Below are 227,553 nucleotides of genomic sequence, written 5' to 3'. Positions count from 1 at the left end.
GCTGGGGGTCGTCCGGGCCGGAGCCGGTGAGCGACATCAGGCCGGCTTCGCCCTGCAGGATCTGGTCGTAACCGCTGCGCTGGGACTCAGGGCCGTCGTGGCCGAACCCGGTGATGGACAGGATGATGAGCCGCGGGTTGAGCTCATGCATGGCACCGGTGGAGAAGCCCAGCCGGTCCATCACACCGGGGCGGAAGTTCTCGATCACCACGTCGGCGCGTTCCAGCAGGCCGCGGAGCACCGCCTGGCCGTCACCGCTCTTGAGGTCCAGGCTGATGGATTCCTTGTTGCGGTTGCAGGACATGAAGTAGGTGGACTGGAGATCGTCCTCGGGTCCCACGAAAGGCGGGCCCCAGCCGCGGGTGTCATCGCCCGTGCCCGGGTTTTCCACCTTGATCACGCGGGCACCCAGATCCGCCAGCATCATGCCGGCGTGCGGCCCGGCCAGGGCGCGGCTCAGGTCGATCACCGTGTGGCCGGCCAGGGGTCCTTGGGTGCTGTCAGCTCTGCTCATGTGCGGTGTTCCTTTTCTGATGCGGGGTGGCGGGGAGCGGTGGTGGCTAGAGCCAGCCGGGGACCACCAGGGCCAGCCAGGCCAGGACCGGGCCTGCGACGATGACGATGCCGCTGTAGCCGAGGATCTGTTTGTAGAACCTGTCCTTGTCCACGCCTTCCGGTGCGTTGGCCAGGACCAGGGCGCCGTTGGTGGAGAACGGCGAGACGTCCACAATCGTGGACGCAACCGCGAGGGCGCAGATGACGCCGACAGCGCCGATGTCGCCGGAGGACAGGAACGGGACGGCCAGCGGGATCAGTGCGGCCAGGATGGCGGTGGAGGAAGCGAAGGCGGAGACCACGGCGCCGATGTAGCAGATGAGGAGTGCGGCCAGGAGCGGCAGGCCCATCCCCGCCACGCCGCCGGAGACAAACTCGATGGTGCCGGCTTCCTCCAGCACACCCACGAAGGTGAGCATGCCGCAGATGAGCAGCACGGTGGACCAGCTGATCTTGTTGATCGCGCCCTTCTGGGCGGCCGGGGACACCAGTGCCAGCACAATCGCGATGGTGATGGACACAAAGCCCACGTCCACCTTGAAGCCCAGCGCGATGACCGCAAGCGCGATCAGGCCGGCGATGGTCACCAACTGCGGGAGGCGCTGCGAACGTTCCCGGGTGGCTGCCACGCCGTCGCCGGCGGGGTCGCGGGGACCGTACATGCCGGAGCCGAAGCCCTTGAAGGCCACGTCACTGCCGGCCTTCGCGCCGACGCTGACGGACATCCGGGCCTCCGCTGCCTGCTCCACAAAGTGGCCCACGCGGGAGGACAGCAGGGCTTTCCCGCCCAGGACGATGAAGAGGATCACGGCGATCACGAGGTTGAAGCCCAGGCTGGAGAGGAACAGCGCCGTGGGGCTGAAGTCCAGGTCCGTTTTGGCCAGGATGCCGTTGACGGTGACGCCATACACGGCAATGGGCGAGAAGCCGCCTGCCTGGGCGCCGTGGATCACCATCATGCCCATCAGCAGGGGGCTGATCTTGTATTTTCCGGCGAAGCTGAGCGCGATGGGCGCGATGATGGCGACGGCGGCGGGAGACAGCGCGCCCACGGAGGTGATCACGGCGGTGATGGCAAACATCACCCAGGGAATGAGCGCCACCCGGCTGCCCACCAACCGGACGGCACCCCGGACCAACAGGTCGATGGTGCCGTTGTTCTGCGCAATCGCGAAGAGGTAGGTGACCCCGACGATGGTCAGGAAGAGGCCGCCGGGGAAGTTGGCGAGGATGTCGTTGGTGGACATTCCCAGGACAACGCTGCCCAGCAGGAAGGCACCCACAAACGCCAGCGCGCCCATGTTCAGGGGCAGCACGGTGGCGAGCAGGAACATCGCCGCCAGGATGATGATGGACAGGACAGGAGCGGACATCGTTGGTTCTCCATTGCAGAAAATTGTGACGTGGATTACTGGCTCACTGGACTAGCCTCTTAGACAGTGAGTCTATCTGTCAATAGGTTTGCGCTGTATTCTGGGAGATAACGACGACGTAGCGGGGGTTTTGTGGAGAAGTCATCACGGCTGGGACTCGAGCGGGTGGCGCGGCCACGGCTGTACGAGCAGCTGGTGGAGCAGATTCTCGCCTACATCGAATCGGCCAAGCTGGGTCCCGGCGACCTGCTGCCGGCCGAACGCGACCTCGCCGAACGGCTGGGCGTTTCCCGTGCCACCCTGGCGCAGGCACTCGTGGCCCTCGAGGTGCTGGGGGTCATTGACGTCCAGCACGGCACCGGCGCGGTCCTGGCCCGCCGGCCCAGCGTCGCTTCGGTGATCAAGGGCCTGCGCGAGCACCGCAGCCGGCTGCCGGAGATTGTCGAGGCCCGCAGTACCTTGGAGGTTAAGCTTGCGGCCCTCGCCGCCGTCCGGCGCACGGACGCGGACCTCACCGCCATTGACGGGGCGCTGGAGGTGATGGCGGCGGAAATCGGCGACGGGGACCGCGGCACGCATGGCGACGAGCTGTTCCACCAGGCCGTCACGGGCGCGGCGCATTCCTCGGTGCTGGCGCAGTTGATGGCGTTCATCGCCGAAATGATCCTGGAAACCCGGATGGAGTCCCTGGGCCAGCCTGGCCGGCCGGAGCAGTCCCTGGCCTCACACCGGAAAATTGCCGACGCCATCCGCGCCCAGGATCCTGACGGCGCAGCCGATGCCATGCTGGCCCACATCGAACTTGTCTCGGATGTGGAACTGCTCCGCTAGCTGCCCGGGCGGGCGCCGTGCGGCACGGAACAGCCCGGATCCTAAGGTTGTCCGCAGATCAGGGCCCTGAAGGTTCGGATCCGCGGACAAGCCTGGAAAGGCAGCAGCAGGTCAGTACCCGTAGGAACTGGAGCTCGCGTACGTGAGCCCGATGATCAACAGCAGCCAGAAGGCGCCGTACCCCAGCAGGCACAAGTAGCCCAGCACCAGGCCGGTTATGGACATGCCCTTGCCGGCCGGTTCGCGCTTCAGCGCCATGTGGCCGGTGATGATGGCGGCGATCTGCGGGATCATCAGCCAGCCCACCAATACCGAGGCGATGCCACACACCATGCTGGCAATGCTTAGCGTCTTGGGCTGGGGGGCCATGCCGTAGTAGCCCTGCGGGGCATATGGGCTGCCGGGCGCACCGAAGGGACTGCCAGGCTGGGCGTAAGGTCCCGCGGCGTACTGGTTGCCGTATTGGCCCGTCGGGGCCTGGTTCGAGGCGTACTGGTCGCCGTGGGCCGACCCCTGCGGCGCCTGGTAACCGGCCGGCCCATGGCCCTGGCCATAAAGCGGCGGCGCCTCGTTTGCGCCGTAGGGCGGAACGGGCGGGGCGTCGGAGCCGTACGGCGGCACAAAGGCAGGCGGTTCATAGCCCGACGGCGGGACACCGGGCTGCGCCGGATCGAAGCCTTGGGCGTCGGGCTTGTTGGCAGGCTGGTCGGTCAAGAGGGTCCCCCTAGGATTTCTTTCCAGCCTACCGCCGCGTGCCGGTCAGCGCCCCAAATACGGCAGCAGATATACCGCGAAAACTACAACGACAGCCAGCAGCGCCAGCCGGAGCCCGCTGGTGGTTCCGGGGTGCTGGACCTTGATGCTGCGTCCCTTGCGGGACCGGTTTCCCATTTGCCGGGCGCCGGCCTTACCGCCGGCCTTATTAGCGGGCCTGGCTTTGCCGGCGGTCCCGGAAAGGCTGCCGCCGGCCGGCTGGGCGTTGGCGGCGCTGCCGGGTGCAGGGCTGCCGGGTCCGGGGCTGGCGGGCACCGGCCGGGGTCCGCGCGGCGGGAGGCCGCCGGCCGGCCGGACCACGGTGCCTGGCTGAACCGTGCGGAACGCCGTGATCCCGGGCTCCTGTTCGTGGGTGAGTTCCTGCCCGAGCTGGGCGTACAGGCCCACCACCGCCTGCTGGTCGAGGACCGGGGGCAGCGCGTTGATGGCACCGACAACGCGCCCGGCTCCAGCCACGGCCACGTCCGAGTTGGTGACGCCGAAGAGATCCGGCTGCGCGGCCATGCAGATCATGGGACGCACCAGCCTGCGGTGCTGCGGTGCCAGGACGGACGCCACAGCGGCGCACTGCGCCAGGGCGCCTTCCACCGCCTGGGTCCGCGCGTACCGGCCCTGCCACAGCACCCCGGCAGCAACACGCACCTCACCGGTCCAGTTTTTGGCGTCCACCACCACCACGCCGCCCGGTCCCACCAGGACGTGGTCCAGGTTGGCTTTGGGGCGGCCGGGCCAGTGGACATCGTGCAGCACGTACCAGCCGCGGGGCACCAGTTCGCCGAGCTTATCGGCCACCATGCGCTCCCCCACGGCACCGGCATCCCAGGCTTTGGTGGCCCGCTCGGCGCGGTCCAGCTGGAGCTTCAGCCGGGCCACCCTTTCGGCCGCCAGCCGTGACTGCTCAGCTGCCCCGTCCCCTGCGCCCATGGCCGTCCCTGCTTCCTGGCCGGAGCAACGATGGCGGCAGGCCGGCGTCGTCCGTGGTTGATGTCATCCCTGGATTTTCTTGAAAAGTAGCAGCGGGCCAAGGAGCCGGTATATAAGTACTTTCTGCCCGGGGTACTCGGTGCCACTACTTGGTTGATGACGCCCCCGCGTCACAGGGGCGCCCAAAAGGGACCGGATTCTGGACGGTTCGTTTTGACTGCCGCCCGCTTCTGGCATGCTGGTCCCATGGCTAGCCGCGCGGGTACAGTTGCCCAACCCCAGGACCTTGTTGACATCACTGCGCTCCTTGACGCGTATTACGACATCACCCCGGACCTGGGGGACCCGGCCCAGAGGGTTGCCTTCGGCACCTCCGGGCACCGCGGCTCCAGCCTTAAGGCGTCGTTCAACGAAAAGCACATCGTCGCGATCACCCAGGCGATCGTGGAGTACCGGGCCGGGCAGGGCATCACCGGCCCGCTGTTCCTGGCCAAGGACACCCACGCACTGAGCGAGCCGGCGCAGAACTCGGCCCTGGAAGTATTGGCTGCCAACGGGGTCCAGGTCCTGGTGGACGCCCGCCACGGCTACACGCCCACCCCCGCCCTCAGCCACGCCATCCTCACCTACAACCGGAAAGCAGCGCCCGGTGCGCCGCAGGCGGATGGCATCGTGGTGACGCCCAGCCATAACCCGCCCGGCGACGGCGGCTTCAAGTACAACCCGCCGCACGGCGGACCCGCCGATTCGGACGCCACCGGCTGGATCGCCAACCGCGCCAACGAATTGCTCGAAGCCGACCTGCGCGGCGTGAAGCGGATCCCCGTGGCGGATGCCCTGGCCGCGGAGAGCACCGGCAAGTTCGACTTTCTCAGCAGCTACGTGGACGACCTGCCGTCCGTGCTGAACCTGGACGCCATCCGTGAGGCGGGCGTGCGGATCGGCGCCGACCCCATGGGCGGGGCGGCTGTTGACTACTGGGGTGAAATCGGCGAGCGGCACCACCTGGACCTCACCGTGGTGAACCCCACCGTGGACCCGCAGTGGGCGTTTATGACGCTGGACTGGGACGAGAAGATCAGGATGGACTGCTCATCGCCGTCCGCCATGGCCTCCCTGATCAACCGCATGTCCGACGGCGCCGCCTTCGACATTGCCACGGGCAACGACGCCGACGCGGACCGCCACGGCATCGTCACCCCTGACGGCGGGCTGATGAACCCCAACCACTACCTCGCCGTGGCCATCGACTACCTCTACCGGAACCGCAGCGGCTGGAACCCGGAGTCCGTGGTGGGAAAGACCCTGGTGTCCTCCTCCATCATCGACAGGGTTGCAGGCAGCCTCGGCCGGAAGCTCGTGGAAGTTCCCGTGGGCTTCAAATGGTTTGTTCCCGGCCTGCTCTCCGGCGAGGGCGCCTTCGGCGGCGAGGAATCCGCCGGCGCCTCCTTCAACAAGCTGGACGGCAGTGTGTGGACCACCGACAAGGACGGCATCCTGCTGGCCCTGCTCGCCTCCGAGATCACCGCCGTGACGGGCGAATCACCCTCCCAGCTCTACAAGGGCCTGACGGACCAGTTCGGCGCCCCGGTGTATGCCCGGATCGACGCCGCCGCCACGCGTGAGCAGAAGGCGGCACTGGGCAAGCTGTCGTCGTCGGACGTCACCGCGACGGAACTGGCCGGCGAGGCCATCACCGCCAAGCTGACCGAGGCCCCGGGGAACGGCGCTTCCATCGGCGGCCTCAAGGTGGTCACCGAGAACGCGTGGTTCGCGGCCCGCCCATCCGGCACCGAAGACGTCTACAAGATCTACGCCGAGTCCTTCAAGGGCGAAGAACACCTCAAGCAGGTCCAGGCCGAAGCCAAGGCCCTGGTGGACGGCGTCATCGCCTAGCCCCAAACGCCAGATGCTCTATCACTTATGGTTCCCATCCGGCCTGGTTGGGAACCATAAGTGATAGAGCATCACTGGTTTAAGCGGTGTTCCTGACTGCGGGTCAGAGGGTGCGGACAACCTCGTCGTAGGAGAACTTGGGCTTGGCCGCACCATAGGCGTCGGCTCCGGGCTGGCCGATGTTGACCACCAGGAAGCTCTTCTGGTCACCTGCCGGGAAGAATTCGGCATCGATGGCGGCGAAGTTGGCGCCCGTCATGGGACCGGCGGCAAAGCCCAGGGTGCGGACGGCCAGGATGAAGTAGCCGGCCTGCAGGTGCGCGTTGTTGTTGCCCGTGGCGGCGGCCAGGGCGGGATCGGCGTCGTACATGGCCTTGGGGGCGTTGTAGCCGGGCAGGAAGTTGTCCCACTGGCCGGCCCAGTGGGTGTCATAGCTGAGGACGGCAACGAGCGGCGCGGAGGCGGTCTTGGCCTTGTTGCCGTTGGCAAGGGTATCCACCAGCTTGGCGCGGGCCTCGTCGGAGCGGATGTAGGTCACGCGCAGCGGCTGGGAGTTGAAGGCCGTGGGGCCGAACTTGGTCAGCTCGTAGATGGCGCGGGCCTGGTCCTCGGTGACATCCCCCGTGAAGGAGTTGGCGGTGCGGGCCTCGGCGAAAATCGCGTCGACGGCTGCGGAATCGATAACCGCTTCTTCATGGGCAATGGTCATTGGCTTACCTTTCGCTGTACCTCCCCGCTCACGGGGGGGAGACTTGTTGCTTCCTATGGTTGCAACTTCAACTGAAGTTGTCCTCTTCCCGTGACGGCCCGTGACGTTCACCACAGCAGCGCCGCGCGGTAGTCTGTTGCCAGCAAATCCCCGCCCTCCACGGCACCCTCCCCACCTTTGAAAGGCCCCGCCCCCATGAGCATGCTCGGAACCAAATGGAAGCTGCACGGCACCGGCAAGGCCATCAAACCGGGCCAGGTGGTGGCGCCGGACGAGCGGCTGGCCTGGCCACTGACTATCGGGGTGGGCATGCAGCACGTGGTGGCCATGTTCGGCGCCACCTTCCTGGTTCCGATCATCACGGGCATGCCGCCTGCCACCACCCTGCTTTTTTCCGGCATTGGTACCCTGCTGTTCCTGGTGATCACCCGCGGGAAGGTGCCCAGCTACCTCGGCTCAAGCTTCGCGTTCATCGCACCCATTACGGCGTCGCAGGCGCAGTTCGGTGTGGCCGGCGCCCTGGGCGGCGTGGTTGTGGCCGGCGCGGCGCTGGCCCTGGTGGGGGCCATTGTCCAGAAGTTCGGATCAGGCTGGATCAACCGCCTGATGCCCCCCATTGTCACGGGCGCGATCGTCGCCCTGATTGGCCTCAACCTCGCGCCGGCGGCCAAGGACAACTTCGACAAAGCCCCCATCACCGCGGTGATCACCCTGGCCACCATCATCCTGGTCAGCGTTTTGTTCCGCGGGATCCTGGGCCGGCTCAGCATCCTGGTGGGCGTGGTGGTGGGGTACCTCGTGGCCATGCTCCGCGGTGAGGTCAGCTACGAAAAGATGGACGCCGCAGCCTGGGTGGGGCTGCCCCAGTTCCAGACCCCTGAGTTCCACATCGGCGTCCTGGGCCTTTTTGTCCCCGTGGTCCTGGTGCTGGTGGCAGAAAACATCGGGCACGTGAAGTCCGTGGCGGCCATGACCGGGCAGAACCTCGACGGCGTCTCCGGACGTGCGCTGATGGCCGACGGCGCCGCCACGGTACTGGCCGGCTTCGGCGGCGGATCGGGCACCACCACATACGCGGAAAACATCGGCGTGATGGCAGCCACCAAGGTCTATTCGACGGCGGCCTACTGGGTGGCGGGCATGTTTGCCATCCTGCTGAGTTTCTCGCCCAAGTTCGGTGAACTCATCGCCACCGTCCCGGCCGGCGTCCTGGGCGGCGCGGCCACCATGCTGTACGGCATGATCGGCATCCTGGGTGTCAAGATCTGGGTGCAGAACAAGGTGAACTTCGCCAACCCGGTGAACCTGACCACCGCGGCCGTGGCCCTGATCATCGGCATCGCCGATTACACCTGGACCATCGGCGACCTGACGTTCACGGGCATCGCCCTGGGGTCTGCTGCGGCGCTGGTGATTTACCACGGCATGAAGGCCATCGCCAAGGCCCGGGGCACCGCGGCGGAACCCGAAATGGAGCCGGCCCCCCTTCCGCCCGCGGCGAAGGCCGCCGCCAACGCTGCGGCTAAACGCGCCAGGAAGCGCTAGCTTCCGGAGCCGGCCCCGGTTCCGTCCCGGGCACAGCTTGGGGCCGGATGCCTGGGCCTTCCGGCGCCGGGCCTGGAACCACAACGTGCAGGGCATCCCGGAGGTCCAGTTCGTGGCTCAGCGCCTGCGCCTGCAGGATGCGCAGCGCCGCCTCACGGCTGAGGCCGTATTCGTTCATCAGGCTCCGCGCGGCCAGATCCACCAGCACCAGGGAGCTTCGGACCACGGCGATCCCCGCCACGGACTCCGCCCGGCCGGCCACCTGCGCCACCATCCGGAGGGCGCCCGCCACTTTCCGGGCGTAGCTGGTACTGCGGAGGATGTCATCACTGGTGAAGGTGTAGGGCTCCGGGGAATACAGCGTGATGGCGGCGCTGCCGGCCCCCTCGGACACGATGGGGACGGCCAGCAGCGACAGGACTCCGTGGCCGGCCGCGGCGCTGGAGTACCCGGGCCAGCGCCTGTCCACTGCCAAATCGGACAGGAGGACGAACTCACCGCTGCCCAGGGCTGCCAGCACCGGCCCGTCAGCGAACGAACACTGTTCCCGGTCGGCGGCCCGGGCCTGCTCACTGCTGGCGGCGAGGGTCCGGGATGACCCCTGCCGGAAGATGGTGGCCGCCCACCCGATGCCACGGTCCGCGGCCCTGATGTCCGTCATGAACCCGCGGGTCATCTCCCCGAGATAGTTCTCCACGTCCTTGCTGTCGAGAACTGGCTCGGGTGGAACTGGAAGCGGTCCCCAGCCGACCTGCCCCGAAGGTTCAGCAGCCATGTTCCAGCCTTGCTCGTGTCCGTTGCGGCCTGCCATGAAGCCTTGTTCAAGGATACGTCGCGGCGGCGCTCCGGCGGGAGGTTTTCAGGCACCCGCAGGCACCAGGTTATGCCTCGGGACGCACCCACCCGGCGGTCATGCCGGGTCCTTGCGGCCGGGTGTGACGGGATGCCGCGGCGCGCGGACGTCCGCGCCTCTGGAGCCGGCTCTACGCTGGCGGCGGATGCGCCGCGAGAGGGTGCCGGCACGGGAAAGGCCTCCGTCCAGCCTTGGGGAAGGATGAACGGAGGCCTCCGGAACAGGGGTGCCTGCTCAGCCGGCGGCGAAGTCCTCGCCGTCGTCGTCCTTCGGGGACTTTTCCTGCGGAAGATCGTTGCCGCTGCCATCCGGGACGCCGGCCGCCTCCTGCCCCGGCTCCGAAGAGACAGGCGCGGACCCCTTGGAGTCATCATTGGTTTCGTCGATCTCCGCCGCAGCGGACGGCAGGTCCATGTCGCGTGCCACGGGCGTGTCGCCGTCGGCCTGGGACTCGTTGGTGGCGGCGTCGCCCTGATGCTGGGCGCTGCCGGCCGTTTCCTGTTCGGCCGTCGGCGTACCGTAGCCTCCCGGGTCCTTCTCGGGCTCTGCGTGCTGGTTGTCCTGTGCCATGGTTCCTCCTGGTTGCTGGTGTGGAGCGGGGTTTTGCTGGTGTGGAGCGGGGGTTGGTTGGCCGTCAGAGGCCTTTGCCGCCGGTCACGGGCAGCACCGCGCCGGAGATGTATGACCCGTCCTCGGACGCCAGCAGCACGTAGGCTGCCGCGAGTTCTGCGGGCTGGCCGGCCCTTTCGAGGGGCGTGTCCTGGCCGAAGGACGGAAGCTTGTCCGGCCATTCGGTGGCGGGGATGAGGGGCGTCCAGATGGGACCGGGCGCCACCGCGTTGACCCGGATTCCCTTGGGCCCGAGCTCCTGGGCCAGCGCCTTGGTGAACGCCACCTGTGCTGCCTTGGTCATGGCGTAATCGATCAGCGCTGGGGAAGGATTGAAGGCCTGGATGGAGGCCGTGGTGATGATGGCGGATCCGGCCTTCAGGTGCGGTACCGCGGCCCGGGCGGTCCACAGCAGGGAGTAGAGGTTGGTCTTGAACACCCGGTCGAATTCCTCGGTGGGCAGCGTCGCCAGGCTTTCCCGGTTTTTCTGGTAGGCGGCGTTGAGGACCACCACGTCCAGCCGGCCGAACTCCGCAGCCGTTTCGTCGGCAATACGCGTGCTGAACTCCTCCTCCCGGCCGTCTCCGGCGAAGAGGAGGGCCCGCTGGCCCGCCTTCCGGATCCAGGCCGCGGTGTCCTGCGCGTCGTCCTCCTCCTCGGGAAGGTAGGAGATGGCAACGTCGGCACCTTCGCGGGCGAACGCGATGGCCGTGGCCTTGCCGATCCCGGAATCGCCGCCGGTGATGAGGGCGGCCTTGCCCTGGAGCTTGCCGTGCCCCTCGTAGCTGAGTTCGCCGTGGTCCGGGGTGGGGTCCATGGGGGCCGTGAGGCCGGGCTGCTTTTGTTCCTGTTCCGGGAACGGGCCCGCGTGGTAACCGCCCCGGGGGTCTGTGGGCTGGGTGGTCTGCTTGTTCGTTCCGCTCATGGTCCGCCTGCCTGTGTCGGGTTTCGAAGAGCTTCGCCGGGTACCTGTCTTTCGAAGCTATCCCGGCCGGCGGACCGAAGTCCACCGTTTCCGTGCGAATAATCAGCAAACTTATCAAATATTGTTTCCGGACGCAGCAGCCTTGTTTCTCTGTAGCGGAGGAGTAGAAATGGATCAGCACCGATGCACGGCAGAAGGAGGCGGCGTGTCCGCAGTGGAGGACTACACTGGCCCGACCGGGAGGAATGAAACCCGGGAGGAGCAGCTGGACCGGAACTGGGCCGAACTCCTGCAGGAACTGCGGGTCCTGCAGACCGGCGTGCAGATCCTTGCGGGCTTCCTCCTGACCCTGCCTTTCCAGGAGCGGTTTGGGGATTTGGACCGGTTCCAGGTCACCCTCTACCTGGTCAATGTGGTGGTTGCCGCGCTGACCACCGCGTTCATCCTGTCGCCCGTCAGTGTGCACCGGCGGCTCTTCCGCAAGCGGCTGAAGGAAACCCTGGTCTCCAGCGCCGATGCCATCACCAAGATCGCCCTGGCAGGGATCGCCCTGCTGAGCGCCGGAACGGCCGCCCTGGTGTTCGACGTGACCGCAGGCCGGCAGGCGGGGCTGACAGCCGGTGGGGTACTGCTGGCCGTCATGGTGGTGCTCCTGGTCTACGTTCCGCTGCACTTGAACAGGCGTGCCGCCGCTGCAGGCAACGGCGCCAAATGAAGGAGGGCCGAAATATGGGCAGATGGGCCAAGGAGCACGGACTGCTCCTGGCGAACGCCGGACTGTTCCTGGTGTTCTTCGGCGGGATGATCCTTTCCGGCGCCGCATCGTACAGCGACGAGCAGCAGGCACACGGCGAGGCAGCGGTCTCCGTGCTGGAGTTCCTTGGCACCGGGGCGTTTGTGGAGGCCACCTTCGAGAACTGGGAGTCGGAGTTCCTCCAGATGGCCATGTACGTGATCCTGACGGTTTTCCTGTTCCAGAAAGGCTCTTCGGAGTCGAAGCCGATGGGAAAGGCGGCCCCGCAGGACCAGGACCCCCGGGACGCCACCGTGGGTAAATCCACGCCGTGGCCGGTGAAGCGGGGCGGTGCCGCGCTGGTGCTCTACGAGCACTCGCTGTCCATCCTGCTGCTTCTGCTGTTCCTGGCGTCCTTCGCCCTGCACGCCGTGGGCGGCGCAGCAGCCTACAGCGAGGACCAGCTAAGCCACGGCGCGGCGCCGGTCACGGTCCTGCAGTACCTGGCCACCAGCCGGTTCTGGTTCGAGTCCTTCCAGAACTGGCAGAGCGAATTCCTGGCCGTCGCCGTGCTGGTGGGAGCGTCGGTGTACCTCCGGGAAAAGGGGTCCCCGGAGTCCAAGCCGGTTGCCGAACCCCATTACGAGACGGGCTCGTAGCGCTCCCGGCCCGGGAAATCCCCGCCCGGCCCAACCGGGCCCGGCCGGCGCAGCGCCAAGTGCCGGCAGGTCCGCCGGGGGTCAGGCGCCTTCCAGGACCTGCGTGGTGGCCCGGGTCAGGTACTTTGCGGCGTTTGCGATCGCTTCTTCCGGGCTTCCGGCCACGTCCAGCAGCTGGGCGGCGGCCACCACGCCATGTCCGGCCAGGTCTTCGGGCGTCACCAGGATCCGGCCGGCCACCACAATCACGGGGATGCCGCGGTCGCGTGCGGCATCTGCCAGGGCGATCGGCGCTTTGCCGGTGAGGGACTGTGAGTCCATGGATCCTTCGCCGGTGATCACCAGGTCGGCTGAGCCGAGCTGGTGGGCGAGGCCGGTCAGTCCGGCAACCAGCGCAAAGCCGCCTTCCAACGTGGCGCCGGTGAAGGCCAGGAACGACGCCGGGAAGCCTCCGGCGGCGCCGGCGCCCGGGACGTTCACGTCCCGGCCCGTGGCCTCCCGGAGGATGGACGCCCACTTGCGGAGCCCGGCGTCGAGCGCTTCGATGGCGTCAGCATCCGCGCCCTTCTGCGGCCCGAAGACGTGTGCTGCGCCGATGCTGCCGTACAGCGGGTTGCGGACGTCCACGGCGATCCGGAAGGTGGTGGCCGCAAGCCTGGGGTCCAGGCCGGTGCTGTCCAAGGCCACAATGTCCGCCAGCGCGCCACCGCCCAGCGGGACCACATTGCCGGCTGCGTCGAGCGGCTTCAGGCCGAGCGCCCGGAGGGCGCCGCTGCCGCCGTCGGTCATGGCCGAGCCACCCAGGCCCAGCACGATCTCGGTGGCGCCGGCGTCGAGGGCGGCGGCAATCAGCTGGCCGCAGCCGTAGCTGTGGGCACGTAGCGCATTGGCGGGTGTGGGTTCCATCTCAGCGAGCCCGGAGGCCTGCGCCGTCTCGATCACGGCGGTAACGTGGCCGGCGGCGTCCTTGTGCAGGGCCCAGGCCGCGCCCACCGGGGCAAGGATGGGGCCCACCACGGCGTTGACGCGTTCCTCGTAACCCGCGGCCACTGCCGCTTCCAGGGTGCCCTCGCCGCCGTCGGCGATGGGGAACTGGGTGGCCACCGCGTCAGGGTAGACGCGCAGCGCGCCTTCCGCGATGGCCACTGCCGCTTCGGCAGCGGTCAGGGAACCCTTGAACTTGTCCGGAGCAATCAGAATGCGCATCCGACCATCATGCCAGCCTGCGGCGGGAAAGCGCTTGCCGCGGTCGCGCCGGGGTGGGGTTTATTACGGCCCTAGCTGCGGGGTCGCAGCACTGCGAAGTAACCGGGCACGCGGCTTTGCTCCGGCACCCCCGTGGCGGGGTTGGTTTCGATGGCCACGGCACCGTCCGCCAGCAGCTCCCAGTCCGCCGCCGGCAGGGCCCGCGCCCGCTCCACGGGACCGAAATGACCCGGCATGGGCAGCTCGCGGATGGCGCGCTCCAGCGGCGCGGGAATGCCGCGGCCGGTGGCGCCCAGATGCGAAACGTACGCCACCGGGTTGCCCTGGAAGTTTGTTTCGGCGATAAACACAGTGCCGCCCGGACCGGCGAGCCGCCGGAGGTTCGCGGCAAACGCAGCCTGGTCCGAGTGGTCCAGGACATGGAGGACGCCGCGGACAAAAACGTTGGCGCTGCCGCCGGCCACCAAAGATTCCGCCGCGCCCGGTGCAGTCATGTCCCGGACCTCGAAGCTGGCATTGCCCAGCCCGGCGGCTTCGGCCCGGGCCCGCTCCACCGCGTGCGCCGAGATGTCCACACCAATGGCCTGGCTAAACAGGCCGGCCAGGGACCGGGTGAAGCTGCCGTGGCCGCAGCCAACGTCCACCACGGGCAGGGCAGGGTCCAGGTATTTCACCAGCGTGTCCCGGTAAACCAGGAACTCGTGTTCGGTGCCGGAGTCCCACAGGACTTCCCCGCCGATACCGGTGGTCCTGATGCCGGCCCAGTAACGGTCCCAGGCCACCGCCCGGTCTTTGGGGGCGGAGCGTGAGAGCCGGGCCAGCCGGGGAATCAGCAGGTATCGACGCGCTGCAGCCAGCAGGGAGCGCAGTGCCGGCGGGCAGGCGCCGAAGGAACTTTTGACGGTGGACACGCCTCAAATATAAGTCCGGAACGCCTTTCCGGGCGCCCATGCACTTGTTCTGTGACAGCGCCAGCCCTGGGCACTGCCCGTCAGGCTCCGTGCCCGGAGTCCAGCTGAAGCCACGCCATGGCCTCCGTGCGGGAGGTGAAAAAGCGGGTAGGGCACGGCAGCTTGTTGATGCCCAGGATGAAGTTGGCCAGCACCTTGTCCACGGGCGAAGAGCCCAGCAGGGCAATCCGGGATGCCTGGCAAGGCCGGCCGAAAACGGCCCGGGCGCCGCGGCTGACCTGCGCCGTGGTGGCCATGTCAACCAGCATGGGATGCGTGTCGGTGCCGCAGAGGAGGTTCACCCGGCGCATGGCATCTTCGGCATCGGCCTCGCTGATGGACGCGCCGCGCGGCCACAACAGCTGAAGCACGCCGCCCGCATCGAGGGTCAGGTCGCCCTTCACAGGTTCAGCCGGCTGATCCGTCACGCGTCTCCTTCGCAGATTACCTATGGAGCCCATCACCCCTGCTCCCCCTACAATGTACTCAACTGTGAGGGAAGGGGACATTGTGGCGGCTGATGTGCCGTGTGAATGGCGCGCACCCCGTACCGCCGTCGTGGCAGATCCCGACGCCGGCCGGCTGGAGGTCAACGCCGCTGCACTCCGGCGCGTCGGTTACGCCGTCCGGACCACCGGTGACGCCGCCGGCCTGGCTGCCCTCCTTGCCACCGGCCAGCCCTCGGTCATCGTGGCGGACGCCTCCCTGTCCGCCGTGCATTCCGACGCGCCCATGTTGGTCCTTGTGGACCTTGATGACCCGGCCGACATTGCCGCGATGACGCCCCCCGGCATCCACGACTGCATCACCAAGCCCCCGCCGCCCGCCGAACTGGTCCACCGTGCCACGGCACTGATCGACCAGGTGGCCCGCCGCAGCAGTGCCAGGCAGGAAGCCGAGGCCCTCCGCGGGCAGCTCCGCCAGGTCTCCGCAGCCGTCCGCGCCACGAACAACCCGCAGGAAATAGCCCAGCACGTCGTAGCGGGCTTCGGTAAAACCTTCGGCGCCGACCGGGTGTGGCTGACCACGTTCGAAGACGAACGGGTTCCGCGCATCACGGCCACGTGGAACCGGCCCGGCCTGGTACCCGCCGGCGCCGAGGCCATCCCGGACGAAGTGCAGGCCCGCCAGGTGGCGGATTACCTCTGGGCCGGGACCGAGACCCTCTCCACTGACGCCTCCGATGAGGAAGCCACCGGCGGCGAGGGCCCGGCGGCGGGCATTACCGATGCCGTTTCCTCACTGGCCGTGCCCATGGGCGAAGGCGATTCCTCCCTGGGCATCATCTGGATTGCCATGGTGGACCAGCCCCGGCAATGGTCCCGGACCGAACGCGGACTCATCCAGCACGTGGCCGGCAACGCGGCGCACGGGCTGATCCAGAGCCACCTGATCAGCAACCAGCTGCAGGTGGTCAAGCAACTGCAGCAGCTGGACAAGGCCAAAACCGATTTCCTGGCCACCGTCAACCACGAGCTGCGCACACCCCTCACTTCGATCATGGCGTATTTGGACATGATCCAGGAGAGCACCGAGGGTCCGGTCTCCTCCGAGGTGCACCAGATGCTGGACATCGTGGTGCGGAACACGGAACGGCTCCGGTCCCTGATCGAGGACATGCTCAGCGTCTCCCGCGCGGGCCTCGACAACAGCTTGCTGCACCTGACCCCGGTCCGGCTGGGGCACACCCTCGACCTGGTGGCAGCAGCCCTCCGGCCGCTGGCCAAACTGCAGAACGTGACCATCGCCGTCGACTCCGTGCCTGAAGACCCGGAAATCCTGGCGGACGAGGTCCAGCTGCAGCAGGTCTTCACCAACCTGGTCTCCAACGCCATCAAGTTCACCCCCAGCGGGGGCCGGATCGAGGTGGGCAGCGTCTCCCACAAGGCCCCGGACGGCAGCCGCTGGGCCACCGTCAGCGTGGCGGACACGGGCATCGGCATCTCCAGCGAGGAAATCGATCACGTCTTCACCCGGTTCTACCGGGCCTCCAACGCCATGTCCGGTGCCATCCCCGGCACCGGACTGGGGCTGGCCATCACCCGCGACATCGTGGCCCGGCACGGCGGCAGGATCGACGTGGCGTCCACCCTGGGCCTGGGCACCACGGTCACAGTCAGCCTGCCGCTGGACGCCGACAGCAACCGGGCCAACTAGGGCCGGAAGGAGGACCACACATGTTTTCCGACGACGATCCCCGGCTTTCCCAGCTCCTGGAAGGCATTGTCCGGCTCGCCTCGGGTGACCTCAGCTCCCGGATCGAGGTGTCCGCCAACCGGGATGAACTCGACGCGATCATCATGGGCACCAACCTGCTGGCCGAAGATCTCCAGGTCATCTACGAAGAGCTTGAGCAGCGCGTCCAGATCCGCACCCGGCTGCTGCATGAGGCGCACCTGGAAATGCAGCAGATGGCCATGCAGGACCCGCTGACGGGTCTGGCCAACCGCTCCGCGCTGATCGAGGCGTTGCGCTCCGCACTGGACGCCGAGCGGGAGGCCGGCGAGGGACCGGTGATCCTGCTGCTGGACCTCGACGCGTTCAAGTCCATCAACGACACCCTGGGCCATACGGCGGGCGACCAGGTGCTGATTACGGTCGGGGAAAGGATCCGCGGTGCCGTCCGCAGCTCCGACGTTGTGGCCCGCCTGGGCGGTGACGAGTTCGCTGTGGTGATGCCCTCGGCGTCCCCCGACCAGGCCACCATTGTGGCCCACCGGATCCTGGCGGCACTGAAGGAACATATCGAACTGCCGGGCCGGAGCGTCCGCTGCGGCGCGAGCATCGGCCTGAGCGTGGGCGGTGAAAACCCGACGCCGGAGGACATGCTGATGGAGGCCGACGTCGCCATGTACGCGTCCAAAGCCGAAGGGCAGAGCCGCCTGCACCGGTTTGAACCCGGCCTCCTGCTGGTCCGGCGGCTCCGGAGCCAACTGGTGGAGGACCTCCGCACCGCCATCAGGAGCAGCGGGCTGACGCTGTATTACCAGCCGGTGGTGGAGCTGGGCACGGGCAGGATCGAAGGTGTGGAAGCCCTGATCCGCTGGAACCACCCCAAACGCGGGTTCATCATGCCGGACGAGTTCATTCCGCTGGCCGAGGAAGCCGGGTTGATCTCCGAGCTTGGACTGTGGGTGCTCCGCACCGCGGTGCGCCAGCTCCGCGGCTGGATCGACGACGGCCTGGTGGATGCCCGCTTCTCCGTGCGCATCAACATCTCCGCCACCGACCTGCAAAGCCTGCAGTTCATCGAGGATGTGCGGACCGTGCTGAAGGAAACCGGGGTGCAGCCGGACCAGGTGGTGCTGGAACTGACGGAAGTTGCGATCGTCAAGGGCAACGAGCTGGACCGCTACTCCCTGGGCGGACTCCGCGGGCTGGGCGTCGGCATCGAAATCGACGACTTCGGGACCGGCTACTCGTCCATCAGCTACCTGCGCCGGCTGCCCGTGGACAGGGTCAAGGTGGACCGTTCGCTCATCACGGGGCTGGGCACCGATCCCAACCAGCCGGCCCTCGTCGCAGCGGTTCTGCAGCTGGTGCGCGCCTGCGGCCTGGAAGCGGTCTGGGAGGGCGTTGAAACCGCCGAACAGGCCCAGATCCTGCTGGACCTGGGCTGCCTCAGCGCGCAGGGCTACTATTTCAGCCGGCCCGTCCCGCCCGAGAAAATTCCGGCATTACTGGCTGACCAGCCGGAAAGCGCTAGCCCGAAACTGTAAAAGTACTGCGCTTTCGGTCACTCCGATATACGATCATCGTGCGGCGTCAGGTTCTCAGCACCGCACCATGTTGGGCATCAACAGCAACACCGACCGTAAAAGGCGTTTTGAAATTTGAACAATAAATGGTCCATGGGGTCATTACTTCGTCAACTGGGGGCGTAGCTAATGTCGGTTCGGGTACAGGCATGGGGAATTATTGCGGCTGTTCTGGCGGATTCTGATCCGTCCGGAGCGGCCATACGGCAGCGCCTGAGCAACAGCCTCGATGAGAATCCCGGCGTCCCCGAGCGGGCGCTGCTGGAGTACCTCCTGGAGGCGCGGCAGCAGGACGCCGCGGCAGCGCAGAACACGGAAGGCGCACCGCGCCGGCTGGCGCCGCCGGTCCTGCCACCGCAGATCATCGAGCAGATGGATGCGATCCAAAGCATCTCGCGGATCAGTGCCCTGCTGGAAAGCCAGATGCTGATGACGGCGTTCCAGCCCATCTACGGGCTGGCCGGCAGGAACGTGGTGGGCGTCGAGGCACTGTCCCGCTTCGTCAGCGACGACGGCGCCGCGGCGGAGCTGTGGTTCGCGGAAGCGGCCGCCGTGGGGCTCGGGGCCAACCTTGAGTTCTCGGCGCTGGGGTCCGCCGCAGCCGCGGCGCGCGACCTGCCCGAACACCTCTACGTCTCCTTGAACATTTCCCCCTCATCCTGCATTGATCCGCGGCTGCCGGAATTGTTCGCGCACATCGACCTGCCCATCCATCGCGTGGTCCTCGAATTAACGGACAGCATTTCGGATGAGGAATACCTGCAATTCATCGCTGCGATTAATCCGCTGCGGGAAAAGGGCCTGCGCATTGCCGTGGATGACGCCCACTCCGGGGCCGGCGACCTGAGCCGGATGATCCACCTGCGGCCGGACTTCATCAAAGTGGGCCGGAACGTCATCAGCAGGGTGGACTCGGACGGCCTGCAGCGGGCCCTCGCAGCCTGCCTGGTGGACTTCTCGGACCAGATCGGCAGCACGCTGGTTGCCGAAGGCGTCGAGACCGTGGGCGAGCTTAAGGCCCTGTCCCAGCTGGGCATCAGCGCCGGCCAGGGCTACCTGCTGGGCCGGCCTTCCGTGCGGCCGCAGGACTGGGCCACTTGGAACAAGCAACTTGACGTGGACGTGCTGGAGCGCCAGCTGCGTGAGCGCGAAACAGCGTCCGGCTCGGCCACGCCCAAAAAGTCCCGTTAGGCAACAGAAGACCTATTCTGCGTGGCCCTGGTCGCCGCTCATTTGGTCTTCTGCAGGCGGCGTTTCACCCGGCGGCACTCCCCCGCCGGGTTCCAGACCGGTGATGTTGCCTTCAGCAGGGTCCGGATTGGACGTACCGGCGGAGTCCTTGCCATGCGGGTGCGGCCCGGTCTTGTCCGTGCCGGCCGGCCCTGCACTGCCGGCCTGGTCGCTTCGGGGTTGATCGGGATTGGCGGGATCATTTTCCGGATGGTAAGTGCTCATGGGGTGCGTGTCCTCCCTGTCCGGCCGTGGCGGATTCCCCAGCCCTGGACTAATTGTAAGCATACTGATAATCCTGAAGGACAGGCCGGCGTGGCCGGCACGCTTGAGAGGAGCGCCGCGCGCGAAGGTCCCGGACCCGAACACGCCCGGAGACGGACACCGGTCCTAGGACCGCCCGCCGGCCGCCGGCCATTCCCCGCGGGCCAGCAGCACGTCCCGGAGCAGGTCGGCGCGGTCCGTGACGATGCCGTCCACACCCAGGTCCAGGAGGCGGCGCATTTCGTCGGCGGAATTGATGGTCCACACGTGCACCACCAGCCCCAGGGCGTGCGCACGGCGGATGAAGCCCGGAGTGGCCACCCGGACGGGGCCTTGCCGGACCGGGACCTGCAGGGCCTGGACATCGCGGAGCACGTGCCGCATCAGCCGGGCAAACATGGGCGCGGGGAGTACCGGGCCCAGCAGCGTAAACAGGGCGTTGGAGACCAGGCCCGCGGACGCGGCGACGGGCCGGGTCAGCAGTTCCAGCACGGCCCTGCGGCGCCGGTCCGAAAAGCTCGTCACCAGGACCCTGTCGTGGACCCGGTGCCGCTCGATGGCCGCGGCGAGGCTCCGGACTGAACTCCAGTCCTTGACGTCCAGGTTCAGCCGGACGGCAGGCAGTGCGGTGACGAGTTCGTCGAACAGCGGCACGCGCTCCCGGCCACTGATCCGCGCGGCGGCCACCTGGGCCGCGGTGAGCTCCGAAACTTTGCCCCGGCCGTCCGTCACCCGGTCAAGGGTGTCGTCGTGGAAAAGGTGCAGCACGCCGTCGGCCGTGGTGTGCACGTCCGTCTCCAGGTACCGGTACCCCAGCCCGGAAGCAGCCCGGAAGGCCGCCATCGAATTCTCCAGCCCCTCCCGGGAAAACCCGCGGTGGGCCATGGCGATGGGGAGTATCCGGCCGCCGTCGCCGATGTTCTCGAAGTAGGGCAGGGTCACACAGCGAGCGTACCCGAGCCGCGGCGGCTAGCTCTCGGCGGGCAGGATCTCCACGCCGTCGCTGCAGTGCAGCAGGGTCCGGCCACGGCCGCCGTCCAGGTTGATCCATACGGCGGTGTGGTCTGCGGTGATGGCATCGACCAGGCCGCCGGTCTCAAAGCCCGGGCTCAGCAGGACCCGGACACGGTCGCCCTGGCTCAGGTTCCGCCAGTGCGGGGCCGGCGTTGCCCGGCGCAGTGGTGCTTCGGCGCTGCCATGCTTGACGTTCTTTGCCATCGTTACCCCTCAGTGCTCGTAAGGAGAGGTTGGGGCTCTCCGGAAGCCACGCTACGGAGGGAAGGTAAACGCGGAATGATCGTTAGCTGAATGCCACCTTGGAACCTGTCCGGCGGCGGCGCGTCAGGACAGCGGCGCGCCCAGCCCTGCGAGCCTGGCCTCAAGGACCTGGGCCACGCCGTCGTCGTCAAAATGCGGTGCCTGCTGGCCGGCGGCACTGATGGCGTCCGGATGCCCGCTGGCCATCGCGTAACCGTGGCCGGCCCAGCGGAGCATCTCGATGTCGTTGGGCATGTCGCCGAACGCCACCACGTCCGCGGCGTCGATTCCCAGCGCGGCAGCGTAGCCCGCCAGGGTAACGGCCTTGTTCAGGCCCGGCCGGGCAAGTTCCAGCATGGCCACGGTGGGTGCGGAGTGCGTTACGGAGGCCAGATGCCCGACGGCGGGACGCACCTCCGCGAGGAATTCGTCCGCGGTGCCCTCCCGGACAATGGCCAGGAACTTCACCACGGCGTCGTCGTCCGTCAGGGTGTCCGCCAGCGGCGCGGGTGTGAATTCAGCCAGGAGTTCGCTGGATTCGTTTTCCACAAACCCGGACTCCAGGTGGAAGCCGGCCAGCGTTTCCACCGCGAACCGGGCGGACGGCCGCAGGTCCTTGATGATGCGGCGGGCTTCGAGGACCGTGGCGATGTCAAGGGTTTTGGCCGACACCAGCCGGTCTGCTTCGAGATCCCACACCACAGCGCCGTTGGAGCAGATGACCGTGCCCGAGTGACCCAGCTGCTCCTGGAGGGGATAAAGCCAGCGCGGCGGCCGGCCGGTTACAAAGACCAGTTCGACGCCGGCGTCACGGCAGGCGTGGAAGGCGCGGATGGTGCGGTCGCTGATCTTTCCGTCGTGCCCCAGGATTGTTCCGTCAATATCACTTGCCACCAGCCGCATGCTGCCAGTCTACGTGGGAATCAGGGGTGCCGGTCCTGCGTCAGAATCGCGACAGCGCCTGGTCCAGCATCCGGTGCCCCTGCGTTTCAAACGCCCCGTCGCCCACTTGGTGCGCCCACACGGCAGTGCCGATGGCTTCGCGGAGCAGGTAAACCGGCCAGGCGTCCCCATCCCGCGGGTCTGCGCCGTAGCCACGGAGGAAGGCCGCTTCCAGGGCCGGGTCCCGCTGCCACTGCTGGACGGCCAGCCGGCACAGGTCGGTGGCTGCCGGCCGGAGGTCGAACCTGCCGAAGTCGATGACGCTGATGGCGCCGTTGTTGCTGATCCAGTTCCGCGGCTGCCAGTCCCCGTGGGTGGGCACCATCTCGGCGGCGGCGGCCCGGTAGTCAGCGAGGCACTGCCTGGCCCGGCTTTCCACCCGGGGATCGATCCGGTGGTCAGTGTCCAGCCAGGCGAGGGCTTTGGCGGTAGCGCGGGTTTCCCAGCCGCTGTCCGCTGTGCGGGCCTGGCTGTGGAATGCCTTCAGGAGCCTGCCGGCCTGCAGATATGTCTCCGGGTTCTGTTCATCCGGGGTGCCTTCCACCAGGACCCCGGGCAGGTAGCCGGCCACCAGGAGGGCCTCGTTGATGCTTGCGTGCAGCATGGTTGCGGCCCGGCCGGACTCCACCAGCGGTCCAGTGAAGGAGGTGTGGGCCATGATCTCGCGGCCGAGGTGGTGGTTGTCCGGTCCGCCGGCTTTCACAATCAGATCCTTGCCCCTGGAGCGGATGCGAAGAACCGTGGTGTCAGTCAAACCCCAGGACAGATCCTCAATGAGTTCCGGCTCACCGCACCAGGCGGCCACCAGCTCCGATTGCCTCGCCGTGAGCGTCCCCCCATCCCAACGCATCACGCCGTTTCCCGCAGGAATTTTCCGGTCCTGGAGAACTGGCGGAATGCCTGGACGCCAAGGGGGATGGTGGCCACGAAGAGCAGTAGAGACAGCGTGTTGGAGACGCGCCAGGGGTCCCCGTCCACAGCCAGGGCAGCGAAGTAGAGCGACAGTCCTGGCGTCGTCACCAGGCGCCGGGCAGTACGTTCACGCATCTGGGCGGCCGCGCCACGAAGAACACCCAGCGCGGCAGGATCCACCGCTTCAATTCCCAGGATCTGGCGCCGGACGTGACGCGCCGCTGCCGGCCCCAGTTCCGAGGTGACAAGGGCGCGCAGCGGCTGGACCTTGGGCATAATCCGCAGCCACCCGTACAACACTCCTACGGCGAGGACCCCAATCGCGGCCAGGTACAGGCCCAGCGTTAAGCCTGACAGGTGAATACCGACGGCTGACACGGCGCCGCTGGCTGCCAAGGCCATTCCCGCACAGAGTGCGGCCAGCACCGTGGCGGGGAAGACCGCCTGGAAGTAAAACCGGACGGTTGCCTCGACGCCCACGTCCTTGATGCCGTCAGCGACGGCGGAAGCACTGGCCCAGCGCGCCTCCGGTCCAGCAGCGGAACGCCTCATGCATGCCCCCTAAGTGATGTGTCAGCCCAGCTTAGAGCCGACAGGGCCGGCGGTCACCCGCTCCTCCGGACTCAGGCGCTGATGGCGGCCTTCATTTCGTCCACCGCTTTCTGCCCCGCTTCTTCCGGCGACAGCCGGTTGAACAGGACCTCCACCGTGTAGCGGCGGATGATCTCCTGGATGATACCGGCGCCTTTCGGCGGCGGGGCGGGAGCAGCTCCCAGCTCTCCCTTGATCTGGTCGATGAACTTAACCACCTTGAGGTCGGCGGACGGCAACTTCGCTTCCGTGGCGGCCCGGATCCCGGAATTCGGGTTCACGCCACGCTCCGCAAGCAGGATTTCCCCGGCCTTGATGTCATTGGCCAGGAAGTTGATGAACCGGGCCGTTTCTTCGGGGTGTTTAGTCCTTGCGGACGCCGACCAGAACTGCGAGGTCTTGTACCAAAGCTGCGTATCGGCTGCTTCGCCGGTCCGCGAGGGGAACCGCAGGATCTCCAGGTCGCCACCGGCTGCCTTTTCCAGTGCCGGGAGCTGGTTGGACCATCTGAAAGCGAATCCGTTGGTGCCCACGGCGATGCCGCTCTGATCCAGCGTGGCGGCCTCGGCTTCAACCACTTCAGAGGCGGTGGGCACTGCTTCCTTCTCGCGGAGCTCCTTCAGGAAGGCCCACCACGCCGCGATGTCCGGCGCTTCGAACCCAAGCGTGCGGTCCTGGGTGTAGAGGGACTTGCCGTTCTGGCGCAACCAGACGCCGAGGGAGGCTTCGTCCCCGCCGTACGCAGCGGATCCGTAGGTGCCCTGCGGTGACTTGGCTGTGACTTCCGCGGCGATGCGCCCGAAGTCCGCCCACGTCCAGGTTGCGTCATCCGGCAGTTCAACACCGGCGGCCTCGAAAACCCGCGGATTGGCCAGGATGGTGGGCGCATTAATGCCGGCTGGCAGGCCAGTGAGGCCATCTTCACTGGTTCCCGACTGGAGTGCTGCTGGATCAAATTTTGACGTGTCAATCTTGTACTTGGACAGGTCCAGCAAGGCGCCGCGACTGGAGTACTCGGTGATGTACTTCTCGTCCATCTGGATGATGTCCGGGGCATCGTTGGCTGCAACCTGGGTGGCCAGCCGGTCCCAGTACGGCCCCGAATCACCAAACTCCGGCCTGATCTTGATGTCCGGGTTTTCCGCTTCGAACGCGGCGATGACGTCCTGGGTCAGCTGGGCCCGTTTGTCGCCGCCCCACCAGGCAAACCGAAGCTCCACAACACCATCAGCCTCCTGCCCGGAGGTTCCGCCGCCGCAGGCGGTTAGCGCAAGGACCGCTGCCGTCAGCGCGGCGGCTAGCCCCGACCTGGCAAAGCGGCGTCCCGGGCGGGACCCCGTTCCGGCTCGGCCGAATGAGGATGAAGACTGCACTGGGGCTCCGATCGTCGGTGATCACATGACTCTTGATACATCATATACTAAGTACGATGCAGCATGCGGTCCCGGAATGTGGGAAAGTTTGAGCGTGACCAGCCAACCAACTCCCCATGGCCTCCTGCCGTCAGCGTCCCGGACAGGCCTCGTTGTCGAGGCGCTCCGCCGTTCGATCCTCACCGGTGAACTACCCGCTGGCCGGGCCTTGGTTGAGGCCGAGCTGGCCCGCTATTTCGGGATTTCGAAAACGCCGGTGCGGGAGGCGCTGAAGACGCTTGTGGGCGCGGGCCTGGTGACCATGAGCGATTACAAGGGCGCCACCGTCCGGGCGGTGGATGCAGAGATGGCCCGCAGTGTCTTTGACGTCCGCTCCCTGCTTGAGCCGGTGGCCGTTGCACGAACCATCGAGCGCGGCCTTGACCTGGAGCTCGCGCAGGACGCGCTGAACCGCGCGGCCAGGGCACTGGATGAAGCCGACCGGAGCCTCGCCAACCGCGATTTCCACCAGTTGCTCTATTCAAACTGCGGCAACCAGGTCCTGGTGGACATGCTGGACGGGCTCCGCGAACAGACGGCGCTGATCTCCGTCAACGCGTGGACCCAGCAGCCGTCGTGGGACGTCGAGGCCGCGGAGCATGCCGACATACTGGCCGCGGCCCGCCGGGGTGACACCGACGCCGCGACGGAACTGGTGCTGAACCACATCCGCAGTTTCGAAGCCCGCGCCGTCGGACAGCTTGCCGGCGGCAAACCCTGATTGTTCCCACGCAGGGAACAGGGGGCCCGGTGATCCACCGCAGTGGCATGATGGGCGCATGAGCCTCGTCACCTGCGACCTGACCATCTCCCTCGACGGCTTCGTCGCTGGCCCGGACCAAAGCATGGCCGAGCCACTGGGCCGGGGCGGCGAGCGGCTGCACCGCTGGATGTTCGAAGAACCCGAAGAGCACACAGCCGAGCGCGACGGCATCCTGGCAGCGGACGCCTACATCCTGGGCCGGAACATGTTTGCCGGGCCGGGGACGTGGGATCCGGACTGGCAGGGCTGGTGGGGTGCGGAACCGCCCTACCACGCACCCGTATTTGTCCTCACCCACCATGCGCGCCCGCCGCTGGAAATGGCGGGCGGCACCACGTTCCATTTTGTCACCGATGGAATTGAAACGGCCCTGGCGCAGGCCCGCCAAGCCGCCGGCAGCGGGGATGTGGCCATTGCAGGCGGGGCACAGACTGCACGGCAGTACCTGTCGGCCGGGTTGATCGATGAACTCCGGCTGCATATAGCGCCCATCGCCCTGGGGGCAGGCGAGCGGCTCCTGGACGGCGTGACCGGCCTGAACCTGGAACCCACCGAGGTGAGCGGGACGGCGTTGGTCACGCACATCCGCTACCGCGTCACCACCTGACGGGCTGACACGCCGCAACTCATGCCTGACGCACCCGGGGTGCGCGGAAAAAACCCGAGGGGTTGATCTTTTACCGTGTCCGGATGGTCTAGGGGTGGCTGCGACATGGGCAGCAGTGCCCATTGACCCGTCCTTCACCGGAAATTATTCTCACGACATGATGAATATGAAGAGGAAGCTCGCGTCCGCTGCTGTTGCTACATCAATGCTCGTTGGGGGAGGAATCGCGCTTGGCTTGCCGGCTCAGGCTTCTGAGCGGGTCGTGTACTGGAATGGTACGAAAGCCTTGTGTGAGTCTCGTTTGGATGCTGCCCGTCCCGGCTTTGGTTCTTACGTGCGTTTGGTTGAGGGCTGCGTGAGGAACGGTAACGGTTACGCGTACACGGTGGTCTGGCGGTAGTTCTGCGCTGCCGTTCCCTGCTTTGGATGGCAAACTGCTGGGAGAAGAAAACCCCGGAGCCTGGGTACTTCGCTTATCCAGGGTCTGGGGTCTTTCCATGCCGCTGGCTACTTGGCGCTGTCGATGATGATCTATTCAAGCCTCCGAGGCGGCGCATCCCATATGACCCACTGCTGCAGGTAGTCCCGGGGGACGCGGTGTTGCCTGTGTCCAACTGTCAGGAAAGCGACACCGGGTGGGCGCGGTCATCATAAGCTTCCCGCGCCGCAAGAACATCAGGGATATTCTTCTCGGCCCAGCGGCCCAAGGCCGTGAGTGGCTCCTGCAACGAACAGCCCAGCGGCGTTAGTTCGTATTCCACCCGGGGAGGCATCTGGTTGTACGCGGTCCGGCTAAGAATCCCATCCCGCTCCAGGTCCCGCAAGGTATCGGCGAGGACCTTCCCACTGATGCCACCAACCGCCTCCCGCACCGCCCCGAACCGCAAGGGCCCGGCACTCAAGGCAATCACGATCATCGCGGTCCACTTGTTGGCAATCCTCGCCAGGGACGTCCGCGAGGGACACGAAGCCACCATGACGTTCCATACCGGGACACTCACCTGAAACACCACCAAAAGTCTCTATTAGTTACGTTGAGGTAACAGGTTACCAGATGTAACCATTGGAATCTCGATCCCCACTCCAAGGAGACCATCATGACCCGCCCCACACCCATTGACGTTGCCACCGCCTACTTCGACGCCCTCAGCCGCGGGGAAGTCCCTGCTGCCATGGCACTGCTGAAGCCCGAAGTAATCTGGTACCAGCCCGGCGACAACCGGTTCTCCGGCACCCACCAGGGCCTTGACGCGATCGGCGCCCTCCTGGGCGGCATGATGGAGGCAAGCCAAGGCACTTTTGTGATCGCCGTCAACGGAACCATGATGGCCAACGGCTCCATGGTTGCTGTCCCTGTTCAGTTCTCCGGCACCCGGACCGGGGCCAGCATGGACATGCCAGGCATGGACCTGCTCACCGTCGACGACGGGTCCATCACCGAGGTACGCCTCTTCTCCTCCGACCCTTACATCGAGGACACCTTCTGGGGATAGTGAAAGCAAACCCAACCCCGCACCAAGACCGCCGGCGACCACACGTCGGGGGTTTTTGCGTGTGCGGACCGGTTGAGATCGCTGGAGGTTACGCTCAGTGCGGGAAACTCATTGCCCCGGCTTGGCAACAAGCCCTCAGGCGGCTCCTTCAAACTCTGCGGAGTCATTCAGAGGGCAGGAGGGCCTCGAAACGTCTCCGGTAGTCCGTGGGGGTTGTTGCGAATGCGGTCGCGAAGTTTTGCCGCATGGTGACCGTGCTGGTGAACCCGCTGGCGGAGGCTACCTGATCAATGGGGAGGGTGGTTTCTTCCAGCAGCCTTCGGGATTCGTCGAGGCGCCGGCTGCGCACCCAGGATGCCGGCGTGGTGCCGGTGCTTGCCTGGAAATCCCGGATGAATGTCCGGCGGCTCATATGTGCCCGGGAGGCCAGCTGTTCGATGCTGAGCGGTTCCGAAAGATTGTTCAGGGCCCATTCGATGACGCGGGAGATGGGGTCGTCGGTTTGTGGCGGACGGAGGGGGCGTTCGATGTATTGCGCCTGCCCGCCTTCCCTATGGGGCGCCACAACCAGGGCGCGTGAGACGGCGTTGGTGGCGGCGGCCCCAAGGTTCTTGCGTACCAGATGCAGGCAGGCATCGATTCCTGAAGCGGTGCCTGCCGAAGTTATGACGTCTCCGTGATCGATGTAAAGGACCGAAGCATCGATGTGGACCGCTGGGCGGCGTCCGGCCAGGTCATTCACGGACTTCCAGTGGGTCACCGCCGACCGGTGATCGAGGAGGCCGGTATCGGCCACGGCCAGTGCCCCCAGGCACAGTCCCATAATCGTGGCCCCGCTCCGGTGCGCCTCGACGAGGAGCGCCTGCAGGTCACCGCCCGCCGTCCTATTGTCGTCGAACCACGATGGGACAACAACAACGTCAGCTCCAATCGCGGCCTCCGGACCGGAGATTCCACCAAGTTGATATCCCTCCGCTGTACGTAAGGACTTCACGCCATCTGAAAACAATTCAGTGGACCATTTATGCCCCTGCCTTTTGACTTCCTCAAAAACCATCTGGGGCACCGCGAGGTGGAACATGGGCACACCGTCGAAGGCGTAAATGGCGATCTTCATGCGTCTCCATGGATGGATGGGTTGAGCGGCTCAGCTGCGTCGCGAAGGGCCGGATCGGTCCGCCGGACACCATAAATACATTGGCTCAAATCCATCGTAAAGCAGCATTCATGCCACTGGTGACTTATTTGACGCGCCGGAAGAATGAGATTCGGCAGTCCTGCCCAACGCCATTCCTCGAGGAGAGCACATCACCATGACCACGCCCCGCCGCGCACTCATCATCGTTGATATCCAGCAGCAGTACTTCAGTGGCCCGCTGGAGATCCAGTTCCCCGCCCACGCAGTGTCACTCCCAAAAATCGCGCGCGCAATTGACGCGGCTGCGACGGCCGGAATACCGGTGGTGGCGGTTCAGCACAGCGCAGGAGCAGGTGCGCCGGTTTTCGATCCAGGCACCCCGGCTTTCGCCCTGCATCCGGAAGTGGAGCAGCGCAAAGCCGACTCCTGGAAGCTGCTGACCAAGCAGTACAGTTCGGTTTATGCGGGCACGGACCTGGCTGAGTGGCTTCGCGACCGGGAGGTAGACACCGTCACCCTGGTGGGCTACATGACCAACAATTGCATCCTTGCATCCGCTGTGGAGGCAGAATTCCTTGGAATCCACACGGAGGTCCTGTCCGATGCAACCGGCGCCGTCAACATTGCCAATGACGCAGGGTTCGCCGATGCCCGAACCGTCCACGAGACCCTCATGGCCCTCCTGAATTCGAACTGGGCCAGGGTCGCCACCACCCAAACCTGGACAGAAGCACTGGCCTCGGGGCATGCCCTGTCCGGCAGTGATCTTGGCAGTTCCGCCGTCGCAGGCGCCGGTCGGGCGGCCCTGGCCTAAGCAGTCGGCCGCGCCAGCGGATGCCCATCAGTTGGTTGGCGCGCAGCGCAGACCAAGGCTCTCCCGAAGTTCCCAGGATGCCCTGTTACGGTAGGGCAGTCCCGCCCGGTCCCCCCACCTGGCGGGACATTTTTGTACGGATGGGCCTTCAGGAGCAGGCGGTGCAGGCCGGCGCCCGGCTTGATACTCGTCAATCACGAGAATGCTTCCTGTCTGCCGCTGTCCATCCGTAGCTCTGAACGGCTACGTCGCTCAGGCAATCATTCAGGGCATCCAGGGTGGAGCCGCTCCCGTTGGACTGCGGCAACCGACGCCTCGCTGCATGCTCGGTAACCTGGGGAGAGGACGAATACGGGGGACATTGTGCATGAACATGTTGTGGATCGACGGCAAATCGTCCGAGATTTCTGGGGACGCGTAACGATTCCCGCCGCGCTTTTCGCCGCGCTGGTCATCCTTGTCTTCACTTCCGTTCCACTTGGCTCGCGTCCGCCTGCGCTGCTGGTCGCCGGAGCTGCGCTCTTGATCGGCGGCGCCACCGGATTCCTCACGGGCATTCACGGGCCGCGCTGGCCGATCTACGCTTCGATCCTGACCGGATCGGCTGCACTTCTCCTCCTGCACCATCCCTGGCAGGGGCTCGCCTTCGTGCCCATCCCGGCATCGGCCATCGGGTACGCGGTGGGCAAGGAAATCGCGTTCTTCCGCTTAAACCTTCGGCAACCGGTTTCGCCGGCCTCAAAATGACCTCCCTCATCAACCGCTTCACCGCGGTCATGTAGCACCCGTTGGACCGCGGTCCAACGGGTGCTTTTGCGTTCGACAGGGGATCCCCTCGCGTGCGACACCAAAAGATCGATGATTCCGTGAAAAAGCCGCCATTCATGCCGAGTGTCACACGCGTGAGCTGATCCCGGAACAGGGAACCCGTCTCGGCCAAGGAAAACTATCAGGTGGAATGGCATTTCCGACGCTTTATGGTCAGCCCATGGGGCTCAGCTACGATCGGGGTCATGCCTACGCTTGCCGTACCCCACGTCAGTTACCACCACTCCTGGCTTGAAGCCGCCGCCGAATTTGGCGGCACCCGCATGGATGGTTCCGGCACCGACGGCTGGCTCCTGGCAGACCTCAAGGATCCCGCGGCATTCCGCCGGTTTGTTGACACGCTCACCAACGACGCCCTGCCGGAAAGCCCACGGCAGCAGGGACACGTGCCCTGCACCTACCTGTGGATCGTGGACGGCGAAACGTTCCTTGGCTCGCTGGCGATCCGGCACAGGCTGAACGACTACCTGCTTAACGAGGGCGGGCACATCGGCTACAGCGTTCGGCCCTCCGCTCGGCGCCGCGGCCATGCAGCCGGCGCACTCGCCGCCGCCCTGCCGGTCGCCCGCGACCTGGGAATCATGCGGGCGCTGCTCACGTGCGATGAGGACAACGCCGGGTCGCGGGCCACGATCGAAAGGAATGGCGGCGTCTACGAGGACAGCCGCAACGGCAAACGCCGCCACTGGATCGGCACCGCGTAGCCAGGGTGCGCTGCTGCCGGTGGTCGACGCCGGCCGCCCCTGAGTTTATTCAGCCCGGGCTGCGGGACGGGACCAGCCGGACAGCGTAACGGCCATCAGCACCGCCGAACGGCGCCATGCTGACATCCGCCCCGGGCGCCAGCACGTCAACGGCCGCCGTAAAAGTGACCCCGTTGCAGGGAACGCCCACCGGGTCGACGATCCCTGCTCCGTTGCTGCTCATGGAAAACCTGGCCCCGGTCGGCCCGTCGCAGATGAAATGCAGCTCGTAGCTGCCCGGCCGCGTGGACATGCTGATGCTGGTGGCATGGTTTGCGGCGGTGCTGGCCATGGTTTGGCCCGGGATTGAGGGCTTGAACTGCTGCGCCGACCACTCAGACATGTCTTCCAACTCCGCGGCCCGCGGGTCCGTGTTGGGCCGGATGGCCACACCGGCGGCGGCCGGCTTGGCCAGGGACGAGGCGGAGCGAATGGTGACCGGGCCACGGGGTGGCGGAGGAACCGCTCCAGGCCTGAGGAACACTGGTACGGCGTCGTCATCGGCGCGTTCCCGCCGTCGACAACGGAAGTTTCAACGGATGACGCCGGCACACGCACCTTTCACCGTATAGTCGCCCGGAGCAAGGTCAACGGTGATCTCCCCGGCCGGCGCCGGCTTCGATGGCACCCCCGGGCCCTGGGCCGCGGCGCCCAGCAGCCGCCCCACTTCGGTGGCGTTTTCCTCGAAGGAACGCTTGGGCGCCGCTGATGGCTTCTGCGCCAGCTGCCTACGCCGTTTCTCGCGGATGTCGGCGCCCGGGACTACACTGAACTAATCGAACATATTTTCGAATAAGGGTGTGTTGTGGGCGTTATTGTTGGTCCCCGTGTGCTAACCGCGGGCGCCTCGCTGATCTCGGTACTGGTCTCCCCCATGCCTGTCGCAGCGGGGTACCCGTCGCCGGCCCAGGACTACTTTGACGGCCGGATCGATCTGAATGCGCACCTCATTAAGGACATCACCAGCACCTTTGTGGTCCGGGTGACCGGGGATTCCATGGAGGGTGCCGGCATCAGCGACGGTGACGAGCTGATCGTCAACCGGGCCCTCGAACCCAAGGACGGCTCGGTGGTCATCGCCGTCCTGGACGGCGAGCTGACGGTCAAACGGCTCCGCATTACGCCGGCCGGTGTGGTGCTTCAGGCCGAGAACCCCCGGTATCCGGACATCAGGGTGTCGGCATTGTCGGACCTGACGGTATGGGGTGTGGCCACCCGATGCCTGCACCACGTCTAAACAGCCCCCGGGCCCCGGCCGACGGCCGGCATGTCTAAGCCGGCGCTGATGCGGCAACTCCCGCAGATCGCCCACGTGGACGTGAACTGCTTCTACGCGTCGGCGGAGCGCGCCTTTGATCCCAGCCTGGAAGGCAAGCCGCTGGTGGTGCTGTCCAACAACGACGGGTGCGCCGTGACTCGTTCCCCGGAGGCGAAGGCGCTGGGCATTCCGGTGGGTGAGCCGTGGTTCAAGCTGGCCCCGCGCGCCAAGGAGTGGGGCCTGGTGGCGCGCTCCAGCAACTACGAGCTGTACGGGGACATCAGCGCCCGGGTCATGGAACTCCTGGGCCGCCACTCGGCCTGGCTGGAGGTCTACAGCATCGACGAGGCCTTCCTCGGCGTCAAAGGCGAGCCGGAGGAGCTGCTGGCCTTGGGCCGGATTATGAAGACGGCGGTCCTGCGGCATGTGGGAGTGCCGGTCTGCGTGGGAATCGCACCCACCAAAACACTGGCCAAGCTGTGCAACAAGTGGGCCAAAAACAACCCGTCGTTCCACGGCGTCTGCCATTGGGACTCCGTCCCAGGATCCGTCCGGGAAAACCTCCTGGGCAAGCTTCCCGTCGACCAGATCTGGGGCGTGGCCGGCCGGCTCAGCAAGCGGCTGAACGCGATCGGAATCCACTCCATCCTGGACTTGTCCCGGGCGGACCCGGTGGCCATCCGGGACAAATTCTCGGTGGTCATGATGCGCACCGTCCTGGAGCTGCGCGGCACCCCCTGTATTCCCCTGGAAGAGGAGCGCATCGGCCGGGACCAACTCATCTTCTCCAGGTCCTTCGCTACTCCGGTGACCACCACCGCGGCAATGCGCCAGGTCCTGAGCATTTACGGCCAGCAGGCCAGCGCCCGGCTGGCCAAGCACGGGCTGCAGGCCAAAGTGCTCACCGCGTACGCGGCCACGTCTGCGTTCAGTGGGCAGGAACAGGCGTATCCCAGCGTCTGTGTGCCCCTCCCCATGCCCACCGCGGACCCCCTCCTGCTCACCCGGGCAGCCCATGCCCTGCTGCCCCGCCTCCGGGACGGGCTCAGGTACGCCAAAGTGGGCCTGATGCTCACGGACCTGCGCCCCACCGGCAACCAGTCGCCGCTGGAACTGTTCGAAAACCCGCACGAGGAACGCGGCATCGGCGTCCTCCTGGCGGATGTCAGCAAACGGTTCGGCCGGGGCGCCATCGGGCTGGGCCATGGCGGCATCAAAAGCGGACTCGACTGGACCATGAAGCGGGACATGCGCTCCCCCAGGTACACCACGCACTGGGCGGAACTGCCACTGGTCAAGGCAGCCTGACGGCCCCTGATCCGGCCGCAGGAAGACGTCCCGCGTCCTTGGATGACGCCTGGCTACGCCACGTTGAGCCTTCGCGTCGTCCCGTGAACGTGCGCGACCGGAACGATTGTGGCCCTGCCGGGCGCTCCGTACTCTCAACTCAGCATCCCCCACCGAAGGAATCCCCGATGTCTGAATCCCAGGACAAGAGTCCTCAGAGTTCCACCCGCATTGTGGCCGGCCAGTCCGCAGCCCCGAAACGCCCGCTCGGCCTGAAGATCGGCATCGCCGCCGCCGTCCTGGCCCTCCTGGGTGGCGGTGTCGCCGTCGCGTCAGCCGTCAACGCCAACAACGGCGGCACAACCCCCGCCGCGGACAGCGCCCCTGCCGGCAACCCGGCCGCCGACCTGAAGCTGGGCTACTTCGGCAACGTCACGCACGCCCCGGCGCTGGTGGGAGTCAGCAAGGGCTTCATCGCCGAAGAGCTGGGCAGCACCAAACTCAGCACCCAGGTCTTCAACGCGGGCCCGGCCGCCATCGAGGCCCTCAACGCCGGCGCCATCGACGCCACCTACATCGGTCCCAACCCGGCCATCAACTCGTTCGTCAAGAGCCAGGGCCAGTCCATCAACATCATCGCCGGCGCTGCAGCAGGCGGCGCCCAGCTGGTGGTCCGGCCGGAGATCACCTCCGCCGCCGACCTCAAGGGCAAAACCCTGGCCACCCCGCAACTGGGCGGTACCCAGGACGTCGCACTCCGTGCCTGGCTCGTCACGCAGGGCTACAAGACCAACGTGGACGGCAGCGGCGACGTCGCCATCAACCCCACCGAAAACGCCCAGACCCTCAAACTCTTCCAGGATGGAAAGCTGGATGGCGCCTGGGTTCCCGAGCCGTGGGCCTCCCGCCTCGTGCTGACCGCCGGCGCCAAGGTGCTGGTGGATGAAAAGGACCTGTGGGACGGCTCGCTGTCCGGCAAGCCCGGCGAATTCCCCACCACCATCCTGATCGTCAACCAGAAGTTCGCAGCCGACCACCCGGACACTGTAAAGGCGCTGCTAAAAGGCCACGTGAAGTCGGTTGAATGGCTGAACAAGGCTTCCGACGGCGAGAAGGCCACCGTCATCAACGCAGCCCTCAAGGAAGCTGCCGGCGCCGAACTGAAAGCCGACGTGATTGACCGGTCCCTCAAGAACATCGTGTTCACCGTGGACCCGCTGGCCGGAACCTACCAGAAGCTCCTGGCCGACGGCGTCACCGCCGGCACCACCAAGCAGGCGGACATCAACGGCATCTTCGACCTGCGTGCCCTCAACAGCGTGTCCGGCGAGCAGACCTCAGCTGCGAAACTCGGCAAGGAGTAACACCGGCTTCAGCCAGGACGCTCTCACTAGATGCGCCATTTTGGCCAACACCCGCTCACCGTCCCCAGGAAAGTGAGCGGGCGTTGGCGATTTAGGCGCATTAAGTGAGGGAACGGCCATCCGATGGGTATCGGTGAGGCAGATAGTTGATATCGAAAAACTCGCCTTCCCCAAATATATGAAGTGCTTCACAGTGGTTACAGGACCTGCACCAAACCGACCGCAGCCAGTAACCAGAAGGACTTCAACGTGGAAACTCCCCTCTCCCATCTTGCCCACCTCGAGATCACCGCCCCGGACGTCGAAGCGTCGGCACGGTTCTACGAGGAAAAGTTCGGCATGCGCATCATCGACCGCGTGGATGGCAACGTTTACCTGCGCTGCTGGGGCGACTACTACCGCTACAGCCTGGTCGTCACCGAAGGCCCCGAAGCGTCCCTGGGCCGGATGGCCTGGCGCACCAACTCCCAGGCAGCTCTCGAAGCCGCCGCCCAGCGCGTCGAAGCGACGGGTGTGCAGGGCACCTGGACCGCCGGCGGCCACGGCTACGGCAAGGCCTACGAGTTCACTGGCCCCTACGGTCACCACATGCGCCTGTTCTACGACGTGGAAAAGTTCGTGGCCGAGCCCGGCTTCGAATCCACCTACCCGGACCGCCCGGAGCGCCGCAGCAGCCACGCCGCCGCCCCCCGTTTCCTGGACCACGTCACCGTCGCGTCCTCCGACGTGCGCGGCTTCGCCAAGTGGTACAACGAGGCCCTGGGCTTCCGAGTCATGGCGTTCGTTGACCTGGACGAAGCACCCATCACCGTGTTTTCCGTGCTGACCACCAACGAAAAGTCGCACGACCTCGGCGTTGTCCTGGACACCTCCAGCCGCGCCGGCCGCGTCAACCACATCGCCTTCTGGGTGGACGCCACCGAGGACCTGCTCCGCACCGCCGACGTCATGATGGAAAACGGCACCCCGATGGAATACGGCCCCTCCATCCACGGCGTGGGTGAGCAGAACTTCCTCTATTTCCGCGACCCCTCCGGCCTGCGCGTGGAGCTCAACTCCGGCGGCTACCGCAACTACGTCCCGGACTGGGAAGCCAACACCTGGAAGCCCTCGCTCGGTTCCAACAACTTCTACAAGAACGGCGCTATGCCGCACTCCATGACTGAATCCTTCCCGCCGGCCGAGGGCTTCACTGCCACGGAGGAAGGTGCGTCCCCGGAAATGAAGGAAGCCCTCCTGAACCCGTACGCCAAGCAGGGCCGGGGCTAAGACACCATGGCTGAAACCTATGCACTCGTCCGGTTCCAGGAAGCCGGCGACGCCAAGGCACGCACCGGCCTGCTGGTGGACGGCCGGGTCCTGCCGCTGGACGGGGACATCAACTCCCTGATCGAGCACTGGGACACCACCGAACCACAACTGGACTCGCTGGCCGCCTCCGCTGACAGGCACACCGGCCTGGCCCTGGCCGACGTCGAAATCCTCGCCCCGGTGGAGCCAGCGCAGGTCCTGCAGACCGGCGCGAACTACCGCAAGCACGTGATCGACCTCGCCGCAGCCCACCGCGAACCCGGCGAGGACGAGGAGGAAGTGCGCGCCAAGACCGCCGCCATGATGGACAAGCGCGCAGGCCAGGGCACGCCGTACTTCTTCATCGGGCTCCCGACGGCGATCGCGTCCGCCACGGACGACCTCACCCTGCCGTCCTACTCCACGTCCCATGACTGGGAGCTGGAACTGGCAGCAGTGATCGGAAAGACGGCATTCCGGGTCACCCCCGAGGAAGCCCTGGAGTACGTGTTCGGCTACACCATGGTCAACGACATCACCACCCGCGAATACGTCTTCCGCAAGGACATGCCCGCCATCGGCTCCGACTGGTACCGCGCCAAAAACGCGCCGGGCTTCCTGCCCACCGGGCCGCTGCTGGTGCCCGCCAAGTTCTTCGGCGACCCGCAGGACGTCCAGGTCACCCTGAAGCTCAACGGCAAAGCCATGCAGGATGAGTCCACGCAGGACATGATTTTCGGTGTCGCCAAGCTGGTCAGCGAAGCATCGCAGATCATGCCGCTGCGCCCGGGCGACCTCGTTCTGACCGGCAGCCCAGCCGGCAACGGCCAGCACTGGGGCCGCCTGCTCCAGGACGGAGACGTGATGGAAGGCACCATCACCGGGCTCGGCACCCAGCTGATCCATTGCAAGGACGAACCCACAAGTGAAGGTGTCCAGTGACCACCCAGGACACAGCACCAACCGGCACCGGGGAATCAACTGATTCCCCGGTTATCCGGCGTGACGATCCGCTCGGCAGCATCCGCGCCATGGCCGCGGCCCACAACAACTGGGGCCGCTGGGGCCAGGACGACGTCCTGGGCACCCTGAACTTCATCGACGCCGCCAAGCGCGTCGAAGCCGCAGCACTGGTGAAGACCGGTGAGGCGTTCTCGCTATCCCAGCCGTTCGACACCAACGGCCCGCAAAAGGGCTGGCGCCGCCGCACAAACCCCGTCCACACCATGACGGACACCGGGGTGGACGCCGAACGCGGCAACCAGGGTTTCCCGCACGGCTTCGGCGGCGCGGACGACGTGATCGCCATGCCGCTGCAGTGCTCCACCCAGTGGGACGGCCTGGGCCACATCTTTGACCAGGGCAAGGCCTGGAACGGCCGCGCCGCCGGGGACGTCGTCACCTCCGAGGGCGACCTGGTGACCGGCATCGAGACTGCCGCCGCCAAGATCGTCACCCGGGGCGTGCTGCTCGACGTCGGCCGGGCGCTTGGCCCCGAGCTGGGAAGGAACGACGGCGAACTGCCGGACGGCTTCGCCATCACCCCGGAACACCTCCAGCGGACCATCGAGCTCCAAGGCCCCAGCTCAACCGTGGGCCGGGGCGACATCGTGGTAATCCGCACCGGACAATACACGCGGGTCTGCCGCGACGGCTGGGGCGACTACGCCGGCGGCTCAGCCCCCGGCCTGTCCTTTACCACCGCGCCCTGGCTGCACCGCTCAGAAATCGCCGGGATCGCCACTGACACCTGGGGTTTCGAGGTCCGTCCGAACGAGTTCGACGCCGCCTTCCAGCCCCTGCACCAGATCGCCATCCCCAACCTTGGCCTGTTCCTGGGCGAGATGTGGGACCCGGACGGGCTGGCCGAAGCGTGCGCAGCGGACGGCAGGTACGACTTCCTGCTCACCGCAGCCCCGCTCCCGATCACGGGGGCCGTTGGCTCGCCGGTCAATCCGATCGCGGTCCGGTAGCTTTCAGCTAAAGCAGAACAACCACCAGCAGTATCGCCGTCAATACAAAGGAGTCAGCGATGGCAGCAGTACAGAACGTCGGAATCGTTGGGGCGGGAGCCGCCGGGCTGGCCGCAGCCATCCTCCTGGCCGACGCCGGAATCCAGGTCGAAATCCTCGAAAAAGCGGACGCCCCGCAGAGCCTCGGGTCCGGCATCACCCTGCAGGGCAACGCGTTGCGGGTGCTCCGCCAGCTCGGTGTCTGGGACCAGGTGGAGGCGAAAGGTTACGGGTTCAGCACCCTGGGCCTGCGCGCCCCCGACCCCGCCGGCACCGTCATCGCCGTCCTCGAAGACATCCGTACCGGCGGCGATGACCTTCCCGCCACCATGGGCATGTACCGCCCGGACCTCACCGCCATCCTCCGCGAACGGGCCGAACAGGCCGGTGCACGGATCAGCTACGGAAGGACCGTCACCGGAATAACGGACGACGGCGGGTCCGTCACCGTCAGCACCGCCGACGGCGGCACCGCCACATACGATCTCCTGATTGGCGCCGACGGCCTGCACTCAGCCGTGCGCAAGGCCATCGGCATCGACGTGGAACCCCAGCCCACCGGCATGGGCATCTGGCGTGCCTTCGTGGAGCGGCCCGACGAGGTGGTCCGCACCGACCTGACCTACGGCGGCCCCTGCTTCATCGCCGGCTACTGCCCCACCGGCCCGGACACCATCTACGCCTACCTCGTGGAGAAGGCGCAGGAACGCAAACACGAGGACGGACCCCGCATCATGGCCGAACTCGCCGCAGCCTACGGCGGCCCGTGGAAGGAAATCCGCGCCAACCTGGACCACAGCGCACGGATCAATTACACGTGGTTCACCACCCACCTGGTGGACGGTCCCTGGAACCGCGGCCGCACCGTGATCATCGGCGACGCAGCACACAGCTGCCCACCCACGGTGGCCCAGGGTGCCGCCATGGCCCTGGAGGACGCGACCGTTCTCGCTGAACTGCTGATCCAGGCCGACGAGATCACCGAAACGCTCTGGAAAGAATTCACCGACCGACGCCTGGACCGGGCCACGGCAGTAGTTACCGCCTCCGTCCAGCTGGGCCAGTGGATGCTCGACGGCGTCCGCGACGCCAACGTGCCCGGCCTGATGAACTCGCTGTCCACCATGCTGAAGGAACCCGCATGAGCACCGCTCCCGTTCAAGTACCTATCGTGGACGTCCACGCCCATATCCTGCTTCCGGCCCTGCAACAGCTCGTGGCCGAGGCGGACCCCGAAGGCTTCGGCGCCCAGCAGGCTCTGGAAGTCCGGCGCAACGGGCCCGAGTCCATGACCGCTTCGGGCAGGATGATCAAGGAACGCTGGCCGCAGCTGACCGACCTCGACCGCCGGCTCGCGGATATGGATGCCCAGGGCGTCGATGTGCAGCTGGTCTCGCCGTCGCCGTCGCACTTCTACTACTTCGCCGGCGGGGAACTGGCCCTGAAGCTGGCGAAAGCTGCCAACCAGGCGGTGCGGGAGTTCGTGGACCGCGCGCCCGGGCGGCTCAACGGCCTGGGCCTGGTCCCGCTCCAGCACCCTGCCCTGATGGTGGAGGCCCTGGAGCATGCGGTGCTGGAATGCGGGCTGTTGGGTGTGGAGATCGGCTCGTTCGCCGCCACCCCCGAGGACCCGGAGCGCAGCACCGTGGAACTGTCCGATCCCCGGCTGGAGCCATTCTGGACCCGCGCGGAGGAGCTGGGCGCCCTGGTGTTCCTGCACCCGTTTGGCTGCTCGCTGGATGAGCGGCTGGACCGCTTCTACCTGGCCAACACCGTTTCCCAGCCGGCCGAGAATGCGGTGGCCCTGTCCCACCTGATCTTCAGCGGCGTCCTGGACCGGCACCCTGAACTGAAAGTCCTGGCGGCACACGGCGGCGGCTACCTTCCCACCACCCTGGGCCGCTCGGACCGCGCGTGGACGGTCCGTCCCGAGGCGCACGGCTGTGCCCAGCCGCCGTCGTCCTACCTGAAGAAGCTGTACTTCGACTCGCTGGTCCACAGCCCCGCTGAACTGCGGGCACTCGTGGCCGCAGCCGGCCCGGAGCGCGTGCTGCTCGGCTCGGACTACCCGTTCGACATGGGATCAGACCTCCCGGTGGACGAGGTCCAGGCCGCCGGACTTCCGGCCGACGACGAAACCCAGGTTTTGGGCGGCAACGCACGCACGCTGGGCATCACCGCGGCGGCCGCCCTGGCCGCCCGACGCGACGCTTAAGGAACACGCACATGGTCAAGATTGCCCGTTGGGATCACGACGGCGGGACGCAGTCCGGCTTTGTGGACGGCGGAAACTGCTATGCCCTGCCCGCAGGCCAGTCCGTCCAGACGCTGCTCGACGCCGGACTTGAGGAGACGCTGGCACTTGCGCGTCAGGTGGTTGGTTCCGCTGCTGCCGTTCCCCTGGCGGACGTACACCTGCTCGCCCCACTGGAGCCGGCCACCATCCGCGACTTCGTGGCGTTTGAGGAACACGTCGAAGGCGTGCGGAAGAGCATCGACGGCGTGGCCGGCGTGGTGCCCGAATGGTACGAGGCACCCACCTTCTACTTCACCAACCCGCACACGGTGACGGGCACCGGCGAGGTCATCGGTATTCCGGCAGGGTGTACGGACCTGGACTTTGAGACGGAAGTGGCCGCCGTCGTCGGACGCGTTCCGGGCAGCGACGGGCGGAACCTGGGCGCGGAGGAGGCCCACCGGCACATTTTTGGGTACACCGTCCTCAACGACTGGTCGGCGCGGGACCTGCAGCGCCGGGAAATGAAGGTCAGCCTGGGGCCCTGCAAGGGCAAGGACTTCGCCAATACGCTGGGGCCTTGGATTGTCACGGCGGACGAGCTCGAGGACGTGCATGACGCCGAGGGGTTCCTGCCCATCTCCATGGCTGTCGAAGTCAACGGTGAGGCGATCGGCCAGGACCTGCTCTCCAACATGGGCTGGCCGTTCGCGGAGCTGGTGGCTTATGCCTCGCAGGACTCGGTGGTGCGGCCCGGCGACGTGCTGGGCTCCGGCACCTGCGGCAGCGGCTGCCTCGCCGAACTTTGGGGCCGGAACGGCGCCCGGACTCCCCCACCGCTGAAAACCGGCGACGTGGTCCGGATGACGGTGGAAGGAATCGGAACCATCGAAAACACCGTCGGCACCCGGCGCGAGGCCGTGACCCGGGTTCCCGCCCGGCCCCGTCCACGCAACCGGATTGCCGCTGCGGCTCCTTCCGGAGACGCCCTGCGCTGAACAGCCCCTCCCCCATCCGGGTTTCGGCTGGTCCCGAGGACGGTCCTCAGCCGTGTTCCGCGGCAGTGCCGGCAGCCGGAGCCGCAGAGTCTGCGGCGAGGGCTTGCCGCCGACGGTAGATCTGGACCGCAATGGCGGTGGGGATCGCAGCCAAAGCGGTGATCCGCATCCAGGGCCGGTCCAGGACATGGCCGGTGAGCGCATCCAGGGAGTACGGTCCGGAGCCGCCAATAGTGAACGCGGCGGCAGCCAGGCCCAGGACGGCCGGGTACTCGAGGCCGCCCTCCTGGGCGAAGAAACCGTTCGGGGCGTGGACGCTGGCCGCTACGCCCATGGTGGTTGCGGCAGCGGCGCCCGCGGCAGGGGTGGCCAAGCCCAGGGCCATGGCAAGCCCGGCTCCTGCTTCACCAACGCCCGCAAGGACGGCGCTTGCCTTAGCGGGGCGGAAGCCCATGGCGTGCATGCCCTCACTGGTGCCTTCGACGCCTCCCCCGCCGAACCAGCCGAAGAGTTTTTGGGATCCATGAGCCACGAGCACCCCTCCCAGAGCCACCCGGAACAGGGTCTGCGCGGCGGCCGCCGCCTCAGGGCTGGTGGTTACATTGCTCATAACAGTCCTCCTTGGGTTGTTTGAGTCGCTGCACGGCTCGTTTCAGCATGAGTCTACGGCTGCGCGACCACCGCGTCACAGGAGAGCATCAGGCAGGTACCCCTCCGGCAGCAGGCACCAGCCGTGGGTCTACGGGGTATCCGCCGCGTGGATAGCCACCGGATGCGCGTTGACGGGAAAGAGCTCGTGGAGCCGGGCGCAGGAGCGCTGGACCACGGACCGCAGCCACACGTTTGCCGGGTCCTCCGCCTGGGACGGATGCCAGTACATGGCCTCCACCAGGGACGCTTCGGTCCCGCCCGAGAACTCCAGCACCGCGATGTCCGCGCCGCGCTGCGCCCGTCCGGCCAGCATCCGCGGGACAAGTGCCACAAGGTCCGTGCCTTCGACCAGGAGCGGCAGGGAGAGGAAGCCGGCCACCACGGCCGCCACCCGGCGCTGGATGCCGCGCGCTTCGAACAGCTTGTCCGCCGGCGTGCTGATGCCCTCGCCGAAATAGCCGACGGCGTGGGGCACCGCGGTCAGGTCTTCGAGGGTCAGGAGCGGCTGCTGGAGCAGCGGGTTGCCGGCGTCGGCCACGGCCACAAAGCTGTCACGGAAAAGCTGTTTGCTGGCTCCCTGCATCTGGTATCCCGTGGGCCCCACCAGCAGGTCGATCCTGGAGTAGTCGGCCATCTGGCCCTGGATCCCGGAGCCGGCGGTGGGGACGAAATCCACGGAAACGCCCGGTGCTTCTTCCCGCAGTATCCCGCGCAGCGGTCCGACGATGAGCGCCGCAGCGTAGTCGGAGGCGGCGATGATGAACTCCCGCTCACTGGTGGCGGCGTCGAACCCGGACCGCACGCGCGTGGCCCGCTGGATGTGAAGCATGGCTTCATCAACCAGCGGGACCAACGACTGGGCAAAAGGCGTGAGGTCGTAGGTGCGGCCGTTTCGGACCAGCAGTTCGTCGTCGAAATGGCGCCGGAGCCTGGCCATCGCCGCGCTGGTGGCCGGCTGGCTGAGCTGGAGCCGCTCCGCCGCCCGGGAGATGTTGCGTAGTTCCAGGAGGACCTGAAGTTGGGGCAGCAGGTTCAGGTCCAGGTTCTTCATACCCACAGGTTATCCGTGCCCGGAGTTCCGCCCTTCCAAGGCCGGCTACTGGCTGACCGGCACCAGGCGCGGTCCCCGGACCAGGACGGCGAGGAGGGCCACCGCGCATGCGATGCCCAAGGCGCCCAGGGCAAACCCGAGGCTGCCCAACCCCGCCGCGGCCGCGCCGAGGACGATGGGAGTCAGGAACTGGCCGATGAACAAGGTTCCGGTCCAGATGCCGGTGCCGCGGCCGCGCTGCTGGTATTCGAGTCCGTTCACGGCCCAGGTCAGGAGGGTGGGCAGCAGGACACCGGTTCCCGCGCTGGCTATGACGGCCCCGGCAATGGCCAGCGGAACATTCCCGGCAACGGAAACGAGTGAAAGTCCCACGGCGGCCAGACCGAAGGCGAGCGCCAGCAGGTTCTTCGTGCCCAGCTTCACCAGGAAGCGGAAGGAGATGGCGCCCGCTGCGGTGGCGAGGGATGCGATGGCTGCGGCGAGCCCGATGAGTGCCGCGTCGGCAACGCCGAGGCCGGTGATGACATACGGCAGATGCACGATGAGGGCGTAGAACACGATGCCCCCGAACAGCGTGACTGCGGCCGGGGCGCCGATCTGCCATCCACGGGACGGATGGACGCCGGCCTAACCCTCCCCCAACGCCCCGTTCAGCTCGGCGCGCGTGGGCGGGTTGGCGCCGGGCCGGGACACGGTGACTGCGGCGGCGCGGGCGGCGTGAGCCAGGAGCTCGCCCAGGCCCTCGGCGGAAAGCGCGCGGAGCACGTCACGGTTCTGCGCCCCGTCCAGCCCCCGGTCCACCAGGCCTGACAGCAAAGCGGCCATAAAGGAATCCCCGGCACCCACGGTGTCAGCCACAGTCACAGAAGGGGCCGGGTACTCGGCAACGCCGGCGGCAGTGATGCCCCACGGGCCGTCGGCGCCACGGGTCACCACCACCATCGCCGGCCCTTCGGAGCCGCCCAGCGCCAGCCAGTGCCGCGCCGATTCAAGCACGTCCCGGCCCGGATACAGCCACGCCAGGTCCTCATCCGAGGCCTTGACCACGTCGGCGAGCGCGACGAACTTCTCGGCCTGGCCGCGCGCATAGTCCACATCGGTGATGATGCTGGGGCGGCAGTTGGGATCGAAGCTGATGGTGGCGGACGGGTGCGCGAACTCGACGGCGGCCAGCACGTCAGCGGCGCCGGGAGCCAGCATGGTGGCGATGGATCCGGTGTGCAGGAGCGTGGTGCCCTGCAGCATAAAGGCGATCCTGTCGGCCAGGCCGGGGAGCTCCCAGGCGAGGTCGAACGTGTAGGTGGCGGCGCCGTCGTCGTCAATCAACGCGGTGGCCACGCTGGTGGGCAGGCCGTCGGGCCCCTGCGGCAGCATCACCGAGCTGGCGCGCAGGTGCGCGGCCACGGAGTCGCCATACGCGTCCCGGCCGTACCGGCCGATGAACTGCACCGGGTGGTCCAGGCGGGCCAGGCCCACCGCAACATTGAGCGGGCTACCGCCCACGTGGGCTTCGATTCCGGAGGCGCGCTGGACTACGTCAACAAGGCCTTCGCCGATAACTGTGAGCATGGACATACTCTGCCAGAGAAGTGGGTCCGGCAGCAGTTCGTTTCACTCCGGTCAGCGCAGCAGCCCCTGGAGCAGTCCCCGGCACCTGGCATACGCCGCGGCCCCCGGGTCGATCAGCGAAAAGTGGTCTCCCGGCACCATCACCAGATGGGCGGGCTGGTGCCCCGCCTGGGCCGCGTCCGTGTAACTGGTGGACATGGCGAGCGGGACGGTGGTGTCGTCCACCGCATGGACGGCGTACACGGGAACGTCCAACGGCAGGGCATTCATGGGATCCGCGGCCCGGTACCGGTCCGGGAAGTCCGACGACGGCCCACCCAGCAGGTTGGCCACCGCCCCGTCGCTGAGATTCAGTTTCTCCGCCTCGGTGAGGTTCAGGACGCCGGACTGGCTCACCACACCCGCGAGCCGGACGGCGTCGGGCCCGCTGCCCAGCCCGTCCTGCTCCGGGGCGGGACCGAACCCGGCCAACCGGGAACGCCCCGCCGCCCACACCGCCAGGTGCCCACCGGCTGAATGGCCCAGCGCCACCACGTTGGCCAGGTCAAGGCCGTGTTCCCCGGCCAGTCCGCGAAGCCTGTCGATGCCGGCCAGAACGTCCTGGAAGGTTTCCGGCCAGCCGCCGCCATTGCCCGCGCGGCGGTATTCCAGGTTCCAGGCTGCCATGCCGTGGGCGGCGAGGTCCCCGGCCAGCGGCTCGCCCAGCTCGGCACCGTACTGTGCGCGCCAGTAGCCGCCGTGAATTACCACCACCACGCCCTGGCTGGTCCTGTTGGCGGGGCTTTCCGGAAGGAACAGCTCGCCCCACTGGCTGGGATCGTCGCCGTAGGTGTAGCGGTGCCGCTGAACAGTGATGTCTTCGATGGGGTCCCCCGTGGATGGTTGCGTGGTCGACGTCCGCCCGGCGCCAGGCTCCGAAGCCGGGCTGCAGGCTGCCAGCGCGGCCGCGGCAACTGAGGCCAGGAGCGCTCGACGCCGGAAGCCAGTCATGTTCCGACACTATCGCGGGTGCAACGGGGGAACGTCCCAGGCCCCCGGATGCCGCCCGGTCCGGGCGCGCATCCATGGCAGTCAAATGTGATGCAGGCGTTATCTCCGAAGGGTGTTACACGAGTGACGGATGGGGCTACTGTCGTAACAAGGTGCATATCGGGCTACGAGCGAACCGTCAAGGGGCGTCCGAAACTGCACCTCACTGCATGGCAGCAACGGTGCTGTTTATAAGGGGGCATGTATGTGGGAGAAGCCAGGGGCCGGCCAGGTCCGCACGGGACGGGTGTCTGCACTGCTCGGCCGTATTGGCGGCCGCGGCGGTGCACTCCGTCCGCACTACAGGGTGGGCGAGGTGCTGATCGGGGATGATCCGTTTACGGGCCGGCGGCACGGCCGGCTGGCCGTTGTGAACAGGAACTCCGTGGGACTGGAAGTCCAGAACCGGATCTACTTCTACGACCACCGCCAGGTCCGGCGGCCCGGCTAAGCCCCAGCGCCCCGGAAGGCCTAGGAATCCTGCCGGAGCCGTTCTTCCACGTCCGCCGCGGAAGGATAGGCCGCCTGGGTGCCCTTGGCCGTGGTGGCCAGCGCGGCCGCCACGGACGCGAACGCCGCGGCCTCGGCGAGCGCATCGCCCGCGGCAAGCCGGACAGCGACGGCACCGGTAAATGCGTCCCCGGCGCCGGTGGTGTCCACGGCCTTAACGGTGGTGGGGGCAACCCGGGTCACCGCCGGCGGTTTGGCCAGGGAATCCAGCACCACGGAGCCTGCCCCGCCGAGGGTCAGCAGGACACGGCGCACACCGTGGTCCGCAAAGCGCAGCCGGACGTCCTCCCACTCGGACAGCGGCGCCTCAGGGCCGGGCATGCCGGCGCCGCCAAGGAACAGCGCAGCCTCGTGCGCGTTCACCAGCAGCACATCGGTCAGCCCGGCCAGGGCTGCGGGGATCTGCGCATACGGCGAGAGGTTCAGGAGCACTGTTGCGCCGGCGTCGTGCGCTGCCTGCGCGGCGGCCGTCACGGTCTGCAGCTGCACCTCAAGGCACAGGCTCACGACGGCGGCACCCGCCATGGCGTCCGACGCGCCTGCCACGTCGGCCGGCACCAGCGTCCCGTTGGCGCCGGCGGAAATGATGATGTTGTTCTCGCCGCCGGCGTCCACCGCGATGACGGCCACACCGGTGGGCTCCTGCGACATGCGGACATGCCGCACGTCCACGCCCGCGCCCGCGACGGACTCCCGGAGCATGGCGCCGTTGGCGTCGTCCCCCACAGCCCCCACCAGCGAGACGGTACCGCCCAGCCGGCCGGCAGCCACGGCCTGGTTGGCGCTTTTGCCGCCGGGATTCACGGCGAATCCGTTGCCGTGGACGGTCTCCCCGGGGGCCGGCAGCCGTTCACAGTAGATGGTCAGGTCCGCATTCAGGGACCCGACGACGACGATCCGGCCGGGGGCCTGCACTGCGGAACTCATTCGGCCACCTCAGCCTCAACGGGCTTGGGAATCAGCAGCGAGGCAGCAAACGCGGCCACCGTCAGCGCCAGGCCCACCAGCACAACGGTGAGGTAGGACGCCTTCGCGTCCGCCAGGCCGGCGGTGGCCACCAGCACGGCGGGAAGCACCAGGAAGCTGAGCCCGGCGCCGAGATTGAACGCGCCGGCGTTCATGCCGGGAAGGAACCCGGGGTTGCCTGCCGGGGAGAGGACCACACCAAGACCGTTGAGCATGATGTTGACCGTACCGGCGTACATAATGCCCAGCAACACCGTGCCCACAATCATCATGGGCAGGCTGCCCAAGCCCAGGAAAGCGATGATGGCCAGCGCCGCCACGCTGCCCAGCAGCCCGATCCGGAGCACCCTGGTGTAGCCCAGGACGGGGGCCAGCCGGCCACTGAGCGGACCCACCAGCCAGCCCAGCAGGGCGTACGGGGTGAGGATCAGCAGCGACATTTCGGTGGGGCCCACGCCGAAGCCCGGCCCGGCGGCCTGCACATAGGCGGGGACAATGCCGTTGATCACGGCGAAGATGCCGGTCATGGTGAGGGTGGTGGTGAGCAGCGGCGCCCAGGTGGAGCGCTGGCGCAGGTGCACCGTTTCCACCATGGGCTGGCTGGTCCGCTGTTCCGTGCGCCAGAAGGCATAAAACGCAGCGGCGGAGACCAGCACCAAGGCCAGGCTCAGCACCAGCGTGCCACTGGAGAAGGCACCCACCAGTTTGGCGCCCTCATTCAGGGCTGTGAGCAGCGCGCCCACGGCCACCACGATGAAGAACACACCCAGCCAGTCCATCCGGGTACCGGCCGCGGGCTTGCTTTCGGTAGCCAGGAAGGCGATCAGTGCGGTGGCCGCCAGGGCCAGGACCACCATCAGCCAGAAGATGCTGCGGAAGCCGAAGTGCTCGGCGAAGTAGCCGCCCACAAACGAGTCCACGCCGGCCACGCCGCCGTTGACGGCTGTGATCAGCCCCATCAGGGTGCCGTATTTACGCGGGTTGCTGACGGCGGAGCGCAGCATGATCAGGCAGAGCGGCACGGTGGGTCCGCTGATGCCCTGGATGATGCGGCCCACGAAGAGCCAGGTGACGTCCGGGGCCAGGGCGGCGATGACGGACCCTGCGGCCATCAGCACCATCATGCCCACCAGGACCTTCTTCCGGCCGATGATGTCAGAGAGCCGCGGCAGGAACAGGGAGAACAGGGCGGCGGCGGTGAAGAACCAGGTCTGGGACAGGCCGATGACTGCCTGGTTGGTGTTGAGCTCCTCGCCCATGGTCACCAGGGCGGGGCTGAGCATGGAGGCGTTGAGCTGGAAGGCCACGCAGGCGGCCAGCAGGGCTGTCATCAGGGCGGCGATGTTGCCGCGGCCCGTGACGGGGGCGGTGAGGGTGGCAGACATTTACTTTCCCCCTGCGGTGGCGAGGTCCGCGGTGGACTGGCTGCCGCCGTCGTGCGGGTCCCCGATCCGGACCAGCGCATCGGTGACGAGGTCCCAGAACCTGGCGTGGTCCAGGTCAACGGCCACGCTGGTGGTGCAGTCCGCCGGCGCGGGGGCGCGGAAGTCCGCCACGGTCATGCCCAGGGTGAGTGCGCCCTGGAGTTCGATGTTGACCGGGACCTTGCGGGTGGTGACGATGCTGGGGTCGATCACGTACGCCACGGCGCAGGGATCGTGGACCGGCGGGAAGTCGAAGCCCTGGGCGTCCTTGTAGGTGGCGGCGAAGAAGTCCATCAGTTCACGGACAAAGCGGGCCGGACCCGTGCCGATGGCGTCGATCCGCTCCACCACGTCCGTGGTGGCCAGGGCCTGGTGCGTGAGGTCCAGCCCCACCATCACCACGGGCCACTTCTCGTTAAACACAATGTGCGCGGCTTCTGGGTCGATGATGATGTTGAACTCGGCCACGGCGCTCCAGTTGCCCACGTGGTAGCCGCCGCCCATCAGGACAACTTCCTTGACGCGTTCCACGATGCGGGGTTCCTTGCGGGCCGCCATGGCGATGTTGGTCAGGCCGGCGGTGGGGACCAGGGTGACGGTGCCCGGCTCGTGTGCCATGACGGTGTCAATGATGAGGTCGACGGCGTGGCGCGGGTCCAGTTCGATGGTGGACTCCGGCAGGGCGGGGCCGTCCATGCCGGATTCGCCGTGGATGTCCGGCGCGGTTTCGATGCTGCGGACCAGGGGGCGGTCGCAGCCGGCGGCGAAAGGCACGCCGGTGATGCCCGCAATGGTGCCCACGGCGAGGGCGTTGCGGGTGACCTTTGCCAGGGTCTGGTTGCCCACCACGGTGGTCACGGCCAGCAGATCGATGGCCGGGCTGCCGTGCGCCAGCAGCAGGGCCACCGCGTCGTCATGGCCGGGGTCGCAGTCCAGGATGATTTTCCGGGGGGCGGTGGGCTGGGGGTTGGGTTCCACGATCGTTCTCCACGTCATTGGGGCCTGCCGGGGCAGGGTACTGAAGCATTCCAGAAGCGATCATGACACCTGCCTCCGGTTTACGTCAAACGCTTAACGCTGGTCTGTGCGGCATGCGCGTCAAACGCTTAATGCATTGCGGTGGCTGGCGGGGGCTGTTGCCGACTACGATCGAGGGATGGATTCGGCAGAGCAGGTGCAGCAACCCGCGCGGCCGCGCCGGATCACTGCCGCCATGGTGGCGGAGCGGGCGGGGGTTTCGGTGGCCACGGTGTCGCTGGTGGCCAACGGCAAAACCGCAGGCCGGGTTTCCGGGGACAACATCACCCGGGTCCGCGAGGCCATCTCCGAGCTGGGCTATGTGGTGGACGGGATCGGCAGTTCGCTGGCCAGGGGTGTCAGCTCGATCGTGATCCTGGTGGCCCCTGACATCTCCAACCCGTTCTTTGCAAAGGTGATCAGCGGCGTCCGCGAGTCCCTCGGTCCGGACTACCAGCTGCTGCTTTCGGTGACGGACTCGGGACGGTTCCCCAAGGCCGACGACGTGCGGCGGCTGATGTCGCTGCGTCCGGCCGGGCTCCTGGTGGACGCACCCAACGCGGACTTCCTGGCGGACCTGTCAGCAGCCGGCCCACTGGTGCTGCTGGACGCACCGGGCCTGGCGGAGTTCGCACCGGCCGTGAACCTTGACGTGGCCCATGGCGCCCGCCAGCTTGCTGCCCACCTGGCCGCCCAGGGGCACCGAAAAGTGGCCTACGTGGACAGTGTGACCGGCACGGACACGTTCGCCGTCCGGCGCAGGGCGTTCCTCACCGAGGCTGCCGCGCTGGGCATCAGCACCCCCGCGGACGGCATCATCGCCACCACCATCGACGTCGGCGCTGCCGCGGCCGCTTTCGCCACCTCGTGGACGCAGTGGCAGCGGGAGGGGGTGACCGCCGTCGTCTGCGGAACCGATACCCATGCCTACGGCGTGCTGCAGGAGGCGCGCGTGGCCGGGGTGGACATCCCCGGCGAGCTGGCCGTGGCGGGTTTTGACGACCTGCCCTACTCGGCCACCAGCAATCCCGGCCTGACCAGCGTCCATCTGCCCGCCGCACCCCTTGGACTGGAAGCCGGCGCGCAGCTGCGCCGGCTGATGCAGGGTGAGGCCCTGGTGCAGTCCGAGGTGACGCTGGAGAGCTCCCTGGTGGTGCGTGGTTCCACGTCCGCTGCCGCGGATTAACTGCACGCCGCGGCGGCGCCTTGGGATGTCACAGCCCCGCCGTAAGCTAAGACCATGCCGAGTAACTGGGAAAACCTGGACGCCACGCTCCGCGAATCCGTGGAACAGAACGTGGAGATCTACACGCGCGTCCGGCCGGCCCTGAAACTGGTCACCAGGGATGTCCTGCTGACCCTCCGCGACATGCTCAAGGACACGGACGTCACACCGCTGTTCGTCACCGGGCGGACCAAAACGGTGGCGTCGTTCCGGGAGAAGATCTCGCGGATTGAGGAGCCGCTGGAGCCTGGCGGCCCGCCCGTCCTGAAGTTCCCGGACCCGTTCCGCACCCTGAACGACATGGTGGGCATCCGGGTGATCACCAAGCTGCCGGCGGAGAATGCCGCGGTGGCCAACCTGATCAAGCGCCAGCGCCAGCTGTTTGATTGCCGCGGCGACCGGGAAAAGGACATCGGCTCCATTGAGTCCGGCACCTACGGCTATTCCAGCCGGCACCTGATCCTGCGGACCATCCAGAACGAGTCCGTCAAGGAATACCAGCAGGCATTCAACCCGGAAGCCCAGCCCAACGGCAGCTACTTCTTCGAATGCCAAATCCGCACCGTCTTCGCCCACGCCTGGAGCGAGATCGAGCACGACATCCGCTTCAAGGCGGAGGATCCGCGCGCGTGGACGCCGCAGTTCGACCGGCAGTTCACGGCCACGGCAGCCATGCTGGAAACCGTGGAGACAGCGTTCTCGGAGCTCAACGAGAGCTACGAGCAGGTCCGCAGCTTCTGGGACCTGGAGGGCGAAGGGGCTGCCCCGCTGACGCCCAACCGGATCCGCGACGTGTGGCGTACGCTGTTGCCGCACGTGGACCGCAAGGTGGACGACGACTGGGGCTGGGCCGCCGAACTGATGGCAGCGCACGGGCTCAACCAGACTGTCCAGCTGGCGGGGCTGCTGAGCGCCAACCGGATCACCGAGGTCCGCAAAGCCCTTGACCACCGCTACTCCCCCGGTCCGGACCGGCTGCTGGATGACCTGCTGCTTTGGCAGTACGGCACCAAGCACATCGACCTCACCGCGGAATCACCGGACACCATCCCCCACCCGCGGCGCGACAGCCTCCAGCGCCGGCTCAAGCAAATCGAACGGTACCGGCTCACGCAGGCCTAGAAACCTGCGGGATCCGCCTCGGGACCCACCGGCATCCTCCGGATCAAGGCCGCATGCCGCCCGTCCATGCGGGCGTGCGGGTGCGTCCCCGCGCGCCAATGCGTTCAGTGGGATGCACGGGCACGAAAAAACTCTGGACACCCAACCGGTCCTGCCCTACACTTCACTGATATATCTCTCTAGGTAATTTAAACATATCAATTCTCGCCGCATCGCCGGCCGAACTGCCGGTACGCACCCACGAAGTGCAAATCGTCGACGGCAACACCAAGGTCACCGCACCGGACGAGGCCCCCAACCTCCCGTCCGCGCCGACCTCCGAGGGCCTGCCAGACCGCACGCCCATGCCTCTCCGAGCAAAAGGACCCGCTCATGGCTTTTGATAGTGACTTAAAATCCCATCCGCCCGAGGAGTTTCCTGCCGATACCACGCCGGCAAAATCCTCCCGCCGCGAAGAACGCGAAATTTCCCGCACAACCCCGCCGGCAGTTGCTGTCTCCAGCGAAGCAGACACCAACCCCGCTGTCCTCGACCCGGAGGAAGTCGCGACCACCCTGCCGGAAGCCGGCGAGTACGCGCAGATCATGGAGGAGCTGCGCAGCGCCAGGACTGAGCGGGCCGTTGCGGACCGCCGCAACCATAAACTCACCCTGGATAAGGTCACTTTTGGCATCACGGGCGCGATTGCGATTGCGTTTGTGGTCTGGGGCTTTGTGGGGCGGGACAGCCTGTCCGCCAGCTCAACGAGCGCCCTGAACTGGGTGATGGAGTACACCGGGTGGCTCTTTATGCTCCTGGCCTCCCTGTTCGTCGTCTTCGTCCTGTGGCTCGCGATGGGCAAATTCGGGAACATCCCCCTGGGCAAGGACGGGGAGAAACCCGAATTCCGGACCGTGTCCTGGGTCGCCATGATGTTCGCCGCCGGCATGGGCATCGGCCTGATGTTCTACGGCGTCGCCGAACCGCTCTACCACTACGTCTCGCCCCCGCCCGGGACCGTGGACGGCCGCACCCCCGCCGCCATCCAGACCGCCATGGCCACCTCAATCTTCCACTGGACCCTGCACCCCTGGGCCATGTACGCAGTGGTCGGCATCGCCATGGCCTACGGCACCTACCGCCTGGGCCGCCGGCAACTGATCTCCGTCGCCTTCACCTCACTCTTCGGCGTCAGGGTCGTCGAAGGCCCCGTCGGTAAATTCATCAACATCCTCGCCATCTTCGCCACCCTCTTCGGCACCGCCGCGTCCCTGGGCCTGGGCGCCCTGCAAATCGGCAGCGGCATGACCTCCAACGGCTGGTTCGGACAAATCGGCACCCCCGTCCTCGTGGTCATCGTCGCCATCCTGACCCTGTGCTTCGTCGCCTCCGCCGTCTCCGGCATCAGCCGCGGCATCCAATGGCTCTCCAACATCAACATGATCCTCGCCGTCGTCCTGGCACTCATCGTGTTCCTCGTCGGACCCACCCTGTTCATCCTGAACCTCATCCCCTCCGCCGTCGGCGACTACGTCCGGGACCTCGCCGAAATGTCCTCCCGCACCGAAGCCGTCGGCGATGACGCCCTGCGCACCTGGCTCTCCGGCTGGACCATCTTCTACTGGGCCTGGTGGATCTCCTGGACACCCTTCGTAGGCCTCTTCATCGCCCGCATCAGCCGCGGCCGCACCATCCGCCAATTCGTCACCGGCGTCCTCCTGGTCCCCAGCGTCGTCAGCGTCATCTGGTTCGCCATCTTCGGCGGCGCCGCCATCAACATCCAACAACAAGCCGACACAAACAACACCCCCGGCCTGGTCACCATGGTCAACGGCAGCCCCTCCATCAACTTCGACGGCTCCCTCTTCGACCTCGTCAAAAACCTCAGCATGCCCGACTGGGCCACCGCCGCCGTCATCATCCTCGCCATGGTCCTCGTGGCAATCTTCTTCATCACCGGCGCCGACGCAGCCTCCATCGTCATGGGATCCCTCAGCTCCAACGGCGCCGAACACCCCCGCCGACCCATCGTCATCTTCTGGGGCTGCCTCACCGGCGCCGTCGCAGCCGTCATGCTCCTCGCCGGCGGCGACGTCCCCTCCGAAGCCCTCGCCGGACTCCAACGCATCACCATCGTCGCAGCACTACCCTTCGTCATCGTCATGCTCCTCCTCTGCATAGCCCTCGCCAAAGACCTCCGCCGCGACCCCCTCTCCCTCCACCGCCGCCTCGCCACCTCCGTCGTCGAACGCGCCATCCGCACCGGCGTCGAACAACACCGCGGCATCCAATTCGACCTCGTCACCCGCCACGAATGCGGCGAAAACTGCCCCGAGACTGACTGCCAGGGCGGAACTCCCACGGGGAGCATCCCTGCAGTGGGCACCCAGTCCGGAACCGGTCAGCAAAACAGTCAGTAACACCCCAGGCGGCACACGGCTTCCCCCGGCCCGTGCCGCCTGGACCCACCCTCCCCATCCCCAGCAAAGGCAAACCCCATGTCCCAGCTCAACGTCCCCGAACAGGTTCTCCGGGTCAGCACCGACGGAAAAGACTTCGTCGACGTCCGGTTGGAGTCCGCAACTCCCGTGACCGTCCGCCTGCAGCTCGATGGCGGCTGCAACTGCCAGCACACCACCGGGACCCGTCCCGGCTCGTACGTCGACAGCGATCTCGGTTCCCGCTTTTCCCGTCAGCCTTAAGAGTTCTCCACTGAGCGGTCCAGGGCACTCCAGTCCTGGACCGCTCAGCCGTGCCCTCAATTCGGCACGGCTGACCAGGGCCTAGTTTTCGTCTTCCGGCCGGGCGGTGAGGATCCGGTTGGCTGTGACCTGGAGGATTCCGAGGGACTCCTGGATCAGGGGCGAGGCGATGCTGCCCTTGCGGACCGCGGCGATGATGCGGCGCACGGGTTTCCCCTTGCCGGTAATCCGCAGCCGGGTCACATTTTCTGCGTTGCGCAGGGGTGCCAGCCGCGGCAGCAGCCCCACACCCAGGCCCGCGCCCACAAAAGCGATCTGGGTTTCCCATTCCACGGCCTCATGGGCAATCCGTGGGGTCACCCCCACCGCGGTGAATGCCGCGGTGAACAGGGCGTGGTACGTGGAACCTGCGGCCTCGGTGATCCACGGCTCGGACGCAAGTTCTTCGAGCGTCACCGTTTCCCGCGACGCCAACGGATGGGTGGAAGGGACGATCACGTCCAGCGGATCGTCGAGCAGGACGGTCTGCTCGAAACGCGGATCGTCCTCACCGTATGTGTCGGCTTGCATCGCCACTATGACGGCCAGATCGATCCGCTCCGCAACCAGCAAGTCGAAGCACCGGGACGGGTTGGCCTCGAGGACCTGCACCTCCAGCAGGGGGCGGGTGGAGCGCAGCGTGGCGGCCAGCGGCGCAAGCAACTGGGCTGCCGCCGTCGAGAATCCGCCGAGTCCAAAACGACTTGGTATCTGGTCGCCGGCCTCCATGGCGGCAGCCCGCAAAGCCTCCCATTCCGCAATGATTGCGTCGGATCCCGCCACCAGATAGCGGCCCGTGGCGGTCAGCCGCACCCCCCTGCCGTCCTTCGTCAGCAGCTGCATGCCAAGCACCCGCTGGAGCTCCCGCAATTGCGCGGACACGGCAGAAGGCGAGTAGCCCGTGAGCTCCGCGGTTGCCCCTACGGTGCCGCAGCGGGCGAACACACGAAGGGTGATGAGCCTTGGATCGATCATGCACCCATTGTGCACGGTCCCCTCCAGAATCTTGCGCTTTTGTAGCAGGTCGATGATCCCTAATCTCGTGATTACACGCTTTTGAAAACGCCGGTTGGCGCCATCCACCCCGCGGCTCTAACAAACCGCACCTTTACCCAGCCTTCCCCGGAGGAAACACATGACTGCTCCTGTGAGCCTGCCCCTCAATTCCCGCGGAAAACTCGCATCGTCCTTGCCTGCAGCGCAGCTGGCGGAGATCACCGAGTTGTTCGAGTTCCGGCGCACGGGATACTCCCTCGACGCCCCGTTCTACACAGACCCGACGATTTTCAACATTGACATGCAGGCCATTTTCGGCCAGCACTGGATCTTTGCAGCCAGCGTCGCCGAGCTGCCGGAGCCGGGCGACTACGTCACCGTCGACTACGGCCCCTACTCGCTGATCGTGCTCCGCAATGACGACGGCGGCGTGAACGTGCTGCACAACGTGTGCCGCCACCGCGGCGCCCGCGTCCTGACCGAACCCGCCGGCACCACGGGGAACCTGGTGTGCGGCTACCACTCCTGGACCTACGCCCCCAGCGGCGACCTGATCCACGCCTCCGCACCGGGCGAAACGAAGTTCGACAAGGGCTGCTTCGGCCTCAAACGCGCCCACAGCCGCGAGTTCGCGGGACTCATCTTCGTCTGCATCGCCGATGAACCCCCGACTGATTTCGACGAAACCGGGAAAATCTTCGAGCCCTACCTCGCGCCCCACGATCTGGCGAAGACGAAAATCGCCTACCAGCAGAACATCATCGAAGAGGGCAACTGGAAGCTCGTCATGGAGAACAACCGTGAGTGCTACCACTGTGACGGCCACCCGGAACTCGCCTGCTCCCTCTTCCCCACCTGGGGCCTGACCGAAGGCCTGATCCCGGCGCACCTCGAGGAAGTCTGGGACCGCAACAAGGAAGCCCAGTCCTCCCTGGAGGAGCGTTGCCGCCGGTACGGCCTGCCCTACGAGGTCGTCGAGGAACTCGATACCCGCATCGCGGGAATCCGCATCTCCCGGGAATCGCTCGACGGCGAAGGCGAGTCCTTCTCGCCCGACGGCCGCCGGCTCTCCAAGAAGCTGCTGGGCGACCTCCGGGACTTCCGCCTGGGCCGCTGCTCGATGCACCTGCAGCCCAACAGCTGGTTCCACTTCCAGAGCGACCATGTCATCACGTTCGGTGTCTTCCCGGTCAACGAGCACCAGACGCTGGTGCGCACCACCTGGCTCGTCGCTGACGACGCCGTGGAAGGCGTTGACTACGACCTGGCGAAACTCACCTACACCTGGGAGCAGACCAACCTGCAGGACAAGGCGTTTGTGGAACTGTGCCAGAAGGGTGCCGGCAGCCCCGCCTACCAGCCTGGCCCGTACATGAAGAGCGAATACCAGGTCGAGGCATTCATCAACTGGTACGTGCAGCGTGTTCAGGAGCACTTGGCATGATTGAGCTCCTCCCTGAGGCGGCCATTCAGGAACCACAGCGTATTCGCGGTCTTGAAATGCCGTGGAACAGGGTGATGGGAACCACCGACGGACCCGCTGGAGCCGCCCGCGCCCTGGGCCCGTGGCATCCCCAGGAGTTCATGGCCGAATGCGTCGAGACCGTTCCCGAGGCGGGCGGCATGATGACCTTCGTGTTCCGCCGCTGCGACGGTGCGCCCCTGGCGTTCCGCGCGGGCCAGTACGTGAACATCGCCTTCCCCGTGAACGGTGCGGACCAGGACCCGGTGGACCGCAGCTACTCGCTGTCCAGTTCGCCCACGGAACCGTGGACCTTCAACATCACCGTCAAAGCCGACCCCACCGGGCTGGTTTCACCGTGGGTGCACGAAAACGTCAAACCCGGCACCGTCCTGGACATGCTGGGACCCGTTGGCGCCTTCCACCTGCCCGACGCCGACCGGCGGGCCAGGTACCTGCTGCTCGCCGCCGGCGCAGGCATCACGCCCATCATGTCGATGCTGCGGACCATCCACTCGCTGCCCGGACATGCCGACGTTGTGGTGCTGTACCACGGCGCGGAGGCCGGCGGCTTTGCCTTCCACCGGGAGCTGGCCTACATCGCCTCCGTGGACTCCCGCGTCAAGATCTTCTACTCGCTGGGCGACCGCAACAAGCCGGAGGGCTGGGAAGGGCTCAGCGGACGGCTGACAGCGGCAATGCTCGACGAGGTGGCACCCGACGCCAACGGCCGGCAGGTCTACGCCTGCGGTCCCGAGGGTTACCTGAACACGGCCACCGAGCTTCTGGGCAAGGTGGGCGTGGATGACACCTCCATCTACATGGAGTTCTTCACGGGGGATCGCCAGACCCTCCTCGAATACCAGGCGGAGCTCGCGCTGGCGGCGGACATCGCGGAGGAAATCGCGGAGGAAATCGCCGATTCCGCCGAGGTCTACTACGAGGGCCAGCCCGCGGCATTCGGACTCTACGAACCCGGCTACGACGCCGATGGCACCCTGGAGGCCACGGGGCTGCAGCTGGAAACCGTGGACCGGGACGGGGCCTCGACGAACGACGGCGGCGCCAGCCAGGAACCGCAGGCCGCGTCACCTGACGCCTCAAGCTTCGACACCGTGGGAACCGGCAGCCTCACCCTGTCCTTCATGCGCACCGGCATCAACGTCCGGATCGACCCCACCGAGCACATCCTGGGGGTGGCCCAGCGGGCCGGGGTCAGGATCGGCGCGAACTGCAAGGAAGGCATGTGCGGGTCCTGCAAGGTGGTCAAACTTTCAGGGGAAGTGGAGATGAACCACCAGGGCGGCATCCGGGCCCGTGAAATCGATGCCGGCAAGTTCCTGCCCTGCTGCTCCACCGCGCAGACCGACATGGTGATCGATGCCTAGCCGTTCCCCGCTGCCGTTCCCCGCTGCACACCTGAACCACAGACCGCCAACCATAGGAGCCATTCAATGACAGGTAACAAAGCCGTTGCGTACAAGGCACCGGGAATCGTTGAAATCATCGATACCCCGTACCCCACCTTTGAACTGCAGGCCGGGCCCGGCGTCAATCCCGTCAATGTGGGCCGCAAGGTCCCGCACGGGGTCATCCTGCGCACCGTAAGCACCAACATCTGCGGGTCGGACCAGCACATGGTGCGCGGGCGCACTACGGCCCCCGCCGGACTTGTCCTGGGACACGAGATCACGGGCGAGGTCATCGAGACCGGGCCCGACGTTGAGTTCATCAAGGTGGGCGACATCGTCTCGGTCCCCTTCAACATCTCCTGCGGCCGCTGCCGGAACTGCAAAGAGGGCAAAACCGGGATCTGCCTGAACGTGAACCCGGACCGTCCCGGCTCCGCCTACGGCTACGTGGACATGGGCGGCTGGGTGGGCGGCCAGGCCGAATACGTCCTGGTGCCCTACGCCGACTGGAACCTGCTGCGGTTCCCGAACCGGGACCAGGCCCTGGAAAAAATCATGGACCTGACCATGCTCTCCGACATCCTGCCCACCGGCTTCCACGGCGCCGTCACCGCCGGGGTCGGCGTCGGCTCCACCGTCTACGTCGCCGGCGCCGGACCCGTAGGCCTTGCCGCAGCAGCGAGCGCCCAGCTCCTCGGTGCTGCAGTGGTCATCGTGGGCGACCTCAATGCGGACCGCCTGGCCCAGGCCCGCTCCTTTGGCTGCGAAACCGTCAACGTTGCCGACGGCGACCCGGCCGACCAGATCGAGCAGCTGCTCGGCGTCCGGGAAGTCGATTCCGGCATCGATGCCGTCGGCTTCGAGGCCCGCGGCCATGGCCACGGCGCCGCCGAAGCACCGGCCACCGTCCTGAACTCGCTGATGGACCTCACCGCAGCCGGCGGGTCCGTGGGCATTCCCGGCCTCTACGTCACCGGGGACCCCGGCGCCTCGGACGAGGCAGCCCGGAAGGGCTCCCTGTCATTGTCGCTGGGTACCGGCTGGGCCAAGTCGCTGTCCTTCACCACCGGCCAGTGCCCCGTAATGAAGTACAACCGCCAGCTGATGATGGCCATCCTGCACGACCGGATCCAGATCGCCAAGGCCGTCAACGCCACCTCGATCCCGCTTGAGGACGCACCGCGGGGCTACGCCGAATTCGATGCCGGCGCCGCCACGAAGTACGTCCTCGATCCGAACGGCTACCTCAGCAACTAAGTCACGGATGTACCACTGCTGACCGTCCATTCCGGCTGGTCAGCGCAGGAGAGGGAGGGCACCCTGGGCGCCCTCCCTTTTCTGCTTTGCTCCCTGCCTCCCGAGACCCCTGGACCGGTACCCATCCGGAGCCCCGGACACCCGCCGTTCACCCTCCGGTCGCCTGGCGTGGTTAGACAGGACGTATCACTCGTCCTTTCCTGGGAGAACCCATGCCGATATCCAGACGCGCACCACGCGGGCTTGCCCGTGCCGTGGTGGCTTCTGCAGCGCTCACGTTCGCAGCATCCTGCGTCGTGGCACCGGGGGCCTCGGCCGCCGTCGTCCCCTCGCCCATCACGTACCCGGCCACCGGCTCAGCCCTTTCGCTGACGGCCCTCGGGTCCTATGAAACCGGCCAGTTTGATGAGTCCGCGGCGGAAATCGTGGCCTACCACGCGGCCACCCAGCGGCTGTTTGTGGTCAACGCGCAGGCCGCCGTCGTGGATGTCCTGGACATCGCAGACCCGTCGGCCCCCAAAAAGCTCTTCTCGATCGGCGACGCCGGCGGCGGGGTGGCCAACTCCGTCGCCATCCGCGCCGATGGCCTGGGCACCATAGCCCTGGAGGCACCCACCAAGACCGACGCCGGCTCCCTGCTCTTCTTCGACGCCACCGCCGACGCCCCCGTCGCCCTCGGCCGGGTCACGGTGGGAGCCCTTCCGGACATGGTCACCATCGCCAAGGACGGCAGCCGCGCCGTCGTCGCAAACGAGGGCGAACCCTCGGACGACTTCACGGTGGACCCCGAAGGTTCCGTCTCCGTCGTCGCCCTTCCCACCGGCCTGGCGGCACCCGCCCAGTCCGCTGTCCGCACCGCCACCTTCCACGCCTTCGAGGCCGGCGGGACGAAAACCCTGCCGGCGGACGTCCGCGTCTTCGGCCCCGCCCCACACGGCGCCGACCACCCGGTATCCCGCAATCTCGAACCCGAATACATCGCGATCGACGGCGGCAAAGCCTACGCCGCGCTGCAGGAAGCCAACGCTGTGGCCGTGGTGGACCTGGCCACCGCAACGGTGGAGGACGTCTGGCCGCTTGGCTTTAAGGACCACGGCCTTGAAGGCCAGGGACTCGACGCCTCGGACCGCGACCCCGAAGACGCCCCGGCGTTCAACATCCGCACCTTCGAGGGCCTCAACGGCATGTACATGCCCGACGGGATCAACGCCTACACCGCCGGCGGCGCCACCTACCTAGTGACTGCCAACGAGGGCGATGCCCGCGAATGGGGCGACTACGTGGAAGGCGCCCGGGTCAAGGACCTCGGCAAGGACGGCCTGGCACCAATCTGCGCAGACAGCCCGCTGGCTGACCTGACCGCTGACGGCGACCTGGGCCGGCTCACCGTCACCACCGCCACCGGCCTGGGTGCCGCCGGTGACTGCTACGGGGAACTGTATTCGTTCGGCTCCCGCTCCTTCTCCATCTGGACCACCGACGGGCGGCAGGTTTTCGACTCCGGCGACGACTTCGAGCGGATCAGCCACGCCGCCAACCCGGAGTTCTTCAACTCAAACCACTCCGAATCGAACCTTGAAGGGCGCTCGGACGACAAGGACCCGAACCGGAGAACCTGGCGATCGGCGAGGTGGGCGGCCGGACCTACGCGTTTGTCGGCTTCGAACGCGTGGGCGGCGTCGCCGTCTACGACATCTCCACCCCCGAGGACAGCACGTTCGTGACGTACGTGAACAACCGTGATTTCGCCGTCTCGGTCGAGGACGACGGCGTGGACACGCTTGGTGCCGCGGGCGACCTGGGTCCCGAAGGCCTGGCCTTCATCCCCGCCGGGGATTCCCCCACCGGTAAGCCGATGCTCGCCGTCGGGAACGAGGTCTCCGGGACCACCACCCTGTTCGGCATCGACGGGCTGGGGGTTGGGGAGCCGAAGGACACCACCACCATCCAGGTCCTGGGCATCAACGACTTCCACGGCCGTATCGAAGCAAACGGCGCTGAAGCAGGCGCCGCCGTCCTGGGCGGTGCCGTCACGGCATTGAAGGACAAAAACCCGAACACGCTGTTCGTTTCAGCCGGCGACAACATCGGCGCGTCGACATTCACCTCCTTCTCCCAGCAGGACAACCCCACCATCGATGCGCTGGCCCAGGCCGGGCTGGACGTGTCCGCCGTCGGAAACCATGAATTCGATGCCGGCTTCGCCGACCTCACCGACCGCGTTATCCCCCGCTACGCCGCAGCCGCGGGCGACCCCGCATCGGGCGCGGAAGCCGCCGACTTCGCGCTGGGCGCCAACGTCTACCTCAAGGGCACCGAAACGCCGGCGCTGAAGGAGTACGCGATCCGGGAGGTTGATGGTGTGCAGGTCGCCTTCATCGGCACCGTGACCGAGCAGACCGCCGCGCTGGTCTCACCGGACGGCATCGAAAGCATCGAGTTCGGGAACCAGACAGCCGCCGCAAACCGCGTGGCCCGCAACCTCTCGGACGGCGACGCGGCAAACGGCGAGGCCGACGTGATTGTGCTGCTGGCCCACGACGGGTCAGCAGGCAGTGACTGCGCAGCCATCGCGGCCGAGGACACCACCTACGGCGAGCTCGTCCGGGACTCCTCCCCCGACATCGATGCGATCCTGTCCGGGCACACGCACCAGTCCTACGCCTGCTCCTTCCCGGTCAAGGGCAACACCGGTCTGGAGCGCCCGGTCCTGCAGGCACACCAGTACGGCACCACCCTGGACCAGCTGACCATCGAAGTGGATCCGACGACCAAGGACATCGTCTCCCTGGCCGGCGGACTGTTGTCCCTGACCACCACCGTCGGCGAAGGGGATGACGCCCAGATCGTCGGGGCGTTCGAACCCCTCGCCACCGTGGCGGAGACCGTGGCCAAGGCGGCAGCGCAGGCGGAGGTGGCCGGCGCCGTCGAAGTCGGTTCCATTACCGCGGACATCCTCCGCGGCGGCACCAACGGCTCTGACCGCGGCGTGGAATCATCGCTGGGCAACCTGGCTGCGGACATCCAGCTTTGGGCCACGTCCAACGAGTCATTCGCCGGCGAGGCGGCCCAGATCGCCATCATGAACCCGGGCGGGCTCCGCGCAGACCTGCTCTACGGCACCAACGGCGTGCTGACCTACAAGGACGTCGCGGCGGTGCAGCCGTTCGGCAACACGCTGGTGACGCTGGACCTGACCGGGGCCCAGCTCAAGGCCATCCTGGAAGAGCAGTGGCAGCCGGATGGCTCGTCCCGGCCCAAGCTGCACCTGGGCATCTCCGACGGGCTGAGCTACGTCTATGACCCGGCGGCAGCGCGCGGCAGCCACGTGGTCTCCGTGGCGTTCGCCGGCAAGGCCGTGGCGGACGGGGACGTCTTCCGCGTGGTGACCAACTCCTTCCTGGCCGCCGGCGGCGACAACTTCACCACCTTCGCCCAGGGCGGGCGCGTCACGGACACGGGGCAGAGCGACCTGGTTGCCACGGTCCAGTACTTCGAAGCGCACCCCGTGGTTGAACCGGCGCCGCTGGGCCGCGCCATCCTGGCCGCGGACATTCCCGACGGCGGCAACGGGTCAGGCGACGGCGGCACCGTTGTTCCGGGCGACGGGACGGTTGTGCCGGGCGACGGCACGGTTGTTCCAGGCGCAGGCAATGGCGGGACCGACGGCGGGAACGCGGGCAATGGCACCAGCGATGCCAACCTGACCGGCAACCTGGCAACCACTGGGGCCACCCTGACGCTGGCCGGGGTGGGCCTCCTGCTGGCGCTGCTCGGCGGACTGCTGGTGGTCATCCGCCGCCGGCGGACCGCTCCAATGGCCGCGGACAGCTGATTCTAGGCAGTTCCTACCGGTTCCAATGACGGCGCCCGGCTTCCTTGACGGAGTCCGGGCGCCGTTGTGTTGTGGCCAGTTCGAAGCACGCAGCACGCAGCACGTGAAGCCGCAAAGCATTGGCGCAGAGAAAGTATTTCTTGGATCAAATGCGCTTGGATTACTTTTACTTTACGTAACGTCGGCTATCGGTTCGACAAGCAGGGAATTACGGCTGGATGGGAAACTGCGGCCTGCAGAAGACTGTGCTTTTGCAGTTCAGAGAGGGGTTCGGCAAGCGACTGATGACGCCATCGCAGCCTGGGGCGTTCACCGACGTCGAGCTACGCGTTCTGCGATATGCCGCCCACCTGATCGAGACCGGCACGGGCACAAACCAGGAAGCGAAGGCTGCCAGCTTCGAAGGACTGTTCTTCTCTGAATGGGTGCTTAAGTTGAGGGCCTTCGCCATTGACATATCCCGAGGTGTCCATCGGATCCTAGGCCGATTCCCTGACCACTAGGTGGTGTTGCAGGACCACCCGCGACTCAGCTGCCCCGGCGGGTAGTTCACCTGCAAGTAGCCGCTCCACGAGCCGCACCGCGACGGCCCCAACTTCGCGCAGGTCCAGCGCCAGCGTAGTCAGTTCAGGTGTGAGCAGCTCGCCCAGGGCGATTCCATCCATGCCGATGACGGCGCAATCGCCGGGCACATTCTTGCCGCCGGCAGTGAGGGCCTTCATAGCCCCGGCAGCCATAAGGTCATTAAAAGTCACGATTGCTTTGGGGGAGTTGCCCTTGGCGAGGTAAGCGGAGATGGTCTCGCGCGCACTGCCCGCGGAATCTTCTGCGTTTAGGAAGGTGGTGGCCATTCCCAGTTCCCCCGCCCGGCGGGCGAAAGCCTGACCCCGGACAGACAATCCACCATCGCGGACATAATCCAGATATGCGACCCGGTTAACACCCCGTCCTGCGAGGTGGGCGAGTGCCAGGGCGGCCGCGTGCGCATAGTCGAAGGACACCTCGCCGGCGCTGGTGCTGCCCGTCAGATCAAGCAGTACCAACGGACGCCGGCCAAGAATTTCCTGCGATGCGCCGGTTTCGTTGCCCAGGTAGCCGATTACGGCGTCCACCTGGGGCGCCAGCTGGCTGACGGCGGAGACCGGCCCCATGGCGCGGTCCACGTAGTCGCTGATCACCACCTGCCAGTTCCGCTCTGTCGCCTGCTCGACGACGCTGGCTATAAACGCCGGGAAATACGGGTTGGTGAGGCCGGGGATGGCGAGGCCAATAGAGGTTTGCGCACCCTGGGCGAGGCCTTTGGCGAAACGGCTGGGAACATAGCCAAGGTCCTTGGCCAGTTGCTGGATCCGGGTCCTGGTCTCGGCCTTGATTCCCGGCATGTCGTTCATGGCACGGGTGACCGTCTGCTTGGAGACGCCCGCCGCCGTGGCTACATCCACGATGGTGGTGCGGCGGCCAGGGGCCCCGCTGATGGATTCCATAACTCCTGAGTCTAGGGGCTGCACCACGGCGGGCGGTGCCGGCGCCCTGCTACTTCAGCCCCGTCGTCGCAATCCCCTTAACCAAGTACTTCTGGCCGACGAGGAAAACAACGAAGACAGGGATGAGGGTCACGATGGACATCGCGAACAGGGAGCCCCAGGAGGCTCCGCTGGTGGCATCCACAAAGTTGCGCAGCGCCACGGGTGCCGTCTGCAATGCAGGCTTCGTAAGGTAGATGAGTTGTCCGAAGAAGTCGTTCCAGGTCCAGATGAAGGTGAAGATCGCCGTGGTGGCCAGGGCGGGGACTGACAGCGGCAGGATCACCTGGAAGTAGGTCCGCCAGTATCCAGCGCCGTCCAGCCTTGCCGCTTCGTCCAGTTCCTTGGGCAGTCCGCGGAAGAACTGCACCATGAGGAACACAAAGAAGGCGTCTGTGGCCAGGAACTTGGGGATGATCAGGGGAAGGTAGGTGTTGACCCAGCCCAGGTTGGAAAACAAAACGTATTGCGGGACCAGGACCACGTGCATGGGGAGCATCAGGGTAAGCAGCAGTGCCCCAAACAGCAGGCCCTTTCCGCGGAACTCGAGTTTGGCAAAGGCGTAGGCGGCCATCGAGCAGGTCACCAGGTTTCCCAGGAGTGATCCCGCCACGATGATCGCCGAGTTGGCCAGGAAGACGTGGAAGGGATGGGCCAATGCGGTCCATCCGTCCGCGTAGTGGCTGGTGTCCACTTCCGTCGGTATCAGCGAGGGGTCCCGGAAGATCAGGGCTTCGGGGCGGAACGAGCTGGCCACCATCCATAGCAGAGGGTAGAGCATGAGCCCCGCGGCCAGAACCAGTGCAACGTGTTTGAACAGGCCCCGAAGATTTTTGCGCATTTTTCCGGCTTGGGGATACCCGGTAGGAAGAGGTGCCTTCGTCCGGGGTGGCTTGATATCAGTCGCGGTCACTGTAAAACACCCATCGTTTGCTGAAGTAGAAGTTGACGGCCGTGAACACGGCGATGATCATCACCAGCACCCAGGCCATCGCGGATGCGTACCCCATGTTGAGACGGCCGAAGCCCTGCTCATAGAGATAGAGCGAGTAGAACAGGGTGGAATCGGCCGGTCCGCCGGTCCCCCCGCTGACCACAAAGGCCTGGGTGAAGGTCTGGAATGAATTGATGATCTGCAGTATCAGATTGAAGAAAATGATGGGAGTCAGGAGTGGAACTGTCACGTTGCGGAACTGCGCCCACCGGCCGGCCCCATCCAGCGCTGCCGCCTCGTAGAGCTCCTCGGGGATCTGACGTAGCCCGGCCAGGAAGATCACCATCGAGGATCCGAAGCTCCATACGTGCAGCATGATCAGGGAAGTCAGGGCTGTACTCGGGTTGGAGATCCACCCCGGACCATCGATGCCGAAGAGCGCAAGGAACTGGTTGACCAGGCCCTCAGTGCCGAAGACCTGCCGCCAGAGCACTCCCACCGCCACTGACCCACCAAGAAGGGAGGGCAGGTAGAACACGGAGCGGTAGAACGGCAGCCCCCTGATGCCGCGGTTCAGCAGCATGGCCAGGGAGAGTGCCACCACCAAGAGGGCGGGAACCCCAATCAGCACGTAGGCAAACGTGACGCCAAGGGACTTGTGCAGCCGGGTGTCAGTGAGCATCTGTTCAAAGTTGTCCAGACCCACCCAACTGGGGGCGCGGAGCAGGTTGTAATCCGTGAACGAGAAATAGAGCGACGCGATCATGGGCCCGATGGTGATCAGCAGCATGCCCACGAACCACGGCAGCAGAAATTGCCAGGCTGCCCGCTCTTCGAGCTTCTTCATGAGTGTTCGCCGCTGCGGCGCCGGGGGCGGGGCGGCTGCCGTACTTCGGGGCAGGTGGGTCATCGTTGACATGAAAACGCTCCGGGTCAGAGGGAATGGGGGCGGCTCACGCCGGCAGGTTGGATCGAGTATTGCAGTGAAAATTCGACGGCGTCAATGGTCTTGACGAAAATAGTTACCGGTCACTATTGTTCAAGGTATTCCTTGAGAAGTGTTTTATTTACAACGCACTCACGGGAGTGAACGGTCACAATTGTTGTTAGATCGATGACCGTTTCAGTCCGGTCAGGCATGGCAGCTCGACTGAGCTTCCCAAGCCGGTTGCCGATATTTCGCCGCACCCTGAAAGTCCATCGACGCACTGCCGCTGATCCCTGCGGCGCGTTGCCACCCGTAGCAAAGGAGCTCCACCATGGCACAAAAGAACGCAGGACCCCTGAGGGTCAGAACCCTCGCAGCAGCCTTGGTAGCCGCGGTGAGTCTGGGCGTCGCCGGCTGCGGCAGCCCGGCGGGGGATGATTCCGTAACACTCCGCTTCAACTGGTGGGGTTCGGACGCCCGGCATGCCCAGACGCAGGAGGTCATTGACCTTTTTGAGGAGGCACACCCGAATATCAGCGTACAGCCGGAGTTCTCCAACTTCAGTGACTACTTCAATAAGCTTTCCACCAGCGCTGCATCCCGTGACCTGCCTGATGTTATGCAGATGACCGATCCATACATGTACACCTACATCGACAACGGCCAGCTGGTGGACCTCACCGGACAGGCCGAGGTGCTGCCCACCGGCGATTTTTCCCCGGCATCGCTGGCCGGAACGCAGATTGACGGCAAGCTTTACGGCATCCCCTCCGGTGAATCCGGCTTTGGCATGGCAGTGAATCCTGCGTTATTCGAAGCCGCAGGTGTTCCCGTGCCGGACGACAACACCTGGTCCTGGGACGATTTCAGGAACACCGCGGCCGCCATCACCAAGGCCACACCGGAGGTGGCAGGCGCGGCGTTGACAATGGACGAGCAGACAATGAACCTGTGGCTGCGCCAGCATGGAGAAGACTATTGGAAGAACAACGGCAGCGAGGTCGGCTTCAGCGCCGATACCGCTGCAGGGTGGTGGGAGTTCGTTCGCAGCCTGCGGGACAGCGGCGGAACCCAGTCCGTGGAAGCCGAACTCGAAGCGGCCAGCCTTGCCCTGGAACAGTCCCCTCTCGCGCTGGGTAAAAAAGCCATGTCCCTGGTCTCCGTCAATCAACTCGGAAACCTGGAGAAGGCGGCAGGGCAGGAATTCACGCTGCTCCGCCTGCCGGGCGAACGGCAGTTCCAGGAACCGGGTGGCTGGACCAAGCCCGGTATCTACTATTCAGTGGCAGCGAACAGCGACCATCCCAAGGAAGCTGCGATGCTGATCGACTTCCTGACCAATTCCGCCGAAGCCGGAAAGATCTCGAAGTTTGACCGCGGTGTGCCGTCCAGCTCCAAGGTCCTTGAAGCCATCACGCCCACGCTGACCCCCGTGGAGGGCAAGGTCGCCGAGTACGTGACCAGGATCAATGAGCTCGACACCCCTCCTTACGCCATTCCCAACCCGAAGGCCGGCGCGGTGCTGATCGACTCCGTCAAGAGGCTCTCCCAGGAGGTCGTCTTCGACCGGATGACGCCCCGCCAAGCGGCAGACCAGCTCATTGCCGATGTTAAGGCAGCCATGTAGTCGCTGCTTGTATCCAGGCAACGAACTCTTCAGGCAACCAACCCTCCTCCCTTCTGTGAAAGTGCAGGCCATGAGCCCCACCCCCTTAGAGTCCTTCCAGCAGCGGCTTCCCGGCCTGGTCTATGGCGGTGACTACAACCCGGAGCAGTGGCCCAGGAGCACCTGGCCCGAGGATGTCAGGTTGATGCGGGAGGCGAACGTTTCACTTGTCAGCCTGGGGGTTTTCTCCTGGTCGCGCCTGGAACCGGCGGACGGGGTTTTCGATTTCGGCTGGCTGGACGAAGTGATGGACCTGCTCGCTGCCGGGGGCATCCTCGTGAACCTCGCCACGCCCAATGCCTCCCCGCCTCCGTGGCTGGCCGAGGGGTTCCCCGAAACATTGATGGTGGAACGGTCAGGAACCCGTGTGGCGGTGGGCAGCCGCGGGCATTTCTGCCCGTCGTCGCCCGTGTACCGGGACCGGAGCCAGCGGGTGGCGCGTGCCCTCGCGGAGCGTTACAGGGATCATCCGGCGCTGGCCATGTGGCACATCGGCAACGAATACCACGCATACTGCTTCTGCGGGCTGTGCGACGGGGCCTTCCGGTCCTGGCTGCAGGAGAAGTACGGCAGCCTGGATCAGCTTAATGCCAGGTGGGGGACCACTTTATGGGGACAGGTCTACAGCAGTTGGGACCAGGTGCACCTGCCACAACCCGTGCGGGGGTGGGTGAATCCGGCACGCGAACTGGATTTCGCCCGCTTCACCACAGACATCCAAGTGGACCTGTACAAACTGGAGCGGGACCTGCTCCAGGGAGTTACACCGGACATCCCAGCCACCACGAATTTTGTCCAGTTCTTCCGGATCCAGGATTACCGCCGGTGGGCCCCGGAGACGGACGTGATCGCCCTGGACATCTACCCGGACCCTGCCAAGCCCGCCTCACTGGTGGAGGCCGCGCTGCAGTACGACCTCATGCGGCATCTGGGGAACGGAGCACCCTGGATGATGATGGAGCAGGCAGCAGGTGCAGTGAGCCAATGGAAGGTGAACCTGACCAAGCAGCCCGGCATGATGCGGCTGGGCTCCTACCAGGCGGTGGCCCACGGAGCAGACGCCGTGATGTTCTTCCAGTGGCGCGCCTCCCGCTTCGGTCAGGAAAAGTTCCACTCGGCAATGCTTCCCCACAGCGGCGAGGCCAGCCGGACCTGGCAAGAGGTCAAGGAACTCGGCAACGAGCTGGCGCAGCTCGCGGAAATCGCCGGAGCAAGGACAACCGCAGACGTTGCCCTGGTGTGGGACTGGGAAAACTGGTGGGCCGTGGAGGGACCCGCCCACCCTGTGAACAACTACGATTACCGGGCGGTGGCGGCCAGCCACTACCGCTCTTTATGGCTGGAAAATGCGGCTGTGGACGTTGTCGCCCTCGCATCCGACCTGTCCGGCTACAAGGTGCTTGTCATCCCCAACCAGTACCTGATGAGCTCCAGCCAGCAGGCTGCCGTCGAGGCGTTCGTGGCAGGCGGCGGCCATGTCGTGGCGTCCTATTTCTCCGGCATCGTGGACCAGGACGATCAAGTTATCGGCAACGGATATCCGGGTGGCCTGCGCACTGTGGTGGGCGGGCACATCAGGGACTTCTCACCGTTGGCCCAAGACGCCGCCGTCGAAATCAGCACGGTTCAGGGGCAGGCGCTCCTGGGCAGTTACGCCCCGGATTTACTCCAGGAAGCGTTCGACGGCGGCGCCACACGGTGGCAGGATGACATGGTTTCGGAAGGGGCAGAAGTCGTGGCCACCTACACGACCGGCCACCTGGCCGGGCGGCCCGCCATCCTGGATCACCGACTGGGTGCCGGGACGGCCGTTTACATCGGCACGCACCTGCCCCAGGAAGCGCTGGACCTGGTGGTGGGAGCAGTGCTGTCACGGGCCGGAATCCGTGCGCCGCACCCGGCACCGCACGGTGTGGAAGTGACCGAACGCTGCACCACCGCAGGACGGTACCTCTTCTTCCTCAATCACACCGCATCGGTAGTGGTGGTGGAACTTGAGGTGGACGGCACGGATCTGCTCGGTGGAGCAGGGCTGCAGCGCGGCGGGACCATGAAACTCCCGCCGGCAGGGGTATCGGTGGTCCGCGTCCACAGCCAGCCTGACCTGGGATGACAGCCGTCGGCCGGCCATCACTTAAGGGCGCGGGCGTCGCCGTTCAGTCCACGTTCGAACAGGCTCCCATCAGCTCACAAGTAATCCTCAGGTTCCAGGGCACATAATGAACCGAAGCTCCGGTCAACCGCTATTTGACTGGAGCTTCGCCCATTGCAGGCACATGCTGGTTCTGGTCGCTCTCGACTACTTGGCGAGTTGCCGCAGGTGACGCAACCCGTGAGGACTGTCAACAGAGGTCCGCGGAAGCCTTCAGAGAGCCTCTCTTGGCCCCAGCTTTACATAAGACCCGTTATCGGCGCTCAGGAAAGGACAAGGGGAGTGCCCCGAGAAGGCGATGTTTTGCCATCGATCGTGGCACCTTTTCACCGGATACGGAAGTCAGGCTTCGAAGCCAGCGCCCGGTTGACGAAGGGGATGTCCAGGAAGGCCCGGAGCTGGTCACCACAAGTTCCGTGACGGACATACATCGAAGGTTGCTGTTCACGTTGGCCCGATTCATCCTTTCGGCGGTGTGGTCCACCATGCCAAATCCCGCTATCGTTCGTTCATCGAAACCGAAGCGTTGCCGGCCGGTCATGCGGAACGGCCGGCAACGCGCTCACTGCATCGGCAGTCCAGTTTGACGCGGTCAGAGCTGGGCCGGGGATGCGGCGAGTTCAGCGCGGATTCGTCCATGGGGCCAAATTGGCTGCAGGGACCGCACCAAGATGCCCAAAATCCACGAGTGCTATGTCGTTGCCCTCGATGGTGGCGGTGAACTGTTCTCAGGCAACGTTGGTCGTCGCCAAGTTTGTTCCTTTTCGTTATAACCGTAGCCTTGGGAAACCCCGTGCGGTGTCAGCCGAGACGGGTGATGACGGGGACGGGGTTGGCCAAGGTGTCACGGATTGGGGATGTGGCTTCGAGCGCGCCAATCAGATCTTTCAGGTCAGCCCGTGAAGTGCCGGGGCTGTCGATCTGAACGTCCACGGTGATTTGCTGTGCACCCTTGCGGACGCTCTTATCAATTCCGAGGAAGCCGCTGAGATCGATGTCGAAGCCCAGGGTCAGTGCGACGTGCTTCAACTGAATGTTCCTGGCTGCAGCAAGGGAGGCCAGCGTGACCATGTAGCAGCCAGCCAGGGCCTTGAGGATGTATTCAGCGGGGCTGACGGCCGTGTCAGTTCCCAGCAGGGAGACCGGCTCATCACTGTGCAGCGTGAACTGGCCGCGGCGCGATTCGTTGCCGACTCCCGCCTGGGTCAGGGGTCCGGTGATGGTCTTGGCGGTCAAACCTCCGGCCGACTCGCTGTGCATGCTGAAGGTGACCTTGCCAAGCTCACGCTGCTCGGTGACAGCTGCCACTGTCGCCTCGATGGCTGCCAGGTCGGCGAAAGGCTCTGTGCGCAGGGTGTTCGTTTCAGTCATGGTGTTTCCTTTCAGGTTGGTTGATGCGGTTCATCCGCCCTTCCGCAGCTAAAGCGCGTCACGGGCCAGGCTTGTGTGGAATGCCCTTTTCGGAGGGAGTTTGCTGGCAGCTCAACATCGGCGATGTCTCGTTGAGGGTGGTGCCCCTGTTGAGCTGCCTGGATATCAGTTGCGGGCCGCTGCCCCCAGGTAGGGGGCAAGACGGTCTTCAAATGCTTCCTTCGGCATGGCACCAAGGAACGAACCCACGACCTCACCGTTGTTGAATACCCGGAAGGCGGGAATTGAGGTGACGCCATACTGCCGGGCGAGCTCGGGGTTCTCATCGACGTTCACTTTGATGACCTCGACTTTCCCGGCCTGCTCAAGGGCCACTTCATCGAGCACAGGCCCAACGGCACGGCACGGCGGGCACCATGGTGCCCAAAAGTCGACCAGGACCGGCAGATCGTTCTGGAGGACATCGGATTGGAATGCGGAGCTGGTTGTTGATCGGGCAGACATGGCTTCCTCTTTCATTTGCTGGTCAGGGAAAGGCGGGTGCGGGCCCGGTTGCAATGCCGTGCCGGATGAGGGTCATGTGTCGCTAAGCGAACGAGCTTCGGAAAGATCCACCGCAAGTTGTATAGTGATCGCTACGTATCTCATGGGATGTACTGTAGTGGATATTACAGAAAAGGCAAATGGCAGCATTTGCTGAGATCAGGAGGGCATGAAATGCCGGGAGGCCGTAAACGCGGATTCGATGATCAGGCCGCCCTTCAGGCTGCCATGGAGCTGTTTTGGCGTCAGGGATACGAGGGCACATCTATTGCCGACCTGACACAGGCGCTCGGCATAAACCCGCCGAGTCTGTATGCCGCCTTCGGCAGCAAGCGGGAGCTATTCGAAAAGACGCTGGACCGGTACATGTGCGAACGCACAGTCCAGCTGGAGGACGCCATGTCCAGGCCTACGGCCCACGAGGCAGTGCTGACCCTTCTGACGGGGAGAGTTGACGTATTCACTAGCCAAGGTCAGCCTTTCGGCTGTATGACGATCCAGGCAGGCCTTGCATCCGGAAAACCTCACCACGAAATAGTTGATCTCCTGGCAGCCGCTCGCGAACGGATGAGGAGAACCGTTTTGGACCGGCTTGAAATGGCCCTCGCCGACCGCGATCTGCCCGCCGGCACAAACTGCACCGCGCTGGCTCGATACGTCATGTCGGCGATTTACGGGTTGAGTGTCGAAGCGGCCGCCGGGGCCCCCAAGGAGGAACTCACGGCCGCTGCGATCCTCGCCGCACAGGTAGTACCGAGAGCCCCGTAGGTAGTCAGGGGCGCTATGGATGCGGTGCCCTGCCGCCCCCCGCGTACATAAACTCACCGAAGGCACCTCCGTGATGGCCATGATGGTCCGAGGGTCAGGCTGTCTTTTCGACCTCTCCGCCGAGTTCGTTGAGGTAGTTGTAAATGGTGAAGCGGGTGACTCCGAGCGCGGTAGCCGCTGTCTCGGCTGCCTGCTTGATGAGGAAGAATCCACGGCGGTCAAGCTCCGAGACGACCTGCATCTTGTGTTCCTTGCGCATTTGCTCAACGGGAACCCCAATGGCGGTGATCGCGGCCTCAACGAGCTTGGAACTGAGTTCCTCCACGCTGTGCGGGAAGTACTCGCTCCCCTGGGGGCCGACCGGTTTAGCCCCGTGCACGGCAGGGGTCGCCAGCATGGAGCTCCCGTCGTGACCGAGGACGAAGCGGTCCAAGGCGGAGCGGAGCGTGACCCAGGCTGACACGTCAGCGTTCAGACACAGGGCTGCAGCAGCTTGGCCTTCCTTGTCGATGTAAATGATCGTCGTGCTCTGCAGGATTCTCCCGTCAGGCAGTTGCGAGCGGTAGCCGATCTCATGGGAGAAGTTACCTGCTGCCACGCGTTCGAGCAATTTGTCGGTAGGTGGGTCGCCGATCTGACGGCGAGTGACATCTCCGGCGATAGCACGGACCGTGTTCGGGATTCTCTGCAGGTCATGCAGAACGACTTCCGTGGGCTGAGGCACCGCGGCCTGAAGGGGTGCCACCAGGAGCTCCAGAATCCGGTTGATGGACTCGGCGTCCATGCCATGCAGCGCGTCCGGGGGCGGAGCTGCTGATCCGAGCGAACCAATTTGGGTCATTGGTGCTGTCCTTCCGATGAGTAGGCGGATACAAGTTCCCGAAACCGCTATAAATTATACCTTTTGTTGAAGTGTATCGCTGTCGCGGCAGAGATCGATCCCGCAGGCTAGGGCTATTTGCTTCAACATACTGTTGCATTGCATGGATCACGCTGGCTCTCCCGTACGGGATTCCCAGCGGTAGCCGATCCAAACTTCGAAGCCGTCGGTGCGCTGGAACATCATCCGCGGCTGCAAGATGTCACCGGCGATCCAGAGAATCGCATCGTCCAGGGTGACTGCGTCGACGATACCTTCGCGCTAGTGATGCCGCTGCACCTCATTTGAACTCTTTGGCCGATGACAGGGTGCCAGGTGTGGTGGATACGCAAAGCCATACGTTCTCCGTGGTCGGCCGGGTTGTATTGCTGGACCGTCAGGCGCGGGCTGATGAGTCTTGTTCAATTGGGACGGCGGCCCGGCCCATCCGGGTGACAGCCTCGGTGAGTATGGCCTGGGAAGTGGCAAAGTTGAGGCGGACATGTCCAGCGCCGCCCGTGCCGAAGACATGGCCGGAGCTCAGGGCGACCCGCGCCTTGTCGAGGAATATCTTGGCCGGCCCGGCGAGGTCGGCTACGGTGCCGAGGCCATCAGGGCCGCCTGGCGAATCGGGGGCGAGATGGCTGCAGTCCAGCCAGGCTAGATATGTCCCCTCGGGAGCGGCGTACCCCACACCGGGAAGATGTTCGGCGAGCATCTTTCCGAGGAGAGTCCGGTTGGCGTCGAGGCCTCGGAGGAGTGCATCCAGCCATTCTTCACCGTCACGGAACGCGGCGGTCTGGGCGATGATTCCCAGGTGGCTCGGTCCGTGGCTGACCTCTTCGGGCATACGGTGAAGATCATCGGCAGCGTCGGGTCCGGCGATTGCGAGTGCTGCCTTGAGGCCGGCCAGGTTCCAGGCTTTCGACGCCGAAGTGAGCGCAAACGCGTTCTCGGTCTCGGGCACGCTGAGATACGGAGTGAATGTTGCTCCCGGCAGTATGAGCGGGGCGTGGATCTCGTCCGAGACGACCCGGACCCCGTAGTTGCGGGCGAGGGCCGCGACAGCTGCGAGCTCTTCAGGGCTGTGGACCACACCGGTCGGGTTGTGTGGATTGCTGATCAGGTAGGCGGCGTTCCGTCCCTGCGACCGCACGTGCTTGAAAGCTTCCTCGAGGGTGCCAAGGTCGATCCTGAGATCTTGTCCTAGCGGGGCTTCAACGATCCTGCGCGAATCATGGGTGATGAAGGCGTAAAAAGGTGCATAGACCGGGGAGTTGACGACGACGGCATCACCTGGATCTGTGATCAGCCGCAGGATTTCAACGACGCCCATCATCACGTCGGGCACGATGGCGGTGCGCTCGACCGCCAGCCCGTCCCAGCCCCAGCGCCGGGAAGCGAACGCACTTATGGCCTCCGCGAACTTCGTCCCAGCAGGGTATCCGGTGTCTCCGTCATCGATGGCCTGGTGCAGCGCTTCCGAAACGGGCGGCGCGAGCCGGACGTCCATTTCGGCAACCCACAGAGGCAGCACGTCGGAGGGATGAGTGCGCCATTTCATGCTCGTGCGCTGGCGGAGCTGTTCGAGGGAGAGCTCCTCAAGCGGGTTCCCGATTGTCGTGAAGCTGCGGGCCTGAGCCTGCTCGGCTGCCCTTAGCACTGGACAGTCATTTCGATCTCGACGCATGCACCCAGCGGCAGGGAGGCTACTCCCATTGCCAGCCGCGCATGGTGCCCTTTTTCTCCAAGCACATCGAGGGCGAGTTGGGACGCACCATCGATTACGGCGGGTGCATCCACAAATCCTTCCCCTGCTGAGACGTATCCTCCGATCCTGGCGATACCTTTGACCACGTCCAACGACCCGAGTTCGTCGCGGACGACGTCCAGGCACCGGCTGGCAGCGAGCACGGCAGCCTCGCGCGCCTGCTCGACTGTAACTTCCTGGCCCACGCGCCCGGGATAGAGCAACCCAGCATCTCCGATAGGGAGTTGGCCGGAGACAAAGAGTAGATCCCCCACCCGGACCGCGCGTTCGTAGAGCGGTGTGGACGTAACGGACTCAACCATGAAATACCTTCCAGACGTTCGAGAGGCGAACGCGGCACAGTAGGCACGGCACGTCGATTCACCTTCAAGGATATTCAACACTCAGTAATTAAGAAGCTGAACTTTCCACCACTATTACACAGCTTGTTTACATGCGGTAGATCGAATCACCTTGTACATCCCGCCTGTCCTGTACTTCTAGTGCATGGAATGCGGAAGTCGTCTGAATATATCCAACAATCTGTTGATTTCTGGATGTGATGTCCGGCATACTCTCAACTGTGATTTGAATCTCCCAATAGGCCGGGGGTTCAGGTCTTCCACATCCCGTCGCCCCTCATCAGGTCGCCTGACCGCGGGCAGGCTCAGAACCGCAATCACCTCGACTGCCACGAAGCCCTACAAAGGGCGGACATCCTCTTAGCACCCCAACTCCGGCGGTTACGCCGTAGACCATCAGGCCTCGCAATTCGAGCTTCGTATCTCCAGGAAGGCTTCCCATGTCGATTCAGCCACCCGTCACAGACTCCGGGCACGCACATGCTCCCGATCAAGTACTGCACGCCGAGGATGCCGGCTACCAGAAAGGACTCAAATCCCGACAAATCCAGATGATCGCCATCGGGGGCGCGATCGGTACAGGCCTATTCCTCGGCGCAGGTGGCCGCCTTGCCGCAGCCGGGCCATCACTCTTCGTCGCCTACGCGATCTGCGGGGCCTTCGCGTTCCTGATCCTGCGCGCCCTCGGCGAACTCGTACTGCACCGGGCATCGTCGGGCTCGTTCGTCTCCTACGCCCGAGAATTCTTCGGCGAGAAGGCAGCGTTCACCGTGGGATGGTTCTACTGGCTGGTTTGGGCCGCCACGACCATCGCCGACACGACCGCCGCCGCACTCTACATGAGCTTCTTCGGCAGGTACGTCCCCTGGATCGCCGCGGTCCCGCAGTGGGGCTGGGCCCTCATCGCCCTGGTGCTCGTCCTCGCCCTCAACCTTGTCTCCGTCAAGGTCTTCGGCGAGATGGAATTCTGGTTCGCCCTCATCAAGGTCTCCGCACTGGTCATGTTCCTCCTCGTGGGCATCTATTTCGTCATCTTCGGCACCCCAACCGGTGATCCGGTCGGCTTCCAGCTCATCTCCGACAACGGCGGGATCTTCCCGAACGGCATCATGCCGATGATCCTGCTCATGTCGGGAATCATCTTCGCCTACGGCTCAATTGAGCTCGTCGGCACCGCCGCCGGCGAAACGGAGAACCCCGAAAAGGTTATGCCGAAGGCGATCAACGCCGTCATCGCCCGCATCGCGGTCTTCTACGTCGGATCCGTCGTCCTGCTCTCACTGCTGCTGCCCTACACCGCCTACGAAAAGGGCGTGAGCCCGTTCGTGACGTTCTTCAGCTCAATCGGCGTCAATGGCATTGACTCCATCATGAACCTCGTCGTGCTCACAGCCGCCCTGTCTTCGCTCAACGCCGGGCTCTACTCCACCGGACGAATCCTGCGCTCGATGGCCACCGCAGGGTCAGCGCCGAAATTCGCGCTCCGAATGAACAAGGCGGGCGTCCCCTATGGCGGCGTTGCCATCACCGCAGCAGTCTCCTTCCTCGGCATCCCGCTGAACTATATCGTCCCGGGCGACGCGTTCGAGATCGTTCTCAGCATCGCGGCCGTTGGCATCATCGTGGCATGGGCCGCGATTGTGCTGTGCCAAATCCAGTTTCAGCGGTGGAGCAAGAAAGGTTGGACCCAACGTCCTTCATTCCGCATGCCTGGAGCCCCCTTTACCGGCTATCTAACCATTGCCTTCCTCGCCGTGGTCCTTGCCATGATCCTTATCGAATCCCCGTTGACCATGCTCGTAACCGCAATCGCGGTCGCGCTCATGATCGCCGGCTGGTATGCATGCCGCGGAAGGATCCGCGAGATCGCCGCTGCACGCAACGGCTACACCGGAGCGGCACCCATCGTCAGCAACCGCCCCACAGCCCGGCAGCCCTAAGATACAGCGCAACGGGGCGGACGACCGTAACTCCGAGCAGTGGTCGTCGGTCCCGCCCCGATCGATCTGCTGTTTGCACCTCACACCAGAGCGGCGAGAGTGAGGCAATGAGTTCCACGGAGATACCACAGGCTTCTTCGCCTCCAATCCCTTACTGCCGGCGGCCACCCCGACGCTCGCGGACTACGGCGTCTTGCGCTCGGCAAAGGTTATGGCGAACACGGCCAGGCATTTAGCGCGGCCAGTTCCCAGTCCCTGGACGGCCCGGGCCCCAATGAGCGCCCCAAAACTAGTCCGACAAATTGAATTTATCGATCATTCCAAGCCACATAGCAAGGTGCCAGTCCTGGTCATTGGCAAGGGGATCGGCGGTGTGAGCCGGGACCCCGTCCACGGTGGTGGGCATGATGAAGGCACAGGTTGCTGACCCGTCGGGAAAGTAATTGCTCATGTTTGCACGAAGGATAGCTAGGGCCAGGCTTTCATGCCCTGCATTCAGAAGTTCCTCCGGCAGGCCTAGAAGAGCCTCTGCGGTCAGGGCGCTCCAATAGTGAGGAAAAACATCGCCCCATTGCCGACGAAGGCCGAACCAGTAGCCGTCCCAGTGGCGGATTGCCACTCCGTACAATCGGGTGTGCGGCTGCGGGCCTCCGAAGGCAAGCAACCATGGCAACGCCGTGCGTGTGGCGTCGAGGAACACGTGGTCCCCTGTAAGCCGGTAGGCATCACTGAATAGGCAGACCAAGGGCGCCACGATTGACTGTTCGTAGAACACCTCGTGTGGGGGCAGCTGCACCCCGCGGGCAGCAAAGTAATGGGCGCTTTCAATCACTTGGCCTCTAAGTTGTTGGGCTGCCTCAAGAGCACCAGCCACAGCCAGCGCGTCGGCCACTGCAACGCAGGTGCCAGAGAAGTGAATTGCCAGGAAGCCTTGCGCTCCCAAGGCGAAGGCACGGTTGAGAATTCGTTCTGCGCGGTGAAGGTGGGTGGTGTCTTCTGTTTGAAGGTAGCGCTCAAGGAAGAACTGGGCCAGCCATGGCGCGTCGTAAAGCCGTGCTCCGGTGTGATGGTCCTGGGAACCCCGGCGAGGCGCATCTGTGCTGTCCATAAGGTTTTCCACCGCGAACTCGGCCCACCCCTCAAGGGCGTCATCAAGGGCCGGGTCTATGAGGCCGCGGCGCACAGCCATTTGCAGGAGCAGGGCCATGCCAATTCGTTCCGAGCCATCTGTCCAGTCAGACCAGCCGTTAGTGGTCTGCGCCAACTTTGTTGCGGTATCGACGGGGACGAACGCGTGGGCCAGGGAGCCGGGACGGTATGCCGCGCGCTGGTGGTCAAGAATGTAGGCGCACCGCCGTTTGATGACCCCGGCTAGCGGGTCGTGGAAGGCGATTTCGGTGCGTGAGCTGCCGCCGATTTCGATCATGAAGGTGCCGGGGCAGGCGCTTCGGACCTCTGTGCCCTCGGGGGTGGGAGAAATTTTCAGCGCCTCTGATCTACTGGTAACGGAGAGGTTGGTGGTGATGGTGATTGCTTGGTTTATGGGTGCTGACACCGCCGAGAGTTTGGCCGACGGTTTGGTGGCAGAGAGGAACTCGTCGATGTTTCCGTACCAGCCAAGCTGCCATTGGAGGACAAGGCTCTGACCGGGCTCGAGTGTGAGGGCCGGTTGGCCGCCGAAGGCGTTCGGGTTGCGGGCGTGGTCAGTTACCTGGAGAACGATGTGTCCGCGGGCATTGGAGGATGTGTTCCGGTTGCGTGATTCTATGGAATATCCCCAAAGTTCCCCTTCCTCGAGGACCAGCCCAAGGAGAGGCCCTGTTCCTGACATGGGCTGGGCGAGCACCCATGCCCAAGCGCCGCCGGTGAAGATGTGGGCGTGCACGGAACGCTGGAGGGCTTCCTGGGCGCTTTCATATAGGTCTGCGAACGGCGTCTGGATGCCGACGCTGGTCACCTTCGTTGTGTGTAATCCCGTGTTGGTAAATTCGTAGCGTTCGATGAACTTGTCTTTGCGAACGTTCCTTTTGACTGTCAAAGCGAGCTGCTCCGAAGGGAGGAAGTGGCTAACTGAGGAGTTGGTGGCCACTTCCTGCCTGTCCGGTCTGTTCCAGCGTGCCGCTCCCCCATCGGTGATGATGTGTCCGCTGCCCCATTGGTGCTCCAGAGAGTGCCAGACCAAGTCAGGATCAAGAAGGAATCGGCGGTCCGGGGCATTTTTGGCCACAAACTGCACGGGCGCGCCGGTCACGGGGTCAATAGAAGCCTCCCCCTGGCCGAAGGGGATACGGATCCTGCCGAGGGCCTGGGGTGCGTTGAGGGACGATGAATCGGTAATGGTCATTTGACCGCTCCCCCGGTTGCGCCTGCTGATATGTAGCGTTGGGCGACCGCGAGCACGGCGATGGCGGGTGTGGATGCGAGAACTGCGGTGGCCATGACGGCGCTCCAGTCATTTACGTAGGTGCCGAGGTAGGAGTACAGGCCAACGGTCACGGGCCTGACTTCATTGGTGGTGGTGAGGGTGACGGCGAAGAGGAAGTCTCCCCAAGCAAAGAGGAAGGCAAAGAGACCCGCGGTGATGATCGCATTCCTACTCATCGGAAGGACGATGGAAACAAAGGCTCTGACTGGCCCCGCACCGTCGACCCGTGCAGCTTCTATGACTGAGGGCGGGATGGAAAGCATGAAAGCGTGCATGATGAGGATCCCGAACGGTATGCCGGCGCTGGAGTTGGCAATAATTAGGCCAATGATGCTGTTCAACAGCCCCAACTGATTGAACGCTGTATAGAGAGCGTTGGACACGACGATCCCTGGAATCATCTGGCAGATGAGCACCGCGAAGAGAAGGGTCCGGGCGAACGGGATCCGCAATTGCGCCACTGCGTAGGCGGCAGGGGCGGCAATCACGAGACTGAATAGGACACTGCCCCCAGCGACGAGAAGGCTGGTGACGAGGTTTGGGCTTTGCTCGGCGATGGCGGTGGCGTAGCCGGACAGGTCAGGATTGATGGGAAACCAGGGCGTGCCCACGGCCCGTCCGCCGGGTTGCAGCGACACGTTGACCATCCAGTAGACCGGAAAGAGCAAAACGACAACGATCACCAGTCCGAAAATCGTGTGGCGGGAAGCAGATCGTTCCAGTCCAAATGATCCGGCCGCTTTTGTGGCGGTGGTGCTTGTCATGCCTTCGACCCCTTCCGGTTGGCCCGCAGGTAGAGCAGTGCGAATACGAGGGAAATAACAATGAGGATGTTGCCCACTGCGGCTCCTTGGCCGAAGTCGAACTGTTGGAACGACAAACGGTAGGACTCTGTCGACAAGGTTTGTGTTGCGTTCGCAGGTCCCCCTCCGGTGAGGCCAAGAATGATATCCAGGGCCTTCAGGGTGTAGACGACGCCAAGGACCAACACCACCGTGACGACGGGCCGGAGAAGGGGCCAGGTAATGTGCTTGAATGCTTTCGCTCCGGTGGCACCGTCTAGGGCGGCGGCCTCATAGAGTTCCTGTGGGATGTCCTGCAGGCCGCTGTACAGCAAGGCCACGTTGAACGGAATTCCCAGCCAGATATTCACACAGATCACCGCCAGGAGCGCCACTGTTGTGTCGGTGAGCCATCCGATCCGGACATCGCTGAAGGTCAGAGCACCAAGGATCTGGTTGACCACCCCAGAGTCCTTGTCCAGCATCCACCGCCAGACTGCACTGGAAACAATCAGTGGAATCAGCCATGGCAACAGCAGCAAACCCCGCAGTAGGTTGTTAAGCGGGAATCTGCGGCGGAAATAGAGGGCGATGAGCATGCCGAAGATCAGCTGTCCTGCGATTGAAAAAACTGTGAATGTCAGGGTGTTCATAGCAGCACGGCCGAAGTCCCGCGACTGGAGTACTGCCTGATAGTTGGCAAGGCCTATCCAAGGGGCATGACCGGTGAAGAATGTGGCGGTGGTGTACTGCTGAAGCGCCATTATGACGTTTTGCACGACGGGGTATCCGAAGATCAGCAGAATATATAAAGTGGCCGGCAGCAAAAAGGCCTGCTGTAGGAGCCTTTCTTTGTTGCGACCAGATACCCGCCAGCGTGGTGCGATTACCGGCTTCGTCTTGATTTCAGTCATGATCATGATGCTTGTCTCCCTGCAAGGGCGCCTGCACGGACTGGTCCGGCCATCGTGGCCATTGCTATTTGGTTTCCGCTCGACGCAGAGCTTCCAAAGGTTCCGCTCCTCCTGTAAGTACATCCTGGATGGCGGTGTAGATGGTTTGGGACGCTTTGGCGTAATCCGGGCCCAACTGGGCGGTGCGTGCACGAAGACCGGGAATCTGGTCAACGAAGCCCTTCATCTTGGGATTCTCTTGCGCATACTGTCCCGCGAGATTCTCATTCGTTGGGATGAGGTTTCGCCCGGATCCGAGCTCGAGCTGGCTTGCATCGGACCCCAGGCACTGCACCACCTGGGCAGCTGAAGCCATCTTTTCCTTATTGCCGGTGACAGGAACCGTCCAAGTCTCGCCCCCGAGCGGAGAAACAATTTCAGCACCCGGCTGAGGAGCAGGAAGGGCCACGGCCTCGTATTTGACTCCGGCCTTATCCAGGGACGGAAATTGCCACGGCCCATTGATCATCATCGCAGCCTTGCCTGCGATGAACTGGTCGTTGACATCCGCCTGCGTCCAGGTCAGCACCGATTCCGATGCCGCATGGGCGATCACGAGGTCCTTCCACAGCTGAAGAGCGGCCGCACCTTCGCTAGTGGGAATGTTGGTCTCATCGCCGCCGTTGGACCAGAAGAACGGAAGGAACTGAAATGTTCCTTCCTCAGACGCGGCTGCGGAAAAAGCGACGCCATAAGTATCGCCTTTGGTGAGGATAGAAGCCGTTCTTTTCAATTCATCCCATGTTGTAGGGGCTTTCAGCCCAGCTGCCGCAAGGAGTTCGGTGTTCACAAACAATGCGATCGTGTTAGCCACGGGCTGCACTCCATACAGTTCACCTCCGTAAGTCGAAGCCTGCACTACACCTTCAGCAAATCCATTGGTCGTAACGCCCAATGGCTTCAGGGGTGCAAGGGCCCCCGATTCGGCGATCTGAGGTACCTCCCCGTTGTCCAGCATTAATACGTCGGGCAGGGTTTTGGAGGAAGCCTGTTGAAGGACTTTGGCCAGATAGCCACTACTGGGGATGTCCTGAGTCTTGATAGTGATCCCGGTAGTCTTTTCGCACGTGGCAAGAACCGAGTCATAAATTTTCGTGTCATTAGTGGAACCTGCGGGACGCTGCAACAAGACTGTTTGCGCATCTTCAGGGCCGCTCGATGTCGGAGCACATCCGGCTACACCACATGCCGTGGAAAGAACCGCCACAGCCGCAGCCGTCCGCAGAACCCTGCCTCGCCTTTGAGTCATCATCTCGCCTTATCTATCAGAAAAATTAATCGATGCGTATCGACTCGATACGCATCGAAAATAGCATGAAACAATTCTTTTAGGAAGGGGGTGCTGCTTTGCTGTAACTCGGGTTAGGTCGTGCAGCGGCGAGTGAGCCGCGGCGGGATCAGTTGAATCTGGCCGCCCGGCTCGGCTCCGTCCAATAGTTCGAACACGCGGTTCATGGCCGCGTACGACACTTCCCGCGGCCTCGGGGAGACATTCGTGACAGGGGTGCTGAAGGTTTCAGAGTCTTCGTCAGTACACATGCCGACCAAGCCCACGTCCCGGCCAGGTTCGAGATGCCCGATGAGGAGCAACTGCAATACCCACGCCACAGTTTGGGGCGTGCGGGCGATGAAACCAACCCGTGAAGTCCTTGCTTTACCGATTTGCTCTGAGACCTCGGCCAAGAATGCATTCCACCCCGGGGCTGCGGGCCGAAGCACTTCAGCTTCCGCAGCCCGCCGGTGGCACGCCTCCAGCGCGCCCCGTTCGAACCCGGCGATAAAGCCGTACGCACGCACGTTCACCTCAGGCGGCTCACCTATTACCACGACCCGGGTGTAGCCCCGGTCCAGCAGTTCTTCCGCAGCCATAATGCCGGCAGCTTCAAAGTCGAAATCGACGGCGTCCAGGCCATGGTTATCTTCTGCGAGGCCGATGAGGACAACAGGGACAGCCAGCTGAGCCGCCCGCTCAAGCCGGGCGTCATGCAGGTGCACGTCCATGAGAATGATGGCATCAACCAGCGACCTTCCCGAGAGTCGTTCCAGGCTTGCCGTTCCAGCCTCCTCGGTTACCAGTACGACGTCATGATCGCGCACACGGGCATCCGAAGTTATTGCCTCGATGAAGGGCAGCAAACCGGCCATCTCCGTTGTCCGGGACATACTGACCACGAGGCCGATGACGCTCGTCCTGTTGCTTGCTAGGGCGCGCGCTCCAGCATTTGGGTGGTATGTAAGCTCTGCTATCGCAGCTTCGACTTTGGCGCGGGTTTCCGGCGAGATGGATCTCTTCCCACTCATAACGTAAGAAACCGTGCTCTGGGCCACACCGGCACGGGCCGCCACGTCCTTGCTTGTTACCACCCACACTCCTCACGTACATCATCAATGACTTCCCCTTCTGTCTCCAGAGTACCGATTCACGGTGAAGTAGGCAGCGCAGCTGTTCACCGGTATCCTCGATCTGCCTCCCTTGAGGCCGGGGGAATCAAGGCAAGCCCCCACAATCAGCTGTCAGGGCTTGAACTTCGAATCAAGTGTATGGCCGCAGGCGCCAATGCCATTCGAGCGAAAGGTCGACCCCGTGGCAATGGCTTAGCACCAGCGGTATCGGTGTTGGCTTGACGCCAATTGGCATGGTCTTTCGGATGTAATTGCTGGTCAACATCGCCAACAGTGCCGGTGCCGCCGGGGTAAAACCATGCACCAAACGCTGATAGCGGTCCTCAACTCCAACTGGGCCCGCGTTTCTCCGACGGACACCTTGGCAGATGCAACTGCCAGTTCGTACCAGTCCTACAATTTCCCCGACCGCTACCTTCGGCATGCTGATTTCCGCCTTCGAATAGATCCAATCACTTCCAATACCTCTCGGAGTGATGCTACGTTCCGCAACGTCCGTTGACCTGAACAAACGATTAGGTGGGACTCGACCCTGCTCCCCGTGCGCGGAGGGACAATTGCGGAGGTTCGCCTTTCTCCTCCGATCCGTCAGCGGAGGGCAGCTCCCGGGGCCGGGGCTTCCCGGCTGGTGCGGTTGCCGGCAGTCACGGGGACGGCAGTGCCTCGAAGCGCCTGCGGTAGTCGGTGGGGGTTGTTGCGAAGGCGGAAGCGAAGTTCTGTCGCATGGTGACGGTGCTGGTGAAACCGCTCGCAGCCGCTACCTGGTCAACGGTCAGTTTGGTTTCCTCGAGCAGCCTGCGGGCCTCGTCCAGGCGCCGGCTGCGGACCCATGCCGCCGGCGTTGTGCCTGTGCTGACCTGGAATTCGCGGATGAAGGTCCTTCGGCTCATGTGCCCCTGAAGAGCCAATTGCTCAATGGTGAGAGGTTCGGAAAGATTGTTCAGCGCCCATCCGATGACATTGGAAATGGGATCGCCTGTCTGCTGCGGGCGGACCGGGCGTTCAATGTATTGCGCCTGCCCGCCCTCCCGGTGGGGAGCCACCACCAGTGCGCGGGAGACCGAGTTGGTCGCTGCGGCGCCGAGGCTCCTGCGCACCAGATGAAGGCAGGCATCAATCCCCGACGCGGTGCCCGCCGAGGTGATGACGTCCCCGTGGTCGATGTACAGGACCGAAGGGTCAACGCAGACAGCCGGGCGCCGCCGGGCAAGAGCCCCAACGGCGTTCCAGTGCGTTACGGCTGACCGGTGGTCAAGAAGGCCGGCATCAGCCACGGCCAACGCCCCGAGGCATAGGCCCATGATGGTGGCTCCTTCCCGGTGTGCGTTCACGAGGAGTGCCTGCAGGCCGGCCCCAGCAGTCCTGTCGCCGCCGTACCACGATGGGATCACCACAACATCGGCGTTGACAGCAGCTTCGGGCCCGGAAATTCCGCTGAGTTGATAGCCCTCGGCGGTCACCAAGGAGTCCGCGCCGTCTGAAAAAAGCTCGGTGGACCACGGGTGCCCTTGGCGCTTGACCTCTTCAAAAACCATTTGTGGAACCGCGAGGTGGAACATGGGCACGCCGTCGAAAGCATAGATGGCGATCTTCATAACGCTCCAGGGTGGGCTCAGGAATAGTTTTGGCGCAAATCCATCGTAAGGCAGCATTCATGCCACTGGTAGCCGGGGGCGGGCACCCGAACAATGGAAGCCAGGGGTCCTGCCGGACGCCAACGACCTAGGAGAAGAAATTATTGTGACCACGCCCCGCCGCGCACTCATCATTGTGGACATCCAGCAGCAGTACTTCAGCGGTCCGCTCGAGATCCACTACCCCCGGCCTGCTGAGTCGCTGGCAAATATCGGGCAGGCCATTGATGCCGCCGCGGCCGCCGGAATACCGGTAGCGGCCGTTCAGCACAGCGCAGGAGAAGGTGCGCCCGTTTTTGATCCGGGGACCCCTGCCTTTGCACTGCACCCTGAGGTGGAAAACCGCAAGGCTGACTCCTGGAAGCTGCTCACCAAGCACTACAGCTCCGTTTATGCCGGCACGGACCTGGCCGAATGGCTCCGCAGCCAGGACGTGGACACTGTCACGCTGGTGGGCTACATGACCAACAACTGCATTCTCGCCTCAGCAGCGGACGCAGAATTCCTTGGCTTTGCCACAGAGGTCATCTCGGATGCGACAGGTGCCATCAACATCGCCAACAACGCCGGTGCCGCCGCGGCCAAAACCGTGCACCAAACGCTGATGGCGGTCCTCAACTCAAACTGGGCCCACGTTTCCACCACGGCAACCTGGACCGCGGCGCTTGCCGCAGGGGAGCCAACCACCGGCAGCGACCTGGGCAGCTCCGCCATCGCAGGCGCTGAGCAGGCAGCCCGGCTCTAAGCGTGGAGCTCCACGAACAACTCCGGGCGCATGCACGGCATAGCCCGATGCACGCTGCAGCGACAGAGATGCTGATTCGGGGCTATGACGGAAAGTTCGCGGCGTTGGGCCAGCCGTGGATCCGTCCCGGCCTGCTCAAAACGCCGGCTGCGGTGAACTTCCCGGCGCTCGTCACCTATGCCGCGTCGCTTCCCGCGGACGAGAGGAACTTCCTGACGTTGGTGGCTTCCGTCGCCGACGCTGAACAGGTATCGCTTGGATCACTGGTTCCAGGACTCGGGCACAGGGAAATTGAGGTCCTCTTGTCAGCCATCCGCCATCTCTCGACGCCGTAGTTCGGCCACACCACACCATCCAGGGCCGTTCAGACCGGTTCCAGGAAGAATTTCCACAAGGAGTTTCAGTAAAATGCAGTTCGGGAAAAACTCCGGCACGGCACCCTTTGTCTTATCTGTCCTGTCCGCTGGCGGCACAGGCGTGGGAACCACAGCCACCGAGGGCCTCGCAGGCACCGTTTCCCTGGCGCGAGCCGCGGACCAGCGGGGGTACCACCGCTTCTGGATGTCCGAGCACCACGGGATGGGTGCGACGTCGGTGTCCTCACCGTCCTTGATGATCGCCCGCCTTACCGCGGAAACAGCGCGCATCCGGCTGGGGGCCGGCGGGGTGATGCTTCCGAACCATGCACCCTTGCTGATAGCCGAGCAATTCGGGATGCTGGATGCCCTGGCACCCGGCCGGATAGATCTGGGCCTGGGCCGTGCGCCCGGCACTGACCAGAGAACGGCGGCGGCACTGCGCAGGAACGCGGACGCCAACGACGGGTTCCCGCACCAGGTACTGGAACTGCTTGGCTTCCTCGGGGACAACTTTCCAGCCGGCCACCCGTTTGTGGACGTCCATGCCGTTCCCGGCCCGTGGCAGGCGCGGGAGAACCAGGTCCCCGCCCCGCTGACGGCACCGGAACCGTGGATACTCGGCTCGTCGCCCTACTCCGCGCGCCTTGCAGGCCAGCTTGGTCTCCCGTACGCCTTCGCCCTGCAGTTCGGGGACGCTGACATCGATACGGCGATGCGCGTCTACCGCCAGAGCTTCGACCCCTCGGAGGTCCTTACCGCGCCACACACCCTCGTCAGCGTGCCCGCTGCCATCAGCACAGACACGGCTGAAGCGAAGAGGCAGGCGGCTACCTCAGCCATGGCCATGCTGCGGATGTTCAGAGGGGAAGGCTACCTGCTGCTGCCACCGGATGAAATCGACTCCCACCTGCATACCACCGCCGAGCGCCAGATCGTCGACGCCTACACCGACCGTACCTTTCACGGAACACCCGCCATGGTGGCCAGCCGCCTCGAAAACCTGCACCAACGAACCGGAGTCGATGAGATCATGCTGGTCGTCGGGGGCCACTCATCCGCCCTTGACCTGGACGCACTGACTCTGATGGCGGATTACTATGACTTCCCTCGCCTGTAGCGCCCACCCTCGGACGCCGGGAAAACCGACATGAAATGGATCTTCCTTGCCGGGGCCATCTGCAGTGAAGTCACCGCTTCCCTTGCCATGAAAGCCGCACTCGACAACCCTGCCTTCATCGCAGTCGTCGTTGTGGGCTACATCGCCTCCTTTGGCTTTCTGGCCGGCACCCTCCGCCAGGGTATGCCGCTCGGTGTCGCCTACGGAATCTGGGCGGCGATCGGGGTCACGCTCACCGTACTGCTGGCCACCCTGCTTTTTGGCGAACCACTCAAGCCGCTCATGATGGTGGGAATAGTCCTGGTTATCGGCGGGGTTTTGTGTGTGGAACTCGGTTCCCACCGACCGGTACCGGCAAGCGGGTGCTCCCTCGCCTGTCCTCTACAAGGCGTGAGTAGAATCCGGCATCTGCGCAACCATGGGGACGGACAGCGCCCAGTCGTTCATGGAATTCAAGACCGTCCGCAGTTCCTGACCAGCCGGGGTCAGTTCGTAAACCACCCTGGGAGGGATTTCCGGGTAGACGGTCCGGGTCAGCAGGCCATGGTCTTCGAACTTCCGCAGAGAGTTCGTCAGCGTATGTGCACTGATGCCGGTCAGTCGGTCCTTGATTTCGCCGAACCTGAGCGGTCCTCCCAGCAGCTCGCGAACGATCAGTGTGGCCCAAGGTCCATTCATGAGACCCAGAAAACGGGCGACGCCACAGCCGGGAAAGTTCGAAGCGCAGAAAGTCATACATAAATTTACCATTAGTGCACTTGATGTAACCGATGCATAGTATGCACTAATGAATACATGAAAATTATCGTGCATGGCGCTACCGGCGCCCAAGGTTCCCCCGTCCTTAACGCCCTCAAGGCAGCAGGTCACTTGCCTGTCGCCGCGGTACGCGATGCCTCCGGTGTCGCCGGAGAAGCGGTGAGTGTGGATTTCACCTCCGTTGAATCGCTGACCGCCGCCTACGCCGGCGCTGACGGTGTGTTTATCCATCTTCCCCTTGCTGCCCCCGGCGCACAGGAAGACTTTGCCCGTAACGTTGCAGGCGCGTTGGAGAAGACCCGGCCGGCCAGGGTCGTGTTCTCCACGAGCGGCTACCCGGCTTCTACGGAATCGCCTTTGACTGCACATGCGATTCTGGCCGCTTACCTCGGTGCCAGCGGGTTGTCCTACGCGGTCGTCGAACCACGCCTCTACCTGGAAAACCTCCTCCTGCCGCCGGTGATGAACGTCGTGAAGAAAGAGGGCACACTGAAATATCCCCTGAAGAGCGGCTACAAGGCCTCCTGGAGTTCCCATCTGGATGTCGCTGATGTTGTCGTCAGGCTCCTGACTGAAAGTGGAATCACCGGGAACGTGTCGGTGGGCTCCCTGCCCGCACTCTCCGGCGCGGACCTTGCCCGGGGATTCAGCGCTTACCTGGGTACTGAAGTCAGGTACGAAAGCATTACCCCGCAGGAATTTGGTATCGCCACCGTCCCGCTTTTTGGCGAAGCCGGTGTCCTGCCAGTGGTCGAGGCATACGAACACCGGCAATCCCAGCCTGGTGACGTCATCGCTGAACCGCGTTCCGCGCAGAAACTCCTCGGAATCGCGCCGCGCACCGTCGAGGAGTGGCTGCGGGAGTTGGCTCTCCAGCCCTGAACCAGAAACCATAGCTTCCCCGTCCACAATAATGATCGTCCGGCACCCTGGTTTCAGGGAGCCGGGTGCACCATAGGGTTGAGGTGATGTGAAATATTCGAGTCAGGACGACGGTTTCCGGAGGAGCAGCGTGGGGATTGACCACATCGACAGGCCGGAGATCGACAGCCCTATGGTGATTTCGGTCCGCGGGGCCCGGGTGCATAACCTTCGCAGCATCGACGTCGACGTGCCGCTGCGCCGGCTCGTGGCCATCGCCGGTGTATCCGGCTCCGGAAAGTCCTCGCTTGCGATGGGGGTCCTTTATGCCGAGGGTTCACGCCGCTATGTTGAGGCTCTTTCGACTTACACGCGGCGGCGGATGGCACATGCGACCCGGGCAGCCGTGGACTCAGTGCGGCATGTTCCCGCCGCCCTGGCGCTGAGACAGAGGCCGGGTGTCCCCGGCATGCGGTCCACCTTTGGCACCTCAACGGAGCTTCTGAATGTCTTGCGGGTCATGTTTTCGCGCTTGGGTTCACACACATGTCCGAACGGGCACCGGCTGGACCCCACTATCGATGTCGCAGCTAACCTCGACCTGACCTGTCCGGAATGCGGGTCCGTGTTCTACCCGCCGGGAGCTGAATCGCTGGCGTTTAATTCCGATGGTGCCTGCGGGAACTGCTCGGGAACGGGCACTGTCAGGGAAGTCGATGACAGCACCCTCGTTCCTGACGAGTCGCTCACCATTGGCGGGGGTGCAGTTTCGCCCTGGAAAATGTTCGGGCTTACCGTCATGCCCCAGGTTGTGGCCGAACTGGGAGTGCGAACGGACGTACCGTACACGAACCTCACCGAGCATGAACGTAACATTGTGCTGCACGGACCGGAGGAGAAAAGACACATTGCCGTTAGGTCCAAGAACGGCAAGTTGTTCGAGCTGGACTTCACGTACCGCAATGCCCGGCTCGCCGTACAAGAAGCCTTGAAAAACGCCACATCCGAGAAGGGCTTCACACGAGTCAACAGATTCATGACGGCCCAGACGTGTCCCGCCTGCCACGGGAGCCGCCTGTCAACGGCCGCCCGCAGCACGCAGGTCGCCGGCAGCAACCTTGCAGAAATCACGGCAAAGACTCTTGATGAGACGGTCCTTTGGGTATCGGCAGCCGTTGACACGCTGCCGCCGGAGATGCACCCGATGGCTCGGATGATCATTACCCAGTACACGGGGATGGCCGATCGGCTGGTCCAGCTGGGACTGGGTTATCTCAGCCTCGACCGGGCCAGCTCGAGCCTCTCCACCGGCGAACGGCAGCGCGTGCAGCTCGCGCGGGCAGTCCGCAACCAGACCACCGGCGTGCTGTACGTATTGGATGAACCCTCGATTGGTCTTCATCCCGCCAACGTCGAGGGCCTGATCGGAGTCATGCGGGACCTTCTCGCCGACGGCAACTCGGTAATTCTCGTGGACCACGATGTGCAGGTTCTCCGTGAAGCTGACTGGATGATCGAAATTGGACCCGGTTCCGGGACCAACGGCGGTACGGTGACGGCCACCGGATCCATCGAAGACATCAGCCGGAACCCGGAATCGGTCATCGGGAGCTATCTCTCCGGAAAAGAAACTGTCCAGATCCGCCAGCAGAGGCCAGCGCAGGACGTTTTCGACGCCGGGACCATCCGGCTCGCAACGGCGCCGATCCACACCGTGCACGCTCTCGAAGCTTCGATTCCGCTGGGCAGGCTGACGGCTGTAACCGGTATGTCCGGATCCGGTAAGACCACCTTGATACTGGAGAGTCTGGTCCCGGCACTGGCCGCGGCGCACGGCGGCGAAGCCCTCCCGCCGCATGTGACTTTCCTGGACAGCGCGGGTGTGACCCGCGCCGACGTCGTTGATGCCACCCCGATCGGAACTAACGTCCGATCAACCATCGCCACCTACAGCGGCATACTGGACGAGCTGCGCAAGGCGTATGCCGCTACGCCCGAAGCGCGGCAGCGGGGGCTCTTGGCCGGCGACTTTTCATACAACACCGGAACGCTGCGGTGTCCGCGGTGTGAAGGCACCGGGCAAATTGTTCTCGACGTCCAGTTCCTTCCCGACGTTGATATCCCCTGCCCGGACTGCATGGGTACCCGGTATTCTCCCGCAGCAAACGACATTGTCCTGGCCACTTCCCTGGACCACCGTTCGCTTCCTGCGATGCTCGGGACCACCGTCGCTGATGCCGCCCATCTGCTCACCGGAATAACCAAGGTCCAACGCAAACTGAAAACCCTCATCGATCTGGGTCTCGGTTACCTCACCTTAGGAGAAGACACTCCAGCCCTCTCCGGCGGTGAAGCGCAGCGACTCAAACTTGCTACGGAACTGGGCCGTAACCACAAAGGAACAGTGTTCGTCTTCGACGAGCCTTCTGTTGGACTGCATCCCCGCGACGTCCGCAACCTCCTGAGGGTTTTCGACATGCTGCTGGCTACCGGGGCAACACTGATCGTCATCGACCACGACCTGGACCTAATCGCCAACGCCGACCACATTATCGACCTCGGACCCGGCGGCGGAAGCAACGGCGGACAGATCATCGCCACGGGAACCCCCGGACAAGTCGCCGCTGACCCGGCAAGTATCACCGGCCGCCATCTCGCCGCACTGCTGCGAACAACCCCCACCCGAAGAGAGCGCCCAGAGTGAAAACGACATCCATCGTGGGCGGCAAAGCCAGCCTGGGAATCCGTGAAGACGGCGTGATTCACCTCGTCTGGCAACCAGGGTCCAGCCTTGACGTTGACGACGTCAAAAGCGCCATGGCTGAAGTCAACAAGATCAGCAAGGGACTGGCGATGCCGCTATTGGCGGAAATGGCAGATGTAAAAACGGTTAGCCATCATGCCCGTGCAGCTTTCTCCACCCCCACCGCAGCCTCACGAATTGCCCTGCTCGGTGCCGGCCCTGTCGACTGGATGATCGCTAATTTCCGTAGCGCCCATTCTTACCCGTGCCCAACCCGTTTCTTCACCCGCAGAACCGAGGCCCTGGACTGGATCCTGGCGTCAGCTCCGCAGCCAGAACACTGAGGACGGATGGACACATCTCTGAAGGACAGTTCAGGCCTGCTGCCCGTCATTGCCGGTCCATGCAAGTTCTGACCACACCTGCCCGGGCACCCTCCTCAGCCAGGATTACCCCGTACACCGGATGCTTCTCTGATGGCGTGGTGGTCCCGTGTACTTCGGAAGTTTTGGAGCCTGAGGCTGTTGTAGACCACCAGAACTGATGACAGCGCCATGGCGCCGGCCGCGATCAGAGGGTTCAGGAGTCCGGCGGCTGCGATCGGCAGAGCCGCTATGTTGTAGCCAAAGGCCCAGAGCAGGTTGATCCGGATGGTCATAAGGGTGCGCCGGGAAAGTGCGATTGCATCAGGGATAACGGACAGGTCCTCCCGCACCAGAATGATGTCGGCGGACTTAAGCGCGATATCCGTCCCTGTGGCTACCGCCAGTCCAAGGTCAGAGGCCGCGAGGGCCACGGAGTCGTTGATTCCATCGCCGACCATGGCCACCCGGTTACCCTCATCCTTTAGGCCACGGACGATAGCGGCTTTTTCTGCAGGCAACACACCGCTGTAGACGTGTTTGATTCCGGTGTGCGCGGCGATCCGCTGCGCCGCGGCATCCGAGTCGCCCGTGAGCAGAACTGTCTTCAGGCCCAGCCCATGCAGGGCAGCAACGGCTTTGGCAGCGTCGGCCTTGATGGTGTCTGCCAGTTCGATCTTTCCGATCAATTCGCCCCGGTAGGCAACGAAGACGGAGGTTTCACTGCTTTGGACCTGCTCTAACGGGCCAGCCAGGGGCTGCAGGCCGGAAACGGAATTTTCACTCAGATAGGCAAGATTTCCCACGAGCGCTGCGCTGCCGTCTACGGATGCTGTGGCACCGCGGCCGGGGTGAACATCGAAGTCAACAAGGTCACTGAGCATCAGGTGTCTGGAACGAGCCTCGCGGCCGATGGCTTGGCCGATCATGTGTTCGGAACCCTGCTCTACGGTGGCCGCGATGCGCAGCACCTCTGACTCCGTGAAGGCGGCCAGTGGCGTCACGGAGTGCACTGTCATTTTTCCGGTAGTCAGGGTTCCCGTTTTGTCCAGAACCACCGTGGTGATCCGGCCGCTGGCTTCCAGAGCGTCCTGGCCTTTGACCAAAATTCCGAGGGTTGCCCCGCGCCCGATGCCGACCATAAGGGCTGTAGGGGTTGCCAGCCCAAGGGCGCAGGGGCAGGCAATAATGAGGACGGAGATACCTATGCCGAACGCTTGGGAGAGTTCTGCGCCGCTGAGGAGCCATGCCCCGGTAACGAGGACCGCGAGGGTGATGACCCCTGGAACGAAGTATGCGGTGATCCTATCGACGAGGGTCTGGACGTTGGCTTTTCTGGCTTGTGCCTGTTCTGCCAGCGCTGCCATCTGCGCCAGTTGGGTGTGCGCGCCCACTGAGGTGGCCTGCACTTGGAGCCGTCCATTGGTGCTGATGGTTCCGCCTACTACGGTGTTCCCTGTCCGGGACTCGCGGGGCAGGGGTTCGCCGGTCAGCATGCTGGTATCTACCGATGCACGTCCCGAGGTGATGAGTCCGTCGGCCGGGATCGCTTCGCCGGGAAGAACAACGAACGTGTCTCCCCTGCGTAGCTCGTGCACAGGCTTGAGCCGTTCGTAGCCGTCCTCGAAGACCCGGACGGTGGTTGGTGCCAGGCGCGACAAAGCACCGAGTACGTCGCCGGCTTTCCGCCGGGACCGGGTTTCGAAATAGCGGCCTGCCAGTTGGAATGTGGTCATCCCTGCTGCAACATCCAGATAGATTGAGTTGGCGCCCGCAGGAACGGTTCCAAACCCCAGCCAGTATCCGCTGCCGCCTTCGATACCCAAGGCAAGCGTGATGAGGGCCCAGCCGAAGGATGCGGCAATGCCCAATGACACCAGCGTGTCCATAGTGACTTTGCCGTGGCGGAGATTCCGGAGCGTGGTCCGGTGGAATGGCCATGCCGCCCATGTCACAATCGGCAGCGCGAGGGCAAGGCAAAGCCATTCCCAGCCCGGAAACCGCCATCCGGGGACAAGAGCGAAAACGATGGTGATATCCATTAAGGGGACCGTCAGCACAGCAGCCAGCAGCAGCCGGCGGCGCAGTGAGGTAACCCGGACCTCGTTGGCCCGGCGTGACCACTGGTCATCGGCGTCATCATGGAGTTGCGCGCCGTAACCTGCTTTCTCGACCTTTGCCACTGCTTCGGCTACCCGACCTGCCGGCATGCCTGTTATCCAGGCCCGCTCAGTGGCATAATTAACGCTTGCGGTGACACCGTCGAGGCGATTGAGGGCCTTTTCGACCCTTCCGGCGCAAGCGGCACAGGTCATCCCTGAAATATTTAATTGCAAGGGTGGCCCGGTGGGGGCTTCGACGGTCATGGCTTTTCCCTTCGTTGGACGAGCGGGTTTGCGAGTTGAGTTTCCTGGCGGGCCGCGAGTGTATCGAGCATCCGGTTGTAGGCCTCGTATTCGTCGTCGCGGCCCTCGTCCAGGTGCCTGTCTTTGCGTCGGGCATCTTTTGCGTCCTGCCGGGACCACTGGATACCCAGGGAAATAATGACCAGCAGCAGCGGCAGTTCCCCTCCGGCCCAGGCGACACCGCCGCCAAAGTATTGTGAGGACGGAAGGTCTGACCAGGGCAGCGCGAGTGACCTGTAAAAGTTCTCAGCGATGATGCTGGTGCTGGACATCAGGATGACGCCGAAGAACGCGTGGAATGGCATGGCCGCGAAAACGAAGCCGAGCTTGCCGATATGCGGCAGCGGCCGTGGTGGCCGGTCCACACCGATGACGAGACTGTAGAAGAGGTATCCGGCGATGAGGAAGTGCACGTTCATGAGCTGATGTGCCCAGTGGAAGCGCATGTACTCACCGAATATGCCGGAGAAGTAGAGCCCGTAGTAGGAGCCTACGAAAAGCGCAAAGACGACCAAGGGGTTGTACACCAGGCGCAGTACCGGCCAATGCATGCCCTGGGTAATCCAGAAATGCAGGCCCACCGGAGTGCCGGGCTGGGTCGTCGCGGCACGCAGGAGCAGGGTGAGGACCCCGCCCATCACCAGCAGGATGGGTGCGAGCATATTCAGGCTCATGTGCACGATCATGTGGATGCCGAAGTCTGGCGCGGAGTACTTACCGAATCCGGAACTGGTGGCGAACACCACTGTGGCCCACCCTGCGAGCCATGACACGGTCCGCCCAACCGGCCATTTGTCGCCCCTTCGGATCAGGGTACGGACTGCCAAAAGATACACCAGCACGCCAGTGGCAGCCATCACGAGGAACAGCACGTTAGGACGCCACTCCGTGAACAGGATGGCTGCCGTGGGTGCCTGTTCAACGTTGTACCCGAGAAGGATCTGAGTGATGGTGGTGGGCTGGAAATAATGCGGCGGCGGGATCCGCGCCATACCGGCAGTAACACCGATCCAACCACTGCCGGCGGCGGTACACAGGGCTAGGATGCGGTTGATACGCCTGTCGGTCAGGCTCCGTTGCTGCCAGTAGAACCAGCCCCATGCTGACGCGCCAGCGAGAGCCACAAGGCAAACCCACCGCGCTGTGATTTGCCAGCCTGTCGATGAATCGAACAGGCCGGTCCCGGCGAGCTTGAACCACGTCAGGAGCACGTCGAAAACGATGATCATGGATGTTGTCAGAACCATGGTTTTGTAAAGGCGCAGGACAATTATGGGCGCTATGAGGTGGCCGGAGGCCACCCGCAGGGCGGCGACAAAGGAAAGCCCGAATACAGTTGTTGTCAACAGAGTCTGGATGGCTCCTGCATCGTTGGCAAAGTCATGGTTGGGTCCCACCAGTGTCTGGCCTACGACGACAGGTGCCAGAACTCCGAATCCGGTGGCCCACAGTGCTATAAGCAGACCGTTCCAACGCTCGGCGAAGATACTCGCCGCGAAGGCAACAGAGGCGGCGACGGCCGAGATGGTCCACGCCTTTGGCGCGTCGCCTCCGCCGTAGAGGAAGGGTACAACGTCGGGGCTAGCCAGGCTTCCGAACGGAAAACCCGAAGTGTCCAGCATCTCCATCAGCACCATGGCCGCCGACATCGTTGCCCACCCGGCAGAGGCCACCTGCAGGACCCGCATCTCCACGGAGAAGCCTAGCGTCGGCGAAGTTTTTCCGTGGGCGTCCCGAAAGAATAACAACATCAGGAGCGCACCGACCGTCAGAGCAGCGAAAAGATCAGCCGCAGCCTGCGCGGCACCAGTGGACACGGCCACGTCGAGCCCGGGAAAACTGGTATGCAGTTTCTCGTAGGCTTCGCTTCCCGCAGATATGGCGGAGGTTATCGGCGGAGTCATTATTAACCCCAGGCTCCCTGCGGCTACCGAAAATATTGCGCGACGGTTGCGATGGATGCGCTTGCCGTCAATAGCGGGATCAAACAAGATTGGTGCTGCTGTCACGGATTCCGGTCCGGCCAGACGCCCAAGACAAACCCGGCTTCTGTGATCACATTCTCAATGCTCTGACGCTGAACAGGTCCATCCAGGTGGAACCCGACGCGGCCAGTAGCGGCATCGGCGGTGACACCCCCGATTCCCGGAACCCGCGAGAGCCCGTCCGCGACTGTTTTCTCACAATGTGAGCACGTCATTCCGTCGACTCGGATTTCCATCGTTTCCATGGTGCCCACCGCTCCTTATTGTTCGCCGATCCGCCCGCAAGTCTACAACATGTAGAGATAGTATTCTACATGTTGTAGATTAGCCTTCGAGACCGGCAGGAGAATATTCCATTGATCCAGGACCCCACATGGCAGTGGTTACTTTCCGCCCTTTTTGCCGGCACCACTGCAACATCTCTTGCGCGTTTAAAAGCCCGGGGTGTACGGGGCGTTGTTGACGGCGTTCTTCATGCCATGATGAGCCTGATCATGATGGCCATGTGCTGGCCGTGGTGGAACCTTTGGCCCAAGAGCCCACAAATGGCCGTTTTCTTAGCCGGCGCACTCTGGTGCACAGCTTGCCTCGTTATAGACCTGCGGCGGGACGCTTCCCGGCTATCGCAGGTATGGCACGACTTCGCACACTTGGCCATGATGACGGCCATGGTGTGGATGATTGCTGCCATGCCTGCCGGTGGTGGGGTGCACCACACCACCATTACAGGCGGGATGTTGGTGATCGGTTTGATCCTTACGGTGATTCTTGCAGTGGCTGCTGTCGTCTTCTTCGCAGATACTGTCCTTCCGCGCAGCACTGGTTCGGGAACAGCGGAACTTGCCGGAACTGCCATGCACGCTGGAATGGCGGTGATGTGTTGGTTGATGCTAGCTCACTGATCGGAACGGCCCTGGAATGGGTTGTGCAGGACTTCCCCACCGAGGATCCCACCGTCAATGCAACCGTGGACTGGCTGACGGCTTGCCAGTACATTGGGCTCATCGCATTTGCAGGGCTCGTGGTCTTTGAACGATGGATCGTCCCGGCTGGCCAGCGCAGTAAATTGTTCATGCGTGTTGTGCCGTGCGTGTTTCTTCTGGCCGGAACTGCGGCCACGCTACTGCTGGTGCCGTTGACCGCTCTCCGGATCGCCGGTCGGCCATTCTCCGCGGCATGGGATACGAGCGAGTGGGGCGCCTACCTGTACCCACCATCGGTGCAGGCAGCCCTGGTGCTTCTTGTGGCGGCACCGACAGCGTTACTGATTGTTCGTGCGGCAGAACCCGCCGCGTGGAGCAGGTTCGTCTTCCCGCTCGTGGTGCTGGCATGCCTGGGTATCCCGGTCCTCTCGGGACATACCCGCAGTCAACAGCCTGCGTGGCTGATCTTCGCGGCAGACTTGACGCATCTGGCCGTGGCAGCGGTCTGGCTGGGCGGTCTCCTCGGTCTGTTGCTGCGGCTAGGTAGACTCCCCGCCACCCCGCCTGAGGCTTTCAAACTGGCGGCCGTGGTCGTCAGGTTCTCTGGATTCGCCTTGGTGAGCGTGGTTCTGTTGGCGGTTTCAGGTGTGGTTATGGCGTTCCTGATCCTTGACGGACCGGCTCAGCTTTTGTCCGGAAGCTACGGGCGGATGCTGCTGGTGAAAGTGGGGTTGGTGTTCGCTGCTGTAGCAGTCGCTCTCTGGAACCGGATGGGCCTCATACGCCATCTGGCAACGTCCTCCGGCTCCGAATGGTCGTCGCTGCGCCGGACCCTGGCATACGAGTTGTTGTTGCTGGTGGTCGTGGCTGTGATTACAGCTGTCCTGACGGGTACCAGTCCCTCTCACTCCCACTGAACCCGACCTCAAAGCTATCTCGCCAGGAGCTTTCGTTCCGGATCGTGTCGGACGATCCCGCGGCGCCGGGGCCATTGTTTTCCAGCAAGCCGTTCAGCGCGGAGCCGCATCGACTGGTCCCCGGAGTTCCGGGACAGGGTGACCAGGGCGTTTGCAAGAAATACAGCGCCCACTTGCCGCGCAGCTGCGTCATCGGCGGCGAGCTCGACGAGGAGTGTCGTGGCCCGCTTTAGTGATTTTCCTTGGTTCATTCCAGGCAGACAGGCAGCGTTGATTTTTGCTACCAGCATCGCGAATCCATGATGCTGCCGCAGGTGCGCATACTCATGCGCCACCACAGCCAGCAGCTGTGGTGGCGTCAGGGCACGTTCCATGGCTGACGAAAGAAAGATGGCGGGGCGCTTTCCCGGTATGGCATAGGCGATTTCATCGGATGATTCGAAACGGACCAGCGTGTAGCCGGCAAATTCCTCCCGACTGGTAGCTACGGAAGCCAAGGTCGCGTTGCTCATCCGCTCCAGAGCCACCACCGGCGCAGCCGACGACACCACAAAGAACGCAAGCGCACCGAAAAGAGCAAGACTCAACCATCCGCCCAGCGTCAACAGAATGGCGTCGAGGACCGGAGTGGAAACGGAGGCTGAAACGGCACCACCAACACTGAGCACCAAGGCAGCCGCGCAAAGCGCCACTCCGAGAAAAAATGCACCGAACCATGCCGCAAGGGCCCTTCTTGGATGAAGGAGCTGCCACCTTCCCACGGTCATGAGCGAGGGGGCGAAATACGCTATCAGGGCAGCGCAGGCTACGCAGGCCAACGCGGTCAGCAGCATGAAGTACCTCCGACTTACTCAGATATCGTTCCGAAATTTGCCCGAAGAAGATCCAAATCCTCGTCATTAAGATTGCCGGCGAAAGCAAGCAGCGCTGCCCGCCTGTCACCGGCCCCGCCCAGCGCCGTCATCATTGTTTCGCTGGCATGCTCCTCATCGGAACGTGAGGCGCTGAATTTAATCTTCCGCGGGGAATCCCCGGACCTGACAACGCGGCCTTTCCGCTCCAGCCGGGACAAAGCAGTCATGAGGGTAGTGTAGGCAGGCTGCGGGGCCGGAAACTTCTGTGCAAGTTCATTCGCACTGACAGGCTGGCTTTCCGCCCAAAGCAGGCGCATAACCTCTGTCTCAAGCTCACCCCTGGCGCGAACGCGGGTGCTGGCCATGGATACCTCCTATTGATCAGTATTCTATGGTATTCGGCGGTGTCACCCCGGCGGCGCAGGTTCACCGCTGCCTCGATCAAGATGGTTGTTTCCCTGCTCCACCATCCCGCGCTGCGTAACGCCCGTTCAAGCGCCTGGACAAGATTCTTACGAGGCATCTTTGCCTCGTTCATGGCCGATGCCGCCAGGGGCCACCCGCAATCGGCGGTCCCGTCGATGAGTTCTTATCCGAACGAAGCCGGGCGGCCAGTACAGGAGCAGCCCACCGTTAGCTTTTACCGTGCGCCAGAGTCTTGCGATGGCGCTGGACTGCATCGTTGTTTCCGCACCGGGTGGAACAATAGGACCGCAGGCCGTTACGGCTGGTGTCCACGAAGACGATGCCGCAGGAACCGCGGGCGCAGATCCCAAGCCTGGCGCCATCGGATTCGACAGCGAAAATAGCGAGCCCCCCGGCAGTCACCGCCTTAACCCGAGCAAGGACATCATCATCATCAGGCGCGAAATGCAGGTGCGGACGCAACTGGTCGTGAGTACTCAGATACGCCCGCATTGCTCCTGCATCCAGCAGTCCGTTAATCACCCGGCAGCGGGTCCCTACGTCGATGGCCTCAAAGGCGGCTCGTAAGCGTCCAGCCCAGTCCTGCAAGGATTCTGATGTGGAGCTGGTCAATGAGGCTCTGCGGATCTGATGCTTTCTGAGAATTTCCTGGGCGCCATCGACGGTCCACGTCCCGCCGGCGAAATTTACGAGATCCACAGCAAGCAGCGGCCCTGTCATATTGTCATGGTTGAACTGCACTAAACCATTGCACCATAGTTTCTGAAATGAACCTCGTAACTACGGCTATTGTTCCCATTGTCCTCATCCTTGGCCTGGGCGCTTGGCTGCGGCACCGGTACTTGAGGGAGCCCGGTTTTTGGCGGGGATTGGAGTGGATGAGTTACCGGATATTTACGCCGGCGCTTTTCATTACATCCATCGCGGGTACGGACCTCACCGTCATTCCGCTCGGGTCGTTGCTGCTGAGTTTGACCCCACCAATCCTCCTTGTCACTGGCCTAGTCCTCGCCCTTCGACGGCCTTTCCGGGTCAACGGCCCTCAACTCACCTCCATGGTGCAGGGCTCAATTCGCATCAACACCTACGTTGGTTTGATCTTCGCGCAAGCGCTGCACGGCCTGGAGGGAGTGGCTACGTTTGCTTTGGCCAGCGCCGTTGTGGTCCCCCTGGTCAACATCATCAGCGTGAGCGTTCTGGCAGCTTACGGAGATAAAGCGGCATCGAGTCCAAAAGTCCCTGTCTGGCGTGAATTGATCAAAAACCCTTTGATCCAAGCCTGCGCCCTGGGGCTGGTCCTGAACCTTATTGCTCTCCCCCTACCTGGCTTCATTTCATCAGCGGTCACTATGCTCTCCGCCCCTGCATTGGCTTGTGGGACACTCATCGCCGGAGCCGCACTGCACCTGACGTTCCATAAACGGGACATCTTCGACATCGGCGTGGCCACCGCACTCAAACTTGTCATTCTTCCGGCCGCTGCCGCCTCCTTGGCTATCCTGCTCGGCGCGACAGGCGCAACGTTGACTAGCATCGTGCTGATCAGCGCTGTCCCAACCGCCCCGTCGGCGTACGTGCTGGCAGCAAAAATGGGTGGGGACACCAGGCTCATGGCCTCCATCACCGGCACACAAACCATTCTCTCGATTGCCACGCTGCCCATCACGCTCATGGTCATGGATTTCCTCTCCGGCAACCCGTGAAGACCGGCTACGTTAAATGGATCCCCGGCAGCGTGTCCACGGCAGTCGTTCAGTAGGCCATTTCGTCACGGCGTGACTCAAGAAAACAAGTCATCGCCGGTGATCCCATTCGGTGAAGGGGGCAGTCGCTGTTAGCGCTTCCCTAGGTGCGGGTGGGAAGCGTGGCGGGGCCGGGCCGTGTGTCGTACGAATCGCGGGCCGCCATGACTTCGGCGATATGGGTTTCCGCCCAGCGCCCAAGGGCCACCAACGGTTCGTGGAGGGACCGTCCCAGGGTGGTCAACTCGTAGTCCACCCGGGGAGGCATTTGGTCATAGGACGTGCGGCTCACAATCCCGTCCCGTTCCAGATCCCGCAAGGTGTCGGCGAGGACCTTGCCGCTGATCCCGTCCACGGTCTGGCGTACTTCCCCGAACCTCAGGGGCCCCGCGCTGAGGGCGATCACGATCATGGCGGTCCACTTATTGGCGATTTTTGCAAGGGACGTCCGGGACGGACAGGTGGACACCATGACATTCCAGGCCGGTTCGTTCGTCATCAGTCCTCCAGTTACGTTGAGGTAACAGGATACCAAATGTAACCATTGAGCGTGTTACCTCACTTTATTAGGAGAATCCCATGAGTACACCTTCCACCGTCGCCACCGATTACTTCGATGCCCTGGGCCGCGGCGACGTCCCGGCAGCCATGGCGCTGCTGAGCCCGGACATCATCTGGTACCAGCCAGGAGCCAACCGGTTCTCCGGCACCCACCAGGGCATCAACGCCGTCGCTAGCCTGCTGGGCGGCATGATGGAAGCAAGCCAAGGCACATTCGAACTTGCGGTCACGGGAGAGCCGATGGTCAACGGCGGCTTGGTTGCCGTACCGGTCCGGTTTTCGGGATCACGGCCGGACGCGACCATGGACATGCCCGGACTCGACCTGCTCACCGTCCACGAAGGAGCCATCACAGAGGTACACCTCTTCTCCTCAGAACCTTCAGCAGAGGACAACTTCTGGGGCCAGGCCAACAACTAGCAAGAGCTGCCCGGCCCATACAACGGCCGGCCAGTCACGGGGACGGCAGTGCCTCGAAGCGCCTGCGGTAGTCGGTGGGGGTTGTTGCGAAGGCGGAAGCGAAGTTCTGCCGCAGGGTGACGGTGCTGGTGAAACCGCTCGCAGCCGCTACCTGGTCAACGGTCAGTTTGGTTTGCTCGAGCAGCCTGCGGGCCTCGTCCAGGGCTGCTGCCACCGGATGAAATCGACTCCCACCTGCATACCACCGCCGAGCGCCAGACCGTCGACGCCTACACCGACCTTCCACGGAACACCCGGGTCTTCTTCAAGGAACGGCTCACACCGATAATGCTGGCCGAGTTGGGACTCATCATCACCGGAGTCCTGCTCATCGAGTTGGGCGCCACACACTGACGGCAACGGCGCAACTCCATGGCGTGCCGGATGCTGCCAGGAATCCTGCTGCCCGCGTCATCGGCCGAAATCCGGCAGTGCCCCTGCATGCTGGCCAACCCGATGTGCCCGCCAGCTGCAGCCGTCGCGTTCGTAGCGGCGGTTCGTTTCACGTGACGCCCGGATGCTTTCCCCGGTGGCTGGATCCAGGTCTCACAGCCTGCATGGATGACTCCGACGGTGGGCCCGCAAAGATGGAGCCGATGTCGGTAGCTGAACGATTTCTACTATTTCGACGTTTTGTAGAAGTAGTATGGTCAGCGAGTTGATGCGACCGTGATGGATTCGGTTGCCGTGGACGAAAGTGGAGCTGATGACGGGACGTGTGGTGCGCTTGCTGCGTGGCCTTGCCGCGGCCGTTGCGGCAACGTTCATCGCTGCTTTCTCGCACATCGCGGCTGGCGGCCCTTCCCCGGATGGTGTCATCTTCTTGTTGTCGCTGGCATTGTCGGGGTTGGTGTGCACAGCTTTGGCCGGAAGATCAATGTCCCTCTTGAGGCTGAGCGCCGCTGTTCTTCTCAGCCAAGCCCTGTTCCATGGACTTTTCAGTCTCGGCGCTTCGTCCCATACGGCTATGGCGTCGGTTCCATCTTCCGGTCACGCCGGACATTCGGCCCACGTCATACTGGATCCGGCCACCGCTGCGGGAGGAATGGATCATGCCAACCCAGTGATGTGGGTGGGGCACACGATCGCGGCCGTGCTGACGATCGCAGTGCTGCGGCATGGTGAGGTTACTGCCCTCAGGCTGATCCAGGCGCTGGGTCTGAGGCTGGTCCCGTTCCTGCCCTTGTTCCAACCTTTGGCGGTGTCAGCGGAAGCACCTTTTAACCCATCAGACTGGCCTGTACGGCCTCTGCGTAATCTTGGTGTCCCTTTGCTGGTGATGCGGCACCGCGGCCCGCCTCTGCTTCCGGTCGTGTCCTAGGCGCACCGCGCCTTCACAACCCACTTAGCCCCGCCCGCCGAGGGTGGTCGCGGGGCGGGAAGCAGCCATGGCAAGTCATTCCTTGCATTCATTCACATGGCGGATTCCTGAACGCAGCAGGAACACCCTGCTGTTGGCCGTGTTGCTGTGCCTTGGTTTTACCTTGGTCGGCGCACCATCAGCTTCCGCCCACGACGAGTTGGTTTCGTCAACCCCCGGCACCAACGAACGGTTTACCACCGCACCGTCGAGTGTCGCTTTAGAGTTCAGCGCACCGTTGCTGAAGATCGGTCATGAGATCCGTGTGGTCGATTCCGGTTCGAAGAACTGGGTCCAAGGAGAGTCTGTCCTGGCCGGGGAGACGTTGACCCAGCCGCTGGCCGGGGACCTGCCCCCTGGTGAGTACCAGGTTCGTTGGCGTGTGGTGTCCAGTGATGGGCACCCGATCAACGGCAGTTACTCGTTCCTTGTCGGAGCTGACGCTCGAACCGGTTCCGTCCCGGCACCCGGTGCCGGCACCTCAGCGCCCACCGCCATCCCGGAGTCAGCGGCGCAACCGCAAGTTGCCGGCACCAGCGGTGAGCCTTTGTCATGGCCCGGCTGGGTACTGGCCGCTGGAATAGGTGCAGCCGGAGGCTTGTCCCTCTATCTGCTGTGGGCTGTGGTGCGCGGGGTGCGTAAAGCCGCGACCAAGGGCAACTGACGCCTTACTGAAATACTAATTTTCCTCTCCACGAACCTCACTGCGTTTCTGTGGAGAGCCGAATTCACCAGGAGCATTACCATGTCAAAAAAGAACTTCCTTTACCTCGCCCTGCCCGTCATTGCAGCAGCTGCGCTGGTGCTGACCGGATGCGCCCAAGGCAGCAACCCGGCGTCGTCCGCTTCTGCGTCCGTAACGCAAAACGCCGCGGCGCTGACCGTCTCAGAGCCGTGGGTCAAGGCAGCAGATACTGGTATGTCTGCAGCGTTCGGCACCATTCGCAACACAACGGACAAAGATGTGACGGTTGTCAGTGCCAGCACCGCGGCCTCGCCCATGGTCGAGCTGCACGAAACCGTCATGGGCGCCAACGGCACCATGCAAATGCAGGCCAAACAGGGCGGCTTCGTGATTCCTGCAAAGGGTGAGCTGACGCTTGAACCCGGGGGGAACCACCTTATGCTCATGGGCCTGGCGAAGCCTGTCCTCGCTGGGGACGACATCAGTGTTGAGCTGAAGACGTCCGACGGCGGCACGGTTGACTTCACCGCCCAGGGCAAGGACTTCGTGGGCGCCAACGAGAACTACATGCCGGGCGAAACCAGCCCGTCAGGCCATGACTCCATGGACCACAGCCACAGTGAGTCCGCTGCGCCGGCCCCGTCCGAGTAGTGTCCGCCCATTCTGAGGACCTAGACCGGCCCGAAGCCGGGGTGCGTCGACGTCATCTGCTCTTCGGCGGCGCAGCTGCCGGAGTGGGGGCGTTAGCCGCTGTCGGTGCGCAACTGGCCGGGCAAACGCAAACCGTGGCTCCAGCTGCAGCACCCGATGCAAACGGCTCTGAAACGGTTCCTTTTCACGGGGCCCGGCAGGCCGGAGTCGGTACCGACGCCCAAGCGCACGGTGTCTTCGTTGCTCTGGATCTGCAACCCGGGACCACGCCCCAGCGTGTGAAGGCTCTCTTGAAGCTCTTGAGCGACGATGCTGCCAACCTGACCCAGGGCAAGGCTGCGTTGGCGGACACTGAGGGTGAACTTGCCCTCCGCCCGGCGCGGCTGACGGTGACTTTCGGTTTCGGATCCGCTTTGGTGGATGTGGTGGCCCCCCGGCGTCGTCCGGCATGGCTGAAGGACCTCCCGGCGTTCTCCGTGGACCGGTTGGTCCCGGAGTTCACCGGCGGAGATCTTCTGCTGCAGATCTGCGGTGATGATCCCCTGACCATGGCACACGCACAACGGATGCTGCTCAAGGACAGCAGAAGCTTCACCAGTGTCCGGTGGGTGCAAACGGGGTTTCGCCGGGCCTACGGGACTGAGAAGCCGGGTACCACCATGCGTAATCTCTTCGGCCAAGTGGACGGAACAACCAACCCATCTGCCGGTACCGGACATTTTGAAGAGGTTGTCTACGGCACTGACGCGATCCCCGCGTGGACGCAGAACGGTACGTCATTAGTCATCCGGCGAATCAGGATGAACCTGGACAAATGGGATGAACTGGACCGTTCCGGACGGGAAGAGTCTGTGGGGCGCAAGCTGTCCAACGGCGCTCCCCTGACCGGAACCACTGAACACGAGGAACCGGACTTCGCGGCGGTCAATCCTGTGGGTTTTCCGGTCATTGCGGAGTTCTCCCACCTGCGCCGTGCACGCCCGGACGACGAAACCCAGCGGATCTTCCGGAGGGCGTTCAACTACGACGCCGCGCCCACTTCTGGTGCGGTGTCCGACTCCGGGCTGATCTTCGTTTCCTACCAGGCAGACGTGGAACGGCAGTTCGTACCGATCCAACGCCGTTTGGACGAACTGGACCTGCTCAATGAGTGGACCACCCCCGTGGGCTCAGCCGTCTTTGCCATCCCGCCGGGGTGCCAACCCGGCGGATTCATCGGGGACCAACTCTTCACCTGAACCATTACTCACTCAGCACCGTGACCACCCCACAGGGTGGTCACGGTGCGCTGCCCCTTGCCCTACGCTCCGCCCGGTCATCCCAGCCGGCACGAGCATTCCTTTGAGGAAAAACACACGTCATGACAAGCACCATCACCAACGACCCCGGCACACCCGCCGAGTCGCCCCGTCCAACCGGTAAACGACCCGGGAGTCCTCTGAGAGCCCTGCTCAGCCGTCTCCATTTCTATGCCGGCGTTTTCGTCGGCCCCTTCCTGCTCATCGCCGCACTCTCGGGAGCACTCTACGCGCTGACCCCTGCCATGGAAGAGGCCATCTACGACAAAGAACTCCACGTTCCCGTCTCGCAGACCTCGATACCCCTCTCCGAGCAGATCCGCGCGGCACAGCAAATAGTAGGAGACCAACAACCCTCCGCCGTTCGCCCTGCACCCAAACCAGGGGACACGACCCGCATCATGTTCACCAACCCATCCCTGGGGGAATCAGAATCCCGGGCGATCTTCATAAACCCGGCCAACGCCGAAGTCCGCGGCGACCTGACCGTCTACGGAACCTCCGGCGTCCTGCCGTTCCGAACGTGGATCGACCAACTCCACCGCAACCTCCACCTCGGTGACTTCGGACGACTGTACAGCGAACTCGCTGCCTCCTGGCTGTGGGTGATCACCCTCGCCGGCTTGGCCCTCTGGTTGACCAAACCACGCCGGGGAAAGCCGATCGCAAAGAACACGAAAGAGACTGGTCAAAGCCCTTCCCTGGTGTTACGGAAGGGCCGCTTCAGCCGTCCGCAGTTGCTCAAGATTCACGCTACCGGCGGCGCCGTATTGCTGCTCGGCTTCCTGTTCCTCTCTGCCACTGGTCTGACCTGGTCGCAGTTTGCCGGGGACAACATCACCAACCTGCGGGCATCCCTGACCTGGACAACACCAAAACTTCCCACAGCGCTGACGCCCACGGCGGCAACCCAAGCCACCGGTGAGCACGACCACGGCGGTCACGACCATGCCGCAATGACAACCGGTACGGCAGATCCGGCCATGTACGACCACGTACTCGCCGCAGCCCGGCAGGAACCCCTCATCAACGCAGGCAAGATAGAGATCAAACCGCCCTCCAAGGAAGGAACCGCCTGGACCGCCACGGAAATCGACAGGTCCTGGCCTACGGAAGCTGACGCAATCGCAGTCGACCCCACCACCATGACCGTCAGCGGAAAACTGGTCTTTGAAGACTTCAACCTAGCCGCGAAACTCAGCCGCTGGGGCATCGACGCCCACATGGGCGTCCTGTTCGGCCTGGCCAACCAGCTGGTACTGGTCCTCATCGCGCTGAGCTTGGCGACCAGCGTAGTGGGTGGCTACCTGATGTGGTGGAAACGCCGCCCCACCAAGGGGTCAGCCTGGACTGCCGGGCGCCCTCCTGCACGTTCCTTCGTCCGCAACGCCCCATGGCCGTTGACACTCGCGGTGGCGATCCTCGCCACAGGCGTCGGCATTGCCATACCAATCCTGGGAATCAGCCTGCTGGTCTTCCTGGCCTTTGACGTTGCCCTTGGCTTCATCAAGAACCGCCGCCCCGCGGGCACAACCACCAACTAGAAAAACCAAAGGTCCCAGCAAAAGGCTGAGGGCGCGCCAGGCGATGATGAGCTGTTGTGGTGAGCTGAGTCCTGCAGGGCATGCCACGATTCGTAGCCAGAAGGTCTTTTAGGAGCCCTTTTCAGGCCTAGCTTTACATCAGGTCCATTATCGGTGCTTTGGAGACATAGGTAGAAATAGCTGCTGAAGCCCCGTCGTCGCGGAAGATAGGACAAGACCGCCGGCCCTGCACCTGGGTCGCGGCTACGCGCGGCTATGCGCGGATTTCTGCGTGGCAGCGGCCTGGGGACCTGCCGCAGTCCCCCCACCTGAGTTCGGTGTACAAAGCTTTCGAGCTCTTTTTACGGCAGATACTGGATCTTCACGGCAAACCCGAACGCAATCCACTGACGGCTGGCACGATCTTCGAGGACGCCCACCTCCTGGACGTGCGCATCGATGTGCGCCGCTCAACCGGGGGTGCGCTGCTCGAGATCCGCCGGTCTTGTCTTCCGGCTGAACGCGACATCGCTTCACTTAACTGTGGGGTCATGATGTTTCGAAAGACGACAGAAGTGTCATGGACCAGGGATACCCAACAGGACGGGCCAAACCCCGAGGTCTGACCGGTGAATGAATGCCACGTGGAAGTGTCTGCTACCGGTGTCAAAGTAAGTCCTCGGGATTAAATCAATGGCATGAGCCTGCTAATTATGGCCTGATCCGTCGAATTCTATGCCGGCAGGCTACACAGCCGGCCGTCCCGCCACTATTGGCCGTAAACGTTCTGGTAGCGGGCGTAGAGGGAGTCGATGTGGCCCTGGTCGATGGATACCGGCTCGCCGAGCTGCCGCGAGATGTGCACGGTGCGTGCCACTTCCTCGCACATCACGGCTGCCTTCACGGCCGAGGTGGCGTCCTTGCCGATGGTGAACGGGCCATGGTTCTGCATCAGCACGGCCGGGGAGCTGGAGCCGCGGAGGGTCTCCACGATGCCTTGCCCGATCGAGTCGTCGCCGATCAGCGCGAACGGGCCCACCGGGATGGACCCGCCGAACTCGTCACCCATCATGGTGAGTACGCACGGGATCGCCTCGCCGCGGGCGGCCCAGGCGGTGGCGTAGGTGGAGTGGGTGTGGACCACGCCGCCCACCTCCGGCATGTGCCGGTAGACGTAGGCATGCGCTGCCGTGTCCGACGACGGCGACAGCGCCGGGTTGCCCCATTCCGCCCCGGCGTTGCCAGCCACGGGCACCCCGTAAAGGTCGGTGACCACCATCAGCTCGGGGGCCAGCCCGTCGTAGGAGACTCCGGAAGGCTTAATGACCATCAGGTCCTCGCCGGGGACCCGCGAAGAGACGTTCCCCGCCGTCCAGACCACCAGCTGGTACCGGGTCAGCTCGGCGTGCAGGGTGCAGACGTCGGCGCGGACTTTGGCAATGGTGTCCAGGATTCCTACGGCGCTCATGCGTTCACCCCGGCAGCTGCCTCAGTGTCCGCCCCGGCTGCCGGGAGCGGGCCGGCGGCCCGCCGCTGGATGGCCTTGAGGCGGTGCATCACGTTGTTGGTGCCGCGGCCGAAGTAATCGTGCAGGGTCCGGTATTCCTGGAACAGCTCATCGTAGGCAGCCACGTTTTCCGGGATCGGGGTGTACACCTCGCCGGGTTCGGCGCCCATGGCGGCGGCGGCCACGCGGATGTCCGGGTACTTCCCGGCAGCCACGGCGGCGTGGATGGCTGAGCCGAGGGCCGGGCCCTGGGTGGAGCCGATGGTGGAGAGCTGCAGGCCGGTGACGTCGGAGTAGATCTGCATCAGGAGCCTGTTCTTCAGCAGGCCGCCGGCCACGATGAACTCCTTGACGGGTACTCCGGAGTCCCGGAAGGCGTCCACGATGGTGCGGGTGCCGAAGGCCGTGGCTTCAAGAAGTGCCCGGTAGGTGTCCTCGGGCCTGGTGGCGAGGGTCTGGCCCACCACGATGCCGGAGAGTTCGTGGTCCACCAGGACCGAGCGGTTGCCGGAGTGCCAGTCGAGGGCGATCAGCCCGTGCCCGCCGATGGCCTGTGCGGCGGCCAGTTCGGTGAGGTATTCGTGGATGCCCAGGCCGGCCTTCGCGGCGGCCTGGTGGTAGGCCGGCGGGACGCCGTGCTTGGTGAACCAGCCGAAGATGTCGCCAACGCCGGACTGGCCCGCCTCGTAGCCCCAGAGCCCGTCCACGATGCCACCGTCCACCACCCCGCACATGCCGGGTACTTCGCGGAGTTCGGTGCCGTTCATCACGTGGCAGGTGGAGGTACCCATGATGGCCACCAGCTGGCCCGGGTCAACGGCCCTGGCTGCGGGCGCGGTGACGTGGGCGTCAACGTTGCCCACGGCCACGGCGATGCCTTCCGGCAGTCCGGTCCAGGCCGCAGCTTCGGCGGTGAGGTAGCCGGCGGCGTCACCCAGCCGGCCAATGGTGTGTTCGAGTTTGGTGCTGACGAAGTCCTCGAACCCGGGGTTGAGGGCGGCCAGGAAGTCCCCGGACGGGTAGCGGCCGTCCTGGTAGATCCCCTTGTAGCCTGCGGTGCAGGCGTTGCGGACGTACTGGCCGCAGAGCTGCCAGACGATCCAGTCGGCGGCTTCCACCCAGTGGTCCATCGCCGCGTAGGCCCCGGGGTCCTCTTCCAGCAGCTGCAGGCCCTTGGCGAATTCCCATTCCGAGGAAATCAGGCCGCCGTAACGCGCCAGCCAGGCCTCGCCGCGTTCCGCGGCAAGCTCGTTGATCCGGTCCGCCTGGGGCTGGGCCGCGTGGTGCCGCCAGAGCTTCACGTAGGCGTGTGGCCGGTTGGCGAAACCGGCCACCTCGTTCAGGGGCGTGCCATCGGCCTTGGTGGGCACCATGGTGCAGGCGGTGAAGTCAGTGGCGATTCCGACGACGGCGGCCGGATCGATCCCGGCGTCGGCCACGGCTGCCGGGACGGCGTTGCGCAGGACATCGCGGTAGTCGTTGGGGACCTGGAGGGCCCACTCGCCGGGAAGCCTGGCGGATCCGCCGGTGCTTGCGGGCAGGGCGTCGGTGACCACGGCGTGCGGGTAGTCGAATACACCGCTGCCCAGTTCCTTGCCGTCCCGCACGCGGACCACCACGGCGCGGCCCGAAAGGGTCCCATAATCCACGCCGACGACGTAAGCGTCCCGGCCTTCCACAGCGTCCATAAGAAGATTCCTTCAGTTGCTGCCGCCACTTCGCGGCCTGAATCTATTGTGAGCGCTAACAAGAAATGCGTCAACGCTGGCCGCGAAGAGTCTGAGATCGAGAATGGCCGCGCCGGGGGCCGAACCCTGCTTCTTTTTTGCGGCTCGAAGCACGTGAAAAAGGAGGTGCTCCTGTTGTGAACAGGAGCACCTCCTTTTATGGATCAGCTCAGGTGCTATTTGACGACGATGATCTTGGTCGTAGCTGTGAGCTCAGCGCTTCCCTTTGCAGTCAGGACCAATGCTCCTGTTGGGGCCCCGGCCGGGATTTGGATGGTGAGTCTGGCGTTGCCTTTCTCGTCTGTGAGTACTGACGATGCTTCAGTGGACCCGCTGGTGAGCGAGACTTTGTCCCATCGGTTGAAGCCGGTGAGATTGAAGGTGATGAATCCACCCGGTTTGACGGTGCTGACGCCTGTCTTCAGCGTTGTTGCTGTGTTGGGCGTGATTTTCACTGTGGTCGAACGGATCCTGTCGATGTTTCCTGCCTCGTCCAAGGAGCGGTATGCCACGGCGTAGTCGCCCACGGTTGAGAATTCCACCGTGGTGGTAGCCGCTGTCGTGGTCCAGGGTCCCTGGTTGATTTTGTATTCGATCTTCGCGACTCCGGAGTGGATGTCCCTGGCGGAGAAGGTCAGGTTGACCGGGTTACGGGGTGTGCCGACCAGGCTGGTGGGCAAGGCGGCTACGGATGTTACCGGTGTGATCTTGTCAATCTTGACCGAGGTGCTTGAGACTGATCCGTCCACTAGGACGTTGTTCTTGAGCAACCGGTGTTCGATGGTGTGCGGGCCGCTGGTCGAAACAGTCAGCGTCTGCGTAGCAGCTTTCCAGGTTCCGTTGTCGAGCCGGTACTGTACGGCGTATCCGACCGGTGCTGTGGCCTTGACCAGGACGTCCGTCTGGTACCAACCCTGTGCTGATGGTTCGGTGGCCGATGTCGTGGTCACTGTTGCTTTCGGCGCGGATGCTGCTGGCACCAGCGCGGACTGTCCTGCGCTGGGGTTTCCCGCAGAATCGATGGCCCTGTATTCCACTGTTGTGGCCTTTTGTCCGACAGTGATTGCCGTTGCAGAACCCGGGACAGCTGTCCAGCCGGCGTCGGGGTTGTCCCTGTACTCCATCCGGTCAATCCCGGACCCCGGCTCGGGATCGGTGCCGCTGATAGTGACCTTCCGTGCTGCCTGGTCGACGGTTGCCGTGGCAGTGGGAATTACCCTGTCTATCTTGAAGGCCCGCTCGATGACCGGGGACTTGTTGCCCGCGGCGTCCACGGCCCTGAGCTGGAGCGAGGGGGTGCCCCCGCCGAGAACCAAGGGCGTGAAAGGAGCCCAGGTTGTTCCGGCGTCACGGCTGATTTCGACCACCGGTTTGGGATCGATTTCATCGGCTGCGGTGGCGGCAACGTTCACCACTGACTTCCACCAACCCGCGTTCCCGTCGGCAACCTCCGGAGAGGCAGACACTGCCAGTGTGGGCGCCTGCACATCAGCGGCAGCAACCGTGAACCCTGTTGCAGGGGATTCCTCGGATTTTCCTACGGCGTTCGTAGCTGACACGGTCACTGAATACGTATCGGCCGTTAGTCCCGTGAACGTGGTGGTGGTTCCCGTCGCCGCCTTGGTGACCGGTACCTGGTTGGCGGCGTTCAACGTGACGGTGTAGCTCGTGATGGGGTTTCCGCCGTTCGTAGGTGCCGTCCAGTTAATGGTCGCATCAGCTCCCGCTACGGTGGCAGAAGGTGCGGCCGGTGCCGCGGGTTTGGTGGCTGCTGCGGGATCCGGGTCCACGGTAACAGTGACGGAGGCTTTGAGTCCGGTTCCAGACACAGTGCCTGCGACTGTAAAGGTGCCCGTCTGTGCGTAGGCGGCTGGATCAACCGCATCCCAGGTGACGGGCCTGGATTCCCTGGCTCCGTTTCCACCGCCCAAGACCACTACAGCCGTTCTGGGCAGATCCGGTGCTTTCCCTGCCAGCGTCTGTGCGGTTTGCGGGTCGATGGAGATGACCTCGCTTCCCGTTTCGCCGACGCTGATGGTGCCCGTGACAGGCAGTGTTGATCCGGTGAATACCCCGGTGACGGTAACGGTGCCCGGGGCGTTGAACCGTGAAGGTTCGACCGCATCCCAGCTCACCCGCAGGTCTCCCCGGTTTCCGTTGGGATACACGACGGTGGCTGTCTCGGGAAGGGTTACCAACACGCCCGCGCTGGTGCGTTTGGCAATTACCTCATAGGAACTGGGGTAGTCGCTGAAAACGTCGAATTCAGATGCAGCCACGGCGGAGTATGTCGAACTGGAGGCGGCTTTGCTTGCCGAGATTGTGGCCCTGAGCTGGGTTGTGGTGACGGGTTCGAATGCGACTTCGTTGGACGTTCCGATTCCGGCCGTGGCGTAGGTTGTTCCGGGCTTCAGGATCACCGGTTTCCAGGTGGCCCCGTCCAGGTACTCCAGCTTCCATGCCGAGGGCAGTGCCACGCCGGCACCCGTTCCTTGGGCAGTATCTTGCCAGAAGGCCATTCCGGCCCCTGCCAAACGCGTTGCGTTCGGCCAGGTATAAGTCACCGTCTGGGTGGCCGGCCTGTTGTTGTCGCTGTAGGTTCCCCACAGCTTGGTCTGATCTGTTTGCGCGGTGCCCACGGTTTCGCCGTCATTGATGGCACTGAGCCGGTTCCAGGGAGCTACATAGGAGGTGGCGGGTTTTGCGTACGATCCAACGTCCGGTCCGAGGGGCCGGATGTCGGAGACGTTGATGACCTGTTCAACACTGGTTTCCTTCATCCCGTCCGAAGCTGTGAGGCGTAGGGTATAGGAGCCGGGGATGGAAAACCGGGCGGTGGTGTTGGGTGAAGCTGAATCGCTGAACGTGACGGTGGCGTCGTCGGCCGGTTTGGCCGTCACGGCCCAGCTTTGCGTCAGTTCGCCGGTTGGCAAGCCGTCATCGGAGACGGTTCCTGTGAACCGGGCAATGCTGGGGTCGGCCACGGTGATGCGTTGCACCGATATTGCCGGGGCTTCATTTTCCGCGGGCGTGTAGGCGGTGCCGATCCGTCGGACCTGGAGTTCCTTGATGCCGGTTTTCTGGCCCTGCTGGTGAGTTACGGCTATCCGGATCTTTTGGGTCCGGACATCCGCGAAGCGGATCGAATTCTCGTTGCCCGCAGCGATTTTGGGTGTCCTCGCCTGCGCAGTGACAGACTTCCACGTTGTGCCGTCCCAGTACTGGACTGAGTAGGACTTCGGTGCGGCGTAGCCTTGGACCGTCGTGCTGGAGGATGTCCGGTAAAAATACGCTTTGGCTTCGTTGATCGTTTGTTCGGTGCCCAGATCAACTTCCAGCCAGTCACTGGCATTCGGTGAGCCCGTAGTTCCCCAGAACGGTTCATTGACCGTCGACCCGTCCACGGCGTTCCCGGGAACGTTAGTACTTCCAAACGGGGTAGTGCCGGGGGCGGAGAAGGAGGCGGTGGCGGGTTTTCCTTCTGCCAGATTGGGTGCAGCGCTGGAGGCAGGATCAATGTCTACACCGGCTTTGGCGAGCAGACCCACGACAGAATCTGTGGAGGCAAAACGGACGTCTCGGGCCTGCTTGACCGCGTTGGCTTTGTTGTAAGTGACGTTTGCTTTAGTGGTGACGGTTCCGGTGACCGTGTCGAAGGTGACAGGGACGAGGGCGTCGATGGTGAAGGCCCGCTCACCGTTCAAATAGACCGAATAACCCTCGGGGGTATCACCGTAGTGTTTCTCCCCGTCGGGCTGATCCCACACGATGGTGAGGTCTTTGTCGTGGTATTTGAGGTTGTTGGCGGTGAAGTGGTCCCAGTCGATGTTGATCGGCGAGAGCTCCAGCTTGTCATCGGTCCTTGCCTGAAGACCCATGGCGTCTTCAATCATCGTGAAGTTGGTGGTGCCAAGCTGCGTCTGGTGGATCCAGGAGCGGTACTTGATCGATCCGCCGTCAGCTGCTGAGCCGTGGGACCAGAATTCATTCTCGTTCTGACGTGTGACGTCGCCCTTTTCGTAAGATGCCCACGCGTTCCAGTACAGCATTTTCTTGTAGTAATCGCTGGTGAGGTAGCTGTTGGGATAGTCCCGCAGGGTCGAGGAGAGCAGCCTGAACATCACCGTGGAGTTGATGGTGGAAAAGTTGTTGGAATAGTGCTTCCCTGACCCGGCATCCCTGATTGCCCGGGCCTTGGCGTCTTTTTGGTTTGCTGTGTAGAACGGGAAGGGCGCGTAGTGCTCGCTATCGACAAACAGCCTGAAAGCCTCCAGGTACTTCTTGTCGAAATCGGCGTCTCCGGGTTGGCATGAGGCCAACGGTGTACGGATAGTACATGTTGACTTCCTTCCAGGGGATCTTTGATCCCGCGGCCAGACCGGAACTGCCATCCGAGTAGCTGGCCTTAATCATGTTTCCGAACAGACCGGCTTCATCTGCGGTGAGGCGTTTGTCTTCCCACATCACGTCGAGGACGGCTTTTTTGATGGCTGCGGCTTTTTGTTCCATCCGCTCGGCTCCGGCTGTGTCGCCTGAGGTTCTGTAAGCTTCGGCAGCTGCGCGTGCCCCTGAATAGAGATAGGCCGTTTCCGGGCGGTCCATGGGGTGGGATGTCCATGCGGCAGTGTTCCGCCAGGAGAAGGACACGGCATCCACGTCGTTGCCCGTCAGTGCGGGGTTGGAATACTCGATCAGATTGTTGTTGTTTTTATCGAACTCTTTGAGCTGGCCTACAACGTCATCCTCGGCGTATGCGGCCAGTTTTTTGGCAATGGAGGGATCACCGCCGTGCAGTTCGTAAGAGTTCCAAGCCGCCTCGGAAATGTAGTTGGCATAACTGCTGTTCCAGTTGTTCGGGTTACCGGGGTTGTCGGTGTATTTGCTGTTCCGTGCCACCTCGCCGGCGGAGAGCCATGTTCCGTAGGCGCTTGATGGGTCACGGAAATACTTCATGTCTTCAATGAACATGCCGGCCGTGAGAACGATCGCGTTGTTGTACGCACTGCCGTAGACCCCTTCCAACGAAGTGGGGAACTGAAAGTCGTTGCCCGGTACCTGGGCGTCCAGGAAGTTCGTCCGCAAAAGCCACCAGCGGTAGAACAGGGTTTTGTCTATTTCCCCGGACGGCGTTTCCAGGTAGGGGATGTTCTGGACCCACCAGGAGTTATACGACGAAGTCTGGTTTTCGTAGGCTGCCTGGGGCGAAGCTGAGGTGACGGCTTCGAATTCGGTAGTGCTTTCCGGGATCTCGGTGGTGGTGAATCCCATCTGGACTTTGATGTCCGTGGCGCTGGGGGAAACATCCACGGTGCGGGCAAGCGCTGTGCCGCTGGCGGTGAACTGGTCGCCTGAGAGCCTGGTGGCGACCTTGGTGACGTTATGGGCGGTAGCGACGGAACCGGTTAGTTCTGTGCCTGCCAGCGTTGGGGCCAGAGATGAGGTGAGGGAGAAGCTGACCGTCTTGGTGGATCCGTCAGTTGTGGTGATCTGCAGGCGTTCCACAGCCACGTTTTGCCGCGTCATGAACTTGGTTTGCTTCACCAGCATTCCGCCGCCGGTATATTCGGTGTACCAATAGCTGGGAGTGTTGTGTCGTTTGGATTCGGTCTCCTGCAAAGTGAGACTTACCCCGTTGATGGTGGCGTTGAGCGAATAAGCGGAGCTGCCGAGGTCTTCAATGTAGGCCACCCTGCCCCGGAAACCGAGCCCGGCTTCCGAGTCCTGCATGTAGAGGGCACGTCCCCGCGAGAAGAAGACGCCGTTGTTGTCGAAATTCACGTCACTGGGCTGGTCTGAGACGAAGTCCAGCCCGCCGGGTTCGTCGGGTTGAACGCCGTCACGGGCAAGCATTTTATCGAGCCAATAGTCATTGCCGGGTGTCTTGCCTGCCCCGGCGGCGGCATCGGCGGCGAAAATCCGCCCCAAATACGGTGTGGTGGGGTCATAGGCGGCAGTCGTTGCGGGAATGGCTTTGTCGCCGTTAACAAACGCGGGATACCCCAGCGAGGCGTTTGTGTTTTGTAACCCTTCACCATATGGGTCCCAAGCGTCAGCGGCATTCGCTGGTGTTGCCATCAGTACCGAGCCGGCGAGGGCTGCAGTAACCGTTGAGGTAACGCAGGCCGTGATGGCCCGCGATAATCTACTTTTTTGCGTCATGGGGACGCTCCCGTTCTTTGTCGTTTCTGGGCTGGTGTTGATGCATTCGGCTCTTGCCCGTGGATGGGTGCTGGGGCAGGCCAACCCCTGTGGCCGCGTATACCGCGAGGATCTTGCAGGGGTGCGAGGGAGGTGCCAGCTCTTTTAGGAGCGGGCACCTCCCCTGGTGTGTGGTGCGGGTCGCACCTAGGTGATCACAACGATCAGACCGGCTGGATTTTGATGGTGTTGGTGGTTCCGTTGAGCCCGGTCAGGGACAGGGCGGCTGTGGTCCCGTCGGTGGTGAGGGTTTGGGTGCGCTGCCCATCCACCAGGACCTGGTAGTTCCCGGCCGGGAGCCTGGTCAAGGAGATCGAGGGTGAGTAGCTGTTGGCGGTCGTGTTCTCCAGCGTCACCTCCACTGTCCGAAGGTCAGAGCTGATCGTGGCGGCGCGGTACTTTGCACCCTCAATGTCCATCGCGAACTTGTTTTTGTTGAACATGGTCAGCCGCTGGCGCACCCCGTCCTGGGGAGTGATCCGGGTTGTTCCGTTCACGACGGTGATGTCGCCGCCGTAGGCGTACGTCCCGAAGACTTTGTCATCGACGATGTTCACGGCAGCGGTTTTCAGGCCGCCCCAGAAGCCGAGCGCCGATTCGCCGGACCAGCCCCACCAGCCGTTGAGGTTGGGGATGTAGCTGTATTCGGTGGAGCCCTTTTCGCTTTGGTACTGCCAGGAAGCGGCACCGTAGTTGGCGGGGTCGGAGCTGATCTGGCCGGAGTTGATGTTTGCCCAGCCTGCGAGGTAGGCGCCGTAGGTCGAACGCATGGTCTCGTCGGCGTTGAAGCCGGTTGTTGCGGCGTCGTAGGACTTGAGGTAGTCCTGCTGCTGCCAGGCGCCGAGTTGGGTTTCGTATCCCAGGTTCCACCAGGATTCGCCCATGTGCCGGTTGTCTCCCCCGTAGTAGTACCACAGGGGCTGGGTTCCGCGTGATGACAGGGACGCGGCGGTGACTTTTCGGGCGAGCTGGGTATCACCAAACATTTTGGCCAAGGTGTAGTTGGCTTCGAAGGCGGTGGTGTCGATGCTCATTTCTGATGCGAATGGATATTTTTTTGCGGCGAAGATGTCGTACTTGTGGCGGAAGTGCTGTTGGAGGGAATCCGCTTCCGCGGTCTTGCCTTCTGCTTTAAGTGCATCGCGCACCGTCGGCAGTGACAGTTCGCCCATGGATGCCATGTCGCGGGATGCGTCGGGCAGGAACTTACGGCTGTCGTCGTGTTCGAAGTAGGCCCGCATGGTGTTGTAGGTGTAGTCGAGGTAGTCGGCAGCGCTGCGTGCGGTCAGTTCCGGGTGTTTTTTGGCGATTTTGTACATGGCGAAGTAGGTGTTCCAGACGTGAGGTGAGTTCATCACCCGCCAGGTGGCCAGCCCGTCGCCGACGTCGCCGCTGCCGTCTTCGCGTCCCGTGGCAGGCCTGTCTCCGTCGCCGCCGTCGTACCAGTGGTAAAGATTCCAGGTCCGCTTTCCGTCTTTGACCTGGTTTTGGAGGTAGCCAAGGAGGAAGTTGTCGATGTAGTAATCGAGGGATTTGATCTGCGCCCCGTTGGGGGTCAGGGCGTTCTTTTCCGCCAGGAAGGTGGCGGGGGAAAGTCCGACGTCATCGGAGCCGCCGGTCATCCACCGCAGGTCGAACTCGCTGATTCCGGATAATGCCACTGAGCCGAAGTTTTGGCGGGTGACCATCTGTTTGGTGCGCATGTCCCACTGAAGGTAAGCGCCATCGTAGCCGCGGGTTTTGTCCTTGGACTGTTGTTTGGTGGAGATGAAGTTCGCGTTGGCTTCGATCAGTTTCTCCACGGGTTCGATGGAGTAGTACTGCATCACGGATTTCTTGTTGTTGCCGTAGTTGACGGTGATGAAGTTTTCTCCCAGGGAGTTGAACTTCACGTCATAGATTTTGTAGCCGTTCCGTTCTCCGGCGGGTGTGACGGTGGCGTTGTTTCCGGCGGCAGTGACTCCCCCGCCGGGCGTCACGGAGTTGATGCCGGCCTTGGCCCGCACGGCAAGTTTGGCCGTTGTTCCCTGCGGGATGGTCATTCCAGGCAGTGAAACAGCGTCCACAACGCCGGCGTTGTAGAGCACATTGCGTATATCCTCGTAGGAGTTGGCCCACTGGAAGCTGAAGCCGTAGGTCCTGCTCTGGCCGGCGGCGATGGTTGCTGATGTTGCAGGCAGAAACTGGCCTGCTTTGCCGGCCGCCACCCGTTCCGGGGCTTTTGACTTTGAGTGGATGTAGTACTCGACAAGTCCTTCCCATGACGGGTCCTTTTCGGCGAAGGGACCCTCGCCGGGGCGGGCCTTGTCTTTGAACTCGAGTGAAGTGTTCGCATCCGGGACCATCACCAGGTAGGGGCCTTCACCGTTGGGCCGCTGCCAGTACATGTAGGAGCCGTCACCGGCAACGTAGGAGTGCCGTGCGACGTTCTGCTCGTAGATCCCTGTCTGGTTTCCCCCGTCCCACCATGAATTCATCAGCAGGGGAATACCGAGGTCCTGGACCTCCATAGATTTGGTGGAGGTGTTGTCCAGGGTGATGGACCAATCCATGACCTGGCCTGCGGTGCCGCTCAGTGCGTATTTCTCGGTGAGCCCAAAGCCGCGGATACCGTTGGGATTTGCTGCGGTGCCTTTGTAATCAACCTTAACGGCGTTTCCTTCCCGGGTGACCGACCGGATGTCATCGGACAGGCCTGTCGTCCGGTTGACGTTATCGACCTTCATCACCACATCGCCGGTCCAGCGGGAATCATTGACATCGAACGGAGGGTGCAGGGACGGGTTCATGACGTAGTTCGTGCACGAGGGAGTGTCTTTGGCGTTGCTGAGCTGGAAGAGTCCCCCGGTCCCCCGGTCGACGGCGACATTGAAACTGTCGCTGCTAAGGACCTCCTGCCCGCGGCCGGGGGCCTGTGGCACGTCGCCGGTCACGGCAAACTCGCTGACTGCAACCGCAGCGTTGCTGGTGCCGTTGGAGGCGGCATCAAAAACCGCACGAAGTTTGGCAGTCAGGACAGGTCCTGCAAACGTGACAGTATTGGGGGCATTTTTTACCCTCGGGTAGGCGGCACCGTCTTTAAGCGCAATGTCCCGCCAAGCCGCACCATCCCAGGACTGCAGCTTCCACGACTTTGGTGCCAGTACCCCGTCGCCGCCGACATCTGCATCAGTTTCGGACCAGAACGAAACTGTCGCTCCGGTGAGTGTGCCCTGACCGGACCAGTCGTACTGCAGCCACTGCTGCGCCGGCCTGTTCGCACCTGAATAGGTGCCCCAGATCTGGTTCTGGGAACCACCGCGATGCAGGACCACGCCATCTTTGACTGCGGCAAGGTTGTTCCACGCCGCCGTGTAAGAGGCGGAAACCGTTGCCCGCTGCGCAGGGCTGTCAGACATCGGCCGTTCACAGAACCCGGGTTCAGCCACCGAGGCAATGACCGATGGACTGCCGCCCAGGGCAATAGCCGGGGCGGCGATTCCGAGGACGAGGACAGAGGCAATCCCTAGACTTAAACTCGTTGTTTTCATATTCCAGCGCGTACTTCCTTGTCGCGAACCACGCCACGCCCCGCAGACCGGGCGCGCAGCCTCATACCCCCCGGACTTTATGTGGCCCAAAGAATTAAGTAAAGGTTTTCGGAAGTTTTCGGAAGTAATGAAGGGAGCGTACTAGAACTACCGCATGCGGCTGTTGGTGGCTCCTGGATAAGGTATCGGGCGATGCTGTGGGGTAGGAAAAGATGCGAAACGCTCTTTCCTGGCTGTTGAGTGCTGCTGGCGGAGGGGGCGCCGGCGCCTCCGGGCGGGCTTCAGTGGGTGGGCGTCGTCGTCTGCCGGTTGACGAGGCGGGTGGCGATGACGTGAACGCCGGGCTCGGGCTTGCCGTCAATGGCGGCAAACAGCAGTTGCGCTGCGCGGCGGCCTACGAGTTCAAGATTCATGTCGATGGTTGTCAGGGGCGGCCGTGCCTGGCTCGCGAACTGTTCCCAGTTATCGTGGCCGATGACGGCGATATCATCGGGCACTATCCGGCCCGCTTCACGCAGTACGTCCAGGACGCCGCGGGCGATTTCATCGCTTGCGCAAACGATGGCGTCCAGGTCCGGGTGCCGTTCAAGGAGCAGCCGGGCGGCACCCCGGCCCCAGGTTTCATTCCAGGCTCCGTACAGCGGTGCCCCGTCAACGAGGGTAAGCCCGCGTTCGGCCAGTGCTTCCGTTGCCCCGGCGACCCGCTCCCGGGCCGCCATGTACTCAATGTCGCCGGAAACGTAGGCGATCCGCGTGCGGCCGCAGTTGAGGATATGTTCAACCGCCTGGCGGCCTGCGGCAACGTTGTCGCTGATGACGGACATGTCATTGTTGTCTTCTGACGGTGAGTAGGCGTACACCACAGGAACGCCCAATGCCTGGCCCAAGGATTTTCTGGGATTGGTGGTGTCCCCTACGACGATCAGCCCGTCCACCCTGCGGCCCAGGAGAGCGCGGAGGTGGTGCTGTTCCCGGATCGCATCCCCCCGTGCATCACACAGGAAAACAGACATGCTGTCAGAACCGAACGCATCTTCGGCTCCCACCATAACTGGAATGGAGAACCGGCCAACCATGTCGCTGGTCAGCAACCCGACAGTACCTGACCGCCCCGAGAGGAGATTCTGGGCAAGGACGTTGGGGAAAAAGTTGAGTTTTTCCGCCGCCCGCTGCACCTTCTGCCGGGTTTCGGACCGTACGTGCTCCCGCCCGTTGAGGGCTTTGGAAACCGTAGCAATGGATACCCCTGCCAGTGCCGCCACATCCCGAAGCGTTGGAGGGCGAACGAGATCGGTAGCGTCCTGATTATCAAGCACGTTCGTCATTCGTTTCCCACCAGTTTTCCGTAAAGCTCAAGTGATAGACCCTTGACCTGACTTTACACGGGCCCTACTCTATAAAAAGGTTTTCGGAAGTTTTCTGTTTTGTGCTTTTTGACGCATGTTTTCCGAAACCATCCCGTTCATTCCGTTTGCATCACCGACCTCGATCGCGGGTCGTACAAGCAGCAGATCCCGACCCGCAGGGGTTCGGTGAACCGCTCAAGGAAGAGTAAAGAGATGACTATGTTCGATTTCATCCGTGGAGGGAAGCCCACTGTCAGCCGGCGGGCCGTAACCGGCGCTGCCGGTGCGGTCATTGCGGCCCTGACGTTGGGGGCGTGCGCGGCCGGAACTCCGGCAAGCCAGTCCAGCAGCCCCGCAGAACTGACCATGTGGACCCGTGCAGCCACGAAAGTCCAGAGCCAGGCCTTCGTGGACGCCTACAACAAAGACCACCCGACGAAGATTAAGCTCACCATTATTCCCACGGATGACTACCAGGCGAAGATCGGTGCGGCTGCAGGATCCAAGAGCCTGCCTGACCTCTTCGCCTCCGACGTGGTTTTCGTCCCCAACTACACCTCCCAGGGCCTGTACACGGACATTACCGACCGGATTGACGGTCTGGACTTTGCCGGGGACCTGGCCCAGTCACACATCAAGACCGGAACGCTTGAGGGCAAAAAGTACGTCGTTCCCCACACTATGGACTTGTCCGTGCTCTTCTATAACAAAGACCTCTACGCCAAAGCCGGTCTGAACCCGGACAAGGGCCCCACCACGCTGGCTGAATTTGATGAGCAGGCACGGGCTGTCAACAAGCTCGGCGGCGGGGTCAGCGGCACATACTTCGGCGGTAACTGCGGTGGTTGCATGGTCTTCACCGGTTTCCCCTGGATCTGGGGCGCGGGCCAAAGCGTACTGAACGAGGACGGGACATCCGCCAACCTCGCATCCAGCGAAGCCAAAGAGCTCTACAAGACCTACCGTGGCCTGGCTGCCGACGGCATCGCAGGCGCCGGAACTGCGGACGAAACCGGCGCGACCTGGACCAAGCCGTTTGCCGACGGGAAGGTCGGGGTCATGCCGATGCCCTCCACCACCCTGGGGTCCATGCCCGCTTCAACAGGAGTCGCGGCCATCCCGGGCATTAAGGGCGGGGAATCAACGTTCGTGGGCGGCGACGCCATTGGAATTTCCGCAAACAGCAAGAACGCGGATGCTGCCTGGGAATTCCTGAAATGGACACTTGGCGATGAAGCCCAGGTCGAGGTACTGGCCAAAAACAACGACGTAGTGGCCCGGACAGACCTGGCCTCGAACAAGTACTCAGACGCCGATCCGCGCGTTGTGGCCATCAACAAGGTCGCGGCCAAGGGCGAAACCCCCTACTCGCTGAAGTTCGGCGCTGCTTTCAATGACCCCAATGGTCCTTGGCTCAGCCTGTTCCGGGGTGCCGTGTTCGGCGACGGAAATTCTGTTGACAAAGACAACGAGGCAGTCAACGCCGTACTCGGCGACTGATTCCCTCCTGATACCCGCGTGCGGGCAGCCTGACCGGCTGCCCGCACGCGTCACCAAAAGCCCACCGCTGCCCTAGAGCCCAGAGCCGGCCGGCAGTCCGAGGAGAACAACGATGTCCATCCATAACCAGATTGAACCAAAGGTGACAGCTCCGGGCCCTGACCGCGCCCCTGCAACCCCACGCCGCCGCTTATCCAAATCCACCAAACGGGCACTCGTCGGCTGGGGTTATGCCGCACCGACCGCAATCTTCGTCATCCTGCTCTTCCTCGTACCGCTCTTTACCGTGGGGCAGATGTCCCTCAGTGATTGGAGCCTGCTCGGCGGCAACCGCGGCATCAACGCTCCCGAGAACTACACCGGCCTGGCGGACAACCCGCTGCTGTGGCCGAGCATCCTTTTCACCCTCCAGTACACCGCGATCGTCACCGTAATCATGCTGGCGCTTGCCCTGGGAATCGCCCTGATAGTGCAGGAAGTAACCCGCTGGAACAAATTCCTGCGAACCTCCGTGCTGGTACCAAGCGCACTGGGCCTGGCATCAGCTGCACTCCTCTTCTGGGGCCTCTACAGCCCAAACATCGGTCCCATCAATCCCATCCTGCAGTCCCTGGGACTGATTGATGAGCCCCTCTCCTTCCTCGGAACCCCCGAGGCTGCCCTCTGGTCAACCGTATTCCTGATCATCTGGCGCTTCACAGGCTTCTACATGGTCATCCTGATGGTCGGCCTGCAGGGAATATCCGGTGACATCTACGAAGCTGCCCGGATCGACGGCGCCGGACGTTGGACCATCTTCAGGACCATCACCGTACCCCTGCTCAAACCTTCCATTGCGATGTGCCTGATCCTGTGCATCACCGGCTCACTCCTGGCCTTCGATCAGTTCTTCATCCTGACCAAAGGCGGTCCGGACAACTCGACAATCACCGTCGTTCAGCTGATTTACCGCGAGGCATTCCAGCGCTTTGATCTGGGTTCCGCTGCGGCGCTGTCCGTCGTTGTCCTGGCAGCCCTGGTGATCATCAACTTCATTCAGTTCCGCGCCCTGCGCGAGAAGGAGTAAGACCAATGAACGGGCTCCGCAGCCTCTCGAGAACGCCCTACTACGTCCTCACCGGCGGCCTGGCGATCATCTTCCTCTCCCCGCTGATCTGGGCAGGCATGGCCTCCGTATCCGGTCAACCCGGAACTGCCCAGCCGGAAGGATTCGGATTCGGAAACTTCCAACGCCTCCTGGAGTACGGTCCAGGCCTTGGCCAACTAATCCTGAACAGCGTCATAGTCTCCGGCCTCACCGTCATCCTTACCCTGTCCCTGGCGCTGCTGGCCGGATACTCCTTTGCCCGCTTCAGCTTTCCAGGAAAGAACATCCTGTTCCTGGTGATCCTGGCAATCCTCATGGTCCCCTACGCCAGCCTGCTGGTACCGCTCTACGTCCTGCTCGGGAACATTGGGCTAACCGATTCACTCGTGGGCCTGTCACTTGTCCTGACCATGTACCAGCTGCCCTTCGCAATCTTTATGATGCGTGTCTCGTTCGAGGCAATCCCTGCGGAGCTGGAGGAATCAGCACAGGTGGATGGTTGCAACTCCTTCACGGCACTGTTGCGGATCCTGCTTCCCAGCGTGGTCCCCGGCCTGGTCACCGTTGGTCTCTTCACGTTCCTCGCAGCCTGGAATGACTTCATCGCCCCCTTGATCCTCATCAACAATTCAGATCTGGCACCCCTGCCCCTCGCAGTAGCCAATCTGCGCCAACAGGCCATGGGAGTCGTTGACTACGGCGTAACCGAAGCAGGCGTCGTCGTCCTTGCCCTGCCCTGCATAGCCCTGTTCCTTTTCCTCCAGCGCTACTACATCACAGGCTTCATGTCAGGAGCACTGAAGGGATGACTTTGGAAACCAACACCAACCCCAAACCGCGCCAGGAACCACCATTGGACAACACCGTGCTAGATACCACCCTCACCAGATACGACCCCCGTCCCGTCTGCCCTGCAACGACCTTGCTGTACCCGCTGGGACTCAGCGAAACACGCCTCCGGTCCACCGGCTTCTGGGGGGAACGCTCGCGAATAAACGCCACCAATACCCTTGATCACTGCCTAGGGTGGCTCGAGCGTTCCGGATGGTTGCCCAACTTTGACCGCGCCGCCGCCGGCACCCTGCCCGCGGGACGTCAAGGCCGGGAATTCGCTGACTCCGAAATCTACAAACTTCTCGAAGCTTACTGCTGGGAAAGCGCAACCCATCCCAGCAACAACCTTGAACGCACCATCACAGCCATCACTGGCCGGCTCGCCGCTGCACAGGAGGAAGACGGCTACCTCAATACCAATTTCGGCCGGCCAGGCCAGAGCTCCCGCTACTCGGACCTTGAATGGGGCCATGAGCTCTACAACTACGGCCACCTTCTCCAGGCAGCTGTCGCCCGGCTCAGGACCCACGGGGAGGACGAGCTGGTCGGCATCGCGCGGCGTGTAGCTGACCACATCTGTCACACTTTTGGTCCGGAGGGAATCCAGTCAGTGTGCGGGCATCCCGAAATTGAACTCGGGCTCATGGAATTCTCGCGGGCCACCGGAGAGGAACGTTATCGCGATCAGGCCCGGCTTTTCATCGACAGGCGCGGGCACGGCGTGCTCGACGATATCGAATGGGGTCGGTCCTACTACCAGGACGACATGCCGGTTCGGGAATCAACAGTTCTGCGCGGGCACGCCGTACGCGCACTTTATCTGGCCGCGGCTGTCGTCGATCTTGCCGTTGACACAGCCGACCAGGAACTGTTGTCAATCATCGAGACGCAATGGGAAAATACCGTCGCTAAACGGACGTACATCACCGGCGGAATGGGCTCCCACCACCAGGACGAGGCCTTCGGTGATGACTACGTTCTGCCAAGCGACAGGGCCTACTGCGAAAGCTGCGCAGGCGTCGCCTCGGTCATGCTCAGCTGGCGTTTGCTCTTAGCCACCGGCAACGCCCGATACGCAGACCTGATCGAACGCACCCTGTTCAACATCGTGGCCACTGCGACCGCGGAAGACGGCAAAACGTTCTTCTATTCCAATACCCTCCACCGACGGAATCCGGGCACGACAACCGGCCCCGAGGAACAAAGCAAGCGGGCAGACTCCAGCCAACGGGCTGCTTGGTTCGATGTGGCATGCTGCCCCAACAATATTGCCCGGACCCTGGCATCACTGGGAACCTACCTGGCCACCAGCGACGAAGAAGGGATCCAGATCCACCAATTTGCAAACACCGACATCGCCACGGACCTGCCCGGAGAACGCCGTATTCGGCTAAGCGTCAACACCCAATACCCCCACGACGGAAATATCGCCGTGACCGTCGACGAAACACCAACCGGACCCTGGACCCTGTCCATCCGGGTCCCCGGATGGGCTGAAAACGCCACGATCGACATCAATGGCAAACAACAGCCCGCGGCACCCGGATACAACAAAATCACCCGCACGTTCGCCTCCGGTGACCTTATCCATCTCCGGCTCCCGATGACCCCCCGCATGTCTGCCGGCGATGACAGAATCGACGCCATTAAAGGGTCCGTGGCCATCGAGTGCGGCCCGCGGGTGTACTGCCTTGAATCAGCTGACCTGCCACTGGGACGGCACGTGGACGACTTCATCATTGACCCTCACACAGCCTTGGACCTCGACGGTGAACGCATCAACATCCAAGGCTGGCTGGAAAAATCAAACCCCGCCCCCTGGCCGTTCCACCCGGCAGGTCAGCCCTCCCAACGCACCGTGGAACCGGTCGCCACCTCACTGGTCCCCTACCACCACTGGGGCAACAACGGCCCCGTCACAATGCGGGTGTGGCTCAAGGCCCCCATCAACTGAGCACCCAAGACCTGTGGCCGGGCGATCCTTTCCCTCTCGCCCGGCCACAACCACCTTGTCCCAACCAACCGGGACAGCGTCATTCCTCCACGAGTCAGGTAGGACCACTGACGCTGGAAACGGGCATCGATGTCATCCCAACCCGTTCCTGTCAGCAAACAATCGCTAGAGAAAACCTGGAGAACTGCCATGAACACCTTGGAGGTCATCACCGTTCGCGCCGACAACCGCGAAGACCTTAACCATCAACTCAGCCGCGGTGAAAAGCTCCTGCAAACCGCCGCTGCCGCCTCCAGAAGCCAGGGAATCCTCATCACCCGCCACGGCCCTCACCACTACACCATTCGCTTGAGCGAAAACGTCCCATTCGGACTCACCCGAACCTGCCATGACTAAGGCCCTGCCGACCAACCAGCTCCCGCACCACTCACCGGCGAGAAGACCAGATATTGGCAACTGGCGCACGCTGATTGGTTCCCTGATCGAGATCTGGGCCGACAACACGTTCCTTCGGACCGCCACGGTGGAAACAGCGACAGCGGACGGATTGATGATGTGGCTCAGATTCGATGGACCACATTTACGCCAGATTATCGACCGCGACGACCACTACGAAGTCCGGCTCCCCCATCAACCGGCGCACCCTCTGCCAGCGCAGGATGCGGTAGCGACGACTAACCCGAAGCAGCCCGGAATCAGCTCTGCCTGACGCGATACCCGACACCAGAGAAACCCTGTGTGATCCTCAACCAGGTAACCGACGGACGTCCGGGAACCACCCATGCGGCGCTTTCCTGGGCTCAAGGTGTTCCGGATCGCGGTGCTTGTGCATGTCGCATCTAAAGAACGGTCCGCGTGGGTCAAGGAGGACGTTCATATGGTGGTCTGCGTGGTCTTTGAACCAGACGCTGATGCCGGTTGCGCCGTCGAGTCTGAGGTGTTCCCAGGCCCGCCACAGCGCTTCCACGCGGGAGACGGCTTCGGGGTGGAAGTACCATTCGGTGCACCATTTGAAGGAGCGGCCGTCGACGTCGCGGACGTAGGTGGGGAGCAGCTGTTCGTGGAGGAATTTTTCGGCTGAGCCGTAGACCAGTTCAGGCGGTTTATCTTCACCCTGCTTTTCCACCGGGGCAGGAAGCGCAGGAGCTGCAGCGGTGGCTTCACCGAAGAGGCCAATGTCAGTGGTCATAACGTCGCTTCCCTACTTCGTAACCCAGGGATTGGGTGCCGGCTCACTGTGGACAGCGACGGCTGGTTCTTCGGGTCGGGGGCTGTATTTCGTGATGGATGCCTGCACGGCGTCTTTGTGGTTTCCGGTGTACCAGGGCATGGTGCGGACGAGGGTGGCGGGGGCGCCGGAGGCGAGGACGACGGCGCGGCCGCGGTCGAGTTCGGCGAGGTTGGAGACGTCGAAAATCCGTTCCTTGCCTTCCTGGCGGGAGCGGGAGGACCCGGACTTGCCGGAGGAGACGGAGACGTTGGTGTAGCTGTAGTCCCCGACAAGGTCCGAGAGGGCGCGGAGGAAGCCTTCTTCGGCCACTCCCCCGCCGTAGACCTTCACGTTCGCGGCGGACCAGATTTTCCGCATGTTCGCTTCACCCCACAGTTCGACGCCTTGGGACCAGGACTGCAGGATACCCATCACGATCAGGCCCTTAGAGCCGTAGTGGCTGAACTGGTCCGGCAGGCCAGCCCAGCGAACCACGTTCGCCAACTCGTCCAGGGCGAACAGGGCGGGCTTGGGAAGCCGGCCGCCGCTGCGTTCGGCCCGTTCTTCCATCGCTTCGGCGATGGCGACGGTCAGGGCGGTGGTCAGTGGTGCTGCGGAGCCGGCGCCTTCCTTGGAGAGGATGTAGATCGTTTCCTGGGAGGCGGCGAACTCGTGCGGGTTGAACTGACGGCGGGCATCGGTGCCCACCGTCGCCCCTCCCGTGGGTGCGACCCAGCGCAACGTGTTGCGGGACTTAAGGCACTGGATCATTTTCTCGGCCGTGCCGAAGATACCGTCCCGCTGCTTATCAGCCAGCTTCAGCGTTGACTCCAGGCCCTTGTACTGCAGCTCATAGTCATGCTCCCGGAGGATCTCGATGGGTTCCTGGCTGACCTGTTCCGTCACCCACAGATAGACCTGGGTGATGGGCAGCTCTCCGAGCGCGGCGGCGAGGAAGTAGGAGGAGAGGATGTCTTCGGCTTTCGGGTCGAAGTACGCGTCCGGTTTGGAGCCGGGGGTCCGGGATCCGGTGGAGAAGTGCTGGGTGAGTTTGTAGGCTTTCTCTTCGTCGGTGACGTAGGAGAGCGGGTTCCACCACCAGTGGGGTTCTTCCTGGGCGATTTTCTGCGGGTCGAACACCCACACCGGGGCGATGGTTTCCCGGACGCCGCGGGTGCCGTCCACGACGTCGCGCTTGTTCGAGGTCGAGACCACCGCACCTGGTGCGTCCAGGGTTGCCGGCATCACCCTCGAGGTGGACTTACCGGTCCTGGGTCCCCAGATGTCCAGGGACAGGTCTTCCCAGGACTGGATGAACTTCTGCCCGGTGGCCACGACCCGGCCCACGACAATGCCCGGCGTGCCGGTAACACCGAGGCGGTCAGCGGTCGCCTGGGCGCCCTTTTCCGAGAACGCGGCAAGCGCTTTACCCTTACCCAGGTAGCGGGCGGCTTTATCGACCCGGGCGCGCCGGGACGCGCCCTTCCGCCAGGCCAGCAGCACCACGACAGCCAGGGCGAGGATCAGCCCGGCCATGACGGCTGCGACAACGGTGGCCTGGACAGGCCAGGCCACTTTGCCCTTGATCAGTCCCGCGACCAAGTCCACCGGGTGCGCCGGCGGAGCCTCCGCACCGGCCAGCCAGCACCCCAGGTGCAGGGAAGCGTAAGTCCCGCCGCCGAAGACGACGATCGCACCGACGGCCAGCCAGACGAGGATCGCGTCCCCAAGGCCCATGCCTTTCCGGTTCGGTGCGCTCATGAGATGCCTCCTTGGGTGGGTACTGCCGACGGAACCGGATCAAGAACAGGTTCGGGTGGCTGGTGCCATTTGCCGTCGGTGTCGTTCACACCGTCCGGTCCCTTTTCCAGGGAGGTCAGTCCGACCTGGACGGGGATCCCGGGACGGCCGCCGAACTTGATAAGGAACTTTCCCCGGCCAGGGGGCTCGACGTCGACGCCGCGGGAGTCCCACGCGGGCGGGTCCTGCCAGGAGATGAGCTTCTGCTGCTCCTGCCGGGACAAGGGTATGGCGGAGGTCAGCAGCGGCATTTCCGAGGCGGGAAGTCTGCCGCAGATGACCATGCCGGAGCGTTCAACGAAGCCGCGGGCTTTCATCCGGTCCTCTTCGGCCTGGAGCGCGAGCAGGTCGGACATGGTGTGGGAGATCATGATCTGCCCGACACCGACCGAACGGTTGAGCCGGGTGAGGGCGTCCACCCGGTCCACCATGCCTTTACCGGCCCGCAGTGCCCGCCAGAGTTCATCCAGGACGACGAAGTAGTTCCTGCGCGGTTCCAGGGCGGCGTCAGCCAGGGCATTGGCGACGTTGACGGTACCGGAGCCGTAGGACCAGCACGCGAGCAGCACCGCGGCCTGCAGGTCCGTTTCGGTCTCATCGATGTTGGAGACGTCGAAGACGACGGCGCGGTCCCGTTTCATGGATTCGGTGGTGTGGCGGGAGAAGATTTCCCCGAGCTTCCCACCCCCGGTGAGACCCAGGAGGGTGGCTTCGAGTGCCCGGGTTTCCTGCTGGTAGATGGCCAGGTCGCCGCGGTCGAGGGCGACCTGGCGGAGTTCGTCCGGGGCGGAGACGATCACCTCCAGGAGGTCTTTGAGGACGGGGACGCCGGTGAAGCGGCACCGATCGTGTCATTACCACGGGATTGGCGTGGAGCAGAATGCCGGTCGCCCCGATCCGGGCTGCTCCTGTGCCGCTTCCCGCGAACAGTGCGGCCGCACTCCGGCCCGGCCGGGAGCGTACCCGCGCATTCCGCTGATGCCACGGTTCCAACCCACGCGGTTCAAGACGGCTTTGAAGAGGCGAACACCCGCCGGCCGGTAGAACCTGGCCCCACCCTGGCCGACCCGGCACCGCCGCGCCCGCCAATTTGTCCGGGCCCAACCGCTGGACTCCCGGCTCTGGACAACCCCTGCCGCCCGTAGCACCATCGAAAGGTGAGCACAGCACCCAGCCCCTACCTGCGTGAACTTGCCCTGCTCCGCCGCGTCAAGGACAGGATCGACAGGGAGTACGCCCAGCCGCTGGATGTGGAGTCGCTGGCCCGCGGAATCCACGTCTCGGCCGGCCATCTGAGCCGCCGCTTCAAACTGGCCTACGGCGAATCGCCCTACAGCTACCTCATGACCCGGCGCATTGAGCGGGCCATGGCGCTGCTGACGCGCGGTGACCTCAGCGTCACCGAGGTGTGCTTCGCCGTCGGCTGCTCCTCCCTGGGCACGTTCAGCACCCGGTTCAGCGAACTCGTGGGGATGCCGCCCAGCGCCTACAAAGCGGAGGCAGCAGGCACGACGGCGGGACTTCCGTCGTGCGTATCGAAACAGGTCACCAGACCGGTCAGGAATCGAGAAGCGCCCGCCCCGGAGCCGCAGTTAGCATGACTGGCATGGACATCACCATCAGCTCAAGTTTCCTCCCCCACACCGATCCTGACGCCTCGCTGGCGTTCTACCGCGACTGCCTGGGCTTCGAGATCCGCAACGACGTCGGCTACGGCGGAATGCGCTGGATAACGGTGGGCCCCGCGGGCCAGCCCGCCGTCTCAATCGTCCTTTACCCACCGGCGGCCGGCCCCGGCATCACCGAAGTCGAGCACCGCACCATCGCCGAGATGATGGCTAAGGGCACCTATGCCACCGTCATCCTGTCCGCACCGGACGTGGATGCGGCCTTCGCCGCCGTGGAGGCGACCGGTGCCGACGTCGTCCAGGAACCCATCGACCAGCCCTACGGCATCCGTGACTGCGCCTTCCGGGACCCCGCCGGCAACACCGTCCGTATCAACCAGCACCCCTGACCTGACAGTATTGGATCCAGCGGCGCCGGGAACAAAAGCCGCAACGGCTTTGCCCCGGAAATCGACGGCCCACAGATGGAGACGCAATGAGCACGGACACCACAACCGCCGCCGGCCAGGGCCGCCGCAACGACGGACTGCATGTCGCTGACAGCCACGACCTGATCACCGTGCAGGGCGCCCGGGAGAACAACCTTAAGGACGTCAGCGTCGAACTGCCCAAACGGCGGCTCACCGTGTTCACGGGCGTGTCCGGTTCCGGCAAAAGCTCATTGGTGTTCGCCACCATCGCCGCCGAATCGCAACGGATGATCAACGAGACGTACAGCGCCTTTGTGCAGGGGTTCATGCCCAGCCTGGCCCGCCCCGAGGTGGACCGGCTGGAGGGCCTGACCACCGCGATCATCGTGGACCAGGAGCGGATGGGCGCCAACCCGCGCTCCACCGTGGGCACCGCCACGGACGCCAACGCCATGCTGCGGATCCTGTTCAGCAGGCTGGGGAAACCCTATGTTGGGCCGCCCACCGCGTTCTCCTTCAACGTGCCCACCCGCAAGGCCAGCGGCGTGATGAGCACCGAGAAGGGCGGCCGCGTCGAAAAGAACGTGGTCCGCGAGGTCACGTACCTGGGCGGCATGTGCCCCCGCTGCGAGGGCATGGGCAACGTCAGCGATATCGACCGGACCGCGCTGTACGACGACACCAAAACGCTGGCGGAGGGTGCGCTCACGGTCCCCGGCTACTCGATGGACGGCTGGTACGGCAGGCTGTTCGAAGGTGTGGGCCTGCCCATGGACAAACCGGTGGCCAGCTTCACCCCGAAACAGCTGGACACGATGCTTTACGCCGAACCCACCAAGATCAAGGTGGAGGGCGTCAACCTCACGTTCGAGGGCATCATCCCCAGGATCCAGAAGTCCATGCTGTCCAAGGACGTGGAGGCCATGCAGCCGCACATCCGGCGCTTTGTGGAGCGGGCCGTCACGTTCGCGTCCTGCCCTGACTGCGGCGGCACCCGGCTGGCGCCGGAAGCCCTCAGTGCCAGGATCAACGGCAAGAACATCGCCGAGCTGTGCAGCATGCAGATCAGCGACCTGGCCCAGTGGATCCGGGAACTCAAGGAGCCGTCGGTGAAACCCCTGCTCGCCGGGCTGCAGCACCTGCTGGATTCCTTCGCCGAAATCGGCCTGGGCTACCTTTCGCTGGACCGCCCGGCCGGCACCCTCTCCGGCGGCGAGGCCCAGCGCACCAAGATGATCCGGCACCTCGGCTCGTCCCTGACCGACGTCACGTACGTGTTTGATGAGCCCACCATCGGCCTGCACCCGCACGACATCGAACGCATGAACAACCTTCTGCTGCAGCTCCGCGACAAGGGAAACACCGTCCTGGTGGTGGAGCACAAGCCGGAAATCATCGCGATTGCGGATCATGTGGTGGATCTCGGCCCGGCGGCTGGCTCCGGCGGCGGCGAAATCGTTTATGAAGGCGACGTGGCGGGGCTGCGGAAGAGCGACACCGTCACCGGCCGCCACCTGGATGACCGCACCACCCTGAAGGATTCCTTCCGCGAACGCGCCGGCGCGCTGGAAGTGCGCGGCGCCGCGAAGCACAACCTCCGCGACGTGGACGTGGACGTGCCCCTGGGGATGCTGTGCGTGGTCACCGGTGTGGCCGGGTCCGGCAAAAGCTCGCTGATCCACGGTTCGCTGGCCAACCGGGAAGGCATCATCACCATCGACCAGGGCGCCATCAAGGGCTCCCGCCGCAGCAACCCCGCCACGTACACCGGGCTGCTGGAGCCCATCCGCAAGGCCTTCGCGAAGGCCAACGGCGTGAAGCCGGCCTTGTTCAGTTCCAATTCCGAGGGCGCCTGCCCCACCTGCAATGGCGCCGGCGTGATCTTCACCGAGCTCGGTGTGATGGCCACGGTGGAGTCCACATGCGAGGACTGCGAGGGCCGGCGCTTCCAGGCCGCCGTCCTGGAGTACACGCTGGGCGGTAGCAACATCGCGGACGTGCTGGCGATGTCCGTGGACCAGGCGCTGACGTACTTCGCCGACGGCGAGGCCAAGACGCCCGCCGCGCATAAGGTCCTGGAGCGCCTCGCGGACGTTGGCCTGGGGTACATCACGCTGGGCCAGCCCCTCACCACCCTGTCCGGCGGCGAGCGCCAGCGGCTCAAGCTGGCAACCCAGATGGCCGAAAAGGGCGACGTTTACATCCTCGACGAGCCCACCACGGGCCTGCACCTGGCGGATGTCCAGCAGCTGCTGGGCCTGCTGGACCGGCTGGTCAAGGCTGGCAAGTCGGTGATTGTCATTGAGCACCACCAGGCGGTCATGGCGCACGCGGACTGGATCATCGACATTGGTCCGGGGGCAGGGCACGACGGCGGCAGGGTGGTTTTCGAGGGGACCCCGGCGGAGCTGGTGGCAGCCAAGTCCACGCTGACAGGCAAGCACCTCGCCGCGTACGTTGGTGCCTAGCGCCGCCGTACCGGCGGCGGCGCGCCGGGCGCGGACCGCCGTCGGAATCCTGTTTTTCACCAACGGGGCCCTGTTCGCCAACCTCCTGCCGCGCTACCCGGAGATCAAGGCGGACCTTGACCTAGGGAACGCCGCGTTTGGCGCTGCCGTTGCCGCGTTTCCGCTGGGTGCCCTGATTGTTGGGCTCAGCGCCGGCCACCTCATCCGCCGTTTCCGCTCCTCCCGGGTGGCCGTCGCCGGAACCCTGCTGACCGCCGTCGGGATCCTGGCGGCCGGCACCGCGTCCAGCTGGGCGGTGCTCGCCGCGGCGTTTTTCCTGGCCGGAGCCATGGATTCGCTGACCGACGTGGCGCAGAACTCGCACGGGCTCCGGGTGCAGCGGCTGTACGGCCGGTCCATCATCAATTCGTTCCACGCTGTCTGGTCCCTGGGTGCGGTCACGGGCGGCGTGGTGGGCGCGGCGGCGGCGGAAGCCGGGGTCCCGCTCCTGCTCCATTTGGCGGTCTCGGCAGTGGTGTTCGGGGCGGCGGCGCTGGCCGCGGCCCGCTGGCTCCTGGCAGGGCCGGAGCCGGATGGCGCTGAACGGACTGATAACGCCGGCAGGCCGCCGGCCACGGATCCCGTTCCAACGAAGGCGGGTGGGCCGCCCCGGATCCCAGGAGTCGCGGCCCGGTACGGGATCCTGCTGGCACTGGTGGCGATTGCCGCGTCCGGTGCCATCGTGGAGGATGCCGGCAGTTCGTGGCTGGCCATTTACCTGGCCGGCAGCCTGGGCGCGTCCGCGTTTATGGCGGGCCTGGGCTTCATCTCCCTGCAGGGCATGCAGTTTGTGGGCCGGCTCCTCGGTGACCGGATGGTGGACCGCTTCGGCCAGCGGGCCGTTGCCAGGGCCGGCGGTGTGCTGGTGCTGGTGGGTACCGGTGCCGCGCTGGCGTTCCCGAGCGTCCTGGGGACGGTGGCCGGTTTTGGCCTGGCCGGCTTTGGGGTGGCCACCCTCATTCCCGCCGCGATGCACGCAGCCGACGAACTTCCCGGGTTCAGGCCGGGCGCCGGGCTGACGATTGTGGGCTGGCTGCTGCGGGTGGGCTTCCTGGCCTCGCCGCCTGTGGTGGGGGCCATCGCCGATGCGTCGTCCCTGCGGGTTGGCCTCCTGTTTGTGCCCGCGGCCGGGTTGTTGGTGCTGGTGTTTGCCCGCGTCCTGGCCACCAGGGCAGCGCGGAACGAGCCGGGGAACGTTGAGGTGGCGGTGCCGGGCCGGTGAAGCCCGGTGTCCTAACTACTGCGTGACGCGCTGCAGGAACGTGACCGTGGCGGCGGAGATTTGGTCCCTGGCGGCGTCGGCACTGATGCCGGGTTCGCCGTCGCCCGGCTGCGGGCCGTAGCTGCCGAAGAAGGCGTGCACACCACCCTGGACCGCCACAAACTCCGAGTCTGCAGGCAGCAGTTCGCGGGATGCGTCGATCTTGTCCGGGGTGCTGAGCCCGTCGGCGGTGCCCGAGACGGACAGCACGGCCAGGTCCGGCTTGTCGCGCAGCGTGGCCAAAGGGTAGGAGGCGTAAAGCAGCAGGCCGCTGACGTCGGCGTTGTCCCCGGCGAAGGTGGACGCGCTGACGCCGCCCAGTGAGTGTCCGCCCACCGCCCAGGTGGTGATGTCCGGGTTGTCGGCGATGGCGGCGCGGGCCTGGTTGCCGTCCAGGAGGCTCAGCCCCAGGGGTTCCTTGAGGATCACCACCAGGAACCCGGCGTCCACCGCCGGCGCCAGGATCTCCTGGTAGGCTGCCGCATCCACGCGGGCTCCCGGATAAAAGACGAGTCCCGTGGTGGCGGGGACGCCGTCAGGTGCCATGGTGATCGCCGTCGGCGTTTCGGTGACGGTCAGGTCGGACATCGGCCCGGCCTCCGCGGCACTGCCCGGCTGGTAGGCGAACGGGTTAAGCCACGCCAAAGCGGCCACCAGCCCCAAGATGGCGATCCGACCGGCCCAGGCCCCGACGGACCGGAGCTTCCCGCGCTGCCGGGCCTTGCGCCGCCGTCGTAATTCCAGCACTCCCCAGGCAAGGCCCACGACGGCGGCAACCACCAGCAGCGCCGGCAGGAGCGGGTGCCCGCCCAGTACCGCCGGATTCCCGGTCAGCATCGCCACCGGGACCAGCACCAGCGCGGCGGCGCAGGCCAGCGACACCCAGTGCAGGACCGGGCGGCGCGTCGAGGGGGTTGTTGGCGCGTGCTGAAGAGAGCTCATGGGGAAGATCTTTCCATCATGGAGATACTTTTGCACCGCAGGCCGTCCGGTGCTGCCTGCCCTACGCTTGGGAGCATGGCTGACATGTACCGCTACGACGTCGAAATCCTGCATGTCCTGGTGTCCCCCGCACATGCCTATTTCGGCCGGGCTCGGGACGGTGCCGCCGATGTTCCCACCATCGATGCCGGGCAGGCGGACGTGGTGGCGGGCAAGGGGATCCTCGGGGACCGGTTTTTTGGCAAGGCCGCCCATATGGATGCAGCGGTGACCCTGCTGGCGGTGGAGGCGCTGGAGGCAATGGCCGCGGAACTTGGTGCGGGGCCATTCGATCCACTGCTGGCGCGCCGGAACGTGGTGCTCCGCGGCGCTGAGCTCGCGCCGCTGCTGGGCCGGGACTTTGCCGTGGAATCCGGTGGCTCCGCGGTGGAATTCCATGGCGGCCGGCCGGCGCATCCGTGCGCGTGGATGGACCGGATGCTGGCGGACGGAGCGCATGTGGCCATGCGGGGCCGGGGCGGGATCCGGTGCCGGGCCCTTTCGGACGGCACGCTGCACCGCGGGCCCGCCACGCTGGTCAGCCCGGTACCGCTGGACCCCGGCCAGGCCGGCGTCGCGCACGTTTTACGGCCCAGCCGGCTGCCCTGAGCGGCGGACCGCTGAGGTGCCGGTTGGTCCGTTCAGCCCGCGGCCAGCAGCCTGGCCACCGCATCGACCAGGAGTTCCGGCGGAAGCGTGATGTCCGCCAGGACGTGTGCCTCATCCGGCCCGAGCCGCTCCAGCGTAGCCAGCTGCGAGGCGAGCAGTGAGCCGGGCATAAACTCGTGCGCCCGTGCGCTCAGCCGCCCGGTGATGGTGGCCTCGCTGCCATCCAAATGCACAAACACCGCATTGGGGGCGTAGCTGCGCAGCAGGTCCCGGTAACTGCGCTTGAGCGCCGAGCACGCCAGCACTGGCGGTGCGTGCCGGGTATCGGCGCCGGCCAGCAGCTGCCCCAGCCGGGAAAGCCAGGGCGTCCGGTCCTCATCGGCCAGGGGAATGCCGGCCGCCATTTTGGCCTTGTTGGCGGCCGGGTGGAAATCGTCCCCGTCAAGGAACGGCCGCCCCAGCCGGGCAGCGAGCAGGGCACCGGCAGTTGATTTCCCGCAACCGCAAACCCCCATCACCACCAGCGGCGCCGCTTCCCCGCTCATGCTGGGACGGACCCGTCGAACCGCAGCAGCACCTTGCCCGAGCTGGTGGAATCCCTGGCCATCTCGAAGGCCGGCAGCGCCTCGGAGAGCGGGAATTCATGGGTGATCACCGGGTCGATCCGGAGTGAACCGTCGGCCAGGGCGGCGATAACGTCGTCGATTTCGTTGTTGAAGCGGAAGGAGCCCAGGAGCCGCAATTCACGGGTGATGGCCAGTGAAATGGGAACCGGCTGGGCGCCGGTAGGCAGCAGGCCCACCATCACCACGGTGCCGCCGCGGACTGCGCCGTTGATCGCGGACGCCAGGCCGTGGTGGTTGCCGGAGGATTCGATCACCACATCGGCTTCGACGGCGGCGATGGCAGCGGTGTCGGTGGCCGCGATGACCTCGTCGGCGCCCACTGCCGTGGCGATGGCCAGCGGCCGGGGATGCAGGTCCACGGCCACGATCCGGGCGGCACCCTTCCGTTTCAGGACGGCCACGGCGAGCGCACCGATGGGACCGGAGCCGATCACCAGCGCGGTTTTTCCGCGCACGTCGCCGGCCCGGGAGACCGCGTGCCATGCAACGCTGGCGGGTTCGATCAGGGCCGCCGTGCGGAGGTCGATGGTGTCCGGCAGGGGCCGGAGCATCCGGACCGGAAGGGTGACGTAGCGGCTGAACGCGCCGTCGGTGTGCGGGTACCGGGCCGCGCTGCCCAGGTAAGTGCATCCCGGGGACAGGTTGGGCCGGTCCTGGGGATACCTCGCGGCCCCTGGTCCGGGCGTGGCCGGATGGACCGCAACGGGTGTTCCGGCCTGGGGGCCGGAACCATCGGCGGCGCCGCGGACCACGGTGGCCGAGATTTCGTGTCCCAGGACCAGCGGGGCCTTGAGAATGGATTCGCCGGCCGCGCCGTGCAGCCAGTAGTGCAGGTCGGACCCGCAGATGCCGCCGTACAGCACCTCGATCACGGCCTCATCCGGGCCAGGAGCACGCAACGGTACGTCGTCGATGCGCAGGTCCCCGGCGGCGTGGGCCACCAGGGCAGGCCCGGAAGCGGGCAGGTTCAAGGTTTCCATCAGACCACCACCGTCATTCCGCCGTCGATGAAGATTGTCTGGCCGTTGACGAACGCCGAGCCGTCGGAGGCCAGCCAGACCACCGGACCGGCGAGGTCCTGCACGGTTCCCCACCGGTGGGCGGGGGTGCGGCCGAGGATCCAGGAGTTGAATGCGGCGTCGTCCACCAGGTTCTGGGTCATTTCGGTGTGGATGTAGCCGGGTGCGATGCCGTTAATCTGCAGCCCGTCCGCTGCCCACTCGGCCGTCATGGCGCGGGTGAGGTTGCGGAGCCCGCCTTTTGCCGCCACGTAAGGGGCGATTGTGGGCCGGGCCAGGTCTGTCTGGACCGAGCAGATGTTGATGATCTTGCCGCGTCCGCGGGGAATCATGCGGCGGGCGGCGGCCCGGCCCACCAGGAACGCGCTGGTCAGGTCCGTTGCCAGGACCCGTTCCCAGTCGGCGACGTCCAGCTCCAGCATGGGCACCCGGTGCTGGATGCCTGCGTTGTTCACCAGGATCTCCAGCGGGCCGACGTTTTCCTCGATCCAGGCGATGCTGCGTTCAGCAGCGTCGTCGTCCGTGACGTCGAAGGCGCAGCTGGCGATCCGGCCCGGCGGATAGTCGGCGGCGAGCGCCGTCTCGGCGGCCTTGAGCCGTTCGGTGTTGACACCGTTAAGCACAACCGTGGCACCTGCGTCCGCGAGGGCGCGGGCCAGGGCGGAGCCGATGCCCCGGCTTGATCCGGTCACCAGGGCCACCCGGCCCGTGAGGTCGAAGAGCCCGCTCATCAGAACGCCCCCTGCTGGACCAGGTTGGCCGGGGTCCGGCCTGCGGCCAACGCTTCCAGTTGGTTCTTGAGGAGTTTGAGGATCCGCGGTTCGAAGGCCGAGGCGTTTCCGCCCACGTGCGGGGTGATGAGCGCGTTCGGGGTGGACCACAGGGGGTGGCCGGTCGGCAGCGGTTCCGGGTCGACGACGTCGAGGGCGCAGTTCAGGCGTCCCGAGACCACCTCGCGGGTCAGGGCGTCCGTGCTGATGACGGCGCCCCGGCCCACATTGACCACCAGTGCACCGTCCGGAAGCGCGGCGAGGACCTCCTCGCCCACCAGGTGGTGCGTCTTCGCGTCCAGCGGAAGGACGGACACCAGGATGTCGTGTTGGGCCGCGAGGCGGACCAGGTCCGCCGAGGAGTGGACCTGGCCATCGGCGTCGGTCCGGGCCGTGCTGCCCACCCGGGTGAGCGTGACTTCAAAAGGAGCAAGCCGGCGCGCCAGTTCGGCACCGATGCCGCCCACCCCCAGCAGCAGGATCCGCCGGTCGGCCAGGGACTGGCGGCGCTGCGGGTTCCAGTTCTGCGCCTGCTGGTCCCGCACGGCCTCGTCGATGCCGCGCAGCTTGGCCAGGATCAGGCCCACCGCCAGTTCCGCGGTGGCAGCAGCGTGCACCCCCGAAGCGGTGGCCACTGCGGCGCCGGGCCCGGCCGCCTCCGGCACGCCGTCGAATCCGGTCGACTGGGTCTGGACGTACTTGAGGTTTTTTATGTGCGACAGGGAACCCAGCACCGCTGACGCGTTGATGTACGGCAGGATCACACAGTCAATTTCGCCCGCGGACTCCCCGGGCGCCGCTGTCATGTCCCAGACGACGCCGCGCAGCCCCTCCGGGAGGGGTGAAAGGTCCGCCAGGAGTTGGGGCGTGGGAAAGCTGACGGTTTGTACAAGCTGCATCGGTTGGACCTGTTCGTTGTGGGGGACGGGGTGACTGCTGGGCGGACGGGTCAGGCGACGCGCCGGTCGAAGGTGAGGCCGCCGGGGACCTGGAAGGTGGGCATGATTTCCATCAGGCCAAGGTTCACATGACGGGGCGTTTCGACGGCGTAGTCCAGCGCGTTGACGATGTCGTCGGTGGTGAGGGACTCGTAGCCCTCGTAGTACGTATCCCACGCCTCGGCCATGGCCTCGGGGCTGCCGCCCATGTTGCGGCCGAAGATCTCGGTTTCCACGCGGCCGGGGCAGATTTCCGTGACCCTGATCCGTTTGCCGACCGTGTCGTTCCGCAGCTGCCGGGAAATCTGGTGCACGGCGGCTTTGGTGGCGTGATATGCCGTGTGGCCGTAGAAGTTGTACAGCCCGGCGATCGAGCTGATGTTCACCACGTGGCCCAGGTCCCGGGCCACCATGCCCGGCAGCACCAGCCGGGTCAGCTGCAGCAGCCCGCGGAGGTTCACGTCCACAAGCTCGTCGATGTCCGCCGCGCTGGAGTCCAGGATGTTGCCGGGCCGGGAGACGCCGGCGCAGTTGACCAGGACGTCGATTTCCAGGTTCCCGACGGCGGCCGCGAGGGCTTGCGTGTCGGTCAGGTCAACGGTGTGCGGGATGGCCCCCGTCCTGTCGGCGAGCTCGGCCAGCCGTTCGGTGTTGCGGGCCACCGCGTGGACGGTGAGGCCCCGCTTGGTGAGGCGTTCGGCGATCGCGGCACCCATGCCGGTGGAGGCTCCGGTGACGAGGGCAGTCTTGTAGTCGGAAAAGGGCATTGAAGTCTCCTGTGGTTGGGCGGGACGGTGGTCCCGGGTAAGTGGTGGGTCAGGCGTCGCGGAGCGGCTGGTGCGCGCGGTCCGTGACCCTGCTGACGGCGATGAGCGTGCCCAGGGCGGTCAGGACGGCGTAGAACGCGGGCATGTAGATGTTGCCGGTGGTGCTGATCAGCCACGTCATGAGCAGCGGCGCGGTGCCGCCGAACAGCGCGGAGGAGACGTTGTAGCCCAGGCCGTAGGCGGAGTACCGCACCCGGGTGGGGAAGAGTTCCACAATCAGGATGTGGATGACGGCGGTGTGGCCGGCGAAGACGATGGCCATCAGGGACGCGCCAAGGATGGCCCAGACCATTTCACCGGTGGCGATGAGGGCGTAGGCCGGGATGCCGATCACGGCCATGGCGATTGCGGAGCCGGCGATGACCCGCTTGCGGCCGATCCGGTCAGAGAGGGCGCCCATGAACGGGATGGCGATGCAGATGACCACCAGGCTGCAGGCCGTCACCAGGAGGGCTTCACCGATGCTGAAGTTCAGGGCCTTGCCCTTCAGGAAGGTGGGCATGTAGGAGAAGAGGACGTAGTAGCCGGAACCGTTCATCAGCGGGATGAAGAGGGCAAGCACCATGGCGCGCCGGTGTTCTGCCGAGGCGAACGCTTCCTTCAGCGGGTTCTTGGACAGCCCGCCTTCTTCCTTGAGCTTCTCGAAGTTCGGGGTGTCGCTGATGGACTTGCGGATGTACCAGCCGATGATGCCCATGGGGATGGCCACCAGGAACGGGATGCGCCAGGCGAACGAACCGAAGCCGCCGCCGTCGATCGCGGCCTGGGTGAGCCAGGGGGACATGGAGTAGGCCACCAGCGTGCCGGTGAGCAGCGCCGCGAAGGAGGCGATCTGGGCGTACGAGGTGATGATGCCGCGTTTGCCTTCGGGGGCATGCTCGGCCAGGAAAGTCATGGCACCGGCCGATTCGCCGCCCACGGAGAAGCCCTGGAGGAGGCGCAGGAGCACCAGCAGGATGGGCGCCGCGATGCCGATGGCCGCGTAGTCCGGGAGCAGGCCGATGCCCGCCGTCGCCACGCTGATAAGCATGATCACAAAGACCAGGAGCCGTTGCCGGCCGATGATGTCGCCCAGGTAGCCGCAGACCACGGCGCCCAGTGGGCGGACGAAGAAGGACACGGCGTAGCCGGCGAAAACAAACAGCAGGGCGTTGTCCGGGTTCCCCGGTGCCAGGAATACCAGCGCCAGGGTGCCGGCCATAAATGCGAAGATTCCGTTGTCGTACAGTTCGACGAAGATCCCGACGCAGCCGGCGGTGACAACCTTCCTGGTCTGCCGTGCATCCAGCCGGTCGTGCTGCGGCGAGGCCGCGCGCGTTGATGTAGTCATGTTCAGGTCCTTTGCGGGGTTTGGCACGGGGGGCATGCGCTTAGATTCCGGCTGCGGCGGGCAGCTCACGCCAGCCGGCGTTGGTTCCGACGCCGAGCAGCCCGAAGACGGTCTGCACGGTTCCACGCAGCCTCTCCAGCTCGAGGCACGCTGCCCGGTGTGTGGCGGTGGCTTCGGCGACGGTGGTTTTTCGGAAGGTGATGGTGTGGCCTGGCCTGGCCTGGCCCAGGAGGTCCAGGGCGCGGGTGGTGGCGACGGCGAGCACAGGGTAGCCGGCGGTCACGCCGCGGCCTCGGTGCAGCAGCAGCAGTTCGTCCCGCGACGGAACCTCGATGGCACCCACCGGGACGCCGCGTGAGAGGACTTCCGCCGTCGTCTGGCGTTCCGGGAGCAGCCCGCCCAGCCGCAGCCCGATGTGGTTGCTGCGGGGGCTGACCGTGTAGGTGCTCTGGTACAGCAGTTCCGCGGTGGCGCCGAACTCGGTCACGTCCGGGCCGTCCGTCACGTCAATGACCAGGTGGTCCCTGAACTGTGGCGCGGCGAACCCCAACCGGTACAGCGGCAGGCCGAAGTGCGGCTGGCTGACGGGCGGGAGGCTGGCGGCCGTGGGGAGGGCGGTGCCGTTGGCGAGCCGGAGGCCGAAGCCGATTACGGTGTCCGGGGCGCAGCTGCCCAGCAGGACGGGGACGGGGAAGGAACCGTGGACCGCGATGTAGGCGCGGAGGCCGGTGGTGATGCGGCGGATGGCCACGGTTTCCCCGGCGCGGACGGATACCGGCTCCCAGCAGGGGGTTTCCCGGCCGCCGACAGTCAGGTGCAGGGGTGCGCCGGTCACGGCGATCAGCAGGTCAGAGGTGGCCCGCATCCGGAAGTCCAGTGCGGTGATTTCCAGGAGCGGATCGTTGTCCGGGTTGCCTGCCAGGATGTTGGCGGCCTTGGCCGAGAACTGGTCCAGGGCGCCGTTGACGGGGAGCCCGAAGGCGGGTCCCCTGGTCCTGCCGAGGTCAGTAATTACCGAGTTGCCGGCCTGTTCGACGATCAGTGGGTTGTTCATGCCGTGGCCTCCAGCGGCCGGCCCTCAAGCCGGGCGAATTCGACGGCGTCAATCCGGTGGAAGCGCAGGACATCTCCGGGGGTATAGGGAACCAGGGGTTCCCTGGCGGCGTCGAGGACCACCAGCGGGGTCTGGCCGATGACGCACCAGCCGCCCGGGGCGACGGCCGGGGCAATAACCGCCTGGCGGCCGGCTACCGACACGGCTCCGGCGGGGACGGACAGCCGCGGGTCCTTGAGCCGCGGGACAGGATGGGGAAAGTCGGGCCCGTCCATCATGGGTGAACCGGCGGGCGCGCCCAGGCAGCGGATGAGGTAGGACTTTTCGGTGTGAAGCGCGATGACTTCGGCAACGGAGAGGCCCTGCTGTTCGGCCACCCGTTCCAGGTCGGGGCCGTAGCCCCCGCCGTACACCACCGGCACGTCGAAGTGCCGGGGCTGCCGCAGGCCGCCGCCCACAAACTCCAGCTGGCGCATTCCCAGCTGGATGAACGCCCGGACCTGCCGGGCGGATGTGATGTAGGGATCGAATTCCACCAGGACCGAGTCGTAGGTGGGGACAGCGCCGTGGATTCCGTCCACCCCGGCGGTGGCCAGCCAGGCTGCCAGCGAGTGGACGGTGCTCCAGTTGGCTTCCTTGTCCGCTGACACTGCCACGGCGCGCAGGGCGGCGTCGCCTGACTCGTGGATTTCAAGGGTGGGAGCGGACATGTCAGGCGACCTTCTGCTTTGCGGCGAGCACCTGGGCCAGCGGGGCGATGGTGACACCGGCGGCGATCAGTTCGCTGCGGATCAGGCCGGCGAGTTCGACGGCGCCGGCGTTGTCGCCGTGCAGCAGCACGGTGTCCGCGGCGATGCGGATGTCCGTGCCGGAAGCGGTGCGGATCAGTCCTTCACAGACCATCCGGACGGTCCGGTCAACGATGATGGCGGGGTCGTGGATGACGGCGCCGGGCAGCGCCCTGGGCACCAGCGTGCCGTCATCCTGGTAGGCCCGGTCCGCGATGCCCACAATCCCCACGCTGAGCCCGCGGCGGGCGGCGGCCAGGGCGAGTTCGCCGTCCTGGGCCAGGATGATCAGGCTGGGATCCACGCGGCTGGCGGCCTCTGCCACCGCGTCCGCGTAGTCGGCCCGGGTGGCCACCAGGTTGCCCAGCCGGCCGTGCGGGGCCAGGTGGGAGACGGAGGCGCCGTGGTAGCCGGCGAAGGCGGTCAGCGCGCCGAGCTGGTAGACCACGTCGTTGCGGACTTCCTCCGCCGTGAGGTCCATGGCGCGCCGGCCGAAGCCCCGCAGGTCCGGGAAGCTGGGGTGCGCCCCGATGCCTACTCCCTTGCGGACGCATTCTGCAACGGTGGCGTTCATGATGTCCGGGTCGCCGGCGTGGAAGCCGCAGGCGATGTTGGCGCTGGAGACGATGTCGAGCAGGGCTGCGTCGTCGCCGATTGAGTAGGCACCAAAGCCTTCACCAAGATCCGCTACGAGATCAACTGTGGGCATCATGGGCCTTCCTCTGCTGGGGTATCTGCCGCCGCCGCGTTTCGCGGCTGGTGGTTCGGAGTGAAGGCCGGAAGCGGCGGTTTGCGCCGCCACTTCCGGCCTTCAAAAAGTCTGTCACCGAGAGTTGACTCACACAAAGACGTAATCGGTGTCACGGGATAGGGCCAGGTTATGACGTGGCCCTATCCCGTGACGGGCGTGCGGGTCCAGGAATTACCGCAGCGCCTTGCGCAGGCCCATCACCCGTTCCACGATGACCACAACGGCCAGGGAGATCAGGATCAGGATCACGGAAAGGGCGGCGACGGCGGCGTCCGCCGAATTTTCGACGTACCTCAGGACCTGCACCGGGAGCGTGGGCAGGCCCGATTCCGCTACGAACAAGGAGATGACGGCCTCGTCGAAGGACACGATGAAGGCGATGACGCCGCCGGCGATCACCCCTGGCTGGATGATGGGCAGGGTCACCCGCCGGAACACCGTCCACGAATTGGCGCCGAGGATCCTGGCAGCGGCTTCGCAGGAGGTATCAGTGGTGGCCAGGCTCATCAGCGTGGTCCTGATGACAAACGGGATGGTGATGGCGACGTGGCCGATGATGATCCCGGCGTAGGTGTTGTTCAGCCTGAGCGGGCCGAACAGCAGCACCATGCCCAGCGCCAGCACGATGCTGGGGATCAGCAGCGGGGAGAGGAAAAAAGACTGCACGGCCGCTTTTGCTTTGAACTCGAACCGGTCGAGGGCCAGGGCCACCGGAACACCCAGCGCCAGGACGATCAGGGTGACCACGACGGCGACAATCAGGCTTACCTTCATGCCCTCCATAAAGGTGCTTTCCTTTGGCAGCATCTCGTACCACTTGAGGGTGAAGCCCTCCGGCGGGAACGAGAGGTACTGGTTGGAGGCGAAGGAGACAACAAAGACGATCAGCAGCGGCGCCAGCAGGAACACGTAAAGCAGGAACACGAGGATGCCGAAGGCGGGCTTCGCGGCGTTGAACCGTGGTTTGAACAGCGGTGCTTCGCTCATGGTTCAGCCTCCGATTTTTCGTGTAAGCCGCTGGTAGACGGCGATGATCAGCCCGAACAGCACCAGCAGGATGACGGACAGGGCGGCCGCGAAGGGCCAGTTGAGCAGGCCGGTGGTCTGGTCGTAGATCTCAGTGGCCAGCACCTGGACGCTGCCGCCGCCCAGGAGGCGGGGCGTGATGAAGGTGCTGATGGACAGGACGAACACCAGCAGGAAAGCGGTGAGGATGCCCGGCAGGCTGAGCGGCAGGGTCACGCGGGCGAAGATCTTTGCCTTGCTGGCCCCCAGGGACCCGGCGGCCTCTTCCAGCTGCGGGCTGAGCCGGCCGAACCCTGAGATCATGGCGAGGATGGCGTAGGGCATAAAGATTTCCACCAGGCCAATGGTCACGCCGGTGATGTTGTTGGTCAGTTTCAGTGGCGTATCGATCAGGCCCATTCCCGTCAGGGACGAGTTGATCAGGCCGTTGGTGCCCAGGATGACCATCCAGCCATAGGTACGGACGACGGCTGAGGTCAGCAGCGGGGCAATGGCGATGGCCAGGAGCAGCCCACGGTATTTGCTTTGGCTCCGGGCCAGGAACAGCGCCACAGGGTAGGAAACCAGCACGCAGAGCAGGCCCACCGTAACGCCCATCTGGAAGGTATCCAGGGTCACTTTCCAGTAGTACGGATCGGTGAGGGGCTGCAGGTAGGTGTCGAACGTGAAGGTTTCCTCGATGACGCCGTCCGGTGCGCCTTTGTTGAACGACATCCGCACCATGTAGGCCAGTGGGAAGACGAAGCTCACCAGCAGGCCCAAGAGTCCGGGAATCAGCAGCGCCAGGTACGTGCGCCGGTTCCGCTTCTCGGTGGCTTTTTCGAGTTCACCCGAGCCCGCGGCCTGGAGCGGCGAGCGCCCCCTGGTCTTGAGGAGGGTCATGATGCCTTCCCGGGTGCGGCTGCCGGCAGCAGGTAGGCGTCTTCCGGCGCCCAGGACAGGTACGCGGTGTCACCGCGGCGGGGCAGGTCCCCGCTGGTGGTCAGCAGCTGGGCGTTGAAGCTTCTTTCTCCTACAGCAATGGCAACGGACAGGGCATCGCCGGTGTAGCTGACCCGTTCGATGGTTCCCTTCAGCGCGTCGTGGCCTTCACCGGTGAGGGTGACCTTGAGCCGGTGCGGACGGATGACCAGTTCGTGGGCTCCGGTGAGCCCCTTGGCGCCGACGGCGCCGAAGCCGCCGAGGCCTTCGACGTCCACTTTGTAGCTGGCCTCGGCGGCCACGGGGGCGGGGCCGGTTTCCGAGATGATGGTGACGTCGAGGAAGTTTGCCTGGCCGATGAAGTTGGCCACGAAGTGGGTCTGCGGGCGTTCGTAGACGTCGGTGGGTGAGCCGAACTGCTCGATCAGGCCACCGTTCATCACCGCGATCCGGTCGGCCATGTCCAGTGCCTCGTCCTGGTCGTGGGTGACGAACAGGGTGGTGGCGCGGGTGCGCTGCTGGATGGACCGGATTTCGGTCCGCATGGTTTCGCGGAGCTTGGCGTCGAGGTTGGAAAGGGGCTCATCCAGCAGGAGCAGGGTGGGCTCCACCACCAGCGCGCGGGCCAACGCGATCCGCTGCTGCTGGCCACCGGAGAGTTCCCGGGTCTGCCGCTTTCCGAGGTGGCCCAGCTGGACCATGTCCAGGGCGGCCGCCACCCGTTTTTTCTGCTCGGCTTTGGGCGTTTGCCGCATCTGCAGCCCGAACGCCACGTTCTGTTCCACGTTCATGTGGGGGAACAGCGCGTACGACTGGAACACCATGCCCATGCCGCGCTTGTTGACGGGCGTGTGCGTGATTTCCTTTCCGTCCACCACGATGGACCCGGCGGTGGGGTCCATCAGGCCCGCCACCATCCGCAAGGTGGTGGTTTTGCCGCACCCGGACGGGCCGAGGAGCGCCACCAGGTGCCCCTCCTCCACCTGCATGTTCAGTCGGTCCACCGCCGGGTCAAGGCCTGCGGCGTATCGCTTGGTCAGATCAACGATCGACAGTTTTGTTTCACTCACGGTTTCAGTTCTCCTGATGCGAAGGGAGGCAGGGGCGCCGGTGGGCGGCTATTTGGTGATGATTTCGCGCTTCCAGGTGTCGGTCCACTTGTCGCGGGCCGAGGACAGGAAGTCGACATCGAGGGGGATGATGTTAAGGGAACCGTCGGTGGGGACCACCCGGTCCTTGACGTCTGCCGGGAGGTCCGCGTTGTTGACGGACGGGGCGTAGAACAGCGCCTTGGCGAAGGCCGTCTGGGCTTCGGCGGAGAGGGAGTAGTCAATGAAGGTCTTGGCTGCGGCTGCGTGCGGGGCATCCTTGACGAGGTTCACCGTGTTGATCTGGTAGACGGTGCCTTCCTTCGGAAAGGTGACGCCCATCTTTTTGTTGCTTTGGTCGCTGTAGAACTGGCCGCGGGCATTCTGGCCCAGGCCCAGGACGGTCTGCCCTGTGATCACGTTCTGGTATTCGTCCGGGTTCGGGGCGAAGGTCTGGACGGCGGGAGCCAGTTCCTTCAGCCGGGCCACGGCCTTGTCGATCCCCTGCGTGTAGTCCTCGCCCTCCATTTTTGAGGTGATGGCGGTCAGGGATAGGCCCAGCAGCGACGGGGGCGCGTTGACGTTGATCTTGCCGGCGTAGGCCGGATCCCAGAGGACGTCCCAGCTGTCCGGGGCTTTGGGGAAGGCGGCGGTGTCGTAGAGGAGTCCCACGGCGTCCAGCATGACCACCGGGCCGAATCCGTCCTTGTTTTTGAAGTCGTCCGGAACGTTGGCCAGGTTGGGGACGCCGGCAGCGTCCACCTTCTCGAAGAGGCCCTGCTTGTTGCCGGTGGTGGAGACCGAGTTGTCCATGATGGCAACGTCCGTGGCGGGGCTGTTCTTCTGGCCCTGCAGTGCGCTCAACATTTCGGCGGAGGACCGCTTGGAGGAGAAGTTGATTTTGATGTTGGGGTACTTGGCTTTGAAGGGCTCGATGACGGCGGCCGTGTACTGGTCCTGCCACACACCGGAGTAGGCGATCAGGTTGACTTCGCCGGAGTCCGGGCTGTCATTGGCCGCCGGGGTGGACCCGCCGCCGCAGCCTGTCAGGACCAGGGCGGAAACGGAGATCGCAGCCAGCGCCGCAAACTTTCCCTTATTCGTTACTTTCATCTGTCAGCTCTTTCTCATAAGGAAGAATCCGGTGGGTGGGCCCAAGAACACACCCGAAGGTATGCGGCACTTATTTCCGGAATGTTTAAAGCGATGACATTTCGGCCGAATGTACCAAACATGCAAAATGCATATTGGGTCATAGTTTTTTCCCATTGATCGACGGGGATAGAATGATGCCGTCACGGAAATGTCGTCTGGCATAAACTTAGGTCCGAGATGTGGATCACACAAAGACCGAATGCATGTCCCTACATAGCGTTCGCGTATGACCCCCGGCGGGCCTGCCCACCGTGCTGGAAAGAGGAACGTTTTGGACACTAGGAAGCTGGCGTACTTCGTACAGATCGTCGACTCGGGCAGCATCACCAAGGCCGCGGCGGCGCTGCACGTGGCGCAGCCTGCCCTGAGCCAGCAGGTCTCGTCCCTGGAAAACGATCTCAAGCAGCGGCTCCTGATCCGCAGCAAGCAGGGGGTCCAGCCCACCGCCGCAGGCCACACCCTGTACCGGCACGCGCAAACCATCCTGCGCCAGGTGGAGCAGGCACGCCTGGACGTGGCATCTTCCGGCGCCGCGCCGTCAGGCCGCGTTTCCATCGCCATCGCGCCGTACAGCATGGCCTCGAGCCTCACGCCCCAGATCATCCGGGAAGTTGGCCGGCTTTACCCGGATATTGTGCTGCACCTGACCGAGATTTACGGTGGCGTCCTGAGCGATGCCATCAAGAACGGGCGCCTGGACATGGCGTTGATTTACGAGCCGGGCCCCATCCGCGGCGTCAAGTTCACCACGCTGATCGTGGAGGACCTGCACCTGATTGTCAACGCGGGGCGGGACCTGGGTATCGCCGCCGATGCCGGTTCCATCACGCTGGCCGAAGCCGCCAAAATTGGTCTGTTCCTGCCCGAGCAGAACCACACCCTCCGCCAGGTGGTCCAGGCCGGGATCGAAGCCAAGGGCATGGAACTGCGCCTGATGGGGGAAGTGGAGTCCGTCCCCAGCCTGACCCGGCTGCTCCGGACGGACCTGGGCGCAACCATCCTGCCCAAGTCGGCTGCGGACGCGCTCTTCCACGAGGAGGACTTCCGGGTGCTGCGGATTTCGGACCCCGCACTGCAATGCCGGATCGCGCTCTGCACCCCTGATCACGAACCGCTGTCCGAGGCCGCGTCGGCGGTCCTGCTGGTCCTTCGGGAGATGCTGCAGGAATGGCTCAACAGCAAGTACACCCGGCGCGCCGATTCATAAGGCCGGCTTATCACAGCACCCTGCATTCGTCTTATCCAGCAATTCCCGGCAGAACTAAAATAAAAGCATCAGGATCAGCCAGACCGCTTTTATAAATGCCGTAATTAACTGGAGCCCATCATGAAGAAAATTACTTCGGCCTACCGGAGTGCAGCGGAGCGAGCCATCCATCTGAAGGCCAGCACGGGCTCCCATTGCCCCGCCAACGGCTTTTGGCGCACAGCGGACCTCCTGTCGGATCCCATCTTCGTTTTTGAAGGCAGCATGATGCCGCCGGGGAAGGGTGGTTCCACCACGTGGTTCCTCGACGAAGCGCACGCCGGTCCGCCAGCGTACCCGCTGCCGGGGCGGTAGCCCGCCGCACGGACGGAGCATGGCCGGTTGTACAGCGTCGCTGCGCAACCGGCCATTTTTGTATTGCCCACGCAACCCAAGGGCCGGTGTCCACGCGGACACCCGCCCTTGGGCGCGGGGGTGCCGTTACCGGCTGAGCAGTTCCGGGGCGTCCTCCACCAGCAGGCCCTTGGCCTTGAGGACGTCCGTGAGGTTGCACAGGTCGATGGTGGTGCCGCCTTCCTTGTACAGGCGGATCAGCTCCCGCTCGGCGTCGTCGCGCGCCTGGGAAAGCTTGATGACCTCTTCGATCTCGTCGCGGCGGACCACCACCACACCGTCGGCGTCGCCGAGCAGGATGTCGCCCGCGTAAATGATCTCGTCACCAAAAACCACGGGGTGGTTGACGGGGCCGATGGTTTCCTTCACGGTGCCCTTGATGCTGACGCTGCCGGAGAAGACCGGCAGGCCAAGCTCAATAAGGTCCTGGGTGTCCCTGACGCCGGAATCGGTGACCAGGGCAGCCAGGCCTTTGGCCTTCATGGCGTTGCCCAGGACGTCCCCAAACGTTCCCGCTTCTTCGAACTCACCGGCGGCGACCAGGACAACATCGCCCTCCTGGGCGTAGTGGATGGCCACTTGAAGCATGAGGTTGTCCCTCGGGGCGCACCGTACCGTCACGGCGGGGCCGCAGAAGGACATGCTGCGGTCGATCGGCTTGATCCTGGAACTCAGCGCACCCTTGCGTCCCTGTGCTTCGTGGACGGTGGCCGATGAGAACTTCGAAAGCCGTTGGACAGCGTCGGCGGAAGGCCGCTCGATGGAGGTTTTGACGTGGATCATGGGATTTGCTCCTCAGCTGGGGTTAGGAAAGCGCCTGGACGGCTTTGTCGATGGCCGCGATGGATTCCTCGATGACGGGAAGCCCTGTGGCATAGGAAATGCGGAAGTACGGACCAAGGCCGTACGCGGAGCCCTGGATGACCGCAACACCCACCTCGTCAAGGAGGTAGAGCGTGAAGTCTTCGTCGGTGCTGATCAGGCGGCCCTCACGGGTGGACTTGCCGATCACGCCGCTGCAGTTGACGTAGGCGTAGAAGGCGCCTTCCGGCGTCGCGCAGGAGAGGCCGTCGATGGCGTTCAGCGCTGCCACGGCCACGTCGCGCCGTTCGCGGTAGGTTTCGAGGCTGTCGCGGACGAAGGACTGGTCCCCGGTCAAGGCGGCCGCTGCTGCTGCCTGGCTCACGGAGGACGGGCACGACGAAATCTGGGACTGGAGCTTGTTGATGGCACCCACCAGGGCCGCCGGTCCCGCGCCGTAGCCCAGCCGCCAGCCGGTCATGGCGTAGGCCTTGGAGACGCCGTTCACCAGGAGCACCCGGTCCTTGAGCCCCGGAGCCACGGCCACCAGGCTGGACAGTTTTCCGGCACCGAAGTGGATTTCGTCGTAGATCTCGTCCGTCAGGACCAGGACCTGCGGGTGGTCCTCGAGGACGGCTGCGAGTGCTGCCAGCTCCTCCCGCGAGTACACGGCTCCGGTGGGGTTGGAGGGGGTGTTCAGGATGAGCCATTTGGTGCGGTCCGTGATGGCGCCGGCCAAGGCTTCCGGGGTGAGTTTGAAGCCCACGTCCTCGCCGCAGGGGACGATCACGGGGCTGCCGTCGTTGGCCAGCACCATGTCCGGGTAGGAAACCCAGTAGGGGGCGGGGATGACCACTTCGTCGCCCTGGTCCAGGGTGGCCATAAAAGCGGTGAAGATGACCTGCTTGGCGCCGCCGCCGATGGTGATTTCCGCCGGGGTGTAGTGCAGCCCGGTTTTGAGCTCAAGGGTCTGCAGGATGGCCCGCTGCAGTTCGGGGGTGCCGTTGACGGAGGTGTACCTGGTTTCGCCGCGGCTGATGGCCGCGGCGGCGGCGTCCTTCACGTGGGCCGGCGTGTCGAAGTCCGGTTCACCGACGGTGAGGTCGAGGATCCGCCGGCCTTCAGCCTTCAGTTCGCGGACACGGGCGGCGGCAGCAACGCTGGGGGAGGATTTGATGCGGGATACGCGGGAGGCAGGCACAAATTCAGTCATGGTCTTTTCCAGGGTCGGGGAGCTGGCAGAGCTTGATTCATTCGAGCCTAGGGAAGGCCGCGGCATCTGGATAAGACCTAAAGTACGTGGACGGATAAGCCGTGCTTATGACCGTCCGGCCACACGAACCGGCTATCACACCACGCATTTTCGGTATTTTTGCCGGTCCGGAATTGCCCGTAGCGTGCAGGGGACGCACAGCGGGCCCGGTGTAGCTGCCCGGTCCGCATCCGAACCGAGGGCAGGAGCTCAAAGTGGCTGCAGAACCCGCGCCGCAGGTCCGTGACGCGGCCAGCGGCGCCGCGCCTGGTTTCCGGCGCGGAACAGCACCGCGGCTCTACACCTACCGGGGGCATCCGGACCGGGAGCCGTCGGACCGGTCCGCTGACGTCCGCGCGAAGCTCGGGGAGCAAAAGACCCTGCTGGCTTTCCGGTCCAGCAGGCTGCGGGCACTTTCCGCGAAATTCAACCAGCACGTGGCGCAGGCGTTGTGTGACGGCCTGAAAATGACCGCCATTGCCAAAGCCGCCGGGATGCCGCTCGGGGCGATCCGCAGCGCAGCGGTGTCACTGGACGATGTGCAGCCGTCCGGCGGGTCAGCCGATGAGCATCTGCGGGGCATCACGCAGCTCGGCAACGAGCTGAAGGCTGCCGACGGGGACCGCGCGGTGCTTGAACGGAACCGGGCACGGCTGCTGGCGAGTGCACGGGCCCTGGGGCTGCTCGATGATTACGAGCTCGCTTCAGCCAGCGGCCTCAAGCACGAGGAAATCCGCAAGCTGACCCGGGGGCTGCGCGGCGCCGGCCGGCCATAGACCCCGGCGCGCCGCTGCCGGCATCCGGCGCCGGACAGGCGGCGGCGCGGCCTACCAGGCCTGGTGTTCGCGGGTGAGGCCGAAGGGGACAGCGTCGCTGAGGGCCACAGTGAACGTGTCCACCCCGTGCCGGGTCACCAGGATGCCGTGCTGCTTCCCGGCGAGGGCGTGGTCCTTGGCTGCGGCGACGGCAGCCTCAAGTTCGGTGTCCATGCTCTGGCGATCGGAGATGGTCAGTGTCAGTGGGAAGTCAGCAGTCATTGGGAGAACCTTCGGTGGGGACGGTGCATACGGGTCCGCGCCGGTCCGCTCCCCCAAGCCGCCGGCGCAATCAGGCATATGTGTGCCCAGAACATAATCTACCGTCAAGTCACAGCAAGCAACTTTATTTAACTACCGGCGGGTAACCGCAGGTCGCACCAGACAAAAGCGGCCGGGTGGGCGGGCCTTGACCGGCAGCGCGGCGCCGTCAATTAGACTGGACGCGGAGCGGAGGCCGCGCGCAAAACGGCTCCACTGCCCCCGAGACCCGCCCTGCGGCATGACAAACGCCTCTTCTGCGCTGCAGCCGGCGGTGCCACGACGACAAGGATTCCGCCATTTCCACCGACGCCTTCTTCGGCAATCTGACCCGGATCCGCAACGTCGTCATCCCGTCCCGTGCGCGGGCCTGGCTGAACACCCCGCGCGGCCTGCTGGCCGGATTCATTGTGGTGCACCTGGTGTTCCTGATCTTCGCCGGCATCGTTTCCCTGAACGGCGAGGCGTTCAGCGACACAGGCATCTACCGCGCGTGGGCGCTGGCCGGCTTCAACGACGCCAACCTGAGCGGCGGGCCCAGCCCGTGGGTCTACCCCATCCTGGCCCTGATCCCCATGGCCATCGCGGGCGTTGCCGGTCCCGCGCCGTTCTTCTTCCTGTGGGTCCTGATGACCACCCTCCTGAACGCCTGGGCCCTGCTCAAGCTCACCAACCGCGGCCGCGACAGCCAGGCCATCCCCGCCGCCTGGTGGTGGCTGGTCTTTACGTTCCTGATGGGCTGGCTTGGCTTCGCCCGCGTGGACGGCCTCACCGCACCGCTGGTCCTGGTGGCCCTTTCCTATGGGGTGGGCCGGCCGTTCATCGCCTCGATCCTGCTGGCAATCGGCACCTGGGCCAAGGTATGGCCGGCAGCGGTCATGCTGGCGTTGTTTGCCGTGGTCAAGAACCGGATCCTGGTGGTCCTCGCAGGCATTACGACGACGGCGGGCGTCGTTGCGCTGGCCGCTGTCCTGGGCAGCGTCCCCAAGCTGCTCAACTTCCTCACCCAGCAGGGCGACCGCGGCATGCAGCTCGAAGCCACGTTCACCACCCCGTGGCTCTGGCTGTCCGTGCTTAACGTGGGCGATTCGCGGATGTACATGAACACGGACATCAACTCCATGCAGGTGGACGGCCCGGGCACGGCAGTGATGTCCGTGCTGATGCAGCCCCTGCTCATCCTGGCGGCGCTGCTGGTGGCGGGACTGACGTTCTGGGCCCTGCACAACGGCAAGGTCAGCGGCGGGGTGGACCGCACCGAGCTGCTCCTGGCCGGTGCCCTGACCCTGGCCACGGCGTTTGTGGTGTTCAACAAGGTGGGCTCCCCCCAGTTCATGGTGTGGCTGGCCCCCGCTGTTGCCGTGGGTCTGGCCCACAGCTGGCGTGAATGGCGCGTCCCGGCCGCCATGCTGATCGTCATCGCGGTGGCCACGTACTTCATCTACCCGCTCTTCTACGACGCGCTCAGCCACAACAACCCCTGGATGGCGCTGGTGCTGACCATCCGCAACGTCCTGCTGGTGGTCCTGTTCCTCTGGAGCGTCCGCCGCCTGTACCTCCTGGGCCGCAAGACGCCGGCCGCCGCTTCCGCGCTCAAGGAGGGCTGACATTCCTACCCGGTTCTTCGACCGCCTGGTCAGCGTCCGCACCCGGCTCCTCCCGGCGAAGGTGGTGGACTGGTTCGCCACCCCTGCCAGCGTGTGGTGGGGATTCGCCGTTGTGCACCTCTACTTCCTGGGCTGGATGGCGTCCTTCTTCCTTGGCGGCGGCACCTTCAGCGACACTGAGCAGTACCGCCAGTGGGCCATGGACGGCTACAACCCCGCGGACCTGGAGGGCAAAATCAGCCCCTGGGTTTACCCGGTCCTGGCGCAGATTCCGATCTTCCTCGCCAACATCGCCGGCCCCGGCCTGTACCTGCTGGTCTGGACCCTGATCATTACGGCGCTGAACGCTGCGGGCCTGTGGTTCCTGACCAGCGGCCGGCGGTCGGAATCCGGGATTGCGCCGGCCTGGTGGTGGCTGTTCTTCAGCGTTTTCATGGGCTACCTCAGCTTTGCCCGGGTGGAGGGCATCACCGCCCCGATTGTGCTGGTGGCGTTGCTGTACGCGGCCGAACGCCCCGTGGTGGCCGGGCTCCTGCTGAGCGTCGCCACGTGGATCAAAGTGTGGCCGGCCGCCGTGCTGGTGCCGTTTGTGATCGCCAGCCGGCAGCGGATCCAGGTGCTCCTGTCCGGTGTGGCAGTGACGGCCGTCGTGGCTGTGGGGACGTGGCTTTCCGGCGGCCTGCCGCACATCCTGGACTTCCTCACCAACCAGGGCGAGCGCGGCATGCAGCTTGAGGCGACGTTCTCCACGCCCTGGGTCTGGCTGAGCGTCTTCAACATCGCAGGATCAAGGATGGCGGACAATACGGCCATCAACTCCACGGAGGTGTACGGCCCCGGGGCCAGCGTCGCGGCGTTCCTGATGCAGCCGCTCCTGATCCTGGCGGCCGTGGCCGCCGCCGTCCTGCTGGTCCGGGCCCTGAACCGCGGCGCCGAGCGGGAGGAGCTGGTCCTCGAAGGTGCCCTGATGGTGGTCACCGCGTTCATCGTGTTCAACAAGGTGGGCTCGCCGCAGTTCATCATCTGGCTGGCACCGGTGATTGTGGCCGGCCTGGCGCACGACTGGGACCGCTGGAAGGTCCCCGCGGCGCTGCTGATGGGCATCGCGATCACCACGTTTGTCATTTATCCACTGTTTTACACGCCGCTGATCCATGCCCACCCGGTCATGGCTGCCGTCCTCACCACCCGGAACGTACTGCTGGTGGTGCTCCTCTGGTGGTCCGTGCAGCGGACCGCTGAGCTGGGCCGCAAGCCTGCCACAGTCCCGGCCGGAGCCTGAACCCTAGGGCGTGCCGGTGCGCTGCAGGCTGGTCCGTTTGGCCAGCAGCCACTGCCACGCGCGTTTGGCCAGGTCCAGCGGCCTGCCATCGATCAGCAGCGTCCTGGTGTGGACATCAAGGAACAACAGGTAGAAAGTGAAGGCCAGCGCCGTCACAAACGCCAGTGACGAGGCATCGATGGGCAGCTCCACAAATGACCAGACGGACAGCTGGTCCTGCGCGCCGAACACCACAAAGAAGGTCACCCCCACGTAGAGGGACCTGATCTGCCAGTCGTCCCGGATCCCCGTGACGGCCAGGAGCGGCACGAACCAGAGGATGTACCAGGGCTGGATGATGGGCGAAAGCATCACGACGGCGGCGAACGCCAGGGCCATCCGGCGCACCGCCCGGGAGTAGTCGCCGCGGAACATCAGCAGCAGGACCAGGCCGATAGCCGCCCACTTCATTCCGGTCCGGAGCAGGTCGGCGAAGGTCCCGCCGGGCAGTCCCAGGACGTTGCCCAGGAACTCCACCTGCTGGCCCAGGAAGCCCGACGGCGAATAGCCGGTGTAGCCGGGCGTTGAGTCCAGGATGGCCCAGGTCCAGCCCATGCCCAGGTTGTAGGGGATCCCGCTGAGGGCCAGCACACCGAAGCTGATGGCTGCCGTAGCTCCCCAGATCAGGAATTTCCGCAGCCAGGTGGCGCCGGGCCCGGCCCACATCACGCCGATGAAGGGCAGCAGCAGGATGGTGATGGGCTTGATGCCGATGGATGCGGTGACCAACAATATGCCCAGGATGTAGCGGCGCGTGGCCGCGAAGTAGACCCCGGCCACGGCCAGGCCAACCATCAGGGCATCGTTGTGGGCGCTGGCAATGAAACTGATGAGGAACAACGGGTTGGCCACGGAGATCCACAGGGCGCGGGCGCCGTTGATGCCGTGCAGCTCCGCCAGTTTGGGCACGTAGATCACGCACAGGACCACCCCGACGCCGGCCAGCAACCGGAACAGCAGGACCGAGATGTCAGGCTGGGCTCCGGTCAGTCCCACCACGCCGCGGGCAAGCCAGAGGAAGTAGGGCCCGTAGGGAGTCCGGTTTTCGGCCCAGGCCGGGTCCGCGCCGAGCGCGAACCAGTTGTTGAGGGTGGAAATGCCCACCTCGTAGGGGTCCTGGCCTTCCATGACCAGCCGCCCCTGCCCCGTGTAGGCATAGACATCCCGGGAAAACACGGGCACGCAGAAAAGCAGCGGCAAGGACCACGCCGAAATGGCGATCACCACTGACCGCAGGGACCGGGTACCCCAGTCCCCCAGCCGCTGCCCCAGCCGCAGCCAGGAGCGGATCAGCAGCATGGCCCCCACCGTGAGCAGCACGGTGGATACGGTGACGCCCCAGCCTTCGGTGCGGAGGGCGATGACCACGGGTTGGCGGATCATGGGCGAGCCGTTGGCGATCCAGCCGGTGCCGATGGAGCCTACGAACATCATCAGGGCGCCGACGAACCCTTCAAGGGTGGCAACGTAGGCGCGGCGCTTTACGGGTGCGGAGGCGGCGGCAGGTGCGCCCGCCGTGCTCTCCGAAGTCCCGAGGTGTGACCCGCCTGCCGTCATATTGTGTTGGTCCCCTACTTCGTTACGGCGCTGGGTGGACGCGCATTACGGCCCTCCGCAACCCGGCCATTTTACCAGCAGGCTCCCTGCCGCGGCCCGGGCGGGCCGCTGTGGAAAGGCACAATTCGGCAACACGTGCCGCGATGCCGGCCGGGCCCGCGCGGCGGCCCCACGCCGGTTCAGGCCCCGGAGCGGAGCCGTTCGATCAGTTCGTCGGCCTGGGCGAGGTTCCGCACCATCTTTTCCCGCTCGTGGATGGCCTTCCCCAGGTAGCCGGCCAGCTTTTCCGCGGCGGCACCGCCGGTGGCCGCTTCCCCGCCGGCGGTGCCGCCGTCGGGCTTCAGGAGGGCCAGCATGTCCGCCATCTCCTCCAGCGAAAAGCCCAGCGGCTTCATCTGGCGGATCACCATCAGCCGGCCGAAGTCATCCTCGGTGTAGACCCGGAAGCCGCCATCGGTGCGGGCAGCGGCCGGCAGCAGGCCCACCTCGTCGTAGTGGCGGATGGTGCGCAGGGACAGGCCCGTCCGTTCGGCCAGCTCGCCAATGTGCATGGTGTCCACCTTCTGCTCCTTACATTCGGCCTAAACCCTACCATTACGTTAGGGTAGGGTTTAGCTTCCGGCCGTATAGGCCACCCCGGCGCACAGCCGCCCCTTCCGGCATCGCCGGTGACCGGCCGCCGCCCGCCAGCCCCTCCCGATTCCGAACGGAGCCAGTAATGGCCGCGCCAACCACCACGCCGGCAACGGTCCCGCCGCATCAGCTGCAATCAGTCCGCGCCACGCTGCGTTCGCCACGGCGACTGAAGACGGAGGCCCTGGCCGGGCTGGTGGTGGCCCTGGCGCTGATCCCGGAGGCCATCGCGTTTTCGGTGATCGCCGGCGTTGATCCGCGCATTGGCCTGTTCGCGTCGTTCACCATGGCGGTGACCATTTCGTTTGTGGGCGGCCGCCCGGCAATGATTTCCGCTGCCACCGGGGCGGTGGCGCTGGTGATCGCACCGCTGATGCGCAGCCACGGGCTGGATTACCTGATTGCCGCAGTGATCCTGGCCGGCGTTTTCCAGATCCTGCTGGCCGTCGCCGGGGTCACCAAACTCATGCGCTTCATCCCCCGCTCGGTGATGGTGGGGTTTGTTAATGCGCTGGCCATCCTGGTGTTCATGGCACAGCTGCCGGAGCTTTTCGGGGTGCCGTGGATGGTTTACCCGCTGGTGGCGGCTGGCCTGCTGATCGTAGTGGGCCTGCCCCGGATCACCACGGCGGTCCCCTCGCCTTTGGCGGCCATCGTGGTACTCACCCTCTTCGCCGTGGTGGCCGGCGTCGACGTCCCCACGGTGCAGGACAAGGGGCAGCTGCCGGAGAGCCTGCCGTCCCTGTTTGTTCCCAACGTGCCCCTGACCTGGGAAACGTTCCAGATCATCGCCCCCTTCGCGTTGTCCATGGCGCTGGTGGGGCTGCTGGAATCCCTGATGACGGCCAAGCTGGTGGATGACATCACAGACACCCGCTCCAACAAGACCCGGGAGTCCTGGGGCCAGGGTGTGGCCAATATCGTCACCGGCTTCTTCGGCGGGATGGGCGGCTGCGCCGTGATTGGGCAGACCATGATCAACGTGAAGGGCTCCGGGGCCAGGAGCCGGGTCTCCACCTTTCTGGCCGGCGTCTTCCTGCTGGTCCTGGTGGTGGTCCTGGGCGACGTGGTGGGGCTGATCCCCATGGCTGCGCTGGTGGCCGTGATGGTCTTCATTTCCGCCATCACCTTCGACTGGCACTCCATTGCGCCGCGGACCCTGCGCCGGATGCCGAAGTCGGAGACCGCCGTGATGGTCATCACCGTGGCCGTAGTGGTGGCCACCCACAACCTCGCCATCGGCGTGGGCGCAGGGGTCCTCGCCGCCATGGCCATGTTTGCCCGGCGGGTGGCGCACTTTGTGACTGTCGACCGGACGGTCCTGGAACTCAACGGCGAAAATGTGGCCACCTACACGGTGGACGGAGAGCTGTTCTTCGCCTCCTCCAACGACCTCTACACACAGTTCGACTACGTCCTGGACGCATCGCCGGACATCGCCCGCGTGGTGGTGGACCTGCACGCCTCCCACCTGTGGGACGCCTCCACCATCGCCGTCCTTGATGCCGTCACCGAGAAATACAGGCGGCACGGCCGCGAGGTGGAACTGATCGGGCTGAACTCCGCCAGCGTCACCATGCGGGAGCGGCTGGCCGGGAAGCTCAACTGAGTTTCGGCCAGGCCGGTTCGTTGCGGTTGAATGGCCGTATGCTTCCGGACTGGTCCCTCCGCCCCAGCCGTCCCACCGATGCCGACTGGATCGCCGGGCTCCGCGCCGTGGTGCTCCGCCCCGACCTTGAGCGGCTGGGCCGGTTTGATCCCGTGCGGGTGCGGCAGAGATTCCTGGCCGGCTTTGTGCCCGGCCACACCTTCGTGATCGAGGCGGACGGAACCGGCGTGGGTGCCATCGCCGTGCGCCCCGAACCTGACGGGCTGTGGGTTGAGCATTTTTACCTGGCCCCCGACCAGCAGGGCAAGGGCCTGGGCGGCGCGGTCCTGGCCGCCGTGATGGAATCACACGCCGATGGCCGGCCGTTCCGGCTCAACGTCCTGCAGGGCAGCCCGGCCCGGCGGCTCTACGAGCGCCACGGTTTTGAACTGGAGCGCGAGGACGCCGTGGATGTGTTCCTCGTGGCCCACCCGCCGGAGAATACGCTTTATTGATTCCGGTCCACGTGCCTTTATCCAATTCGCGCACGCCCCCCTCCCCCTGAAAATCGAGGAATTATGCCCGGACCACGAGTCCTGATCGCCGGAGCAAGCATTGCCGGACCCGCGCTGGCGTTTTGGCTGCACCGGTATGGCTTCGAGCCCACAGTTGTGGAGCGCGCCCCGGAACTGCGGCGGGGCGGGCAAAACGTCGACGTCCGCGGGGCCGGCCGGGAAGTCTCGCGGCGCATGGGCCTCGAGGACAGCATCCGGGCCGCAACCACCGGGGAAGTGGGCACGCGGTTCCTGGGCCCCGGGGGGCAAACAGTGGCGGAGTTCCCGGCCGGAACCTCAGATTCAGGGGGCGCCACGGCGGAACTGGAAATCCTGCGCGGCGACCTGGCGGAAATCCTCGTCGACTGCACCCAACCCAACACTGACTACCGCTTCCGCGACAGCCTCACCGGCATCCGGGACGACGGTGATGGCGTCACGGTCAGCTTCGAAAACTCCCCCGACGAACGATTCGACCTGGTGGTCGCGGCTGACGGCATCGGCTCCGGCACCCGGCAGCTGGCGTTCGGGGACGAAGCCGAAATCCGCCCCCTGGGCCTGGAGATCACCTACGCCACCATCCCGCGGACCGCCGCCGACGACGACTGGTGGCGCTGGTACAACGCCCCCGGCGGGCGGTCCGTCACCTTACGGCCTGACAGCCAAGGCACCATCCGCGCCACCCTGAACCGCATTACCGACAAGGGCCGCCGGGAAGCCGGCTCCCGCACCCTGGAGCAGCAGCGAGCCAGGCTGCGTGCGCAGTTCGGCGACGCCGGCTGGGAAACGGGGCGTATCCTTGCCGCGCTTGACGACGCCGATGACCTGTATTTTGAATCAGTCGGCCAGGTGCTCGCCCCACGGTGGTCGAACGGACGGGTGGCCTTGCTGGGTGATGCGGCGTACTGCGCCTCACCGGTCAGCGGAATGGGGACAAGCCTGGCGATCACCGGGGCCTACGTCCTCGCGGGCGAACTTGCAGCACACCGCCACCACCTGGACGCGTTCGCCGGGTACGAACGGATCATGCGCCCGTACGTGAATCAGGCGCAGCAGTTGCCGCCGGGCACGCCACGCGCCGCCAACCCAAAAAGCCGGCTGGGCATTGCCGTGTTTGGCCTGGCCCTGAAGATTGCCGCGACTCCGTTCGCAGGCAGGGTGGGCAGCCGGCTCTTTACGCCTCCTGCGGACAAGATCGAGCTGCCGGACTACAGCCACTTGGAAGTCTGAGCAGGACGGACGACGACGGCGGCGGGCCACCATCCAAGGTGACCCACCGCCGTCGGGCTCCCGCAGCCGGCGCGGCCCTACTGAAGGTGCCGTTCTGCCGGGCCGTTGTATTCGCTCAGCGGTCGGATCAGCGAGTTTGATTCGAGCTGCTCCATGATGTGCGCGGTCCAGCCGGTGATCCTGCTGGCCACAAACAACGGGGTGAAGGTTTGGGTGTCGAACCCCATGAGGTGGTACGTGGGCCCTGCCGGGTAATCCAGGTTCGGCTTGATCGCCTTGGCTTCGTCCATTGCCGTTTCCAGGCCCTGGTACAGCCCCAGCAGCTCGGGCCGGCCATAGTGCGCGATCATTTTGTCCAGGGCCGTCTTCATGGTGGGCACGCGGGAGTCCCCGTGCTTGTAGACGCGGTGGCCGAAGCCCATGACCTTCTTTTTTTGGGCCAGGGCGTCCTCCATCCATGCCTTGGCACGGGCAGCAGCCTCCTCGAGGGGTTCGTCCGGGCGGATGCCGATCTCGTCGAAGGTGTGCATCACGGCCTCGTTGGCGCCGCCGTGCAGCGCGCCCTTCAGCGCCCCGATGGCACCCGTCACGGCGGAATGCAGGTCCGCGAGGGTGGAGGTGATCACCCGGGCGGTGAAGGTGGAGGCGTTGAAGGAGTGCTCGGCGTAAAGAATCATCGAGACGTTGAACGCCTCCTCCACTTCGGGGACGGCTTCCTCGCCGAAGGTCATCCACAGGAAGTTCGCGGAGTAGCCCAGGTCATCGCGCGGTTCCACCACGTCCTGGCCGTGCCGGCGGCGCTGGTCGTAGGCCACCACCGCAGGCATGGCGGCGAAGAGGTCGATCGCTTTGGCCATGTTGGCCTCGCGGGACTGGTCCTCGGCCTGCGGGTGGCGGGCGCCCAGGACCGAAGCCGCCGTCCGGCAGACGTCCATGGGGTGTGCCGATTCGGGCAACGCGTCGATCACCTGCTTCACCACGGGGTCCAGGGCCCGGCCTGCTTTCTCCCGCGCCGTGAACTGCGCCAGCTGCTCCGCGCTAGGCAGTTCCCCGTTCCACAGCAGGTAGGCCACCTCCTCGAAACTGCATCGGGCGGCGAGTTCCTGGACCGGGTACCCGCGGTACAGCAGCGAGTTGGTGTCCGAGTTGACCGCAGAGACGGAGGTGTAGTCCACCACCACGCCGGCGAGGCCTTTTTTGATGTCCTGTTCAGCCATGCTGAAACTCCTTTGTTCCTGTCGCCTGTCGGATGCCGGCCGGGGCCGGCGGTGGGTGCGGGTCAGTGCTTCCCGGGCACCTGGAAATTGAAGACCCCCGAGTCGAACCGGTTGTAGCCCTCATAGTCCACGAGGTCGTACAGCCGTGCACGGGTCAGCATGGCGCCAACCTGTGCTTCCTGCGTTCCGTCCGCCTTGATCGAGTCCAGCGTACGCTCGGCAGCGCCCATGGCACTACGGAGCAGGGTCACCGGATAAATGACCATGTTCACGCCCACGCCCTGGAGCTGGGTGGTGGTGAACAGCTCGCTTTTGCCGAATTCGGTCATATTGGCCAGGATGGGCACGTCCACGGCGTCCCGGATGGCCTGGAACTCGGCCAGCGTGGCCATCGCTTCGGGGAAGATCGCGTCCGCACCGGCGTCCACCAGGGCTTTGGCGCGGTCCTGCGCGGCCGCAAGTCCATCAACGGCCCGGATGTCCGTGCGGGCCATGATGAGGAAATTGGGGTCCCGGCGGGAGTCCGCCGCGGCCCGGATGCGTTTGGCGGCGGTGTCCAGGTCCACCACGTTCTTCCCGTCCAGGTGCCCGCAGCGCTTGGGGTTGAACTGGTCCTCGATGTGCAGTCCGGCCAGGCCGGCGTTTTCGATCTCCTGGACCGTGCGGGCCACGTTCATGGGCTCACCAAAGCCGGTGTCAGCGTCCACGATCGCGGGCAGGTCCGTCATCCGGGCAATCTGGCCGGCGCGCGTGGCCACTTCCGTGAGGGTGGTCAGGCCGATGTCCGGCAGGCCCAGGTCGTTGGCCAGGACGGCCCCGGAGATGTAGACGCCCTCGAATCCCTTTTCTTCAATCAGCCTGGCCGAGAGCGGGTTGAACGCGCCGGGGAACTGCGCGATGGTATCCGCCGCGAGGAGCTCCCGGAACCGGATCCGTTTCTGTTCGGGGGTCACAGCCGAGTACAGCATTTAGAACAGTCCCTTGGGTGCGCCGGCGGGGTTGATGATCCCCGGTGCTGCCTCGATGTTCAGCTGGTCCAGTTCGCCGGCGGCCAGTTCGGGCAGGCGTTCGACGGCGGCGAGGAACCTGTCGATTTCGGCCTCCTCAACGAGCCCGGCGGCAAGGGTACGGAACTTGTGCACGTACTGCTCGCGGGCGAACGGCCGGGCGCCGAGCGGGTGGGCGTCGGCCACGGCGATCTGGTCAGTGATGACCGTGCCGTCGTTCAGGGTGATCTCCACGGAACCGCCGAAGGCTTTCTCATTGATATCCAGCGAGTGGTAGCGCCGGGTCCACTCCGGGTCTTCCTCGGTGGACACCTTGTGCCAGAGTTCCACGGTGTCCGGCCGGGCGGCGCGTTCGGGGGCGTAGGAATCAACGTGATGCCAGGACCCGTCCTGCAGGGCCACAGTAAAGATGTACGGGATGGAGTGGTCAAGGGTTTCCCGCGAGGCCGTTGGGGAGTACTTCTGGGGATCGTTGGCGCCGGAGCCGATCACGTAGTGCGTGTGGTGGCTGGTTTTGATGAGCACGGAGGCCACGTTGGCGGGGTCGGTGGCCTCGGGGTGTTCGCAGTTCAGTTTCCGGGCAAGGTCGATCCAGGCCTGGGCCTGGTACTCGGCGGAATGTTCCTTGGTGTACGTGTCCAGGATGGCGCGCTTCGCTTCTCCGGGTACCGGCAGCGGGACCGTGTAGGAGGCGTCCGGCCCGTCCAGCAGCCAGGCGATCACACCGTCCTCGCCCTCGTAGATGGGCACCGGCGACGTCTGGCCGCGCATGGACCTGTCCACCGCCTCGACGGCCATTTTGCCGGCGAACGCCGGGGCGTGCGCCTTCCAGGTTGAAATTTCGCCCTTGCGGGATTGCCGGGTGGCAGTGGTGGTGTGCAGGCCCTGACCCACGGACTGGAAGATGGTCTCCACATCCAGGCCCAGGAGGGTGCCGATCCCGGCGGCCGCCGACGGGCCGAGGTGCGCCACGTGGTCGATCTTGTGCTTGTGCAGGCAAATGGCCTTCACCAGGTTCACCTGAATCTCATAGCCGGTGGCGATCGCCCTGACCAGGTCACGGCCGGAGGAGCCCACGTGCTGGCCCACGGCCAGGATCGGCGGGATGTTGTCCCCCGGGTGGGAATAGTCCGCTGCGAGGAACGTGTCGTGGTAGTCCAGTTCGCGGACCGCAACGCCGTTGGCCCACGCCGCCCATTCCGGGGAAACACGTTCCGCAATGCCAAACACCCTGGCGCCCTTCCCGCCCGTACTGGGGCCGTGCGTGAGCGCCTGCGCCCTGGCCGCGACGATCGGGGCCCGGTTCAGCGACGCGATGGCCACCGAGGCATTGTCGATGATCCGGTTGATCACCATCTCCGTCACCTCCGCGCTTACCTCGACGGGATCAGCTGCAACCACGGCGATCTTGTGCGCCAGCTGATCCTCGCGGGCAAGGTTTTCCTCGCTCCGGTAAACCCGGACGTGATGCTCCTGAACCATGGGACTCCTTCTAGGACGTGTGGGTTGCTTTGATGTGCGTAAGGCTGCGGTGCAGATGAAGTGTTACTGCTGCCGAGGCCAGGTGCGCATTGCGGTCCGCAATGGCCTCGGCAATGGCGGCGTGTTCCGCCGCGGCGGCGGTCAGCCGGCCGGCGTCGTCGGCCGCGAGCCGGCGGATCCGGACCAGGTGGACCCTAAGGCCCTGCATGGCCTGGGCCAAATAGGCGTTGGCAATGGCGGCATCAATGGCGGTATCCAGCCTGCCCACCAACGTGTAGTACCCGGCCAGCTCAAGCACGTCACCGGAGATCAGCAGTGGCGCGGCCAGCAGCTCTTCCTGCAGGCCGCGGAAGACGGCGGGATCCCCGCGTTCAGCGGCAAGCGCCGCCGCCCGGCATTCAAGGGTTTCGCGCAGCTCAAAGAGTTCGTCGATGGCCGCCAGCGGAACGCCCGTGACCACCAGTCCCCGCCCGCCGGGTGCGGCCAGGCCTTCGGCGGCCAACCGGCGCAGCGCCTCGCGCAGCGGGGTACGGGAGACGCCCAAACGCTCGGCCTGCTCCACCTCGGCGAGGACTGTACCGGGAGGCAGCCGCCCGTCGAGGATGTCCCCCCGCAGGCCGGTATAGGCCCTTTCGCTTGCACGCATATCCTCAGTGTATACACAGCGACCATCAGCAGCGAGGAAATCCGTCAATCACGCCACCTGTGTATACAAACTGAGACTTATTCGACGGCCGCGGTGGATTCGCGGACCAGCAGCCGGGTGGCGAGCTCAACCCGGCGCGAATCGGGGACCTCGCCCTTGACCTGGCGGAGGACCACCCGGAGTGCGGCCCGGCCGATCTCGCGCAGGGGCTGGGCAACGGTGGTCAGCGCCGGTACCGACTCCGCGCCCTGGCGGATTCCGTCAAAGCCCACCACGCTGAGGTCCTCAGGCACCCGGAGCTGCCGGCGCAGCGCCTCGGACATCACTCCGAGGGCGATCGTGTCGCTGGCGGCGAAAACGGCTGTGGGGCGTGGCTCCAGCCGGAGCAGTTCACCCAGCCGCCTGGCGCCGTCGTCGGTCCTAAAGCTGCCCGGGATGATCAGGCGGCCATCCACCGCCACCCCGGCCGCCCGCAGGGCAGCCAGGTACCCGTGCAGCCTGGCCTGGTTGCACTCCATGGATTCCGGACCGCTGAGGAACGCGATCCGCCGGTGGCCCAGGCCCAGCAGGTGGCTGGTGGCATCCTTGGCTCCCGTCCAGTCCGTCGAGCCGATGCTTACCACCTCGTCCGGCGGCGGATTGAGTGGATCGATGACCACTACGGGAACCCCGCGCCGGTGGAATGCGTCCAGTGGACCGTTGCCGAAGGCTGACGTCACCAGGATCAGGCCGGTCCGCCCCTGGTCCACAATGCGCTGGGCTCGCTGTTCCGGATTCAAGGGCCGGGAGCCGCCGGCGCCGATGGCAGTGACCAGCACCTCCACACCCTGGTCCGCGGCGTAGCCAAGGATTCCGGTGACCACCTCAGCCGTGTAGGCGGAGTTGAGCGAATCGAGCACCACTTCCACCACGGGAACGTCTGCCAGGGCGCGCCGCTGCTGCACCGGAGACCTGTAGCCGGTGCGGTCCAGCACTGCCAGGACCCTGGCACGGGTCGCGGCGGAAACGTCAGGCCTGCCGTTGATGACCTTGGAGACGGTGGAGGCCGACGCTCCCGCTTCATGGGCCAGCTGCGCCAGAGTCCACTTCGATTGCTCTTCCGCCATGACCAACCTTTCGAAAACATTCGCTGCTCAAATGAAGAAGACGTCCGTGGCATTGACCGGTTCAGCTTATTGGTAATAGATTTCAATAAGAGAAAAGCGTACATCTTTTCGAAATGTTTCGAAACTCTGAGTCAACGAGGACCTATGACCACTCCATCCCCGCTGCGTGTTGGCATGGTGGGCTACGCCTTTATGGGTGCCGCCCACTCACACGCCTGGCGCACCGCCCCCCGCTTTTTCGACCTGCCGCTCCGGCCCGAACTGACAGCAGTCGCCGGCCGGAGCGCAGCCTCGGTCGAAGCCGCCGCAGCCAAAATGGGCTGGGCTTCGGTGGAAACTGACTGGCAGCGGCTGCTGGAGCGCGACGACATTGACCTGATCGATATCTGCACCCCCGGCCATACGCACGCCGAGATTGCCATCGCCGCCCTGTCCGCCGGCAAGCACGTGCTGTGCGAGAAGCCCCTCGCCAATACGGTGGCCGAGGCTGAACAAATGACGGCGGCTGCTGCGGCCGCGGCCCGGAACGGCATCTTCGCCATGTGCGGGTTCACCTACCGCAGGACCCCTGCCCTCGCGCTGGCCCGGCGTATGGTGGCCGAAGGCAGGCTGGGTACCATCCGGCACGTCCGGGCGCAGTACCTTCAGGATTGGCTCAGCGATGCGAACGCCCCCATGACCTGGCGGCTGGACAAGTCGAAGTCAGGCTCCGGCGCACTCGGGGACATTGGCGCCCACATTGTCGACGCCGCGCAGTGGATCCTGGGCCGCCACATCACCGGGGTGTCAGCGCTGCTGGAGACGTTCGTCCCGGACCGTCCGCTCGGCGGAGACCTCGTGGGGCTCGGTGGCCACGGCAATACGGCGGCCGAGGGACCGCGGGGAACCGTCACGGTGGACGACGCCGCGATCTTCACGGCACGGTTCGACGGCGGGCCGGTGGGCGTCTTTGAGGCCACCCGGATGGCACTGGGCCGCAAGAACGCGATGCGGCTTGAATTCAACGGCACCAAGGGCTCGTTGGCCTTCGACTTCGAGGACAACAACGTTCTGTCCTATTACGACGCCGCCGAAGGCCCGGATGCCGGGTTCCGCCGGATCATCGTTACCGAGCCCGAGCACCCTTACGTGGGTAGCTGGTGGCCCACGGGCCATGGGCTGGGTTACGAACACGGCTTCACACACCAGGTGGTGGACCTGGTCACCGCCCTTGCGGCCGGCCAGCAGCCCGAGCCCTCCTTCGCCGACGCACTCCAGGTGCAGCGCGTCCTGGCGGCTGTGGAGGCCAGCGCCGGGGCGTCGTCGCAATGGCACAGCGTCTGAACCAGACCCACCAGCAATCCCGACAGATCCATGCAGTTAGAGGAATATTAATGACCTGCAGCAAAAATGCACTTGTGGTCCGCGGCGGCTGGGACGGCCACCAACCCGTCGAAGCCACGGAGCTCTTCATCCCGTTCCTGGAAGAAAACGGCTACACCGTTCGCGTGGAGGAATCCGCCAAAATATATGCCGATCCGGAATACATGGCCGGGGTGGACCTGATCGTCCAGTGCATGACCATGTCCACCATTGAGCAGGATGAGTTTAGGGGACTCCGGGCGGCCGTCGAAAGCGGCACCGGGCTGGCCGGCTGGCACGGCGGCATCGCCGATTCCTACCGGAACACCTCGGACTACCTGCACCTGATCGGGGGCCAATTCGCCTGCCATCCTGGCAAGCACGCCGACGAACTCAAGGGTGAACAGGCAGACAACTACGTGCCGTATACGGTGAACATGCTCCCCGCGGCTGCTGGACACCCCATCACCGAGGGCATCGCCGATTTTGAGCTCGAAACCGAGCAGTACTGGGTCCTCTCGGACGATTACATCGACGTCCTGGCCACCACCACTCAGAAGGCCCGGTCCTGGGACCCTTGGCAGCGGGAAGTGACCTCCCCCGCCATCTGGACCCGGCAATGGGGTGCCGGCAGGATCTTCGTCAGCACACCGGGTCACCGCGTGGAAGTCCTCCAGGACACCAACGTCCGGACCATCATCGAAAGGGGCATGCTGTGGGCAAGCCGTTGAACATCGGAATGGTGGGCTGCGGCGCCATCAGCACCCAGTACCTGGCCACCTTTACCAAGGACGACTCGATCCGCCTGGTGGCCGTGGCGGACATCGATCCTGCCCGCGCACAGGCGGTGGCCGATGCCCACCCGGGCGCCCGCGCCGTCGGGGTCGGGGAACTACTGGCGGATCCCGCGGTGGATGTGGTGCTGAACCTGACCATCCCCGCCGTCCACGCCGAGGTGGCGCTCCAAGCCATTGCCGCCGGTAAGGGCGTCTACGGCGAGAAGCCGCTGGCGGCAACCCTGGCCGAGGCCAAGGATGTCCTGGCCGCGGCGGATGCGGCTGGCGTTGTGGTGGGCTGCGCGCCGGACACCGTCCTCGGCACGGGCATCCAGACGGCGCGGAAAGCGATCGACGACGGCCTGATCGGCCGGCCGGTGTCTGCCATGGCCATGATGGCAACGCCGGGACACGAATCCTGGCATCCGAATCCGGACTTCTACTACCAGCCCGGCGGCGGGCCGCTCCTGGACATGGGCCCGTACTACGTCAGTGCACTGGTGAACCTGCTGGGCCCGGTGGTGTCAGTGACCGGCGCCGCCAGCCGGACCCGGACCGAGCGCATCATCGGCTCAGGCGCCCGCGAAGGCGAGGTGATTCCGGTGGCCGTTGACTCGCACGTCGCAGCCATGTTGACGCACGCCGATGGTGCCATCTCCACCTTGGTGATGAGCTTCGACGCCGTGCGCACCAAGGCGCCCAACCTCGAAATCCACGGCGAGCGCGGCTCGCTGGTGGTCCCGGATCCCAACCGGTTCGACGGCGATGTTGAGCTTTTCGCGCTGGGCGCCGCCGGCTGGGAGGTGCTTCCGGTGTCAGCAGGCTTTGTGGACGCAGGACGGGGCGCCGGCCTGGCGGACCTCGCCGCCACCCCGCCCGGCAGCGAGCCGCGGGCAGGCGGCCGGCTGGCCTACCATGTCCTGGAGGTTATGGAGTCGGTCCTGGTGGCCGCCGGGACGGGCAGGACCGTGGCTATTGAAAGCACCGCGGCGCGGCCAGCCCTGGTTCCCTTGACGGTCCCGGAGCCTGCGGTCAGCTGAGGCCGCGGTGGTCGCTGCGGGCAATCCGGTTCCGGCCCAGCGACTTGGCCGTGTACAACGCCGCGTCCGCTGTGACGATCACGTCGTCGATGTCAGCGGTACCGGCGTCGTACGTTGAAATGCCGTAGCTCACGGTGGGCATCACCATGCCGTCCACCGTGGGCGAGGCAGCCAGCCGGCGGCTGATTTCCCCGGCGATCAGCTCCGCCCGTTCGGCGCTGGCACCGGGGATAAGGATGACAAACTCCTCGCCGCCGTACCGCCCCGCCAGGTCGGTGGTCCGTACGGTGTCCGTGCAGGCGGTGGCGAAGGCCTTCAGTGCGACATCCCCGGCCGCGTGCCCAAAGGTGTCGTTGACCGCTTTGAAGTGGTCCAGATCGGCCAGGATCAAGGCACCGGAGCCTCCCGTGATGGCCCGGTCGGACAGCTGTTCAGCGGCCAGGTCCAGGAAGGCCTTCCGGTTCAACAGGCCGGTCAGGTCGTCGCGGGTGGCCACCACGCGCAGGGCCCGGGTCTGCTGTTCGCTGCTGAGGGCGGCCATGCTGAAGGAGACCACCACCAGGAGCACCATGGTGATCATGGTGGTCACGGCTGAGCCGAAGATGGTGGTGAAGGTGGGGCCGTTCTGGCCTTCCAGCAGGAAGGCCACCCAGCGGAGGAAGTAAAACAGGGCCAGCCCGCCCGCAGCCGTGGCCATGGGGATCCGGACGCGGGAGTAGCCCGGTTCAAGGCGCCACAGTTCGCGGGAGCCCAGGCCGATGGTCAGGGCCATGGCAAACAGGAACACGGGGCCGCCTGACCACACGTTGGTGGCCGGGTTGTCCAGGACGGAGGCCACCAGGGTGACCACGGGGATTGCCGCGAAGGCCCACTTGTTCGGCGCAGCTGTCCGGAGCGAACGGGCCCCGGCCCACACGGCCACGCCGCCGTGCACCAGCAGGGTGTTGCCCAACGGATTGGCCCAGACCTGGTGGGCGGTGCCGTCCAGCAGGAAGCACGCCGAGCCCGCCAGGAAAAACAGCAGGGCCACACACCACCAGCCACTGTACGGCGAGCGCGTCACCCGGTAGGCGGAGAAGTAAAAAAGCACAACGAGGGCCAGCGCCATTATGCCGAATGAGAGCCGGAGGGTCTCCGTATCCAAAACCATGTCTTCGAGGTCCCCCAAACTCCGCCCGCCCGTGCCCCCAGTATGGCACTGCACACGTTCCGGGAGCAGCAGCGCCTGCTCCGGCACGCTGGTCCGGCAGGCTGTGCCTGCCGGGGAACCATTCCGCCGGACCCGGCGTTGAAAGCAGCATGGACGACCCTCCTTCACACATGCCCTGGCCCCTCTGCCATCTGACCGGATTACCGGCCACCACGGGAGAGGGGCGCCGAAATGTATGAATGGATCATGCTCGGCATCGGCCTCGTCCTGACTGTCGGCACCGGATTCTTCGTTGCCTCGGAATTCGCGCTGGTCAACCTTGACCGGCACGACCTCGAATCCCGGCAGACCCGCGGCGAGAAACGCCTGGGCCCCACCATCAAAGCCCTCCGGATCACCTCAACGCACCTGTCCGGCGCGCAACTGGGCATCACGCTCACCACGCTGCTGACGGGCTACACGTTCGAACCGGCCATCAGCCGGATGCTTAGCGCTCCCCTGACGTCGGCAGGCGTACCCGAGGCCATTGTGCCGGCCGTCGGCTCCGTGGCCGGCATCTTCCTGGCCACCATCTTCTCCATGGTGATCGGCGAACTGGTCCCCAAGAACTTCGCCCTTGCGCTGCCCCTGGCCACCGCCAAGGTGGTGGTGCCGTTCCAGACCCTGTTCACCACCGTGTTCAAGCCGGTGATCCTGCTGTTCAACAACACGGCGAACAACATCATCCGCAGCTTCGGCATCGAACCCAAGGAGGAACTCTCCGGCGCCCGCAGCGCCGAGGAGCTCAGTTCCCTGGTGCGCCGCTCCGCCGTCGAGGGCGTCCTGGACCAGGACCATGCAACCCTCCTGCACCGGACACTGCGGTTCTCCGAGCACAGCGCGGCGGACGTGATGACCCCGCGTGTGCGGATGACCGCCGTCGGAATCCAGGACTCGGCGGAGGACATCGTCGCCCTGGCCACTGCCACTGGATTCTCGCGTTTCCCCGTGATCGGCAGGGACCGGGACGACGTGGTGGGGGTGCTGCACGTCAAGCAGGCCTTCGCCGTGGCGCTGGCCGAACGGCCCGCCGTCCGGGCTGAACAACTCATGATCGATCCCATCCGCGTCCCCGAATCCATGGGCGTGGACACACTCCTGGGCCTGCTGCGGCGCCAGGGCCTGCAGGTGGCCATCGTGTCGGACGAACACGGCGGCACCGCCGGGATCGTCACCCTGGAGGACCTGGTGGAAGAGATTGTGGGCGAGCTGGAAGATGAACACGACCGTGCCCGGGTGGGTGTGGTCCGCACCGGCCGCTCGCTGACCTTTGATGCGGCGCTGCGCCCCGACGAGCTCCTGGACCGGACCGGGGTTGAAGTCCCGGACGGCGGGGAGTACGACACTGTGGCCGGTTTCGTCACGGACCGGCTGGACCGCATCCCCGAGCTCGGTGATGAAGTGGAGCTCGACGCCGGCACGCTGCGGGTGGAGCGGGTAGTGGGCACGCACGTGGAACGGCTCCGGTTCACCCCGGCCGGCGCAGGAGCGGCCGGCAGCGCCCACGACAGAATCATCGACGACATCACGCAGGAGCTGACCCATGAGTGAGTACCTTCCCGGCATCATCTGGCTTGTTGTCCTCCTGGTGGTGAATGGCTTTTTTGTGGGCGCCGAGTTCGCCGTCATTTCGGCGCGCCGCTCCCAGATCGAGCCCAAGGCCGAGGCCGGCAGCAAGGCCGCCAAAACCACGCTGTGGGCCATGGAACACGCCACCCTGATGCTGGCCACGAGCCAGCTGGGCATCACGGTCTGTTCCCTGGTGATCCTCAACGTTTCCGAACCTGCCATCCACCACCTGCTGGAGATCCCGCTGGGCCTGACCACACTCTCCGGCGAAGCGATCGGTGTCATCGCGTTCATCGCAGCGCTGCTCCTGGTCACGTTCCTGCACGTGGTGCTGGGCGAGATGGTGCCGAAAAACATCTCGTTCTCGGTCCCCACCCGTGCGGCCCTGATCCTGGCACCGCCGCTGGTGCTGGTGGCCCGGATCTTCAAACCGGTCATCTGGACCCTGAACGGCATTGCCAACTCCATCCTGCGGCTGTTCAAAGTGGAGCCCAAGGACGAGGCCACCAGCGCCTACACCCTTGATGAGGTGGCAAACATCGTGGCCCAGTCCACCCGGGACGGCATGTTGAAGGACACCACGGGCGCCCTGACCAACGCCTTCGAGTTCACGGCCAAAACCGTGGCGGACGTCCAGGTGCCGCTGGCGGACATGGTGCTCCTGCCGCAGTCCGCCACGCCCTTCGACATCCAGCAGGCGGTGGGCCGGCACGGCTTCTCCCGCTACATCCTTACCGACGGCGCCGAGGAACCCGCAGGGTACCTGCACCTCAAGGACGTGATGGACCTGGTGGCGCCCGGCACGTTCGACGCGCCGGTGCCGGCCAAGCGGATCCGGCGCCTGGCGTCGGCGTTCGCAGGGGCGGAACTGGAGGACGCGCTGGCCGCCATGCGGCGCACGGGCGCGCACGTGGCCCGCGTCTTCGACGCGCAGGGCCGGACCACCGGCGTGCTGTTCCTCGAGGACATCATCGAGGAGCTGGTGGGCGAAGTACAGGATGCCACCAGCGCCTGACCTGCGCAAATGGGTGGTGCGGCGCCAACCGCGCCACCCGTTTGTGCACTCAACTTTCTCGCCGCAGGGGCTGGCCGACGACGGCGGGCGGCGCTAGAGTGAAAAGCGTCCGCCACCGCGCGGGCACACTAAGGAACGGGCCTCGAACAGGCCCCGGAGGATGGGAGGTGGTTTTGATGACTGCAGTTGTTGCGCGCCGCGCGCGCCCCGCCATCAACCGCCATTTCCTCCCCTCCCGCACCTGCGCCGCCTGAGCGGCGCCCGCAGCGGCATCCACGCCGGACAGTGGCAGGGGACCTTTTCCGAAGGTAACCACCGTGAACAACCCTTTGCCCAGCACCGCCGCAACTTCCGGCGGCCCCATCAACTACGGCTACGGCCCCCGGGCCGCAGCCCACTTCGAGAACAACCCGCTGCCGGGTGCCACCGGCCGCGGCCGGGTGGTCCGGGTGGACCGAACACTCCTCTTAGTGGCGTCTGAGGAGGGCACCGCCCATCTGCCCTACCCGCTGACCGGGGAAACCGCCGTCACCGGGGACTGGGTGTGGACCGGGCCCAACCGGGCCGGTCCGCACCAAATCCTCGGCATCCTGCCGCGCCTGACAGAGCTCAGCCGAAAACGCGCCTTCGAGGATTCCTCCGAGGCCCAGGTCCTCGCCGCCAACATGGACGTGGTGGGCGTGGTGGTGCCGGTGGACCGTCCGCTGACCCATAACCGCCTGGAACGGACCCTGGTGGCCGCCTGGGATTCGGGGGCCACTCCCCTGGTGATCATCACCAAAGCGGACCTTGCCGACGTGGCGGACGACGTCGTCGGGAAGGTCATCCTGCAGGCCGCCGGCGTGGACGTGGTCACCACCTCCGCTGAAAATGGCGACGGCATCGACGCCTTGCTGTCCCACCTGCCCGGGGGCCGCACCATCGTGTTCCTGGGGCCTTCCGGCGCCGGAAAGTCGACCCTCATCAATGCCCTGGCAGGCAGCGAGGTGCAGCACACCGGGGACGTGCGGGCCGGCGATTTCAAGGGCAAGCACACCACCACGGCCCGGGAGCTGATTCCCTTGCCCAATGGGGCTGTCCTGATGGACACCCCCGGAGTGCGTGGTTTCGGCCTTTTTGATGCTGCCGACGGATTAGGGGAAATGTTCGGGGACGTGGCGGAGCTGGCCGGGAGCTGCCGGTTTGCGGACTGCGCCCACCGGACCGAGCCTGGCTGCGCTGTGCAGGCCGCCCTTGCCGACGGCAGCCTGGCCGAACGCCGCTGGCTCAGCTACGGGAAGATGCAGCGCGAGCTGGCGGCCCTGGCCCGCCGCAGTGATGTGGCGGCGCAACGCGCCTATTACCGGGAATGGCACCAGAAGGTGGTTTCCGCCGGGACCTCGCAGCGCTCGGCTGAACGCGGGCTGGCGGAGAGACAGGAACGGTCCAGCGGGAAGAACCGCCGCGGGCGGCGGTGAGGCGATCAGCAGCCACCGTCAAGGACTGCCACTGTTGACAACTAATTACAACGTTATAAATTTGGGTTTGAGACCAATCACATGACCGCCGGGCAGGGCGTTCGTCGCGGAAGGATTTGTTGTGCCCACCAGGCCGGAACACATCACCAGGACCAGCACGCCCACACGCACCGGTCCGGGTTCCTTCCCCCTGCACCAGGTCCGCCTCCTCGACAGCGACTTCAAAGCGGCGCAGGAGACCTCCGTCAGATACGTCCTGTCGCTCGAAGCGGACCGGCTCTGCGCCCCGTATCTCCTGGCGGCAGGCCTGGAAAGCCCGGCCCACCCTTACGGCAGCTGGGAGTCGGAAGGCATGGGCGGCCACATCGGTGGCCACTACCTCTCCGCCTGCGCCAAGCTGTTCGCCGCCACCGGCAACCCGGAGCTGCTGGCCAATGCCAGATACGTGCTCGGGGTCCTGGTCCGGTGCCAGGACGCGGCAACGGACGGGTATGTGGGTGGCGTTCCGGGCGGCCGGGACCTGGGGAACCAGCTGTCCCGTGGTGAGGTCGATGCGGACCTGTTCACCCTCAACGGCAGATGGGTTCCGCTGTACAACCTGCACAAGACCCTGGCCGGGCTGCTGGATGCCCATCAGTTTGCCGGTCTCACGGACGCACTGGAGGCGGCCACCGCCCTGGCGGACTGGTGGCTGGGCGTTTCCGCCCGGCTGGACCAGCCTGCCTTCGAACGGCTCCTGCGGACCGAGTTCGGCGGAATGAACGACGCCTTCGCTTTGCTGTGGGGCTTCACGGGTGATGACCGGTACCTGGCGGAGGCGCACCGGTTCGCGCACCGCAGCATCCTGGATCCCCTGGCGGCGTACCAGGACCGACTGGACGGGCTGCACGCCAATACCCAGATCCCCAAGGTGGTGGGGTACGCGCGGCTGGCCGCCGGCACCGGCGATCCGGCGTATCCCCGGGCCGTGGACACCTTCTGGGATTCAGTGGTGTCCAAGCGTTCGGTCTCCGTAGGCGGGAACAGTGTCCGCGAGCATTTCCACCCGGCAGCCGACTTCTCATCGATGGTCCAGGACCCGCAGGGACCGGAGACGTGCAACACCTACAACATGCTGAAGCTGGCGCAGCTGCGGTTCGAGGCCTCCGGCGACCCGGCCGCCATCGACTTCTATGAACGCGCCACGTACAACCACATCCTGTCCTCGCAGCATCCTGCCAGCGGCGGCCTGGTGTACTTCACACCCATGCGCCCCGGGCACTACCGCGTATATTCGAAAGCGCAGGAGTCGATGTGGTGCTGTGTGGGGTCCGGGTTGGAGAACCATGCCCGCTACGGCGAGCTGATCTACAGCCACACAGACACCGACCTCCTGGTCAACCTCTACATCCCATCCACGCTGGACTGGACAGAGCGCGGACTTACGGTCCGGCTCGAAACCGACTTTCCGGGTTCCGGCCTGGTCACGCTGACCATCACCGCTGCTGCTCCGGTGGACGCCACCGTCCGGCTGCGCAGGCCGGGCTGGGCCACGGCAATGACGGTCGACGGCGGCGGGCAGGGAAGTACCCAGGCCACCCCTCCGGCCGAGGCCGGGGACGTCCGCCTTGTCCGCCGCTGGGCCGGCACCTCTACGGTCAGGATCCGGCTGACCGCGGGATTCCAGGCGGAGGCGCTGCCGGACGGGTCCCACTGGGTCTCCTTCCGGTACGGCCCGATGGTCCTGGCAGCCCGGGGCGGCACTGATGGCGTCCCCGGATTCGAGGCCGCTGACCAGCGCATGGGACATGTCGCCGCGGGAACCTTGAAGCCACTGGCCGGAACGCCCGTGGTACCGGATCCGGAGGCCCTCTCCCGGCGCCGCACCCCATCCTTCGCGGCCGAGCTGGACGTCATCGATCCGGCAGGACAGCCTGCCACGGTCATCCTGGAGCCCTTCCACCGGATCCACGACTGCCGCTATACCGTGTACTGGCCTACGGGTGAACCGGCAGAGCTGCGGACCAGCCTGCAGGCCCTGGATCGGGCCGCCGCCGGGGCAGCCCGGGTGGTGGATGCCGTTGCAGCCGGAGAGCAGCAGCCCGAGGCGGACCACAAATTCGCGGGGAAAGACACCGTGGCCGGGGGCGCCGGAGGGCTCCATTGGCGGGACGCCGGCGGCTGGTTCTCCTATGTCCTCACCGATCCGGCGAACCGGGCCATAATCCTGCGGGTCCGCTTCCTGCCCGGCGACGCGCACCACCACATCCTGCGGCTGAACGGGGCGCTCCTGACCGGTCCGGCCCAAGGGCCCGACGACGGCGGCCCGCCGGCCAGCGACTTCGACATCACCGGCGTGGCACGCAACGGGGACGGGCTCGTCTTCACCGTTACGGCCGTCCCGGGCTTCCGCACGGGACGCCTTGTGTCCGTCCAGTTGGTCAACGGCCTGGAGTAGGGTTCGGTCATGGACATCATTCTGGTTCCCGGATTCTGGTTGGACGCTTCCTCGTGGGACGAGGTGACACCGGCCCTGGAGGCCGCCGGCCACCGTCCACACCCCCTCACTCTGCCCGGCCTGGAATCACCCACCGCCAATCGGGAGGGCATTGAACTGCACCACCACGTGGATGCAGTCGTCGAAACAATCGACGCCTTGTCCGGGCCGGTGGTGCTGGTGGGCCACTCCGGCGGTGGTGCTGTCATCCACGGGGCAGTCGATGCCCGGCCGGACCTGGTGGCGCGGGCCATCTATGTGGACAGCGGGCCCCTCGGCGAGGGCGGCGTGATCAATGACGAACTGCCATCCGAAGGTCCGGACGTTCCCCTTCCGCCCTGGGACGCTTTCGAGGACGCGGATTTGGTGGATCTCGATGACCGGATCCGCGCCAGCTTCCGGGAGCGCGCCATCCCCCAGCCAAAAGGGGTGGCATTTGGCCGGCAGCGCCTGCACGATGACCGGCGCTACGAGGTTCCCGTGACCGTCATTGCCTGCGAGTTCCCGTCGGCGGTGCTCCGCGAATGGATGGCGGCGGGGCATCCGTTCGTTGCGGAGCTGGCCCTTGTGCGCGAGGTGGAATATGTCGACCTGCCCACCGGGCACTGGCCGCAGTTCACCCGGCCGAGGGAACTGGCGCAGGCAATTCTGGCGTCTGTGGACGGCAGCGCCGGCTAGATTGATCCGCGGCTGACGGATGCAGGTTCCCGAAGTGCTTCTGGCTAAACCCTTGCGTGGGCACGTCGACGTCCCCATAATAAATGAATGTCATTCATTTATTGACGGCCACCACAGAAAGACCTGCGCCAAGCCATGAAAACTGCAACCCTCCCATCCGCCCCTTCGGCCGCGGCTCAGCCAGCCACCCTCATGCCCGCAGAGTGGGCCCGCCACCAACGGACCTGGATGGCATTCCCACCCCCCAACGACACTTTTGGACCCGCCGGAAGTGCCACGCTGGACCGAGCCAGGGCCGCCTGGACCGCGGTCGCCCACACCATCGCCCGCTATGAGCCGGTCACGGTGGTGGCACACCCGCGGGACGCCACGGCCGCGAGGGAATGGCTGGGCGCGGACATCAACGTCGTTGAAATCCCGCTGGATGACGCCTGGCTCCGCGACAGCGGCCCAAGCTTCACGCATCAAAGTGACGGATCCATTGCGGCGGTGGACTGGACGTTCAACGGCTGGGGCGCCCAGCACTGGGCAGCATGGGACAACGACCAGCATGTGGCCCGGTCAGTAGCCGGCTTCGCGGACACGTCCGTGCGCAGCAGCACCCTGGTCAACGAGGGCGGCGGATTCCACGTGGACGGCGCCGGGACCGTCCTGCTGACCGAGACCGTCCAACTGGACCCGCACCGGAACCCTGGCGCCACCCGGGAATCCGTGGAGGCGGAAATCCACGCGGCCCTGGGCACCACAACGGCGATCTGGCTCCCCCGCGGCCTCACCCGGGACTACGGCGAATTTGGTACCCGCGGCCACGTGGACATCGTGGCTGCCTTCGCCGGCCCCGGTACCATACTGCTGCACCAGCAGCAGGATCCCTCCCACCCTGATTACGCCGTGTACCAGGAAGTCCGCGCCGCCCTTGCGGGGAAGCTGGACGCCCAGGGCAGGCCGCTGCGCATCATCGACGTCCCGGCCCCCACTGTCCTCACGGATGACGAGGGTTTTGTGGACTGGTCGTACATCAACCACTACGTCGCGAACGGAGTAGTGGTCCTGTGCGGGTTCGACGATGCCAACGATTCCATCGCGGCCGGCATCCTGGCCCGCGCCTACCCGGGACGGGCAGTGGAACTGGTGGACGCGCGCGACATCTTCGCTTTCGGCGGCGGCATCCACTGCATCACCCAGCAGCAGCCGGCACCCCAGGAGCCATCGGCATGACGCCGGCCAGCATCGGGAAGGCCGGCGAAGAAGCTGCGTTCTCCGTTGTGGAAGCGGGAATCAGGGAGCTCCGGCAGGCCCTGGAGACCGGCGCCACCACCAGCGAAGCCCTCGTCCAGCAGTACCTTGAGCGAATTCAGACATATGACTCTTCAGGCATACGTCTCAATGCCATGGTGGTGCTGAACCCCGAAGCAGTTGCGGAAGCCAGGGCGTCGGATGCCCGCCGGGCAGCCGGGGAAATGTTGGGCCCACTGGACGGCATTCCCTACACCGCCAAGGACAGCTACAAGGTTCAGGGCCTGACCGTGGCCGCCGGATCCCCGGCGTTCAAGGACCTCGTGGCGCAACAGGATGCCTTCACCATCGAGCGGCTCCGGGCGGCGGGCGCCGTCCTGATTGGCCTGACCAACATGCCGCCCATGGCCAACGGCGGTATGCAGCGCGGCGTCTACGGCCGGGCCGAGTCCCCCTACAACGCCGACTACCTTCCGGCCGCTTTCGCCTCCGGCTCGTCAAACGGTTCCGGCACGGCAACGGCCGCCTGCTTTGCGGCGTTCGGGCTGGCCGAGGAAACCTGGTCATCCGGCCGCGCGCCGGCGTCGAACAGTGGCCTGTGCGCCTACACCCCCTCCCGGGGAGTGATCTCCGTGCGCGGCAACTGGCCCCTGGTCCCCACCATGGATGTGGTGGTCCCCCACACCCGGACCATGGCCGACCTCCTCGAGGTCCTTGACGTGGTGGTGGCCGACGATGCGAACACCCGCGGCGATTTCTGGCGCGTCCAGCCATGGATCCCCATCCCCGCGGCATCTGCCGTCCGGCCGCCGTCATACCCGGACCTGGCCGTTGCCGACCCTGCCGCGGCGGCAGGGATCCTGGCCGGTAAACGGCTGGGCATCCCGCGGATGTACATCAACGCGGATCCCGACGCCGGCACTGCACCTGCGCCGGGCATCGGCGGCCCCACCGGCCAACGCATCCACACCCGGCAGTCCATCATCGACTTGTGGAGCTCTGCCCTTAAAAGCCTGGAAGCCGCGGGGGCCGAGGTTGTGGACGTCGACTTCCCGGTGGTCTCCAACTACGAGGGCGACCGGCCCGGCGCCCCCACGCTCGGCACCCGGGGCCTGGTCTCCGCCGCCTACCTCCGCAGAGAGATCGTGGACCTTTCCGCCTGGGCCTGGCACGACTTCCTGGCGGCCAACGCCGATCCGCGCCTCAACACGCTGGCGCAGGTGGACGGGGCCATGATCTTCCCCGCCCCGGACGGCTCCCTCCCGGACCGCTACGACGGGTTCGACGACGATATCAGCGACTACCCTGCCTGGATCCGCGCCCACGGGGTTCCCACCCTCGACGGGATGCCGGAGCTCGCGGACGGGCTGGCCGGACTGGAGGAAACCCGGCGCGTTGACCTGGAGGAGTGGATGGACGGCCCGGGCCTGGACGCCGTGGTGTTTCCCGCCGTCGCAGATGTGGGCCCGGCCGATGCCGACATAAACCAGGACTCAGCCGACCAGGCCTGGCGCAACGGCGTGTGGGTGGCCAACGGGAACCTGGTGCCACGGCACCTTGGCATTCCAACAGTCACCGTGCCCATGGGCCTCGCTGCAGACATCGCCATGCCGGTGGGCCTCACGTTCGCCGGCCGCGCCTACAACGACAACGCCCTGCTGAACCTGGCGGCCGCGTTCGAGGCCACCGGCAGCCGGAGGGTACCGCCGCCCCGCACCAGCTAGAGCTTCCGCCTGGCGGGTTTTGCACCATCAAACCAACCGGCGCGGTGGCCACACCCCGGAAGTGCGGGTCCGGCAGCCGGGCCGAGCCGATTGATGGTGCAGAACCCGACAGCACCCTGGCGGACGGGTTGTCCTAGCCGCGGAAGCAGCGGAAAAACTGCACCCCGTGCGGCGGCAGGTCCACCGCGAGTGCGGGCATCCCGTCCACGGCGGCAGCGCCTGCCTCCTGCCCGCTCCAGGCCTCCCGGAGCCGCCACGCGCCGGCATCCGGGAGGACTGAAAGCCCCAGGTCAGCCAACGGCAGGATGTGCGACGCGGCGCCGGTCCCGGTGTTGAACAGCGCCACAAAGCCGCCGTCCGCCGTCGTGCTGTCCGCCGCCCAGACCACCAGATCCCCGTCCCGCAGCAGTTCACGGTTGTTGTGGCTGTCCTTGAGGGCGGCCAGGAGGTCCGCGTTGGTCAGCAGTTCCAGGGTCTCCGGCGGCGAGGACGGCAGGTCGCAGCCCAGCATCAGCGGGGAGCGGGCAATGCACCAGAGCGAGAGCATGGTGCGCTGTTCGTCGCGCGTCAGGCGGCTGAGCCGTTCCTGGCCACGCTCGGCGCGAAGCGCGATGTTACCTACTGGCAGCATGTCCGCATCCGCCCAATGTCCGGGCTGCTGGTGCGGCGCCCACCGCGCCAGCCGGGCGAACTGGGCTTCGACGTCGTCCCAGATGTCCCACAAATCGTCGGAAACCCGCCACATCTGGGCGTTGGCCCGCAGGTGCTCCAGCCGCGCCAACGACAGCGCCTTGCCCGGTGAAAGGCTCAGCACCATATCCCGGCCGCTGCGCCCGATGGCCAGCTGGTACGCGGCGATTTCCTCCGCAAAGTACGGGCCGAGCATGTCGTCGGCCTTAACAAAGTCCACACCCCAGGCGGCAAAAAGGCGCAGTTGGGAGTCGTAGTAGGCCTGGGCGCCCGGCTTGCCGCGGTCCAGGCCGAAGTTGTCGGTGTTCCATTCGCAAGAGGATCCCGTGTCGGCCACCTGGTCCGCCGTGACCTGCGTTCCCTCAACGGGGAGCCGGTCCCGGACGGCCTGCCGCGGGATGCCGCGCATAATGTACAGGCCAAACTTGAGGCCCATGCCATGGATCCGGTCCGCCAGCGGCTTGAACCCCAGCCCGCCGGCGGACGAGGGAAACCTGTTCACGGCCGGAAGCTGCCGGCCGTGGGCGTCGAGTTCCAGGACGGCACCGTCGTTGTAGCCGCCCGCCCGGGCCGCCGGTTCGTACCACTGGATATCCACCACCACGGTGTCCCATCCGTGCGGCAAAAGATGTTCGGCCATAAAGGCCGCGTTTGCCAGGACCTCATCCTCGGTGACGGACGTGCCGAAGCAGTCCCAGCTGTTCCAGCCCATCGGTGGCGTCTGCGCAAGTGTCATCCGACAAATCTATAACGTTGGAAATCAAGGCACCACCCCACATCAGCAACAGCTTCCTGACGGGCGGTTGCACCCTGGACGAGCCTTGACAGCAAATTTGTTAGCGCTGACAGTGGAGGAAACGAATTCAACCCCGGACGGGAAGCCACGCAATATGAAGAATTGGGCAGGGAACCTCGAATACGGCTCGGCGGACGTGCTCCGGCCGGAATCGGTGGCGGAACTGGCGGCCATGGTGGGACGGGCCGGCAAAATCAAGGCCCTGGGTTCCCGGCACTCCTTCAACCGCGTGGGTGACACCGACGGCGTGCATGTGCTCCTGGACGCCCTGCCCCAGCACATTGAGCTCGACTCGGCGCGCGGCACGGTCCACGTCAGCGGCGGAGTCAGCTACGGCGCCCTGTGCCGGACTCTCGCGGAGTCAGGCGCGGCCATCCACAACCTTGCGTCCCTGCCCCACATTTCCGTGGCGGGTGCAGTGCAGACAGGCACGCACGGCTCCGGGGTGGACAACCAGTCACTGGCAGGCGCCGTGGAGTCCATCGACCTGGTGCGGCCCTCCGGCGAGCAGGTCACGCTTGCCAGGGCGGACGGCGACCAATTCATGGCCAGCGTTGTGGGCCTGGGCGCCTTGGGGATCGTGACGGGCCTGGAACTGTCCGTCCGGCCGGCGTACCAGATGCGCCAGCGCGTCCTGGAGGACCTGCCGTGGGACCGGGCCCTGGCGGAGTTCCCCGCCATCGTCTCGAGCGCTTACAGCGTCAGCCTGTTCACCGACTACGCAGGTGGGACCATCAACCAGGTATGGCTCAAGGCCCTCGCCGCCGAGCCGCCGTTGCCGGATCTCTTCGGCGCCACTGCCGCCACCCGCTCCCGGCACCCCCTCCCCGACATGTCCGCGGAGAACTGCACGGAACAGCTGGACGTACCGGGGCCCTGGCTCGACCGGCTCCCGCATTTCCGCCACGAATTTACGCCCAGCAACGGCGAGGAACTGCAGAGCGAATTCATCCTTCCGCTGGAGCTTGCACCCGCTGCCCTGCAGGCCGTCCGCGGCCTGGCCGGCCGGCTGGCACCGCTGCTGTTCGTCTCCGAGATCCGCACGGGTGCGGCCGATGACTTCTGGCTCAGCCCGTTTTACCGCCAGCGGAGCGTTGCCCTGCACTTCACGTGGAAACCTTTGCAGCAGGAGGTGGAGGCGTTGCTGCCGGACCTGGAAGACGCGCTGCGCCCGTTCGGCGCCAGGCCGCACTGGGGCAAGCTCTTCACGCCGTCAAGCCATGACTGGGAGGACCTGTATCCGAAGTTTGCCGAGTTCCGGTCGCTGGCTGCAGCACATGATCCCGACGGAAAATTCCGCAACACCCTGTTGGACAGCGTCCTTGGCGTGCCGGCAGCCAGCGGACGCTAGGAAGCGGCAACCCGGCGCCCCCGCCTAAACTGAAGGCATGAACCGACATGCCGCCGCCCTGCTCGCCACCCCGCTGCTGCTCCTGGTGGCCGGTTGCGGCGCCGTCGAGGAGGCCGCGGGAAACGCTGCCAGCGATGCCGCTTCCCAGGTGGCCTCGGCGGCCGCGGAGGAGGTCAACCGGCAGATCTGCGCCGTGGTCCAGGACGGGCTGGTCACTGCCCAGGACCGGGAAGTGCTGGGCGGCCTGGTTTCCGCTGCCCGGTCTGCCGGAGTGGCAGAGGACATTACGACGCCGCTGGGCCGGATCGCGGAGGCCGGAGACCAGGTGCCGGCCGAGTCCGTCCGGGCGCTGCAGGACGCCTGCGCCTAGCCCGGAAGGGCCGCAACTGCGCTCGGGCAACTGGAATCCCGCTCAGGCCCCCGGCCTGCCCGGCCCCCACTCGCCGGTGCTACGGCCGGCATCACGACCGGTGCCACGGCCGGGCCGGTGCGGGTTGCGGTGTTCAGCGCCGGTCCGGTGATCCTTCCGGTTCCCCGGAACGGTAAACGGGACCACTTCACGGTCCCTGCCGGCTGGCAGGGCGCGGACAAATTTAGCGAGCTCGGCGTGCAGGACCTTCCAGCCGATGTCCGGATCGTTGGGATACGCGTTTATTTCCGCTTCCCGTGCAGATTCCAGGGCGGCCCGGCCAGCCCCGGTCAGCTCCACAATCATCTGCCGCCGGTCCGCGGCGTGGCGGTTCCGGACAATGTGCCCGGTGGATTCCAGCCTGCTGAGGACCCGGCCCAGGGTCTGGCTCTGGACGCGGATGGCATCCGCGAGCTGCTCCTGGTTGAGCGGCCCGGCCGCCAGTCCTTCAAGCGCGATGACAGCGGCGCGGGTCAGCCCCAAGGGAGCCAGCGCGTCATCCTGGCGTCGCTGCACCATCCGGGCGGCCAGGCTGATCAGGCGGTAACTGCTCCGGGCATCCGGGTCGAGGTTGCTGGTCATCGGCACGCCTTCCTGTAGGTGGCGAAGCGCGGGGGATCACCCGTCACGCATGGCTACCCCTACACAATAAGCATGCTTAGCATCAATGATGCAAGTGAACGGCCCTCATTGCCCCGGGCCGGCGCCACAAACCTCGCCGCGGCGGACCGCATCACGGCGGCGGAATGAGCGGAACCTACCGCTTGCCCTTTTTCCGCGAGCCCTTGCCGCGGCCCTTATCCGGGTTTGGCGCGTACCGCTGGGCCACCTTGGGGGCCTTTTTGGCACCTGTGCCGCGCCGGTCCGGTTTGGGCTCCTTCTTTTCCTTGACGGGCTGGGCGGAGGGCTGGCGGGAGCTTTGCGCCGTCCGCCCGCGGACGATGCCGATGAACTCCTCGATGACCGGATCCGTGCCGTCGATGGGCCAGACCAGGGCAATTCCCGATTCAGGGGCGCCGGTGAGCCGCCGGGCCACGGTGTCCTTGACGTTAAAGTGCCGGGCCACGGACATGGGCAGGATCACCAGGCCGGCGCCGGAAGCCACCACCTGCAGGGCCGCTTCGGCACCGCCCAATGCCGCAACGTCCAGGAAGGTTTCCGCGTCCAGGTCCGCCAGCGCCACTTCGTCGAACACCGAAATTTCGTGCCCCTTCGGCGCCACCACCACCGGCAGCTCCTCGTACAGGGAAATGACGTTGAACCCTTCGCGGTCCACCGGCAGCCGGACAAAGGCCAGGTCCGCGGACCCGTCCCGGACCGCCTGGCCGCCGGGACCGCCGTCGGTCATAAACGCCTGCAACGGTACGCCGGGCATCCGTTCTTCCCAGCGGCGGATCCATTTGCCCGGCGTGACTCCCGGCACGTACGCGATCCGGAGTTCCCGCGGCGCTTCCGCTGACGCGTCCTGTTCCGCGGAATCGGCGGGGAATGCGTCTGTCTGGGGGGTGTTCTCGGTGGGCACGTCTTCACAGTACCGCCCGCCCGGATACCCTTGAAGCATGACCTCTGCAAACTCCCAGTCCATGAAGCCGGCCACCGTTGCCAAGAAACTTGGCATCTACCTGCCTGCAACACCCCAGGAGTTCCAGGATTCAACCATCTCCCGCGCGGATTTCGCCGAGCTCCAGGCCAACCCGCCGGAGTGGCTGGCCGAGCTCCGCCGCACCGGCCCGCACCCGCGCCCCGTGGTGGCCCAGAAACTGAACGTCTCCATCAGCGGCCTGGCCCGCGGCGGCGTTGAAGAAGCGCTCACGACGGCGGAAATCACCGCGCTGCTGCAGGCTCCGCCGGCCTGGCTGGTCACCGAGCGCGCCACGCACGCTGCCGTCCGCGCCGACGCCCAGCGGGTCAAGGACGACGCCGCCAAGAAGGACGCGAAGAAGGCCCGCGCCCAGGCGGAGTAGCGCCTCCGGGCCGCTCAGTCCTGGTGCAACTGCACGTAGTTGCCGCACCCGTCGTCGAACACGGCGCTGATGCCTGAGGGATCCTCGGTGGGTTCGCCGCGGAAGCTCACCCCGGCCGCCAGCAGCCGCTGGTACTCGGCCTGGACGTCGGGGACGCCGAAGACAATTGCCGGCAGGCCGGCGTTGTGCAGGGCGTTCATGTAATTGGCGCCGATCGGGTTGTCGCTGGGTTCCAGCAGCAGCCCGGCGGCGCCTGCGCCGGCACCGGGATCCTTGACGATGAACAGGTTGTATTCGGGCATGGCCATCAGGGTTTCGAAACCCAGGGTGTCCGTGTAAAAGGTGTGGGCCGTCGCCGGGTCCTGCACATGGATGCTGCACATTTTCAGTCTCATGACCCCACGGTACGCGGCATTGACCCCGGCGCCGTAACCCAATTTAATGGGAAGACAAGCCTGGGAAACCTTGGCCCGGGCGGTAACCGCTGGAGGTTCAGGATGTCGGCCGTGATGGAAGCCTTCTCCGAGGGACTCCTCCTGCTCCTCTGCGGGGCGGTTTTGGTGGTCAGTGTTGCGGGCACTGTCTATTTGGTCCGGCGGCGGTCCTTCGCCCCTGCAGGCACCGGTCCGGAGCGCTCCGACCAGCTGTTCTGGGACCTCTTCCTGGGCGCCGCCGTTGCCGTTCCGGCACTGCTCATTCCCACCCTGGCCTGGCCGTGGGCCGGCCTGATCCTCGGTGCCGCCGGTGTTGGGGCCGCCGTCGCCGCCTACCGCCTCAGCCCCCGCTTGCTGGCCTGGCGGGCCGGCCGGCGGGACTCGAGGCTGCAGGTGTCCGCCAACCAGGCCGCCAGGGTCCAGCACGATGAACTGATGGCCCGCTGGCGCAGGTATGAGCTGGACCCCGCCTGCAGCATCGACTACCCGGCCCTCACCGATGTCCGGTTGCCGGAAACGTCGGCACTGATCAAGGCCATGCGGACGGCCGAACAATTGCGCGCACAGCCGCACCGCGACTACCCGGCCGCAGTAACCGGATTGGCGTTGTCGCTGGCTGCAGCGGAGCGCGCTGCCGGACTTCCTACGAACCAGGCCGGCGCAGCCTGACGTTAAGTGCTGTGTCGGTGCCACTGGATCAGGCTGCGTCAGGGCGGATAGCATCCAAAGGATGAAGCCAGAGGAAATGCCAGTCCATGACCGCTTCGGCCGCCTGCTGGAGGACCGCGGCGTGTGGCGCCAGGCCACCACCCTGGCCGGGGCTGGCGAGCTCACGGCCCGGTGGCTTGAAGGCGGCAGCAAATACCAGCCGGGCCACTTCGCGGCAGGCTTCGATCCTGAAACCATCGCACTCGCCCCGGAACTCGCCCGCCTGAACCGCAGCGGCCTTTTCACGAAGGAATCCCAGCCGGGAATCAGCGGCGCCGCCCTGGCCCAGCGGCAGTACGTTACCGGGTTCTGCAGCCCCGCCGCGGCTGGAGACCTGCTGGCGCTGTCCACCCGCAGCGAATTCATTACCGTGGCGCACGCCCCGGGCGATTCAAGCAACGCCGCCATTCCCGTCACGCTGGCAGGCGATGATGTGGCCACCGTCCTCGGTTCCAGCGAAAACCCCGTCACCGAGGACCAGATCCGGGATTGGGCGGAGGAAACCAACGATGCTTTGGCCCTACTGCTGGCCGACTCCTGGTACGTCGAAATCCTGGACCCCGTCTGGGGCCGGAACGATGTCCTCCTTCCTGCAGTCCTCGCCGCTCTTTCCCCGAACGGCTGAACCGGCGGTTAAACGACAAAAGGTGGAGCAGCCTGCGCTGCTCCACCTTTTGCGGGGACTCAGAGATCCACGGTGCCGCTCTCGCCAACGCTCATCCGGCTGTTGGTGACTTTGGCCTTGACCCACTGCAGGACAGTGGCCGCCGTGCCTCCCGGGCTGGTCCAGTACTCGGCCGAATCGGAATCGACCCGCAGCAGGCACACCTCAGGGGTATCCGGGCCGTCCGGGAACCACGCCTCCACCGCCTGGTTCCACATTTCGCGGATTTTGGCGCGGTCCGTGACAACCTCGGCGGTCCCTGCCACAGACACCCATTCGGTGTTTTTTCCGAACGAGACGTTGACGCGGGAGTCGGCCCGGACGTGCGTTACCTGTGAGGTGTTCAGGCCCGTGAAGAACCACATGTCGCCGTCGTCCAGCACTTCCTGGACGGCCAGCGGGCGGCTGACGAGGGCACCCTCCCCGTTGATGGTGGTCAACATCCCGATGTGGGACCCGTTGATGATGTCGGTTACTTTGCTGATGCTCTGTGCGTCAGTCATGCCTCACCTCTTCGTCTGCTGTCGGGGTCGCTCCCCTTCGGCCAGCCTATTGGTAAGCATGCTTATTTACCAACCGGCCGCAACCTGCACCTTCGCTTTTTCTGCGATCAGCTGTGCCGTCCGGCGCCCCATCCTGATGGCCCCGTCAACGTGCTGGTACCCCTCGGCGGCCAGGTCTGACGAGGACCAGTGGATGGGCCCCACGGGAGCCAGCTGGTCCTTGCCATAGCGGTGCAGGCCACCCAGGTCATAGCTGGCAGCGTAGGCACCGCGCGTCCACTCCTCAGAGCCCCAGTCGGATTCGTAATACACCTCCGGCGCCAGGGCAGCGTCACCCAAAAAGGCGGCGATGGATTCCAGGACGGCCTTTTTGCGGTCCGCCGGGCTGAGCTCGAAGACGGCGTCGGCTTTCTCGTCGGAGATGAAGCCCACCAGAGTGCCGCGGGTGTCGCCGTGGTTGGTGTTGTCGTAGACCTCCTGCACCAGGGCGCCGGCGCCGAAGCCGGTGCCCGACAGGCCGGCCGCACGCCAGAACGGGGTTTTGTAGACGGCGTGCACCTTGATGACCAGGCCCAGCGACTGGTGCTGGTGCATCTGGTGCTGGCGGCGGGGCAGCGGCGGGTTAAAGGACACCCGGGAGTAGAGGTTCGGCGGAACCGCCATGACTACAAACCTCGCATTCACTGTTGCGCGCTCCGAGACAACCACCGCACTGTCGGCAGTCCAGTTAATGCTCCGGACCGGGCTGTCCAGCACCACGTCACCCTCCAGGCCTGCGGCCATCAGCTGCGAAACCTGCTGCATGCCGCCCACCACACGCTTGTCCAGGATGAAATCCTCATCCGTGAGGTGCGTGAAGGAGCCGGCGGAGGCGGCCATCAGGACCGCCTGCAGGGCGGAAAAGGCGTGCGCCGGCTTGGTCAGCATGCCGCCGGCGATGAAGAGGCCAATGTTGTTGCAGGCTTCCTCGTCAGCGGAATTCTGCCGCAGCCAATGGTGGAATGAGATGGTGTCCAGTTCGCGTGCCTTGGGATGCGCCCAGGGCTCGGTGGCACCGATCTCCTCCGCCAGGCCGTCAAGCAGTTCAATCAGCCGGTCCATTTCGGCGGCGGTGCCCGGCGCCACGGGAAAGGAGTCGCCCGTATAGGTCACGGGAGCGCCGTCCGCGCCGATATAGACGGATTTTCCCTCCCGGTAGCGGGAGTAGGTCTCCAGGCCGAGCTCCGCGAGCAGGTCCAGGAGCACCGTCTGGTCCGGCGAGACCCACTGGCCGCCGATTTCCAGCATGGCCCCGTCGATGGTGTCGGTCCAGGTGCGGCCACCCACCCTGTCACGGGCCTCGATGACGGCGACGGTGAAACCGGCCTTCTTCAGTTCACGGGCTGCGGTCAGGCCGGACGGGCCGGCTCCCACCACTGCAACGTCGCGGTTCAGGTTCAGCATGATGTCCTCTCTGCGGCCCGCAAAGTGACGGGGAGCACTAAATGAATGACGTTCATTTAGCATCAACTATAGCGGCTGCCGGGCGGGACCGGAAGTGCGCGGATGGAATAATGCTGGAGACCATGACAGAAGGGGCAGCAATGCCGGCAGTAGCAGCCACACAGGGACGATCCGCGGGGAAGGACCCGGCAGCCAGAAGGCGCGCCGGGAGGCCGTCGGCAGCCGTACTGGACAAGGCGGGCATCACCGTCGCAGCCCTGGCGCTGATCAGCAGGAAGGGCTACGACGGATTGACCATGGCCGCGCTGGCCCGGTCGCTGGACGTGGCGCCGTCGGCCCTCTACAACCATGTGTCCTCCAAGGATGATGTGCTGCTCCTTGTTGAGGACCACCTGGTGGAGATGGTGGACGTGTCGGGTTTCGGCGCCGGCCCGTGGGATGCCGCCGTGCGCCGGTGGGCCTGGTCCTACCGCGAGGTGTTTGCCCAGCACACACCCCTGATCCCCATTATCGCGGTGCTGCCCGTCGCCAATGCGCCCAAAACACTCGCCATGTATGAGGCGGTAACGGCCGGCTTCGGGGCTGCGGGGTTCCCCGCGGAGAAAACGATCTCCGCCATCGTCGCCCTGGAGGCGTTTGTCTTCGGCGCCGCGTACGACGTCACGGCCCCGGCGGACATTTTCGACGCCGGCACCCTCGCCGCGCAGACTCCCAACTTCACGGCCGCCGTCGACCGGCTGGCAGCCGAGCAGCACCCGCGTCCGGCCGACGTGGCCTTCAGCTTGGGCCTGGAAGCCCTGATTACAGGCTTCGACACCCTCCGGAACAGGTAAGTCTTGTACTACAAGTTGTAAACTTGTATCCTAAGTGTAGGCAAAGATGCCCCGCCACCTAGGAGAACCCATGAGTCCCGTCGATCTCATCCGCCACGTCAAGCTGTCCACCGCCACGCTGCCGCTCAGCGTCCCCATCAGCGACGCGAAGGTCTTCACCGGGCGGCAGAAGCCCATGACCGAGGTGGTGTTCCTGTTTGCCGAGATCACCACGGAACAGGGCCACACCGGACTGGGTTTCAGTTACTCCAAGCGGGCAGGCGGCCCGGCACAGTACGCGCACGCCAAGGAAGTGGCGGAAGGCATCATCGGGGAAGACCCCAACGACATCGGCCGGATCTACACCAAGCTCCTCTGGGCCGGCGCCTCCGTTGGCCGCTCCGGAGTGGCCACCCAGGCCCTCGCGGCCATCGACATCGCCCTGTATGACCTGAAAGCAAAGCGGGCCGGGCTGCCGCTGGCCAAGCTCCTGGGTGCTTACCGCGATTCCGTCCAGACCTACAACACATCGGGCGGATTCCTGAACGCAAGCCTGGACGAGGTCAAGGCCCGTGCCACCCAACTCCTGGCGGAAGGCATCGGCGGCATCAAGATCAAGGTTGGCCTGCCGGACTCCTCGGAAGACCTGCGCCGTGTGGCGGGCGTCCGGGAGCACATCGGCTGGGACGTGCCGCTGATGGTGGATGCCAACCAGCAGTGGGACCGTGCCACGGCACTGCGGATGGGCCGGCAGCTGGAGCAGTACAACCTCATCTGGATCGAGGAGCCCCTGGACGCCTACGACTTCGAGGGACACGCGCACCTGGCCCACGTCCTGGACACACCCATCGCCACCGGCGAAATGCTGGCCTCCGTGGCCGAACACAAGGGCCTCATCAACGCCAACAGCTGCGACATCATCCAGCCGGACGCCCCACGGGTGGGCGGCATCACCCAATTCCTCCGCCTCGCGGCCCTGGCCGACGAACGCGGCCTTGGCCTGGCACCCCACTTCGCCATGGAAATCCACCTGCACCTGGCGGCGGCCTACCCGCGGGAACCGTGGGTGGAGCACTTCGACTGGCTCGACCCGCTCTTCGAGGAACGCCTGGAAACCAAGAACGGCCGCATGATTGTCCCGGACCGGCCGGGACTGGGCGTCACCCTGAGCGGCCAGGCACGCGCCTGGACCACCGACTCCGTGGAGTTCGGCGCGTAACCTTGATCCCATGAGCCGAAACCTCACCGCGGACCTCACCGCCGACCTCCGCACCCGGATTGTGGACGGCATCATCCAGCCGGGCGGGAAACTGCCCAGCGAGAACACGCTGATCAGCGATTTCGGCGTCAGCCGTACGGTGGTTCGCGCGGCCCTGACCCGGCTGCAGGCCGAGGGACTGGTGGAAACGGAACGGGGCAGGGGCAGCTTTGCCCTCACCCCGCCCTCAGAGGCGTCCCCGGCAGCGCCGGGGACGCGGCCCGTGGCCAGTACGGAGGACCGCCTCCACCTGCTGGACTTCCGGCTCGGCGTGGAATCGGAGGCAGCGGCCCTGGCCGCCCGCAACCGCACCGACCGCCAGTTGCGTGCCGTCACGGCCGCCCTGGAAGAATTTACGGCCAGCACGGGCCACCCCGCGCACGCCATGAAGGCGGACTTCGAATTCCACCGGGCAGTGGCCGCCGCATCCGGCAACCCGTACTACTCCGACTGCCTGGCCGCCTTGGGGCAGACGATGATCGCCATGCCCCGCACCCGGCTGATGACCGGCGTCGAACATTATGCCCGGGACCACTTCGACCAGGTGGTGCACGAGCACCGGTCCATTGCCGACGCCATCGCTGACGGCGACGGATCCGCGGCCGCAGCTGCCATGCGCAGCCACCTTGCCAACTCACGACGCCGGTTCCAGGCTTCCGCGCGTCCGTAGCGTGGCGTGCGGAGCAGGCAGCCGCCAACAGTTAAAACAGGATGGGCCCCGGTCCTAAGACCGGGGCCCATCCATTTGCGTGCGCGAGGGGGGATTTGAACCCCCACGCCCTTTCGGACACTGGCACCTGAAGCCAGCGCGTCTGCCGTTCCGCCACTCGCGCGCAACTTCTTTCCCATTTCCGCTCCCGGTTTCCCGGTTATGCGGACCTGCGAAAGCAGCGAGATCAAGCATAACGGACATATGCCGGAAAATACCAATTGAGCCTGGCGGCCCCTCCACCAGCCGCGCCAAAACCCCCGGAACACGGGCCGAAATGGCATTTCCACAGCCCTCCAGGGGCCCCGCGGCAGCGTCCGGTGGCTGAACTTTTACGCCAGCCCGGCCGTTGCGGATTAAGGTCATTCCCAGCCCTGCCCAGTAGTATCGGTTCTGGACGTGACTGCCACGCGCAGTCACAACGCCTGGTGACGGACCGTCACGCGGCGTTCCTGCCAAGGACTATTGCCCCGCAGCCGGGGGGAAAGGAGAAGGACCTATGGGTCTGCTGGATAAAGTGGAACGCGGCATCGAAAAAGCCGTCCGGGGCGTCTTCTCCACCGGCTCCAAAGCACAGGTTGAGCCCGTGGAGATCGCCAGCAGGCTCCGCCGCGAACTCGACAACAAGGCGCTGACGGTTTCGGCCGGACGGACGCTGGCTCCCAACGTTTTCGACGTTGAGCTGAGCAACGAGGACTTTGCCCGGGCCCAGGAATGGGGTACCCCGCTGGCCGAAGAACTCTGTGACGTGGTGATCAACCACGTCCGCAGCCAGGGTTACACCCTGCAGGGCCCGGTCCGGATCTCCTTCCGCCGGGACGCGGAACTCCGCGCCGGGGACTTCGAAATTGCTTCGGCCACGGAAAAGCAGGCCGGTGCCGCGGCCGCGGCACCGGCACGCCCCAACGTGCCGGCCGCCCCCAGCCGCCAGCCCGTGCGCCTGCAGCCCGTGCTGGACATTGACGGGCAAAGGTACTCACTGAACGCGCCGTCCATCGTGCTGGGCAGGTCCTCCGAGGCAGACATCCTGGTGGAGGACACCGGCGTTTCACGCCGGCACCTGGAGATCCGCACCGCCAACGGCGTGACCAGCGCCGTGGACATGGGTTCCACCAACGGCAGCTACGTCAACGGGCAGCGCGTGGCCGGCAGCACCGAACTCACAGACGGCTCCACCATCACGATGGGACGGACAAAGATCATCTTCCGCCTGCTTCCCGCCGGACCCGGTGGTTCCGCATGAATGACATGAGCGATCTCACCATCACAGTGCTGCGGTTCGGCTTCCTGCTGCTGCTGTGGGTCCTGATCTTCAGCATTGTCTCGGCCATGCGCCGGGACCTTATGGTGGGACGGAAAGCCGCTTCCGGCGCCCCCACCGCCCGCGAGGTCCGCCGCAACCCCGAACTTGCCGAGGCGCCCCCGCAGCCCGTAAAGCTGCAGGCCCACCAGTTGGTGGTGGTCGAAGGGCCATTGAAGGGCACTACCATTCCGCTGGCTGCGAGCCCCATCCTGCTGGGCCGCGCCCAGGAAGCCACCCTGGTGCTTGAGGACGATTACGCTTCCGGCCGCCACGCGCGCCTGTTCCCGCAGGGCAGCCGCTGGTTCATCGAGGACCTGGGTTCCACCAACGGAACCTACCTGGCAGACCAGCAACTCACCCGGGCGCTGCCCGTTGAACCAGGCGTTCCCGTGAGAATCGGCAAGACGGTCATCGAATTGAGGCCGTAGCCGTGGCTGCTCCCGAAAACCCCGCCACCGGGCACCTGCCCGCGCAGCGGCCCCTCATCATGCGCTTCGCGGCGCAGTCCGACGTGGGCCGGATCCGCTCCAAGAATGACGATTCCGCTTACGCCGGCCGGCATCTGGCCGTGGTGGCGGACGGCATGGGCGGGCACGCCGGCGGCGACGTCGCCTCCGCCGCCACTGTCCTGGACATGATCCACCTGGACCGCGCAGACTACAACGATGACGCCGGCACCATCCTGGCCGATGAAATCCAGACCGCCAATTCACTGCTTTCCGAACTGGTGCACATCAATCCCAAACTCGCGGGAATGGGCACCACCGTCACGGCCCTCCTGCTGGCCGGCGGCCGGCTGCACTTCGCCCATATCGGGGACTCCCGCGCGTACCGCCTGCGGGCCGGGACATTCGAGCAGGTCAGCGTTGACCACACCTTCGTCCAGCGGCTCATTGACGAAGGCAGGCTGCGGCCCGAAGAAGCCGAAACCCACCCGCATAAAAACGTTCTGATGCGTGTGCTGGGCGATGTGGATGCCAGTCCCGAACTTGACCTGGACACCCTGGATGTCCTGCCGGGCGACCGCTGGCTGCTGTGCTCCGATGGCCTGAACTATGTTGCCGGGCATGCCGTGGAGAGGACTGTCCGCGAGACGAAGGACCTCCACGAGTGCGCCGGGATCCTGGTGGACCTCACCCTGGAGGCAGGTTCCCCGGACAACGTCACCGTGGTGGTGGTGGACATCGTGGAGGAAACGCCCGACGACGTCCACACGGCCGCCGTGGAAGTGATCCAGCAGCAGCCGGCCGGGTCCGCCCCTGCCGCCAAGGAACCGGCGTCCAGTCCGGCCGCGGCCGGTCCAGGGGCCGAACCGGCAACACCCGACGCTGCCGGCACTGCTGCCGGGCACCCGCCGGATTCCGGTGCCACCGACCCCCACCTGGGCGAACACCTGTCGGCGGAGGTGCTGCGCGAGGAGCTCTCGTCCCGCCCCCACGAATTGGTGGGCTCTGCGGCGCTGGCCGCCGAATCAGGGTCAATCCCCACCATCGCGGGCCGTACTGTCGCCCGCCGGGCGGCAACCCTGCTGACCCACAAGGCAGAGGGGCAAGGCAGCGACGCCGATGACGTCCCGGTCCCGCTGAAGACCCGCCGGTGGATCACCTGGTCCATCGCTGCAGCCGTACTGGTGTTCCTCACCGCCGGCCTGTGGCTGGGCTACGCCTGGACCCAGACCCGCTACTACGTGGGCGAATTCGACTCGCGCGTGGCTATCTACAATGGCGTTTCGCAGCGCCTGGGCCCCATCCAGCTGTCCACGCTGGAGGCCGTCACTGACATCCGGATGGACTCCCTGCCGCAGTTCTCCCAGCAGCGCGTCCGCCAGACAGTGCCCGCCAACGACCTCTACGACGCGCAGCGGATCGTAAAAAACCTTGAACTGACCGGCTCCCCCTCACCCGAGGAGGACTGCGTGACGGCTTCGGCCGCCCCCACCCAGACCGCGTCGCCCACCCCCGCCCCCACAGGAACGGCGACAGCTCCAGCCACGCCGGCGCCGGGCAGCCCCACACCCACGCCAAGTCCCACCGTTACCTGCGAGGCCGCACGATGAGCCAGCTGAGCACCATGCCAAAACCCCGCCGGAACGTCGAACTGGCCTTGCTGATCCTAGCCCTTGCCGTGGGGATCGGTGCCAACATGCTGGTGGGTGTGGATCAGGAGAAGGCGTTCGACTCCGACTTCTGGTTCCAGTCGAGCCTCCTGGCCGTGGCGGCCCTGGTTTTCCATGTGGTCCTCCGGCTCCGCGCTAAATATGCCGATCCAGTAATACTTCCGATCGTGGTGGCCCTCAACGGTCTCGGCCTGGCCATCATCCACCGCCTGGACGCTCCAAACCAGGACACCGGCAACAACCAGCTGCGGTGGACCCTGATCGCCATGGCCGTGGCCATTGCCGTGATCTGGTTCCTCCGCGATCACCGCGTACTCCGCCGGTTCACGTTCATTTCACTGGCTGCCAGCGCCTTGCTCCTCCTGCTGCCGCTCATCCCCGGGATCAGCGCCGGTGAAATCCTCGGCGCCAGGGTGTGGATCCAGATCGGGCCCATGACGTTCCAGCCCGGCGAAGTAGCCAAGATCACGCTTGCAATATTCTTTGCCGGGTATCTTTCCTCAAACCGCGACCTGATCCTGCTGGCCGGCCGCAAAGTCGGTCCCCTGCAGTTTCCGCGGTTCAAGGACATGGGCCCCATGATCACGGCGTGGCTGGTCAGCATCGGCGTGCTGATCTTCCAGCGCGACCTCGGCTCGTCGGTGCTCTTCTTCGGACTGTTCATCGTGATGATCTACGTGGCCACCAGCCGGATCAGCTGGGTGGTGATCGGCCTGGCGCTGATCCTGGGCGGCGGCTTTGTTGCCGCCCAGGTCTTCTCCCACGTGGAACAGCGGATCTATGGGTGGCTCAATGCCTTCAGCCCGGACGTATACCGGGACGGAAGCCGGCAGGTGATCGAAGGACTGTTCGGGATGGCCAACGGCGGCCTGGTGGGTACCGGCCTGGGCCAGGGGCGGCCAGACCTGGTCCCCTTCGCCAACAGCGACATGATCATCGCGTCCATCGGCGAGGAACTCGGCCTCATCGGCCTGTTCGCCGTTGTCCTGCTGTATCTGCTGCTCTTCACCCGCGGCTTCCGGGCAGCACTGGGCACCCGCGACGCCTTCGGAAAGCTGCTGGCATGCGGCTTGTCCTTCGCCGTCGCCCTGCAGTGCTTTGTGGTCATCGGCGGGGTCACCCGGCTGATCCCGCTCACGGGCCTGACCACACCGTTCCTCGCGGCCGGCGGTTCATCGCTGCTGGCCAACTGGATCATTGTGGGCCTGCTCCTATTGATCTCGCACACCGCCCGCGGCCCGGTGGACACCACACCGCTGCCTCCCGGCGGCGCAGCGGAATCCACCGGCATCGATACTCCCACCCAGGCGGTGAAACAGGCATGAACCAGGCAATCCGTAACTCCTGGGTGGCAGCAGTTGCCATGTTCGCCCTCATTTTCGGCGCCATCAGCTTTGTGCAGGTGGTGGGCGCCGACGACCTCAAGGCCAACCCGCTGAACCAACGGGCCGTCCTGCAGAACTTCTGCAACGACCGCGGTGCCATCATTGTGGGCGGCGATCCCGTTGCGGAGTCCGTGGAAGGCACCTCCGAAGTGTGTGCCTTCCAGCGCACCTATCCCCAGGGGGATCTGTACGCGGGCCTCACCGGGTACTTCTCGCAAAGCTATGGCGCCACCGGCCTGGAACAGTCCATGGGCGAGGTCCTGGCCGGGAATTCGGACCAGCTGTTCCTGGACCGGATCGGCCAGTTGTTCCTGGGCAGCCAGCCCAAGGGTGCCTCCGTGGAACTGACCATCGACCCGGAACTGCAGAAACTGGCTTACAGCCTGATACCGGACGGCCAGCGCGGCTCGATTGTGGTCACCGACCCGAAGACCGGGGCCATCCTGGCCATGGTGTCCAAGCCTTCGTACGACCCCAACACCGTGGCCACGCAGGACCGCACGGCTGAGCAGGCAGCGATGGATCAGCTGATCAAGGTTCCCGGGATCAACCTGAACCAGAATGTCAGCGGACCCACAGGCGAGCTCCTGGCCCCGGGATCCGTCTTTAAGCTGGTGGACACCGCAGCGGCCCTCGCCTCGGGGAAGTACAACAAGGACAGTGTGTTGCCCAACCCGGCGCAGCTGCCCTTCGACGGCATCGATTACAGCCTGCCCAACTACGCCGGCGGAAACTGCTACACCCGCACCGAGGCCAGTTTCGCCTTCGCCCTGCAGCAATCCTGCAACACACCCTTCGCCAGCATCGCCCTGGACCTGGGCCGGGACGCGATCGCCGAGCAGGCAAAAAAATTCGGCATCGGCGAGGACGTGGGCGACCAGCTGAAGCTGGCCCACGCCACGGAGAACAGCTTCCCCGACGACCTTGACGGTCCGGGGCTGGCGCAGTCCTCAGTGGGGCAGAAGGATGTCCGGGCAACTCCCCTGCAGATCAACATGATGACGGCAGCGATCGCCAACGACGGCGTCCAGATGGCTCCCAGCCTGATCAAAACCCTGCGCTCACCTGACCTGCGGGTCATCGACGAACCACAGCCTGAACAGTTGCGGACCTCCACAACTCCCGAGATTGCCAACCAGATTACCGAGTGGATGGAAAGCGCGGTAAGCCAGGGCATTGCCCGTGGCGCCGCTGTACCGGGTGTGGAAGTCGCCGGCAAGACCGGCACCGCAGAGCTCGGGAACGCCGGCGGCACCAACAATTCCTGGTTTACGGGTTTTGCTCCAGCAGGCAACCCTCAGGTGGCCGTCACCATCGTGATGGAAGACGTAGACGTTGTTACCGGCGCACAGCTAACCAGTCCGAACGCGAAGAAGATTTTTGAGGCGGTGTTGAATAAGTGAGGCCTACAACCGGAATCACCCTCGGCGGCAGATTCCAGCTGACCACGCGGATTGCGATCGGCGGGATGGGGGAGGTCTGGAAAGCCAAGGACCTGGTCCTTGGCCGCATCGTCGCCATCAAGGTGCTGAAAGAGGAATACACCGGGGATCCGGGCTTCCTCCAGCGCTTCCGCGCTGAGGCCCGCCACACCGCCCTGCTCAACCACGTGGGCATCGCCAACGTCTTCGACTACGGCGAGGAGGAGGGCTCCGCCTACCTGGTGATGGAGCTGGTGCCCGGCCAGCCGCTGAGCAGCATCATCGAGCACGAACAGGTGCTGTCCCCGGACCGTACCCTGTCCATGATTGCCCAGACTGCCCGGGCCCTGTCCGTGGCCCACGCCCAGGGCCTGGTGCACCGGGACATCAAGCCCGGAAACCTCCTGATCACCCCTGACGGCAGGGTTAAGGTCACTGACTTCGGCATCGCCAGGCTCGCCGACCAGGTGCCGCTGACCCAAACCGGGCAGGTCATGGGAACGGCCCAATACCTGGCTCCGGAGCAGGCCACGGGCCAGACCGCCACCGGTTCCTCCGACATCTATTCGCTGGGCGTCATCGGCTACGAATGCCTCACCGGCCACCGCCCGTTCTCCGGGGAATCGCAGATTGCCATCGCGCTGGCCCAGGTCAACGATGCGCCGCCGCCGCTGCCCGAAACCCTGCCCACTCCCGTACGCGCCCTCCTGATGTCCATGCTGGCCAAGGACCCCAAGAACCGTCCCGCCAACGCCATCAAGCTGTCGGAAGCCGCCGAGGCCATCCGCAACGGGGACATCAGCGCCGCCCGGGCGGCAGTGCCGGGCATGCTCCTTTTCGATTCCGGCACGGGCCCCGTCACCGCGCCGGTGGACACGGCCACTGCGCCCACCAGCGTGGTGGGCACCCAGCGGGACGCTCCAACGCACACCTCGGCATTGCCCGCCGTGGGTGCGGCAGCAGCGGGTGCGGCAGCCGGTGCAGGGGCCGCCGCCGCCCAGGACGCCGACGCGCCCCAGGGAACGCTGGCCCGGGCCAACGCGCTGGCCGCGGAGCGGAGCTGGAGCCAGGACGAGCCAGCGTACGACGACGAGCCCGCCGACCAGCCCAAACGCAAGGGCCGCAGCCCTTGGACCTGGCCGTTGGTGGCACTGATCCTGCTGGGGCTGTTTGTGCTCGTGGGGGTCTTCCTCAACCAGCAGGGACTGTTTTCCCCGTCCGACGACACCACTGCCGGACCCACGTCCAGCAGCCCGCAGGCCACCAGCGCCAGCCCCACCCGGTCCGCGCCGCCCTCATCAGCGCCGCCCTCCACTGAGCCGGTCACCACCCCGCCGCCGACCACCAGCGAAGCGCCGGAGACCGTGGACATCATTCCGGCGGCCTACTTGGGCAGGTCGTACCAGCAGGTGCGCACCGACCTGGTCAACCTCGGGCTCGGAGTCAACGGCGTCACCCAAGTCACCGATGACGCTGAACCTGGCACCGTCCTGGATGTGAATCCGTCGGGTCCCGTCCCCCCGGGCTCAACAATCACTGTCACCTACGCAGTCGCCCCGCAGACCACCGAGCCGCCGGCACCCACTACGGCAGCACCCACCAAAGAGGCTCCCACGACCGCTCCGTCCGCTCCGACCGTCACCGATTGCGCCACCGGCCAGCTGCCGGGAGCGCAGGCAACCTGTAAACCGTAAGCAACGGAACAACCAGTGACGGACCCATCGCGCACCCCGATGCACCGGGAGGACAACCTCCCGGTGGATATCCGGCGCGTCCTGAGCGAACGCTACGAACTGGGTGAACTGATCGGCCGCGGGGGCATGGCCGATGTCCACAGGGGCCTCGACACCCGGCTGGGACGGACCGTTGCCATCAAGCTGCTCCGGCCGGACCTTGCCCGGGACCCGCAGTTCCAGGCCCGGTTCAAGCGCGAGGCCCAAGCCGTAGCGGCCCTCAACCACCCGTCCATCGTGGCGATCTATGACACCGGCGAACACCTGGTCCATGACGGATCGGAAGAGACCGTCAAGGTGCCCTACATCGTGATGGAGTTCGTGGACGGACAGACACTCCGCGACCTCATCCGGGCCAAGGACGTCACGATTCCCCAGGCCATCGAATACTGCCTCGGTGTCCTGGGTGCCCTCGAATACAGCCACAAAGCAGGGATCGTCCACCGGGACATCAAGCCGGCCAACGTGATGTACTGCGCCGGGCCCAACACGGTGAAGGTCATGGACTTCGGCATCGCCCGTGCCATTGCCGATTCCTCGGCCACCATGACGCAGACGCAGGCGGTAGTGGGTACCGCCCAGTACCTCTCTCCTGAGCAGGCACGGGGAGAGTCCGTGGATGCCCGCAGCGACCTGTACTCGGCGGCCTGCCTGCTGTACGAAATGCTGACCTCCCGGCCGCCCTTCATCGGTGACAGCCCGGTGTCCGTGGCCTACCAGCACGTCCGTGAAATACCGGAACCGGCCAGCAGCATCAATCCGGACGTGACGCCTGCCCTGGATACGGTCCTGGCCAAGGCGCTGCAGAAAAACAGGGACGACCGTTTCCAGGACGCAGCGGCTTTCCGCCGGGCGCTCCGGGCAGCCCGGTCCGGCATTCCCGTGCCTGCCGTTGCCGCCTCGGAAGCCCCCACCGACCCCAACGACCATGTTCCCGCCCCCGCGGCGCCTCCCACCGAGGCTTTCGCCCTGGCGGGGACAGGACGGGCTGACGATGCGCCAACCGGGATCATGGCCGCCAGCTCGTTCGCATCGACCCGCGATGCAGCCACTGAGTCCTGGGGCAACAGCGACGCCGGCAAATTTGATCCGCCGCCCGCCGATGCGCTGCCGCTGGGCCTCACCCCCGAACGCGACCGGACTGCAGGACAGAAGTCACGCCGTCGTGCGTGGATTGCCACGCTGGTGGTCTTCACGCTGCTGATACTGGCGGGAGGCGGCCTATGGCTGTACAACTCCGTCAACAGGCCCGCTCCCGCCGCACCGAAGGTGCAGGTGCCTTCGGTCTCCACCATGACTGAATCGGCGGCTCTGCAGGAGCTCTACAACGCCGATTTGCGGCCCAAAATTGTCAGGCAGGCCAGCGACTCGGTGGCCAAGGGCACCGCGCTGGGGACCGACCCCACCACCGGCACGGAGCTGGATCCCGGCGCTGAAATCCTGCTGAACATCTCCGAGGGACCCAGCGCAGTGAAGATCCCCAACAGCCTGCCAGGCGCCACTGAGGCGGCTGCGCGTGACATCCTGCGGCAGATGGGCCTGGTGGGTGCGCCCACCACTACAACGGCCAACAGCGCAACGGTCCCGGCCGGCATTGTCATCACCTCCAGCCCCGCGCCCGGCCAGTCGGTGGGCGTCGGATCCACTGTTGAGCTGGTGGTCTCCACCGGGAAGGTGGCGGTTCCCGAGCTGCGCGGCCGGACACGCGAAGAAGCCGAGACTGCCCTCAAGGCGCTGAGCCTGGTTCCGGTGGTGGCGGAGGTTGAAAATTCCGAGGTCGAAGCCGGCCGGGTGACCGACCAGTCAGCGCCCGTCAATGCCACGCTGGAACAGGGCAGCACCGTGAACATCGTGGTGGCCAAAGCTCCGCCGCCGCCACCCACACCCACGCCGACTCCAACGCCGACAGCGACCAAAAAGAAGTAACAGGAGCCAGGACCGCGGGGTCAGTGCTGGATGAGGGGGCTGAGCGTAGCCGCTTTGGCCGCGGCACCCGCCATGCCGAGCGATTCCAGCCAGTTGCCCAGCATCTGGTAGCCGCCCTCGGTGAGGACCGATTCGGGGTGGAACTGGACGCCGCACAGCGGTGCTGTCCGGTGCTGGAGCCCCATTACCACCCCTGACGCTGTCTGGGCCGTGATTTCCAGGACCTCCGGAATGGTTTCGCGGACCGCTGCCAGCGAGTGGTAGCGGGTAGCCGTCACCGGCGACGGCAACCCGGCGAAGACGCTGGTGCCCGTGTGCTCCACCAGGGACGTCTTGCCGTGCATAAGTTCCGGGGCGTGCGTGACGGTCCCTCCGAAGGCCTCAGCCAGTGCCTGGTGTCCAAGGCAAACACCAAACATCGGGCTGCTGTTCTGCCCGCACCATTTGATCAGCTCGATGCAGACGCCGGCCTCGGCCGGGTTGCCGGGGCCGGGGGAGATCAGGACACCGTCGCGGGTGCTGGCCAGTTCAATGGCCTCTGCTAGGGTCACGTCGTCGTTGCGCACCACTGTGGTTTCGGCGCCGAGCTCCTGGAGGTAGCCCACCAGGGTGTAGACGAAACTGTCGTAGTTATCCACTACGAGGATCTTGGCTGTGGTCATGGCTGGCTTTGGGAACCAATCGTTGAGTCGGTGAACTGGGTGTACTGGGACATCCACGGGAAAAGGTACAAAACCATCAATACCAGTGCCACGCCAATCAGCACCAGCGAGATGGCGATCCGCAGCCACATCGGACCCGGAAGGTGGTGGAACAGCCAGCTGTACATGCCTACCCCTGTCCCATGGCGGCCGCTACCTGGCCTGCTATTTCCGCGGGCGGTCCTGCAGCGGCGGGACGCCACTCGTCCAGCAGGGCGTACGCGATGATGCGCTCTTCGGCGCCGAAGCGCGGGTTGCAGCTGGTCATGGTCAGGTAGCTTTCGGTGGGTTCAACGCCGGGCCGGGTGGGAACGGGCTCCAGGACGTCCGTTCGCGAGGGCATCACAATCTGGTTGTTGCGGAATACGTAGACGTAGAAACCGTCTTTGGTCTGGACATAGATTTTGTCACCCGGGACCAGGGTATGGATGTTGTCCAGGACCGCGCCGTGGGTTTGCCGGTGGCCGGCGACGGCAAAATTGCCCACCGCTCCCGGCATGGCCGTGTTGGCGTAGTGTCCCAGCCCCAGGGTGTCCAGGACATCCCCTGTTGTTCCCTGCACGATGGGGCGGGTGTAATCCGCGCCGAACCTGGGGATGTACATGATGCCGATGGTTCCGGCGTGGCCTGGAGCTACGCCCACCACGGGGGCGCCAAAGTCTTCAGCGGCCGACGGCGGTGCTGCCGCCGCCGGGTTTGCGGAGGGATCCGCTGACCCGCCAAGGTCCCGCGCGAATTCCTTGATCACCCGGGACTGCGCGGCGTCTGATTCCACATTGGTCCACCAGAGCTGCCAGGCGACAAAAAGCAGCAGGATGACGCCCGCCGTAATGAGCAACTCCCCGGCAACGCCGACCACGCGGCGCACGACGTTGCCGCGGGGAGGAGGAGCGGCCGCGCGTCGGGCCCTCTGCTGCAATACCACTCGTTCTCCTTGGCGGCTCCACTGGACGCAGGCGGCCCAGGAACTACAGCTAGAATTGGCTGCTAGTAAGAATCCAGATTTGACCAAGATCGTGCAGACCACTGGCTATTTCCTTCTTGCAGGATATCAAGGCCAGGTTGCCGAACTTGTCCCAGCCCGCCAAGGAGACCCAGTGCCCGAGTCGAAACCGCGCAAGAAGACTGCCAGCGCCCCGCAGCAGGCGTCGTCCCAGGCGTACAAACCGAATCCGGTCTGGTTCAAGCCCGTAATGTTCGGCCTGATGCTTATTGGCCTGTTCTGGATCATCACGTTTTACATCAGCGAGGGCCGGTTCCCGGTCCAGGCCTGGGGATCGTGGAACATTGTGGCCGGGTTTGGCATCGCCATCGTCGGCTTCCTGATGACCACGCGGTGGCGCTCCTAGCGCCAGCCGTGGAACCTGACACTGCCGGCGTCGTCACCGGACCGGACGGGTTGTCCCGGCCTGCCTGGGCCGCCGCCAACCCGCTGATGCAGGACTATTACGACCACGAGTGGGGCCTGCCTGTCAGGGACGAGCAGGGGCTCTACGAACGCATCTGCCTCGAGGGGTTCCAGGCCGGCCTGTCCTGGGCCACGATACTGCGGAAGCGGCCCGCCTTCCGGGCTGCCTTCGCCGGCTTCGACCCAGAGGCCGTCGCCTTGTTCACCGACCACGACGTGGAGCGCCTGCTGCAGGATCCGGGCATTGTCCGCAACCGCCTCAAAATCCAGGCGACCATCAGGAACGCGCAGGCTACCCTCTCATTGCGGGGTGACGGTGGACTGGTGGACTTCGTCTGGCAGTTCCAACCGGCCAGCACGCCCACCCCTGCCCGTCACTCAGACATACCCACCAGCTCTCCTGAATCCGCGGCCCTTTCCAAGGCCCTGCGCGGTAAAGGGTTCTCCTTCGTGGGACCCACCACCATGTTCGCCCTGATGGAGGCTATCGGCATGGTGGATACCCACCTCATGGACAGCCACAGGCGCGGCTCATCGGGAATCTGGCCTGCGCTGGGCCCTGCATAGGCCTTCAGCTTTTCCCCAACTGTTGGGAAAGTTATCCACAGTGTGGATAACGTCCGATGCTGCCGGGTGCGCCCGGCCCACAGGCCCCCAATGGCGGCAGTGGGCCCGTTCCGTGGCCAGGTGACGGTTATTAACAGTGTGGATTGCCTGTGGATAAATCCGGGCATTCCCACAACGGCACCGGGGCTCGTGGAGCCGATGCGCCGCGTTTGAAGCACCTTCATTAAAAAGCGCACCGATTGACCCGCTTCCCGGCTGGCTATCCGCCTGCAAGCCTGCGGCGTACTTATCCACTTACCAACACTGGGATACCCACAAGTTATCCACAACTGTGGATACAGGGACGGCCCGATTCGCGAAAATCACCGGAATGGGGGCGATCGTGCCCTGTTTTTATGGCTTAACTACACCGATGTCACTTATTAACAGTGTGCAAAAGCCTGTTGAAAGCAGGCCGGCTGGCCTGCGACCGCACGCAGCCATGGCAATCTTTGCGTGGTTTTTCCACATTTGGAGCATTTGCAGCCCGGTTTTCCACATACACACACTGGTATCCCCAAGAGTTATCCACAGCTGTGGATTCCGCTGTACCGTTCGGTAACAAAAGCCCGGCAGGGCGCTCCAGAGGCCGATGGCCTGCTTGAACTACATGCGTGTAAGTTACCAACACTGTGGATAATCCCTGTGGATAACAAAAACCCCCAACGCCGGGTGGCGTCGGGGGTTCCGTTGGAAGCCGAGGGCTGTTAGAGGCTCACCCGTACCCAGGCGGCCACCGACAGCAGGAGCAGGAGAGCCACCAGCCCTGCGGCCTGGATCAGTCCTTGCCGGGGCCCGCGGGGGGTGTAGGCGATAACGGCTGCTGCCAGTGCACCCGTGACCAGGCCGCCCAGGTGGGCCTGCCAGGCGATCTGCGGCACCAGGAAGCCGATGACACCATTGATGGCGATCAGGATCCACAGCTGCCTCGTGTCCCCGCCGCGCTGGCGCTGGACCAGCAGCATGGCGCCGAACAGGCCGAAGATGGCACCCGAGGCACCCACCACCCCGTACAGCGGCTGGCCTGGACTGTAGAGGGAGGTCAGCAGGAGGTAGCCTACGGACCCGCCAAAGGCCGAGAGCAGGTAAAGGGCAAGGAAACGGACGCGGCCCAGCAGCGGCTCGAGCGCCTGGCCAAAAATCCAGAGCATGTACATGTTCAGGGCGATATGCAGGACAAAACCCTGCGAATGCAGGAAAGCGGAGGTAACCATCCGCCACGGCTCAAACTCGCCGTATTGGGGTTCCGCGTAAATGTTCGCGAAGCCGAGGGCCTGGTAGATGGCATCGTTGGGCACCAACCACTGCAGGACATACAGGAGGGCGCAGGCGGCGATAAGCACGAACGTCACCAAAGGTTTGCCCGTTGCTACGGCGCCGCCGTAAACAGACCGTACTTCCGGCGTCGAACGTTTTGCTTCGTTGACGCAGTCAACGCATTGGAATCCAACGGCGGCCGCCCGCTGGCACTCCGGGCAGGCAGGCCGCCCGCAGCGTTGGCAGCTGACGTAGGAGGGCCTGTCCGGGTGCCGTGGGCACACCGGAGCCTGGGCGGACGGCTCAGCCGAAGGAATTCCGTAACTCATGGTGCGGTGTTACAGCTGTTCGATGTCGATGCTGTTGATGGTGACATCCTCCACCGGACGGTCACCCATGCCGGTGCGAACGCCCTCGATCGCGTCCACTACCTTGCGGGACTCATCGTCCGCCACCTCGCCGAAGATGCTGTGCTTGCCCTGCAGCCAGTCGGTGGGGATGGTGGTGATGAAGAACTGCGAACCGTTGGTTCCCTGGCCCATCTGGATGCCGGCGTTCGCCATGGCCAGCTTGTAGGGCTGGTTGAAGCTGAGTTCGGGGTGGATTTCGTCGTCGAAGCGGTAGCCCGGTCCGCCGGTACCGCGGCCCAGCGGATCGCCGGCCTGGATCATGAAGTCCTTGATGATGCGGTGGAAGATGGTTCCGTCATACAGCGGCGTGCCGGACTTGGCCTCACCGGTTTCCGGGTGGGTCCAGTCCTGCTCGCCGGTGGCGAGGCCCACGAAGTTCTTCACTGTCTTGGGCGCGTGGTTACCGAAGAGGTTAACCACGATGTCGCCGAGGCTCGTGTGGATGGTTGCTTTTGCAGTTGCGATGGCAGTCATGGCCCCCATTCTCCCATGCCACCCTGGGGGAGTGCCTGCAGCACCGGCAGTTCCGCGCTGGGTGAAATATGCCTAAAATCCGCAGAGTGAATAGCCGGTGAAGAGCTGGGCACGTAGGCTAACCACAGAACCGTCACATTAATCGGGAGGTAGTTGTGAAGAAGTCGGACCGAATTGCCCGTGACCTCGAGCAGTCAGTCACCAGCGCAGTGGAGAATGCCCGGGATTGGGCCACCCCCCGCGTGGAAGCAGCTGTGGATTGGGCGGTACCCCGCCTCCAGCACAGCCTGGACACTGCGTCTCCCAAGATCCAGGAGGGCCTGAAGTCCGCTGCCCACAACCTGGCCGACGGCGTTGCAACAGTTACGCCGCGGATCCAGGATGGCTTGGCGCACCTTGCCCCCCGGATCAGCGACGTTGTGGACAATGCCTCGCCCCGCCTGCATGAGGCCCTCGACAAGGCGGCCCCCGTGGTGCTGAACGCCCGCGACCGGGTGGTTGTTGACTACCTGCCCCGCCTGTCGGACCAGATCGGCAACGCCTCCGAGGCTGTGCACCGCACCCTTGAAGGTGCGCCGGCACGCGTTGATGCCGTAGCCCAGCGCCTCGGTGACGCCGGGATCGTCCACTCGTTCCAGGACCAGGCCCATGCGGCAGGCAGCCAGCTGAAGGCCGCAGCGGCCGGGGCCGGGAAGGCTGTAGGAATCCAAGTGGCCCAGCCAAAGCCTAAGAAGCGCGGTTGGCTGGTCTTCGGCATTGTGGCAGCAGCGGTCGCCGCCGGTGTTGCCGCATGGAAGGCCTCCAAGCCGGTGGAGGATCCATGGAAGACGCCTTCACCCGTGAAGCCCACGCCCGCCCCCGTTCCCGCCACCACGGTCAACGACGTAAAGGAAAACACCGCTGACGCTGCAGAGAACGCAGCCGGCGCAGCTTCCTCCGCCGTGGCCGCGGCCAAGGACAAGGCAGCGGACGTTGCAGCGGACGTCAAGGACGGCGTCGACGATGCCGCAGATAAGGCCAAGCACGTTGCCGGTGACGCCGCTGATGCAGCCGCCAAGGTTGCCACGGACGCCAAGACGGCCACGAAGAACATCGCCGCCAACATCGGCCACACGGACAAGGGCACCAACTAACTGTCCCCACCGATGACACAAAGGGCCCCGTCCACGGACGGGGCCCTTTGTGGTCCACGCCCGGTGCCCCCGGCAGGCGTGGACGGGAACGGTGCTACATTGAAGCTGATGTCAGCCGATCAATCCTCTGGGGATGCCTTGAACGACGCAGCCGTGCTGCCCCGCGTGTCCATCGTTATCCCGGCCTACAACGAGGAGAGCGTCATCCGGCAGTGCCTCATTGCTGCCGTCTACCAGTCCGTGCCGGCCCACGAGATCATCGTGGTGGACAATCTCTCCACTGACCGGACAGCCGCGATTGTGCAGCAGATGCAGCTTGAATACCCGGAGAGTCCTGTGATTCTCCTGAGCCAGGACACTGACCAGGGCCTGATCCCCACCCGGAACTTCGGCCTGAACCACGCCACGGGTGACATTCTGGGCCGGATCGACGCCGATTCGGTGGTGGAGCCCGACTGGGTGGAACAGGTCCAGCGGGCCTTTCATGATCCGTCGGTCCAGGCAGCCACCGGGCCTGTGGTGTATTACGACATGCCCATGCGCAGGTTCGGCCTGAAGGCGGACGACAAAATGCGCCAGCTGATGCTGAAGCTGGCCAAGCAGCAGTACCATTTCCTCTTCGGATCCAACATGGCGCTCCGTGCGACGGCCTGGGAAACCATCCGCAGCGAGACCTGCCGGGACGAGAAGGACGAGATGCATGAGGACATCGACCTGTCCCTGCATCTCGCCGATCACGGGCTCAAGGTCCAGTACTGGCCGCAAATGGTCTCCGGGATGTCCGCACGGCGCCTGGAGGACTCACCCCGGGACTACCGCTACTACGTCACCCGCTTTGACCGGACCTACAAGGCCCACAACGTCAAGAAGATGGCACTGAAAGCCCCCATGGTGGTGTTCTTCTCGGTCTACTTCCCCGCAAAGATCCTCCGTGCCATCCACACGGTCAACACCGCGCAGCCCGCCCGCCGCGGCGGGCAGTAACACCGTTCAGTCCGTGCCAAGCCCCGGCAGCGCCTGGCCCGGCTCCTGATCGGTTTTGCCCGCGTTCCGGCTGGACTTCTGGCCCAGCACCACAATGGCAAGCCCCACCATAATCAGGGCCAGCCCGGCATACGTTCCCGCGGGAAGCTGCTCGCTGAGGAAAACCGCGGCCAGCAGGGCGGCTCCCGGGATTTCCAGCAGGATGATCATGGATACCAGCAGCGGGCTCATCGTGGCCAGCAGGTGGTTGAAGGCCGTGTGGCCCACCAGCTGGGCGCATACGGTGATGGCAACGATTCCCAGCCAGCCAGTTGCTTCGAAGCCTGCGAGAGGCTGCCCGGAAATCAGCATCATGCCCGCCACCAAGGCCGCGCACATCCCGTAGCACAGCGTTGTATAGGTTCCCGTGGTCATGCTCTGCCGGGCTTGACCACCAGCCAGCGTGTAGACGCCGGCCAGCGCCCCTCCTGCCACCGCCAGCACGTCACCCAGCAGCGCCCCAGGCGAGGAACCCATGTCGAAGCCGGTAATTGCCACCACCCCGCCGAAGGCCACGCCCAGGCCGGCCAGCACCTGCCAGCGGTGCCGGGTTCCACGGAACAGCTGGAAGACGGCAATCCAGGCGGACTGCAGGCAGACCAGCGCCGTGGCGGCCGCCACCGATGTGAGCTGCAGTGACGTGATGAAGCACGCGAAGTGCAGCGCCAGCGCAGCAGCGGCCACCAGCGACCACCGGAATTCGCGCCCGGTGATCCGACCAAACTGGCGCGGTGTGCGGACCAGGGTGGGGGTGGCCATCACGGCCGCACCGATGGCGTTGCGCCAAAAGGCAATGGCCAGGGCGCTGACGCTGGTGGCACCCATTGTGGCGGCCATCAGCGGCCCGGAGGAGGCAACACCGAGGACGCCCAGGGTGGCAAGAAGGAAGGTCACTGCACCACACTAGTGTGCCGGGGCGGCAGGAATCGGAACCTTCCCGGCACAACAAAAAGTCCCGGTCCGCATTTCTGCGGGCCGGGACTTTTTTACGGTGGAGGCACGGGGACTCGAACCCCGAACCCCCTGCTTGCAAAGCAGGTGCGCTACCAATTGCGCCATGCCCCCGTAAGTGGCAACCCGATAATCATATCCCAGAACCAGCAGACTGTTGACCAGCTTCTGTTCCGTTTCCGGGGCTAGTCGACCGTGTCGGTTGACTGGCTCCAGACTGTTTTCCGGGCTTCGGAAACCTGTGCCTTGCGGTAAAGAAGGGCGGCTGCGATTGCGGCTGCCAGAACCAGCAACTTCTTCACATGCTCCCCATCCCGGCCTGATTGCGTTACCACAACCAAGCCTCCGCTTGAACCTGCACAGGTTCCGTGGGCGTACCAGGACTTGAACCTGGGACCTCTTCGTTATCAGCGAAGCGCTCTAACCGCCTGAGCTATACGCCCCGATGCCTCATCGGGCCGAGATATGACTGTACAGCACATCCCGGCCCGATCCCAAATCGGGTCTTTGCGCCGGCCCGGGACCGGCGCAAAGGGGGGTTTTAGTCGTCGGTAAGGGTCACGCCGATGCCGCCCACCAAAGTGGCGGAGATGTTGTACAGAATGGCCGACAGCATCGACAGGGCTGTCAGCAGCACAACGTTGACGACGGCGATGATGGTGGCAAAGGACGCCACCTGCCCCAGCGAGGCCACCTTCTTCAGCTCGAAGCCGCCGCTTTCGGAGCCGGCCAGGGTGCCCAGCAGGCTGTCCACCTGGTCGAAGATGCCCGTGAGGTCCAGGACGGTCCACAGCACGATCGCTGCCACCACCGTGACAATTCCCAAGGCAACGGACAGCAGGAACGCCATCTTCAGGACGGACCAGGGATCCACCTTGCTGACCAGGAGCCTGGCCCGGCGGACTTTGGCCTTGGGAGCGGGCTTGACCAGCCCGGGATTACCCTGGCCCTGGCCTGCGGATGCGGGCCGCTGGCCGGCACCCGGTGAAGGCCGCTGGCCCTGTCCGGACGGCTGCTGGGGGCGCTGCTGGCCGCCGCCACCCGGGGCACCCTGGGGGCGTTGGCCCGGGGCCGACGCCGGAGCCGCCGGCCGCTGCTGCGGGCGGAGGGGGGCGTTCACCCGCGGAGCCGACGAAGGCCGGTTTCCATCGGGAGCAGAACTGCTCGGCTTGGGAAATGAGTCGGAATTACTCACTCGTTACCTCCGTGTTGTCTTCGTTCGGCTCGTCGCCGGAGGAGTCTTCAGACTCAACGGCCGGTGCTTCTTCTGCCAATGCTTGCGCGGCGACGTCCCCGGCGGGCCCGCCATCTTCAGCCAACGTTACGTCATCCTCCGGCGATTCCTCGCCCTCGAGACCACGTTCGCTGTTGCGCGCCACTTCGATGATCCGGTCGTTCTTGTCCGGTTTGGCGAAGATGACACCCATGGTGTCGCGGCCCTTGGCCGGGACTCCTGAAACGGAGGAGCGGACCACCTTGCCGCCTTCCATGACCACCAGGACCTCATCCTCTTCCTGGACGATCAGGGCACCTACCAGGTCGCCGCGTTCCTCCGCCAGCTTGGCCACCTTGATGCCCAGGCCGCCACGGCCCTGCAGGCGGTATTCCTCGACGGCGGTCCGCTTGGCGTAGCCGCCCTCGGTCACGATGAAAACGAACGAACCGTCGGTGATGACGTTGGCGGCCAGCAGTTCATCCTCTTCGCGGAACTTCATGCCGGTCACGCCGGAGGTGGCGCGTCCCATGGGACGCAGGGCATCCTCGGTGGCGGTGAAGCGGATCGACTGGCCCTTGCGCGACACCAGCAGGAGGTCGTCGGTCTCGGACACGAGCTGGGCCGAGACCAGTTCGTCGTTGTCCCGCAGGTTGATGGCGATGACGCCGGCGGACCGGTTGGTGTCATAGTCCTCAAGCCGGGTCTTTTTGACCAGGCCCCGCTTGGTGGCGAGCACCAGGTAGGGCGCCTGTTGGTAGTCGCGGAGGTCAAGGACCTGCGCGATGTGTTCGTCCGGCTGGAAGGCCATCAGGTTGGCCACGTGCTGGCCCTTGGCGTCGCGGCCCGCCTCCACCAGTTCATAGGCCTTGGCCCGGTAGACCCGGCCCAGGTTGGTGAAGAACAGCAGCCAATGGTGGGTGGTGGTTACAAAGAAGTGCTCCACAACGTCGTCGCCGCGCAGCTGCGCGCCCTTGATGCCCTTGCCGCCGCGCTGCTGGGAGCGGTAGTTGTCGCTGCGGGTCCGCTTGACGTAGCCGCCGCGGGTGATGGTGACCACCATCTCCTCTTCGGGGATGAGGTCTTCCATGGACATGTCGCCGTCGAAGCCCATCAGGATCCGGGTCCGCCGGTCATCGCCGTGCTTGTTCACGATTTCCGCGAGTTCGGTGCTGATGATTTCGCGCTGGCGCTCCTCGGAGGCCAGGATCGAGTTGTACTCGGCGATCAGGGCTTCGAGTTCGGAGTGCCGGTCCTGGATCTTCTGGCGTTCCAGGGCGGCGAGGCGGCGCAGCTGCATGTCCAGGATGGCCCGGGCCTGCAGTTCGTCGATATCCAGGAGTTCCATCAGGCCGTCGCGGGCCGCTTCGGTGGTGTTGGACGCGCGGATGAGGGCAATGACCTCGTCCAGCATGTCCAGGGCCTTCAGCAGCGCGCGGAGGATGTGTGCTTCCTCTTCGGCCTTGCGCAGGCGGTACCGGGTGCGGCGTGCGATGACGTCCATCTGGTGGGTGACCCAGTGCCGGATGAAGGCATCCAGGCTCAAAGTCCGCGGAACGCCGTCAACAATCGCAAGCATGTTGGCGGAGAAGTTGCTCTGCAGCTCCGTGTGCTTGTAAAGGTTGTTCAGGACCACCTTGGCCACGGCGTCACGTTTGAGCACAATGACCAGGCGCTGGCCGGTGCGGCCCGACGTTTCATCGCGGAGGTCCGCGATGCCGGAGATCTTGCCGTCTTTGACCAGTTCGGCAATCTTGATGGCCAGGTTGTCCGGGTTGGCCTGGTAGGGCAGTTCGGTGACCACCAGGCACGTGCGGCCCTGGAGCTCCTCGACGTTGACCACGGCACGCATGGTGACGGAACCGCGGCCGGTCCGGTAGGCGTCCTCGATGCCCTTGTGGCCCAGGATCGTGGCACCGGTGGGGAAATCGGGTCCCTTGACCCGCAGCAGGAGCTCTTCGAGGAGCTCTTCGCGGCTGGCTCCGGGGTTGGCGAGGTACCACTGGACGCCGTCGGCAACCTCTCGGAGGTTGTGCGGCGGAATGTTCGTGGCCATACCCACGGCGATGCCGGAGGAACCGTTGACCAGGAGGTTGGGGAACCGCGCCGGCAGGATGGTGGGTTCCTGGTTCTTGCCGTCGTAGTTGTCCTGGAAGTCGACGGTTTCCTCGTCGATGTCCCGAACCATTTCCATGGCCAAATGGGCCATCTTCGTTTCGGTGTACCGGGGTGCAGCGGCGCCGTCGTTGCCGGGCGAACCGAAGTTTCCCTGGCCCAGGGCCAGCGGGTAGCGCATGGTCCAGTCCTGGATCAGGCGGACCAGGGCATCGTAGATCGCGGTGTCGCCGTGGGGGTGGTACTGGCCCATGACTTCGCCCACCACGCGGGCGCACTTGTTAAAGGAACGCTCCGGCCGGTAGCCGCCGTCGAACATGGCGTACAGCACACGACGGTGGACGGGCTTCAGGCCGTCCCGCACGTCAGGCAGCGCGCGGCCCACAATGACGGCCATGGCGTAATCCAAGTAGGAGCGCTGCATTTCCGTCTGCAGGTCCACCTGCTCCACACGGTCCACCAGCACAAGGTCGCCTGCGGGAACGGTATCCGGAGTGCCGGCGTCGGCGGCCGGGTTCTCGGGTGTTTCGTCGCTCATCTTATATTTTCCGTTTCAGGTATATGTCGGGTCGAGGATATGTAAGGGGGTTTGCCCTAGATATCCAGGAACCTGACGTCCTTGGCGTTCTGCTGGATGAAGTTTCGGCGTGATTCCACGTCCTCGCCCATCAGGACTGAGAAGATCTGATCCGCCGCAAGGGCGTCGTCCATGGTCACCTGCAGCAAGGTGCGGTTATCCGGGTCCATGGTGGTGTCCCAAAGCTCGGTGTAGTCCATCTCACCAAGGCCCTTGTAGCGCTGGATTCCATTGTCTTTCGGGATCCGGCGGCCGGCAGCCTGTCCGGACACCAGCTTGGCGTCGCGTTCCCGGTCGCTGTAGACGTAGTCGTGGGCCGCATTGGACCACTTGATCCTGTACAGCGGCGGCTGGGCCAGGTACACGTAACCGTGTTCGATCAGCGGACGCATGTAGCGGAACAGCAGCGTCATCAACAGCGTGGTGATGTGCTGTCCGTCCACGTCGGCATCGGCCATCAGGACAATCTTGTGGTACCGGAGCTTTGAGAGGTCGAAGTCCTCACCGATGCCGGTTCCGAAGGCCGTGATCATCGACTGCACTTCGGCGTTTCCCAGGGCCTTGTCCAGGCGCGCCCGCTCAACATTCAGGATCTTGCCGCGGAGCGGCAGGATCGCCTGGGTTTCGGGGTTGCGGCCGCGCTTGGCGGAGCCACCGGCGGAGTCGCCCTCCACGATGTAGACCTCGCACTTTTCCGGGTTCTTGGAGGAGCAGTCGGACAGCTTCCCGGGCATGCCAAACGATTCCAGCGGGCTCTTGCGGCGGGCATTGTCCCTCGCCTTCCGGGCGGCCATGCGGGCCTGGGCGGCCGAGATGGCCTTGCGGATGACGTCGCGGGCAGGGCCGGGGTTGCGCTCGAGCCAGTCGCCCAGGCCGTCCGTGACCACGCGCTGCACAAAGCCCTTAACCTCGGAGTTGCCCAGCTTGGTTTTGGTCTGTCCTTCGAACTGCGGTTCGGCGAGCTTGACCGAAATCACGGCGGTGAGTCCTTCGCGGATGTCATCACCGGTGAGGTTGTCGTCTTTTTCCTTGATGATGCCCTTCTCCCGCGCATAGCGGTTGATCAGGGACGTCATGGCGGCGCGGAAGCCCTCTTCGTGGGTGCCGCCCTCATGGGTGTTGATGGTGTTGGCGTAGGTGTGGACGCTCTCGGAGTACGCATTGGTCCACTGCATCGCCATTTCCAGGGCGATGTGGCGTTCCTTGTCCTCGGTTTCGAAGGCGATGACGTCCTCGTGGACCACGTCCACCTTTTTGCCTGAGTTCAGGTGCTTGACATAGTCCAGCAGTCCGTCGTCGTACTGGTAGACCACCGTGCGGTGCTCGGCGCTGACTTCGCCTTCCGTGGCCACGGCATCCAGGTCAAGGTCGACGTCGGGCTCCGCGGTTTCGGCGGCACGCTCGTCCGTGAGCGTGATGCGCAGGCCCTTGTTGAGGAAGGCCATCTGCTGGAACCGGGCACGGAGGGTTTCGAAGTCGAAGTCCGTGCTTTCGAAGATGGCCGGGTCCGCATAGAACGTCTGGGTGGTTCCCGTCCGGTCGGTTTCCTCGCCCTGGACCAGTCCGCCCTGCGGCTTGCCGCCGTCGGCGAAGGACATCCGCCAGACGTGGCCCTGCCGGCGGACCTCGGTGTCAACCCGATGGGAAAGCGCGTTGACCACGGAGATACCCACCCCGTGCAGCCCGCCGGAGACGGCGTAGCCGCCGCCACCGAACTTGCCGCCGGCGTGCAGGATGGTCATCACCACCTCGACGGTGGGTTTGTGTTCGGTGGGGTGCATGTCAACGGGAATGCCACGGCCGTCGTCAACGACCTTCACGCCGCCGTCGGCCTGCAGGACAATCTCGATGTGCGAGCAGTAGCCGGCCAGCGCCTCATCCACGGAGTTGTCCACCACTTCGTAGACCAGGTGGTGCAGGCCGCGGGGACCGGTGGAGCCAATGTACATGCCCGGCCGTTTCCGGACGGCTTCAAGTCCTTCAAGGACCGTGATGTCGCTGGCACCATACTCGCGGGGTGTCACGGCTTCCGCGGGGATATCCGGTGTGGGGGCATCCTCGAACTCGGGGTCAACTGCCAGGATTTCGGTATTGTCGTTAGCCACAGGCGGTGTCGACTCCTCTGTTTTCGATGATGGCCGGATGGTCCGCTCCCAACCAGGGAGGGACCTGCCAGCAGGCACAAACTGATGGCGCGGTGGCCTGCCGACGGTGCGGTCCGTACTCCGCATTCTGGACATGCGCGGAGTCCGGACCCAGTCAACGTTCACCCGCGCCCAGTTTTCTCCCGTAATTCTACCGCGAAGTAGGGCGTTTCCCCGCATTCCGGAGCCGTGGCTGGCGGCTGATGTGGCGCTGCGCGGCCGTTGATCGCGCCTTGGGCGCCCTCGCGGTCCTGCCTTTGGGTGCCTATACGCCCATTGACCCGCTGGTGGCTCTACACGCCGCAGGGCGGACAATCAAGAGTTGCACCGCCGCCTACCCGTACGTATCGCGGGGGCCCCGGCCGTTGACGGTCCGACCGCCCTTGCGCCAACTCGGCGCCGACGGGCCCAGCACCTGGATGCTGGTCACTACACCGTCACCCAGCTCCCGCCGGAATTTTTCCAGCAGGCTGATGCTGAGAAGGCGAAGCTGGGTAGCCCACGCAGTGGAATCGCAACGGACATGGAGGGTGGTGTCGGTGAAGCTCTCCGGCGTGCAGTGGGCCGAAATTTCGGGACCCACCAGGGTGGCCCATTCGGCCATGACCGACCCCACCGCCACTGGGGAGGTCCAGCCGCGCTCGGCGACGAGCCTGCCCACAACTTTGCCCAGGCCCAGCGGATCCCGGCCCGTTGAGTGGAACTGGCTGAAGCCCCGGGTGTCGCGGATGCCGCTTTTGGCTTTTTTGGCTCCGGCCCGTGGCGCAGCCCGGCGGATTTCGCCGCGGGCGGCCGCGGCTTCGCGCATCCTGTTCAGCGCAGCCTGCGGGGCGTCGATGTTATCCGGGTCGCGGCCGGGCTGCAGCCCACCGCCGGATTCACTGCTCCTGCTCATCGATGCCTCCCGGGATGACCGTCACCCGCCGGCCGGACAGCTCTTCCGGGATGTCGGCGTCGACGGCGGCAGTTACCAGGACCTGTTCGGCGCCGGCGACTATTGCAGCAAGTTTACGCCGCCGCTGCACGTCCAGCTCGGCAAACACGTCGTCAAGGATCAGGACAGGTGCGGAGCCGCCGGTCCGGGCGTCATCGAGCATCACGTAATACGAAGCCAGCCGCAGCGACAGGCACATGGACCAGGTTTCGCCGTGGGACGCGTAGCCCTTGGCGGGGGCCTGGCCCAGGATCAGGTCCAGTTCGTCCCGGTGCGGGCCCACCAGGGAAATCCCCCGTTCAAGTTCCTTCTTCCGGGACTCCCGGAAGGCCTGCACATAGCGTTCAGTGAGCTGCCCGACGGTGAGCTGCCGCAGGTCCTCGGCCCCGGCTGCCCCGGCCGGACCGTTCTGGCCTGGGACTCCGGAAGCCGTTGCGCCGTCGTCGTCCATCTGGTTCTGCAGCGAGGAACGGTAAATGGCATCGGCCGGCTTGGATTCGTCCGTCAGCTGCGCGTAGGCGCGGGACAGATGCGGACGCAGGCGTTCAACGAGTTCGAGCCGGGCGTGCAGCAAGGCGGCTCCTGCGGCGGCCATGTGCTGGTCCCAAACGTCCAAGGTGGCTTCGTGGCCGGCCGTGAACCTGCCGGCGCGGGCGGATTTCAGCAGGGCGTTGCGTTGTTTCAGCACCCTGTCATAGTCGCTGCGTGTCGCGGCGTGGTGCGGAATGAGGCTGGCCAGCAACTCATCGAGGAACCGGCGCCGGTTGGCCGGATCGCCCTTGACCAACGCCAGGTCCTCGGGCGCAAAGAGGACCGTCTGGCAGATTCCCAACAGGTCCCGCGCCCGGACCGGGTTGCTCCGGTTGATCCGGCCCCGGTTGGCGCGGCCGGCGTTGATTTCCAGTTCCAGCACGGTGGTTTGGTCCCCGCGGACCAGCCGGGCCCGGACCAGGGCCCGTTCGGTCCCGAACCGCAGCAGCGGGGCGTCCGAGCTGACCCGGTGGGAGCTGAGGGTTGCCAGGTACCCAATGGCTTCCATCAGATTGGTTTTGCCGATCCCGTTGGACCCCACCAGCACGGTGACGCCGGGTTGCAGGGCAAGGTCAACCTGCGCGTAGCTGCGGAAATCGGTCAGGGAAAGGTGTTCCAGGTACACGCGGGCTTCGACAATTCCGGGACCCGGAGGTCCCCGCTGGGTCTTACTTGGCTGGACGGGTGGCGTGCCCGCCGAACTGGTGGCGGAGTGCGGAGACCATCTTCATGGCCGGCGAGGTATCTTCGCGGGAGGCAAACCTGGCGAAGAGTGCTGCCGTGATGGCCGGCGCCGGCACGGCGTTGGCGATGGCTTCCTCCACGGTCCAGCGGCCTTCGCCGGAATCCTCCACGTAGTCATCGATCGTTTCCAGGCCAGGGTCCTCGTCCAGGGCCTTGACCATGAGGTCCAGCAGCCAGGACCGGACCACGGTGCCCTTCTGCCAGGCCCGGAAGGTTCCCGGCAGGTCGGTGATGATGTCCTTGGCGGCGAGGAGCTCGTAGCCTTCGGCGTAGGCCTGCATCAGCCCATATTCGATTCCGTTGTGCACCATTTTGGCGTAGTGTCCGGCACCGACGTCGCCAACATGGACGAAGCTGTCCGCGCGGTCGCCTTCGGGACGGAGTGCATCAAAGACCGGCAGGGCGCGTTGGATGTCCTCGACTGCGCCGCCGGCCATCAGTCCGTAGCCGTTCTGCAGGCCCCAGACGCCACCGGAAACACCACAGTCAGCGAAACGGATGCCTTTGGCGGCAAGAATTTCGCCATGCCTCTGGTCCTCGGTGAAGCGGGAATTCCCGCCGTCGATGACCAGGTCGCCCTGGTCAAGCTTGTCCCCGAGTTCGGTGATGACCGCATCGGTGATGGCTCCGGAGGGAACCATGACCCAGATGATCCTGGGCGTGGGGACGGCTGCCAGGAGGTCCTCGACGGAGGCAACATCGGTGACGTCCGGGTTCCGGTCGAAACCGGTGACCTCGATGCCACCCACGCGCAGCCGCTCGCGCATGTTGAAACCCATTTTGCCAAGGCCGATCAGTCCAATGTGCAAGGTGGAACTCTTTTCTGAGCTAGGGATGGGTTGTCGTTTGGCACCAGGAGTCCGGGCCCACCGCAAAGTGCAGTGGGTGGGGCCCATCGGCGCGGGCCCCGGCCTGAGCTTGCGAAGGCTGGGATCCGATGGGGCCTAGTTGGGCAGGCGGACGGGCATAACCAGGTAGCGGTAGTCGTCCTGGTCGTCGCCGTCGGCCTCTGCCTGCGCGGTGATCATCGCGGGCTTGGGCGCCGAGGTGAAGGAGAACCTGACGAACTTGGTTTCAATGACGCTCAGGCCTTCCACCAGGTAGTGCGGGTTGAACGCCACGGTGATGTCCTCACCGGAAAGCTGGGCCTCAAGTTCCTCGGAAGCCTGGGCGTCCTCGCCGGTGCCTGCATCAAGGTTCAGTTGCCCTTCGGTGAAGGCAAGCCGGACTGGAGTGTTGCGCTCGGCAACCAGGGACACGCGACGGACTGCTTCGACGAGCTCCTGGGTCTGGACGGTCGCGTGGATGGGCGTCGATTCCGGGAAGAGCGAGCGGATCTTGGGGTAGTCGCCGTCCACCAGCAGCGACGTGGTGGTGCGGCCACCGCTTTCGAAACCGATCAGGCGGGTGTCGTCGTCGGCGAGGGCGAGGTTGATGTCGCCGCTGTTGCCCAGCGTCTTCGCAACTTCGTTCAGGGTCTTCGCTTTCACCAGTGCGCTGGTGGAGATGCCGGGAGTGACAGGCTTCCACGGCACTTCACGCATGGCCAGCCGGTAGCGGTCGGTGGCCAGCAGGGTGATCAGGTCATCCTCGATCTCCATCCGCACGCCGGTGAGGATGGGCAGGGTGTCATCCTTGCTCGCCGCGATAATGACCTGCGAGACAGCCTGGGCGAAGGCATCGCCCGGGACCGTACCGCTGATGGTGGGCAAAGCGGGCAGCGGCGGGTATTCCGCCTCCGGCATGGTGGCCAGGTGGAAGCTGCTTCGGCGGCAGGTCAGCGTGACTTTGTTGCCATCCGTTTCGACATCCACCGGCGCGGACGGAAGGCTCCGGCAAATATCAGCCAGCAACCGTCCGGACACCAGGATGGTGCCTTCTTCGCGGACGTCCGCTGCAATTTCAAGCCGCGCTGACGTCTCGTAATCGAAGCTCGACAGACTGACAGTGCCGGCCTCCGCCTTGAGGAGCAGGCCGGACAGGACGGGCACGGGTGGCCGCGGAGACAACGACCGGGCTGTCCAGGTGACGGCTTCTGCCAGGACGTCCCGATCGACTCTGAACTTCACGGAAGGGTGCCGCCTTTCATTGCTGCTGCATTGGAAACCCGAAACCACCCCGGGGTGGTCCCAAAAAAATGTCGAGCCCACATCCCGGACGTGCATGGTCCGCACAGACGGAAACCACAAGAAAACCTAAGGATGGGAGCGCTGCTGACAGCTTAGCCGGAAGATCCGGGATTAACCCATCCCCGGGTCTCCCACCCAGCTGTTCGGACCGCCAGGTCCGGACGGTCGAAGTGCTGGGAACGAACTTGTTGTTTGAGGGATTTCAATTTTTTGGGATTAGTAGTGTTAATAACTGCTGTGGAAACTGTGGATAACCCCTGCTGGCCGCGCGTTCCAGCGGTTAAGCCCTGTTCACGGATTGTGGGTGGAGCGGGTTTTAAACAGGGTGTGGATGGGGATAAGAATTTTGCCCGGTTTGCTGATCCACAGGCGGCTTAAGGGTTTTAAGCCCATTAAGCGCGGTTGTCCCCTTAACTATCCACAGGCTTATCCACATGCGCCTGTTAATAAGGTAAGAGAAGCGCGGTCAGGAGTCGCGCTGCTGCTGCTTGATCCGGTTGGTCAGCTCTGTCACCTGGTTGTAGATCACACGGCGTTCGGCCATCAGCTCACGGATTTTCCGGTCCGCGTGGATCACCGTGGTGTGGTCACGGCCGCCGAGCTCCTGCCCGATCTTGGGCAATGACATGTCCGTCAGCTCGCGGCAGAGGTACATGGCGATCTGGCGCGCCGTGACGAGGGTCCGGGTGCGGGACTTGCTGCACAGCTCTTCCATGCTGAGCTTGAAGTACTCAGCTGTCTGCTGCAGGATCTGGGCCGAGGTGATCTCCTGGGCCCCGTCATCGGTGATGAGGTCCTTGAGTACCATCTCAGCTAGTGCCACATCGACCGGCTGCCGGTTCAGGCTGGCGAAGGCCGTGACCCGGATGAGGGCACCCTCAAGTTCGCGGATGTTGCTGGAAATCTTGGAAGCGATGTATTCCAGCGCGTCGTCCGGAGCGGAGAGCCCTTCGCTAAGGGCCTTCTTCCGGAGGATGGCGATGCGGGTTTCCAGTTCCGGGGGCTGGATGTCCGTCAGGAGGCCCCATTCGAAGCGTGACTTCATCCGGTCTTCGAAACCTGCCAGCTGCTTGGGCGGCAGGTCCGAGGTGATGACCACCTGCTTGTTGTTGTTATGCAGGGAGTTGAACGTGTGGAAGAACTCCTCCAGCGTCCGGTCCTTGCCGGCCAGGAACTGGATGTCATCGATCAGGAGCACATCCACATTGCGGTACGTGGTCTTGAAGCTGGCGCCTTCGTCATCCCGGATGGAGTTGATGAAGTCGTTGGTGAATTCCTCCGAGTTGACGTACCGGACCCGGATGCCGCTGTACAGCCGGCGGGCATAATGCCCGATCGCGTGCAGCAGGTGTGTTTTGCCCAGGCCCGAATCGCCATAGATGAAAAGCGGGTTGTAGGCCTTGGCAGGGGCTTCGGCGACGGCCACTGCAGCGGCGTGGGCAAACCGGTTCGACGAGCCGATCACAAAAGTGTCAAATACATACTTCGGGTTGAGCCGGCCGAACTCGTGGGAGGTGCTGGGCAGCATGGGCTGCGGCTTCTGCTCGATCAGCTGGTCGGCAGTGAAGGAAGGCTCGACGACGGGTTCGGGCTCCGCGTGCAGGGGAACCAGATCGGTGTCCACGTCGATGGCGCACCGGATGTCCTCGGAAAAGACGTTATGCAGGGCGTCGTCCAAGGCGTCCTTGACCTGGGTCTGCAGAACTTCGCGGGTGAGCTCATTGGGAACGGCCACCAGGAGGGTGGATCCGATCAGGCCTTGGGCCTGGGCCAGAATGACGAAACCACGCTGGCGGGGCGAAACGCGGTGGTCCTGCTCCAGCAGGGTGATAACGCGCCGCCAGGAACTTCCGACAGTATTGGCGTGGTTGGATTCGTCTACTGTCATCAATCGGTTCCCTAAAACTTGCTTTGCCTGCATTGCCAGCAGCCAGTCCGGAATCCAGGGGGCTGGCCCAGCTGTATCCACAGGGTTATGCACAGTCCGTGGATAATCGGCTACTGAGCCACTCTAGGGGATGAAAAGCCTAGAAGATAGCTGGCAATCGGCTTGTGGATAATTACACGGGTGTGGTTCGAAAAACGGGCCCCCCGGACACTTCATCCACAGGCCCGGCAGGCAGGTTAACCACAGCTGGGGATAGCCGCCGCCATGGCTCCCGGTTTGACTCCGGGGCACAAAAGGCCCTAACGTTGTGAAGTCCTTTGTGTCCGCTTTTTAGCCCCATCGAAATCTCCCAGCCGCAACGCGTCCGGGTAGTAGGGGGAAAGCGTGTGCACATACAAAACTTAGCGTCGGCCAGT

Annotated in this window: 209 protein-coding genes, 3 tRNA genes and 3 pseudogenes (1 of these 215 only partly in view); 104 read left to right on the top strand and 111 right to left on the bottom strand. The window is 64.9% G+C overall.

All coding sequences use genetic code 11. From position 1 onward, the window contains the following. Together ACRB8A_RS01075 and ACRB8A_RS01070 are read right to left on the bottom strand one after the other, a co-directional pair. On the bottom strand, positions 1-514 hold the 5' portion of the coding sequence (locus tag ACRB8A_RS01075; protein WP_285241143.1) for a CaiB/BaiF CoA transferase family protein. The gene continues 695 nt to the left of window position 1, outside the view; the window shows 514 of its 1,209 coding nt (coding positions 1-514); its start codon is at positions 512-514; its stop codon lies off the left edge, out of view. A gap of 46 nt (positions 515-560) precedes the next feature. Then, positions 561-1,928, bottom strand: coding sequence for an SLC13 family permease (locus ACRB8A_RS01070; protein WP_056601741.1), 1,368 nt, complete (start codon positions 1,926-1,928; stop codon positions 561-563). A 132-nt stretch (positions 1,929-2,060) separates the two neighbouring features. Here ACRB8A_RS01070 and ACRB8A_RS01065 point away from each other — a divergent pair, with 132 nt between their 5' ends. Beyond that, a complete protein-coding gene (locus tag ACRB8A_RS01065) occupies positions 2,061-2,759 on the top strand; it encodes a FadR/GntR family transcriptional regulator (RefSeq protein ID WP_285241144.1) in 699 nt (232 codons plus the stop codon). A gap of 111 nt (positions 2,760-2,870) precedes the next feature. Here the strand turns inward: ACRB8A_RS01065 and ACRB8A_RS01060 are convergent, their stop codons facing one another. Next, the gene (locus ACRB8A_RS01060; RefSeq protein WP_056601745.1) at positions 2,871-3,473 is read right to left on the bottom strand and encodes a DUF4190 domain-containing protein; all 603 of its coding nucleotides are present in this window, start codon (positions 3,471-3,473) and stop codon (positions 2,871-2,873) included. Positions 3,474-3,518: 45 nt separating this feature from the next. Further along, positions 3,519-4,457 (bottom strand): nuclease-related domain-containing protein, encoded by a 939-nt coding sequence (locus tag ACRB8A_RS01055; RefSeq protein WP_432245409.1) that lies wholly within the window; start codon positions 4,455-4,457, stop codon positions 3,519-3,521. A gap of 246 nt (positions 4,458-4,703) precedes the next feature. Here ACRB8A_RS01055 and pgm point away from each other — a divergent pair, with 246 nt between their 5' ends. Beyond that, a complete protein-coding gene (gene pgm / locus ACRB8A_RS01050; protein ID WP_432245408.1) occupies positions 4,704-6,353 on the top strand; it encodes a phosphoglucomutase (alpha-D-glucose-1,6-bisphosphate-dependent) in 1,650 nt (549 codons plus the stop codon). 103 nt (positions 6,354-6,456) lie between these two features. Here pgm and ACRB8A_RS01045 read toward each other — a convergent pair whose 3' ends face one another. After that, complete coding sequence (locus ACRB8A_RS01045) at positions 6,457-7,062, bottom strand: malonic semialdehyde reductase (protein ID WP_285241147.1); 606 nt, start codon at positions 7,060-7,062, stop codon at positions 6,457-6,459. 195 nt (positions 7,063-7,257) lie between these two features. Here ACRB8A_RS01045 and ACRB8A_RS01040 point away from each other — a divergent pair, with 195 nt between their 5' ends. Further along, positions 7,258-8,607 (top strand): uracil-xanthine permease family protein, encoded by a 1,350-nt coding sequence (locus ACRB8A_RS01040; RefSeq protein WP_432245407.1) that lies wholly within the window; start codon positions 7,258-7,260, stop codon positions 8,605-8,607. On the opposite strand, the gene ACRB8A_RS01035 is transcribed toward ACRB8A_RS01040, so the two are convergent. From ACRB8A_RS01035 to ACRB8A_RS01025, 3 genes are all read right to left on the bottom strand, one after another. Next, positions 8,585-9,382: a GAF domain-containing protein gene (locus ACRB8A_RS01035; RefSeq protein WP_285241149.1), complete on the bottom strand. Its 798-nt coding sequence runs from the start codon at positions 9,380-9,382 to the stop codon at positions 8,585-8,587. The genes ACRB8A_RS01040 and ACRB8A_RS01035 overlap by 23 nt on opposite strands. A gap of 312 nt (positions 9,383-9,694) precedes the next feature. Next, on the bottom strand, positions 9,695-10,030 hold the full coding sequence (locus ACRB8A_RS01030; RefSeq protein ID WP_050683717.1) for a hypothetical protein: 336 nt from the start codon (positions 10,028-10,030) through the stop codon (positions 9,695-9,697). Positions 10,031-10,094: 64 nt separating this feature from the next. Beyond that, positions 10,095-10,994 carry an SDR family oxidoreductase gene (locus ACRB8A_RS01025; protein WP_050683718.1) on the bottom strand — a complete coding sequence of 300 codons (900 nt, stop codon included), beginning with the start codon at positions 10,992-10,994 and terminating at the stop codon, positions 10,095-10,097. Positions 10,995-11,199: 205 nt separating this feature from the next. Here ACRB8A_RS01025 and ACRB8A_RS01020 point away from each other — a divergent pair, with 205 nt between their 5' ends. Further along, positions 11,200-11,709 carry a DUF6328 family protein gene (locus ACRB8A_RS01020; RefSeq protein WP_050683719.1) on the top strand — a complete coding sequence of 170 codons (510 nt, stop codon included), beginning with the start codon at positions 11,200-11,202 and terminating at the stop codon, positions 11,707-11,709. A 14-nt stretch (positions 11,710-11,723) separates the two neighbouring features. Further along, complete coding sequence (locus ACRB8A_RS01015; protein ID WP_050683720.1) at positions 11,724-12,386, top strand: DUF6766 family protein; 663 nt, start codon at positions 11,724-11,726, stop codon at positions 12,384-12,386. A gap of 81 nt (positions 12,387-12,467) precedes the next feature. On the opposite strand, the gene ACRB8A_RS01010 is transcribed toward ACRB8A_RS01015, so the two are convergent. From ACRB8A_RS01010 to ACRB8A_RS01000, 3 genes are all read right to left on the bottom strand, one after another. Continuing rightward, entirely contained in the window at positions 12,468-13,592 is a 1,125-nt protein-coding gene (locus tag ACRB8A_RS01010; protein WP_432245406.1) for a glycerate kinase, read from the bottom strand. A 71-nt stretch (positions 13,593-13,663) separates the two neighbouring features. After that, on the bottom strand, positions 13,664-14,452 hold the full coding sequence (locus ACRB8A_RS01005) for a class I SAM-dependent methyltransferase (protein ID WP_432246077.1): 789 nt from the start codon (positions 14,450-14,452) through the stop codon (positions 13,664-13,666). A gap of 131 nt (positions 14,453-14,583) precedes the next feature. Beyond that, on the bottom strand, positions 14,584-15,003 hold the full coding sequence (locus ACRB8A_RS01000) for an STAS/SEC14 domain-containing protein (protein ID WP_432245405.1): 420 nt from the start codon (positions 15,001-15,003) through the stop codon (positions 14,584-14,586). A 31-nt stretch (positions 15,004-15,034) separates the two neighbouring features. Between ACRB8A_RS01000 and ACRB8A_RS00995 the strand changes: the two genes are divergently transcribed. The 3 genes from ACRB8A_RS00995 to ACRB8A_RS00985 all read left to right on the top strand — a co-directional run bounded on the left by ACRB8A_RS00995 (position 15,035) and on the right by ACRB8A_RS00985 (position 19,491). Then, positions 15,035-16,699, top strand: a complete 1,665-nt coding sequence (locus tag ACRB8A_RS00995) for an ATP-binding protein (protein ID WP_432245404.1) — start codon at positions 15,035-15,037, stop codon at positions 16,697-16,699. Between the two features lie 20 nt (positions 16,700-16,719). Beyond that, positions 16,720-18,261 carry a putative bifunctional diguanylate cyclase/phosphodiesterase gene (locus ACRB8A_RS00990; RefSeq protein WP_056600066.1) on the top strand — a complete coding sequence of 514 codons (1,542 nt, stop codon included), beginning with the start codon at positions 16,720-16,722 and terminating at the stop codon, positions 18,259-18,261. Between the two features lie 168 nt (positions 18,262-18,429). Beyond that, the gene (locus tag ACRB8A_RS00985; RefSeq protein ID WP_432245403.1) at positions 18,430-19,491 is read left to right on the top strand and encodes an EAL domain-containing protein; all 1,062 of its coding nucleotides are present in this window, start codon (positions 18,430-18,432) and stop codon (positions 19,489-19,491) included. 12 nt (positions 19,492-19,503) lie between these two features. On the opposite strand, the gene ACRB8A_RS00980 is transcribed toward ACRB8A_RS00985, so the two are convergent. The 7 genes from ACRB8A_RS00980 to ACRB8A_RS00950 all read right to left on the bottom strand — a co-directional run bounded on the left by ACRB8A_RS00980 (position 19,504) and on the right by ACRB8A_RS00950 (position 24,785). After that, entirely contained in the window at positions 19,504-19,755 is a 252-nt protein-coding gene (locus ACRB8A_RS00980; RefSeq protein ID WP_432245402.1) for a DUF6480 family protein, read from the bottom strand. A gap of 165 nt (positions 19,756-19,920) precedes the next feature. Then, positions 19,921-20,736 (bottom strand): glycerophosphodiester phosphodiesterase, encoded by an 816-nt coding sequence (locus tag ACRB8A_RS00975; protein ID WP_432245401.1) that lies wholly within the window; start codon positions 20,734-20,736, stop codon positions 19,921-19,923. Between the two features lie 27 nt (positions 20,737-20,763). Then, the gene (locus ACRB8A_RS00970) at positions 20,764-21,012 is read right to left on the bottom strand and encodes a hypothetical protein (protein WP_050683728.1); all 249 of its coding nucleotides are present in this window, start codon (positions 21,010-21,012) and stop codon (positions 20,764-20,766) included. Between the two features lie 123 nt (positions 21,013-21,135). Next, on the bottom strand, positions 21,136-21,954 hold the full coding sequence (locus tag ACRB8A_RS00965; protein ID WP_050683729.1) for a Cof-type HAD-IIB family hydrolase: 819 nt from the start codon (positions 21,952-21,954) through the stop codon (positions 21,136-21,138). A 40-nt stretch (positions 21,955-21,994) separates the two neighbouring features. Next, complete coding sequence (locus ACRB8A_RS00960; RefSeq protein WP_231685978.1) at positions 21,995-22,747, bottom strand: phosphotransferase family protein; 753 nt, start codon at positions 22,745-22,747, stop codon at positions 21,995-21,997. A 95-nt stretch (positions 22,748-22,842) separates the two neighbouring features. After that, complete coding sequence (locus ACRB8A_RS00955) at positions 22,843-23,457, bottom strand: hypothetical protein (RefSeq protein ID WP_432245400.1); 615 nt, start codon at positions 23,455-23,457, stop codon at positions 22,843-22,845. 71 nt (positions 23,458-23,528) lie between these two features. Then, positions 23,529-24,785 (bottom strand): ABC transporter substrate-binding protein, encoded by a 1,257-nt coding sequence (locus tag ACRB8A_RS00950; protein ID WP_235504742.1) that lies wholly within the window; start codon positions 24,783-24,785, stop codon positions 23,529-23,531. Positions 24,786-24,963: 178 nt separating this feature from the next. Between ACRB8A_RS00950 and ACRB8A_RS00945 the strand changes: the two genes are divergently transcribed. Both ACRB8A_RS00945 and ACRB8A_RS00940 read left to right on the top strand, forming a co-directional pair. Then, complete coding sequence (locus tag ACRB8A_RS00945; RefSeq protein ID WP_056600086.1) at positions 24,964-25,629, top strand: GntR family transcriptional regulator; 666 nt, start codon at positions 24,964-24,966, stop codon at positions 25,627-25,629. A 58-nt stretch (positions 25,630-25,687) separates the two neighbouring features. After that, entirely contained in the window at positions 25,688-26,278 is a 591-nt protein-coding gene (locus tag ACRB8A_RS00940) for a dihydrofolate reductase family protein (protein ID WP_432245399.1), read from the top strand. Between the two features lie 617 nt (positions 26,279-26,895). Here ACRB8A_RS00940 and ACRB8A_RS00935 read toward each other — a convergent pair. After that, positions 26,896-27,195: a winged helix-turn-helix transcriptional regulator gene (locus tag ACRB8A_RS00935; protein ID WP_285241362.1), complete on the bottom strand. Its 300-nt coding sequence runs from the start codon at positions 27,193-27,195 to the stop codon at positions 26,896-26,898. Between ACRB8A_RS00935 and ACRB8A_RS00930 the strand changes: the two genes are divergently transcribed. Next, positions 27,128-27,283 carry a hypothetical protein gene (locus ACRB8A_RS00930; RefSeq protein WP_285241368.1) on the top strand — a complete coding sequence of 52 codons (156 nt, stop codon included), beginning with the start codon at positions 27,128-27,130 and terminating at the stop codon, positions 27,281-27,283. The genes ACRB8A_RS00935 and ACRB8A_RS00930 overlap by 68 nt on opposite strands. A 92-nt stretch (positions 27,284-27,375) precedes the next feature. Then, a complete protein-coding gene (locus tag ACRB8A_RS00925; protein WP_432245398.1) occupies positions 27,376-27,771 on the top strand; it encodes a nuclear transport factor 2 family protein in 396 nt (131 codons plus the stop codon). A 163-nt stretch (positions 27,772-27,934) separates the two neighbouring features. Here the strand turns inward: ACRB8A_RS00925 and ACRB8A_RS00920 are convergent, their stop codons facing one another. Next, on the bottom strand, positions 27,935-28,888 hold the full coding sequence (locus ACRB8A_RS00920) for a GlxA family transcriptional regulator (protein ID WP_432245397.1): 954 nt from the start codon (positions 28,886-28,888) through the stop codon (positions 27,935-27,937). Positions 28,889-29,084: 196 nt separating this feature from the next. Between ACRB8A_RS00920 and ACRB8A_RS00915 the strand changes: the two genes are divergently transcribed. The 3 genes from ACRB8A_RS00915 (at position 29,085) to ACRB8A_RS00905 (ending at position 31,255) form a co-directional block, all read left to right on the top strand. Beyond that, complete coding sequence (locus tag ACRB8A_RS00915) at positions 29,085-29,723, top strand: isochorismatase family protein (RefSeq protein ID WP_432245396.1); 639 nt, start codon at positions 29,085-29,087, stop codon at positions 29,721-29,723. A 363-nt stretch (positions 29,724-30,086) separates the two neighbouring features. Then, positions 30,087-30,470 (top strand): hypothetical protein, encoded by a 384-nt coding sequence (locus ACRB8A_RS00910; RefSeq protein WP_432245395.1) that lies wholly within the window; start codon positions 30,087-30,089, stop codon positions 30,468-30,470. Positions 30,471-30,736: 266 nt separating this feature from the next. Next, positions 30,737-31,255, top strand: coding sequence for a GNAT family N-acetyltransferase (locus ACRB8A_RS00905; RefSeq protein WP_432245394.1), 519 nt, complete (start codon positions 30,737-30,739; stop codon positions 31,253-31,255). A gap of 49 nt (positions 31,256-31,304) precedes the next feature. On the opposite strand, the gene ACRB8A_RS00900 is transcribed toward ACRB8A_RS00905, so the two are convergent. Beyond that, complete coding sequence (locus tag ACRB8A_RS00900; protein ID WP_432245393.1) at positions 31,305-31,637, bottom strand: hypothetical protein; 333 nt, start codon at positions 31,635-31,637, stop codon at positions 31,305-31,307. Between the two features lie 462 nt (positions 31,638-32,099). Between ACRB8A_RS00900 and ACRB8A_RS00895 the strand changes: the two genes are divergently transcribed. The 9 genes from ACRB8A_RS00895 (at position 32,100) to ACRB8A_RS00855 (ending at position 41,739) form a co-directional block, all read left to right on the top strand. Next, a complete protein-coding gene (locus tag ACRB8A_RS00895; protein ID WP_432245392.1) occupies positions 32,100-32,531 on the top strand; it encodes a LexA family protein in 432 nt (143 codons plus the stop codon). Positions 32,532-32,561: 30 nt separating this feature from the next. Beyond that, complete coding sequence (locus tag ACRB8A_RS00890) at positions 32,562-33,860, top strand: Y-family DNA polymerase (RefSeq protein WP_432245391.1); 1,299 nt, start codon at positions 32,562-32,564, stop codon at positions 33,858-33,860. Between the two features lie 167 nt (positions 33,861-34,027). Continuing rightward, positions 34,028-35,203 carry an ABC transporter substrate-binding protein gene (locus tag ACRB8A_RS00885; RefSeq protein ID WP_432245390.1) on the top strand — a complete coding sequence of 392 codons (1,176 nt, stop codon included), beginning with the start codon at positions 34,028-34,030 and terminating at the stop codon, positions 35,201-35,203. 249 nt (positions 35,204-35,452) lie between these two features. Beyond that, complete coding sequence (locus ACRB8A_RS00880) at positions 35,453-36,472, top strand: VOC family protein (RefSeq protein WP_432245389.1); 1,020 nt, start codon at positions 35,453-35,455, stop codon at positions 36,470-36,472. A gap of 6 nt (positions 36,473-36,478) precedes the next feature. After that, a complete protein-coding gene (locus ACRB8A_RS00875; RefSeq protein ID WP_432245388.1) occupies positions 36,479-37,435 on the top strand; it encodes a fumarylacetoacetate hydrolase family protein in 957 nt (318 codons plus the stop codon). Continuing rightward, positions 37,432-38,466 carry a cyclase family protein gene (locus ACRB8A_RS00870; protein ID WP_432245387.1) on the top strand — a complete coding sequence of 345 codons (1,035 nt, stop codon included), beginning with the start codon at positions 37,432-37,434 and terminating at the stop codon, positions 38,464-38,466. Before ACRB8A_RS00875 ends, ACRB8A_RS00870 begins: the two co-directional genes overlap by 4 nt. Positions 38,467-38,525: 59 nt before the next feature. Beyond that, the gene (locus ACRB8A_RS00865; RefSeq protein ID WP_285241168.1) at positions 38,526-39,650 is read left to right on the top strand and encodes an FAD-dependent monooxygenase; all 1,125 of its coding nucleotides are present in this window, start codon (positions 38,526-38,528) and stop codon (positions 39,648-39,650) included. After that, positions 39,647-40,720 carry an amidohydrolase family protein gene (locus ACRB8A_RS00860; protein WP_285241169.1) on the top strand — a complete coding sequence of 358 codons (1,074 nt, stop codon included), beginning with the start codon at positions 39,647-39,649 and terminating at the stop codon, positions 40,718-40,720. The genes ACRB8A_RS00865 and ACRB8A_RS00860 overlap by 4 nt, the downstream gene beginning before the upstream one ends. A gap of 11 nt (positions 40,721-40,731) precedes the next feature. Continuing rightward, positions 40,732-41,739: a fumarylacetoacetate hydrolase family protein gene (locus ACRB8A_RS00855; protein WP_050683748.1), complete on the top strand. Its 1,008-nt coding sequence runs from the start codon at positions 40,732-40,734 to the stop codon at positions 41,737-41,739. Positions 41,740-41,785: 46 nt separating this feature from the next. Here the strand turns inward: ACRB8A_RS00855 and ACRB8A_RS00850 are convergent, their stop codons facing one another. The 5 genes from ACRB8A_RS00850 to ACRB8A_RS00830 form a co-directional block, all read right to left on the bottom strand. Next, positions 41,786-42,349: a DoxX family protein gene (locus ACRB8A_RS00850; protein WP_432245386.1), complete on the bottom strand. Its 564-nt coding sequence runs from the start codon at positions 42,347-42,349 to the stop codon at positions 41,786-41,788. A gap of 129 nt (positions 42,350-42,478) precedes the next feature. Then, complete coding sequence (locus tag ACRB8A_RS00845) at positions 42,479-43,441, bottom strand: LysR family transcriptional regulator (RefSeq protein WP_050683750.1); 963 nt, start codon at positions 43,439-43,441, stop codon at positions 42,479-42,481. A 45-nt stretch (positions 43,442-43,486) separates the two neighbouring features. Continuing rightward, positions 43,487-44,014, bottom strand: coding sequence for an MFS transporter (locus ACRB8A_RS00840; protein ID WP_432246076.1), 528 nt, complete (start codon positions 44,012-44,014; stop codon positions 43,487-43,489). 54 nt (positions 44,015-44,068) lie between these two features. Then, a complete protein-coding gene (locus ACRB8A_RS00835; RefSeq protein WP_285241174.1) occupies positions 44,069-45,010 on the bottom strand; it encodes a carbohydrate kinase family protein in 942 nt (313 codons plus the stop codon). 51 nt (positions 45,011-45,061) lie between these two features. Beyond that, complete coding sequence (locus tag ACRB8A_RS00830; RefSeq protein WP_432245385.1) at positions 45,062-46,000, bottom strand: alpha/beta hydrolase; 939 nt, start codon at positions 45,998-46,000, stop codon at positions 45,062-45,064. Between the two features lie 244 nt (positions 46,001-46,244). On the opposite strand from ACRB8A_RS00830, the gene ACRB8A_RS00825 reads away from it, so the two are divergent. Further along, entirely contained in the window at positions 46,245-46,490 is a 246-nt protein-coding gene (locus tag ACRB8A_RS00825; protein ID WP_432245384.1) for a hypothetical protein, read from the top strand. Positions 46,491-46,510: 20 nt separating this feature from the next. Here ACRB8A_RS00825 and ACRB8A_RS00820 read toward each other — a convergent pair whose 3' ends face one another. The 3 genes from ACRB8A_RS00820 to ACRB8A_RS00810 are packed head-to-tail and all read right to left on the bottom strand — an operon-like array spanning position 46,511 to position 49,935. Continuing rightward, the gene (locus ACRB8A_RS00820; RefSeq protein ID WP_432245383.1) at positions 46,511-47,476 is read right to left on the bottom strand and encodes a ribokinase; all 966 of its coding nucleotides are present in this window, start codon (positions 47,474-47,476) and stop codon (positions 46,511-46,513) included. Next, complete coding sequence (locus ACRB8A_RS00815) at positions 47,473-48,900, bottom strand: MFS transporter (RefSeq protein WP_285241178.1); 1,428 nt, start codon at positions 48,898-48,900, stop codon at positions 47,473-47,475. The genes ACRB8A_RS00820 and ACRB8A_RS00815 overlap by 4 nt, the downstream gene beginning before the upstream one ends. After that, complete coding sequence (locus ACRB8A_RS00810; protein ID WP_285241179.1) at positions 48,901-49,935, bottom strand: nucleoside hydrolase; 1,035 nt, start codon at positions 49,933-49,935, stop codon at positions 48,901-48,903. It lies immediately after the preceding gene. Between the two features lie 160 nt (positions 49,936-50,095). Here ACRB8A_RS00810 and ACRB8A_RS00805 point away from each other — a divergent pair, with 160 nt between their 5' ends. The 4 genes from ACRB8A_RS00805 to ACRB8A_RS00790 all read left to right on the top strand — a co-directional run bounded on the left by ACRB8A_RS00805 (position 50,096) and on the right by ACRB8A_RS00790 (position 54,985). After that, entirely contained in the window at positions 50,096-51,142 is a 1,047-nt protein-coding gene (locus ACRB8A_RS00805) for a LacI family DNA-binding transcriptional regulator (RefSeq protein ID WP_285241180.1), read from the top strand. A 54-nt stretch (positions 51,143-51,196) separates the two neighbouring features. Beyond that, positions 51,197-52,303, top strand: coding sequence for a GTP pyrophosphokinase (locus ACRB8A_RS00800; RefSeq protein ID WP_056600131.1), 1,107 nt, complete (start codon positions 51,197-51,199; stop codon positions 52,301-52,303). Between the two features lie 372 nt (positions 52,304-52,675). Further along, positions 52,676-54,703 carry a BCCT family transporter gene (locus tag ACRB8A_RS00795; protein ID WP_285241181.1) on the top strand — a complete coding sequence of 676 codons (2,028 nt, stop codon included), beginning with the start codon at positions 52,676-52,678 and terminating at the stop codon, positions 54,701-54,703. Between the two features lie 78 nt (positions 54,704-54,781). Next, positions 54,782-54,985 (top strand): hypothetical protein, encoded by a 204-nt coding sequence (locus ACRB8A_RS00790; protein WP_050687663.1) that lies wholly within the window; start codon positions 54,782-54,784, stop codon positions 54,983-54,985. Between the two features lie 81 nt (positions 54,986-55,066). Here ACRB8A_RS00790 and ACRB8A_RS00785 read toward each other — a convergent pair whose 3' ends face one another. Next, entirely contained in the window at positions 55,067-55,999 is a 933-nt protein-coding gene (locus tag ACRB8A_RS00785; protein ID WP_285241182.1) for a LysR family transcriptional regulator, read from the bottom strand. 160 nt (positions 56,000-56,159) lie between these two features. Here ACRB8A_RS00785 and ACRB8A_RS00780 point away from each other — a divergent pair, with 160 nt between their 5' ends. The 5 genes and pseudogenes from ACRB8A_RS00780 to ACRB8A_RS00760 all read left to right on the top strand — a co-directional run bounded on the left by ACRB8A_RS00780 (position 56,160) and on the right by ACRB8A_RS00760 (position 63,986). Further along, the gene (locus ACRB8A_RS00780) at positions 56,160-57,464 is read left to right on the top strand and encodes an aromatic ring-hydroxylating oxygenase subunit alpha (protein WP_050687667.1); all 1,305 of its coding nucleotides are present in this window, start codon (positions 56,160-56,162) and stop codon (positions 57,462-57,464) included. Next, positions 57,461-58,870 carry a ferredoxin reductase gene (locus tag ACRB8A_RS00775; RefSeq protein ID WP_285241183.1) on the top strand — a complete coding sequence of 470 codons (1,410 nt, stop codon included), beginning with the start codon at positions 57,461-57,463 and terminating at the stop codon, positions 58,868-58,870. The genes ACRB8A_RS00780 and ACRB8A_RS00775 overlap by 4 nt, the downstream gene beginning before the upstream one ends. 66 nt (positions 58,871-58,936) lie before the next feature. After that, a complete protein-coding gene (gene fdhA, locus ACRB8A_RS00770; RefSeq protein WP_285241184.1) occupies positions 58,937-60,151 on the top strand; it encodes a formaldehyde dehydrogenase, glutathione-independent in 1,215 nt (404 codons plus the stop codon). Positions 60,152-60,363: 212 nt separating this feature from the next. Continuing rightward, positions 60,364-61,994 (top strand): annotated as a pseudogene (locus ACRB8A_RS00765) (choice-of-anchor I family protein); the annotation flags it as partial. 12 nt (positions 61,995-62,006) lie between these two features. Further along, positions 62,007-63,986: a bifunctional metallophosphatase/5'-nucleotidase gene (locus ACRB8A_RS00760; RefSeq protein ID WP_432246075.1), complete on the top strand. Its 1,980-nt coding sequence runs from the start codon at positions 62,007-62,009 to the stop codon at positions 63,984-63,986. Between the two features lie 479 nt (positions 63,987-64,465). On the opposite strand, the gene ACRB8A_RS00755 is transcribed toward ACRB8A_RS00760, so the two are convergent. Genes ACRB8A_RS00755 through ACRB8A_RS00745 form a run of 3 tightly spaced genes read right to left on the bottom strand, consistent with a single transcriptional unit; the run spans position 64,466 to position 67,290 of the window. Beyond that, the gene (locus ACRB8A_RS00755) at positions 64,466-65,470 is read right to left on the bottom strand and encodes a LacI family DNA-binding transcriptional regulator (protein WP_432245382.1); all 1,005 of its coding nucleotides are present in this window, start codon (positions 65,468-65,470) and stop codon (positions 64,466-64,468) included. A 49-nt stretch (positions 65,471-65,519) separates the two neighbouring features. Then, a complete protein-coding gene (locus tag ACRB8A_RS00750; protein WP_285241186.1) occupies positions 65,520-66,350 on the bottom strand; it encodes a carbohydrate ABC transporter permease in 831 nt (276 codons plus the stop codon). Positions 66,351-66,408: 58 nt separating this feature from the next. Continuing rightward, positions 66,409-67,290, bottom strand: coding sequence for a carbohydrate ABC transporter permease (locus tag ACRB8A_RS00745; RefSeq protein ID WP_285241363.1), 882 nt, complete (start codon positions 67,288-67,290; stop codon positions 66,409-66,411). A gap of 412 nt (positions 67,291-67,702) precedes the next feature. Here ACRB8A_RS00745 and ACRB8A_RS00740 point away from each other — a divergent pair, with 412 nt between their 5' ends. Together ACRB8A_RS00740 and ACRB8A_RS00735 are read left to right on the top strand one after the other, a co-directional pair. Further along, positions 67,703-68,998: an ABC transporter substrate-binding protein gene (locus ACRB8A_RS00740; protein WP_285241187.1), complete on the top strand. Its 1,296-nt coding sequence runs from the start codon at positions 67,703-67,705 to the stop codon at positions 68,996-68,998. A gap of 70 nt (positions 68,999-69,068) precedes the next feature. Further along, the gene (locus tag ACRB8A_RS00735) at positions 69,069-71,150 is read left to right on the top strand and encodes a beta-galactosidase (RefSeq protein ID WP_285241188.1); all 2,082 of its coding nucleotides are present in this window, start codon (positions 69,069-69,071) and stop codon (positions 71,148-71,150) included. 840 nt (positions 71,151-71,990) lie between these two features. Here the strand turns inward: ACRB8A_RS00735 and ACRB8A_RS00730 are convergent. Both ACRB8A_RS00730 and trxA read right to left on the bottom strand, forming a co-directional pair. After that, positions 71,991-72,560: an OsmC family protein gene (locus ACRB8A_RS00730; RefSeq protein ID WP_285241189.1), complete on the bottom strand. Its 570-nt coding sequence runs from the start codon at positions 72,558-72,560 to the stop codon at positions 71,991-71,993. 165 nt (positions 72,561-72,725) lie between these two features. Next, on the bottom strand, positions 72,726-73,064 hold the full coding sequence (trxA, locus tag ACRB8A_RS00725) for a thioredoxin (RefSeq protein ID WP_285241190.1): 339 nt from the start codon (positions 73,062-73,064) through the stop codon (positions 72,726-72,728). Positions 73,065-73,331: 267 nt separating this feature from the next. Between trxA and ACRB8A_RS00720 the strand changes: the two genes are divergently transcribed. Beyond that, a complete protein-coding gene (locus ACRB8A_RS00720) occupies positions 73,332-73,871 on the top strand; it encodes a TetR/AcrR family transcriptional regulator (protein ID WP_285241191.1) in 540 nt (179 codons plus the stop codon). A gap of 94 nt (positions 73,872-73,965) precedes the next feature. On the opposite strand, the gene ACRB8A_RS00715 is transcribed toward ACRB8A_RS00720, so the two are convergent. After that, on the bottom strand, positions 73,966-74,712 hold the full coding sequence (locus tag ACRB8A_RS00715; protein ID WP_285241192.1) for a helix-turn-helix transcriptional regulator: 747 nt from the start codon (positions 74,710-74,712) through the stop codon (positions 73,966-73,968). A 138-nt stretch (positions 74,713-74,850) separates the two neighbouring features. Here ACRB8A_RS00715 and ACRB8A_RS00710 point away from each other — a divergent pair, with 138 nt between their 5' ends. Continuing rightward, a complete protein-coding gene (locus ACRB8A_RS00710; protein WP_285241193.1) occupies positions 74,851-75,039 on the top strand; it encodes a hypothetical protein in 189 nt (62 codons plus the stop codon). 88 nt (positions 75,040-75,127) lie between these two features. Here the strand turns inward: ACRB8A_RS00710 and ACRB8A_RS00705 are convergent, their stop codons facing one another. Further along, complete coding sequence (locus ACRB8A_RS00705) at positions 75,128-76,294, bottom strand: MalY/PatB family protein (RefSeq protein ID WP_432245381.1); 1,167 nt, start codon at positions 76,292-76,294, stop codon at positions 75,128-75,130. Positions 76,295-76,386: 92 nt separating this feature from the next. Next, positions 76,387-76,803, bottom strand: coding sequence for a RidA family protein (locus ACRB8A_RS00700; protein WP_285241195.1), 417 nt, complete (start codon positions 76,801-76,803; stop codon positions 76,387-76,389). A gap of 479 nt (positions 76,804-77,282) precedes the next feature. Between ACRB8A_RS00700 and ACRB8A_RS00695 the strand changes: the two genes are divergently transcribed. Beyond that, positions 77,283-78,782, top strand: coding sequence for an amino acid permease (locus tag ACRB8A_RS00695; RefSeq protein ID WP_285241196.1), 1,500 nt, complete (start codon positions 77,283-77,285; stop codon positions 78,780-78,782). Positions 78,783-79,071: 289 nt separating this feature from the next. Here the strand turns inward: ACRB8A_RS00695 and ACRB8A_RS00690 are convergent, their stop codons facing one another. The 5 genes from ACRB8A_RS00690 to ACRB8A_RS00670 form a co-directional block, all read right to left on the bottom strand. Beyond that, entirely contained in the window at positions 79,072-81,126 is a 2,055-nt protein-coding gene (locus ACRB8A_RS00690; RefSeq protein WP_285241197.1) for a hypothetical protein, read from the bottom strand. Then, positions 81,123-81,971, bottom strand: coding sequence for a carbohydrate ABC transporter permease (locus tag ACRB8A_RS00685; RefSeq protein WP_056600826.1), 849 nt, complete (start codon positions 81,969-81,971; stop codon positions 81,123-81,125). Before ACRB8A_RS00685 ends, ACRB8A_RS00690 begins: the two co-directional genes overlap by 4 nt. Continuing rightward, complete coding sequence (locus ACRB8A_RS00680) at positions 81,968-82,903, bottom strand: carbohydrate ABC transporter permease (RefSeq protein ID WP_285241198.1); 936 nt, start codon at positions 82,901-82,903, stop codon at positions 81,968-81,970. Before ACRB8A_RS00680 ends, ACRB8A_RS00685 begins: the two co-directional genes overlap by 4 nt. 64 nt (positions 82,904-82,967) lie before the next feature. Then, a complete protein-coding gene (locus tag ACRB8A_RS00675) occupies positions 82,968-84,149 on the bottom strand; it encodes a sugar ABC transporter substrate-binding protein (protein ID WP_285241199.1) in 1,182 nt (393 codons plus the stop codon). 155 nt (positions 84,150-84,304) lie between these two features. Then, on the bottom strand, positions 84,305-85,306 hold the full coding sequence (locus ACRB8A_RS00670; RefSeq protein WP_285241200.1) for a LacI family DNA-binding transcriptional regulator: 1,002 nt from the start codon (positions 85,304-85,306) through the stop codon (positions 84,305-84,307). Positions 85,307-85,643: 337 nt separating this feature from the next. Between ACRB8A_RS00670 and ACRB8A_RS00665 the strand changes: the two genes are divergently transcribed. After that, complete coding sequence (locus ACRB8A_RS00665) at positions 85,644-85,847, top strand: AbfB domain-containing protein (RefSeq protein WP_082484437.1); 204 nt, start codon at positions 85,644-85,646, stop codon at positions 85,845-85,847. 142 nt (positions 85,848-85,989) lie between these two features. Here ACRB8A_RS00665 and ACRB8A_RS00660 read toward each other — a convergent pair whose 3' ends face one another. Continuing rightward, positions 85,990-86,940 carry a GlxA family transcriptional regulator gene (locus ACRB8A_RS00660; RefSeq protein ID WP_056600822.1) on the bottom strand — a complete coding sequence of 317 codons (951 nt, stop codon included), beginning with the start codon at positions 86,938-86,940 and terminating at the stop codon, positions 85,990-85,992. Between the two features lie 145 nt (positions 86,941-87,085). Here ACRB8A_RS00660 and ACRB8A_RS00655 point away from each other — a divergent pair, with 145 nt between their 5' ends. The 4 genes and pseudogenes from ACRB8A_RS00655 to ACRB8A_RS00640 form a co-directional block, all read left to right on the top strand. After that, complete coding sequence (locus ACRB8A_RS00655) at positions 87,086-87,724, top strand: isochorismatase family protein (protein WP_285241201.1); 639 nt, start codon at positions 87,086-87,088, stop codon at positions 87,722-87,724. 2 nt (positions 87,725-87,726) lie between these two features. Next, positions 87,727-88,059: a hypothetical protein gene (locus ACRB8A_RS00650; protein ID WP_285241202.1), complete on the top strand. Its 333-nt coding sequence runs from the start codon at positions 87,727-87,729 to the stop codon at positions 88,057-88,059. A gap of 73 nt (positions 88,060-88,132) precedes the next feature. Next, a complete protein-coding gene (locus ACRB8A_RS00645) occupies positions 88,133-89,200 on the top strand; it encodes an LLM class flavin-dependent oxidoreductase (protein WP_056600817.1) in 1,068 nt (355 codons plus the stop codon). A gap of 30 nt (positions 89,201-89,230) precedes the next feature. Beyond that, positions 89,231-89,494, top strand: a pseudogene (locus ACRB8A_RS00640) (DMT family transporter); the annotation flags it as partial. Between the two features lie 87 nt (positions 89,495-89,581). On the opposite strand, the gene ACRB8A_RS00635 reads toward ACRB8A_RS00640, so the two are convergent. Further along, entirely contained in the window at positions 89,582-89,878 is a 297-nt protein-coding gene (locus ACRB8A_RS00635; protein ID WP_235504770.1) for a winged helix-turn-helix transcriptional regulator, read from the bottom strand. A gap of 117 nt (positions 89,879-89,995) precedes the next feature. Here ACRB8A_RS00635 and ACRB8A_RS00630 point away from each other — a divergent pair, with 117 nt between their 5' ends. The 3 genes from ACRB8A_RS00630 (at position 89,996) to ACRB8A_RS00620 (ending at position 93,907) form a co-directional block, all read left to right on the top strand. After that, entirely contained in the window at positions 89,996-90,841 is an 846-nt protein-coding gene (locus tag ACRB8A_RS00630) for an SDR family oxidoreductase (RefSeq protein ID WP_056600816.1), read from the top strand. Positions 90,842-90,971: 130 nt separating this feature from the next. Beyond that, positions 90,972-93,524: an excinuclease ABC subunit UvrA gene (locus ACRB8A_RS00625; RefSeq protein WP_285241203.1), complete on the top strand. Its 2,553-nt coding sequence runs from the start codon at positions 90,972-90,974 to the stop codon at positions 93,522-93,524. Further along, entirely contained in the window at positions 93,521-93,907 is a 387-nt protein-coding gene (locus tag ACRB8A_RS00620) for an STAS/SEC14 domain-containing protein (protein WP_235504765.1), read from the top strand. Before ACRB8A_RS00625 ends, ACRB8A_RS00620 begins: the two co-directional genes overlap by 4 nt. A 95-nt stretch (positions 93,908-94,002) precedes the next feature. On the opposite strand, the gene ACRB8A_RS00615 is transcribed toward ACRB8A_RS00620, so the two are convergent. Genes ACRB8A_RS00615 through ACRB8A_RS00605 form a run of 3 tightly spaced genes read right to left on the bottom strand, consistent with a single transcriptional unit; the run spans position 94,003 to position 98,551 of the window. Continuing rightward, complete coding sequence (locus ACRB8A_RS00615) at positions 94,003-96,291, bottom strand: heavy metal translocating P-type ATPase (RefSeq protein ID WP_285241204.1); 2,289 nt, start codon at positions 96,289-96,291, stop codon at positions 94,003-94,005. Further along, positions 96,288-98,321 (bottom strand): cytochrome c oxidase assembly protein, encoded by a 2,034-nt coding sequence (locus ACRB8A_RS00610; RefSeq protein WP_432245380.1) that lies wholly within the window; start codon positions 98,319-98,321, stop codon positions 96,288-96,290. The genes ACRB8A_RS00615 and ACRB8A_RS00610 overlap by 4 nt, the downstream gene beginning before the upstream one ends. A gap of 14 nt (positions 98,322-98,335) precedes the next feature. Continuing rightward, positions 98,336-98,551: a heavy-metal-associated domain-containing protein gene (locus tag ACRB8A_RS00605; RefSeq protein ID WP_432246074.1), complete on the bottom strand. Its 216-nt coding sequence runs from the start codon at positions 98,549-98,551 to the stop codon at positions 98,336-98,338. Positions 98,552-98,671: 120 nt separating this feature from the next. Here ACRB8A_RS00605 and ACRB8A_RS00600 point away from each other — a divergent pair, with 120 nt between their 5' ends. Continuing rightward, the gene (locus ACRB8A_RS00600; RefSeq protein ID WP_285241206.1) at positions 98,672-99,217 is read left to right on the top strand and encodes a DUF5134 domain-containing protein; all 546 of its coding nucleotides are present in this window, start codon (positions 98,672-98,674) and stop codon (positions 99,215-99,217) included. A gap of 23 nt (positions 99,218-99,240) precedes the next feature. Continuing rightward, a complete protein-coding gene (locus ACRB8A_RS00595) occupies positions 99,241-100,155 on the top strand; it encodes a copper resistance D family protein (RefSeq protein ID WP_285241207.1) in 915 nt (304 codons plus the stop codon). Between the two features lie 14 nt (positions 100,156-100,169). Here the strand turns inward: ACRB8A_RS00595 and ACRB8A_RS00590 are convergent, their stop codons facing one another. The 3 genes from ACRB8A_RS00590 to ACRB8A_RS00580 form a co-directional block, all read right to left on the bottom strand. Next, positions 100,170-100,988: a M56 family metallopeptidase gene (locus ACRB8A_RS00590; RefSeq protein WP_285241208.1), complete on the bottom strand. Its 819-nt coding sequence runs from the start codon at positions 100,986-100,988 to the stop codon at positions 100,170-100,172. Between the two features lie 14 nt (positions 100,989-101,002). Further along, positions 101,003-101,374 (bottom strand): BlaI/MecI/CopY family transcriptional regulator, encoded by a 372-nt coding sequence (locus tag ACRB8A_RS00585; protein WP_285241209.1) that lies wholly within the window; start codon positions 101,372-101,374, stop codon positions 101,003-101,005. 268 nt (positions 101,375-101,642) lie between these two features. Then, the gene (locus ACRB8A_RS00580; protein ID WP_285241210.1) at positions 101,643-102,176 is read right to left on the bottom strand and encodes a CGNR zinc finger domain-containing protein; all 534 of its coding nucleotides are present in this window, start codon (positions 102,174-102,176) and stop codon (positions 101,643-101,645) included. Positions 102,177-102,202: 26 nt separating this feature from the next. Between ACRB8A_RS00580 and ACRB8A_RS00575 the strand changes: the two genes are divergently transcribed. Then, the gene (locus tag ACRB8A_RS00575; RefSeq protein ID WP_285241211.1) at positions 102,203-103,138 is read left to right on the top strand and encodes an AEC family transporter; all 936 of its coding nucleotides are present in this window, start codon (positions 102,203-102,205) and stop codon (positions 103,136-103,138) included. 142 nt (positions 103,139-103,280) lie between these two features. On the opposite strand, the gene ACRB8A_RS00570 is transcribed toward ACRB8A_RS00575, so the two are convergent. Beyond that, positions 103,281-103,676, bottom strand: a complete 396-nt coding sequence (locus ACRB8A_RS00570) for a winged helix-turn-helix transcriptional regulator (RefSeq protein ID WP_285241212.1) — start codon at positions 103,674-103,676, stop codon at positions 103,281-103,283. Positions 103,677-103,756: 80 nt separating this feature from the next. Between ACRB8A_RS00570 and ACRB8A_RS00565 the strand changes: the two genes are divergently transcribed. Then, positions 103,757-104,158 (top strand): nuclear transport factor 2 family protein, encoded by a 402-nt coding sequence (locus tag ACRB8A_RS00565; RefSeq protein ID WP_285241213.1) that lies wholly within the window; start codon positions 103,757-103,759, stop codon positions 104,156-104,158. A 34-nt stretch (positions 104,159-104,192) separates the two neighbouring features. Here the strand turns inward: ACRB8A_RS00565 and ACRB8A_RS00560 are convergent, their stop codons facing one another. Then, positions 104,193-104,372 carry a helix-turn-helix domain-containing protein gene (locus ACRB8A_RS00560; protein ID WP_285241214.1) on the bottom strand — a complete coding sequence of 60 codons (180 nt, stop codon included), beginning with the start codon at positions 104,370-104,372 and terminating at the stop codon, positions 104,193-104,195. A 531-nt stretch (positions 104,373-104,903) separates the two neighbouring features. Between ACRB8A_RS00560 and ACRB8A_RS00555 the strand changes: the two genes are divergently transcribed. The 5 genes from ACRB8A_RS00555 to ACRB8A_RS00535 all read left to right on the top strand — a co-directional run bounded on the left by ACRB8A_RS00555 (position 104,904) and on the right by ACRB8A_RS00535 (position 109,735). Continuing rightward, positions 104,904-105,518 (top strand): hypothetical protein, encoded by a 615-nt coding sequence (locus ACRB8A_RS00555; RefSeq protein ID WP_285241364.1) that lies wholly within the window; start codon positions 104,904-104,906, stop codon positions 105,516-105,518. A gap of 163 nt (positions 105,519-105,681) precedes the next feature. After that, a complete protein-coding gene (locus tag ACRB8A_RS00550) occupies positions 105,682-106,221 on the top strand; it encodes a copper resistance CopC family protein (RefSeq protein ID WP_285241215.1) in 540 nt (179 codons plus the stop codon). An 81-nt stretch (positions 106,222-106,302) separates the two neighbouring features. Continuing rightward, the gene (locus ACRB8A_RS00545) at positions 106,303-106,893 is read left to right on the top strand and encodes a copper chaperone PCu(A)C (RefSeq protein ID WP_285241216.1); all 591 of its coding nucleotides are present in this window, start codon (positions 106,303-106,305) and stop codon (positions 106,891-106,893) included. Then, the gene (locus ACRB8A_RS00540; protein ID WP_285241217.1) at positions 106,893-108,131 is read left to right on the top strand and encodes a Dyp-type peroxidase; all 1,239 of its coding nucleotides are present in this window, start codon (positions 106,893-106,895) and stop codon (positions 108,129-108,131) included. The genes ACRB8A_RS00545 and ACRB8A_RS00540 overlap by 1 nt, the downstream gene beginning before the upstream one ends. 122 nt (positions 108,132-108,253) lie before the next feature. After that, the gene (locus ACRB8A_RS00535; RefSeq protein WP_285241218.1) at positions 108,254-109,735 is read left to right on the top strand and encodes a PepSY-associated TM helix domain-containing protein; all 1,482 of its coding nucleotides are present in this window, start codon (positions 108,254-108,256) and stop codon (positions 109,733-109,735) included. 748 nt (positions 109,736-110,483) lie between these two features. Here the strand turns inward: ACRB8A_RS00535 and ACRB8A_RS00530 are convergent. The 6 genes from ACRB8A_RS00530 to ACRB8A_RS00505 form a co-directional block, all read right to left on the bottom strand. Next, positions 110,484-111,182, bottom strand: coding sequence for an L-ribulose-5-phosphate 4-epimerase (locus ACRB8A_RS00530; protein ID WP_285241219.1), 699 nt, complete (start codon positions 111,180-111,182; stop codon positions 110,484-110,486). Continuing rightward, a complete protein-coding gene (gene araB, locus ACRB8A_RS00525; protein WP_285241220.1) occupies positions 111,179-112,909 on the bottom strand; it encodes a ribulokinase in 1,731 nt (576 codons plus the stop codon). Before araB ends, ACRB8A_RS00530 begins: the two co-directional genes overlap by 4 nt. Positions 112,910-113,124: 215 nt before the next feature. Beyond that, positions 113,125-117,267: an OmpL47-type beta-barrel domain-containing protein gene (locus ACRB8A_RS00520; RefSeq protein ID WP_432245379.1), complete on the bottom strand. Its 4,143-nt coding sequence runs from the start codon at positions 117,265-117,267 to the stop codon at positions 113,125-113,127. Continuing rightward, positions 117,194-119,107 (bottom strand): MGH1-like glycoside hydrolase domain-containing protein, encoded by a 1,914-nt coding sequence (locus tag ACRB8A_RS00515; RefSeq protein WP_432245378.1) that lies wholly within the window; start codon positions 119,105-119,107, stop codon positions 117,194-117,196. The genes ACRB8A_RS00520 and ACRB8A_RS00515 overlap by 74 nt, the downstream gene beginning before the upstream one ends. A gap of 203 nt (positions 119,108-119,310) precedes the next feature. After that, the gene (locus ACRB8A_RS00510; RefSeq protein ID WP_432245377.1) at positions 119,311-122,544 is read right to left on the bottom strand and encodes a DUF5695 domain-containing protein; all 3,234 of its coding nucleotides are present in this window, start codon (positions 122,542-122,544) and stop codon (positions 119,311-119,313) included. A 413-nt stretch (positions 122,545-122,957) separates the two neighbouring features. Further along, positions 122,958-123,938: a LacI family DNA-binding transcriptional regulator gene (locus tag ACRB8A_RS00505; RefSeq protein ID WP_350224287.1), complete on the bottom strand. Its 981-nt coding sequence runs from the start codon at positions 123,936-123,938 to the stop codon at positions 122,958-122,960. Between the two features lie 297 nt (positions 123,939-124,235). On the opposite strand from ACRB8A_RS00505, the gene ACRB8A_RS00500 reads away from it, so the two are divergent. The 6 genes from ACRB8A_RS00500 to ACRB8A_RS00475 all read left to right on the top strand — a co-directional run bounded on the left by ACRB8A_RS00500 (position 124,236) and on the right by ACRB8A_RS00475 (position 130,106). Next, positions 124,236-125,522: an ABC transporter substrate-binding protein gene (locus ACRB8A_RS00500; protein WP_285241224.1), complete on the top strand. Its 1,287-nt coding sequence runs from the start codon at positions 124,236-124,238 to the stop codon at positions 125,520-125,522. Between the two features lie 112 nt (positions 125,523-125,634). Next, positions 125,635-126,588, top strand: a complete 954-nt coding sequence (locus ACRB8A_RS00495) for a carbohydrate ABC transporter permease (protein WP_285241225.1) — start codon at positions 125,635-125,637, stop codon at positions 126,586-126,588. A gap of 5 nt (positions 126,589-126,593) precedes the next feature. Further along, complete coding sequence (locus tag ACRB8A_RS00490) at positions 126,594-127,418, top strand: carbohydrate ABC transporter permease (protein ID WP_285241226.1); 825 nt, start codon at positions 126,594-126,596, stop codon at positions 127,416-127,418. After that, on the top strand, positions 127,415-129,397 hold the full coding sequence (locus tag ACRB8A_RS00485) for a glycoside hydrolase family 127 protein (protein ID WP_285241227.1): 1,983 nt from the start codon (positions 127,415-127,417) through the stop codon (positions 129,395-129,397). The genes ACRB8A_RS00490 and ACRB8A_RS00485 overlap by 4 nt, the downstream gene beginning before the upstream one ends. Positions 129,398-129,586: 189 nt before the next feature. Beyond that, a complete protein-coding gene (locus ACRB8A_RS00480) occupies positions 129,587-129,793 on the top strand; it encodes a hypothetical protein (RefSeq protein WP_285241228.1) in 207 nt (68 codons plus the stop codon). Beyond that, the gene (locus tag ACRB8A_RS00475; RefSeq protein WP_285241229.1) at positions 129,786-130,106 is read left to right on the top strand and encodes a hypothetical protein; all 321 of its coding nucleotides are present in this window, start codon (positions 129,786-129,788) and stop codon (positions 130,104-130,106) included. The genes ACRB8A_RS00480 and ACRB8A_RS00475 overlap by 8 nt, the downstream gene beginning before the upstream one ends. 36 nt (positions 130,107-130,142) lie before the next feature. Here ACRB8A_RS00475 and ACRB8A_RS00470 read toward each other — a convergent pair whose 3' ends face one another. The 3 genes and pseudogenes from ACRB8A_RS00470 to ACRB8A_RS00460 form a co-directional block, all read right to left on the bottom strand. Further along, entirely contained in the window at positions 130,143-130,586 is a 444-nt protein-coding gene (locus tag ACRB8A_RS00470) for a DUF4913 domain-containing protein (RefSeq protein WP_285241230.1), read from the bottom strand. A gap of 12 nt (positions 130,587-130,598) precedes the next feature. Next, the gene (locus tag ACRB8A_RS00465; protein WP_285241231.1) at positions 130,599-132,368 is read right to left on the bottom strand and encodes a type IV secretory system conjugative DNA transfer family protein; all 1,770 of its coding nucleotides are present in this window, start codon (positions 132,366-132,368) and stop codon (positions 130,599-130,601) included. Beyond that, positions 132,365-133,246: pseudogene (locus ACRB8A_RS00460) on the bottom strand (ATP/GTP-binding protein); the annotation flags it as partial. The pseudogene ACRB8A_RS00460 and the gene ACRB8A_RS00465, both read right to left, overlap by 4 nt. A 318-nt stretch (positions 133,247-133,564) precedes the next feature. Between ACRB8A_RS00460 and ACRB8A_RS00455 the strand changes: the two are divergent. The 4 genes from ACRB8A_RS00455 (at position 133,565) to ACRB8A_RS00440 (ending at position 138,174) form a co-directional block, all read left to right on the top strand. After that, positions 133,565-134,008, top strand: a complete 444-nt coding sequence (locus ACRB8A_RS00455; RefSeq protein ID WP_056599573.1) for a helix-turn-helix transcriptional regulator — start codon at positions 133,565-133,567, stop codon at positions 134,006-134,008. Next, positions 134,005-134,424, top strand: a complete 420-nt coding sequence (locus ACRB8A_RS00450) for a VOC family protein (protein WP_050686848.1) — start codon at positions 134,005-134,007, stop codon at positions 134,422-134,424. Before ACRB8A_RS00455 ends, ACRB8A_RS00450 begins: the two co-directional genes overlap by 4 nt. A gap of 86 nt (positions 134,425-134,510) precedes the next feature. Beyond that, positions 134,511-136,913 (top strand): ATP-binding cassette domain-containing protein, encoded by a 2,403-nt coding sequence (locus ACRB8A_RS00445; protein ID WP_432245376.1) that lies wholly within the window; start codon positions 134,511-134,513, stop codon positions 136,911-136,913. Beyond that, complete coding sequence (locus ACRB8A_RS00440; RefSeq protein ID WP_285241233.1) at positions 136,906-138,174, top strand: MFS transporter; 1,269 nt, start codon at positions 136,906-136,908, stop codon at positions 138,172-138,174. The genes ACRB8A_RS00445 and ACRB8A_RS00440 overlap by 8 nt, the downstream gene beginning before the upstream one ends. Positions 138,175-138,189: 15 nt before the next feature. On the opposite strand, the gene ACRB8A_RS00435 is transcribed toward ACRB8A_RS00440, so the two are convergent. Further along, on the bottom strand, positions 138,190-139,155 hold the full coding sequence (locus tag ACRB8A_RS00435; RefSeq protein ID WP_285241234.1) for an alpha/beta hydrolase: 966 nt from the start codon (positions 139,153-139,155) through the stop codon (positions 138,190-138,192). 75 nt (positions 139,156-139,230) lie between these two features. Between ACRB8A_RS00435 and ACRB8A_RS00430 the strand changes: the two genes are divergently transcribed. Next, on the top strand, positions 139,231-139,803 hold the full coding sequence (locus ACRB8A_RS00430; protein WP_285241235.1) for an MOSC domain-containing protein: 573 nt from the start codon (positions 139,231-139,233) through the stop codon (positions 139,801-139,803). A 32-nt stretch (positions 139,804-139,835) separates the two neighbouring features. Here ACRB8A_RS00430 and ACRB8A_RS00425 read toward each other — a convergent pair whose 3' ends face one another. The 13 genes from ACRB8A_RS00425 to ACRB8A_RS00365 form a co-directional block, all read right to left on the bottom strand. Beyond that, the gene (locus ACRB8A_RS00425; protein WP_285241236.1) at positions 139,836-140,348 is read right to left on the bottom strand and encodes a gluconokinase; all 513 of its coding nucleotides are present in this window, start codon (positions 140,346-140,348) and stop codon (positions 139,836-139,838) included. Further along, entirely contained in the window at positions 140,345-141,409 is a 1,065-nt protein-coding gene (locus ACRB8A_RS00420; RefSeq protein WP_285241237.1) for an L-idonate 5-dehydrogenase, read from the bottom strand. The genes ACRB8A_RS00425 and ACRB8A_RS00420 overlap by 4 nt, the downstream gene beginning before the upstream one ends. Then, on the bottom strand, positions 141,409-142,179 hold the full coding sequence (locus ACRB8A_RS00415) for an SDR family oxidoreductase (protein ID WP_285241238.1): 771 nt from the start codon (positions 142,177-142,179) through the stop codon (positions 141,409-141,411). Before ACRB8A_RS00415 ends, ACRB8A_RS00420 begins: the two co-directional genes overlap by 1 nt. Then, on the bottom strand, positions 142,179-143,117 hold the full coding sequence (locus ACRB8A_RS00410) for a 2-hydroxyacid dehydrogenase (RefSeq protein ID WP_432245375.1): 939 nt from the start codon (positions 143,115-143,117) through the stop codon (positions 142,179-142,181). Before ACRB8A_RS00410 ends, ACRB8A_RS00415 begins: the two co-directional genes overlap by 1 nt. Before the next feature lie 50 nt (positions 143,118-143,167). Continuing rightward, the gene (locus ACRB8A_RS00405; RefSeq protein WP_056599552.1) at positions 143,168-143,923 is read right to left on the bottom strand and encodes an SDR family oxidoreductase; all 756 of its coding nucleotides are present in this window, start codon (positions 143,921-143,923) and stop codon (positions 143,168-143,170) included. 49 nt (positions 143,924-143,972) lie between these two features. Then, on the bottom strand, positions 143,973-145,313 hold the full coding sequence (locus ACRB8A_RS00400; RefSeq protein ID WP_056599704.1) for an MFS transporter: 1,341 nt from the start codon (positions 145,311-145,313) through the stop codon (positions 143,973-143,975). 40 nt (positions 145,314-145,353) lie between these two features. Then, entirely contained in the window at positions 145,354-146,367 is a 1,014-nt protein-coding gene (locus tag ACRB8A_RS00395) for a biotin-dependent carboxyltransferase family protein (RefSeq protein WP_432245374.1), read from the bottom strand. Next, a complete protein-coding gene (locus ACRB8A_RS00390; protein ID WP_285241241.1) occupies positions 146,364-147,077 on the bottom strand; it encodes a 5-oxoprolinase subunit B family protein in 714 nt (237 codons plus the stop codon). Before ACRB8A_RS00390 ends, ACRB8A_RS00395 begins: the two co-directional genes overlap by 4 nt. Position 147,078: 1 nt before the next feature. After that, on the bottom strand, positions 147,079-147,864 hold the full coding sequence (locus ACRB8A_RS00385) for a LamB/YcsF family protein (RefSeq protein ID WP_432246073.1): 786 nt from the start codon (positions 147,862-147,864) through the stop codon (positions 147,079-147,081). A 213-nt stretch (positions 147,865-148,077) separates the two neighbouring features. Beyond that, on the bottom strand, positions 148,078-148,893 hold the full coding sequence (locus tag ACRB8A_RS00380) for an ABC transporter permease (RefSeq protein WP_432245373.1): 816 nt from the start codon (positions 148,891-148,893) through the stop codon (positions 148,078-148,080). A gap of 3 nt (positions 148,894-148,896) precedes the next feature. Continuing rightward, positions 148,897-149,814 carry an ABC transporter permease gene (locus ACRB8A_RS00375; RefSeq protein WP_056599541.1) on the bottom strand — a complete coding sequence of 306 codons (918 nt, stop codon included), beginning with the start codon at positions 149,812-149,814 and terminating at the stop codon, positions 148,897-148,899. Further along, positions 149,811-150,923, bottom strand: a complete 1,113-nt coding sequence (locus tag ACRB8A_RS00370) for an ABC transporter ATP-binding protein (RefSeq protein WP_432245372.1) — start codon at positions 150,921-150,923, stop codon at positions 149,811-149,813. Before ACRB8A_RS00370 ends, ACRB8A_RS00375 begins: the two co-directional genes overlap by 4 nt. Positions 150,924-150,971: 48 nt before the next feature. After that, positions 150,972-152,054 carry an ABC transporter substrate-binding protein gene (locus ACRB8A_RS00365; RefSeq protein WP_056599533.1) on the bottom strand — a complete coding sequence of 361 codons (1,083 nt, stop codon included), beginning with the start codon at positions 152,052-152,054 and terminating at the stop codon, positions 150,972-150,974. Between the two features lie 313 nt (positions 152,055-152,367). Here ACRB8A_RS00365 and nac point away from each other — a divergent pair, with 313 nt between their 5' ends. Both nac and ACRB8A_RS00355 read left to right on the top strand, forming a co-directional pair. After that, the gene (nac, locus tag ACRB8A_RS00360) at positions 152,368-153,303 is read left to right on the top strand and encodes a nitrogen assimilation transcriptional regulator NAC (RefSeq protein ID WP_432245371.1); all 936 of its coding nucleotides are present in this window, start codon (positions 152,368-152,370) and stop codon (positions 153,301-153,303) included. 120 nt (positions 153,304-153,423) lie between these two features. Further along, entirely contained in the window at positions 153,424-153,657 is a 234-nt protein-coding gene (locus ACRB8A_RS00355; protein WP_432245370.1) for a hypothetical protein, read from the top strand. A 126-nt stretch (positions 153,658-153,783) separates the two neighbouring features. Here ACRB8A_RS00355 and ACRB8A_RS00350 read toward each other — a convergent pair whose 3' ends face one another. Both ACRB8A_RS00350 and ACRB8A_RS00345 read right to left on the bottom strand, forming a co-directional pair. Then, the gene (locus ACRB8A_RS00350) at positions 153,784-154,479 is read right to left on the bottom strand and encodes a 4-carboxy-4-hydroxy-2-oxoadipate aldolase/oxaloacetate decarboxylase (protein WP_056599524.1); all 696 of its coding nucleotides are present in this window, start codon (positions 154,477-154,479) and stop codon (positions 153,784-153,786) included. Positions 154,480-154,501: 22 nt separating this feature from the next. Then, on the bottom strand, positions 154,502-155,710 hold the full coding sequence (locus ACRB8A_RS00345) for an aspartate transaminase (RefSeq protein WP_432245369.1): 1,209 nt from the start codon (positions 155,708-155,710) through the stop codon (positions 154,502-154,504). A 254-nt stretch (positions 155,711-155,964) separates the two neighbouring features. On the opposite strand from ACRB8A_RS00345, the gene ACRB8A_RS00340 reads away from it, so the two are divergent. After that, entirely contained in the window at positions 155,965-156,525 is a 561-nt protein-coding gene (locus tag ACRB8A_RS00340; RefSeq protein ID WP_432245368.1) for a hypothetical protein, read from the top strand. A gap of 51 nt (positions 156,526-156,576) precedes the next feature. On the opposite strand, the gene ACRB8A_RS00335 is transcribed toward ACRB8A_RS00340, so the two are convergent. Beyond that, positions 156,577-156,786, bottom strand: coding sequence for a hypothetical protein (locus tag ACRB8A_RS00335; RefSeq protein WP_050686857.1), 210 nt, complete (start codon positions 156,784-156,786; stop codon positions 156,577-156,579). Between the two features lie 365 nt (positions 156,787-157,151). Between ACRB8A_RS00335 and ACRB8A_RS00330 the strand changes: the two genes are divergently transcribed. Both ACRB8A_RS00330 and ACRB8A_RS00325 read left to right on the top strand, forming a co-directional pair. Next, on the top strand, positions 157,152-158,432 hold the full coding sequence (locus tag ACRB8A_RS00330; RefSeq protein WP_432246072.1) for a glycosyltransferase 87 family protein: 1,281 nt from the start codon (positions 157,152-157,154) through the stop codon (positions 158,430-158,432). Between the two features lie 61 nt (positions 158,433-158,493). Continuing rightward, a complete protein-coding gene (locus tag ACRB8A_RS00325; RefSeq protein ID WP_432245367.1) occupies positions 158,494-159,714 on the top strand; it encodes a glycosyltransferase 87 family protein in 1,221 nt (406 codons plus the stop codon). A 3-nt stretch (positions 159,715-159,717) separates the two neighbouring features. Here the strand turns inward: ACRB8A_RS00325 and mptB are convergent, their stop codons facing one another. Together mptB and ACRB8A_RS00315 are read right to left on the bottom strand one after the other, a co-directional pair. After that, entirely contained in the window at positions 159,718-161,310 is a 1,593-nt protein-coding gene (mptB, locus tag ACRB8A_RS00320) for a polyprenol phosphomannose-dependent alpha 1,6 mannosyltransferase MptB (protein WP_056599513.1), read from the bottom strand. 179 nt (positions 161,311-161,489) lie between these two features. After that, positions 161,490-161,861: a MerR family transcriptional regulator gene (locus ACRB8A_RS00315; protein WP_432246071.1), complete on the bottom strand. Its 372-nt coding sequence runs from the start codon at positions 161,859-161,861 to the stop codon at positions 161,490-161,492. 167 nt (positions 161,862-162,028) lie between these two features. Here ACRB8A_RS00315 and ACRB8A_RS00310 point away from each other — a divergent pair, with 167 nt between their 5' ends. From ACRB8A_RS00310 to ACRB8A_RS00300, 3 genes are all read left to right on the top strand, one after another. Then, positions 162,029-163,552, top strand: a complete 1,524-nt coding sequence (locus tag ACRB8A_RS00310; protein ID WP_432245366.1) for a SulP family inorganic anion transporter — start codon at positions 162,029-162,031, stop codon at positions 163,550-163,552. Between the two features lie 38 nt (positions 163,553-163,590). Then, complete coding sequence (locus ACRB8A_RS00305) at positions 163,591-164,046, top strand: GNAT family N-acetyltransferase (protein WP_432245365.1); 456 nt, start codon at positions 163,591-163,593, stop codon at positions 164,044-164,046. A 63-nt stretch (positions 164,047-164,109) separates the two neighbouring features. Beyond that, entirely contained in the window at positions 164,110-165,315 is a 1,206-nt protein-coding gene (locus ACRB8A_RS00300) for an FAD-dependent monooxygenase (RefSeq protein WP_432245364.1), read from the top strand. 77 nt (positions 165,316-165,392) lie between these two features. On the opposite strand, the gene ACRB8A_RS00295 is transcribed toward ACRB8A_RS00300, so the two are convergent. The 5 genes from ACRB8A_RS00295 to ACRB8A_RS00275 all read right to left on the bottom strand — a co-directional run bounded on the left by ACRB8A_RS00295 (position 165,393) and on the right by ACRB8A_RS00275 (position 170,773). Further along, entirely contained in the window at positions 165,393-166,532 is a 1,140-nt protein-coding gene (locus ACRB8A_RS00295) for a bifunctional 2-methylcitrate synthase/citrate synthase (RefSeq protein WP_432245363.1), read from the bottom strand. A gap of 62 nt (positions 166,533-166,594) precedes the next feature. Next, positions 166,595-167,500: a methylisocitrate lyase gene (gene prpB, locus ACRB8A_RS00290; protein ID WP_056599477.1), complete on the bottom strand. Its 906-nt coding sequence runs from the start codon at positions 167,498-167,500 to the stop codon at positions 166,595-166,597. After that, positions 167,501-169,021: an MmgE/PrpD family protein gene (locus ACRB8A_RS00285; RefSeq protein ID WP_432245362.1), complete on the bottom strand. Its 1,521-nt coding sequence runs from the start codon at positions 169,019-169,021 to the stop codon at positions 167,501-167,503. It lies immediately after the preceding gene. A 10-nt stretch (positions 169,022-169,031) separates the two neighbouring features. Then, a complete protein-coding gene (locus ACRB8A_RS00280) occupies positions 169,032-169,667 on the bottom strand; it encodes a GntR family transcriptional regulator (RefSeq protein ID WP_050686893.1) in 636 nt (211 codons plus the stop codon). 77 nt (positions 169,668-169,744) lie between these two features. Continuing rightward, complete coding sequence (locus ACRB8A_RS00275; RefSeq protein ID WP_432245361.1) at positions 169,745-170,773, bottom strand: LacI family DNA-binding transcriptional regulator; 1,029 nt, start codon at positions 170,771-170,773, stop codon at positions 169,745-169,747. Between the two features lie 144 nt (positions 170,774-170,917). Between ACRB8A_RS00275 and ACRB8A_RS00270 the strand changes: the two genes are divergently transcribed. Genes ACRB8A_RS00270 through ACRB8A_RS00260 form a run of 3 tightly spaced genes read left to right on the top strand, consistent with a single transcriptional unit; the run spans position 170,918 to position 173,930 of the window. Further along, the gene (locus ACRB8A_RS00270) at positions 170,918-172,096 is read left to right on the top strand and encodes a Gfo/Idh/MocA family protein (RefSeq protein WP_432245360.1); all 1,179 of its coding nucleotides are present in this window, start codon (positions 170,918-170,920) and stop codon (positions 172,094-172,096) included. Between the two features lie 50 nt (positions 172,097-172,146). Next, a complete protein-coding gene (locus tag ACRB8A_RS00265; protein WP_432245359.1) occupies positions 172,147-172,845 on the top strand; it encodes a ThuA domain-containing protein in 699 nt (232 codons plus the stop codon). After that, entirely contained in the window at positions 172,830-173,930 is a 1,101-nt protein-coding gene (locus ACRB8A_RS00260) for a Gfo/Idh/MocA family protein (RefSeq protein WP_235504724.1), read from the top strand. Before ACRB8A_RS00265 ends, ACRB8A_RS00260 begins: the two co-directional genes overlap by 16 nt. Here the strand turns inward: ACRB8A_RS00260 and ACRB8A_RS00255 are convergent. Continuing rightward, positions 173,923-175,080, bottom strand: coding sequence for a GGDEF domain-containing protein (locus ACRB8A_RS00255; RefSeq protein ID WP_050686901.1), 1,158 nt, complete (start codon positions 175,078-175,080; stop codon positions 173,923-173,925). The two genes, ACRB8A_RS00260 and ACRB8A_RS00255, sit on opposite strands and share 8 nt — an antisense overlap. A gap of 231 nt (positions 175,081-175,311) precedes the next feature. On the opposite strand from ACRB8A_RS00255, the gene ACRB8A_RS00250 reads away from it, so the two are divergent. From ACRB8A_RS00250 to ACRB8A_RS00220, 7 genes are all read left to right on the top strand, one after another. Beyond that, the gene (locus ACRB8A_RS00250; protein ID WP_056599461.1) at positions 175,312-176,670 is read left to right on the top strand and encodes a hemolysin family protein; all 1,359 of its coding nucleotides are present in this window, start codon (positions 175,312-175,314) and stop codon (positions 176,668-176,670) included. Beyond that, the gene (locus ACRB8A_RS00245; protein WP_050684624.1) at positions 176,663-177,703 is read left to right on the top strand and encodes a hemolysin family protein; all 1,041 of its coding nucleotides are present in this window, start codon (positions 176,663-176,665) and stop codon (positions 177,701-177,703) included. The genes ACRB8A_RS00250 and ACRB8A_RS00245 overlap by 8 nt, the downstream gene beginning before the upstream one ends. Positions 177,704-178,020: 317 nt before the next feature. Beyond that, positions 178,021-179,160, top strand: a complete 1,140-nt coding sequence (gene rsgA, locus ACRB8A_RS00240) for a ribosome small subunit-dependent GTPase A (RefSeq protein WP_432245358.1) — start codon at positions 178,021-178,023, stop codon at positions 179,158-179,160. Positions 179,161-179,281: 121 nt separating this feature from the next. Continuing rightward, on the top strand, positions 179,282-181,597 hold the full coding sequence (locus ACRB8A_RS00235; protein ID WP_432245357.1) for a beta-L-arabinofuranosidase domain-containing protein: 2,316 nt from the start codon (positions 179,282-179,284) through the stop codon (positions 181,595-181,597). Between the two features lie 9 nt (positions 181,598-181,606). Further along, complete coding sequence (locus ACRB8A_RS00230) at positions 181,607-182,314, top strand: alpha/beta fold hydrolase (RefSeq protein ID WP_050684617.1); 708 nt, start codon at positions 181,607-181,609, stop codon at positions 182,312-182,314. 135 nt (positions 182,315-182,449) lie between these two features. Next, positions 182,450-183,532: an agmatine deiminase family protein gene (locus ACRB8A_RS00225; protein WP_432245356.1), complete on the top strand. Its 1,083-nt coding sequence runs from the start codon at positions 182,450-182,452 to the stop codon at positions 183,530-183,532. Then, entirely contained in the window at positions 183,529-185,274 is a 1,746-nt protein-coding gene (locus ACRB8A_RS00220) for an amidase (protein ID WP_432245355.1), read from the top strand. The genes ACRB8A_RS00225 and ACRB8A_RS00220 overlap by 4 nt, the downstream gene beginning before the upstream one ends. Positions 185,275-185,407: 133 nt before the next feature. Here the strand turns inward: ACRB8A_RS00220 and ACRB8A_RS00215 are convergent, their stop codons facing one another. Beyond that, complete coding sequence (locus tag ACRB8A_RS00215; protein ID WP_432245354.1) at positions 185,408-186,700, bottom strand: glycoside hydrolase family 27 protein; 1,293 nt, start codon at positions 186,698-186,700, stop codon at positions 185,408-185,410. A 154-nt stretch (positions 186,701-186,854) separates the two neighbouring features. Here ACRB8A_RS00215 and ACRB8A_RS00210 point away from each other — a divergent pair, with 154 nt between their 5' ends. Continuing rightward, positions 186,855-188,111 carry a D-arabinono-1,4-lactone oxidase gene (locus ACRB8A_RS00210; RefSeq protein ID WP_050684613.1) on the top strand — a complete coding sequence of 419 codons (1,257 nt, stop codon included), beginning with the start codon at positions 186,855-186,857 and terminating at the stop codon, positions 188,109-188,111. Between the two features lie 37 nt (positions 188,112-188,148). Then, positions 188,149-188,481, top strand: a complete 333-nt coding sequence (locus tag ACRB8A_RS00205; RefSeq protein ID WP_432245353.1) for a hypothetical protein — start codon at positions 188,149-188,151, stop codon at positions 188,479-188,481. Between the two features lie 42 nt (positions 188,482-188,523). Here the strand turns inward: ACRB8A_RS00205 and ACRB8A_RS00200 are convergent, their stop codons facing one another. Both ACRB8A_RS00200 and ACRB8A_RS00195 read right to left on the bottom strand, forming a co-directional pair. Next, positions 188,524-189,102 (bottom strand): MarR family winged helix-turn-helix transcriptional regulator, encoded by a 579-nt coding sequence (locus ACRB8A_RS00200; protein ID WP_432245352.1) that lies wholly within the window; start codon positions 189,100-189,102, stop codon positions 188,524-188,526. A 175-nt stretch (positions 189,103-189,277) separates the two neighbouring features. After that, complete coding sequence (locus tag ACRB8A_RS00195) at positions 189,278-190,117, bottom strand: LysR substrate-binding domain-containing protein (protein ID WP_432245351.1); 840 nt, start codon at positions 190,115-190,117, stop codon at positions 189,278-189,280. Here ACRB8A_RS00195 and ACRB8A_RS00190 point away from each other — a divergent pair. Next, positions 190,080-190,484: a DUF5997 family protein gene (locus ACRB8A_RS00190; RefSeq protein ID WP_050684609.1), complete on the top strand. Its 405-nt coding sequence runs from the start codon at positions 190,080-190,082 to the stop codon at positions 190,482-190,484. The two genes, ACRB8A_RS00195 and ACRB8A_RS00190, sit on opposite strands and share 38 nt — an antisense overlap. Before the next feature lie 14 nt (positions 190,485-190,498). Here the strand turns inward: ACRB8A_RS00190 and ACRB8A_RS00185 are convergent, their stop codons facing one another. After that, entirely contained in the window at positions 190,499-190,879 is a 381-nt protein-coding gene (locus ACRB8A_RS00185) for a VOC family protein (protein ID WP_050684608.1), read from the bottom strand. A gap of 102 nt (positions 190,880-190,981) precedes the next feature. On the opposite strand from ACRB8A_RS00185, the gene ACRB8A_RS00180 reads away from it, so the two are divergent. Both ACRB8A_RS00180 and ACRB8A_RS00175 read left to right on the top strand, forming a co-directional pair. Next, entirely contained in the window at positions 190,982-191,587 is a 606-nt protein-coding gene (locus ACRB8A_RS00180) for a hypothetical protein (protein WP_432245350.1), read from the top strand. A 61-nt stretch (positions 191,588-191,648) separates the two neighbouring features. After that, positions 191,649-192,251 carry a DUF6919 domain-containing protein gene (locus ACRB8A_RS00175; protein WP_050684606.1) on the top strand — a complete coding sequence of 201 codons (603 nt, stop codon included), beginning with the start codon at positions 191,649-191,651 and terminating at the stop codon, positions 192,249-192,251. Between the two features lie 59 nt (positions 192,252-192,310). Here ACRB8A_RS00175 and ACRB8A_RS00170 read toward each other — a convergent pair whose 3' ends face one another. Both ACRB8A_RS00170 and ACRB8A_RS00165 read right to left on the bottom strand, forming a co-directional pair. Continuing rightward, positions 192,311-192,793 (bottom strand): pyridoxamine 5'-phosphate oxidase family protein, encoded by a 483-nt coding sequence (locus ACRB8A_RS00170; RefSeq protein WP_050684605.1) that lies wholly within the window; start codon positions 192,791-192,793, stop codon positions 192,311-192,313. A gap of 66 nt (positions 192,794-192,859) precedes the next feature. Beyond that, on the bottom strand, positions 192,860-194,236 hold the full coding sequence (locus ACRB8A_RS00165; protein ID WP_050684604.1) for a flavin monoamine oxidase family protein: 1,377 nt from the start codon (positions 194,234-194,236) through the stop codon (positions 192,860-192,862). 140 nt (positions 194,237-194,376) lie between these two features. Between ACRB8A_RS00165 and ACRB8A_RS00160 the strand changes: the two genes are divergently transcribed. From ACRB8A_RS00160 to ACRB8A_RS00150, 3 genes are all read left to right on the top strand, one after another. Continuing rightward, positions 194,377-195,069, top strand: coding sequence for a TetR/AcrR family transcriptional regulator (locus tag ACRB8A_RS00160; protein WP_432245349.1), 693 nt, complete (start codon positions 194,377-194,379; stop codon positions 195,067-195,069). 70 nt (positions 195,070-195,139) lie between these two features. Further along, positions 195,140-196,267, top strand: a complete 1,128-nt coding sequence (locus ACRB8A_RS00155) for an L-talarate/galactarate dehydratase (protein WP_285241269.1) — start codon at positions 195,140-195,142, stop codon at positions 196,265-196,267. 10 nt (positions 196,268-196,277) lie between these two features. Then, the gene (locus ACRB8A_RS00150) at positions 196,278-196,976 is read left to right on the top strand and encodes a FadR/GntR family transcriptional regulator (protein WP_050684601.1); all 699 of its coding nucleotides are present in this window, start codon (positions 196,278-196,280) and stop codon (positions 196,974-196,976) included. Between the two features lie 80 nt (positions 196,977-197,056). Here ACRB8A_RS00150 and ACRB8A_RS00145 read toward each other — a convergent pair. Further along, positions 197,057-197,139, bottom strand: a tRNA-Leu gene (locus ACRB8A_RS00145). A 375-nt stretch (positions 197,140-197,514) separates the two neighbouring features. Between ACRB8A_RS00145 and ACRB8A_RS00140 the strand changes: the two genes are divergently transcribed. The 7 genes from ACRB8A_RS00140 to pknB are packed head-to-tail and all read left to right on the top strand — an operon-like array spanning position 197,515 to position 206,899. Beyond that, complete coding sequence (locus ACRB8A_RS00140) at positions 197,515-198,258, top strand: FhaA domain-containing protein (protein ID WP_432245348.1); 744 nt, start codon at positions 197,515-197,517, stop codon at positions 198,256-198,258. A 5-nt stretch (positions 198,259-198,263) separates the two neighbouring features. Further along, positions 198,264-198,746, top strand: a complete 483-nt coding sequence (locus ACRB8A_RS00135) for an FHA domain-containing protein FhaB/FipA (protein WP_050684627.1) — start codon at positions 198,264-198,266, stop codon at positions 198,744-198,746. A 2-nt stretch (positions 198,747-198,748) separates the two neighbouring features. Beyond that, positions 198,749-200,374: a PP2C family protein-serine/threonine phosphatase gene (locus ACRB8A_RS00130; protein ID WP_285241272.1), complete on the top strand. Its 1,626-nt coding sequence runs from the start codon at positions 198,749-198,751 to the stop codon at positions 200,372-200,374. Continuing rightward, positions 200,371-201,759: an FtsW/RodA/SpoVE family cell cycle protein gene (locus ACRB8A_RS00125; protein ID WP_432245347.1), complete on the top strand. Its 1,389-nt coding sequence runs from the start codon at positions 200,371-200,373 to the stop codon at positions 201,757-201,759. Before ACRB8A_RS00130 ends, ACRB8A_RS00125 begins: the two co-directional genes overlap by 4 nt. Beyond that, complete coding sequence (locus ACRB8A_RS00120) at positions 201,756-203,222, top strand: peptidoglycan D,D-transpeptidase FtsI family protein (RefSeq protein ID WP_050684569.1); 1,467 nt, start codon at positions 201,756-201,758, stop codon at positions 203,220-203,222. The genes ACRB8A_RS00125 and ACRB8A_RS00120 overlap by 4 nt, the downstream gene beginning before the upstream one ends. Continuing rightward, entirely contained in the window at positions 203,219-204,934 is a 1,716-nt protein-coding gene (locus ACRB8A_RS00115; protein ID WP_432245346.1) for a protein kinase domain-containing protein, read from the top strand. Before ACRB8A_RS00120 ends, ACRB8A_RS00115 begins: the two co-directional genes overlap by 4 nt. A gap of 39 nt (positions 204,935-204,973) precedes the next feature. Continuing rightward, positions 204,974-206,899: a Stk1 family PASTA domain-containing Ser/Thr kinase gene (pknB, locus tag ACRB8A_RS00110; RefSeq protein ID WP_432246070.1), complete on the top strand. Its 1,926-nt coding sequence runs from the start codon at positions 204,974-204,976 to the stop codon at positions 206,897-206,899. 20 nt (positions 206,900-206,919) lie between these two features. On the opposite strand, the gene ACRB8A_RS00105 is transcribed toward pknB, so the two are convergent. Genes ACRB8A_RS00105 through ACRB8A_RS00095 form a run of 3 tightly spaced genes read right to left on the bottom strand, consistent with a single transcriptional unit; the run spans position 206,920 to position 208,525 of the window. Further along, positions 206,920-207,561 (bottom strand): aminodeoxychorismate/anthranilate synthase component II, encoded by a 642-nt coding sequence (locus ACRB8A_RS00105; protein ID WP_050684566.1) that lies wholly within the window; start codon positions 207,559-207,561, stop codon positions 206,920-206,922. After that, entirely contained in the window at positions 207,558-207,728 is a 171-nt protein-coding gene (locus ACRB8A_RS00100; RefSeq protein ID WP_432245345.1) for a hypothetical protein, read from the bottom strand. Before ACRB8A_RS00100 ends, ACRB8A_RS00105 begins: the two co-directional genes overlap by 4 nt. Before the next feature lie 2 nt (positions 207,729-207,730). After that, a complete protein-coding gene (locus ACRB8A_RS00095) occupies positions 207,731-208,525 on the bottom strand; it encodes a class E sortase (RefSeq protein WP_432245344.1) in 795 nt (264 codons plus the stop codon). Positions 208,526-208,697: 172 nt separating this feature from the next. On the opposite strand from ACRB8A_RS00095, the gene ACRB8A_RS00090 reads away from it, so the two are divergent. Both ACRB8A_RS00090 and ACRB8A_RS00085 read left to right on the top strand, forming a co-directional pair. Beyond that, the gene (locus ACRB8A_RS00090) at positions 208,698-208,949 is read left to right on the top strand and encodes a cell division protein CrgA (protein WP_050684564.1); all 252 of its coding nucleotides are present in this window, start codon (positions 208,698-208,700) and stop codon (positions 208,947-208,949) included. A gap of 8 nt (positions 208,950-208,957) precedes the next feature. After that, positions 208,958-209,575, top strand: coding sequence for a DNA-3-methyladenine glycosylase I (locus tag ACRB8A_RS00085; RefSeq protein ID WP_050684572.1), 618 nt, complete (start codon positions 208,958-208,960; stop codon positions 209,573-209,575). A gap of 746 nt (positions 209,576-210,321) precedes the next feature. Here ACRB8A_RS00085 and ACRB8A_RS00080 read toward each other — a convergent pair. Both ACRB8A_RS00080 and ACRB8A_RS00075 read right to left on the bottom strand, forming a co-directional pair. Next, a complete protein-coding gene (locus ACRB8A_RS00080; protein ID WP_285241275.1) occupies positions 210,322-211,200 on the bottom strand; it encodes a rhomboid family intramembrane serine protease in 879 nt (292 codons plus the stop codon). A gap of 9 nt (positions 211,201-211,209) precedes the next feature. Continuing rightward, positions 211,210-211,755, bottom strand: coding sequence for a peptidylprolyl isomerase (locus tag ACRB8A_RS00075; RefSeq protein WP_050684562.1), 546 nt, complete (start codon positions 211,753-211,755; stop codon positions 211,210-211,212). Between the two features lie 155 nt (positions 211,756-211,910). On the opposite strand from ACRB8A_RS00075, the gene ACRB8A_RS00070 reads away from it, so the two are divergent. Next, entirely contained in the window at positions 211,911-212,888 is a 978-nt protein-coding gene (locus tag ACRB8A_RS00070; RefSeq protein ID WP_056599414.1) for a hypothetical protein, read from the top strand. A 108-nt stretch (positions 212,889-212,996) separates the two neighbouring features. Further along, positions 212,997-213,872 carry a glycosyltransferase gene (locus ACRB8A_RS00065; protein ID WP_432245343.1) on the top strand — a complete coding sequence of 292 codons (876 nt, stop codon included), beginning with the start codon at positions 212,997-212,999 and terminating at the stop codon, positions 213,870-213,872. Between the two features lie 6 nt (positions 213,873-213,878). Here ACRB8A_RS00065 and ACRB8A_RS00060 read toward each other — a convergent pair whose 3' ends face one another. The 12 genes from ACRB8A_RS00060 to dnaA all read right to left on the bottom strand — a co-directional run bounded on the left by ACRB8A_RS00060 (position 213,879) and on the right by dnaA (position 227,137). Next, complete coding sequence (locus ACRB8A_RS00060) at positions 213,879-214,805, bottom strand: DMT family transporter (protein ID WP_056599407.1); 927 nt, start codon at positions 214,803-214,805, stop codon at positions 213,879-213,881. A 98-nt stretch (positions 214,806-214,903) separates the two neighbouring features. Continuing rightward, positions 214,904-214,976: transfer RNA gene (locus ACRB8A_RS00055), tRNA-Ala, on the bottom strand. A gap of 71 nt (positions 214,977-215,047) precedes the next feature. Continuing rightward, positions 215,048-215,164, bottom strand: a complete 117-nt coding sequence (locus ACRB8A_RS00050) for a DLW-39 family protein (RefSeq protein ID WP_231686012.1) — start codon at positions 215,162-215,164, stop codon at positions 215,048-215,050. Between the two features lie 67 nt (positions 215,165-215,231). Then, positions 215,232-215,305: transfer RNA gene (locus ACRB8A_RS00045), tRNA-Ile, on the bottom strand. A 98-nt stretch (positions 215,306-215,403) separates the two neighbouring features. Then, positions 215,404-216,057 (bottom strand): DUF3566 domain-containing protein, encoded by a 654-nt coding sequence (locus ACRB8A_RS00040; RefSeq protein ID WP_432245342.1) that lies wholly within the window; start codon positions 216,055-216,057, stop codon positions 215,404-215,406. Next, entirely contained in the window at positions 216,050-218,728 is a 2,679-nt protein-coding gene (gyrA, locus tag ACRB8A_RS00035) for a DNA gyrase subunit A (RefSeq protein WP_050684557.1), read from the bottom strand. The genes ACRB8A_RS00040 and gyrA overlap by 8 nt, the downstream gene beginning before the upstream one ends. 56 nt (positions 218,729-218,784) lie before the next feature. Continuing rightward, positions 218,785-220,872 (bottom strand): DNA topoisomerase (ATP-hydrolyzing) subunit B, encoded by a 2,088-nt coding sequence (gene gyrB, locus ACRB8A_RS00030; protein ID WP_432245341.1) that lies wholly within the window; start codon positions 220,870-220,872, stop codon positions 218,785-218,787. Between the two features lie 373 nt (positions 220,873-221,245). Beyond that, positions 221,246-221,806, bottom strand: a complete 561-nt coding sequence (locus ACRB8A_RS00025; RefSeq protein WP_050684555.1) for a DUF721 domain-containing protein — start codon at positions 221,804-221,806, stop codon at positions 221,246-221,248. Then, a complete protein-coding gene (gene recF / locus ACRB8A_RS00020) occupies positions 221,790-223,001 on the bottom strand; it encodes a DNA replication/repair protein RecF (RefSeq protein ID WP_285241277.1) in 1,212 nt (403 codons plus the stop codon). The genes ACRB8A_RS00025 and recF overlap by 17 nt, the downstream gene beginning before the upstream one ends. Positions 223,002-223,044: 43 nt before the next feature. Continuing rightward, entirely contained in the window at positions 223,045-223,929 is an 885-nt protein-coding gene (gene gnd / locus ACRB8A_RS00015) for a phosphogluconate dehydrogenase (NAD(+)-dependent, decarboxylating) (protein WP_050684553.1), read from the bottom strand. A 135-nt stretch (positions 223,930-224,064) separates the two neighbouring features. Next, positions 224,065-225,189, bottom strand: coding sequence for a DNA polymerase III subunit beta (gene dnaN / locus ACRB8A_RS00010; protein WP_432245340.1), 1,125 nt, complete (start codon positions 225,187-225,189; stop codon positions 224,065-224,067). A gap of 526 nt (positions 225,190-225,715) precedes the next feature. After that, positions 225,716-227,137: a chromosomal replication initiator protein DnaA gene (gene dnaA / locus ACRB8A_RS00005; protein ID WP_050684551.1), complete on the bottom strand. Its 1,422-nt coding sequence runs from the start codon at positions 227,135-227,137 to the stop codon at positions 225,716-225,718. Positions 227,138-227,553 lie beyond the last annotated feature (416 nt).

The organism is Arthrobacter sp. G.S.26 (assembly GCF_050847375.1).
Lineage (GTDB): Bacteria > Actinomycetota > Actinomycetes > Actinomycetales > Micrococcaceae > Arthrobacter.
This window is presented reverse-complemented; position numbering and strand designations above follow the sequence as displayed.

Excerpts from the sequence above, each read along its gene's own strand:
- ACRB8A_RS01070 (WP_056601741.1), bottom strand. The coding sequence starts at position 1,928 with ATGTCCGCTCCTGTCCTGTCCATCATCATCCTGGCGGCGATGTTCCTG.
- ACRB8A_RS01055 (WP_432245409.1), bottom strand. The coding sequence starts at position 4,457 with ATGGGCGCAGGGGACGGGGCAGCTGAGCAGTCACGGCTGGCGGCCGAA.
- pgm (WP_432245408.1), top strand. The coding sequence starts at position 4,704 with ATGGCTAGCCGCGCGGGTACAGTTGCCCAACCCCAGGACCTTGTTGAC.
- ACRB8A_RS01045 (WP_285241147.1), bottom strand. The coding sequence starts at position 7,062 with ATGACCATTGCCCATGAAGAAGCGGTTATCGATTCCGCAGCCGTCGAC.
- ACRB8A_RS01040 (WP_432245407.1), top strand. The coding sequence starts at position 7,258 with ATGAGCATGCTCGGAACCAAATGGAAGCTGCACGGCACCGGCAAGGCC.
- ACRB8A_RS01035 (WP_285241149.1), bottom strand. The coding sequence starts at position 9,382 with ATGGCTGCTGAACCTTCGGGGCAGGTCGGCTGGGGACCGCTTCCAGTT.
- ACRB8A_RS01030 (WP_050683717.1), bottom strand. The coding sequence starts at position 10,030 with ATGGCACAGGACAACCAGCACGCAGAGCCCGAGAAGGACCCGGGAGGC.
- ACRB8A_RS01025 (WP_050683718.1), bottom strand. The coding sequence starts at position 10,994 with ATGAGCGGAACGAACAAGCAGACCACCCAGCCCACAGACCCCCGGGGC.
- ACRB8A_RS01015 (WP_050683720.1), top strand. The coding sequence starts at position 11,724 with ATGGGCAGATGGGCCAAGGAGCACGGACTGCTCCTGGCGAACGCCGGA.
- ACRB8A_RS01010 (WP_432245406.1), bottom strand. The coding sequence starts at position 13,592 with ATGCGCATTCTGATTGCTCCGGACAAGTTCAAGGGTTCCCTGACCGCT.
- ACRB8A_RS01000 (WP_432245405.1), bottom strand. The coding sequence starts at position 15,003 with ATGGGCTCCATAGGTAATCTGCGAAGGAGACGCGTGACGGATCAGCCG.
- ACRB8A_RS00990 (WP_056600066.1), top strand. The coding sequence starts at position 16,720 with ATGTTTTCCGACGACGATCCCCGGCTTTCCCAGCTCCTGGAAGGCATT.
- ACRB8A_RS00985 (WP_432245403.1), top strand. The coding sequence starts at position 18,430 with ATGTCGGTTCGGGTACAGGCATGGGGAATTATTGCGGCTGTTCTGGCG.
- ACRB8A_RS00980 (WP_432245402.1), bottom strand. The coding sequence starts at position 19,755 with ATGAGCACTTACCATCCGGAAAATGATCCCGCCAATCCCGATCAACCC.
- ACRB8A_RS00970 (WP_050683728.1), bottom strand. The coding sequence starts at position 21,012 with ATGGCAAAGAACGTCAAGCATGGCAGCGCCGAAGCACCACTGCGCCGG.
- ACRB8A_RS00965 (WP_050683729.1), bottom strand. The coding sequence starts at position 21,954 with ATGCGGCTGGTGGCAAGTGATATTGACGGAACAATCCTGGGGCACGAC.
- ACRB8A_RS00955 (WP_432245400.1), bottom strand. The coding sequence starts at position 23,457 with ATGAGGCGTTCCGCTGCTGGACCGGAGGCGCGCTGGGCCAGTGCTTCC.
- ACRB8A_RS00940 (WP_432245399.1), top strand. The coding sequence starts at position 25,688 with ATGAGCCTCGTCACCTGCGACCTGACCATCTCCCTCGACGGCTTCGTC.
- ACRB8A_RS00930 (WP_285241368.1), top strand. The coding sequence starts at position 27,128 with ATGCCACCAACCGCCTCCCGCACCGCCCCGAACCGCAAGGGCCCGGCA.
- ACRB8A_RS00935 (WP_285241362.1), bottom strand. The coding sequence starts at position 27,195 with ATGATCGTGATTGCCTTGAGTGCCGGGCCCTTGCGGTTCGGGGCGGTG.
- ACRB8A_RS00925 (WP_432245398.1), top strand. The coding sequence starts at position 27,376 with ATGACCCGCCCCACACCCATTGACGTTGCCACCGCCTACTTCGACGCC.
- ACRB8A_RS00920 (WP_432245397.1), bottom strand. The coding sequence starts at position 28,888 with ATGAAGATCGCCATTTACGCCTTCGACGGTGTGCCCATGTTCCACCTC.
- ACRB8A_RS00915 (WP_432245396.1), top strand. The coding sequence starts at position 29,085 with ATGACCACGCCCCGCCGCGCACTCATCATCGTTGATATCCAGCAGCAG.
- ACRB8A_RS00905 (WP_432245394.1), top strand. The coding sequence starts at position 30,737 with ATGCCTACGCTTGCCGTACCCCACGTCAGTTACCACCACTCCTGGCTT.
- ACRB8A_RS00900 (WP_432245393.1), bottom strand. The coding sequence starts at position 31,637 with ATGTCTGAGTGGTCGGCGCAGCAGTTCAAGCCCTCAATCCCGGGCCAA.
- ACRB8A_RS00890 (WP_432245391.1), top strand. The coding sequence starts at position 32,562 with ATGTCTAAGCCGGCGCTGATGCGGCAACTCCCGCAGATCGCCCACGTG.
- ACRB8A_RS00885 (WP_432245390.1), top strand. The coding sequence starts at position 34,028 with ATGTCTGAATCCCAGGACAAGAGTCCTCAGAGTTCCACCCGCATTGTG.
- ACRB8A_RS00875 (WP_432245388.1), top strand. The coding sequence starts at position 36,479 with ATGGCTGAAACCTATGCACTCGTCCGGTTCCAGGAAGCCGGCGACGCC.
- ACRB8A_RS00865 (WP_285241168.1), top strand. The coding sequence starts at position 38,526 with ATGGCAGCAGTACAGAACGTCGGAATCGTTGGGGCGGGAGCCGCCGGG.
- ACRB8A_RS00860 (WP_285241169.1), top strand. The coding sequence starts at position 39,647 with ATGAGCACCGCTCCCGTTCAAGTACCTATCGTGGACGTCCACGCCCAT.
- ACRB8A_RS00855 (WP_050683748.1), top strand. The coding sequence starts at position 40,732 with ATGGTCAAGATTGCCCGTTGGGATCACGACGGCGGGACGCAGTCCGGC.
- ACRB8A_RS00850 (WP_432245386.1), bottom strand. The coding sequence starts at position 42,349 with ATGAGCAATGTAACCACCAGCCCTGAGGCGGCGGCCGCCGCGCAGACC.
- ACRB8A_RS00845 (WP_050683750.1), bottom strand. The coding sequence starts at position 43,441 with ATGAAGAACCTGGACCTGAACCTGCTGCCCCAACTTCAGGTCCTCCTG.
- ACRB8A_RS00835 (WP_285241174.1), bottom strand. The coding sequence starts at position 45,010 with ATGCTCACAGTTATCGGCGAAGGCCTTGTTGACGTAGTCCAGCGCGCC.
- ACRB8A_RS00830 (WP_432245385.1), bottom strand. The coding sequence starts at position 46,000 with ATGACTGGCTTCCGGCGTCGAGCGCTCCTGGCCTCAGTTGCCGCGGCC.
- ACRB8A_RS00825 (WP_432245384.1), top strand. The coding sequence starts at position 46,245 with ATGTGGGAGAAGCCAGGGGCCGGCCAGGTCCGCACGGGACGGGTGTCT.
- ACRB8A_RS00820 (WP_432245383.1), bottom strand. The coding sequence starts at position 47,476 with ATGAGTTCCGCAGTGCAGGCCCCCGGCCGGATCGTCGTCGTCGGGTCC.
- ACRB8A_RS00815 (WP_285241178.1), bottom strand. The coding sequence starts at position 48,900 with ATGTCTGCCACCCTCACCGCCCCCGTCACGGGCCGCGGCAACATCGCC.
- ACRB8A_RS00810 (WP_285241179.1), bottom strand. The coding sequence starts at position 49,935 with ATGACGTGGAGAACGATCGTGGAACCCAACCCCCAGCCCACCGCCCCC.
- ACRB8A_RS00805 (WP_285241180.1), top strand. The coding sequence starts at position 50,096 with ATGGATTCGGCAGAGCAGGTGCAGCAACCCGCGCGGCCGCGCCGGATC.
- ACRB8A_RS00800 (WP_056600131.1), top strand. The coding sequence starts at position 51,197 with ATGCCGAGTAACTGGGAAAACCTGGACGCCACGCTCCGCGAATCCGTG.
- ACRB8A_RS00795 (WP_285241181.1), top strand. The coding sequence starts at position 52,676 with ATGGCTTTTGATAGTGACTTAAAATCCCATCCGCCCGAGGAGTTTCCT.
- ACRB8A_RS00790 (WP_050687663.1), top strand. The coding sequence starts at position 54,782 with ATGTCCCAGCTCAACGTCCCCGAACAGGTTCTCCGGGTCAGCACCGAC.
- ACRB8A_RS00785 (WP_285241182.1), bottom strand. The coding sequence starts at position 55,999 with ATGATCGATCCAAGGCTCATCACCCTTCGTGTGTTCGCCCGCTGCGGC.
- ACRB8A_RS00780 (WP_050687667.1), top strand. The coding sequence starts at position 56,160 with ATGACTGCTCCTGTGAGCCTGCCCCTCAATTCCCGCGGAAAACTCGCA.
- ACRB8A_RS00775 (WP_285241183.1), top strand. The coding sequence starts at position 57,461 with ATGATTGAGCTCCTCCCTGAGGCGGCCATTCAGGAACCACAGCGTATT.
- fdhA (WP_285241184.1), top strand. The coding sequence starts at position 58,937 with ATGACAGGTAACAAAGCCGTTGCGTACAAGGCACCGGGAATCGTTGAA.
- ACRB8A_RS00760 (WP_432246075.1), top strand. The coding sequence starts at position 62,007 with ATGCTCGCCGTCGGGAACGAGGTCTCCGGGACCACCACCCTGTTCGGC.
- ACRB8A_RS00755 (WP_432245382.1), bottom strand. The coding sequence starts at position 65,470 with ATGGAATCCATCAGCGGGGCCCCTGGCCGCCGCACCACCATCGTGGAT.
- ACRB8A_RS00750 (WP_285241186.1), bottom strand. The coding sequence starts at position 66,350 with ATGCGCAAAAATCTTCGGGGCCTGTTCAAACACGTTGCACTGGTTCTG.
- ACRB8A_RS00745 (WP_285241363.1), bottom strand. The coding sequence starts at position 67,290 with ATGAAGAAGCTCGAAGAGCGGGCAGCCTGGCAATTTCTGCTGCCGTGG.
- ACRB8A_RS00740 (WP_285241187.1), top strand. The coding sequence starts at position 67,703 with ATGGCACAAAAGAACGCAGGACCCCTGAGGGTCAGAACCCTCGCAGCA.
- ACRB8A_RS00735 (WP_285241188.1), top strand. The coding sequence starts at position 69,069 with ATGAGCCCCACCCCCTTAGAGTCCTTCCAGCAGCGGCTTCCCGGCCTG.
- ACRB8A_RS00730 (WP_285241189.1), bottom strand. The coding sequence starts at position 72,560 with ATGACTGAAACGAACACCCTGCGCACAGAGCCTTTCGCCGACCTGGCA.
- trxA (WP_285241190.1), bottom strand. The coding sequence starts at position 73,064 with ATGTCTGCCCGATCAACAACCAGCTCCGCATTCCAATCCGATGTCCTC.
- ACRB8A_RS00720 (WP_285241191.1), top strand. The coding sequence starts at position 73,332 with ATGGAGCTGTTTTGGCGTCAGGGATACGAGGGCACATCTATTGCCGAC.
- ACRB8A_RS00715 (WP_285241192.1), bottom strand. The coding sequence starts at position 74,712 with ATGACCCAAATTGGTTCGCTCGGATCAGCAGCTCCGCCCCCGGACGCG.
- ACRB8A_RS00705 (WP_432245381.1), bottom strand. The coding sequence starts at position 76,294 with ATGAAATGGCGCACTCATCCCTCCGACGTGCTGCCTCTGTGGGTTGCC.
- ACRB8A_RS00700 (WP_285241195.1), bottom strand. The coding sequence starts at position 76,803 with ATGGTTGAGTCCGTTACGTCCACACCGCTCTACGAACGCGCGGTCCGG.
- ACRB8A_RS00695 (WP_285241196.1), top strand. The coding sequence starts at position 77,283 with ATGTCGATTCAGCCACCCGTCACAGACTCCGGGCACGCACATGCTCCC.
- ACRB8A_RS00690 (WP_285241197.1), bottom strand. The coding sequence starts at position 81,126 with ATGACCATTACCGATTCATCGTCCCTCAACGCACCCCAGGCCCTCGGC.
- ACRB8A_RS00685 (WP_056600826.1), bottom strand. The coding sequence starts at position 81,971 with ATGACAAGCACCACCGCCACAAAAGCGGCCGGATCATTTGGACTGGAA.
- ACRB8A_RS00680 (WP_285241198.1), bottom strand. The coding sequence starts at position 82,903 with ATGACTGAAATCAAGACGAAGCCGGTAATCGCACCACGCTGGCGGGTA.
- ACRB8A_RS00665 (WP_082484437.1), top strand. The coding sequence starts at position 85,644 with ATGCACCAAACGCTGATAGCGGTCCTCAACTCCAACTGGGCCCGCGTT.
- ACRB8A_RS00660 (WP_056600822.1), bottom strand. The coding sequence starts at position 86,940 with ATGAAGATCGCCATCTATGCTTTCGACGGCGTGCCCATGTTCCACCTC.
- ACRB8A_RS00645 (WP_056600817.1), top strand. The coding sequence starts at position 88,133 with ATGCAGTTCGGGAAAAACTCCGGCACGGCACCCTTTGTCTTATCTGTC.
- ACRB8A_RS00635 (WP_235504770.1), bottom strand. The coding sequence starts at position 89,878 with ATGAATGGACCTTGGGCCACACTGATCGTTCGCGAGCTGCTGGGAGGA.
- ACRB8A_RS00630 (WP_056600816.1), top strand. The coding sequence starts at position 89,996 with ATGAAAATTATCGTGCATGGCGCTACCGGCGCCCAAGGTTCCCCCGTC.
- ACRB8A_RS00615 (WP_285241204.1), bottom strand. The coding sequence starts at position 96,291 with ATGACCGTCGAAGCCCCCACCGGGCCACCCTTGCAATTAAATATTTCA.
- ACRB8A_RS00605 (WP_432246074.1), bottom strand. The coding sequence starts at position 98,551 with ATGGAAATCCGAGTCGACGGAATGACGTGCTCACATTGTGAGAAAACA.
- ACRB8A_RS00590 (WP_285241208.1), bottom strand. The coding sequence starts at position 100,988 with ATGCTGCTGACCGCGTTGGCCTGCGTAGCCTGCGCTGCCCTGATAGCG.
- ACRB8A_RS00585 (WP_285241209.1), bottom strand. The coding sequence starts at position 101,374 with ATGGCCAGCACCCGCGTTCGCGCCAGGGGTGAGCTTGAGACAGAGGTT.
- ACRB8A_RS00575 (WP_285241211.1), top strand. The coding sequence starts at position 102,203 with ATGAACCTCGTAACTACGGCTATTGTTCCCATTGTCCTCATCCTTGGC.
- ACRB8A_RS00570 (WP_285241212.1), bottom strand. The coding sequence starts at position 103,676 with ATGACGAACGAACCGGCCTGGAATGTCATGGTGTCCACCTGTCCGTCC.
- ACRB8A_RS00565 (WP_285241213.1), top strand. The coding sequence starts at position 103,757 with ATGAGTACACCTTCCACCGTCGCCACCGATTACTTCGATGCCCTGGGC.
- ACRB8A_RS00555 (WP_285241364.1), top strand. The coding sequence starts at position 104,904 with ATGACGGGACGTGTGGTGCGCTTGCTGCGTGGCCTTGCCGCGGCCGTT.
- ACRB8A_RS00545 (WP_285241216.1), top strand. The coding sequence starts at position 106,303 with ATGTCAAAAAAGAACTTCCTTTACCTCGCCCTGCCCGTCATTGCAGCA.
- ACRB8A_RS00535 (WP_285241218.1), top strand. The coding sequence starts at position 108,254 with ATGACAAGCACCATCACCAACGACCCCGGCACACCCGCCGAGTCGCCC.
- ACRB8A_RS00530 (WP_285241219.1), bottom strand. The coding sequence starts at position 111,182 with ATGAGCGCCGTAGGAATCCTGGACACCATTGCCAAAGTCCGCGCCGAC.
- araB (WP_285241220.1), bottom strand. The coding sequence starts at position 112,909 with ATGGACGCTGTGGAAGGCCGGGACGCTTACGTCGTCGGCGTGGATTAT.
- ACRB8A_RS00515 (WP_432245378.1), bottom strand. The coding sequence starts at position 119,107 with ATGACGCAAAAAAGTAGATTATCGCGGGCCATCACGGCCTGCGTTACC.
- ACRB8A_RS00510 (WP_432245377.1), bottom strand. The coding sequence starts at position 122,544 with ATGTCTGACAGCCCTGCGCAGCGGGCAACGGTTTCCGCCTCTTACACG.
- ACRB8A_RS00500 (WP_285241224.1), top strand. The coding sequence starts at position 124,236 with ATGACTATGTTCGATTTCATCCGTGGAGGGAAGCCCACTGTCAGCCGG.
- ACRB8A_RS00495 (WP_285241225.1), top strand. The coding sequence starts at position 125,635 with ATGTCCATCCATAACCAGATTGAACCAAAGGTGACAGCTCCGGGCCCT.
- ACRB8A_RS00490 (WP_285241226.1), top strand. The coding sequence starts at position 126,594 with ATGAACGGGCTCCGCAGCCTCTCGAGAACGCCCTACTACGTCCTCACC.
- ACRB8A_RS00485 (WP_285241227.1), top strand. The coding sequence starts at position 127,415 with ATGACTTTGGAAACCAACACCAACCCCAAACCGCGCCAGGAACCACCA.
- ACRB8A_RS00480 (WP_285241228.1), top strand. The coding sequence starts at position 129,587 with ATGAACACCTTGGAGGTCATCACCGTTCGCGCCGACAACCGCGAAGAC.
- ACRB8A_RS00475 (WP_285241229.1), top strand. The coding sequence starts at position 129,786 with ATGACTAAGGCCCTGCCGACCAACCAGCTCCCGCACCACTCACCGGCG.
- ACRB8A_RS00470 (WP_285241230.1), bottom strand. The coding sequence starts at position 130,586 with ATGACCACTGACATTGGCCTCTTCGGTGAAGCCACCGCTGCAGCTCCT.
- ACRB8A_RS00465 (WP_285241231.1), bottom strand. The coding sequence starts at position 132,368 with ATGAGCGCACCGAACCGGAAAGGCATGGGCCTTGGGGACGCGATCCTC.
- ACRB8A_RS00450 (WP_050686848.1), top strand. The coding sequence starts at position 134,005 with ATGACTGGCATGGACATCACCATCAGCTCAAGTTTCCTCCCCCACACC.
- ACRB8A_RS00445 (WP_432245376.1), top strand. The coding sequence starts at position 134,511 with ATGAGCACGGACACCACAACCGCCGCCGGCCAGGGCCGCCGCAACGAC.
- ACRB8A_RS00435 (WP_285241234.1), bottom strand. The coding sequence starts at position 139,155 with ATGAGCTCTCTTCAGCACGCGCCAACAACCCCCTCGACGCGCCGCCCG.
- ACRB8A_RS00430 (WP_285241235.1), top strand. The coding sequence starts at position 139,231 with ATGGCTGACATGTACCGCTACGACGTCGAAATCCTGCATGTCCTGGTG.
- ACRB8A_RS00425 (WP_285241236.1), bottom strand. The coding sequence starts at position 140,348 with ATGAGCGGGGAAGCGGCGCCGCTGGTGGTGATGGGGGTTTGCGGTTGC.
- ACRB8A_RS00420 (WP_285241237.1), bottom strand. The coding sequence starts at position 141,409 with ATGGAAACCTTGAACCTGCCCGCTTCCGGGCCTGCCCTGGTGGCCCAC.
- ACRB8A_RS00415 (WP_285241238.1), bottom strand. The coding sequence starts at position 142,179 with ATGAGCGGGCTCTTCGACCTCACGGGCCGGGTGGCCCTGGTGACCGGA.
- ACRB8A_RS00410 (WP_432245375.1), bottom strand. The coding sequence starts at position 143,117 with ATGCAGCTTGTACAAACCGTCAGCTTTCCCACGCCCCAACTCCTGGCG.
- ACRB8A_RS00405 (WP_056599552.1), bottom strand. The coding sequence starts at position 143,923 with ATGCCCTTTTCCGACTACAAGACTGCCCTCGTCACCGGAGCCTCCACC.
- ACRB8A_RS00400 (WP_056599704.1), bottom strand. The coding sequence starts at position 145,313 with ATGACTACATCAACGCGCGCGGCCTCGCCGCAGCACGACCGGCTGGAT.
- ACRB8A_RS00395 (WP_432245374.1), bottom strand. The coding sequence starts at position 146,367 with ATGAACAACCCACTGATCGTCGAACAGGCCGGCAACTCGGTAATTACT.
- ACRB8A_RS00390 (WP_285241241.1), bottom strand. The coding sequence starts at position 147,077 with ATGTCCGCTCCCACCCTTGAAATCCACGAGTCAGGCGACGCCGCCCTG.
- ACRB8A_RS00385 (WP_432246073.1), bottom strand. The coding sequence starts at position 147,864 with ATGCCCACAGTTGATCTCGTAGCGGATCTTGGTGAAGGCTTTGGTGCC.
- ACRB8A_RS00380 (WP_432245373.1), bottom strand. The coding sequence starts at position 148,893 with ATGAGCGAAGCACCGCTGTTCAAACCACGGTTCAACGCCGCGAAGCCC.
- ACRB8A_RS00375 (WP_056599541.1), bottom strand. The coding sequence starts at position 149,814 with ATGACCCTCCTCAAGACCAGGGGGCGCTCGCCGCTCCAGGCCGCGGGC.
- ACRB8A_RS00365 (WP_056599533.1), bottom strand. The coding sequence starts at position 152,054 with ATGAAAGTAACGAATAAGGGAAAGTTTGCGGCGCTGGCTGCGATCTCC.
- ACRB8A_RS00355 (WP_432245370.1), top strand. The coding sequence starts at position 153,424 with ATGAAGAAAATTACTTCGGCCTACCGGAGTGCAGCGGAGCGAGCCATC.
- ACRB8A_RS00350 (WP_056599524.1), bottom strand. The coding sequence starts at position 154,479 with ATGATCCACGTCAAAACCTCCATCGAGCGGCCTTCCGCCGACGCTGTC.
- ACRB8A_RS00345 (WP_432245369.1), bottom strand. The coding sequence starts at position 155,710 with ATGACTGAATTTGTGCCTGCCTCCCGCGTATCCCGCATCAAATCCTCC.
- ACRB8A_RS00335 (WP_050686857.1), bottom strand. The coding sequence starts at position 156,786 with ATGACTGCTGACTTCCCACTGACACTGACCATCTCCGATCGCCAGAGC.
- mptB (WP_056599513.1), bottom strand. The coding sequence starts at position 161,310 with ATGACGGCAGGCGGGTCACACCTCGGGACTTCGGAGAGCACGGCGGGC.
- ACRB8A_RS00315 (WP_432246071.1), bottom strand. The coding sequence starts at position 161,861 with ATGCACATTGGCGAGCTGGCCGAACGGACGGGCCTGTCCCTGCGCACC.
- ACRB8A_RS00310 (WP_432245366.1), top strand. The coding sequence starts at position 162,029 with ATGGCCGCGCCAACCACCACGCCGGCAACGGTCCCGCCGCATCAGCTG.
- ACRB8A_RS00305 (WP_432245365.1), top strand. The coding sequence starts at position 163,591 with ATGCTTCCGGACTGGTCCCTCCGCCCCAGCCGTCCCACCGATGCCGAC.
- ACRB8A_RS00300 (WP_432245364.1), top strand. The coding sequence starts at position 164,110 with ATGCCCGGACCACGAGTCCTGATCGCCGGAGCAAGCATTGCCGGACCC.
- ACRB8A_RS00295 (WP_432245363.1), bottom strand. The coding sequence starts at position 166,532 with ATGGCTGAACAGGACATCAAAAAAGGCCTCGCCGGCGTGGTGGTGGAC.
- prpB (WP_056599477.1), bottom strand. The coding sequence starts at position 167,500 with ATGCTGTACTCGGCTGTGACCCCCGAACAGAAACGGATCCGGTTCCGG.
- ACRB8A_RS00285 (WP_432245362.1), bottom strand. The coding sequence starts at position 169,021 with ATGGTTCAGGAGCATCACGTCCGGGTTTACCGGAGCGAGGAAAACCTT.
- ACRB8A_RS00280 (WP_050686893.1), bottom strand. The coding sequence starts at position 169,667 with ATGCGTGCAAGCGAAAGGGCCTATACCGGCCTGCGGGGGGACATCCTC.
- ACRB8A_RS00275 (WP_432245361.1), bottom strand. The coding sequence starts at position 170,773 with ATGGCGGAAGAGCAATCGAAGTGGACTCTGGCGCAGCTGGCCCATGAA.
- ACRB8A_RS00270 (WP_432245360.1), top strand. The coding sequence starts at position 170,918 with ATGACCACTCCATCCCCGCTGCGTGTTGGCATGGTGGGCTACGCCTTT.
- ACRB8A_RS00265 (WP_432245359.1), top strand. The coding sequence starts at position 172,147 with ATGACCTGCAGCAAAAATGCACTTGTGGTCCGCGGCGGCTGGGACGGC.
- ACRB8A_RS00255 (WP_050686901.1), bottom strand. The coding sequence starts at position 175,080 with ATGGTTTTGGATACGGAGACCCTCCGGCTCTCATTCGGCATAATGGCG.
- ACRB8A_RS00250 (WP_056599461.1), top strand. The coding sequence starts at position 175,312 with ATGTATGAATGGATCATGCTCGGCATCGGCCTCGTCCTGACTGTCGGC.
- ACRB8A_RS00245 (WP_050684624.1), top strand. The coding sequence starts at position 176,663 with ATGAGTGAGTACCTTCCCGGCATCATCTGGCTTGTTGTCCTCCTGGTG.
- ACRB8A_RS00230 (WP_050684617.1), top strand. The coding sequence starts at position 181,607 with ATGGACATCATTCTGGTTCCCGGATTCTGGTTGGACGCTTCCTCGTGG.
- ACRB8A_RS00225 (WP_432245356.1), top strand. The coding sequence starts at position 182,450 with ATGAAAACTGCAACCCTCCCATCCGCCCCTTCGGCCGCGGCTCAGCCA.
- ACRB8A_RS00220 (WP_432245355.1), top strand. The coding sequence starts at position 183,529 with ATGACGCCGGCCAGCATCGGGAAGGCCGGCGAAGAAGCTGCGTTCTCC.
- ACRB8A_RS00215 (WP_432245354.1), bottom strand. The coding sequence starts at position 186,700 with ATGACACTTGCGCAGACGCCACCGATGGGCTGGAACAGCTGGGACTGC.
- ACRB8A_RS00210 (WP_050684613.1), top strand. The coding sequence starts at position 186,855 with ATGAAGAATTGGGCAGGGAACCTCGAATACGGCTCGGCGGACGTGCTC.
- ACRB8A_RS00205 (WP_432245353.1), top strand. The coding sequence starts at position 188,149 with ATGAACCGACATGCCGCCGCCCTGCTCGCCACCCCGCTGCTGCTCCTG.
- ACRB8A_RS00200 (WP_432245352.1), bottom strand. The coding sequence starts at position 189,102 with ATGACCAGCAACCTCGACCCGGATGCCCGGAGCAGTTACCGCCTGATC.
- ACRB8A_RS00190 (WP_050684609.1), top strand. The coding sequence starts at position 190,080 with ATGACCTCTGCAAACTCCCAGTCCATGAAGCCGGCCACCGTTGCCAAG.
- ACRB8A_RS00185 (WP_050684608.1), bottom strand. The coding sequence starts at position 190,879 with ATGAGACTGAAAATGTGCAGCATCCATGTGCAGGACCCGGCGACGGCC.
- ACRB8A_RS00180 (WP_432245350.1), top strand. The coding sequence starts at position 190,982 with ATGTCGGCCGTGATGGAAGCCTTCTCCGAGGGACTCCTCCTGCTCCTC.
- ACRB8A_RS00175 (WP_050684606.1), top strand. The coding sequence starts at position 191,649 with ATGAAGCCAGAGGAAATGCCAGTCCATGACCGCTTCGGCCGCCTGCTG.
- ACRB8A_RS00170 (WP_050684605.1), bottom strand. The coding sequence starts at position 192,793 with ATGACTGACGCACAGAGCATCAGCAAAGTAACCGACATCATCAACGGG.
- ACRB8A_RS00165 (WP_050684604.1), bottom strand. The coding sequence starts at position 194,236 with ATGCTGAACCTGAACCGCGACGTTGCAGTGGTGGGAGCCGGCCCGTCC.
- ACRB8A_RS00160 (WP_432245349.1), top strand. The coding sequence starts at position 194,377 with ATGCCGGCAGTAGCAGCCACACAGGGACGATCCGCGGGGAAGGACCCG.
- ACRB8A_RS00155 (WP_285241269.1), top strand. The coding sequence starts at position 195,140 with ATGAGTCCCGTCGATCTCATCCGCCACGTCAAGCTGTCCACCGCCACG.
- ACRB8A_RS00150 (WP_050684601.1), top strand. The coding sequence starts at position 196,278 with ATGAGCCGAAACCTCACCGCGGACCTCACCGCCGACCTCCGCACCCGG.
- ACRB8A_RS00140 (WP_432245348.1), top strand. The coding sequence starts at position 197,515 with ATGGGTCTGCTGGATAAAGTGGAACGCGGCATCGAAAAAGCCGTCCGG.
- ACRB8A_RS00135 (WP_050684627.1), top strand. The coding sequence starts at position 198,264 with ATGAGCGATCTCACCATCACAGTGCTGCGGTTCGGCTTCCTGCTGCTG.
- ACRB8A_RS00125 (WP_432245347.1), top strand. The coding sequence starts at position 200,371 with ATGAGCCAGCTGAGCACCATGCCAAAACCCCGCCGGAACGTCGAACTG.
- ACRB8A_RS00120 (WP_050684569.1), top strand. The coding sequence starts at position 201,756 with ATGAACCAGGCAATCCGTAACTCCTGGGTGGCAGCAGTTGCCATGTTC.
- pknB (WP_432246070.1), top strand. The coding sequence starts at position 204,974 with ATGCACCGGGAGGACAACCTCCCGGTGGATATCCGGCGCGTCCTGAGC.
- ACRB8A_RS00105 (WP_050684566.1), bottom strand. The coding sequence starts at position 207,561 with ATGACCACAGCCAAGATCCTCGTAGTGGATAACTACGACAGTTTCGTC.
- ACRB8A_RS00100 (WP_432245345.1), bottom strand. The coding sequence starts at position 207,728 with ATGTACAGCTGGCTGTTCCACCACCTTCCGGGTCCGATGTGGCTGCGG.
- ACRB8A_RS00080 (WP_285241275.1), bottom strand. The coding sequence starts at position 211,200 with ATGAGTTACGGAATTCCTTCGGCTGAGCCGTCCGCCCAGGCTCCGGTG.
- ACRB8A_RS00075 (WP_050684562.1), bottom strand. The coding sequence starts at position 211,755 with ATGACTGCCATCGCAACTGCAAAAGCAACCATCCACACGAGCCTCGGC.
- ACRB8A_RS00065 (WP_432245343.1), top strand. The coding sequence starts at position 212,997 with ATGTCAGCCGATCAATCCTCTGGGGATGCCTTGAACGACGCAGCCGTG.
- gyrA (WP_050684557.1), bottom strand. The coding sequence starts at position 218,728 with ATGAGCGACGAAACACCCGAGAACCCGGCCGCCGACGCCGGCACTCCG.
- ACRB8A_RS00025 (WP_050684555.1), bottom strand. The coding sequence starts at position 221,806 with ATGAGCAGGAGCAGTGAATCCGGCGGTGGGCTGCAGCCCGGCCGCGAC.
- dnaA (WP_050684551.1), bottom strand. The coding sequence starts at position 227,137 with ATGACAGTAGACGAATCCAACCACGCCAATACTGTCGGAAGTTCCTGG.